This is a genomic window from Leucobacter sp. wl10, from assembly GCF_003569785.1.
Lineage (GTDB): Bacteria > Actinomycetota > Actinomycetes > Actinomycetales > Microbacteriaceae > Leucobacter.
The window spans coordinates 1-226,779 of the sequence record NZ_KZ983987.1 but is presented as its reverse complement, the minus strand read 5'-3'; the positions used below and the strand labels follow the sequence as shown (position 1 = coordinate 226,779).

Sequence of the window (226,779 nt, the reverse complement as noted above, 5' to 3'; positions counted from 1 at the left end):
CCTCATGCCCATCGCAACACGCCGCGCTCGACTCGCCGCAACCGTGTTCGTCTCGCTGCTGGCGCTGCCGCTCGCCTCCTGTGCGGGCCTGACGATTCCCGGGCAGCAACCGCCGAGCAGCGGCAGCAGCAGCACCCCCGGGGCGGGCGGCGGCTGCCAGGTGGCCACCGAGGCGATCAACCAGGTCATCGCCGACGCGCAGGCTGGGGTGCCGCAGCTCATCGAGCGCGCGCTGTCCGGGCAGTCGCTCGACGCGGCCGGGATCGTGGACCCCGTGCTGCAGTCGCTCGACGAGGCAGCCAGGAACACGACCGACCCCGCTGTGCTCAAGGCGATCGACGGGGCCCGGGCCGAGTGGGATCAGCTGGCGGCGGACATCCAGGCGCTCAAGGCGCCGGACCTCAGCGGCATCGACCTCGGCAACCTCGGGTCGCTCTCGCAGCTGGGGGGCCTGCAGGAGTACGGCACCCAGCTGTCGGCCCTGTTCACCGAGCGCCTGCCCGCCCTGCAGAAGAGCGGGCAGAAACTGCAGCAGGCCTGCGCGGCCCAGTGAGGGGCGCGGCCGGGCCGCCCGTGCCGTGATCGCCCGCCGCAGGGCCGATCCGCAACGACTCCGGCTCTGCGGCCCGCGGTCGCGGTTTCGAATCTCGCGCCACGGCTCGATAGACTTCCCGGGGCGCCCGGTCGGGCGCCCATCACACAGGGGGAAGGAATCAACTTATGAACTCGACCGTTCGCCGCACCGGAGCGATCCTAGCCGCAGCCGGGCTCGTGTTCGGCCTCGCATCATGCTCGGGCGGGCAGAGCGTCGCCGAGGCGTGCAAGGTCGCGAACTCGACAGTCAATGATGCGACCAGCAAAATGCAGGGCCTCATGAGCGACGCGATGTCCGGCAAGGGCGACATGTCCACCATGTTCGACCCGATCAACGCGGCACTCAAGGAGGCCCAGGGGAAGGTCACCAACGAGGAGGTCTCGACCGCGCTGAAGAAGGTCAGCGACGAGTTCTCGGCGCTCAGCGCCACCATGAAGGACTTCAAGATGCCCGACATGAGCAGCATCGATCCGACCGACCCCGAGGCGATGGCCAAGCTCGACGAGATGCAGACGCAGGCGCAGGAGCTCAGCACGAAGGTGCAGGGTCAGGCCGATTCGCTGACGAAGGCCGGTCAGAACCTGCAGAAGACCTGCAACGCGGGCTGAGCGCCCTTCCCAGCGCAAGGGGACGCGGATCGAGGTCTGGCCGAGCTTCAGGCCCCGATCCTCGTCCCCTTGCGCGATCAGCGAGTGCGCACGGGAGCCGCGTCACGCCGCCGGCGGATCCTCCTCGAGCAGCGTCGCGAGCGCCCGGCCCGTCCAGGCGACGATGTCGCCCTCATCGCCGGTCCGGCGCTGCCCCACGCCCGCAAGCGGACTGCGCGACGACGCGGTGCCGCCCGGCAGCGGGATCTGCAGCGTCCGCGTCGCCTCGGTGTAGCGCGCGCCGGGGTACATGCGGTTCATGCGCATGCGACGCGAGTCGAGCAGCTTGACCGGCTCGACGCGCAGCGCCGGGCCCGCGGCGACGACCTTCGAGAGGCCGAGCTTCGCGGCGCGGCGTCGCAGGGCCGAGACGGCGGCGAGTCGCTGCACCTCGGCCGGCGGCTCACCGTAGCGGTCGGCGAGCTCCTCGAGCACGAGCTCGACGTGGTCCTCAGGCGCCTGCGGGTGCGAGGCGGCCGAGAACTTCTGGTACGCCTCGAGGCGCAGCCGCTCGCTCTCCACGTACTCCTCGGGGATGTGCGCGTCGACCGGCAGCTCGAGCACCAGCTCGACGGGGCCCGTCGACTCCTCTCCCTTGAAGGTGCTGACGGCCTCGCCGATCATGCGCAGGTACAGATCGAAGCCGACGCCGGCGATGTGCCCCGACTGCTCGCCGCCCAGCAGGTTGCCCGCCCCGCGCAACTCGAGGTCCTTGAGCGCCACCTGCATGCCCGAGCCGAGCTCGTTGTTGGTCGCGAGCGTCTCGAGCCGCTCGTGCGCGTGCTCGGTGAGCGGCCTGTCCGGGTCGTAGAGGAAGTAGGCGTAGGCGCGCTCGCGGCTGCGCCCCACGCGACCGCGCAGCTGGTGCAGCTGACTGAGCCCGTACTTGTCGGCCGAGTCGATGATGATCGTGTTGGCGTTGGAGATGTCGAGCCCGGTCTCGATGATGGTGGTCGACACGAGCACGTCGAACCTGCGCTCCCAGAAGTCCTGGACCACCTGCTCCAGCTGGTGCTCCCCCAGCCGGCCGTGCGCGACCGCCACTCGCGCCTCGGGCACGAGCTCGGAGATGCGCGCCGCGACGCGACCGATCGACTGCACGCGGTTGTGCACGAAGAACACCTGCCCCTCGCGCAGCATCTCGCGGCGGATCGCGGCCGTGATCTGCTTGTCGCTGCGCGGCCCGACGAAGGTGAGGATCGGGTGCCGGTCCTCGGGCGGTGTGGCGAGCGTCGACATCTCGCGGATGCCGGTCACCGCCATCTCGAGGGTGCGAGGGATCGGCGTCGCGCTCATCGCGAGGATGTCGACGCCCGTCTTGAGCTTCTTCAGCGCGTCCTTGTGCTCGACGCCGAAGCGCTGCTCCTCGTCGATGATGAGGAGGCCCAGATCCTTGTAGACGATGCTCTCGGAGAGCAGCCTGTGGGTGCCGATGACCACGTCGACCGTGCCCGCGGCGAGACCCTCGGTCGTGTCCCGCGCCTCCCGGTCGCTCTGGAAGCGGCTGAGCGCACGGAGGCGCACCGGGAAGCCCGCGAAGCGGTCCTGGAACGTCTCGAGGTGCTGGTTCACGAGCAGCGTCGTCGGCACCAGCATGGCGACCTGCTTGCCGTCCTGCACCGCCTTGAACGCGGCGCGCACGGCCACCTCGGTCTTGCCGAAGCCCACGTCGCCCGCGATGAGGCGGTCCATGGGGATCGGCCGCTCCATGTCCCGCTTCACCTCGTCGATGGTGGTGAGCTGGTCGAGGGTCTCGGCGTAGGGGAAGGCCTCTTCGAGCTCGTGCTGCCACGGGGTGTCGGGCGAGAAGGCGTGCCCCTTCGATGCGACGCGGGCCGAGTAGAGCTTGACCAGCTCGACCGCGATGTCGCGCACGGCCTTGCGGGCCTTCTTCTTCGCGTTGGCCCAGTCGCTGCCGCCCATCTTCGAGAGCGCGGGGGCCTCACCGCCGACGTAGCGCGACAGCTGGTCGAGCTGGTCGGTGGGCACGTAGAGCTTGTCCCGGGGCATGCCGCGCTTCGTCGAGGCGTACTCGAGCACCAGGTACTCGCGCAGCGCCTTGCCCTTCCCGGCTCCCGTGCCCGCCGAAGGCCCGGTCGGCACCATGCGCTGCGTGAGCTCGACGAACCGCCCGATGCCGTGCGTCTCGTGCACCACGTAGTCGCCGGCCACGAGCTGCAGCGGATCCACCACGTTCCTGCCGCGCCGCTTCGCGAGCTTCTGGCCGCTCGCGGCCTGCGACCCCACCGAACGGCCGAAGAACTCGGCCTCGGTGGCCAGCAGCAGCTCCGCCTCGGCGCTCTCGAAGCCCGACCACGCGGTGCCGACGACGAGGTAGACGACGCCTCTCTCGAGCCGCTCGGGCAGCTCGTCGACCATGCGGGCGGCGGCGCCGGCCTCGGCGAGCACGTCGCGCGCGCGCTCCACGAGCCCCGCTCCCTGCGCCGTGACGATCACGCGCCAGCCCTCGCGCAAACGATCGGAGAAGAGGCGGATCGCGGAGCCCGTCGCGTCGGCACCGCTCGCCGGGCGCGGGAAGCGGGCTCCCGCCACGTCGATGGCGAGCGGGTCGACCGACGGCGCCTCGTCCTCCCCCGCGACGAAGGTCGACACCGTCCACCACGGGCGTCCGCGCGAGGTCGCCCGCAGTTCGGCGATCGACAGCATGCCGCTGTCGTCGGTCGGCACCGGCGCGTCGGCGCCCGCGGTGGCCGCGCTCCAGGCCGCTTCGAGAAACTCGCGGTTGGTCTCGGCCAGGCTCACGGCGCGCCCCGCCACGCGCTCGGGAGAGGCGACCAGCACGGCGCCGCCGTCGGGCAGCAGCGCGGTCAGTGGCCGGAGTCCGGGCACCAGCTGCGGCAGCAGGCTCTCCATGCCCTCGACCGGGATGCCCTGGCTCATCTTCTCGAGCAGCGCAGAGAACTGTGATGAGAACGCGGAGCGTTCCTCCGTTTTCTGCGCCGGGGCCACAGCCCCGGCCAGCGCAGAAGAGTCCCGCAGCAGCTCGCCCGCCCGAGCGCGCACCTCGTCCGTGAGCAGCAGCTCCCGCGCCGGCCACAGCTCCAGCTCGGGCAGCGGATCGCCCGCGCTGCGCTGATCGGAGACCGCGAAGCGCCGGATCTGGTCGACCTCGTCGCCGAAGAAGTCGACCCGGAGCGCCTGCTCCGCCGTGGGCGGGAACACGTCGAGGATCCCGCCGCGAACGGCGAACTCCCCGCGGCGCGTCACCATGTCCACGCGGGTGTAGGCCCGCAGCACCAGCTCGCGCGCGACGGCCTCGAGCCCGAGCTCGCCGCGCGCCTCCGCCTCCTCGCCCGCGACCAGCACGAGCGGCTCGGCGCGCGCCGCGTGCGGCGACACCGGTTGCAGGGCGGCGCGCACCGAGGCCACGAGGATGAGCGGCGCAGATCCGGAGTGCTCGCGCAGCAGCCGCAGGGCCTCGGCGCGGCGCCCGACGGTCTCGGCGCTCGGGCTCAGCCGTTCGTGGGGCAGCGTCTCCCAGGCGGGGAACTCGGCCGTCACGGCCTCCGGCACGAGCGAGGCGAGCGCCGAGCGCAGCGCGTCGGCCTCGCGGCTCGTCGCCGCGATCACCAGCAGGGCGCCCCGATCCCCCGCCTCGCGGCGACGACGCAGCAGCCCCGCGATGAGCGGCGCTCGCAGGCCCTCGGCCACCGAGAACTCGGCGTCGGATCCGCTCGCATCGAGCGCCCCCGCGAACGACGGCGAGGCCTCGAGCAGACGATCGATCCCGCGCAGCGTCACCTGGCGGCCCGCCCGTGAAAACGCTGCTGCGCCGCGAGCAGCCCCTCGTCGACGAGCGACTCCGCCGCGTCGGCGGCGTCCTCGAGCAGCACCGGCAGCGCGCCCCGCTCCCCCGACCCGAAGGGCCGCAGCACGTAGTCCGCCGCGTCCTGCTGCCCGGGCGGGCGACCGATGCCCACCCGCACTCGCAGGAAGTCGGGCGTGCCGAGCGCCTTCGCGATGTCGCGCAGACCGTTGTGACCGCCGTGGCCGCCGCCCTGCTTCAGCCTGAGGGTGTCGAACGGCAGGTCGAGCTCGTCGTGGATCACGACGACGCGGGCGGGCGGCACGTCGAAGTACCTGGCGAGGGCCGAGACGGGGCCGCCCGAGGCGTTCATGTAGCCGTTGGACTTCGCGAGGATCAGCCTCGGCCCGCCCGGGCGCACGCGTCCGTCGGCGATCCGCGCCCCCGTCCTGTGCGACGAGAACCGCGCGCCCATGCGGTCGGCGAGCACGTCGAGCGCCATCTGCCCCACGTTGTGCCGTGTCGCCTCGTACTGCGCCCCGGGGTTGCCCAGGCCGACGACGAGCCAGCTGTCAGCCGCCACGCGATCCTCCGTTTTCCTCCGCTTGCGCCAGAACATCGATCATCCTCGCAGAACGCGAACGGGCCCGTCGAGCAGGTGCTGCTGCGACGGGCCCGAGAATCGCGGTCGACTACTCGGCGGCCGTTTCCTCGGCCGTCTCCTCCGCCTCGTCATCGGCGGCGGCGGCGCGCGGCACCACCACGTGCACGACGAGCTGCTCGGCATCCGTCAGCAGCGTCGCGCCCTTCGGCAGCTCGACGGCGCCGGCGAGGATCTGCGCGCCCTCCTCGAGGCCCTCCACGCTCACCTCGACGTGCTCCGGGATGGCGGTCGCGGGCACGCTGAGGTGCAGCGTGTTGAGCTCTTGCAGCGCGTTGGTGCCCGGGAACGACTCGCCCGCGACGTGCACCGGCACCTCGACGTCGACGGTCTCGCCCTTCTTCACGACGAGCAGGTCGACGTGCTCGATGATCTGGCGCACCGGATCCTTCTGCACGTCCTTGACGAGCACGAGCTGCGGCTTGCCCGCGATGTCGAGCTCGATGAGCGCGTTCGCGTGGCGCACGATGAGGCTCAGCGGGTGGGTCTCGACGGCGATGTGCACGGGGTCGGTGCCGTGGCCGTAGACGACGGCCGGGGTCTGGCCCGTGGCGCGCAGCTTGCGGGCCGCGCCCTTGCCGAAGCTCTCGCGGACGGTGGCGACCAGCTGATTGGTCTCGCTCATGGTGTTCTCTCCTTGCGGGCTCTCGCCCAATGAGGGCGGCCGTGCCGCCAGGATTGGTGTCTCGCACTTGCGTTGCAACGCAGCAAGATGGCCCGCTGAGGCAGTCCGTCCCGCGTCGATCACGGGCGCTGAGCGCCCCTCGCCGAAGTACAGCTCATCATTCTACATGATCGAGCCGTGCGAACCGCCCGCCGCCCGGCACTCGGGCCCGCCCGGCACGCAGGGCCCCGCCTCGACACGACCCCGCCGATCCCGGGTCCTTCGCGGCAGCCCTACCGACGCACCAGGCGCTCGCCCGCCCGGATCGGCACCGGCAGCCGGTTCTCCGGCGTGGGAAGCGGGCACACGAACTGGTCGCTGAACGCGCACGGAGGCAGGAAGGCGCGGTTGAAGTCGATCACGGTGGCGCCCCGATCGTCAGGCAGCGGGGCGACGACGAAGCGGAACCCGTAGCTCTCGGCACCGTTTGTGGCGTCGCCGAACACCACCGTGATCCCGCCGGGGCCCAGCGTGCCGGTCAGCCTCCGCTCGACGCCGTCGAGCTCGAACACCACCGAGCCGGAGGTCTCCCGCGTCGCCACGTATCCATCGACGAGTTCGATCCGCCGCTCCGCGGCCTCGGGGTCGAACCGCGCGCCGAGGCGCCACGCCTCGTGCGGCGCGTACGCCTCGATCCCGCGCAGGCGCGCGCCTCTCGTCCGCGGGGTCGAAGACGCGCAGCGCGATCTTGCCGTCTCGCTCGAAGCGGCGGATCGCGCGCTCCCCGGCCCGCAGCTCGCCGCCCGCCGCCACCACCGCCTCGTCCTCCACGGGCGCGCCGTCGAGCCGCGCGTACTCGCCGGCGGCGAGGCCGGTGCCGACGATGCTCCCGCCGCGCGACCGCCACCTCCCCGTCAGCCCGGGCGCCTCCCGCGGCTCGTCGGTCAACCAGTGCGTGAGCGTCAGCGCCGCCGGGCCGTACGGCGCGGCGACGGCCTCGAACCGCTGCCGCTGCCACTCCCGCCAGTCCGCCTCGAAACCGCCCTCCGCCGGCTCTGCGGCCCGCCGCGCCGTCTCCGCGTTCGTCGCCATCTCCGCCCCCTTCGCTCCCGGTGATCTCCGGCCCCCGCTCGGGCGGCCGCCTCCGAACCTCAACCTATCCTGCTCGCGCGCCGCCGCCCAGGCGTGTTACTCCCGGCTTCGCGCCGGGACGCCACCGGGATCGCGCGGTCTTCGGGCGTCTCGGCGCATCGAGCGGGGCGGGCGCCCTCGGTCGGAGCGGCAGTCGTGCGGGCGCGGTGGCCGGATCAGCTCGCGGCGCGGCCGTGGATCCTGACGGAGAGCGCCTCGGCCGTGCGGCGCACCTCCCGGGCCAGACCAGCGAACCGCTCCTCGGCGACCGCGCCCTCCGCGAAGGTCACCGCGAGCGCCGCCACCGGCCAGCCGCGGTGATCGAGCACGGGCACGCCGATGGACGCCAGCCCGGTCGTCACCGAGCCCAGCTCCAGCGCGAAGCCCCGCGTCCGGGTCTCGTCGAGCACCGCGCGCAGCCGCGAGTACCGATCGATGCCGTCGGCGCCGTCGGCGTGACGGTGCACGAACGAGCCGCGATCCGGAAACAGCGCGCGCACCTGCGCCTTCGGCAGCGCGGCGAGGATCGCCCGCCCGCTCGCCGTGAGCTGCATCGGCAGCCGCACGTCCACGTCGGTGACCAGGTGGGGCGAGCCGGGCGCGCGCTCCTCGATGACGTACAGCACGTCCCGGCCGTGCGGCACCGCGAGGTGGCAGCTCTGGCGCACCCGGTCGACCAGCGCCGTCACGAGCGGGCGGCCGATGCGCGCGAGCGGCTCCTGCCGCGCGTAGGCCGAGCTCAGCTCGACGGCGGCGATGCCGAGGCCGTACCGCTTCTCCTCCGGCAGGTGCATCACGAAGCCGTGCTGCTGCAGCGCGGCGAGCAGCTGGTAGACGGTGGATCGCGGCAGCTCGAGCCGGCTCGCGATCATGCTGGCCGCCATCGGGCCGCGGGATCCGGCCAGCAGGCTCAGAATCCGCAGCGTCTGATCGGCCGCCGGAACCTTCGGTGCGCTCACGCTCGCAGCCTACCCGCTCCGGACGCCACCTCCCTCTCTCTCATCCCCTCTGGCCCCTTGCGAGAGTAGAGTTTCCCGGTCGATCCCGCGAAAACAGCCGGGAAACTCCACTCTCGCGGGCATGCGGGTCGAGCAGGCTCGGGATCGCCCGGCCCGGGATCGCCTCCACTCATGCGAGCGGGACGCCGACCGCGCGCTCCGCCTCGGCGAGCACGGCCCCGCTCGCCACGAAGTCGTGGGCCGCCGCGATGGCCGGTGAGAGGAACGAGTCGGTGTCGGGTTCCGAGACGCGCGTGCGGAACAGCGCGTGCACCGCCGCCGTGGCCGGCGCGGGCGCTCCCTCGCCCGCCGCCGCGCGGAAGTCGAGAGCACGCGTCGAGGCGAGCAGCTCGATGCCCAGCACGCGGGTCAGCCCGTCGATCGCGCGGCGCAGCTTGCGCCCGGCGGCCCATCCCATCGACACGTGGTCCTCCTGCATGGCCGACGACGGGATCGAGTCGACCGAGGCGGGCGCCGCGAGGCGCTTGAGCTCGGATACGATGCCCGCCGCCGTGTACTGCGCGATCATGAGGCCGGAGTCGAGGCCGGCGTCGGCCGCGAGGAACGGCGGCAGGCCGTGGTTGCGCGCCACGTCGAGGAAGCGGTCGGTGCGCCGCTCGCTGATCGAGGCGAGGTCGGCGACCGCGATGGCGAGGAAGTCGAGCACGTAGGCGACCGGGGCGCCGTGGAAGTTGCCGTTCGACTCGACCCGGCCGTCGAGGGTGACGACGGGGTTGTCGATCGCGGAGCGCAGCTCGATCGCGGCGACGCGGGCCGCGTGGTCGGCGGTGTCGCGGGCCGCGCCGTGCACCTGCGGGGCGCAGCGCAGCGAGTACGCGTCCTGCACGCGCGTGAACTCGCCCTCGCGCGGGCGCTGGATCAGGCCCGAGCCGTCGAGCACGCTGCGCATGTTGGCCGCGGCGGCGGCCTGGCCCGGGTGCGGGCGCAGCGCCTGCAGGTCGTCGGCGAACACGGCGTCGGTCCCGGTGAGCGCCTCGACGCTCGCGGCGGCCGCGACGTCGGCGACGCTCAGCAGGTCCGTGAGGTCGTGGAGCGCGAGGCAGAGCATGCCGAGCATGCCGTCGGTGCCGTTGATGAGGGCGAGCCCCTCCTTCTCGGCCAGCACGAGGGGCTCGATGCCCGCCTCGGCGAGCGCCTCGGCGGCGGGCACCGGCGCGGCGTGCGGATCCCGATCCACCCGCACCTCGCCCTCGCCCATCAGCGTGAGCGCGCAGTGCGCGAGGGGGCTGAGGTCGCCCGAGCAGCCGAGCGAGCCGTACTCGTGCACCACCGGGGTGACGCCGGCGTTGAGGATCGCGGCGTAGGTCTCGACCACGGCGGGGCGCACGCCCGTGCGACCGCTCGCGAGAGTGTTCAGTCGCAGCAGCATCAGCGCGCGCACCACCTCGCACTCCACCTCGGGGCCGGCGCCCGCCGCATGGGAGCGGATGAGGCTGCGCTGCAGCTGCTGGCGCTTCGGTGCCGGGATCTGCACCTTGGCGAGGGCGCCGAAGCCCGTGGAGACCCCGTAGTGGGGTCGGCTGTCGTTCGCGAGCTCTGAGATGATCCGCGAGCTCGCCGCGACGCGCTGGAGCGCCTCGGCCGCAAGTTCGACGGTCGCGCCGCCGCGGGCGACGGCGACGACGTCGGCGATGGTCAGCGGGGCGGCACCGATCACGACGGCGGGGGCGGGGGAAGGAGAACTGCTCATGTCCTCGATTTCATCCGAAGCCGACGCTCGGGGCGATACGCTCACCGCCCCCATTGTCCGGAATACCGGACTCCTACACGAGGGCTCCGGCTTTTCCGCCGTTTCTGGAATCCCGAACCGGTACTCTGCTGAACCGCGCTCCTCGTCTGGTGCGCGGTCGGGGGGCGCAGGCCGCACCAGCTGGTCGATCACACCGAGCCGATCCGCGTCGTCGCCGACGACCGGGCGCGGTGATCCGATCCGCCGCGGCGACCCGTCCGGGATCCCGCACAACGACCCCACGAGCACTGGCAGGGCGAGGCGGGCTCTTGATACCGTCGCAGGTATGAGCGCTGAAGCCGCATCCCCGCCCCTGTCGCACGACCCGGCCTGGCCGCGCACGGGCGGCTGGCCGGCGCCTGACGCGACGGAGCCCGCCGCGGACCTCGCGATCATCGGGGTGCCGACGTCGCGCACCTCGCTGTCGCCGTCGAACGCCCACGAGACCCCGGCCGCGGTGCGCGCGGCGCTGCGGCGCTACTCCTCGCACCTGGTCGCCCTCGGCAACCCGGGCAGTCGCGGCGGCGAGGCCGAGCTGGTGCTCGACGAGGCCCTGCGCATCGTCGACGCGGGCGATGTCGAGGAGCCCGACTCGGACGACGGCGAGGCCGGCGCCACCGCGCGGATCGCGGAGCTCGCCGCCCGCACCGGGCTCGTCGTCGCGCTCGGCGGCGACAACGCGCTCACGGTGCCCGCCGCGCTCGGCGTGGCGGGCACGTCGCTCGGCACCGCGGGGCTCATCACCCTCGACGCTCACCACGACCTGCGGGACGGCCGCAGCAACGGCTCGCCCGTGCGGCGGCTCGTGGAGGCCGGCCTCAATCCCCACCGCATCGTGCAGATCGGCATCGCGGACTTCGCCAACTCGCGCGCGTACCGGCGGCGCGCCCGGGAGCTCGGCATCACCGTGATCCACCGCGACGAGCTGCACGATCGGCCGCTGCGCGAGGTGGTCGACGAGGCGCTGCACGTCGCGGGCGCCGGCGGCGGGCCGATCCACGTCGACCTCGACGTCGACGTCTGCGACCGCTCGGTCGCGCCCGGCTGCCCGGCCTCGATCCCGGGCGGACTCGAGGCGCACGAGCTGCGCCGCATCACCCGGCTGCTGGTCGCCGATCCGCGCGTGCGCGGCGTCGACATCGCCGAGGTGGACGCCGCGGCCGATGCCGCCGACGGCCGCACGGTGCGTCTGGCCGCGCTCCTCGTGCTCGAGGCCGCCGCGGGCGTCGCCCAGCGCCTCGGCCGCTGATCCGCCGGCCGGCGACCCCGCCGCCGCCGCCGCAGCCGATCGAGGTGCGCCTTTTCGGGGTCCGAACCGAGAGCAGGCCCCCGAAAGGCGCACCCGGATCGGTGCGGCAGGATCCCTCAGCGAGCGAGCGCCCAGTCGACGGGGTCGGCGCCCTGCGCCCGCAGCGCCTCGTTCGCGCGGCTGAAGGGGCGCGAGCCGAAGAAGCCGCGCGACGCCGACAGCGGCGAGGGGTGGGGGCTCTCGATGCGCGGCGTCGAACCGAGCATCGGACCGAGGGAGCGCGCGTCGCTGCCCCACAGAACGGCGACGAGCGGGCCTCCGCGCGCCACGAGGGCGCGGATCGCGTGCTCGGTGAACGCCTCCCACCCCTCGCCGCGGTGCGAGGCGGGCGCTCCGGCCCGCACCGTGAGCACGCGGTTGAGCAGCATGACACCGTGGTCGGCCCACGCGGTGAGGTCGCCGTGCGGGGCGGGCGGGATCCCGAGGTCGTCCTGCAGCTCGCGATAGATGTTCTGCAGGCTGCGCGGGATCGGCCGCACCTCGGGCGCGGTCGCGAACGAGAGCCCGATCGGGTGCCCCGGAGTCGGATACGGATCCTGCCCCACGATGAGCACCCGCACGTCGGCGAGCGGCCGCTGGAAGGCCGCGAGGATCCGGTCGCCGGCCGGCAGCACCCGACGGCCCGCCTGCCGCTCCGCGTTGAGGAAGCGGCCCAGCTCCGCCAGGCGATCCCCCATCGGTTCGAGCACCGCGGCCCAGTCCGCCGCGATGTACCCGTTCTCCGCCATCTCCCCCAAGGTCATCGCCAAGATCCCGCTCCGTCCATCGACCTCGTGCGCATCCGCGCTCACTCCGCTTTCGGCGCCAGCGGTCCGCGGTGCGTGTGGGACACGCTCGACTGAGCCACGGGGCGCAGCACGATGAGGTCCTGGTTCACGTGCGGCGGCTGCTCGAAGGCCCCCACCAGCACCCGCGCCACGTCCTCCGCCCGCAGCGGAATGACGTCGGCGTAGGGCTTCGCCGCGGCGGCCGCGTCGCCTCGCAGACGGTTGAGCGTGAACTCCTCGGTGCGGACGAGGCCGGGGGCGAGCTCCATGACCCGGATCGGCTCGCCCGCGAGCTCCAGCCGCAGCACGCCCGTCACCGCGTGCGCCGCGTACTTCGCGGCGTTGTAGCCGCCGCCCCCGGCGTACACGTCGAGCCCGGCGGTCGATGTGAGGTTGAGGATCGACGCCCACCCCGTGCGCCGGGCGCCCTCGCGCAGCACCGGCAGCATCGCCGCCGTCACGGCCCGCAGGCCCAGCACGTTGACCTCGAACATGCTCCGCCAGTCGTCGTTCGACGAGTGCTCCACCGACTCCGTGCCGATCGCCCCGCCCGCGTTGTTCACGAGTCCCGTGGCGCCGCCGGTCGCGGCCACCTCGGCGGCGAGGCGCGACACCTGCTCCTCGTCGGTCACGTCGCAGACGACGGCGTGCGCCCCCGTCTCCTCCGCGAGCGCGCGCAGCCGATCCCCGCGCCGCGCGACGGCGACGGTCTCCCAGCCGAGCTCGACGAACCGCCGCACCGACGCGGCTCCGATCCCGGAGCTCGCGCCCGTCACCACCACGCGCTTCAGCATCTTCGACTCCCTCCGTCGGCGCAGATCCCGTTCGACCCCGATCCTATCGCCGCCTCGCCCCCCGCCAGGTTACGCACCGTGTCTGATCCCGTTGTCGTTCCCAGGCGGGCTTCGTAGTCTCTTCACCAGCGCGACCACGCGCCCCGCCGCCCCGTCCACTCATCGAGGAGCATCCATGACCGACCAGACCGCCTGGGGTTTCGAGACCAAGCAGATCCACGCGGGCCAGCAGCCCGATCCCGCCACCGGCGCCCGAGCGCTGCCGATCCACCAGACCACCGCGTTCGTCTTCGACAGCACCGAGCAGGCGGCCGACCGCTTCGCGCTCGCCGAGCTGGGTCCCATCTACACCCGCATCACCAACCCCACGCAGGATGTCGCCGAGCAGCGCATCGCCGCGCTCGAGGGCGGAACGGCGGCGCTGCTGCTCGCGAGCGGCCAGGCGGCATCGACCTTCGCGGTGCTCAACATCGCCAACTCCGGAGACCACATCGTCTCCTCGAGCTCCATCTACGGCGGAACCTACAACCTGTTCAAGTACTCGCTCGCCAAGCTGGGCATCGAGGTGACCTTCGTCGAGGATCAGGACGACCCGGCCGCGTGGCAGCGCGCAGTGCGCCCCAACACCAAGCTCTTCTTCGCCGAGTCGATCGCCAACCCGCGCTCCAACGTGCTCGACATCCGCGCGGTCGCCGACGTCGCCCACGAGAACGGCCTGCCGCTCATCATCGACAACACGGTCGCGAGCCCCTACCTGGTGCGCCCCCTCGAGCACGGCGCCGACATCGTGCTGCACTCGGCCACGAAGTTCCTCGGCGGGCACGGCACGACCCTCGGCGGCGTGATCGTCGACGGCGGCACGTTCGAGTGGTCGAAGCACGTCGACAGGTTCCCGGGCCTGACCGAGCCGGATCCCTCGTACAACGGCGTCAGCTACACCGGGGCCGTCGGCGACGCGATCGCCTACATCATCAAGGCGCGCGTGCAGCTGCTGCGGGACCTCGGCTCGGCGATCGCCCCGAACAGCGCCTGGCTGCTGCTGCAGGGCATCGAGACGCTGTCGCTGCGCATCGAACGCCACGTGGAGAACGCCCAGGAGGTCGCCGAGTGGCTCGACGCCCAGGAGGACGTCGCCACGGTCTACTACTCGGGCCTGCCCACCTCGCCCTGGTACGCGACCGCGAACCGGTACGCGCCGAAGGGCGTGGGCGCCGTGCTGTCGTTCGAGCTGAAGGGCGGCGTCGAGGCCGGCAAGGCCTTCGTCAACGCCGTCGAGCTGTTCAGCCACGTCGCCAACATCGGCGACGTGCGCTCGCTGATCATCCACCCGGCATCGACCACCCACTCGCAGCTCACGCCCGAGCAGCAGCTCACGGCGGGCGTCACGCCCGGCCTGGTGCGCCTCTCGGTCGGCCTCGAGCACATCGCCGACATCAAGGCCGATCTCGAGCGGGGCTTCGCGGCGGCGCGCGCGATCGTGGCGCAGCAGAACGCGAACGCGTAGCCGCCCCGTTTCCGGCCCGTAATCGGTGTGCGCCGTTCGGGCGCTCAGGCCTTCCACGAGCGCCCGAACGGCGCACCTGCTTTGCGGCCGGGCCGGATCCCGCGAGCCCGGCTCCGACCCGTAACATTCACGCGGGCCGCGCCGGAGACGGGCAGAATGGAGAGCTATGGACTGGCAGACGCCCGAGGACTCGTTTCCCACCGACTTCATCACCGACGCGCAGCTGCGCGCGCTGATGGGGCGGCCCCCGATCTCGGGCGGCTGGCGCGACGGCGACCCCGTGGGCGAGCGGCGGTTCGTGTCGATCGGAGCGCTCACCACGGAGGCCGGTGTCGAGATCCCGAACGCGCGCATCGCCTACGAGGCCTTCGGCGAGCTGAACGAGCGCCGGGACAACGCGATCCTCGTGTTCCACGCGCTCACGGGCGACAGCCACCTGGTGGGCACGGCGGGCCCCGGCCACCCGACCGACGGCTGGTGGTCGGAGATCGTGGGCCCGGGGCGCCCGCTCGACACGAACCGGTACTGCGTCGTCGCGCCCAACGTGCTGGGCGGCTGCCAGGGGTCGACTGGGCCCGGCTCGCTCGACCCGACTGGCCGCGAGTGGGGCGGGCGCTTCCCGTACCTCACGATCCGCGATCAGGTGGCGGCGACGGCGCGCTTCGCCGAGGAGCTCGGGATCGAGCGCTTCGCCGCCGTCATCGGCGGTTCGATGGGCGGCATGCACGTGCTCGAGTGGGGCATCTCCCATCAGGATCGGGCGGCCCGGCTCGCGGTGATCGCGGCGCCGCCCGTGACGACGGCCGACCAGATCGGCCTCAACCTGGTGCAGCTGGAGGCGATCCGCTCCGACCCCTGCTACCGCGGCGGCAACTACTACGACGCCCCCGACGGCGTCGGCCCCCATCACGGTCTCGCGACCGCGCGGCGCCTCGCCCTGCTCAACTACCGCAGCAACACCGAGCTCGACGAGCGCTTCGGCCGGGCCTGGCAGTCGGCGGTGAGCCCGCTGGGCGGCGGCGGGCGCTTCGCCGTGGAGTCGTACCTCGACTTCCACGGCAACAAGTTCACGCGCCGCTTCGACGCGGGCAGCTACGTCACGCTGGTGCAGGCGATGAACTCGCACGACGTGGGCCGGGGCCGGGGCGGGGTGCGCGCGGCGCTCTCGACGATCGAGCTGCCGACGCTCGTGCTCGGGATCCCGAGCGACCGCCTCTTCACCCTCGACGGGCAGGACGAGATTGCCCGCCACACCCCCGGCAGCCTCGACGGCGATCGCGCCACGCGCATCGACTCCCCCTTCGGGCACGACGCGTTCCTCATCGAGTTCGAGAGGGTCGGCGAGCAGCTCGCCCGGCTGCTGGAGGCGTGATCCGCGCGTTCCGAGCGTGCACAGCGCCCGGGCGCGTCCGCATCGGGCACCGCCCCGCCGCTCGCGCCGCATCCTCCCCCGCGCCACGTTAGGCGGCCTCCCACCTTCGGAGCGTAGTCTCGGCGGGTATTGTCGAGTATGAAGGGTCGATAGATTGGCTGTGGTGCTGGCAGGCCGCTCCGTGCGGACCATCGGGGTCGTCGCGATCGTGTCGACCGCGCTGCCGCTGGGCTTCGCGGGGTGCAACTCCACCCCGAGCGCAGACGTGCAGGCCGCCGAGCTGCGCGCCGCCGTCGACTCCGACCTGCTGGAGATGCCCGTCGTCCGCGTCTACGACGTGTCCGACACGCAGCTGCTGTCGCCGGTCGACTCCCCGACCCTCCGCTCCCTGATCGACGACCGGGTGTCGACGTCCGGCTACATCGTGCTCGAAGACGGTGTCATCACCGAGGCCCAGTACGAGGTGCGCGCCGAGGGCCTGCCCGACGCGCAGTTCGTGCTCAGCGAGCCGACGGTGCTGCGCCGGCAGGACAGCGAGGTCGACACGGTGACCGCCACCGGGTCGCTCTCGGTGGACGGGAGCGTGCGCGGCACCACGAACGTGCGCCTCACGCCGACCCTGCTGAACGAGGACACGGCCGAATTCGACGTCACGATGAGCGTGCCGGACAACCCGCTCATCGCGGGCACCGAACTCCCTCTCGATGAGATCTCGGCGCACCTCGTGTTCGCCGCCCGCTGATCCCGCCCGCCCCCCGGCTACCGGAAGCGCTGCCTCCGGGTCGCGTCGTGGACCTCGCCGACGAGCTCCTCGATGACGTCTTCGAGGAAGACGACGCCGAGCTCGAGCCCCTCCGAGTCGTGGATGCGGGCGAGGTGGATCCCGCGCGCCTGCATGCGCGCGAGCACGTCCTCGAGCTCGGTGGCCGCATGGATCGAGACCATCTCCCGGATGCGCTTCGACGGGATCGGTTCGGCGATCCGCTCCTCCCCGAGACGCACGAGGTCCTTGATGTGCACGTAGCCGGCCAGCTCGCCCTCCGCGCCCGCGATCGGGTAGCGCGAGAACCCGTGCCTCGCGACCGCCGCCTCGACGTCGCCCGGCGTCGATCCGACCGGCAGCACCACGAGACGCTCGAGCGGCACGAGCAGATCCTCGGCCCGCTTCGTCGTGAACTCGAACGCCGCGACGAGCGCGCCGCTGCGGTCCTGGAGCACGCCCTCGCGCGTCGAGTGGCTCACGATGCTCGCGACCTCCTCGAGCGTGTAGGTGCTGTTGGTCTCCGCCTTGGGTTCGACCCCGAAGAGCCTCAGCACGCTGTTCGCCACCGCGTTCAGCCCGTGGATCACGGGCCCGAGCAGCCGCGACACCGCGACGAGCGGCGGGGCGAGCAGCAGCACGGCCTGATCCGGCATCGAGAACGCCGCGTTCTTCGGCACCATCTCGCCGAACACCACGTGGAGGTACGAGACGCCCAGCAGCGCCAGGATGAACGCGATGACGCTCGCCGCCTCGTAGGGGAGCCCGGTCCAGCCGAGCGGCTCCTTGAGCAGCGCCTTGATCGCCGGCTCCGAGACATTCAGGATCAGCAGCGAGCACACCGTGATGCCCAGCTGGCTGGTCGCCAGCATGAGTGTGGCGTGCTCCATCGCGTAGAGCGCGGTTTTCGCGCGCTTCGATCCCGCCTCGGCCTTCGGTTCGATCTGGGAGCGTCGCGCCGAGATCACCGCGAACTCGGCGGCGACGAAGAAGGCGTTGGCGGCGAGCAGCACGACGAGCCAGACGATGCCCATCCAGTCGCTCATCGGTGCGCCTCCCTCTCGTCGCCCTCGCCGGCGCCCTCGGGCAGCGGCGCGCTCGTGTAGCGCAGGCGGGCGATGCGGCGCCCATCCATGCGCTCGACGCGCAGGATGCCGCCGTCGGCGAGCCGCGTCTCGTCGCCCCGCTGCGGGATGCGGCCGAACTCGCGCAGCACGAAGCCCGCAACGGTGTCGTACTCATCGCTGTCGGGGATCGCGATGCCGGTCTGGTCGCGCACCTCGTCGGGTCGCAGGTCGGCGGGGAAGGTCATCTCCTCGGCGGTGCCCACCACGCCGGCCGCCGCGCGGTCGTGCTCGTCGGCCACCTCGCCCACGATCTCCTCGACCAGGTCCTCGAGCGTCACGATGCCCGCGGTGCCTCCGTACTCGTCGACCACGATGGCCAGCTGGAAGCCGGTGGAGCGCAGCTCCTCGAGCAGCTGGTCGAGCCGCATGGTCTCGGGCACGCGCACCAGGTCTTCGGCGAGCGCAGCCACCGGCACCTCCGCGCGCTTCGCGCGGGGGACGGCCACGGCCTGCTTCACGTGCACGACGCCGACGACGTCGTCGCGGTCCTCGTCGATCACCGGAAACCGCGAGAACCCGGTGCGGCCCGACAGCTCGAGCACCGCCTGCGCCGGCTCGAGCCGCTGCAGGCTCTCGACCTTGAGCCGCGGCGTCATCACGTCGGCGGCCGTGAGCTCGGCGAAGCGCAGTGTGCGGTCAAGCAGCGTCGCCGTGTCTGCCTCGAGCAGTCCCGCGCTCGCCGAGTGGCGCACGAGCGACGAGAGCTCCTCCGCCGACCGCGTGCCCGAGAGCTCCTCCTTCGGCTCGATGCCGATGGAGCGGAGGATCCCGTTCGCGCTGCCGTTCAGCCCGAGGATCGCGGGCTTGAAGGTCGCGGTGAAGGCCCCCTGCGCCGGCATCACGATCCGGGCGGTGGCCAGGGGCTTCGACAGCGCGAAGTTCTTGGGCACCAGCTCGCCCACGATCATCGAGAAGACGGTGGCCAGCGCCATCGCGATCGGGGCGCTGATGGCGCGCCGCAGCTCGTCGGGGACGCCGAGCGCGCCGAGCGGCCCGTCCAGGAAGCCGCTGATGGCGGGTTCGAGCGTGTAGCCCGTGAGCAGCGTGGTGAGCGTGATGCCCAGCTGCGCGCTGGACAGGTGGGTCGAGGTGATCGAGAGGCCGCGGATCACGCGGTCGAGACCGCGTTCGCCGGCGGACCTGCGCCGTTCGAGATCCTGACGGTCGAGCGCCACGAGCGAGAACTCGGCGGCCACGAAGATGCCCGTGCCGACGGTGAGCAGGATACCGGTGAGGAGGAGGAGCCAGTCGTTCACCGACAGCTCCCATTGGATGCGGGGTGCCGCGCCTCAGCGCGGCCGGTACTCGGGGGGTCTGCCGGTCTTCGAGAGTCTGCGTCCATAGCGTATTCCACACTAGCAGGCCGGGCCGCAGATTCTGCTGGGAGTATTACCGCACGATCACGTCGAAAGGCGTAGGCTTGTTCGAGGTACGGCTATGGAGCCCCACCCGGCTACTACACGATTGCCTCACCCAGGCATGAGACGAGAGGACGTCGCTTTGGCGGAGCGAACGGAGACCACCGGACAGGCTGGTCCCGCAGAAGATTTCGGTGCGAACGAGTGGCTCGTCGATGAGCTGTGGAAGCAGTATCAGGTCGACAAGAATTCGGTGGATCGCTCGTGGTGGCCGGTGCTCGAGCAGTACGGGGCGTCGGCCGCCCCCTCCGCCCCGACGCCCGCCCAGGGCCAGCCCGCGGTGGCCGTGGGCCCATCGACCACCCCCATCACCACCCCCGCCCAGCCGGCGCGCACCACCAACGCGGCCCCCCGCGAGACGCCGATCCCCGCCGACGCCCCGCACACCGCACCCCGCGCCGACGCGGTGGACTCGCAGGAGGACGCCGTCACGCCGCTCAGGGGCATGGCCCGCACGCTCTCCAAGAACATGGATCAGAGCCTCACCGTGCCCACCGCCACCAGCGTGCGCACCATTCCGGCCAAGCTGCTCATCGACAACCGCATCGTCATCAACAACCACCTGCGCCGCAGTCGCGGCGGCAAGGTCTCCTTCACCCACCTCATCGGCTGGGCGCTGATCCAGTCGCTCAAGGAGTTCCCCAGCCAGAACGTCTCCTACGCCGAGATCGACGGCAAGCCCTCCGTCGTCGCCCACGCGCACGTGGGCCTCGGGATCGCGATCGACGTGCCCAAGCCCGACGGCACCCGCTCGCTCATGGTCCCCTCGATCAAGCACGCCGAGAGGCTCGACTTCAACGAGTACCTCGCCGCCTACGAGGACCTGGTGAAGCGCACCCGCGACAACAAGCTCACCGCGACCGATTTCCAGGGCACCACCCTCTCGCTCACCAACCCGGGCGGCATCGGCACCGTGCACTCGGTGCCCCGCCTCATGCAGGGACAGGGCTGCATCATCGGAGCGGGCGCGCTCGAGTACCCCGCCGAGTTCCAGGGGGCCTCCCAGGAGGTGCTGACCAATCTCGGCATCGGCAAGACCATCACGCTCACGAGCACCTACGACCACCGCGTCATCCAGGGCGCCGGGTCGGGCGAGTTCCTCAAGCTCGTGCACGAGCGGCTGATCGGCGGTCATCGGTTCTACGAGGAGATCTTCGCCGCGCTGCGCATCCCCTACAAGCCCGTGCAGTGGGCCTCTGACATCCACGTCGACATCTCGGGCGCCGTCGACAAGACGGCTCGCGTGCAGGAGCTCATCAACTCCTTCCGCGTGCGCGGGCACATGATGGCCGACATCGACCCGCTCGAGTACCAGCAGCGCACCCACCCCGACCTCGAGATCGAGTCCCACGGCCTCACCTTCTGGGACCTCGACCGCGAGTTCGTGACCGGCGGCATCGGCGGCAAGCGCGCCATGAAGCTGCGCGACATCCTCGGCGTGCTGCGCGATTCCTACTGCCGCAAGATCGGCATCGAGTACATGCACATCCAGGATCCGGCGCAGCGCCTGTGGCTGCGCGAGCAGCTGGAGGTGCCGTACGCCAAGCCGAGCCACGACGAGCAGATGCGCATCCTCGAGAAGCTCAACGAGGCCGAGGCCTTCGAGACCTTCCTGCAGACGAAGTACGTCGGCCAGAAGCGCTTCAGTCTCGAGGGCAGCGAGTCGGTGATCCCGCTGCTCGACGCGATGCTCATCGACGCGGCCGAGGACGGCGTCGACAGCGTGGACATCGGCATGGCCCACCGCGGCCGTCTCAACGTGCTCTCGAACATCGCGGGCAAGACCTACGGCCAGATCTTCCGCGAGTTCGAGGGGGCCCAAGCGCAGAAGGGCGGATCGGGCGACGTCAAGTACCACCTCGGCACCTCCGGAGTCTTCACCGCCCCGAACAGCACGCAGGTGCCGATCCACCTCGCCGCCAACCCGTCGCACCTCGAGACCGTCGACGGCGTGCTCGAGGGCATCGTGCGCGCCAAGCAGGATCTGAAGCCCATCGGATCCTTCACCACTCTGCCGGTCCTCATCCACGGCGACGCCGCGATGGCCGGGCAGGGCATCGTCTACGAGACGCTGCAGATGTCGCAGCTGCGCGGCTACCGCACGGGCGGCACGATCCACATCATCATCAACAACCAGGTCGGCTTCACCACGCTGCCGCTCGATTCGCGCTCGGGCATCTACTCGTCCGAGGTGGGCAAGGTGGTGCAGGCGCCCATCTTCCACGTGAACGGCGACGATCCCGAATCGGTGGTGCGCGTCGCGAAGCTCGCCTACGAGTTCCGCCAGCGCTTCCACATCGACGTCATCGTCGACCTCGTGTGCTACCGTCGCCGCGGCCACAACGAGGGCGACGACCCCTCGATGACCCAGCCCCTCATGACCGACCTCATCGAGGCCAAGCGCTCCACCCGTCGCCTGTACACGAGCGCGCTCGTCGGTCGCGGCGACATCACCGAGGAGGAGTACGAGAAGGCGAAGCAGGACTTCCAGGATCGCCTGGAGCGAGCCTTCCAGGAGACGCACGCGGCGCAGACCGGCTCGATCCCGATCATCGACACGAGCGGCATCGGCGAGGTCGCCGAGGCCGGGGGGCCCGGCCCCGCCCCGCTCGAGACCGCGGTGGATCGCAGCGTGATCGAGCGGGTCGGCGACGCCTTCGCCAACAAGCCCGACGGCTTCACGGTGCACCAGAAGCTGCAGCAGCTGCTCAACAAGCGCTTCGAGATGAGCCGCGAGGGCGGCATCGACTGGGGCTTCGGCGAGCTGCTGGCGCTGGGCTCGCTCCTCGTCGAGGGCACCGCCGTGCGCTTCGTCGGGCAGGACGCGCGCCGCGGCACCTTCGCGCAGCGGCACGCGGTCTTCCACGACCGGGCGAACGGCCAGGAGTGGATCCCGCTGCTCAACCTCTCCGAGGAGCAGGCGCGGTTCTGGATCTACGACTCGCTGCTCTCGGAGTACGCCGCCCTCGCGTTCGAGTACGGCTACTCGCTGCAGCGGGAGGACGCGCTCGTGCTGTGGGAGGCGCAGTTCGGCGACTTCGCCAACACCGCGCAGGCGGTGATCGACGAGTACATCGCCGCCGCCGAGCAGAAGTGGGGCCAGCAGTCCTCGGTTGTGCTGCTGCTGCCGCACGGCTACGAGGGCCAGGGCCCCGACCACTCCTCGGCCCGCATCGAGCGCTACCTGCAGCTGTGCGCCGAGGACAACATGATCGTCGCCCGGCCGTCGACGCCCGCGAACTACTTCCACCTGCTGCGCCGCCAGGCCTACGCCCGCCCCCGCAAGCCGCTCATCGTCTTCACGCCGAAGTCGATGCTGCGTCTGCGGGGCGCGACCTCCCCGGTCGAGGATTTCACCACCGGCACCTTCCAGCCGGTGATCGACGATCCGAGCGTCGAGCACCGGCAGGGCGTCGAGCGGGTGCTCCTCGTCTCCGGCAAGGTCTACTACGACCTGCGCACGGCGCTCGAGAAGCGCCCCGACCCGCGCATCGCCCTGGTGCGGGTCGAGCAGTTCTACCCCATCCCCGGTGCCCAGATCGGCCGGGTGCTGGCGCAGTACGGGGGCGCCGAGCTGGTGTGGGTGCAGGACGAGCCCGAGAACCAGGGCGCCTGGCCGTTCATCTCGCTCGAGCTGTCGAAGCACCTGGCGAACGACCGCATGCGCGTGGTCTCGCGCGCCGCATCCGCCGCTCCCTCGACGGGATCGGCCAAGGTGCACGCCGTCGAACAGGAGGCGCTCATCGCGCGGGCGCTGCGCTTCGACGACAAGTCCTGAGGGGGCGCGCTTGCAGAACCCCCCGTTGGGGCATTCCCCGCAGCACGGCGAGAGGGATCCCGCAGGCCCGAGCGTCGGCGGGATCGCTCAGCGGATCGCCGCGGCGATCTCGATGGGCGTGCTGACGGTCGGCGAGCGCCTGCCCGTCGAAACCGAGCTCGCGAACCAGTTCGGGGTCGCGGTGGCGACCCTGCGCAAAGCCCTCGCGGAGCTGCGCGCCCAGGGCATCGTGGAGACGCGGCGGGGGCGTAACGGGGGCACCTTCGTGGCGCAGGCGCCGTTCCCGTCGCCGCAGGAGCTGCGCTCCTCGCTCGCGCGTACGAGCCTCGTCGCCCTGCGGGACTTCTTCGACGAGCACGCCGCCGTCTCGGGCATGGCCGCTCGGCTTGCGGCGGAGCGCACGCAGCCCGGCCTGCGCACCCGGCTCGCCGAGTTCGCGTTCGAGGCCCGCGAGGGACGCAACGCGCGGGAGCGCTCGCTGGCCGACAGCCGTTTCCACTTCGAGATCGCCGTGCTCAGCCACTCCAGGCGCCTGCTCTCGGGTGAGCAGCGGCTGCACTCCGAGCTGTCGCCGTTCCTGTGGTGCGACGAGATCTGCCGCGCCTCGGTGCAGCAGGCCTTCACCGAGCACCTCGCGATCGTGATGGCGATCGAGCAGCAGCAGGCGGACGAGGCGGAGCGCCTCGCCGTCCAGCACGTCAGGGGGAACATGCGGCTCATCATCGACGGCAAGCTCGCCCTCGACGAGGACGGCGCGGGAGCCGCGCGATGACGACGGCGGAGGTCTCGGCGGTCATCGCGACCATCGACGAGTGGCTGGACGACCGCTTCTCCCACCTCGAGAAGCTGGCCGAGGACTTCATCGCGCTGCTGAGGCTCGACGAGTCGGCGCGGCTCGACCTCGGCGAGTCCGTGCGCCGGCGTCTGCGCGCGCTCGCGGTGCGCTACCTGGCCGACAATGCGGTCGTCGACGGTTGCGGTCTAATCTTCGCGCGCTCCGCGCTCAGCTTCGAGCGCGGACACCTGGAGTGGTGGGTGCGCGAGGACGAGTCGCGCTTCGCCCGCTACTCCTTCGGGGTGGTGCCCGGCGCCGACCGCTACTACGACTACGAGCACCACGAGTGGTTCACCCGAGCGTTCCAGGATGGCGTCCCCGCGCTCGTGGGCCCCTACATCGACTACCTCGGCGTCGAGGCGTACGTGCTCACCCTCACCGTTCCGGCCGCCGTCGACGGCGTGCGCGTGGGCGCCGTCGGCAACGACCTCCAGGTGGCCGATCTCGAGACGGAACTGCTGCCCGTGCTGCAGCGGAGCGGTGTCGAGATGGCCCTGGTGGGCCGCCACGGCAACGTGCTGGTCGGCAACTCCTCGCGGCTGCTGCCCGGGCTGTTCGTGCCCGACGCGCTCGACGGCTTCACCCGCAGGCGGCTCGGCCCCGAGGGCGCCGAGGTGGAGCTGCTCTACCGCGCCGTCGGCTGATCCGGCCGGCCGGCCGGCCGCTTCGCGATGTCTGCGAAGCGGTCGGCGATCGGCAGCCACACCGCGCCCAGCCGCGGCTCGGCGTCGCGCACCTCGCGCACGAGCGCGGCCCCGTCGAGCCCGAGTTCGTCGAGGCTCCGCCGATCCTCGTCGACCCAGTCCTGCGCGGTCGCCCCGAGCGCCTCGAGATGGAACTGCACGCCCCACGCTGCGTCGCCGATCCGGAAGGCCTGGTTGCGACAGGCGGGGCTCGAGGCGAGCACGCGGGCCCCCGCGGGCAGCCGGTCGGCCTCGAGCCAGTGCCACTGCACGGCCGGCGCCGAGCGGCCGGCGAGTCCGCTGAAGAGCGGATCGGTCGCCGCGGCCGAACCGAAGTCGACGTCGCAGAGCCCCACCTCCGGGCCGTCCGGCATCGCGCGCACGCGGCCGCCGGTCGCCGTCGCGAGCAGCTGCGCGCCGAGGCAGATGCCGAGCGTGGGCACGCCCAGCTCCGCTCCGCCGGCGAGCAGCCTGCGCGTCGCGGGCAGCCAGGGCGCGGCGTCGTCGTCGGTCGGGCCCGTGGCTCCGCCCAGCACGATCAGGGCGTCGTAGCCGTCGAGCGAGTCGGGCACGGAGGCTCCCGCGTCCGGTCCGACGGTGTCGAGCCGCAGTCCGCTCCGGGTCAGCCGATCGGACAGCTGCCCCAGGCCGGCGTTGCCCTGGTGCTCGACCACGAGCACTCGTGCGCCGGTCATCCCGTTCTCCCCTCGCGTGTCGTTCCCTCATGCCCGGGTCGGTGCGCTCGCGCGCGATGCCGTCGCGGGTTCATGCCATTCTCGCCCGTGCCTCGTCGACGAGCCAGACGAAGAGGGCGTGCTGCCGCTCGTCCTCGCCCGCGCCGTCCTCGGGGTGCCACTGCACCGCGATCAGCGGTGCGGAGGGATGCTCGAGCGCCTCGACGACCCCGTCGGGCGCGCGCCCGGTGACGCGGAGCCCCTCCCCGACGCGGTCGATCGCCTGATGATGATAGGACGACACCGACAGCTCCGAGGCGCCGCTCGCCGCGGCGAGCGCCGATCCGGGATCGACGCCCACAGCGTGCACCGCGTCGCGGTGCACGCTGTGGGCGTCGAGATCCTGCACCAGCGTGCCGCCGTGCTCGACGTTCAGCAACTGGAATCCGCGGCAGATCGCGAGCGTCGGCAGGCCGATCCGGATCGCGGCCGCCATCATCCCGGCCTCGAAGCCGTCCTGCGCAGCGAAGTCGGCGGGCGAGGTCGCCTCGAGGGGCCGCTGCCCGTAGCGGCGCGGATCGACGTCCGACCCGCCCGGCACGAGCAGCGCGTCGAGGCCGCGCAGCCGCTCCTCGGGCTGCATCACGCTCTCGGCGAACAGGGCGAGCGGCTCTCCGCCCGCGCGGATCACCGAGCGCAGCACCGCCGCCGCGACCGCACTGCCGTCGAAGCGCAGGCCGCGGATCTGCTTCGACCACATGCCCGTGACCCCGATGCGCGGCACGCGGTCGCCGCGGAGCGCGCCCATCTACGCCCCGCTCGCGAGCGGGAAGGCGAGCAGCGGCATCCACCTGCGCCAGACCGCCTCGAGCGAGCCGTCGGCGACGACTTGCTCGATCGCGCGATCGATCTCCTCGCGCAGCCGGTCGTCGCCCGGCGCGACGCCGACGCCCCAGCGATTGCGCGTCTGCACGGTGAACGCCTCCGCGAGGTCGTGGTTCTCCCGGGCGAGCGGGATCATCACCACGTCGTCGTCCACGAAGCCGTCGATCGCGCCCGAGCGGGTCGCCTCGATCATGTCGCCGAAGACGTCGTCGCTCGCGCCGAAGCCCACGAGCTCGACGCCGGGAAAGGTCTCGGCGAGCTTCATGTTGGTGGAGCCCGCGATCGCGCCGATCCGGTAGCCCGCGAGCCGCTCGGGCGAGCGGGCGGGATCGCCTGATCGCACGACGAGGGTCTCGTTGAACACGGCGTAGGGCCGCGTGAAGTCGACCTGCGCGGAGCGCTCGGGGGTGATGCCCTGGCCGCACCACACGGCGTCGGCGTCGCCTCGGCGCACCGAGGGGATCATCTCCTCCCAGGGCACCATCACCCACTCGATGTCGGCGGCTCCACCGGCGAGCCGCGACATCACGAGCGCGGCCGCCTCGGGCTCGTAGCCCCCGCGGGTGCGGCCGTCGGGACTCTTCGAGAAGAGCGGCGTGGCCTCCGAGTCGATGCACGCGAGGCGGATGGTCCGCCCGTCGGCGTACGCGGCGGTCACGGGATCGCCTCCCAGTACTGATCGAACTCCCACTGCGTGATGATCCCGCAGTAGCGCGCCCACTCGTCGCGCTTGAGCTGCAGGAAGATGCGCGTGAGCTCCTCGGGCATCGCACCCATGAGGTACTCGTCGGCCTCGAACGAATCGATGGCCATGCCGAGCGTGTTGGGCACGACGACGCCCTGCAGCGCCTCGCTCGGCTGCCCGGGATCGCCCGGCTCCAACCGCGCCTCGAGGCCGTGCTCGATGGCCGCGAGCAGGTAGAGGTGAGAGAGGTAGGGGTTCACGCTCGCATCGGGCAGGCGGTACTCCATGCGGCCGTTCGCGGAGACGCGGATCGCGACGCCCCGGGTGTCCAGGCCCCAGTCGGCGCCCGACGGGGCGAACTGCCCGGCGTCCCAGTAGCGCTTGTAGGAGTTGACGGTGGAGGCCATCACGAGCATCGATCCGGGGGCGTGCAGCAGCATACCGGCGATCGCGTGCCGCGCCGTCTCGGTGGCGTGCAGCTCGACGCGTCCGTCCTCGATCACATTCTCGGCCGAGCCGTCGTCGGCGACGCGCCACAGGCTGAGGTTGTGGTGGCAGCCGTTGCCCATCTTGCCGTTGTAGGGCTTCGCCATGAAGCTGGCCTCGAGGCCGAGCTCGCGGGCCACCTGCTTGCAGATCTGGCGGTAGGCGGTCATGCGCTCGGCGGTGCGGTCGGCGCGGTCGTAGTCCCAGTTGAGCTCGATCTGTCCGTCGTCCTCGTAGTCGCCCTGGATCATGGTGAAGTCGAGCGCGCGGCCGTAGCTGATCACCCGCTTGAAGACGGGACGCATCTTCTCGAGGTTCTCGACCTGGTAGGCGGGGCTCTGATCCTCCTTGGCGACGACTTCGATGCCGGGGCCGGTCCAGGTCATCTCCGGCTCGAGGCCGCTGCGCAGCTCGAGCCCCGTGCGCTCGGTGAAGCCGCGGTGGGCGGCCTTGAAGAGCGCGCGCGTGTCGAGCGCGACGAGGCGTCCTCCGTCCTCGCCGAGGTGCGGCGGATCGTAGGCGGTGCAGAAGATGCGGCCGACCTCGGGATCCCAGGGCAGCACTTGGAAGGTCTCGGGCTCGGGCAGCCCCCAGAACTCGTGGGCGTCGACGCCCCCGCCGATCAGCTCGCCCCCGCGGCTCGTTTGCAGGTCGGTGAGCGCGGTGCGGTGGAAGGCGATGCCCTTGCGCAGCATGCGCTCGAACAGATCGGCCGGCACCACCTTGGCGACCGTGCGGCTGCCGAGGGTGGGGAGCATGTAGTAGATGTACCTGACGCCGGTCTCGCGGATCCGCTCGCCGAGCGCCCGCACGGTCTCGGGCCGGAGATTCGCCTCCCGATGCCGCGAGAACGCCGTGTCGTCGGCGAGGATCTCGCGCAGGGCGGCGCCGAAGCGCCCTCCCGTCTTGAGGTCGGACATGTGGTTCCTTTCGTCTGTGGAAGGTCTGGTGCCCGCGGAACGTCAGCGCACGGTGAAGTCGATGGGCAGGCGCACGGGGCCGTGGTTGCCGGAGTCGGGCAGCCACTCGTCGCCGCCGGGGCAGGAGATGTTCGTGAAGGCCTGGGCCAGCAGCGGCAGCGCGACGCTCATGTCGGCGCGGGCGATGTAGTGCCCGAGGCAGTGGTGGATGCCGCCGCCGAAGGTGTGGTGCTGCTTGCGCTTCTCACTGCCCGGCCCGCTGCCCGCGTTGAGGTCGATCTCGGGGTCGGGGAACGCCTCGGGATCGGTGCCGCTCGACATGGTGAAGAGGTGCACCGTGGTGCCCTTCTCGATCTCGAGTCCGTGGAACTCGAAGTCCTCGTGGGCCTCGCGAGTCACCCACCGGGTGGTGGGATTGACGCGCAGCCCCTCTTCGAGGGCGGGCTTGGCGTACCTCTCGGGATCCCGAGCCAGCAGTTCCCACTGCTCCGGGTTGCGCATGAAGGTCTGCAGCAGCAGGCCGATCTGGTTGCGTGTGGTGTCCATGCCGCCGAACAGCATGAGCACGAGGGCGTTGCGCAGTTCGGCGTCGCTCAGCTTGTCGCCGGCCTGCGAGAACTGCACGAGGCGGGAGACCACGTCGTCACCGGGGCGCTCGCGGCGCTCGTCGACGAGGCGATCGACGAAGTCGTAGAGCTCGCGAACGGCCTCGTCGATGCGCTCGATGTCCTGCTTGATGGTGATGCTGAGCGCGTAGCCGACCGTGTTGGCGCGCGAGGCGATGAATGGCCAGTGCTCGTGGTCGAGGCCCATCATGGCGCAGAGCGCGCGGGTGGCGAAGGGTTCCGAGAAGTCGGCGACGAACTCGACCTGCTCGCCGCGGGCGTGCTTCTGCTTCATGCCCTCGATGAGCTCTTCCGCGATCGCGGCGAACTCTGGCTCGAGCCTGCGCGCCACCCCGGGCGAGAACGCCGGGTTGAGCAGGCGTCGGATGCGGTGGTGCTCCTCGCCCTCGAGCACGAGCAGGTTCTTCGCCCACCACTCGTAGAAGATGCCGGAGTGCACGCCGTGGTGATCCGGCCACCTCGCGCTGCCCTGGCCCAGGCTCGGGTGCTTCAGCAGCTCGGTGACCTCCCGGTATCGCAGCACGCCGTAGCCGTAGTTGGTCTTCGCGTACCAGCTGCGCGCGCGGGCGTCGCGCACCGCCTCGGAGTTCATGGCGAAGTCGGTCGAGGCGGTGTCGAGATACGGCACGTCCTCCTGGGTCGCCTGTCCGGTCATTCGTACTCCCTCGTCGAATTCTGTCTCCGCTCGATTTCGCGAGCGGCCGGTGGTAAATAAGTTACCTATGAATGATTTATATCGCAAGCATTTCAGGGTTAGTTTAGGACTAATGTGTGAATATCGCTCAAAAACATTCACATAATTATCTTTTATGGATACACTGGGTGCATCGACCGGAACGCGCCGAGGCGCCGGATCGCGGCGGAGCGTCCGCCGCCGCTCAACCGCCTCGGCGCAACGCGAAGGAGCTGCGATGTCGTCACCCACGACCCCGAAGATCGCCGTGATCGGCAGCGGCCCCTCGGGCTGCTACCTCGCTCAGTCGCTGCTGCGCGTCGCGCCCGACTGCGAGATCGCGATCCTCGACCGCCTCGCCTCGCCCTTCGGACTCGTTCGGTACGGCGTCGCCGCCGACCACCAGCACACGAAGGCCATCACCCGGCAGTTCGACCGCCTCTTCCAGCACGACGCCGTGCGCTTCGCCGGCGGCATCGAGGTGGGCCGGGACGTCTCCCTCGACGAGCTGCGCGATCTCTTCGACGCCGTGGTGATCGCCACGGGCCTCAGCGCCGACCGCGAGCTCGGCGTTCCCGGCGCCGAACTGCCCGGCGTGATCGGCGCCGGGGCGATCACCCGCGCCCTCAACGCCCACCCCGACGAGGGCGCCGCACTGCCCGAACTCGGATCCGACGTCGTGATCATCGGCGGCGGCAATGTCGCCCTCGACGTGCTGCGCTTCCTCGTGAAGGGCCGCGCCGACTACGAGGGCAGCGACGTCGCGGACGCGGCGCTCGACTCCTACCTCGCCGCCCCCGCCGAGCGCGTCACCCTCGTCAGCCGGTCCGCCGCTCCCGACTCCAAGGGGGACCCGCAGATGCTCAAGGAGCTCGCGACGCTCCCCCGCGCCGTCTACAGCTCGCCGGATCCCGTCGCACCCGGCGCCGCGGCACGGCTCGCCCGCGTCGCCGCCGGCCGAGTCTCGGCCATCTCCGAGATGGTCGCTCCCGAGCGGGCCCGCTTCGACGGCCCCGAGGTCACCCTGCGATTCGGCCTCATCCCGCTGCGCGTGCGAGGAGACCGCCGCGTCGAGGCGGTCGAGTTCGCAGCCGACGACGAGGTCGTCGCGGTGCCCGCCACCTCGGTGATCACGGCCATCGGCTTCGCGACGCAACGCGATCACGCGCTCGCGGCGCTCACGGCCGAGGGCGCGGAGTCCGGCCGCATCGAGCCCGGCCTCTACCGCACCGGCTGGGCCAAGCGCGGGCCGCGCGGGGCCATACCCGAGAACCGGGCCTGCGCCAGGGCGGTCGCCGACGAGATCGCCGCCGACCTGGTCGACGGCTCGCTCTCCGCCTCCTCGTCCGCACCCGGCTTCGACGGACTCCCCTCGGAGGTGCGGGATCGCGCGATCGGCTACGAGCAGTGGCTCCGGCTCGACGAGCACGAGCGATCCATCGCACACTCGGGCCGCGTCAGGCACAAGCTCCCCGACCACGAGCTCATGGTCGCCGTCGCCCGCGGCGCGACCGCGGAAGACCCCCGAACCTCGAGCGCAACGCTCCATCAGAGAGGAAGCCAGCTGTGAAGTTCACGGTTCTCTACGGCACCGAATCCGGCAACTCCGAGCTCATCGCCGAAGATCTCGGCGCGAAGCTGCGCGAGACCCACGACGACGTCGAGGTCTTCGACCTGCAGGACTTCGATCCGGCCGTCCTCACCCCCGATCGCCTCTATCTCGTGGTGTGCTCCACCCACGGCGAGGGCGATCTGCCCAACACGGCGATCCCCTTCGCCGAGGCCTTCGACGACGCGCTCCCCGACCTCACCGGCGTGCGCTACGCCATGTTCGGCCTCGGCGACACCTTCTACGAGGAGACGTACAGCCGGGGCAGCGAGCACATCGACCGCCGTTTCGCGCAGCAGGGCGCCGAGCGAGTGGGCGACTACGGCCGCCACGACGCCTCCTCGTGGGACATGGGCAGCGACGTCGCACTCGAGTGGCTGCCCGGCGTGCTCGAGGCGGCCTCGGCGAGGGTATAAGCCCTCTCGAGCGGACGGCGGTCCCCGGCCGACGCCCCGGCAGGGGACCCTCTCGTCGGCATGCGGAATCAGGCCGAGGCGCGCTTCACCAGCTCGCCGAAGAGCAGGGCCCGGTCGCGCGGATCGGCGTCGGGTTCCTCGGGGTGCCACTGCACGCCGATCATCCAGGTCGCGTCGCGGTGCTGCGTCGCCTCAACGATGCCGTCGCGGGCGCGGGCGATCCCGCGCAGATCCGCCCCCACCGCGTCGACGGCCTGATGGTGCCCGTTGCGCACGGCCGCACGCGTGCGGCCGAAGATCCGCGCGATCTCCGAGCCGGCCTCGAGCAGCACCTCCTCGTCGATGAAGAGCGGCTCCCCCCGCCCGCCCCTGTGGAGCGGCCAGTTCTCGATGTCGGGGATCAGCGTGCCGCCGAACGCGACGTTGAGCAGTTGCGAGCCGCGGCAGATCGCGAGCGTGGGCAGATCCCGCTGCGCCGCCTCGCGGATCAAGCCGATGCAGTGGTCGTCGGCCCGGCGATCCACGCCGTAGAGGTTCTCGGGCGGGGCGCCGCCGTAGCCGTAGCAGTCCGGGTCGACGTCGCCGCCGCCGAGGAACACGACGCCGCCCGCAGCCTCGAAGACCTCGTCCCCGGGCGCCAGGCGATCCGCCGCAGAATCCACGATTCGCGGCCGCCCGCCCGCCGCGCGAACGGCGTCGAACGCGATCCGGGTGAACTCGTCCTGCAGCCGCTGCGAGCGCCGGTCCATTCCGGGGAAGGTGAGCGACACCACCATCCTGATCAGCGGACCGCCCGGATCCTCGTCGCCCACGGCGAGAAAGGGGGTCGGGTCGACCGCGAGGTCGGTCATCGGGGATCCTTTCGACTGCGGCGGGTGCGCGGGAGCCCCGTCGCACCGTGTCCATGCGGAGCGGCACGACAAGACTCCCGAGCGGTGAATCGGCGGGGCCGCGTCAGCCCACGACCTCGACCGGCCCGCTCGCGTCGCCGGCCGGAGCGTCGCCTTTCGCGTACGCCTTCGAGGCGAGCATGTAGACCCAGCCGACCACGATCACGCCTACGGTTGTCATGATCAGCAGGTAGTCCTCGGCCCAGCCGCCGCCCGTGGGGCGCGGCCACAGGATGTTGAGCACCGCCGCGATGCCCCACACCAGCGCGAGCACGTTGACCGGGTACGCCCAGGCCCCGAGGCGGAACTTGCCCGCGGGCCTCCATCCCATCAGACGGGCGCGCAGCGCGGCGAGCACCACCATCTGGAAGCCGATGTAGATGCCGACGGTGCCGAAGCCGACCATCGCGGTGAGCGCGTCCTCGAGCAGCAACGAGAGCACCACCACCGCGGCGGGGAAGAAAGCGGCGGTGAGCAGCGCACTGCTCGGCACGTGGCGCTTCTCGTTGAAGCGGGCGAGAAAACCCGAAGCGGGCAGGAACCCGTCGCGGGCCATCGAGTACACGAGGCGGCTCGCGGCGGCCTGCAGGCTTGTGATGCACGAGATGAACGCGATCACCACGACGAGCATGACCAAGGGGAACACCGGGCCGAAGGCGTTCTGCAGCGCCTCGCCGATCGGATCGGCCACCTCGCCGCTCGCCACCGCGGCGAAGTCGGGCACCGCGAACACGAGCGAGAACACGAGCACGTTCGCGGCGAAGCCGCCGATGTAGAGCGTCATGCGCATCGCCTTCGGCACTTTACGGCCCGGGTCCTTGATCTCCTCCGCCACGTCCCCGTTCGCCTCGAATCCGTAGTATGCGAACATGCCGATGAGGGCCGCCGCCGCGAACGCACCCAGGTAGCCCCCGGCCGCGTCGTCGCCGATCCCCTGATTGTCGAAGACCACAGACCAGTCCTGCTGGCGATGGAAGAGCAGCAGGTAGAGGCTGATCCCGACCGCGCCGACCATCTCGGCGATGAGACCGACGGTCGCGGCGATACTCAGCACCCTCGTTCCCGAGAAATTGAGGAACGTGGCTATGACGAGAGTGCCCAGCGCCACGAGCACGGTGCCGCCCGCATCGAGACTGCGGCCGAAGATCGAGGCCACGAACGGTGCTGCGCCGTACGCCACCGCGGCGAGCGTGCCGACCAGGGCGACCACGTAGATCCAGCCGTTCATCCACGCCCACTTGCGCCCCCAGAGACGGCGCGACCAGGGGTAGACGCCGCCGGCCACAGGGTAGTTGGAGACCACTTCGCCGAAGATGAGCGCGACGAGGAACTGCCCCGCGAGTGCGATGATGAGCGCCCAGGCCATGGGCGGTCCCGCCTGGCCGAGCGAGATCGCGAACATCGAGTAGACGCCCGCGATGGGCGAGAGGTAGGTGAACCCGAGCGAGACGTTGCCCCAGAAGCTCATCTCGCGCTTGAAGGTCGTGTCGTACGAGTAGCCGAGTGACGCGAGATGGGCGGCGTCCTCGTCGTGCTCCACGACGGTGCTGTTGTGTGACATGGTCGCTGGTACTCCCTTGTACTCCACCGATGGAACGCGCTCCCGACTTCGGGAACACGAAATACAACCTACATATAGATGTTTTTTCAGGCAAGTATTTCAATGACTCTATCGGTGACGATTCGATAAATACGCTCAAATTCATGCAAATATGAATGAATTATTCGGATCGCACTGCATCACGATCGGACGGGACCGCTCCGCCGGCCGCGCGGCGCGCCGGAGCGCAGGAGGCGATCGCGGAGCACCCTGCGCAGGCGGACTCCTCCTCCGCGGCCGGCGGGGCGCTCCGTGAGACCGGCGCGAGGTCGGCGCGGAACCGGGGCTATCCGACGGTGGTGAAGACCTTGCTGGTGATGCGCCACACGCCGTCGCGGCGGACCAGCCCGAAGAGGTTGCGGAAGTCGGCGCCGAGGAAGCCCCTCTCGTCGAGCACGGCCCGGGCGACGTCGCCCGTCACCTCGATGCCGTGGATGTCGCAGGTGTACTCGGGGCCGGCGGGCTGCGCCGCGGCCACCACGTCGGACGCGAAGTCGGCGCCGCTCATGGTCACATAGTCGGGGCCGAGGAACCCCCACATGACCGCGTGCTCGTCGAAGGCATCGCGCACCAGATCCGGATCGGCCGCGGCGCAGCCGTCGACGTACTTCTGAACCGCCGCTCTCACTGCCTCGTTCATGCTGCACATCATAACCCCGGAACGCCCACGGGTGGAGAAAATCGCGCTTCCCCCTCTCCGGGCGGGCGGGGCGGAACGGTATCGGGCGGCGCGTCTATTGGTCGGGCTACCAGTAGACTGGCGCTCAACCCACCAGGCACGACCGTGAGGAGCATCGGATGACGACGTGGCGCATGCCCATCGAGGGGCACGAGCAGGATCGGCTGTGGCTCGCGTGGCCGACGAGCGGGTACACCCTCGGCGAGACCGAGGCCGAGGTCGAGGAGGCGCGCACCACCTGGGCGGCCGTCGCCAACGCCGCCAGTGAGTTCGAGCCGGTGACCGTCGTGGTCAACCCCGGCGACGAGGAGATCGCCTCGAGCTACCTCTCGGCGCAGATCGACCGCCTCACCGCGCCCCTCGACGACGCGTGGATGCGCGACATCGGGCCCAGCTTCGTGATCGGGGACGACGGCCGGCTCGGCGCCGTCGACTTCGTGTTCAACGGCTGGGGCGCGCAGGACTGGGCGCAGTGGGACAGGGATCAGCACATCGGCCGCATCGTCGCGGAGGCCGCCGGAGCCGAGCTGGTGAACTCCGAGATGACCAACGAGGGAGGCGGCATCCAGGTCGATGGCACCGGGCGCGTGATCCTCACGAAGACCGTGCAGCTCGACCCGGGCCGCAACCCCGGCTGGACGCGGGAGCGGGTCGAGGCCGAGCTCGAGCGCACCATCGGGACGACGAGCGCCATGTGGCTGCCCCGGGGTCTGACGCGCGACCACGACACCTTCGGCACCCGTGGCCACTCCGATATCCTCGCCGCGTTCGCGACGCCGGACGTGCTGCTGATGCACCGCCAGGACGCCGAATCGCACCCGGATCACCTCATCGCGAAGACCAACCGCGCCGTCGCCGAGCAGTACCGCGTCGATACGTCGGCCGGCTTCGAGATCCTCGACCTGCCAGCACCGGAGACCCTGCGCGACGAGGAGGGCTTCGTCGACTACAGCTACATCAACCACGTCGTCATCAACGGCGCGGTGCTCGCCTGCTCGTTCGATGACCCCGCCGACGACCGGGCCCTGGCGGTGCTGCGCGAGATCTACCCCGGCCGCGAGGTGATCGGCATCGACGCCCGGCCGCTCTTCGCCCGCGGCGGCGGCATCCACTGCATCACGCAGCAGCAGCCGAAGGTCGCCTGAGCACGCCGAGGAACCCCATGGCCGACTCTCCGACGCACCCGATCACCGCCACGGACTACCACACGGCGGGCGAGCCGTTCCGCATCGTCCACGAGCGCCCACCGCTCCCGACGGGGCTCACGGTGGCGGAGCGCCGCCTCTCCGCGATCGCGGACGGCGACGGCGCCGACGCCCTGCGCCGGCTGCTGTGCCAGGAGCCCCGGGGGCACGCCGACATGTACGGCGGCTTCCTCGTGCCGCCCGATGACGACGGCGCCCACCTCGGCGTGCTCTTCTGGCACAAGGACGGCTTCTCGACGGCCTGCGGGCACGGCACCATCGCTCTCGGCGTGTGGGCCACCGACACCGGGGTCGTCGAGAGCGACCCCGACGGAGTGACCGAGGTGCGCATCGACGTGCCCTCCGGCCGGGTGTCCGCGCTCGTCGAACGTCGCGGCGGCGAGTTGGTGCAGGCGACGTTCCGCAACGTGGCCTCGCACGTGATCGCTCGCGGGATCCCGGTCGAGACGGGCCGAGGGCGGGTGCTCGCGGATCTCAGCTTCAGCGGGGCGATCTACGCCTCGGTGCGGGCGTCGGATCTCGGGCTCTCGGTGTCTCCGGAGCACTACCCGGAGCTCATCGCGCTCGGCCGCGAGGTCAAGCGCGCGCTCGACGATTCGCCCGGGGCGCGGCACGCCGACGACCCCCGGCTCTCCGGTGTGTACGGGACGATCCTGTGGGACGATCTCGGCCGCGGTGCGACGGGCCCCGTGCAGCGCAACGTCGTCGTCTTCGCCGACGGGGAGGTGGATCGCTCGCCGTGCGGATCCGGCACGGGAGCCCGCGTGGCGCTGCTGGCCGACGACGGCACGCTGCGAGCGGGCGAGTCGCTGGAGCACCGTTCCATCGTGGACACGGTGTTCCGGGCCGGCTGGGAGCCGGCGCCCCCGCGCGACAACGGCGTCCCCGCCGTGATCCCCTGCGTCTCGGGCACGGCGTTCCGCACCGGCGAGCACTGCTTCGTGCTCGACCCGCGGGACCCTCTGGGCGACGGCTTCGTGCTGCGCTGACCCGCCTTCGTGACGCTCCCGCGGGCCGGGCCGCGAGAGCGTCAGATCACGCACCCCGCCCGGACCACGGCGCGGCGGGCCTCCGTCTCCCAGAGCGCCGCGGGGTCGGCCAGCGGATCGGCCGAGAGCAGCACGGCGTCGCCGTGCGCTCCGGCCCCGAGGTGCCCCAGCGCGGGGTCTCCGAGGAGTTCGGCGTTCACTCGGGTCATCGATCGCAGCGTCTCCGCCGCGCCGGCGGCCTCCACCTGCAGCCGCACCCCGCAGAGCTGATCGTCCTCGAGCTCCCCCATGAGATCGCTGCCGAAGCCGACGCGCACGCCCGCGGCGAGCGCCAGCCGCACGGCCTCCTGCCCCTTCGAGAGCACCTCCGCGTTCTTCGCCAGCGAGATCGCGTTCAGCCCGATCCCCGCTCCCCGCCGATCCATCGCGTCGTACGCCGCCAGCGTGGGAACGAGGAACGCCGAACGCTCGGCCATGCGCCTCGCTGTGGCGGCATCGATGAGGTTGCCGTGCTCGATCGACCGGACGCCGTGCTCGATCGAGTGCAGCACCGCCTCCGGCGAATAGGCGTGCGCGGCGACGTAGCTGCCGCGGCGACCGGCTTCGTCGACGACCGCCGCGAGTTCCTCCGCGGAGTACTGCGGCACCCGGATCGGGTCGGCGAGCGAGAACACCCCACCGGAGGTCATCACCTTGATGGCGTGGGCTCCGGTGCGCAATCTGTTGCGCACGGCGAGCCGCAGCGCATCCGCTCCGTCGACGATCTCGCACATGTGGCCGCGCGAGAAGCAGATGTCGACGTGCGCGGCTCGCGGGTCCCCGTGGCCCCCGGTCTGGCTCAGCGCCGGCCCCGTGAAGAGGTACCGGGGCGAGGGGAACAGTCCGTCCTCGACGGCGCGGGCGAGGCCGATGTCGCCGCCCGCCACGTCGCGCACCGTGGTGAACCCCCTCCGCAGCGCGTTCTCGAGCCTGCGCGCCCCGTTGATGGCGACGAAGCTCAACGGGCCGCGCTCGTTCTCCAGCCCGTCCATGCTCGTCGCGTAGGCGTGGAAGTGCGCGTCGATGAGCCCCGGGATCAGCCAGCCTCCGCCGGCGTCCAGCACCTCTGCGCCCGCGCCGGGCGCTTCGCTCACCCGCCCGCCGACTATGTGCAGGTCCCCGTCGACGAACCCCTCCCCGTTCCAGATCATCGCCCCTGCGATGGTCAGCGATCCCATTCGCATCCGCTGCGCTCCTCTCCTCGTGCCGATTGTAGCCGCCGCTCCGCACCCACCTCGCGAGGGGTTCCGGGGTTCAGCACCACCTGGTCGGGCGTTCCCTCGCTCCCGCCCGCGATCGCCCGGGGAGCGGCCCTCGTCGCGCAGACCAGCCAGGCCCCGGTCGCCGGAGCGGCGAAGCGGCGAAGCGGCGAAGCGAGCATAGCCGAGAAGTATCCCAGCCCGTAGCACGGGCGTGGATGCCCGCCACCGAGTCCCGCCTCGCTGATTCGCCGACCGTCTACTCGATCGCCGCCAGCAACTCCATCCCGCTCTCGTCGATCTCGAGACCGAGGCCGGGGGCCGTGATCGCGCTGCCGCGGCCGTTGACCGACCGCGGCCGGTGACCCGCCACGTGCTCGTTCGTCCAGTCGTTGAAGTACGACACGTTGAAGAGCTTGCCCGGCTCCGTCGTCGCGGCGAGATGGTTCACCGCTGCCGAGGTCACGTCGCCGCCCCACGTGTCCTCCATCGAGACCTTGAGCCCGAGGCTCTGCGCCGCATCGCGAATCTGCAGAGCACGGCTGAAGCCGCCCACACGCGAGAGCTTGAGGTTGATCGCCGAGATTCCGGCCTCGTACTTCGCACGATACAGATCGTCGAGCGTGACGATGCACTCGTCGAGAATCAGCTGCTGGCTCATGCGCTTCGCCACGAGGATGTTGTCGTCGAGGCTGCGGCAGGGCTGCTCGACGTACACCGGGATGTCGCCGATCAGCTTGACCGCCTTGATCGCGTCGTGAACATCCCAGCCGCCGTTCGAGTCGGCCAGCACCACCACGTCGTCGGGTACCGCCGCCGCGACCGCGCGGGTGCGCTCCGCATCGAGCTCGGGCTCGTTGCCCACCTTGAGCTGGAACCGTCTGATGCCCTCGGCCATGCGGGCCTCGACGAATGCGACCATCCGCTCGGGCGACTCGAGCGGCACGGCTTCGTAGAGCGGGAAGTCGCGATTCTGGATGCCGCCGGTCAGACCCGAGATCGGCTGCCCGGTCACCCGGCCCAGCAGATCCCACAGTGCGATGTCGATCGGACTCTTCGACGCGCGCTGCTCGAGCAGCACGTCGTCCATCACCCGCAGCGCTCCGCGGATGTCGAGCGGATCGCGGCCGATCAGCGCAGGGGCCATCTCCGCGATACCCGCGCGCACCGCCGCCGAGAAGGCAGGCAGGTAGGTGCCGCCGAGGGTGCACACCTCGCCGTAACCGGTGAGCCCCTCATCGGTGCGCACGGCGACCACGGTGGCCTCCTGCGCGGCGGCGGCACGGCCGCCCGACATCACATAGGTGCCGTGGCGGTACGTCAGTTCGTATCCGAACAGGTCGATTCCAATGACCTTCACTCTTCTCTCCTTCGGGTTTTCAGGGGTGAACGGCCGGGCTCAACGGAGCTCGCTGCCGGCGGTCTCGGGAGTGAGTCGAGCCGCGAGCAACGAGATCACGGCGAGAGCCACGAGATAGACCATCACGAGCACCAGGTTGCCGCTCATCGCCATCAGGGCGACGGCGATGAACGGCGCCAGGCCGCCCGCCAGCACAGTGGCGATGTTCGCGCTGATCGCGGTGCCGCTGTAGCGGAACCGCGTCGGGAACAGTTCCGCGAACCAGGCCGGCGCGACCGCGAGCATCGGCGACATCCCGAGGCCGTAGGCGACGCCGAACGCGACCCACACCAGCAATGCGTTGTTGGTGTCGAGCAGCAGGAAGAACGGCCAGAAGAACAGGATCAGGAACACCGCACCGATCGTGTAGGTCTTGCGGCGGCCGATCCTGTCGGAGAGCCCGCCGAACACCGGGATCAAGAAGATCGCGACCACGGAGGCCAGGGAGACGCCGAGGGTCGTCGTGCTCGTGGGCACTCCGACGCTCTCCGCATAGGTGACGGCGAAGGCGAGGATGATGTAGGCGCTCGCGTTCTCGAACATGCGGAGCCCGATGATGCCGAGAATGTGACGGCCCTCCGCCCGAATCGACTGCATGAAGGTCGGCTGGGCCTCGACGACGCTGATGGCGTCGGTGAACGTCTCGGGCTCTTCGAGCCTTCGACGGATCGCCCAGCAGATCAGCACGCCGACGCCGCTGAGCAGGAACGGAACGCGCCAGCCCCAGGTCTGAAACGCCTCTTGGGGCATCACCAGCGCGAGCACCGCGAACAGGCCCGACGCGACGAGGGTGCCCACGTACTCGCCCGAGTTGATCATCGAGGAGAGAAAACCTCGGCGCTCCCGGGGCGAGGTCTCAACGACGAGCACGGCGGCGCCCGACCACTCGCCTCCGATGCCGAGCCCCTGAATGAGGCGGAGCATCACGAGGAGGATCGGAGCGAGCAGCCCGATCGATTCGAACGAGGGGATCGCGCCGATCAACATGGTACCGATGCCCATGAGCAGGATGGTGATCATGAGGGTGCGTGCACGGCCGATCCTGTCCCCCATCCGGCCGAACACGAAGCCGCCGACGGGTCGGGCGATGAATCCGACCGCGAAGGTGGCGAACGAGGCGAGCACCCCGACTACCGGCTCGGCATCCGGAAAGAACATCCTGGGGAAGATGATCGCCGCGGCTAGGCCGTAGAGCGCGAAGTCGTACCATTCCAGAGCTTGCCCGCTCACGCTCGCAGCAAGGGCACGGCGATGCGGCGGCTCCTTCACCCTCCGGGGCGCTTGCGTCTCTTCAGTCATCTTCGACACCTTTCGTCTGCTGAGGAGCACTCCGAGAGGGCAGATCCCCGAAGCGTTCGATGAGTAATTTATTACTGATCACAAACTACGTCAACAAAAAAATGTGACATGGCAATAGTTCGTCGGACCGCTCCCCCCACGGATTCGAACGTATAAAGTGACAGGCAGCAAGATTTCACGAGATGGAGAGCCGACACGGTGCCCACCACACGTCACCTTCGACCGATGAGCCTCCGGGAGCAAGCGCTCTCGGAGTTGCGCGCGCGTCTCATCTCCGGAGCGCTCAAGCCCGGCTCGGTCTACTCCGCGGCATCCATCGCGAACGACCTGGGAGTCTCGAACGGCCCGGTGAGAGAGGCGATGCTGTCGCTCGTCAACCAGGGCCTCATGGAAGTCGTGCGCAACAAAGGCTTTCGTGTGATCGAGCTCACGCCAGGAGACCGCGAGAACATCGCGGAGATCCGCGCGCTGCTCGAGATCCCCTCGATGGCGAAACTCACCGGTTCGCAGAGAGTTCGGGACTCGGCGGGGAGATTCGCCGCGCTCGCCTCCGACATCGTCGATGCGGCTCATAAGAACGACATCGTGGGCTATCTCGAAGCCGATCGAGAGTTTCACCTCGGCCTGCTCGATCTGCTCGATAACGCTCGCCTCACCCGGTTCATCGGCACGTTGCGCGACCAGACGAGGCAGTACGGCCTGTACGCGCTGGCGGCGGAGGGCGAACTCGTGAGCTCGGCCGAAGAGCATCAGGGGATCCTCGATGCACTGCTCGGCGACGACCCCGAACTGGTTGCATCGCTCATGAAGACCCACCTGCGGCACCTGTGGACCGGATGGAGCTCCCCCGAACTCGAGCCGGTCGACGACCCGACGTCCCCGATCAGCGCCGCAGACGACCGCGGTAACGCCCTGTAGCGACCGCGGGCCTCACGCCGGGCCGGGTGAGCAGCGCGAACTCCGAGCCTTCGCCTTGCGAAGCCAGGCACCCCGTGCTACCTTGTGCAATGTCACACATTATTGACGCGCAGGCCCGGACAACGGCGCCGAGACCACCCACGAAAGGATCCCGCCCATGACCGAGAAGCAGCCCTGGCACGGCGTCATCGTAGCGACCGCTCTGCCCTTCAACGACGACCTGTCCGTCGACTTCGACGCCTTCGGCGAGCACGTGGCCTGGCTCGCGGAGAACGGCTGCGACGGCGTCGCCCCCAACGGCTCGCTCGGCGAGTACCAGAACCTCAGCGAGGCCGAGCGCGCGCAGGTCGTGAAGACCGCGGTGGAGGCCTCCCCCGAGGGCTTCACCGTGATGGCCGGCGTGGGCGCCTACGGGGCGCTCCAGTCGGCCCACTGGGCCGAGCAGGCCGCCGAGGCCGGCGCGCAGTGCGTCATGCTGCTGCCGCCGAACACCTACCGCGCGAATCGCGAGCAGGTGAAGCACCACTACGCCACCGTGGGCAGCGTCGGCCTGCCGATCATCGGCTACAACAACCCGATCGACACCAAGGTCGACCTCGTGCCCGACCTCATCGCCGAGATCCACGCGGCCGGCAACATGGTCGGCGTCAAGGAGTTCTCCGGCGACCCCCGTCGCATATACGAGATCAAGGAGCTCGCACCCGACATCGACATCCTGATCGGCACCGACGACACCGTGCTCGAGGTCGGCCTCGCGGGCGCGGTCGGCTGGGTGTCGGGCTACCCCAACGCGATCCCTCAGTCCTGCATCGAGCTCTACCGTCTCTGCACCTCGGGCGACTACGCCGACCTCGAGCGCGGCCAGCAGATCTACCGCGACCTGCACTCGCTGCTGCGCTGGGACTCGAAGACCGAGTTCGTCGAGGCCATCAAGCTCTCGATGGACGTGCTCGGCCGCAAGGGCGGCGCCTGCCGCCCGCCGCGCCTGCCCCTCGCGTCCGAGGTCGCCGAGCGCATCGTCGCCGACACGCGGGCCGCGGCCGCGAAGGGCTACGACAGGTAGGGTCGGAGCCGAAGCAGCGAGTCGGAACCGCGGGATAGAGGGTCCGACTCGCTCCGCTGATCCGACCGGCAGCGTCCCGCCGCTCCGCCATCACCGAGAACCGAGGAACCGCACATGCGCACCAGCCGCGTCTTCCACGCCGTCGACTCCCACACCGAGGGCATGCCCACACGGGTCATCACCGGCGGCGTCGGCGTGATGCCCGGCGACACCATGGCCGAGCGCCGCACCTGGTTCATGGAGCACAGCGACGAGCTGCGGCAGCTGCTCATGTTCGAGCCGCGCGGCCACGCCGCCATGAGCGGCGCGATCCTCCAGCCGCCCACGCGTCCGGATGCGGACTGGGGCGTGCTCTACATCGAGGTCTCGGGCTGCCTCCCCATGTGCGGGCACGGCACGATCGGGGTCGCGACGGTGCTCGTCGAGACGGGCATGGTCGCGGTGACCGAGCCGGTGACCACGATCCGGCTCGATACTCCGGCCGGTCTCGTCGTCGCCGAGGTCGCGGTGAACGACGGGCGCGCCGAGAGTGTCACCATCACCAATGTTCCCTCCTTCTCGGAGCGCCTCGGCGCGCGCATCGATGTGCCCGGAATCGGCGCGGTGGACTATGATCTGGCCTTCGGAGGCAACTTCTACGCCATCGTCGAGCTCGAACGGCTGGGAATCGAGTGGCGGGAGGACCGCTCGAATCAGGACGAGCTGCTGCGTGCGGCGCTCTCCATCATGGACGCGATCAACACCGCGGACGAGCCGGTGCACCCCGAGCGCCCGGACATCCGCGGATGCCACCACGTGTACCTGCAGGCCCCCGGCTCCACGGCCGAGCACTCACGGCACGCCATGGCGATCCACCCCGGCTGGTTCGACCGCTCCCCCTGCGGCACCGGCACGAGCGCCCGGATGGCCCAGCTGCACGCTCGCGGCGAACTGGCTCTCGGCACCGACTTCATCAACGAGTCGTACATCGGATCGCGCTTCACCGGCCGCCTGATCGAGCAGACGGAGATCGCGGGCCGGTCCGCGGTCATCCCCACCGTCATGGGACGCGCCTGGATCACCGGCACCGCCCAGTACTTCCTCGATCCAACGGATCCCTTCCCGAGGGGGTTCCTGCTGTGAACGCGCTCCCCTACTTCGACGCGGATGCGGTGCGCGCCGCGCTTCCGTACGCGCGCGCCATGCGCGCCATCGAGGAGGGCCTGCGCGGCGGAGTGGACCCGGAGGAGGATGGGCCGCGGCTGTTCAGCCCGGCCCCCGAGGGCGAGTTCCTGCTGATGCCGGCGCAGGGAGCCGAGTTCAGCGGGCTCAAGGCGCTCACGGTGGCCCCCCAGAACCCCGCGAGGGGCCTCGCGAAGATCCAGGGGCTCTACATCCTGTACTCCTCGGAGACGCTCGCCCCCGTCGCCGTGATGGAGGGCGCGAGTCTCACCGCGATCCGCACCCCCGCGGTGACGCTGACCGCCGTGCGCCACCTCGCGCGCTCCGCCTCCCCCGGCGCGCAGCTCCCCGCGCGGCCCAGGGTCCTGGTCTTCGGCGCGGGCGTCCAGGCGGCGGGGCACATCGAGGCGACGCTCGTGGACTTCCCCGACGCCGACTTCGGCATCGTCGGGCGCAGCCCCGAGAACGTCGCGGCGCTCATCGCCCGCTTCCCCGAGCTCGAACCGCGCGATCGCAGCGGCGATCCGGACGCCGCGGTGCACGAGGCCGACATCGTCATCTGCGCGACCAGCGCCGGATCCCCGCTCTTCGACGGTTCGCTCGTGCGCGACGGCGCGATCGTCGCCGCCGTCGGCACGCACGGTCGCGCGCTGCGAGAGGTCGACGACCGCCTGGTGCGGCGCTCCGACCTCGTCGTCGAGGGACGCGCCTCGGCGCGGCGCGAGAACGGCAACCTGGCCACTGCGCTCCTGCCGCAGGACTGGGAGGCGGGGACTGCGCCGGTGAACATCGGCGAGCTCGTCTCCCGGGGCGTGACACGCCGGGCCGACCGCCCCGCGCTGTACACCGGCGTCGGCATGTCGTGGGAGGATTTGATCTGCGCGGCTGTGATCTTCGCTGAGGGTCGGCGAGACGCCAGCCGATGAGGAGCCGTCATGCCAACCCCCGCTTCTGCCCACGAGTCCGACTCGCAGCTCACCCCGCTCGCCCGGCCGCTGAACCTGCGCGAGACCGTGCTCGAGCAGCTGCGCACCGCCATCGTGATCGGCCGGCTGAAGGAGGGCGAGGTCGTCTCGGCCCCGGTGCTCGGTCAGGCGCTCGGGGTGTCGGCGACGCCCGTGCGTGAGGCCATGATGGACCTCGCGCGCGAGGGGCTCGTGGAAACGATCAAGAACAAGGGCTTCCGCATCACGAGCATGAGCGAGAAGGACCTCGACGACCTCGCCCAGATCCGGCTGCTGCTCGAGCCTCCGGCGATCCGCCTCGTCGCCGGGCAGCTGCCCGAGACCGCGATCCCCGATCTCACCCGCCTCGCCGACGCGTGCCTCCGCGCCGCCGAGCGCGAGGACCTCGAGGAGTACCTCCGCGACGACCGCGAGTTCCACGCCCTCGCGCTCTCCTTCATCGGCAACCCGCAGCTGGTCGACCTGGCCACCTCGTTGCGCGCGCGCACGCGCCTGTACGGCATCGGCCTCCTCGCCCGCGAGGGGCGGCTGGCCGACTCCGCCCGAGAGCATCATCGGCTGATCGACCTGCTCGCGAGCGGCGACGGCGAAGGCGCCGAGCGGCTGCTGCGCGAGCACATCTCCCACGCCCGCTCGATCTGGGCCACGGGCGGCAGCGGCCCCGGCCCCGAATCCGAATCCCCGACCGAACCCCCGACGGAAACATGACCCGCACCTCCGACATCATCGTCATCGGCGCCGGCATCATCGGCGCGGCCACCGCCTACTTCGCGACCCGCGCGGGTCTCTCCGTCACCGTAATCGAGCGCGATCTTCCCGCCTGCGGAACCAGTTCGCGATGCGAGGGCAACATCCTGGTGTCGGACAAGGAACTGGGGCCGGAGCTCGAACTCACCCGCTACTCGCTCGGGCTGTGGCGGGGCGAGCTCGCCGAGCACGGGCACCTCTGGGAGTTCGAGCGCAAGGGCGGGATCATCGTCGCATCGCGCGAGACGAGCCTCGCATCGCTCGATCGCTTCTCGGCCTCTCAGCGCGCGTACGGCATCCGCTCCGAGCGGCTCGACCCCGCGGAGCTGCGCGCCCACGAGCCGCACATCACCGACCGCGCGCTGGGCGCCGCCTACTATCCGGAGGACAGCCAGGTGCAGCCGGTGCTGGCTGCCTCCCACCTGCTGCGGCTAGCTCGCGAGGGCGGGGCGGAGCTGATGGTGCGCTCACCGGTCGTCGAACTGCTGCGCAGGGGCGACCGCGTGGTCGGCGCGCGCACCCCGAACGGGGACTTCCAGGCCGCCCACATCGTGAACGCGACCGGCACGTGGGCGGGCGGGATCGGGGAGCTCGCCGGCGTCGCGCTCCCCGTGCTCCCCCGCCGAGGCTTCGTGCTGGTGACCGAGCGGCTGCCTCCCATGGTGCATCACAAGGTCTACGCCGCCGAGTACGTCGACAACGTCGGCAGCTCGGACGCGGGCCTGCAGGCCTCGCCGGTGGTGGAGGGCACCCCGGCCGGCACGATCCTCATCGGCTCGAGCCGCGAGCGCGTCGGCTTCGACGGCTCCGTCAGCACGGCGGCGCTGAGCGCCATCGCGCGCAACGCGGTCGCGCTCTTCCCCTTCCTCGAGCGCACCCGGATCCTGCGCCACTATCACGGCTTCCGCCCGTACTGCCCCGACCACCTGCCGGTGATCGGCCCCGATCCGCGCGCGCCCGGGCTGTGGCACGCCGCGGGGCACGAGGGCGCCGGCATCGGGCTGGCGGCCGGCACCGGCAAGCTGCTCGCGCAGGCCATGAGCGACGCGGATCCGGATCTCGCGCTCCACCCCTTCCGGCCCGAGCGCTTCGACGCCGCGGCGGCGCCCGGCGCCGAGCATCTCGAGGGGAGGGCCTCATGAGCGGGGCATCGGAGTACCGGCCCACGGGGCGCCGGATCCGGGCGAGCTTCGAAGGCGAGCCCGTGGAGGCGGAGACCGGGGTGAGCGTCGCCGCGGCGCTCACCGCCTCCGGGCGCTCCGCCTGGCGCACGACCCGCGAGGGATCGCCGCGCGGGCTCTTCTGCGGGATCGGCGTCTGCTTCGACTGCATCGTGGAGATCGACGGCGAATCGGGTCAGCGCGCCTGCATGATCCCCCTGCGGGAGGGAATGGAGATCCGCGCCGACGGCGGCGCGGATCGGATGGAGGGCGAGGCATGAGCAACGACACGCGCCGCACCGGACCGGCCCCGGAGTGGGACGTCGCCATCGTCGGCGCCGGCCCGGCAGGTCTCGCCGCGGCAGCGGCCGCGCTGGGCGAGGGAGCGAGCATCGTCGTGATCGATGCCGCCGAGCAGCCGGGAGGCCAGTTCTGGCGCCACCGGTCCGAGTCGGCCGGGGTCGTCGACGACGGGGCGCTGCACCACGGCTGGGGCGAGTACCTCGAGCTGCGAGGCGCCTTCGACGCCGGCATCGCCGCCGATCGCCTGCGATTCCTCCCCGCGACATCGGTGTGGATGGCGCGCGCCGAGTCCGCCGGCTTCTCGCTGTTCCTCGCCCCGGCGCACGGACCCGGCTCGTCGGAGATCCCGAAGCTGCGCGCGGCGCGGCTCGTGCTCGCCTCCGGGGGCTACGATCGCCAGCTCCCGGTTCCGGGCTGGGACCTCCCGGGAGTGATGGCCGCCGGCGGCATCCAGGGCTTCACGAAGCAGAACGGCATGCTTCCCGGCCGCCGCTTCGTCATCGCGGGCACCGGCCCGTTCCTCCTCCCCGTCGCGGCGAACATCGTGCAGTCGGGGGGCGAGGTGGCCGCGGTCTGCGAATCGGCCGCGCTCACGGGTTGGCTGCCCCGCGCGCACCGGGCCGTCGGGGTGCCCGCCAAGGCGCTCGAGGGGGCCGAATACGCCTGGACGTTCCTGCGGCACCGCATCCCCTACCGGCGGCTCACCGTCATCACGGAGATCCTCGGCGACGGCCGGGCCGAGGCCGTGCGCACGGCCCGCCTGCGCGGCGACGGCGGCATCGCGCCCGGCAGCGAGCGCCTCATCGAGGGCATCGACGGCGTGGGACTCGGCTGGGGCTTCACCCCGCAGCTCGAACTCCCGGTGCAGCTCGGCGCCGCCACGCGGCAGGACGTCGACGGATCCCTCGTCGCCGTCGCCGACGCCGAGCAGCGCTCCTCCGTTCCGGGCCTGCTGCTCGCGGGCGAGATCACCGGGGTCGGCGGATCGGCGCTGGCCGTGCTCGAGGGCAGGGTCGCCGGACGCGTCGCCGCGGCCGAGGCGCTCGGCCGCACCGCCCGCGCCACGCCGGGAGAATCGCGGGCGATGCGCCGGCAGCGCTCCTTCGCCGAGGCGATGCACCTCGCGCACCCGGTGCCGCGGGGCTGGTCCGATCGGCTGCGCGACGACACCATCGCCTGCCGCTGCGAAGAGGTGCGCGCGGGCGAGATCCACGCCGCCCGCTCGGCGCTGGCCGGCGATGACGCGCGCACCCAGAAGGGGGTCACCCGCGCCGGAATGGGGTGGTGCCAGGGGCGCGTCTGCGGGTACGCGGTCTCGTGCCTGGCGGCGGGAGAGGACGCGACGGCCCCCGGGGCGGAATCGCTCGCGCAGACCGCCAAGCGCCCGCTCGCGCAGCCCGTGCCGCTCGAGGCGCTGCTCGACCTCGACGACTAGCACCGGCGCGCTCCGGGCCGTCCCGGGACCGGCGGGCAACGCGACCGCCGATCCCGGACCCGCCCGGCTCAGGCCCCCAGGTACGCCTCGATGACACGCGGATCGGCGGCCAGCTGCTCGGCCGGGCCCTGCATCGTCACTCGGCCCGATTCGAGCACGTAGGCGCGGTGCGCGATCTTCAGCGCCGCCCGCGCGTTCTGCTCGACCAGCAGGATCGTCGCACCCTGCCGGTTGACCTCGCGGATGATGTCCATCACCTGCTTCACGATCAGCGGGGCCAGACCCATCGACGGCTCGTCGAGCAGCAGCAGCTTGGGGCCGCCCACGAGCGCCCGCCCGAGCGCGAGCATCTGCTGCTCGCCCCCGGACAGGGTTCCGCCCTGCTGGTCCCGGCGCTCAGCGAGCCGCGGCATGAGCTCGTACGCCTGCGCGGCGCGTTCGGCGATGAGCTTCTGATCCTTCACCAGGTATCCGCCGAGGAGCAGGTTCTCGTGCACCGTCATCGTGGAGAAGATGCGGCGCCCCTCGGGAATGTGCAGCACCCCCGCGCCGACGATGTCCCAGGGCTGGAGGCGCGCGATATCGCGGTCTCCCCAGTGCACGGCGCCGCTCTTCGCCCGCACCAGTCCCGAGATGAGCGACAGCGTCGAGGTCTTGCCGGCGCCGTTGTTGCCGAGCAGCGAGACGATCTCCCCCTCCCGCACCTCGATGCTGAGGCTCCGCAGGGCGTGCACCCGGTTGTAGTAGAGCTCGACGTTCTCGAGTGTGAGCGTGCTCATTCCTCCTCCTCTCCGAGGTAGGCCGCGATGACGACCGGATCCTGTTTCACGGCCTCCGGCGTGCCGTCCGCGATCTCCTTGCCGTAGTTCAGCACCACGATGCGCTCGGAGACCTCCATCACCAGCCCCATGTCGTGCTCGATGAGCACGATGCTGACGCCGAGGTCGCGGATGCGCCGGATCAGCCCCATGAGTTCGTTCTTCTCGCTGTGGTTGAGCCCCGCGCCGGGCTCGTCGAGCAGCAGCAGCTTCGGTTGGGTCGCGAGCGCCCGAGCGATCTCGACCCGGCGCTGCTCGCCGTACGGGAGCTGTGTGACCAGCAGTTCGTCGTCCGCCCGGAAGCCCACGAAATCGAGCCACCCCCGCGCGTCCTCCGCGCACTGCGCCTCGCTGCGCCGGTACCGCGGGGTGTGCAGCATGGCGTCGAAGACGTTCTGGCCGAGATGCGAGTGCATGCCGGTCTTCACGTTCTCGAGCACCGTCATCTCCGAGAAGAGCCGCACGTTCTGAAAGGTGCGCGCCATTCCGCGCGCGGTGATGTACGACGGCTTGCGGCGGGTGATCTGCTGGCCGTCGAAGACGATCGTTCCCCGATTCGGCCGGTAGAAGCCCGAGATGCAGTTGAAGGCGCTCGTCTTGCCGGCGCCGTTGGGGCCGATCACCGAGACGATCTCTCCCCGGTGCACCGAGAACGAGAGGCCGTCGACCGCCTTGATGCCGCCGAACGAGACCGCGAGGTCCGAGACCTCGAGCACGACCTCGCCGCCCTGATGCGTGGTCCTCTTGCGCACCGCCTGCTGGGTCTCGCTCATCGCCGGTCCTCCCCGTCCTCGTCCGCCGATTCGCCCACCACGCCGACCGCCGTGGTGGCCGGAGCCGGCGGGATCCTGCGCTTCTTCAGGAAGGGCAGGACCGCGTTCGCCGGCCAGATGCCCTTCGGGCGGAAGATCATCGCGACCACGAGCAGCACCCCGAACAGCAGGAACCGCCACTCCGAGAAGTTGCGCAGCAGCTCGGGTGCCAGCGAGACGAACAGCGCCCCGATGATCACCCCCGGGGTCGAGCCCATGCCGCCGAGGACGACGGCCATGAGCACGAGCGCCGAGTACAGGAACTCGAAGCTGTTGGGCGATATCGCGCTGAGGTGGCTCGCCATGAGCGTCCCCGCGAACCCGCCCCACACCGCGCCGATGATGTAGGCGGCGAGCTTAGTCTTGTAGCCGTTGATGCCCATCGCCTCGCTCACGTCCTCGTCGTCGCGCACCGACTTCCACGCCCGCCCGAGCTTGCCCCTGCCGAGGCGCGAGACGGCGACCACCGCGAGGCCGATGCCCACGAAGAGCACGAAGTAGTAGAAGAGGATCTTCGAGTTGAACTGGATCCCGGCGATCTCGAGCCCGTCGGAGAACGACCACCCGAAGAACGACCAGGTAGGGATGCCGTGGATGCCGCTGGGCCCTCCCGTGATCTGCAGGTTGTTCGCCGTGATCCGGATGATCTCTCCGAAGCCGAGTGTCACGATCGCGAGGTAGTCGCTGCGCAGCCGCAGGGTCGGCCCGCCGATGATGACTCCCGCGACGATGCAGGCGATGATCACGAGCGGGATCGTCTCGAGCATGGAGAGGCCGAACTGGGTGGTGAGGATCCCGCTCGTGTACGCCCCGACCGCCATGAAGGCGATGTAGCCGAGATCGAGCAGTCCCGCGTAGCCGACGACCACGTTGAGACCCATCGCCAGCACGACGTAGATCATCGCGGAGGTGAGAATCGAGATGATGTAGGGCGTCGCGGTGACGAACGGCAGCACCGCCGCCGCCACGAACAGGACCAGGCCGACGAGCTTCATGAAGCGCGTCGGGGCGAGCAGGCCGCTCACTGCGGGCGGCCGCTCGATGAACGGCTTCGGCACATCGAGACGGTGCAGTTTCGTTTTCGCCATGGTCAGACCCTTTCCACCACGCGCTCGCCGAGGATTCCGGTCGGCTTGAATACCAGGAACAGGATCAGGAAGCCGAACGCGAACACGTCGCGCCACTGACCGCCGAAGAAGTTCGTGCCGAACGACTCGAGCAGTCCGAGGACGAGCCCCCCGATCATCGCGCCGTAGAGGTTGCCGATGCCCCCGATCACGGCGGCCGTGAAGGCCTTGAGGCCGATGACGAAGCCCATGAGGAAGTCGATGGTGCCGTAGTAGGCGGCCGCCATCACCCCCGCGGCGCCGGCCAGCGCCGAACCGATGAAGAAGGTCCGGGAGATCACGCGGTTGACGTTGACCCCCATGAGCAGCGACGCCTTCTGGTCCAGCGCGATCGCGCGCATGGCGCGGCCCTCACGGGAGTGCATGACGTAGCGCTGCAGCAGGAACATGAGCACCGCCGCGACGAGCATGAGCACGAGCTGGGGCATGGTGATCCGCGCGCCGAGCACGTTCAGGGGGGCGCCTTCCAGCCGCACGGGGAACACGAGCGGGCTCGCACCGAAGATCTGCCGCACGGCGTACTCGATGGTGAAGGAGACGCCGACCGCGGTGATCAGGGCCGCCAGGCGGGGACTGGTGCGCAGCGGCCGATAGGCCACTCGCTCGATCACCACGCCGATGCCGCCCGTCAGCAGCATCGTGATCAGCAGTACGAGCAGCAGGATCGGGATCGAGCCCAGCCCGAAGAGACCCGTGAAGCCGCCGAGGATGACGAACGCGAGGAACGATCCCAGCATGTACAGGTCGCCGTGGGCGAAGTTGAGCAGCTTGATGATGCCGTAGACCATGCTGTAGCCGAGGGCGACCAGGGCGTAGAACGAGCCGACGAAGAGCCCGTTCCAGATGAGTTGGAACATATGGGTGCCTTTCCGAGGATCCGAGGCGGAGATGCGCCCGGCGCCGACCGCCCTGTTCGGGCCGGTCGGCGCCGGAGAGCGCTATCCCTGCAGATCGTCCTTCAGCACGAAGGCGCCGTTGTCACCGGTGGGCTCTACGATCACGAAGCCGCCGCCCTGGCGCGACCCGTCGTCGGCGAAGGTGAGATTGCCGGTGAGCAGCGGGAAGTCCTTGAGCCCCTGCAGCGCCTTCACCACCGCGTCGTACTCGGTCGAACCGGCGTCGTCCATGGCCTGCGCCATCGTCTTGACCGCCTCGTAGCTCTGGATCGAGTACGGGCCGGGGTCCTTCCCTCCGGACACCTTCCGGTAGTCCGCGATCCAGGCGTCCCCGTTCTCGAGCATGTCCGGCGTGCGGGTGAAGGTGCCGACGACGTTCTTGATCGCGGAGTCCCCCGCGATGGCTGCGAGCTGCGCGTCGACCGATCCGTCGCCCACCATGATGGGCCCGTCGTACCCGGCGCCGCGCAGCTGGTTGATCAGCAGCCCGCCGGCCTGATAGTAGCCCGTCCACACCACGAAGTCCGGGTTCGCGCCGAGCACGCTGTTGACGTTGGCCGAGAAGTCCTTCTCCTTCGGATTCACCGACTCCCGTGCCACCTGGATGCCCTTGGCCTGCTTCTGGATCGAATCCGCGAGGTCCTTGGGGTAGGCCTGATTGTCGTCGATGACGACGATGTTCTGAGCACCGGCCTGCTGAATCCAGGCGACGGCGGCATCCGCCTGCTGCGTGCCCGTGCCGTTGATCATGAACACCCCCTGGCCGACGAGCTCGTTCGAATTCGCAGCGGGGATGACCATCGGCACGCCCGCCTCCGCGAAGATGGGCAGCGTGGGCAGCGTCGCCCCCGAGCAGTAGCCGCCGACCGAGCCGGAGACCTCAGCGGTCACGAGCTTCTGCGCGGCCGCGACCGCCGCGGTCGCGTCGCACCCGTCGTCCTCGACCACGAGTTCGAGGTCGCGGCCGCCCACGCCGCCGTCGGCGTTGATCTCGTCGATCGCGAGCTGCGCGCCGTTCTGCATGTACTCCCCGAACGCCGCCTCCGAACCCGAGAAGGGCGCCAGCATGCCGAGCTTGATGGGGCCGTCGGTCGAGGCGCTGCCGCCGCCGCTCGCGAGGCCGCCGGAGCAACCGCTGAGCGCCAGCCCCGCCGAGAGTACGATCGCGCCGACCGCCGCGATGCGGCGTCCGCGAGAGGTGTGGATGGAGAACATGAGGTGTCCTTTCCCGATGCTTCTTCGGATCATATGGAAGGGTGAGGTGAGCGCCGGAGGCCAGCGCCATGTGCAATTGTACATACTTCACGTGTCTCTGACGTCCCGCGCAGGTTACGATTTGACTACGCGAGCGTGACCGGCCACGTGACGGCGACCGTGCAGCCCCGTCTCCCCCAGGCTAGACCCCACCCGCGACAGCATCGCGAAGAGCCCTCGATCCGGCCGATGCAGTGGCGCACGTCGCGCGCGGGGACGACCCGCGCCCGCGAGCAACGCGCCGATCCCGACCCGGAAGCCGCGCGACCGCTCATGCGCGCCGGCCGACGCACAACGCGAGACCCTCACTCCGCCTCGTCGACCACCTGCCAGTTCAGCGGATTCGGAGTGGCCGTGGTGTTCTCGACGACGAATGTGGCGCGTTCCGGCAGATATCGGTTGTCGGTGATGTCGATGAGCCTTCCCCCCTGGTCGAACGTGACCCGGCGCACGCGCAGCAGAGGGCTTCCCTGGGCCACGGAGAGCCAGCGCGCATCGGTCTCATCCGCGGCGACCGCATCGATGACATTCCTCGAACGCGTCGGAAACACGCCGTGCTCGCGAAAGATCTGGTAGATGCTGCTCGCCTCGAGATCGGCCGAGAGCAAGAACTGACCGACTGCCATGATGTAGGAGCTGCGCTCGAGCATGACCGGGACCGCGTCGAGGCCGCGGACGCGTACAACGGTCACCACCGGGCTCTCCTCCGGTATGTCGAGGGAGTGCGCCAACGAGGCGTCGGCGAGCTTGTGGCTCATCTCGATCACCTTGCGGCTCGGCTCCCGTCCCAGCGACTCAGCCCACTCCGTGAACGAGATGTAGGTGTCGAACGGCTGCGAGGGGATCGCCTTCTGCACCCTCGGAGGAGCGCCTCGACCACCGGTGATGAGCCCCTCGGACCTGAGGAGCGCGAGCGCCTGACGCACCGGTCCGCGAGAGGTCTCGAACTCCTCCCGCAGCTTCTCCTCGCTCGGCAGCCGCATGCCTTCGACCCACTCCCCCGAGCGGATGCGGTCGGCCATGACCGTGTAGATCCGCGAGTACAAAGGATGCTGCGAGGTCATGCGGCCACCCTATCGCCCGCGTCGCCGACTTGCGCGCCGACGTCGCCGGTGGGCGGCAGATGCGATCGGGTCCACCGAACAGCGAACATCTAGCGCCTCTCCCCGTCGCCGGCCGGCCCGCGACCGGGTCGGGACCGGCCTCTCCCGCGGAGCCTACAGGTTCAGGGTCTCGACCACGCTCGCGTGCAGTTCCGGGCTCGCCGCGGCGACGCAGGCGAGCGGCTGGCGAATCGTGATGGGGCTCCCGTCGCCGTCGCTGATGGCGCCGCCGGCTCCCTCGATGATCGGCACGAGCGCGCAGACGTCGTACGCGCCGATGCTGCCGCTGTAGGCCGCGACGTCGATCGCCCCCGCCGCAACACGGCCGAAGCCGTAGGAAGCCGCACCGAACACGCTCCAGGCCGCTCGGTCGGACAGGGCCCGGAAGCCGCTGCGGTGCACCTCGAGCACCCTGTCCGGCTGGCTCCAGCTCAGGGTCGCACCGGTCAGCTCGGTGCGACCGCTCGTCCGCACTTCACGACCGTTCAACGTCGTCCGCCGCCCCTGCACGCCCAGCCAGCGGTCGCGCGGCACCGAAGCGTCGATGACGCCGAGCACCGGCGCCCCGTCCCGGCAGAGCGCCACGAGCGTCGTGAACACGGGCAGACCGGCCACGAACGATTTGGTGCCGTCGATGGGGTCCATGATCCACACGAACTCGGCGTCGGCGCGCTCCGGTGGAAACTCCTCGCCGATGATGCCGTGCTCTGGAAACCGATCCCGGATCATGCCCCGCAGAGTCGCCTCGACACCGCGATCGAACTCCGTGACCGGGCTCAGATCCTCCTTGGTCTCGAATCGACTGCCCTCGTGCCGCTCCGTGAGAAAGTCCCGCGCCGCGTCGGCGAGTCTCTCGATGAAGGCGACGAACTCCTCGACCTGAGGGTGCTCGGCGAATGTCATGCTCTGCCTCTCAATCTGTGCCGGTGGAATGGCGGGGCGCCCGTTCGACGGCCCGGCGCCCGCGCCACTCGCTCTCGTGTCGGTTACAGCGACTTCCAGAGGGCGAGGAAGTCCTTCCGCCCCTGAACGTCCCCGTCACCCTTGATGTCGACGATCTCGAGTTCTTCGAGAGACTTGAAGTCGACGAACTGGGTGACATCGATGTCGTCGCGGCTCGGGCGCCGGAACGACTGCGCAAGGTTCTCCTCCTGCGTCTTCTTCGCGAGAATGGTGTCGATCAACGCCTGAGCGCCGTCGGGATTCGGACCGCCCTTGACGATCATCACGGAATCCTGCTCGACGAACGTACCGTCCTCGGGGTAGACCATCTCGACGCCGGCCTGTCCTCCCGCGATGTACGGATAGATGTTGGACTCGTAGCCGATGGACACGGCGTACTCGCCCTGGGCCACGGCGGGGTAGACGTTGCCCGAGTTCTCGGTGACCTCGAGGTTCGCCGCCAGCTTCGCGAAATCCTGCTCTCCGAGCACCTTGTAGGCGCCGTAGAGCGCGGTCAGCGCCGTCGTGGACTGCGACGGGTCGGCGACGATGATCTTGCCCTTCCACTCCGGCGCGGTGAGATCCTTCCACGTCGTCGGGGCTTTGCCGCCGTCGATCTGGTCGACATTCGCCATGAAGGCGACGACGTGCACGTTGGTCGCCACCCAGCGGTTCTCGGGGTCGATGAACTCATCGGGGATGGCGTCCGCCTCCGGCGAGCGGTACGGCTCGACGTAGTCGGCGTACTCCTCGAGCGTCGCTGCGGGCGCTCCGTAGAAGACGTCCGCGACGGGCTTCGAGGCCTCCGATTGGATGCGCTGCAGCAGCGGGCCCGAGCTGCCGGTCACGACGTCGACGGTGAGCGAGGGGTCGCGATTCGACGCGGCGTCGGTCACGACGCCGATCGTCGTCTCGTTGTTCGAGCTGTACATGACCGCTGAGAGGGAGCCGCCCGAGCCGCCCGAACCGCCCGAGCCGCCCGAGCCGCTGGAGCCGCCCGAGCCGCTGGAGCCGCCCGAGCAGCCGGCCAGAAGGAACGCCGCCGCCGTGGCGAGAGCTCCGATCTTGATGATTCTTCGAGTGCGCATGAGTACTCCTGTGTGGGATGGATGGTGGTGCGGAATGGAGACGGATGATCAGGTGAAGAGCCGGATCCTGAAGACCCGGGTGGCGATGAAGATGGGTACGATCGCGAGCAGGATGAGGATCAGCCCGTAGGCTGCGGCCTGACCGTTGAGACCGGTGTTCATGAGCTGGAACACCTTGATCGTGATCGTCTCCTTGCCTGCGGAGTAGACGACGAGGGAGGCCGAGAGCTCGCCGATGATGGTGACCCACGTGAGCACGGTCGCCGCGGCGATGCCCGGCACCATGAGCGGCAGCACCACATTGAGGAAGGACCGGAACGGCGGGACGCCGAGACTGATCGACGCGTCCTCGAGGGAGTCGGGGATCGCGTGGAGCGTCGCCGACGCGTTCCTGACGCCGTGGACCAGGCGCCGGATCACGAACACGAGCACGATGATCGAGGTCGTGCCCGACAGCGGGATGAGGCTGTCGGAGCCGAAAGTGGTCATCATGCCGATGCCGAGCACGGTGCCCGAGAGCGCCATGGGCAGCATCACGAGGTAATCGAGCGCGGGCGTGAGGAAGTTCTTCTTCTTCACGATCACGACCGACACGATGACGCTGACGAACACTCCGATCGCACAGGCGATCGCGCCGAAGCCGATGGTGTTGAGGATCGGCTGCGGCTCGCGCGTGAGCACCTTCGCGATGTTGTCGAAGGAGAATGCTCCCCAGCGGAGCACGGGCCCGCTGCTCGCGGTGAACGCCATCGCCGTGACCATCACGAGCGGCAGCGTCGAGGCGATCAGGATCGCCGCGGCGATGATGGAGAGCAGTGCGCCCGAACCCCCGCGCAGCTTGATCGGCGTCCAGGAGCGCCCCTGCACCATCTCGTACTTCTTCCTCCCGACGGTCATGCGCTGGAAGAACAGCACGAGTGCGACGATCGCGATCGCCACGGTGGCGAGGGTGGACTGCATCACCGGATTGCCGCCGGTCTCGGCGAGGAACGCCTTGTAGGTGAGGGGTGCGAGGAGCTGCACCTTGCCGCCGATGATCGTCGAAGTGGCGAAGTTGCCGATGGTGAGCGTGAACACGACGATGGAGGTGCTGGCCACCGCCGGGAAGATCGCCGGGATCATGACCTTCAACCGCGCCACCAGGGGCGGCGAGCCGAGGCTCATCGCGGCCTCCTCGAGCTGCGAGTCGAAGCTCTTGAGCGCCGCGAGCGTGCCGAGGTACACGTAGGTGTAGTACAGGAGCGGCAGGATCAGGATCAGGCCGCGCCAGCCGTACAGGGTGGGCATCTCGGCGCCGAAGACGTCCCGCACGAAGCGGGTGAGGAACCCGTTGTTGCCGAGGAACATGAGCCAGGCCTGGGTGACGATCACCTCCGGCACCAGGATCGCCGTGACGGGCAGCACCGCGATCGCGGCCTTGCCCCAGAACGCGAACCGCGAGGTGAAGTAGGCCAGGAAAACCCCGATCGCGGTCGCGAGCACCGTGACGATCGCGGCGAGCAGCAGCGTGTTCCCGACCGCGGTCGGGTACTGCGGATCGCCGAAGAACTCGGCCCACCCCGCGAGCGGGTCGCCCGTCGCGCCGGAGAACGACTTCAGCAGCACGTTCAGGATCGGCCACGCCACGAACACCAGCGCCAGCACGACCGACGCCACGGCGAGCACGAGCCACGGCGAGAACCGGCGCCGATGCTTCTCCTGCGCGATCCGGTAGGCCTGCGTGGTCGGCCCGGCCTGCACGCTCATGATGCCATCACCAGCGTCTCGTGCTCGGGGAAGAGCACGGCGACGCGCTCCCCCGCAGCGAAGCCGCGACTCGACGCCGACTCGGAGGTCTCGATCTCCGTGCCGTCGGCCAGGCGCACGCGATGCTGCTGGCGATGACCGAGGTACTGCTGGCGCACCACCTCCCCGGCCACGGCCGACACCCCTTCGCCGACGATCCCGCCGGCGGGAAGCAGCCGCAGATGCTCGGGGCGAGCGATGACGAATGCCTCGCCGGCCGCGAGCTCGGTCCGGCGCAGACCCCGCAGCGACGTGTTGCCGAGTGCGACGGTGATGCTCTCGCCCGCCTCTCCGGCCGACGCCGCCGGCACCGTCACGCGGAGCACGTTCGCGGCTCCGATGAAGTCCGCGGCGTAACTCGACACCGGCACTCGGTAGATCTCCGACGGCGACCCCAACTGCTCGATGTCGCCGGCGCGGAACAGCGCGATCCGGTCGGACATCGCCAGGGCCTCCTCCTGATCGTGGGTGACGAACACCGTCGTGATCCCCAGCTCACGCTGCAGATCCATGATCGACTCCCGGATCTGCAACCGCAGCTTCGTGTCGAGCGCCGACAGCGGTTCGTCCATGAGCAGTACGCTGGGCCGGATCACGAGAGCGCGCGCCAGCGCTACGCGCTGCCGCTGTCCGCCCGACAGCGCCCCCGGGTGGCGACTCGCGAAGCTCTCCATGCCGACTCGTTCGAGCGCCTCGGCTACGCGCGACGCGATCTCGGCCCGCGGGGTCTTCCGCGCCTTCAAACCGTAGGCGACGTTCGCGGCCACCGTCTTGTCGGGGAACAGGGCGTAGTCCTGGAACATCATGCCGATGTTGCGGCGGTGCGTGGGCACGTCGGTCACGTCGCGGTCGCCGAAGCTGATGCGCCCCGAGGCGGGGGCGATGAAGCCCGCGATGGTCCGCAGCAGAGTGGTCTTTCCGCAGCCGGACGGGCCGAGCAGGGTGAAGAACTCGCCGTCCCGGACCGTGAGGTCCATGTCTGAGATCACCGTGTTATCGCCGTATGTGATCGTCAGCCGATCCACATGAATAGAGGTCATGAGTCGCCTTTCGCAGCTTCGTCGCTGAGGTGTTCGTGCGCCATACGCTAGCAAGGAATTCGAATGTTGTAAATATAACTTATTGAATTCTTGTCAACGGGGTGGCCTGCAGCGCACCCGCCTTGCCGCCCACGCGGGGATCAGGAGGAGTCCCTGTATCATTGAATATGCACTTGATCAGGTACTTATGCTGAACATCGCGATCCTGACCCGCAGTCGGTTCCTCTCGAAGATTCAGGCGCCCGTGAAATAGTAATATCTACTACTTTCCCGGAATCTTCGGGCGCACGCCACCTTCGGACAGCCTGCAGCGGGACTGCGCACATCTGCACGAGGCGAGGCGGCGCGACTGTTCAGGAATGCCCGACGTCGCTCGGGGCAGAGCTGCAAGACTGGCGGAACAGGGTCGCAAGCAGCGCGGAACCCCTGTACAATTGCACATTGTAGAGCTGTTGGCCCGCTTCGCAACGTCACCCGAGCGGAGCCCCACCGCACCGAGCACGAAGGAACCCGCATGTCTCACGACACCCTCTCCCCCGAGTTCGAGGCCGTCGTCGCGGCGGCCGCATCCGCCGCCCCCGCCTTCGCGGCGACGAGCCCCGAGGACCGCGCCCGCGCCATCGTCGCCGTCGCCGACGCGCTCGAGGGCGCGAAGGAGCGCCTCGTCGCGATCGCCATGCGCGAGACCGGCCTCACCGAGGCGCGTCTCTCCGGCGAGGTCACGCGAACGGCCGTGCAGCTGCGCCTCTTCGCCGACACCCTGGTCGACGGCGGCTACCTCGATGTGCGCATCGATCCCGCCGACGACGACTTCGCGCTCGGCGTGCGCCCCGACGTGCGCCGCACGCACCTGCCGCTCGGCCCGGTCATCAACTTCTCCGCATCCAACTTCCCGTTCGCGTTCTCGGTGATGGGCGGCGACTCCGCGTCCATCCTCGCCGCGGGCTGCCCCCTCATCGTCAAGGCCCACTCGGGCCACCCCGACCTCTCGGACGCCACCGCCGAGGTCGCCGCCGAGGCCCTCGCGGCAGCGGGCATGCCCGACGGTGTCTTCCAGCTCATCCACGGCCGCGAGGCCGGCGTGGCGGTGCTCAAAGACCCGCGCATCAAGGCCGGCGCCTTCACGGGCTCCATCGGGGCCGGCCGGCTCCTCGCCGACATCGCAGCGTCCCGTCCCGCTCCCATCCCGTTCTACGGCGAGCTCGGCAGCGTCAACCCCGTCTTCATCACCGCCGACGCCATCGCCGAGCGCACCGACGAGATCGCGAGCGGCTACCTCGCCAGCGTCTCGGGATCCGCCGGCCAGCTCTGCACCAAGCCCGGCTTCGCCTTCATCCCGGAGGGCTCCGCGCTCCCCGACGCGATCCGCGCCGCGGCCGGAGAGCTTCCCGAGCATCGCCTCCTCGACCCGCGCATCGCGAGGAGCTTCGCCGAGCGCCGCGACGCGATCCTCGCCTCGCCCGGCGTGCGTCCCGTCATCGAGGGCGGCGTCCGCATCGACGAGCAGGGGCAGGGCTGGGCCACCCCGACCGTCGTCGCGGTGTCGCTCGACGACTTCCGCCGCGGCAAGGAGGCGCTCGTCGAGGAGGCCTTCGGCCCGCTCTCGATCCTCGTGGAGACGCCGCAGGGCACCGACCTCGCTGCCCTCCTGCCCGAGTTCACCGAGGGCAACCTCACAGGCACGCTCCACCTCAGCTCGGAGGAGACCACCGGCGAGACCGCCAACGCCGCCGAACTGCGCGCCCTCGTCGACGCCATCAGCCAGCAGGTGGGACGCGTACTCTTCAACGGCTGGTCGACCGGCGTGGCCGTCACCCCGGCCCAACAGCACGGCGGGCCGTGGCCGGCGACCACCAACGACTCCAGCACCTCGGTGGGCACGTCGGCGATCAAGCGGTTCCTGCGCCCGGTCGCCTATCAGAACGCTCCCGCCGCGTTCCTGCCCGAGGCGCTGCGCGACGACAATCCGCTCGGCGTGCCGCAGGCCGTCGCGCCGGCGGGAGCGTCCAAGAGCTGGGGGCGCGAGCTGTAGAAGCCGGCTCAGCCGCGCGCAGCCCGTGTTCACGCCCGAGCACCGATTTACCTTCAAGCACCTACTTTTGGCTCGTTCAAGGTGCTCAAAGGTAAATCGGTGCACGAAGACCTGCCCCCATCCCTCATCGCACGCGAAGGGGCCCACGGCCTCGGCTTCGGAACAACTCGACATCTCGTAGAACCGTCGCTATGCACCGACCTCTGCGAGTCGACTCGAACATCTCGAAACGATGATCGGGATCCCCATCTGGGCGTCGCGGCCGGTGTCGACGAGCATCGCCCAGTGCGGTACGAACCGCAGCAAACCCTGGAGCGGCGCCGGTTCTCGCCGGGCTGACAGATACCGATCAGATCACTGTCTCCATTCCGATGTCTCATTGACTTGAGCGGACTGACCGACCCGTCTTCGAACTCGGCGGTCGGTTCCGCTCAACGGACGGTTGTGGCGATAGTCGCTTGTCTCGCCATAATGCGGCCCCGATCCACTCGGCACTGATTGCAGATTCAAATCATGGCGAGGCTCTGTAGAGCGTGCGCGATCGCGACGTCGCATCGAACTCGTCGTACTCCAACATGTTGATCCGCCAGGCCGTGCACCGCGCTCAGGTCTGGATGTTGTAGTGGTTGGACGTGCGCCGGTAGTCGTTGCCGGGGTTTGCGTCCGCCTGTCCGTCTCCGGGAGTGATGCTCGCGTCGGGGAAGATGTTCTGCTCTGAAACTCCAGGCACCGCTGTCGTCCAATAGTTGAGCCGGACAAAGCCCGTTTCACCTGGAGCAAGTTCCAGTGTTGGGTTGGTGAGCACAATGGTCCGACGTCCGGTGCCTGAGGCTGGGATGCTCGTGATCACCCATCCATCACCGAGTGCGATTGCAGGGCCATGAGGATCGTTCAGATCGAAGTTGTGGCTGTTCTCGGGCAGGCTGATGTTGATGGACGCGCCCCGAGCGACGCCCGGGCCATTGTTCGTATATCGCGCGTCAACGAAGAGACCGTTGTCGGCGTTGAAGGTGGGGAACTGCGGCAGCCCCGGATCCTCTCCCTGGGTGCTATAGACGAGGTCGTACAACACGAGATCGACAACAGGATCAGGCGCCACTGTCGATGCGGCGGCAATTGGCGCCGCGACGGCGGCGACGACGACGGGGAGGGACCACGCCGCCCCCTTTACGAGCGTGCGGCGCGTGACGCTCGTCGATTGGTCAGCTTGATGATTCATAACGTGGACCCTCCCGGTAAGAGCACGATCCAGGATCGACCTGACCGCGCAGTGGTGACTTCATTGTCACAAGACGCCCGGCCACCGAAACGCACTTCGCCAGAAACCATGCCTCTCAGGCCACCACACCGCCTGAAAACGAACCAGTTACACGCCTACGGTGCCCCTAGACGCACGTCTGATCGCGCGAAGCATTTGTGTGCGTGATCTGAAACCGGAGCTCTGGGCGACCCGTTCCGCGCGGGCTGCATTAGTACGTCCCGGCTGCAACTGTTCCTGTGCTCGCGCGATACGGTGTCGCTCAATTTCGCGTCGTGGAGTCGTCCCGGCCGTTGCAAATGCACGGTGCAACCTGCTCGTCGACACATGGAGGCTTTTCGCGAGCGCCTCGACGGTGAACGATTGATCCTTGAACTTCAACGCGATGAGTGTCTGCGCCGCACGATAGAGCGTCGGCGTATCCGCACGATTAGGGGGATCCGCCTCCTCACTCGACAGCAGGGCTGCAACCACAAGCTGCTCCATCGCACGACCAAGATGTAGCGACGAACGTGTCGCAGCAAGCATCGGCGCGTTGAGCAACGACATTGTCGCAGCGGTGAGCATCTCCCAGTACACCGAGTGAGCCGGTTGCACCTTCTCCGTGAGGTTCCGAAGCACCGGCGTGCGCAATGCACTGGAATTGAGTTGCCACTCAATCCACGCCCAGCCCCGTCCGAGAGCACTCGCAAGGTTCAGATCACCACGGAGCACGAGAGCTTGGCCGGGCGATATCGCAAGCGGCCCAATCGTCGCCCGGCCCTCGACTGCTAACAGCACTCGAAAGTCGTAATCCACCGGCTCGAGAAACGTGGGGGCGACGGAGACTCCGAGAACTTGACGCGAAGCTTGAAAATGCTCGTCCTGATGAACATCGACCTGAGTTTCCCCGAGCGGCCCAGGAGGAACCCGCCATCCAGATGCGCCAAGACGGTTCCTCATCTCGATCGATCTCGGACTCATGCATACCTCTCGGTGCCGCGGGGCAACCCATCCGTGAGAATGCTAGCCTTGACAGGAAGGCGGAGAATCCCGGCTTCACCCCGGGACAGGAAAAAATCACCCTCTTCGATTGGGCTCAGACGCCGTCCCTGGACTAGGCGCGACGCCGAGGGAGCCATCAGCCTGCGCTGCACCGCAAAGCCACAGGTGCCCGCATCCGCCCTCACTGGCGCGGATGCGGGCGTGAAGCATGACGGTGGAAGACTCGAACGAGACGAAAGTGGGATGAAGTCCGTGGCGGATGGCCGAGGCGCCCTCGACAGGCTGCGAGCAGCGCTAGACGCTCACGGGTGGGAAGCGGTACTCCGTGTGCTCGGCGAGGACTGGAGCGCTCTGTATCAAGACCATCCAAAAGAACTCCTGGAGGCGTTGAGGGCTTTGCCTGAGGCGACCTTGTCCCAAGAGCCTCGCCTGCGCTTAGGGATGCGCCATGTTCAGAGAAACCTGTCTGGGAAGCGCGAGAATCGGGCATACGACGATATCCTCGGCACCGCTGACAGCGACAAGCCAATCGACAAGCTCGCCGCGTTGACCGGCCAGATCGCCGCCGCTCGGGCAGCAGGCCGTCACGCCGACGCGGTCGTCATCGCGGCTCGGGCGGTAACCTACCTCCGGGCATTACCGGTCGAGACGGTGCCGACTCTGGCGAACGCGCTACCCGAGTTCCACTATCACTGGGGACTCACTTTCGCTCAAGACGGACGCCTTTCGGACGCGTTGGATCAGTTCGCTCAAAGCCTCGACTGGGCGCAATCCATCAACCACCGGATGATGGTGACGGCCGCTGGCGGAGCAGCCGCTCTGATCCACGCGATTCACGGCCGCGGGCAAGCCGCAAACGCACAACTCAGCACGATCCCGACCGTACACGAACACGAATGGTGGTCGACCTTCGCACCCGTTCCGGGTGCACTCGCCCATGCAATGTTGTGCCTTGACCGTCTGGAGTACGCCGAGGCGTCCGAAGTCCTCTCCCGTATCGACATCACTCAGGCCATGGAGTACTGGCCGATCTACTACCTGATTCGAACACTCATCGTCGTAGCTGCTCGTGCCGGTGCACAGACCGAATTATCGGAATTCGAAACATTCGTGGAGTCGCTGACAATCGAGCACAGAGACGCCGCCCTGAACGCCGAGTCCGCCAAGATTATCCGGTACCTCTTACTGCTCGATCTGCATCAACCGCACCGAGCAGTACGCCAGCTCGAGCTCGAACCGCCCAACGCGCAAGCCGCCATCCTCAACCAACTCGCCGCCACGCTCCTCGCCCGACGCCTCATCAGCCTCCACAGACCCCGTCAAGCGAGAAAACTGATCGCACCGCTCCTCAATGTTCCCGGCTCCAGTCCCCGTATCCTCATCCGCGCGCTCCTGCTCACGGCCGAAACTGATGAACTCAACATGTCAGAGAACCTTCTCCGACGAGCAGTCGAGCTCGCGCAATGGCACGAGCACTACTCAGGATTTACATCAGCGTCCGAAAGTATCCGCGAACAGGTGGCAGATCTCCTCGGAGAGGAGAATGCATCCATAGCAGAACGGCTACGCACCCTCCCACAACACCTCCCCGTCCCAGGAGCAGACGCGCTCACCCAGAAAGAATCACAGGTCATCGAGCACGCGCTCGAAGGCCTCACCAGGCCCGAGATCGCACAGCGCCTCAACGTCAGCCCGAACACAATCAAAACGCAGCTGCGAAGCGCCTATGCGAAACTCCAGATCTCCAGCAGATCTCAGCTCGCTCAACTCTTCGAAACAAACGGTTAGGGTGGGTCTCCTGTGCGCGTGACCGGGCGAGAATCGCCGTGATCAGCACGTCGGCCCGGTAGGTCACCGCGAGTTTGTCCTGGCGTGTGGCAAGCCCGCGCCACTGCTTCCTGAGATCGAACGCCCGCTCGATCGCGTTCCGATCCTTGTACTTCCAGGCGCCGAACTTCGGAGGCCTCCCGCCCGGGCTGCCCTTGCGGTGACGGGAGCCGATCTCGGTGGTCTTCTCCGGCACCACCGCCCCGATGACTCGCTTGCGGAGGTAGTCGCGGTTCACGCCCGTCGCGTGCGCTTTGTCCGCGAGCACCGTCTGCACCGACGCGCCCATCTATCGGACTCCCGAGCACGAGAAGAACATGGACTTCGCCGAGACTCACTTCACGACGACCCTAGCCCTTCTCGTGCCCGAGGTGTCGGACGTGTCCACGCTCGCAGACACGGCGAACAAGAAGGTCGCCGTGCAGCAGGGATCCTTCGAAGCTCGTTACGCCGAGGAGAACGCCGATGCGCTCATCGCGGCCTACGCGACCGCGAACGATCTGACCGTGCTGAACTCCGACCGTGATTTCGAGCTCATAGAGCGCGCCCTCGGCCCCGAACGGTTCAAGCAGGAGTTCGTACCCGAGTAGCGGTTCGCGGTGCTGCTCTGCGGGATCACGCTCCGGTGGAGGCCGGGCTGCGTTGTCCGGCCCCGGGCGGCGCGGTGCAGACGCTGTCGCGGATCAGCACGACCAGGTACGGTTCTGTGTCACCGCCAGGGGGCGGTACGGGCTCGTCCCCGTTCTTCGGACGGATGCGGATCGCGGGCGACCGCATCGCCGAGGTGACGCGCCACGTTGCTCTCCCGGCGGACCAGACCGCCTGACCCGCGGGTCGGCGCGTGCTCGCGCCGGTACCGCGCCGGAGCACAGTGACAGCTCTCCGTCGTAGGCTACCCGCTGCCCAGCCGCTCAGTTCCAGAGCACCGCCAGCGCCACGTTGAGCAGCGAGAGGCCGGCGATGGCGCCGAGCGCCCCTCCCGGCACCGTCTCCTTCTTGCGGTTCGCCAGGATGATGACGATCATCGCGACGAGCACGAGCGTCTTCACCCCGATCTTGGCGTTGTTCGGCTGGCCGCCCATCATGTAGGTCGAGGCGACGAGCAGCAGCCCGGTCGCGAACAGCAGCGACGCGCCGTGGAGAATACCCGGCGTGATGCGCGCCCTCGTCTCCTTCACGGCCGGCAGCTGCGCGAGTGTGCTGCCGAACACCGCCCCGAAGCCGACGAGGTGCAGCACGACCAGAATGCCCTTGACGATTTCCATATCCCTGTCTCTCTTTCCGGCACCCACGCTCAGTGGAAGAAGTGCCGCTCTCCGGTGAAGTACACGGTCGCGCCGGCCGCCCGCGCCGCCTCGATGACCTCGGGATCCCGCACCGAGCCGCCCGGCTGCACCACGGCGCGCACCCCGGCGTCGAGCAGCACCTGCAGGCCGTCGACGAAGGGGAAGAACGCGTCCGACGCGGCGACCGAACCTCGCGCGCGGTCGCCGGCGCGCTCGACCGCGAGGCGGCACGAGTCGACGCGGTTGACCTGCCCCATGCCCACTCCCACCGAGGCACCGCCCGAGGCGAGCAGGATCGCGTTCGACTTCACAGCGCGGCAGGCCCGCCAGGCGAACTCGAGGTCGGCGAGCGTTTCGGCGTCGGCCGGCTCGCCCGTGGCGAGCTCCCACTCGGAGGCCCCCTTGAACGAGCGGTCGGAGTCTTGCAGGAGGAAGCCGCCCGACACCTGGCGCAGCTCGACGGGACTGGGCGCGAAGTCGGCCGGCAGCGCGAGCAGTCGGATGCTCTTCTTCCGGGTGAGGATCGCGAGCGCCTCGGGCTCGAAGCCGGGGGCGATGATCACCTCGGTGAAGATGCCCGAGACCGTCTCGGCCATCTTCTCGGTGACGACTCGATTGGCCGCGATCACACCGCCGAACGCGGATACGGGATCGCAGGCGTGCGCGAGCTCGTGCGCCGCCGCGATCGGGTCGTCCGCACCGTCGGGTGCGACGGCGATGCCGCAGGGGTTCGCGTGCTTGATGATCGCGACGGCGGGGCGCTCGTGATCGAACGCGGCCCGGAGCGCCGCGTCGGCGTCGACGTAGTTGTTGTACGACATCTCCTTGCCGTGCAGCTGCGCGGCCTGGGCGATGCCGGTGCCCTCGTTCTCGGTGAAGAGCGCGGCGCGCTGGTGGCTGTTCTCGCCGTAGCGCAGCACGGCCTCCCGGAGCCCGAAGACCTCATAGCCGACGTAGCCCTCGCCGGTGTCGAAGATGCTGTCGATCGAGCCGTCCTCGGCGGTCTTCTCGACGGCCGCCTCATCGCTCCAGCCGCGGTCCTCCCGGTCGAGAAACCAGTTGGCCACCGCGGCGTCGTACTGCGCCGTGTGCACGAAGGCCTCGGCGGCGAGCGAGCGCCGCTGGGCGAGCGTCGTGCCGCCCGCGCCCACCGCGTCGATCACCTCGTCGTAGCGGCCGGGCGACACCACTACGCCCACGTTCGCGTGGTTCTTCGCGGCGGCGCGCACCATGGCGGGTCCGCCGATGTCCACGTTCTCGATCACGTCGGCCGCGGGCCTGCCCGAGGCGACGGTCTGCTCGAAGGGGTAGAGGTTGACCACGACGAGCTCGAACGGGGCGAAGCCGAGCTGCTCGAGCTGCTCGCGGTGGTCGGCGAGACGCAGGTCGGCGAGCAGGCCGGAGTGCACGGCCGGGTGCAGCGTCTTCACCCGGCCGTCGAGCGCCTCCGCGAACCCGGTGACCTCGGAGACGTCGGTGACCGGGTGGCCCGCCTCGCGGATGGTCGCCGCGGTCGAGCCGGTCGACACGATCTCGACGCCGGCCTCGGCGAGGGCGCACGCCAGGTCGAGCAGTCGGGTCTTGTCGCTCACCGAGATCAGCGCGCGCCGCACGGGGACGACGTCGCGGTGCTCGTAGAGACTGGGGTCGTGGCTCTGGACTGCCATGGAGGTGTGGGCCCTTCGTATCGGTGTCGGGTGGCGGTGAGGTCGGGCTGCAGGGAAACGGGATCTGCAGACGATATGGGATCTCAGGCTGATCCGGGCATATGCTCCGCAGATCCCGTATCCGCGGGCCGGGCAGCCGTTTCGAGTGCGGCGGCGAGGTCGAGCTCGCCGAGTGCGATCTCGCGCACGGTCTGCACGAGCAGCGGGCGCTCGAGCTGCTTGATGCGCTCGTGCAGCGCCTCCTCGCGCTCGCCGGGGCGCACCCCGAGGCGAGCCTGTCGCAGCACGGGCCCAGTGTCGACCCCCTCGTCGATGATGTGCACGCTGACGCCGGTCTCGGTCGCGCCCGCGGCGAGCGCGTCGCGCACGGCGTGCGCCCCCGGGTGCAGCGGCAGCAGCGCCGGGTGGGTGTTGATGAGGTGCGGCGAGAACTCGCGCACGAACCCGGCCGGCAGGATCCGCATCAGCCCCGCGCTCACCACGAGCCCCGGCTCGGGCCCGGTTCCCACGCCGTGCTCCTGGATGGCCGCGGCGAGCACCTGGCCCCACTCCTCGCGCGAGTCGTAGTCGCCCGGGCGCACGACGAAGGCGGGCACGCCCGCCGCCTCGGCATGTGCGAGGCCGGGGGCTTCGGTGTCGGATCCGACGCACACGACGCGCGCGGGGAACTCGGGATCCGCCACCGCGTCGAGCAGCGCCCTCAGGTTGCTGCCGCCGCCGGAGATCAGAACCGCGAGTTTCAGCACCGCACCAGTCTATCGCTCGCGCAGCACCTCGTCGGCGAGCCTCCAGGGGCGGTGCTCGCCGTAGAGCTTCTCCTCCTGAGCCGCCCAGCGATCCCAGTGCGGGGCGTAGGCCTCGCCGTCACGGGCCAGGGCGCGGGATCGCCTGGTCTCCGCCTCGCACTCGATCCAGATGCCCCGCACGCTCGCCGACCGTCCCGAGCCTCCCGCGCGCTCCGCCCAGCGACGCGCGGCGGACAGGTTCTCGGCCGTGAGCGAGCCGCACCCCTCGATGATCAGGGGCCGATGCCGGGTGACGGGCACGTGCTCGGCGAAGGCCCCGGCCCGCCAGTCGTAGCGACGGTACCCTCCCTCGTCGAGGGCGGCGGCGAGGGCGCGGGATCCCTCCGCCAGCCCGTCCCACCCCGGATACAGGTGCTCCACGCGCAGCAGCTGCGGCTCCCGTCCGATCGCGCGCAGACGATGCGAGATGCGCTCCGCCAGCTCGGTCTTCCCGGCGCCCGACCGGCCGTCGATCAGCAGGGCGTCGAGGCGTTCGAGGTCGTAGCAGAGCATCAGAACTCCACCTTAGCGCCGTCGGGGCGCAGGCGTTCTGCGGCCAGCATCACCGCGGCGGCGAAGGCGGCGAGCACCACGGCCCCCGCGAGACCGGCGCCGTAGCTGCCGGGGGCCTGACGCCCGATGAGTTCGGCGACGGCGACCGGCAGGGTCTGGGCGCCGGGCCTCACGAGGAACGAGGTCGCCCCGAACTCGCCGAGCGACACCGCGAAGGCGAACCCCAGGGCCAGCCCCGCGGACCGGCCGAGCATGGGCAGGTCCACGGTGCGCAGCACGGCGAGCGGGCTCGCTCCGAGGGTGGCCGCCGCGAAGCGCAGCTGCTGGTCGATGCCCCGCAGCACCGGCAGCAGCGTGCGCACGACGAGCGGCAGGGCCACGAGCGCCTGGGCGACGGGGATGAGCACGAGCGAGGTGCGCAGATCGAAGCCGATCCCGAGCGGCCGGTTCATCGTGAGCAGCAGCCCGAAGCCGAGCGTCACGGCCGAGACCCCGAGCGGCAGCATGACGAGGCCGTCGAAGAGCGCCATGCCTCGCCGCAGGGCGCGCGAGGCGGGACGGCGGGAGAGCACGAGCGCGATCAGCACGCCGAGCACCATCGACATCAGCGCCGCCACGAGGGCGATGCGGAACGACAGCCAGATCGCGCTCAGCACCGAGTCGTCGAGCGGCAGCTCGGCGGGAGGGTCGACCAGGGCGACGTAATTCGCGACCGTCCACCTCCCCTCCCGATCCCGCAGCGAGCGCAGGACGAGCGCGAGGATCGGCGCCGCGTGCAGCAGCAGCGCCGTCGCCGCGAAGACGATCAGCGCGGGGACGTCCCCCGGGCCGGGCCGCCTCGCCCGGTCGCGATCGTCCCGCAGCCGCACCGCGCGCTCCCCCGAGCGACGCAGCCGGGCCGAGACGGCGAGCGCGGCGCCGACGATCGCGAACTGGGCGAGCGAGAGCACGGCGGCGCCCCGCAGGTCGAGGAACTGCACGGTGAGGCGATAGATCTCGGTCTCGACGTTCGAGAACTCCCGCCCGCCGAGGATCAGCACGATGCCGAAGGAGGTGGCGCTGAAGAGGAAGACGAGCGACGCCGCCGAGGCGATCGCCGGGGCCAGCGCCGGAAGCGTGACGGTGACCCAGGCGCGCAGCCGCCCCGCGCCCATGACGCGGGCCGCCATCTCGGCGCTGTCGTCGAGCCGGGCCCAGAAGCCGCCCACGGTGCGCGCGACGACGGTCACGTTGAAGAACGCGAGCGCCGCCACGATCGCTCCCGGGCTGCGCTCGAGGCCGAGCCGCTCCAGCGGCCCGCCCGGCCCGAGCAGCGCCGAGAACGCGATACCCACCACCACCGTGGGCAGCACGAACGGCACGGTGAGCAGCCCGTGCAGCATCGAGCGCCCCGGAAAGTCGAGCCGGTAGAGCACGTGGGCGGCCGGCAGGCCGAGCGCCAAGGAGAGCAGCGTCGCGAGCCCCGCCTGGGTCAGCGTCTGCCCGACGACGCGCCAGGTGCGCTGCGCGCCGAACACCTCGGGGATGCCGCTCGGGTCGAAACGACCGTCATCGACGAAACCGGTAGCCACGAGCGAGACGACGGGCCACAGGAAGAACAGCGCGAGGAAGGCGAGCGGAAGCGTCGCGGCCAGTGTCCACGCCGCGACGCCCCACGCCCTCCCCCGGAGCACTAGAGTCCGATCTGCTCGCCCAGCGTCTTCAGCCAGCCCTCGCGGCCGCGCTCGATCTCTCCCGGCGTCAGGTCGAAGGTCTGCTTCGCGGCCGGATCGGGCGCGAACCGGGCCCACGCCTCGGGCATCTCGACGGATGCGTCGATGGGGGTCATGTACATGGCGTCGGGGATGGTCCGCTGGAACTCGGTCGAGACGAGGTAGTCGACCACTGCCCTCGCCCCCGCATCGTTCGCGGCGCCGGCGAGCACGCCGGCGTACTCGACCTGGCGCGTGCAGGTGTCGAGCAGCGCCCGCGTCGTGGTGGCCGTGCCCTCCTCGTTCACGGTGAAGGCCGGAGAGGACGCGTACGAGACCACGATCGGCCTGGTGCCGCCCTCGCCGCCCTGCGTGAACTGCCCGTAGTAGGCGTCGCTCCAGCCCTGCTCGATGCGGGCGCCGTTGTCGACGAGCTTCTTCCAGTAGTCTGCGAAACCGTCCTCGCCGAACTTCGCGACCGTGCCGACGAGGAACGAGGCGCCGGTCGACGAGGCGGTGGGGTCGAGCAGCACGGTGAGATCCCGGTAGGCGGGGTCGGCGAGATCCTCGTAGCTCTCGGGCTCCTCGAGCCCCTCGGCCGCGAACCACTCCGTGTCGATGTTGACGCAGGTCGCGCCGCGGTCGACCGGCACCAGCCCGGTCTCCCCCACGGCGTCGGCGGGGGGCGACTGGGAGCCGGTCCCGTCGACGACGGCGTACTGCTCCGCGCCCTCCGGCAGCCCGGCCGGAGCGTACGGCACCACGACGTCGTTCTCGACGAGGCGCGACGCGAAGATGGTGTCGGCGCCGAAGAACGCGTCGGCGATGGGGGCGCCCTTCGTGAGCACGAGCTTGTTGGTCAGCTCGCCGCCGTCGCCGGCCGAGACCACCTTGACGTCGTAGCCGGTGGCCTTGCTCGCAGCCTTCGCGAACTCCTCGTTGGGGAACGAATCGTGCACCGCCAGGACGACCGTGCCGGTGCCCCCGGCCCCGCCGGCCTGGCCGGGTGGTTCCGAGGGACCGATGGCGCAACCGGTGAGCGCCAGGCCGCAGACGGCGGCGAGCGCGACGACCGGAACGGCGCGGCGTACGCGCGCAAGGGGTTTCGTCGGGTGGGCGGGGGTCATCGAGGGCTTCCTTCCTCCGCTGGCATGAACCAGATCAGGTTGAACGGTCGGAGCTCGCGTGCTCCCTCTCAGCCCGCCGCGCGCGGACTCCCGTGGATTGCCCCTCTACCCTAGTCCTTCCCGCGCGGCCAGCGCCAACCGCTGCGCCGCGGTCGGTCCTCCTCGGATCGCGGCTCGGCGTCGGGCTGGTCCCACGAGTAGGCGCGCAGCAGCGCCTCGGTCTCGGATTCCTCGGTCTCGGATTCCTCGTCGGCCGGGTCCGGCGCTTCCGCCGAGGCGGTGCCGGCCGCGCGCCTTCGCGGATCCTCATCGCCGCGGCCGGCCTCTCCCTCCGATTCCCCGGCTCTCCGTTGAGGATGCTCGGCCGACGGGATCTCCACCGTCTCCCGCCCGGCCGGGTCCTCCGCCTCGCGCACACCCGGATCCTCACCGTCGACGCTGCGGGGCGCGTCCCCCACCGGCGTGTCCCGCGGGGCGGATGACGAGCTCGCGCGCAGCCGAGCCCGCAGCTCGTCGAGCGGAATCGTCTCCTGATCGTCGGCCGGGGCCGTCTCGGCGCTCCGTCCCCCGCGCAGCCTGCGCCGCGCGCTCGCGACGCCGTCCGGCAGGGCGACGCGCAGTCGGGAGTAGTCGGCCTTCCCGGCAGCGACGCCGAGCAGCAGCCCGACCGCGAGCTCAGCGGCCGCGAGTCCCCCCGCGCGCCAGGGATCCGCCCCGGTCTCGGCGAGCCGTTCCGGGCCCATCGATCCGCTCGAGAGCGCGCTGAGCCCCGCGATGGCCAGACCGGCCAGCGCCGACGCGACCACCGGTACCGCGACCGCGACGCTCCACGGGGCGCGTCGCAGCTCGGGACGCCGCGCCCCGAGCAGACCGACGCCCACCCCCCCGAGCACCAGGATCGCAGGCGCGAGCGCGCCCAGGGCGCCCCAGCCCTGGGGCACGGCGCCGAAGAGGGGCATCGTGGGCACCGGGCCGAGCAGCGTCTCGAAGGGGGTGGCCGAGCTGCCCGCCCCCACGGCGAAGCCGGCGCCCGTGAGCCAGGCCAGCGCCCAGATCAGTGCGACCGGCAGCAGGACCAGCTGCGCGAGGAAGAGCAGCGTAGATCCCAGAGCGTCCAGCTGCAGGCTCTGGGTGAGCGCCATGATCTGCGGGTAGCCGACGATGAGCGCCGCAGCGAGCGCGAGCGCGGCGACCCCCACGGACACGGCGAGCGCCGCCGCGGCGAGCCGCAGCGTGAGCGCAGCTCGGGCCGGGAACGCCGCGGTCGCGCGAGCACCGAGATACTCCATGCCGCGCTGGGCCCTGCGCAGAGCCCCGGCCCACCAGGCCTGGCCGTCGATCGCCGCGGCGACGGCGAAGGCCGCCGCCGCCACCGAGCCGTAGCCGAGCGCGGGCACCAGGACCACGGCCCAGACGGGCCAGGGCGTGCTCGGGGAGGTCGCCGCCCAGACCGAGAACGCCACCGCCCCGAAGCCCAGAGTTCCGCCGAGCACGCCCGCCGCCCCGGCGCCCCCCCGGCGGGCGAAGCGCCGGCCGGCGCGCGCGGCGAGCAGCGCCGTGATCAGCGTGATCCCGAGGGGCGCCAGGGACAGGGTGAAGCTCAGCCCCTCGGGTGCCTGCCCCAGGGCCAGCGCCGTCTCCGGACTCAGTGCGAAGCTCAACGGCACCCAGTGGGCGAGCAGCCAGACGCCCCCGATCGACGCGAGCACGACCTCGGGCTCTGCGGCGAGATCGAACGTGACCACCCACAGCAGCAGGACCGGGATCGCGACGGCCACGAGACCCGCGAGAGCCGCGGCCGCGGCCTCGATCGCAGCGATCGCCGCAGTCACTAAGGATCTCATCGACCAGAAGCTTACTCTGCGGACCCGGTACGATTCATGCGTCCCGGACGAGCCCGGCCTGAAACATCCGTGTGCGCCTTTCGGACGCTCGGACGGCGGTGAAACGCCCGAAAGGCGCACACGGATCGAGGGCGAAGGCCCGGGAAGACGACGGCGAAGGCCCGGGAAGACGAGGGCGAAGGCCCGGGAAGCGAAAGGCCTGTCGGGTCGGCGCGTCAGTCGGAGTCGAGCGGCGCGTCGCGGGCGAGGGCCGCGGCGTGCGCCCGGCTCTCGGCCCCAAGCTTCACCAGAATGCTGGAGACGTGGGTCTTCACCGTCGGGATGGAGATGCCGAGGGTCTCGGCGATCCCGGCGTTCGAGAGCCCCTCGCGCAGTGCGGTGAGCACCTCGCGCTCCCTCGCGGTCAGCTGCTCGATGCCCGGCAGGGAGGCGCCGGCCGCCCAGGGGCGCGGGGCGTCGGCGAGCGCCGAGAGCGCCCGCCTGGTCACGCGCGGATCGAGCACGCCCTCACCCGCGGCGATGCGCCTGACGGCGTCGACGAGCGGCCCCGCAGCCGTGGTCTTCAGCAGGAATCCCGCGGCGCCCGAGCGGATCGCGGCGAAGACCAGCTCGTCCTCGTCGAAGCTCGTGAGCGCGAGCACCTCCGCGGTGCCGGCCGCGACGATCTCCCGCGTCGCCGCGACGCCGTCCATCCCCGGCATGCGCAAATCCATGAGCACCACGTCGGGGCGCAGCGCAGCGGCATTTCGGATCGCCGCCGCCCCGTCGGCGGCCTCGCCGACGACCTCCACGCCGTGCGCCTCGAGGATCATGCGCAGCCCATCGCGGATCATGCCATGATCGTCTGCGAGCAGCACGCGCGGCCGCGGTGCGCGCTCCTCCGGCCGCGCTTCCCGCCCCGCTGCCGCTTCGGCACGCTCTCGGCCCCCTCCGGCGCCAGTCGCCTCGCCTTCCCCGGTCACGCCGCTCCTCCCTCCGGAAGCCGGGCGCGGACCACCCAGACCCCCGCTTCCCCCGGCCCGGCGCTCAGCTCGCCGCCGAGCGCCCGCGCCCGCTCGGCGAGCAGCTCGAGCCCCATGCCGCTGCCCGTGAGCGAGGGACTCTCGAGGGCCGATCCGCCCCGGGAGAGCACCTCCACCGCCACCTCGTCCCGCGCCCCGGAGAGCCGCACCTCGACCTCCGCGCCCGAGGCGTGGCGCACGCTGTTCGCCAGCGCCTCCTGCACGATGCGCCCCACCGCCTGATCGACCGGAGCGGGCAGCTCCCCCGCAATCTCGTCGATCAAGCGCACCCGCACCCCCGACGCGTTCGCATGCTCCACGAGCTCCGCCACGCGCGAGCGGCCGGGCGGCACCTCGAACTCGCGCTCCCCGGATCGCAGCACCTGGATCATCGACCGCAGCGCGCCGTGCGCCTCGAGGCTCGCGTCGCGCACCGCTCTCAGCGCGCGCCGCTCCTGCGTGTCCTCGCCCGACGCGCCGAGCGCCGCCTCGCTGCGGATCGCCACCGCGGAGATGTGCCCCGCCACCACGTCGTGCAGCTCGCGGGCCATGCGATCCCGCTCGCCCTGCACCGCCGCGGCCCGGTCGAGCTCCACCACGCGCTCCGCGCTCTCCGCCCGCTGCCGGTACAGCCGCACCAGCTCCCGCGACTGCGCCACCGAGTTCGCGTACCAGTACGAGAAGCCGAGCAGCGCCCCGATCTGCAGCCCCACCATCACCGTCACCCGCACGTCCTGGGAGATCGCGAGGACCGCGACCACGACCGCGATCACGGAGGCCACGACGACGTCGCGCGCCCGCCTGCGCCCGGCCGCACCCATCGCGACCACCCGCGCGTGCAGCAGCTCGAGCACGACGAGCAGCGGGACGAGCCCGCCGACCGTCAGCAGATCCGCGGCGGCGAGCGCGGAGGCGATCGCCAGCCCGAGCCCCGGCGCGCGGTGCTTCAGCAGCACCGCCGCGCAGGCGGGAACGGCGGGCACCAGCGCGTACCAGGCCGAGGCCCGCTCGCTCAGCAGCGAGAGCGAACTCCACATCCCCGACCAGCCCAGCGCGGCGAACAGCACCGCGAGCAGCAGGTAGACCAGCGCCGAGGCCCACGGCCGCGCGGCAGCCGCCGCCAGCACCGTCCTGGGCCGATCGTGCTCGTCCGTCGTCATGCCTCCATCCAAGCAGGCACCTCGGACGTTCGTCTCAGACCAAAGGATGAGGCGGCACTCGTGCTTTCCGCCGATGCCGGCGTCGCAACGCGCCGCGAGGCTTGGAGCCATGGACTTCCTCACCGCACTCCCGCTGCCGGCGGCGCTCGCGATCCTCGCGCTCGTCGACGGGCTCAGCGTCGGCACGCTGCTGATCCCGCTCTTCCTCCTCATCGCCCCCGGCAGGCCCCGCGTGTACCGGATTCTGCTCTACCTCGGCGCCATCACCGCGTTCTACTTCGCCGTCGGCGCGCTGTTCACGCTGGGGCTCGTGAACGTGATCGACGTCGGGCGGGAGTTCCTGGGATCCCGGCTCGGCCAGACCGCACTGCTGGTCGTCGGAGCCGCCATGCTCGGCGCCGGGATCTGGATGGGGATCGTGGACGATCGGCGCAAGAAGCGCGCGGCCGCGGGCGACCCGACCGCGCTACGCGGCAGCGGACGACTGCTCAGGTGGCGGGAGCGGCTGCTCGCCCCGCGCACGACGCGTGCCGCGGTGATGGCGGTCGCCGTCGCGGCGGGGCTCGTCGAGGTCGCGAGCATGCTCCCCTATCTCATCGGCATGACGATGCTCGCGGACGCCCCGATCGGCATGCCGCTGCGGTTCGCGGCGCTCGCGGGCTACTGCCTCGTGATGATCGTGCCCGCGCTCGCGCTGCTCGCCGCGCGGGTCGTCGCCGCACGCGCGGTCGAGCGGCCGCTCGAGCGGTTCACTTCGTGGATGCAGCGCACCGGCGCCGAGAACACGTCCTGGATCCTCGGCGTCGTCGGCTTCCTGCTCGCCCGCGCCGCCGTGACGCAGCTCGGGATCGTCATCCCGGTGATCAATCCCGGCTGAGCACGCCGCTCACCGCTACCAGGCGGCGGAGACCGCGCGGTGAGCCTCGAAGAGCGGGATCGCAGCGCCCTCGGGCGCCCGGCCGAAGCCGCACTCGGTCGCGACGCCGAAGGATCGCGAGAGGTGCCGCTGCGCCGTCGCGATGCGGCGCTCGGCGCCCCGGGCCCCGTCCTCGCGGTGCACGAGGCCGAGGTAGAGCTCGGTCGTGCCGGGGAGGTCGAGCGCCCCGAGGGGCGCGAAGTACGCGTCGTCGTCGCGCTCGATCGGCACCGGCAGGTGCAGCCAGGTGAGGGGGCGGTGCGCGGCGGCCGTCACGAGGTTGGCGAAGCGCACGAGGTCGCCGGTGTCGACCGGCTCGACGAAGTGCTTCTCGGCCACGTCCCCGTAGCAGAGATGCACCCCGACCTCGACCTCGGCGGGCACCCGGTCGATCTGCCGCGCGAGCCGCTCGCTCGTGCCGGCCCAGACGTCGTCGAACCACTCGTAGGGCTCGCCCGTGTATCCCCGCAGCCCCTCGAGCATCGCGAACTCGAGCGCCGCGTCCCACTGGATCGCCAGCTGGTCGTGCGGGATTTCCGCGAGGATGCGGTCGAGCTCGGCGGCCAGCGCCGCCTCGTAGACCGGCTCGAACACCGGGCGATCCTCGGCCCTCACGAAGCTGCCGACCACGCCGAGCGGCGTGGGCAACGACACCTGGAAGCGCGCGGATGCGGCGATCGTCCCCTCGGCCTTCAACCGCGAGAAGACGCCCCACGAGTCGAGGGCCGCCTCGGCGTAGCCGAGCGGCGGCAGCTCGAGGCTCTCGGCGCGCACCCCCTCCGCGAGGCGCACGGGCCGCATGTCGAGCATGCGCAGCGGGATCGGCGTGTCGCCGACGCGCTCGATGCCGTGGGCGCGCCCCAGCCGGTCGGCCTGGAACACGATCCAGTGGAAGCGCTCCCCCACCTCGCCGTCCGGGATGCGCTTCAGCCGGTCGCCGAGGTGCTCGGCCGCCGCGCGCATCGTGGTCTCGGCGTCGTCGAAGTTGATGCTGCCGACGAGGTGGCAGCCCTGGGGTCGGCTCATGCACTCCAGTCTAGAACGCGCTCTCCCGCTGCCACCGCCCGCAGCGTATTCTCGAGACATGGACCAGCGGATCGGATCTGCCGCCGCCGCTTGGGCGGGCGCCGCATCGGCGATCGCGGGCGCCGGAGCGGGCGAGCTCGCCGCCCTGCTCGTCGCGCCGCAGTCGAGCCCGGTCGCGGCGATCGGGGCGGCGCTCATCGATCTCGCACCCGCGTGGGCGAAGGACCTCGTCATCTCGCTGTTCGGCACCGCCGACAAGCTCGCCCTTCTCGTCCTCATAGGCGTCGCGCTCATCGCACTGGGAGCGGGCGCGGGGCTGCTGCAGCGGGCCCGCCCGCCCTGGGGTGCCGCGCTCGCCGGCCTGCTCGGCGCGATCGGGATCCTGGCGGCCGCCACCCGCGAGAACCCTGACCCGCTCGCCGCTGTCCCGTCGCTCCTCGGGGGCGCGGTCGGAGCCGCCTGCGTGTTCGGCTTCGTCCGGCTGCGCACGCGCGAGCAGCCCCGGGCGCTGTCTCGGCGCGGCTTCCTAATCGTGAGCGTCTCCGCCGCAGCTCTCGGCGCCGCGGCAGCCGTGGCCTCGACCGTGGGGCGCGCTGCGGACCGCTCGTTCCAGGCCATCCGGCAGGGGCTCCGCCTTCCCGCCGCACGCGCCGCCGCGGAGGTGCCCGAGGGCGCCGAACTGGGGATCGCGGGCCTCGATCCGGTCATCACCCCGAACCGGGACTTCTACCGCATCGACACCGCGCTGATCGTGCCCCAGGTCGATCCGGCCGAGTGGGAGCTGCGGATCCACGGGCTCGTCGAGCAGGAGGTGACACTCACCTGGGAGGAGCTGCTCGCGCTGCCGCTGGAGGAGTCCGTGACGACCCTCGCCTGCGTGTCGAACACGGTCGGCGGCGAGCTCGTCGGCACCGCCGTGTGGCTCGGGTATCCGATCCGCCACCTGCTCGCCCGCGCCGGCGTGCGGCCCGGGGCCGACATGGTGCTCTCGCGCTCGCGCGGGGGCTTCACCGCAGGCACGCCGCTCGAGGCCCTGACCGACGAGCGGAACGCGATCCTCGCCGTCGGCATGAACGGCGAGCCGCTGCCGCCCGAGCACGGCTTCCCCGTGCGCATGGTCGTGCCCGGCCTCTACGGGTACGTGTCCGCGACGAAGTGGGTCATCTCGCTCGAGGTCACCCGCTTCGACCGCGCCACAGCGTACTGGACCGACCGCGGCTGGTCGGCGCGCGGGCCGATCAAGCTGCAATCCCGCATCGACGTGCCGCGGCAGCCCCGGATCCGGTCCGGCACGACGGTCGTCGCGGGGGTCGCCTGGCAGCCGAACGTCGGCGTCGAGAGCGTCGAGGTGCGGGTCGACGGCGGCCCCTGGCAGCAGGCGGAGCTCGCCTCCGCGATCTCGGACGACACCTGGGTGCAGTGGACGCTCCCCGTCGAGCTGCCGCCCGGCGATCACGAGCTCAGCTGCCGCGCGCGCAGCGCGTCGGGAGAGCTCCAGACGGGCGACACCGCGCCCCCGGCCCCCGACGGCGCGACGGGTTGGCACACGATCCGCGTCACCGCGGCGTAGGGGCGGCGCGTTTACAGCGCGCTGTACGCCGCCCGCAGCAGCTCGGCGGTCTCGGTCGGGGTCTTGCCCACCTTGACGCCGGCGGCCTCGAGCGCCTCCTTCTTGGCCTGCGCGGTGCCGGCCGATCCCGAGACGATGGCGCCCGCGTGGCCCATGGTCTTGCCCTCCGGCGCGGTGAAGCCCGCGACGTAGCCCACGACGGGCTTCGTCACGTTCGCCTTGATGAACTCGGCCGCGCGCTCCTCGGCGTCGCCGCCGATCTCGCCGATCATCACGATGGCCTTCGTCTCGGGGTCGGCCTCGAACGCGGCCAGCGCGTCGATGTGCGTGGTGCCGATGACCGGGTCGCCGCCGATGCCGATGGCCGTCGAGAAGCCGAGATCGCGCAGCTCGTACATCATCTGGTAGGTGAGGGTGCCCGACTTCGAGACGAGGCCGATGGGGCCCTTGCCCGTGATGGTCGCGGGCGTGATGCCGGCGAGCGCCTCATCGGGCGTGATGATGCCGGGGCAGTTGGGGCCGATGATGCGGGTGTTGCCACCGGTGGCCTTCGCGTGCGCCCAGAGTTCGGCCGAGTCCTTGACGGGCACGCCCTCGGTGATGATGACGAGCAGGCCGATGCCTGCATCGATGGCCTCGATGGCCGCGTCCTTCGTGAAGGCCGGGGGCACGAACGCGACCGAGACGTCGGCGCCCGTCTGCTCGATCGCCTCGGCCACCGTGGCGAAGACTGGCAGCTCGACCTGCGCGCCCGAGGCGTCGGTGTGGGTGACGGTGGTGCCGGCCTTGCGCGCGTTCACACCGCCGACGATCTGAGTGCCCGCGGCGAGCATGCGCGCGGTGTGCTTGGTGCCCTCGCCGCCGGTGATGCCCTGGACGATGACCTTGGAATCCCTGTTGAGGAAGATCGACATTCTCGTGTTCCTTATCTACGTGCCAGTGCGGATCAGCGGGCGTTCGCGAGCTCGGCGGCCTTGTCGGCGCCCTCGTCCATCGTGGCCGCGAGGGTGACGAGCGGGTGAGCGGCATCGGTCAGGATCCGGCGCCCCTCCTCCACGTTGTTGCCGTCGAGGCGCACCACGAGCGGCTTGTTCGCCGTGTCGCCGAGCTTCTCGAGCGCGCCCACGATGCCGTTGGCCACCGCGTCACAGGCGGTGATGCCGCCGAACACGTTGACGAACACCGACTTCACCTGCGGATCGCCGAGGATCACGTCGAGGCCCGCCGCCATCACCTCGGCCGACGCGCCGCCGCCGATGTCGAGGAAGTTGGCGGGCTTCACGCCGCCGTGATTCTCGCCCGCGTAGGCGACCACGTCGAGCGTCGACATCACGAGACCCGCCCCGTTGCCGATCACGCCGACCTCTCCGTCGAGCTTCACGTAGTTGAGATCCTGGGCCTTCGCCTTCGCCTCGAGCGGATCCTCCGCGGCCTTGTCCTCGAGCGCTTCGTGCTCCGCATGGCGGAAGTCGGCGTTGGCGTCGAGCGACACCTTTCCGTCGAGCGCGATGATCTCGCCCCCGCCCGTCAGCACGAGCGGATTCACCTCGACGAGGGTGGCGTCCTCGCCCGTGTACACCTCGTACAGCCTCTGGAAGACCGGCACGACCTTGGCGACCAGCTCCTCGGGGAACCGCGCGGCGCGCGCGATCTCCTCGGCCTTCGCCGCGTCGATGCCCGCGAGCGGATCGACCTCGACGCGCGCGAGCGCCTCGGGCTTCTCGACCGCGAGCTGCTCGATCTCCATGCCGCCCTCGACCGAGCACAGGGAGAGGTACGAGCGGTTGGCGCGGTCGAGCAGCACGGAGAAGTAGAACTCCTGGGCGATGTCGGCGCCGGCCGCCACCATCACGCGCTTCACCACGTGGCCCTTGATGTCGAGGCCGAGGATCGACTGCGCGGCCTCGAACGCCTCGTCGGGGCTCTTGGCGACCTTCACACCGCCGGCCTTACCGCGGCCCCCGGTCTTCACCTGCGCCTTCACGACGACCACGCCGCCCAGCTTCTCGGCGGCCGCCCTCGCCTCCCCGGGAGTGTCCGCGACGATGCCGGCGAGCACCGGCACTCCGTATCGCTCGAAAAGATCTCGTGCCTGGTACTCGTACAGATCCACGTACTGTCCTTTGCTTGGGAGTCGGGTGTGATCCGAGGCAGAAAATGTCTCGATGTCGAGAGAAAGTCGACCAATCGAAGAGTCTATCATCGCAAGATGGACGAGTCCCGCTCAGCGGTACTGCTTGGCCCGGTAGAGCACGAGATCGGCTCGCGCCAGAGCCGCATCGAGGCCCTCGCCCGGTCGCACCGACGCGACGCCCCACGACCAGGCGTACTGCGAGTCGGCCCGCCAGAGGCGCAGACGCGCCTCCAGCTCGTCCATGTCCCCCTGCAGCAGCAGGGTGAACTCGTCTCCGCCGATCCTCGCCACGATTCCGTCGTCGCGCGACCAGACGCCGCGCATGCCGACGAGGTCCTTCCAGGCGCTCGCCGACTCCCGGAGCGCGGCGTCGCCCGCCGCGTGCCCGCCGACGTCGTTCACCAGCTTGAAGTCGTCGAAGTCGATGATCGCGATCGAGACCGGCAGGTCCCGGCGAAGCGCTCGCTCTCTCAGCCGTCGCGCCGCACCCCCCAGGCCGCGCCGGTTGAGCACCCCCGTGAGCGGGTCGATGGCCGCCTGCATCCGCACCTGCTTGCGCACCGCCCGGGCACCGCCGAACGTGAAGACGGAGATCAGCACGGCGTAGCTCACGAGGATCAGCGGCGAACCGACGCCGGAGCCCATATCGGGGTTCCAGATCAGCGTCATGCAGACCCGCAGCATGCTCAGCACCATGAAGGTCACAGCGACCGCGGTCGGGAAGAACCACCCGATGTAGAGCGCGGAGAAGGGGAGGGTGAGCAGCGCGTTGATCTCTCCGTGCCCCGGTGGAGCGAACAGCAGGAAGTAGCTGGACGAGGCCTCGACCCCCACCACCACGAGCATGCCGAACCACAGCGAGTGGCGGCGCCCCAGAGCGAGCGGCACCAGCACCCCGACCAGGCAGAGCGCCACCCACAGGGCAGCCCCGATCCGATCGATGCCGGGGTGACCGATGACCAGGTCGGAGATGGACACCAGCGCCGGGAGGAGCGAGATCATCGCGCTCACGAACGAGAAGGGGGTCTGCCAGCGCACGAAGCCGACCCCGAGGCTCCTCACGCGCTCGATGCCGCGCACAAGTGGCGACGGAGACCGGGGCTGCCGCCTATCCATGCACCTCACCCCGCCTCAGGTGCTTCTGAGCGTAGAGGGCGCGATCAGCGCGCTCGAACAGCTCCGCGGCGCCATCGCCCGGCCTGCCCTCGGCGAGACCCCAGGACCAATCGCAGGTCGAACACTCCCGCAGGCGCTGCACCACGGCCAGCGCCCCCTCCGCGTCGACCCCCGGCAGCAGCAGAGCGAACTCGTCGCCGCCGAGGCGGCCGATCACGTCACCCGCCCGGGTCTCCCTCTTCCAGGCCCCGACCGTCTCGACCAGGGCTGCGTCACCGGCGGCGTGCCCGCGGGTGTCGTTGATGAGCTTGAAATCGTCGAAGTCGATCGCCACCAGGCAGAGCCTGCCGCGCTGCGGCGCGAGTCTCCGCAGGCGCGCATCGAGCCGCTCGGCGAAACCGGTGCGGTTGTACACGCCGGTCAGGGGGTCGGTCTCGGCGCTCCGCAGCTGCAGGCGCCACAGGTAGAAGCCGACCGAGTACCCGAACAGCACGCTGAGGAGTCCCTGAACCGCGACGGGAACGCCGATCTCCCCCTCCGGAGCCAGCTGAGGGTTGCCCGCCATCACCGCTCCGAGCACCATCAGGCTGAGCGCGACGAGGGGTATCGCGAGCTGCGGTCGCACGAACCAACCCAGGTAGAAGGCCATGACCGGGAACTGCTGGATCGAGGACACGACGGCCTGCGGATCGTCGGCGCGGCCGAGGAAGTAGGACTGGGCTGCGATGAAGATCAGCACGGCGACGATGCCGATCCATCGCGGAACCCGCCGACCGAAACCGATCGCTGCGGCGCTTCCCGTCAGGCACACGACGAGCAGGGTCCACGCCAGCATCGGATCGATCCGGCCATAGTAGACGAATAGATCGACGATGAGCGTGAGCGCGAACAGCAGCGCCGCGAGGGCCAGATAGAGCGAGTGCGGATTCTGCCGCTGGAGCTGACGCGTCAGCCAGGCCATGGCACACCCCTTTCACGGATGTCATACCCCCTACCGCTCCCCCTACCTAGGCTACACATAGCCGACCTCATATCAGTCACAGATCTCACTCAGACATCGACCGCGGGAGCCCGCTGCCGCTCGCAGATCCCAGCCTCGACGGGTACGCTGGAATCCGCTGTCGCCGCTCCGGGTGCCGTTCCGAGCACTCTTCACCCGGCAACGGTTGGAGTTGAGCATCTGTGAATCGCATCGAAGAGCCGAGGCCCGAAGGATTGCGAGCGCGCAAGCGCCGCGCGACCGAGAACGCGATCGAGACGTCGGCCGTCACGCTCGCGATCGAGTCGGGCGTCGAGAACGTGACGGTGGAGGCGATCTGCGAGATGGCGGACATCTCGCGCAGCACCTTCTTCAACTACTTCTCCTCGCGCGACCACGCCATCGTCGGCCGAGCGATCAGTCTTCCTGAGGGCGGTGAGGCCTTCTCCGTGCTCGACAGCTGCCCCGACGATCTGCCGCTCGGCGTCTTCCGCCTGTACTTCGCCGCGATCGGCCACAGCCACGTGAACTCCGACGTGGCGCGGCTGCGCGCCCGGCTCGTCGCGGAGCAGCCCGAGGCCGCGCACATGACTCTCGTCTCGTTGCTCGAGTCGTCGCAGCACCTCGCGGCGACGGCGACCGCGTGGCTCACGCGGCATCCCGAGCGCGCGAAGCTCGAATCGCCGGTGCGCGAAGCCACGCTGGCCGTCACCCTCGTCAACGGCGTCATCGCCACGCAGATGGGCGAATGGATGACGGCGGGCAGCGGCGATGTGACCGCCGACGAGGAGGATCTGCTCCGGGTGATGCGCGAGTACCGCGAACTGCTCGGCTGACCCCTCTAGTCGATCCGGGAGATCGGCGACAGCTTCACCAGCAGCTTGCGCTCCCCCACGGAGTCGAAGACGACGTGGGCGATGCGCTTCGAGCCGACACCCGTGACGCTCGTCACCCGCCCCTCGCCGTACTCGTCGTGACGGATGCGATCGCCCGCTCCGAGCTCCAGGTCGCCGTTGTCGCGCGCCCCGCCACCGATCATGTTCGGAAAACCGCCGCCCGCCGCCTGGGCCTCCTTCGCGAGCCGCTTGCGCTCCCGCCACTTGTCGAGCGCCGACTGCATGTTGCCGCTCGCGGGCTCGCTGACCGCGGCGGCGCCCGAGCCGCCGCGCGATCCGGAACCGAACGACACCGACGAGTCCCCGCCTCGCGACCGCGATCCCGTCCCCCCGAAACCGGATCCGCGCGGGGCGTTGAGCGCTCGCGATGCCGTTCCCCCGCGGCCGGTCACCTCTCCCGGCGACTGCCGCCAGTCGATGAGCCCCTCGGGGATCTCCTGCAGGAAGCGGGAGGGCATGGCGACCGAGATGTCGCCGAAGGTGGCGCGCGTCGAGGCCAGGGTGAGGTAGAGCCGCTCGCGGGCCCGGGTGATCCCGACGTACATGAGTCGCCGCTCCTCGCTGATGCCGCCCGTTTCGTCGACCGACATCTGGTGCGGCAGCAGGCCCTCCTCGACGCCCGTGATGAAGACGGCCTTGAACTCGAGCCCCTTGGCCGTGTGCATGGTCATGAGCGACACGGTGCCGCTCGTGTCGTCGAGCTCATCGGCGGCCGCGACGAGGCTGACCTCGGTGAGAAAGGCGAGCAGCCCCGCCCCCGGCTGCTTCGCGTCGAACTCGCGGGCCACGGCCAGCAGCTCCTCGAGGTTCTCGGCACGCGCGTCGTCCTGCGGGTCGCGCTTGGCCCGCAGCTTCTCGATCATCTCGCTCTCGTCGAGGATCAGCTTCAGCACGTCGCCCACCGGCGCGGGCTTCGCCTCCTCGCCCGCGACGTCAGTCGCCCCGCCCCCGGCGGCCATGCGCGCCGCCCGCACCAGCAGCTCGCCGAGCTGCCGCACCGTGCCGCGCAGCTTGGGACCCAGTTGCGGGATCTCGTCGGCGCGCAGCATCGCGTCGTGGAACGAGATGCCCCGCGACTCCTGGAAGTTGGCGAGGTGCGCCTCGGCCATCGGCCCGATGCCGCGCTTGGGGGCGCCGAGCATGCGCGCCCACGCGATCGGGTCGTAGGGGTTCGCGATGCTCGTGAGGTACGCCATCGCGTCCTTGATCTCGGCGCGCTCGTAGAACTTGGTGCCGCCGAGCACCCGGTACGGGATCGCCGATCGGATCAGCAGCTCCTCCAGCGCGCGCGTCTGGGAGTTGGTGCGGTAGAACACGGCGATGTCGCTGTACGCGGCACCGGCGCGGTGCAGATCCTCGATCTCCTCGGCGACGAAGCGCGCCTCGTCGTGCTGCGAGTAGCCGGTGAAGCCGGTGATCCGCTCGCCGTCGCCCGCGGTCGTGAAGAGGTTCTTCTCCTGCCGGTCGAAGTTGTTGCCGATCACGGCGTTGGCCGCCGAGAGGATGTTCTGCGTGGAGCGGTAGTTCTGCTCGAGCTTCACCACCTCGGCGCCGCGGAAGTCGCGCTCGAACTCGACGATGTTGCGGATGTCGGCGCCGCGGAAGGCGTAGATGGACTGGTCGGAGTCGCCGACCACCGTGAGACTCGCGGGCGGGACGCGACCGCTCGCGTCGAGTTCGCGGTCGCGGGCCGGCGGCACCAGCCGCTCGACCTGCTCGGGCTCCACGGGCCGCGTCAGCTCGCGGATGAGCGAGTACTGCGCGTGATTGGTGTCCTGATACTCGTCGACGAGGATGTGGCGGAAGCGGCGCTGGTACACGGCGGCCACGTCGGGGTGGGCGCGGAAGAGGTGCACGGTCTGGCCGATGAGGTCGTCGAAGTCGAAGGCGTTGGCCCGGCGCAGCTCCTGCTCGTACATCTTGAAGATCTCGACGAACAGGCGCTCGCGCGGGTCGCTCTCGTTCATGGTCGACGCGTAGGCGTCGGCGTCGGACAGCTCGTTCTTGAGCCGCGAGATCTTCGACCCCGCGTTGGCGGGGGTGAAGCCGTAGGTGTCGGCGTCGAGCTCCTTGATGATGCGCTTGAGCAGGGCGCGCGAGTCGGCGGAGTCGTAGATGGTGAACCCGGAGACGTAGCCGAAGCGCTCCGCCTCCCGGCGCAGAATGCGCACGCAGGCCGAGTGGAACGTCGAGACCCACATGCCCTCGATCCCGGCGCCCAGCAGCCGCTCGAGGCGCTCGCGCATCTCCGCCGCCGCCTTGTTGGTGAACGTGATGGCGAGGATCTGGCTAGGCCAGGCCTCCCTGTTCCGGATCAGGTGGGCGATGCGGTGCGTGAGGACGCGCGTCTTGCCCGATCCCGCGCCCGCCACGATCAGCAGCGCCGGGCCCCGCGCGATCACGGCGCGGTGCTGCGCCGGGTTCAGCCCGTCGAGGAGAGGATCGGCGCCCCGCTCGCTCGAGCCCCCACCGAAACCACCGATCGGAGCGCCCGGCTCCAGAAGTTCGAATTCGCTCATCGTGCTTCCAGTCTAGGCGGGGCCTCCGACGCTCGGCTGCGCCGGATCCGAAGTCGGTCCGACAGCGGCCCGCCGCCCCACCGCCCCGCGCGCCGCGAGCACCCGCGCTGCGCCAGAATGGAGGAATGGACACTCAGCGCCCCACCGTGCTCGTCTTCGCGACGGGCGGTACCATCGGCATGCACGAGACCGACGGAGGCCTCGCCCCGGATCCCGACTTCCCCGAGGTGCTCGAGCGCCTCGTGGGCGGTATCTGCCGGCCGCTCGGCGTCGAGGCCCGCATCAACCACCTGCTCCCGGCGATCGACAGCGCGAACGCCGACGCCGAGACCGCTCCGCGCATCGCCCGGGCGATCAGCGCGCGCGTGCGCACGCACCGGCCCCGCGGCGTCGTGATCCTGCACGGCACCGACACCCTCGCCTACACCGCGGCACGACTCGCGTTCGAGCTGTCCGGTCTCGGCAGCCCGGTCGTCGTCACAGGCAGCCAGCGGCCCCACGGGGCGGCGGGCACGGACGCCGTCGACAACCTGGCGATGGCCGTCCGGGCGTCCGTCAGGGCCGCGCCCGGCGCCCCCGTGTCGATCGCGTTCGGCGGATCGATCCTGCCCGCCGCACGCGCCACGAAGCACGACAGCGTCTCGCTCACCGCATTCCGCGCCGAACTCCCGCTGGCGGCCGGGGCCGCCGGCGTGCCCGCCGCCCCGGCCGCACACGACTCCCCCGCGGCGCCGGCCCGCGTGCTCTCGTTCCGCCTCACGCCGGCCGTCACCGCTGAGGACCTGCGCGCCGTCGCGGGCGGCGGCCCCGGCGGCCTCGTGCTCGAGTGCTACGGCAGCGGCACCGCGCCGGTCGCCCGCCCGGGCATGCTCGGCACTCTGCGCGAACTGAGCGCGGCGATGCCGGTGGTCGCGATCACGCAGTGCGCCACCGGCGGGGTCGACCTGACCCGCTACGCCGTGGGTCGCGAACTGGCCGCGGCGGGGGTGATCGACGGATCCGACCTGACCGTCGAGGCCGCGACCGCGAAGCTGGGGTTCCTGCTCGACAGGGGCCATCGGGGCGAGGATCTGCGCGCGCTCATGGAGCGCAACCTCGTCGGCGAGCTCGCGGATTGACCGCGTCGCGGATCGCCACGCCCAGATCGGGGTGGTCGACGAAGATGCCATCGACCCCCGACGACAGCACCATGCCGAACTCGCCCCGCCAGTCGCCCCACTCGCCGCCGCGCAGTGAGGTCTGGAAGCGGAGGTTGAGATAGCGGTTCTCGGGTCGCAGCGTCCAGGTGAACACCCTGAGGCCGCGCGCGTGCGCGCGCTGCACGAGCCCCGTGGGACCGATCGCCCGGCCCAGCGCGTTCACGCGCAGCAGATTGCCCTTGGCGACGCTGACCCCGTCGACGCGCGAGGCGAGCAGATCGAGACCGGCGTCGCTGCGGTACCAGGCGTAGCTGCGCGCCGGCGCGCCGGCGACGGGCTCGTCGGCCGGGGACCCGAAGCGCTCCGCGAGGAACACGAGGCTCGCCCGCGCGCCGGACTCGCGCAGCCGATCCAGCGCGCCCAGCTCGAAGGACTCGATCACCAGGCGCTCCGGCCGCGCGTCCCACCCCGTGGCCGCGAGCTCCTCGAGCAGCAGCGTCCCGAGGTCGTAGCCGAGGGACGCGAAGTAGGCCGCGTGCTTCACCTCGACCACCGCACCCAGCTGCCGGCCGAGGCGAGCGCTCTGCTCGTCGACGATCGCGAGCACGTCGCGCAGGCGCAGGATCGGCTCCCGGTCGTCGTAGTCGCGGTTGTCGGGCCGTACTCGCGCCAGCCGCTCCCGGCAGCACAGCGTCGAGAGCTCGGCCCACGTGAAGTCCTCGGTGAACCAGCCCGCGTGGCGCTTGCCGTCGACGACCTTGGTCGTGCGACGGCTCGCGAACTCGGGACGGGTGGCCACATCGGTGGTGCCCGAGATCTCGTTCTCGTGGCGCACCACGAGCACGCCGTCCCGCGTGGCCACGACGTCGGGCTCCACGGCGTCCGCCCCCAGTTCGCACGCGAGCCGGTAGGAGGATGCGCTGTGCTCCGGCCGGTATCCGGGGGCTCCACGGTGACCGATGACGAGCGGGGCCGGCTGCTCTGGCATGCCCTCTACCCTAGCGACCCGTCGTCGCGCGTTCACCCCTCGCGAAGTCACAGCCCCGCGAGCCACCGATACCGATACACTGAGTGAGTCCCATACGCCAGGAAAGGATTCCGACGCATGAGCAATCCGGCACTCAGCAACAATCCCGCGCTCAACGGCAAGACCCTCACCGCCGACGAGCTGCGCCGCATCTACGACCGGCCCGCCGCGCAGACGCAGCGTCCCGGCATCGACACCCCCGCCACCGAGATCGGCTTCGGCGGCGATCAGCCGCCCGTCGGCACGCCCTCCGACAAGCCGATGAGCTACGAGAACACCATCTCCAAGACGGTGATGCTGTTCCTCATCGTGCTCGCCTTCGGCGCGGTCGGCTGGTTCATGCCGATCCTCGCCCTGCCCGCGGCCATCGCGGGCCTCGTGCTCGGCCTCGTGAACGCCTTCAAGAAGGAGCCGAGCGTTCCGCTGATCGTGCTCTACGCCGTTTTCCAGGGCGTGTTCCTGGGCGGCATCTCGGGCATCTTCGAGGCTCAGTGGTCGGGCATCGTCTCCCAGGCGATCATCGGCACGCTCTCGGTGTTCGGCGTGACGCTGCTGCTCTTCCGCAGCGGCAAGGTGCGCACGAGCCCGCGGCTCAACAAGATCTTCCTCGTGGCCATCGTGGGCTACGCCGCGTTCTCGGTCGTCAACTTCGTGCTGGTCATGTTCAACCTCACCGACAGCCCGTGGGGCATGCGCTCGGGCTGGCTCGGGATCGCCATCGGCGTGCTCGCCGTGCTCCTCGCGGCCTACTCGCTCGTCATGGACTTCGAGCTCATTCAGAACGGCGTGCGCAACCGCGTGCCCGAGAAGTGGGCGTGGTCAGCGGCGTTCGGCCTCATGGTGACGCTGATCTGGCTGTACGTCGAGATCCTGCGCATCCTCGCGATCATGCGCGGCAACTGACGTTCGCCTCCGCGCTGAGAGGGGGTCTGGCCATCGGCCGGGCCCCCTCCGTCGTCTGCACCGCCCCCTCCGCGCCGGTGCGGTGCTCCGCGACAGCAGCTCCGCGACCCGCAGCTCCGCGACCGCCCGTTAGGAGCTCTGCTCCTTCAGCCGCACCAGGCGTTCGTGGCCGGATTCCTCGAGCTCGACGACGTCGGATCGGGATCGCAGGAAGTCGGAGAACGAGCGGAAGCCGAGCGCCTTCTCGTTGAACGACGAGTCCATGCGGCGCATCTGCTGCTTCACGGCCGAGCTGTAGAGCCAGCCGGAGTCGTCCTTGTCCTGGCTCAGCCAGAGCGCGCGGATGAGCAGCCCGGTCACCGCGATCTCCGGATCGTCCGCGGCTCCCGCGAGGTCGTCGCCGTCATCCGCTGCGGCTTCCTCAATCAGTCTCGCCACGGGCTCGTTCCTGCGCACGGGCTCGGTGCTCGCCCGCTTCTGACGCTTCGCGGGCTGCTCGCGCTCGATCGTCTCGACCCCGGGCAGAGCGTCGTACGAGGCGAACTCGTCGCACGCCGCGGTGAGCGCCTTCGCGGTGGATCCGGCGACGCCGATCCCGACCACGTACCGTCCGAGCCGCTTGCAGCGCTGCGCCAGCGGCACGTAATCGGAGTCGCCGGCCACGATCACGACGTGGGTGAGGTCGTCGAGGCGGAACATGTCCTCCACCGCGTCGACGGCGAGACGGATGTCGGCGCCGTTCTTCGCGTAGGCCGCGGCCGGGAAGAGCTGCACCAGGTCGACCGCCCGGGCGACCAGCTGCGAGCGGTACTCCGAGTTGACGGGAGCCGACCAGTCGGCGTACGCGCGCGTGAGCACGAGCGTGCCGAACGACGAGGCGTAATCGATGATCGCGCCCACGTCCACGACGGCGGCGCGCAGGCGAGCGGCGATCTCGGGGTCTCCGGGGTTCTCGGCGATGCGCTGCCGGTCACGGGCGTAGGAGTTGCGGCCGTGCACCCCGTCGTAGCGGGAGAGCACGATGTTGTCGAAGTCGAGGTAGACCGCCACGCGGCCGTTCTGAGTGTCTGGCACTCCTCCAGTCTGTCAGGGGCCGCCGCCTCAGGTCACGCGCGAGAGTGGAGTTTTGGGGGCTTTTCAGCGGAAACGCCCCCAAAACTCCACTCTCGCCAGGGCAACAGGCGCTCGCGAACGAGCTGCTCAGCGGCTGCTCCTCCGTGCGTCGCACGTCGGCTGAGCGCGAGGACGCGCTCAGCGGCATCGCCGCGCAAAGCTTCGCTTCGCCCTGAGCGGCTGCTCCTCCGTGCGTCGCACGTCGGCTGAGCGCGAGGACGCGCTCAGCGGCATCGCCGCGCAAAGCTTCGCTTCGCCCTGAGCGGCTGCTCCTCCGTGCGTCGCACGTCGGCTGAGCGCGAGGACGCGCTCAGCGGCATCGCCGCGCAAAGCTTCGCTTCGCCCTGAGCGGCTGGCCGCCCATCAATCGAGCGGGAGCAAGAAGAGCCGGCTCGCGCCCCGGGTTCACTCCCACTCGATCGTCCCCGGGGGCTTCGAGGTCACGTCGAGCACGACGCGGTTGACCTCGGGCACCTGGTTGGTGATGCGGTTCGAGATGCGGGCGAGCACCTCGTAGGGCACGCGCGTCCAGTCCGCCGTCATCGCGTCCTCCGACGAGACGGGGCGCAGCACGATCGGGTGACCGTAGGTGCGGCCGTCGCCCTGCACGCCCACCGAGCGCACGTCGGCGAGCAGCACGACCGGGCACTGCCAGATCTCGCCGTCGAGGCCCGCGGCCGTGAGTTCTTCGCGGGCGATCGCGTCGGCCTCGCGCAGCACGTCGAGGCGCTCGCGCGTCACCTCCCCGACGATGCGGATGCCGAGGCCGGGACCCGGGAAGGGCTGGCGGCCGACGATGGCCTCCGGGATCCCGAGCTCGCGACCGATCGCGCGCACCTCGTCCTTGAACAGGGCGCGCAGGGGCTCGATCAGCTCGAAGTCGAGATCGTCGGGCAGACCGCCCACGTTGTGGTGCGACTTGATGTTCGCGGCGCCGGATCCCCCGCCCGACTCGACCACGTCGGGATACAGCGTGCCCTGCACGAGGAACCTGACCTGCTCGCCCTCGGCCTTCGCCTCGGCGACGAGATCGCGCTGCACCTGCTCGAAGGCTCGGATGAACTCGCGGCCGATGATCTTGCGCTTCTGCTCGGGATCGGTGACGCCCTCGAGGTGGCCGAGGAAGGTGTCTGCCGCGTGCACCGTGACGAGGTGGACGCCGGTCGAGGCGACGTAGTCGCGCTCCACCTGCTCGCGCTCCCCCTTGCGCAGCAGACCGTGGTCGACGAACACCGCGGTGAGCTGATCGCCGATGGCCCGGTGCACGAGCGCGGTCGAGACGGCCGAGTCCACGCCGCCCGAGAGCGCGGAGATGACGCGGGCGCCGCCCACCTGCTCGCGGATGCGCTCGACCTGCTCGGCGATGACGTTGCCCGCGTTCCAGTCGGGGGCGATGCCCGCGACGCGATACAGGAAGTTCTCGAGGACCCGCTGGCCGTGATCCGAGTGCTTCACCTCGGGATGCCACTGCACGCCGTAGAGCCCCCGCTCGGGCGAGCCGAAGGCCGCGACGGGGGTCACGGAGGTGCTCGCGAGCACGTCGAAGCCCTCGGGGGCCTGCTGCACGGCGTCGCCGTGACTCATCCAGACGTTCTGCGCCTCCGGCTGGCCGCCCAGGATCGCCCCGCCGCCGCCCAGCACGGTCGCCTCCGTCGCGCCGTACTCTCGGTCGCCGGTGTTGCCGACCGTGCCGCCGAGCGAGAGGGCCATGACCTGAAACCCGTAGCAGATGCCGAGCGCGGGGATGCCCAGTTCGAAGATCGCGGGATCGAACCGCGGCGCGCCCTCCTCGTACACCGACGAGGGGCCGCCCGAGAGCACGATGCCGAGCGGCTCCCTGGCCGCGACCTCGGCCGCCGTGATCGTGTGCGGCACCAGCTCGGAGTACACACCGGCCTCCCGCACGCGGCGCGCGATCAGCTGCGCGTATTGCGCGCCGAAGTCGACGACGAGAACCGGACGGTGCCCGGTATCACTCTGTTCTGCCATGACGGGCCTTTCGGATCGGGAAGCATCGGGAAGCATCGAGAAGCTCAGAGGAAGATTCTAGCGCCGAGCGAGGCGCGGACGAGTCCGGCGAAGCGCCCCGAGGACCCGGAGTCACGCCTGCGTCGGCGCGTCGACGGCGAGTTGCGGCTCCCGAGCGTCGAGGAAGGCCGTCACCTCGCGCACGATCCGCGCCTCGAGGAAGAACGACATGAACGGGATCACCCCGCCGAGCGCGATGACCAGGAAGCGCGCGAAGTGCCACCGCATCGGGCTCCAGAGCATGAAGTCCGAGACGAGGTACACGACGTAGAACCAGCCGTGGGCGATGAGGATGGCGCGGAACAGGTCGAAGCCCTCGGCCTGGAACTCGCTCTCGAGCCCCTCGGGCGCGAGCGGATAGAAGGAGGCGAAGCCGTCGGGGGTGAAGAGGAAGAGCTGCACGTTGAACGCGTACTTCATCACCATCACGGCGCACAGCAGCAGCAGCATGACGCCGGTGATCACCGAGGTCACCTTGTAGAAGCCGAGCGCCTTGCGGATGCGCGGGTAATCGGATGGCTTGGGCTGCAGCTGCATGGTTCCCATTCTACGTTTCCCGGGGTGGGGGATCGCCGAGAGCCTCCGAGGCCTCGAGCCGGTTGCTCTCATGCTCCTTCTCCCACGCGTCGCGCGCGAGGCGGTACCAGAGGAAGATCGCGAATCCCGCGAACACGATCCACTCGATCGCGTAGAAGACGTTGAGCCAGTTCACCGTCTCTGCGGGCGCGGGCGGCACGGAGTCGATGGCGTCGAGCCCCGCGCGCTCGAGCATCTCCCCCCCGTCGCCGACCGGATGCGCCACCAGGTAACCCGAGTACGCGGGCCCCCGGAAGTCCTGCCAGGCGTTGATGAGCTGCGCCGGCACCATCGCCTGCACGCCCTGCGGATCCTCGTCGGCCCGGGGAATCACGGGCCCCTCGGGCGGCATGAACCGTCCCTCGAGGTCACGGCGATCGGCGAACGAGGGATCCGCCTCGAAGCGCGCGGCCGCGCGCTCCGCGGCCTCGATGCTCGGCGCCCACCCGATCGCCACCGCCAGGCCGGCCTCGGAGCCGCCGGATCCGGCATCCGCCCCCGTCACGGCGAGATGCCCCACCACCCAGGCGCCCGTCTGCCCGGCATTCTGTCGCGGGGCCACGACTCGCGTGTCTCCGGGCACCAGGGCGCCGCTCACCCGCACGACCATGCCCGCGGCGGCATCGGTCACGCCCTTCGCAGGCGCGGCGACCTCCGCGAGCGGGCGCAGCGTCTCGGTGTCGACCGTCTGCTGGGCATCGGAGCGGATGGCGTTGCTCATCTGCCACTGCCCCAGCCAGGCGAACGCCGCTGCGACGAGCAGTGCGAACAGCAGCGCGAGGATCCAGCGGGGTCTGCGCATCACCCGCGAGAGCGTGGGCTCTCCCAGGTACTCGGGCCGCCGTGATGCGGTCTGCTGCGTGAGGGACAACGGTTCGCTCCCCCTCAGCGCTCCGCGTGGACGATGCCGACGCGCTGGAAGCTCTTGAGCTCGGAATAGCCGGTCGTGGCCATCGCGCGGCGCAGCGCGCCGATGAGGTTGGCGCTGCCGTCGGCGACGTGGGCGGGCCCGTTCACGATCTCCGCGAGCGGGGCGACCGCGCCGACCGGCATGCGCTTGCCGCGCGGCAGGTCCTCGTGGTGGGCCTCCTGCCCCCAGTGCCACCCGCGCCCCGGGGCGTCGGAGGCCTTGGCCAGCGCGGCCCCCAGCATCACCGCGTCGGCGCCGCACGCCATCGCCTTGATGAGGTCGCCCGAGGTGCCGAGGCCGCCGTCGGCGATCACGTGCACGTAGCGCCCGCCCGACTCGTCGAGGTAGTCGCTGCGCGCGCCCGCGACGTCGGCGATCGCGGTCGCCATCGGAGCGCGGATGCCGAGCGTCGCGCGGGTCGTCGACGACGCGCCGCCGCCGAAGCCGACGAGCACGCCGGCCGCACCCGTGCGCATCAGATGCAGCGCCGACTGGTAGGTCGCGGCACCGCCCACGATCACCGGCACGTCGAGCTCGTAGATGAACTGCTTGAGGTTGAGCGGCTCGCGCCCCGGCTCCGCCACGTGCTCGGCCGAGACGGTGTTGCCTCGGATCACGAACAGGTCGACGCCCGCGTTCACGACGGTCTCGGTGAACTCGGCCGTGCGGTGCGGGGAGAGGGCGCCGGCGACGGTCACCCCGGCCTCGCGGATCTCGCCGAGGCGGGCGCGGATCAGCTCGGGCCGGATCGGCGCGGCGTACAGCTCGCGCATGCGCCGCACGGCCGCGACGCCGTCGTCGATGCCGGCGAGCTGCTCGAGCAGGGGCTCGGGGTCCTCGTGCCGGGTCCACAGCCCCTCGAGATTGAGCACGCCGAGGCCGCCCAGCCTCCCGAGGGCGATCGCGGTCGCCGGGGACATGACCGAGTCCATGGGGGCGCCGAGCACGGGGATCTCGAACTGGAACGCGTCGATCGACCACGCGGTCGAGACCAGCTCCGGGTCGCGGGTGCGCCGGGTCGGCACGATACCGATCTCGTCGAAGGTGTAGACGCGCCTGGCGCGCTTGCCGCGGCCGATCTCGATCTCGTTGCTCACCCGCCCAGTTTATCCGGGTGCTCCTGGGAGCGAGTCTCCCCTTCCCGCCCCTCTCCGAGATTGCGAGTCATCCCCAGAAGCCCAGAGCGAACTCGGCGATGACCGCCGAAAGCAGGAAGGACGCGGTGATCGCGACCAGGCCGACGGGGATGATCTTCCAGCCGATGTTCTTGAGCAGCGGGAGGTCCTTGCCGAGCGAGAGGCCGGCGAGCGAGAGCATCACGGTGGCGACCGAGAGCACGTCGATGGACGAGACCTGCTCGACCAGCCAGTCGGCGCCGAAGAACCACGGGCTCGAGACGTAGGCGCCGATCGTCGTGACCCAGAGCACCGCGGCGACCTTCTGCTTCGTGAGCTTCGCGAGGCCGATGCCGATGAGCGTGAGCGCGATGAGCACCAGGTAGCCGACGATGACGCGCCAGTCGAAGCTCTTCGCCGCGATGAGCGCCGTCACCATGCCGAGTACGCCGATGATCGGGATGCTGAGCCGCAACGGGATCGAGACCGTCGAGGTCGAATCCTTGATGGCGGCGATGAGCTGCCGGTTCTTCTCGGCCTCCTCGGTGCTGATCTCTCCGGTCGCACCGCCGCGGCCGGGCTCGAATGCCGATTCAGCCGCACCCGCAGCGGTATCGGCAGCGGCGGCCTCCGCGTCGGCGATCTCCTGCTTGTGCTTGCCCCGGGTGAGGAAGTGGTAGAACTTGTCGGCGAGCGGCAGCGCGATCCAGATGCCCACGTAGACGCCGAGCAGGGTCGTGATGAGGTTCGAGACAGAGGCCATGGCGAGGATCGCCTCGGCCTGCCCGGGGTACGCCGCGGCGATGACGCCGGCCGAGGCGGCCATCATCGAGCCGCTGCCGACGCCCGCGCCCATCGCGAGCGCGAGCGGATCGAAGACGCCCCAGTTCGCGACGAGCGAGGTGAGCAGGGTGATGAACACCGCGCCGAACAGGGTCCCGAAGACATACATCGAGAGCACACCGCGGTACTGGTGCGAGTCGGGGCCGTACTTCTCTGACACGATCGCGAAGGAGGGTTCGCGGTCGAGCGAGAACGTCGCGCCGATCGTCGAGGTGCCCATGCGCAGCAGCACCGCGAGCGGCAGCGCGAGCACGACGGTGCCGAGCAGGTGCCCGATCTCCTGCAGCAGCAGCGCGGGGCCCGCGTTGACGAGCATCATGAGGCTCGGGCCGATGTTGAACGCCAGGCGCCCGACGAGCACGAGCACTGCGACCGCGACGAGCGCGGAGGCGGCCTTCTGCAGGTCGATGCCGAGCGGCTTGAACCTCTGCACCGAGACGAGGAGACCCGCGATGAGGCCCCACACCATCGGGAAGATCACGATGGAGCCGATGCCGACGTCGATGTTCAGGGCCCCAATGAGCTGCATCACCGTGACGATGACGAGCGCGAGAAGCGCGATGGGGAGGGTTTCTTTTCTGCCGACCACGGGGGCAGCTGCTTTGACGCTCACGGTAGTCCTTTCTTGTGAGGGGGTGTAGCGGGCTCAGTCGCCCGAGCGGCGGTCCCGGGCCAGGGCGGTCTCGGGACCGCCGCCGTCGCGCTCGACGCGATCCCGCCGGCTCTCGGTGCCCACGGCCGTCGCGTGCCGTATCGGGTCTGAGCCGGCGGCCCGGATGGGATCCATGTCGTTCTTCCTCGGCGTCCAGGTTGTCAGTAGCTCAGCGACGGGAACGGTGCGCCCGCGGCCCGGGTCGGCACCCAGACGGCCTTCGGCTGGGTGTACTCATCGATGAACCCGGGGCCCGAGGAGCGTCCGTGCCCGGAGTCCCCGAAACCGCCGAACGGCACTGCGACGTGGATCGTCTTGTAGGCGTTCACCCAGAAGGTGCCGGCGCGCACGGATCGGGCGACGTGGTGCGCGCGCGCGACGTTCTCCGTCCACACGGCTCCCGCGAGTCCGAAGCGGGTGCCGTTCGCTCGCGCGATGGCCTCCTCCTCGGTATCGAAGACGTCCGCTCCGACGACGGGCCCGAAGACCTCCGTCGTCTCGAGCGCGTTCGACGGGGCCACTCCCTCGAGCAGCGTCGGAAGCACCCAGTGGCCCCCCGAGAGGTGGGACGCGGTGATGGCGGCGGGAAGCGCGTCCGAGGTCACTCGGCGGGCTCCATCCCTGATTCCGCGGTCGATGAGCGTCCGCACTGTCTCGAACTGCGGGCGCGTGATGATCGGGCCGATCTCCGTCGAGGGATCGAGCGGGTCGCCGAGGCGCAGCTTGCTCGCGCGCTCGGCGACGCGAGCGATGAGCTCGTCGTGGATCTCCCGCTGCACGAGCAGCCGTGAGCCTGCGACGCAGGACTGCCCCGCGCCCGAGAAGATCGCGGCGATCGCGCCGTCCGCAGCGCGGTCGAGATCGGCATCGGCGAAGACGATGTTCGCGCTCTTGCCGCCGAGCTCGAGCACCGTGGGGATGCCCGTCTGGGCAGCCGCGACGCCGACGCGACGCCCGGTGGGGACGGATCCGATGAAGGAGACCTTGCCGACGCGCTCGTCTGTCGTGAGGGCCGCGCCGACGGTCGCGCCGGCGCCGACGGCGACGTTGAAGACTCCCTCTGGGAGACCGGCCTCGTGCGCGATCTGCGCGAGGCGGAGCGTGGAAAGCGGCGTGAACTCGCTCGGCTTGAGGATGACGGCATTGCCCGCCGCGAGCGGAGCCGCCGAGTTCCAGCCGGCGGTGAAGAGCGGGGCGTTCCACGGTGTGATGGCGACGACCACGCCGTAAGGCACGCGCTCGGTGTAGGTGTGCCAATCGCCGGGCACGGGGATCGTCTGTCCCATCACCTTGTCGGCCCAGCCGGAGTAGTAGCCGAACATCTCGACGACCTTCGCGACCTCGGCGCGCGCATCCCGCAGGGCCTTGCCGACGGTCGCGGATTCGAGCAGCGCCAGCTCCTCGGCGTGGGCCTCGACCGCCGCGGAGACCCTGCGGAGGATGGCGGCCCGCTCGAACGCGTCCGTCGCGGCCCAGGTCGCGGCCCCTCTGAGCGAGCTCTCGAGCACTGCGAGGGCGCCCTCGGGTCCCCCATCCGCGAAGCGCGCGAACGTCTCGCCCGTGGCCGCGACGATGAGCCCGATATCGGCGCCCGAGCCGGTCTCGATGCGACCGTCGAGGAACGATCCGATCCGCCCGGCGAGTGATCGCTCGACCGCGGCGCTTGCCGTTTCGACGGAGGAGATCATGGGGTTCATCGCGTGCCTCCCGGGTTCCGGGCTTCGTTCAGCCGGGCGGCCGCCTCCTCCGTGATCGCGGGAGCGACAGCGCGGGCGATCTCGGTGAAGTCAGCCGCTCCGCCGAGGTCGGCGAGCGATTGCTGCCACAGCGCATCCACGGTTCCGAGGAGGGCCGGGCGCTCTCCCGCCTCACCCGCGATCTCGAGGGCCAGATGCACGTCGCGGGCCATGAGCCCCATCGTGAAGCCCGAGTCATGCGTGCCGCTCAGCACCCAGTCGGGGTACATCGTGTTCGACACCCGGCTGCTGCCCGTCGCGCTCGAGACGCCCTCGACTGCGGCCTGCGGATCCACACCCCAGGCCTTGGCGATCGCGAGCGCCTCGCCGACGGTCACGAGGTTCGCTGCGCAGAGCGCATTGTTGATGAGCTTGACGACGTTGCCCGCGCCGGGGCCGCCGAGGTGCCTGTATTGGCCGCCGGTGAGCGAGTCGAGCACCGGGGCGCAGGCCTCGACCGCGCTCTCGGTGCCGCCGATGAAGGCGCTCAGCCTGCCCGTCGCAGCCCCGGTGCGCCCTCCTGAGACCGGGGAGTCGATGAATGCGACCCCGCGCTGCTCGGCGAGCGCCGACATCTCCCGGCTCGTGCCCGGCTCCGAGGTCGTCGTGTCGACGATGCCCGAGAGCGCCGGGATCTCGAGCAGGGCGGGCACGGTCGAACGGACGAGCGCCGCGTTCGGCAAGGACAGCACCGCGTGCTCGACCCCGCCGATGGCGTCCAGGGCGTCGACGGGCCGCACGCCCTGCTGCTGGGCCGCGCTGCGCGCGCCCTCCGAGGGGTCGAACCCGGTGACCTCCCACCCGGCGCGGACCAGAGTGGCGGCCATGGCGCCTCCCATCGCGCCGAGGCCGATGACTGCGATTCGTTTCTGCATGGTTCCTTCCAACCGTTCCTTCTCGTGGGGAGACGACGCGCGGGGCTGTGCGCCGCGTCAGTCGAGGTAGATGTCGAGTTCGTTCCAGAGCTGCTGCGTGCGGCGCAGCGCCTCGCGGCTGCGCTCGGGGTGAGCGGCCTCCATGCCCGCGAGGAGTCCGTACACGAGCGAGGTCGCAGCGGTCACGGACTGGAAGAAGGAGATGCCCTCCGAGGGGACGATGAGCACGTGGTCGGCGCTCGAGGCGACGAGACCGCTCCTGATGTCGGTGATCGCCAGCACCCGGGCGCCGGCGGCTCGAGCGGCTGATGCAGCGGCCTGGAGCTGCCCCTGGGTGCGCCAGAGGTTGATGAGCACTACGAGATCGCCCTCGCCGAGGGGGTTCAGCGTGCTCGCGAGGTGCACCCCTCCCCTGGCCTCGTGGGTGATGCGGTAGCCCATGATGCTGCCGAGGTGCGCGAGCACGCTCGCCGGGCCGGTGAAGGATCCCATGCCGAGCACGACGATCTGCCCGGCGTCCGCGAGGGCGGCGATCGCGGCGTCGGCGTCCTCCTGAGAGTTCGTCTCGAACGTCTGCCTGAGGTTCGTCGAGTCCTGCTCGAGTGCGCGGTGCAGCGGCGACTGGTAGGTGCCGTGCTCGATGAGGGTCTCCTCCGAGGAGATCATCGTCAGGTAGCGTGCGCGGAGCTCGCGCTGCAGATCGGGCCAGCCCCGATAGCCGAGCGCCTGGGCGGTTCTCACGACGGTGGAGTTGTTCACGTCGGCACGACGGGCGACCTCCGCGGTATCCGCGAAGGGGATGAGCTGCGGGTTGCGCTCCAACGCATCGATCACGCGCTGCTGCGACTTCGTGAGACCCGTGGTGTCGAGGAAGTCGACGACGCCGGACATGTCACCCTGCATGACTGCTCACTCCTTCGTGGCTCGAATATTCTGCAATTAATATTGCAGAATATCACCTGGCAATGTCAAGTGCAGTTCGTATTGCAGGATGCGCGCAGGGTGTCGGCGTGAGCGGATCGTGAACGCTCGGGCGGGAGAGCAGGCTCGCGGGCAGCGCGAAGAGCCCCGTACACCGCGGGTGCGCGGCGGACGGGGCTCTGAACCGGGCGGATCGCCCGGCGGAGGAAGCCTCCGGGGGCCTCTCCTACCGTTTGTAGTTGGGCGCCTCGACGACCATCTGCACGTCGTGAGGGTGGCTCTCCTTAAGGCCGGCAGAGGTGATGCGCACGAAGTTGCCGCGCTCCTTCAACTCGGCGACGGAACGGGCGCCCACGTAGAACATGGACTGGCGCAGGCCGCCGATCATCTGGTGCGTCACGGCGCCCACCGGCCCGCGGTAGGGCACCTGTCCCTCGATGCCCTCGGGGATCAGCTTCTCGTCGCTCGGCACGTCCGCCTGGAAGTAGCGGTCCTTCGAGTACGAGGTGCGCTCGCCGCGCGTCTGCAGCGCGCCCAGCGATCCCATGCCGCGGTAGTTCTTGTACTGCTTGCCGCCCACGAACACCAGATCGCCGGGGCTCTCGTCGGTGCCCGCGAGCAGCGAACCCATCATCACCGACGAGGCGCCCGCGACGAGCGCCTTCGCGATGTCGCCCGAGTACTGCAGGCCGCCGTCGGCGATCACGGGGATGCCCATCGGCACGGCCGCCTTCGCGGCCTCGTACACGGCGGTGATCTGGGGCACGCCCACGCCCGCGATGACGCGGGTGGTGCAGATCGACCCGGGTCCCACGCCCACCTTCACCGCGTCGGCGCCCGCCTCGGCGATCGCCTTCGCGCCCGCGAAGGTCGCCACGTTGCCGCCGATCACATCGACCGCGGCGAACGCGGGGTCGGCCTTGATCCTGGCGATGATGTCGAGCACGCCCTTGCTGTCGCCGTTGGCGGTGTCGACCACCAGCACGTCGACGCCGGCGTCGAGGAGCTCCCCGGCGCGCTTCCAGGCGTCTCCGAAGAAGCCCATCGCGGCGCCCACGCGCAGACGCCCGGCCCCGTCCTTCGTGGCGTTGGGGTACTGCTCCTCCTTGTCGAAGTCCTTGACCGTGATGAGGCCGGTGAGGCGCCCCTCGTCGTCGACCAGCGGCAGCTTCTCGATCTTGTGCTGTCGGAAGATGGCCGCAGCGTCCTCCCGCGAGATGCCCGTCGGTCCGGTGATGAGCGGCATCTTGGTCATCGCGTCCGAGACGCGCACCTGCGCGCGGTCCTTCGGGTCGATGAACCGCATGTCGCGGTTCGTGATGATGCCGAGCAGCACGTCGTTCGAATCGACCACGGGCAGGCCCGAGACGCGATACTCGCCGCACAGGGCGTCGACCTCGGCAACCGTGGCGTCCACGGACGTCGTCACGGGGTTCGTGATCATGCCGGCTTCGCTGCGCTTGACCCGATCCACCATCTCGGCCTGATCCTGGATCGACAGATTGCGATGCAGAATGCCGAGGCCGCCGTTGCGCGCCATCGCGACCGCCATGCGCGTCTCCGTGACCGTGTCCATGGCGGCCGAGATGAGCGGGATGTTCAGCTGGATGCGACGGGTGAGCTGGGTGGACGTGTCCGCCTCGCTCGGGATGACGTCGGTGTGCGCCGGCAGCAGCAGCACATCGTCGTAGGTCAGACCGGTGAACGCGAAGGGGTCACGCTGTTCCATGGAACCTCATCTGTGTTGTGGTTGGAGCCTGGTGGGTCGCGAGGGTCGCCGATCACAGGCCCCCTCACCCTATTCAGTCTAAGGGAACGGGGCCGGTGTTCGTCTCCGCCGTCGGAGAACGACGCAGCTGGGACACCATGTCGGCGATGAGGATCATGAGCGCGATCCACACCGCGATGAAACCGATCCAGCGGCTGAGCGGCATCTCCTCGCGCATGACGAGATAGCCGTAGAGGAAGCCGAGGATCGGGGTGAGGAACTGGAGGAAACCCATGTACGAGAGCGGCAGCCGCCGTGTGGCCTCGCCGAAGAGGATCAAGGGCACGGCGGTCAGCAGTCCGCTCAGCATGACCAGCACGGAGATCCCCGGCCCGAAGGAGAAGGCGTTGACGCCGGCCAGGCCCGCGACGACCGCCAGCTGCACCGCCGCCACGGGCAGTGACGCGAGCGTCTCGATGGTGAGCCCCGTGATGCCGTCGACCGCCTCGCCCGCGTGCTTGTGCACGGCTCCGTAAAGCCCGAACGAGAAAGCGAGCCCGAGCGCGATCCACGGAAAGGTGCCGTAGGCGATCGCCGCGACGGTCACGCCCACCGCTGCGATCGACACGGCGACCCACTGCGGGCGGCTGAGCCGCTCCTTGCGCACGACCACCCCGACGAGGATCGTGAAGATCGGGTTGATGAAGTAGCCGAGCGCTGCCTCGAGCACTCGGCCGGTCATGACACCGAGGATGAAGATCTGCCAGTTCGCGTAGAGCAGCAGCGACGCCAGCGCGAACCACCCGAGCAGGCGGGGCGAGCGGAGGATCGCCCCGAGCTGACGCCAGCGCCTGGTGAGGGCGACGAGGATCGCGCAGAACACGAGGGTCGCGCCGACGCGCCAGGGCACCACCTCGAACGGCCCGACCATCGCGATGAGCCCGAAGTAGAACGGGAATGCGCCCCACAGCAGATACGCCCCCAGCCCGTACCCCAGCCCGGCGCGCGTTCGTTTCACCGCGTCAGTCTATCCCCCGGCGGTGGGCCGGTCTTGCCGCTCCGGCGCTGCCCCCGGGCCCGGCGCCGCCCCCCGGACCCGGCGCCGCCCCCCGAACCCGGCGCTGCCCCCCGAACCCGGCGCCGCCCCGGGAACCGTGGGCGCCTTTCTGCCGCTTCGCCGATCTGCAAGCGACAGAAAGGCGCACGCACTTTCAGGGCGCGGCGGGCAGGGCTGGCCCACGGACAGGGGTGAACACGCGAACGGGCCCGCCGATCACGTGGATCGGCGGGCCCGTCGGTACGTGCGCGGTTCAGCGCTCGACGACCGCGAGGATGTCGCGAGCCGAGAGCACGAGGTAGTCGTCGCCGCCCACCTTGACCTCGGTTCCGCCGAACTTCGAGTAGATCACCAGGTCGCCGACCGAGACGTCGAGCGGGATGCGCGTGCCGTTATCGGAGATGCGACCCGGGCCGACGGCGACGACCTCGCCCTCCTGGGGCTTCTCCTTGGCGCTGTCGGGGATCACCAGACCGGACGCGGTGGTCTGCTCTGCCTCGACCTGCTTGATAACAATACGATCTTCGAGCGGCTTGATGGCAACCGACACAGTGGACCTCTTTCCAATGTCTGAAGGGTTCTCGCGCCCGCCCCATGCGAGCGCGCCTACAGCAGAGTCTAGGACTCCGATTGGCACTCTCGCAAGGGGAGTGCCAACGGAGTGGTGCGGGATCGCGCACAGCGAACGAGAAGCCCGCCGCTCCGACCCCCCGATCTGGCGCCCCGCCTGGCCGGGTCCGGCGCCCCGCCCCTAGAATTGGAGGAGCCGCACGGCGACGGCCCGCAGGGCCGCCCCCCGCTCACGTACCGAGGAGGACTCATGTCCACACCGAATTCACCCCAGCAGCCGAGTTCCTCGCAGGGCTCCTCGCAGCCCACGACGCCACTGCCCGAGAATATCGCGCAGCCGGGATACTCGCCGCAGGGCGGCCAGCCGGCCTACACCCCCCCTGCGGCGCCGTACCAGCAGTCCGCGCCGCAGGGGAACCCGCAGCAGCAGTCGGCCGCGCAGTACCGCACTCAGAACCACCCGGCCCCCTCGACCGCGACCACGGTCGGCCAGACCAACACCTACGCCCTGCTGGCCATCATCTTCGCGTTCCTCTCCCCCATCGCGGGCATCGTCTTCGGGCACCTCGGCCTCAGCCAGGTCAAGCGCACGGGTGACGCGGGACGGGGCATCGCGCTCACCGGCCTCATCATCAGCTACGCGTACTTCCTCTTCATCGCGCTGTTCGTCATCCTCTACGTGGGCTTCATCGTCGCGATGATCGGCGCCTTCGGTTCGATGAGCTCGATGAGCTCGAACTACGGGCCCTACTAGCACCCGGCGAGCAGCGCCTCCGGCCGTGCCGCGAAAGGAGCACGCAGTGTCTCAGAATCAGCCTCCGGCGGGTGAGAACCCCGAGCCGCAGTCGCCGCTGGACCAGCCGCAGGCGCCGCTGACCGAGCCGTCGGCACCGCAGCCATACTCAGCGCCGCAGCAGTACTCGGCGCCGCAGCAGTACTCGGCGCCGCAGCAGCCGCAGCCCCCGGTACCGCAGTACGCGCTGCAGCCTCAGCAGGCCTACGTGCAGGTGCAGTACACGCAGCCGGCATTCGTCGCCCCGCCGACGAATGCGCTGGCCATCATCTCGATGATCGCGGGCATCATCGGCATCCTCGGTTGGCTGTTCACATCCCTGTTCGCGATCGCCGCCGTCATCATGGGCCACATCAGCCTGAGCCAGATCAGGGCCAGGGGCGATAGCGGCCGCGGGATGGCGATCACGGGTCTCGTGCTCGGATACATCGCCATAGGATTCTCCCTTCTCGCGGTCATCTTCTGGTTCTTCATCTGGGGCGGTCTCGCGGGTCTCGGCGCCGTCTCAAGCACGCACTCGTGACCGCCGAGGCGGATCAGCCGCGGCGGCCTCGAGGCCTTCCCTCGGGGCCGCCGACGTCTTCACCCGGCTGGGAGCGCCTGCCCGCGCCCGAGGGCCTGGCGCTGCTCGCGCGCATCTCCGAGCACCGCGAGTCGGGCCGCACCGCCGACGAGGTCGCGCGCCGGCTGCGCGGCGAGGGCCTCGATCCCGCCCTGCTGGCGGCGGCGCTGACGCAGACGGAGCTGCGCGCCGGAGCGGTCGCGAAGTTCGGAGAACTCGCCGGCGAGCTGCTGTTCACGCGCGCCGCACTCGAGCAGGCGACGCGCGAGCGTGTGGCGGCGCTGCACGCCGGGCGCTTCCGCAGCGCCGGGTGCCGCGCGGTGGCCGATCTCGGGTGCGGCCTCGGCGCCGAGTCGCTCGCGCTGCTGACGGCGGGGATCGCGCCCCTGCCCGTCGAGCTCGACCCGCTGACCGCGGCGTTCGCCCGGCACAACCTCGCCGTGCTGGCCGGACGGCTGGGCGTCGATGCACCGCGGGTGCGCGTCGGCGATGCGGAGCGGCTGGGGCCGGGCGGCGCCGACGGCGCATTCCTCGACCCGGCCCGACGCACGGCCGGTCACAGCGACACGAGGCGCATCGCGTCGCCCGACGGCTACTCCCCCTCGCTGAGCTTCGCATTCGGCCTCGCCGAGCGCCTGCCGACCGGGGTGAAGCTCGGCCCCGGACTCGATCGCGCGCTGATCCCGGGCACGGCGGAGGCTCAGTGGGTTTCGGTCGACGGGCAGCTCGTGGAGACCGGCCTGTGGTTCGGCTCGACCGCGCGCCCGGGGGTCCGCCGCGCGGCGCTCGTGCTGCGCGGCTCCGATGCGCACGAGCTCACCGCCCCCGCCGATGCCGAGGACGCCCCCGAGCGCCGGCTCGGGGCATACCTCTACGAGCCCGACGGCGCTGTGATCCGGGCCCGCCTCATCGGAGCGCTCGCCGCGCGCATCGACGCCGGGATGGCGGGCGCGGGCATCGCCTACCTCACCGGCGACCGTCTCGTCGAGACCCCGTTCGCGAGCGCGTTCCGCGTGCTCGAGGAGCTGCCGGCGCGCGAGCGGGATCTGCGCCGCGCGCTCGCCTCGCGCGACATCGGCGCGCTCGAGATCAAGAAGCGCGGGGTCGACGCGGATCCCGCCGCGCTGCGGCGACGACTGAGGTTGAGCGGCGAGAGGAGCGCGACGCTGTTCCTCACCCGCGCGGCCGGGCGCCACGTCGCGCTGCTGGCCGAGCGCTGCTGAGCGCGTGAGAGCGTGGAACGGCCGAGGGCCCCGGAGCGCGAGCTCCGGGGCCCTCTTCGCTTGATGCGCGACCTACTGCGCGTCTTCGAGCTGCTGCAGCTGATCCTGCAGCGAGGGATCGTTCTGGAGCTGATTCATCGCCGCGCCGATGATCATGATCGACACGATCAGGATGATGATCGATGCCACGATGCCGAGCGCGCCGGTGATGATGCCGGTGAGCGACATGCCCTTGGACTGCCGCTTCCTCAGGGCGATGATGCCGAGGATCAGGCCGACCACACCTGCGATGATGCCGATGGCCGGGATCCAGCAGAACACCAGGCTGACGATGCCGAGTACCAGCGCCGCGATCGCGAGGCCCTTCGACTGAGCGGGAGCCGCACCGTAGGCGGGCTCCGCGGGCGCAGCGGGAGCCGCGGGCGGCGGGGGCGGAACGGGATTCGAGGCCGACTGGCCTTCGGGCAGATTCTCGGACATGATGCTCCTTCGTTCGAGTGCGGAGGAGGAATTTCCCCACATGCACCCTCCACGATAACCGCCAGGACGCGCCGCTGTCTGCCGCAACCGCCGGTTTCGCGCGAGGTAGGCGCCCGTCAGCGCAGTTGAACCCGCGTCACGGGAAGCGTCGAGTCGGCCCCGAAGCCGAGTCCGGAGGGCTCGTGGCCCGCCGCGAGGAGCTGCGCGCCGACGGAGGCGATCATGGCCCCGTTGTCGGTGCACAGCGAGAGCGGAGGCACCCGCAGCTCGACGCCCTCGGCGGCGCAGCGCTCGCGCGCCAGCTCGCGCACCCTGGCGTTCGCCACCACGCCGCCGCCCAGCAGCAGCCGCGGCACGCCGAAGTCGCGGCAGGCGGAGAGCGCCTTGGTGATCAGCACGTCGGCGACGGCCTCCCGGAAGCCGGCGGCCACGTCGGCCACCGGCACCTGCAGCCCCTCACCCTCGCGCTTCTCGACCCAGCGCGCCACCGAGGTCTTCAGCCCCGAGAACGAGAAGTCGTACCGGTGCCGCTCGAGGTCCTTGGGCAGCGTGAGCCCCCTGGGGAAGCGGATCGCATCCGGATCGCCCCCAGCGGCCGCCCGGTCGATCTGCGGGCCGCCGGGGTACGGCAGCCCGAGCAGGCGCGCGACCTTGTCGAAGGCCTCGCCGGCCGCGTCGTCGATGGTCTCCCCCAGCATCTCGACGTCGCTCACCAGGTCGCGCACCAGCAGCAGCGAGGTGTGCCCGCCCGAGACCAGCAGCGCGACGGTGGGCAGTTCGAGTTCGCCGACGGCCCCCACGGCCTCGCGCAGTCCCTCGCCGTGCAGAATGTCGGCGCCGACGTGCCCGACGAGGTGGTTGACCGCGTAGAGCGGCTTGCCGAGCGACACCGAGAGCGCCTTGGCGGCGGCCACGCCCACCATGAGGGCGCCGGCCAGGCCGGGCCCGCAGGTGACGGCCACGGCGTCGAGCTCGTCGAGGGTCACGCCGGCATCGGCGAGCGCCCGCTCGATCGTGGGGGTCATCGCCTCGAGGTGCGCGCGCGCCGCCACCTCGGGCACCACGCCGCCGAAGCGGGCGTGCTCGTCCATCGACGACGCGATCGCGTTGGCGAGCAGCGCGCGCCCGCGCACGATCCCGACCCCGGTCTCGTCGCAGCTGGTCTCGATGCCCAGCACCAGGGGCTCGGCTGCACTCATCGTGGGCCCTCCGTCTCGAGCCTCATGACGACGGCGTCGACGCCGTCGGGCTGGTAGTACCGCGGGCGCACGCCGATCTCCCCGAACCCCAGCGACGCGTACAGCCGACGCGCGACCGGGTTGTCGGCCCTCACCTCGAGAAACACCTCGCGCACGCCCCGGCGCCGGGCCTCGGCGAGCAGCGCGGTCATGAGCCGCCGCCCGTGACCGCCCCCGCGCGCCTCGGGGGCGACGGCGACGGTCTGCACGTCGCCCTCGCCGCCCACGACGAGCAACCCGGCGTATCCCCGCACCCCGCCGGATCGATCGACGAGCGCGAGGTAGTGGCGGTGGTCGGCGGTGAGCTCCTCGCGCATCATGTCGCGCGACCACGCCTCAGCGCCGAACACGGCGCGCTCGATGGCCCAGATCGCATCGAGGTCGCTCGCCCCCGCCTCGCGCAGCGACAGCGATGACGCCGGTTCTCCCCCGGCCGGCCGGCTCGTCGGGGTCACGTCGACACCCGCTTCGGCGCGCGGGGCTGCTGCACATCGGGGACGCGCAGGTACACGGCGCGGTCGGGCTCGAAGTTGCGCCCGGCCGCCAGGCGCCGCGCGGCCAGCCTCACGAGCGAGGGCGCGGGGATGCGCTCGGGCCAGACCTCGTTCGGCACGGGATCATGGTCGGCCCGCGCGACGAGGCGCGGCCCCGAGCTGCGCTCGGGAACGCCGGCCCGGTCGAGCCCCGCGTACTCGGAGACGAAGAGCTCGCGCCGCCGCGCGTCCTGCACCACCCGCACTCCCGGCAGCGCCGTGCCCTCGAGCGCGTCCAGAGCCACGGCCTCGTGACCGTGCAGGGGAAGCACCGGGACGCCCCGGCCGAGCGCGAAGGCGTGCGCGGCCGCGATCCCGACCCGCAGACCGGTGAACGGGCCGGGCCCGATCCCCGCCACGACGCCGGTCACCGCCTCGGGCGGCACCCCGCTCGCGCGGAAGACCTCTTCGAGCAGCGGTCCGATCGCCTCCGCGTGGCCCCGCGGATCGTCGCCGACCGCCTCGTACACGCGCCCCGCGGCGCCGAGCGCGACGGCGGTGCCGATCGCAGTGTCGATCGCGAGCAGCACGTGTGCGCCCAGCCCCGGCGCCTCCGGAGTCACTGCAGCACCCCCTCGGACCACCGCGAACCGTGCCCGGCGACGGTCACGACGCGGGCCTCGACCGCGACCTCGGACCAGTCGGCCTCGACCGCGCCCTCCGCCGGGAGGCGACCTCCGACGGGCCGCTCGATCACGATCTCGATCCACGATCCCGGTCGATCGACCACGCCGGAGCCCCACTCGGCCACCACCACCGCGCCCTCGAAGTCGATGTCGAGGTCGTCGAGCTCGTCGGCGCCCCCGAGCCGGTAGGCGTCGACGTGCACGAGCGGTGCCCCGCCCGAGAGCGACGGATGGGTGCGCGCCAGCACGAACGTCGGGCTCTGCACGGGACCGCGCACTCCGAGCCCCTCGCCGATGCCGCGCGTGAGCGTGGTCTTGCCCGCGCCGAGCGGACCGGTCAGCAGCACGAGATCGCCGGCGCGCAGCCGGCCCCCGAGCCTGACGCCGAGCTCGTGCATCGCGTCGGGATCGGCGATCCGCAGCGTCACCGGCACGGCACCGCTCACGCCGCACCCGCCAGCGGTTCCTCCGAGGGGACGCGCAGCACGCGCGGGCCGATGCCCGCGACGATCTCGTAGTTGATCGTGCGCATGAGGCCGGCCCAGATCTCGACGGGCGGATGACCTCGCTCGGGATCGCCGAAGAGCACCACGGACTCGCCCAGGTCGATGCGACCGCCCACCGGGCCCACGTCGACGATGAACTGGTCCATGCCGATGCGCCCGACGATCGGACGGTGCTCGCCCGCGACCGTGACCCAGGCGCCGGCGCCGTTGAGCGCGCGCGGCATGCCGTCGGCGTAGCCCATCGGCACCAGCGCGAGCGTGGTCGCCGTCTCGCAGACGTGATTGAAGCCGTAGGAGACCCCGGTTCCCGCGGGCACGCCCCGCAGCGCGACGACCTCCGAGCGCAGGGTCATGGCCGGGACGAGCCCGAGCTGGGCCGACGTCTTATCGGCGAAGGGGCTGAGCCCGTAGGCGACGACCCCAACGCGCACGGTGTTGTAGTGCAGGTGCGGCGAGGAGAAGGTCGCCGCGCTGGCCGCCAGGTGGATCATCTCGGGTTCCACGCCCGCCGAGCGGAGCATCTCGACCGCCTCGTCGAAGCGCGCGGCCTGAGCCCGATCGTACTCGTCACCCGCGTTCGCCAGGTGGCTGAAGATGCCGCGCACCCGCACGGCCCCGGCCCGCTGCAGCGCCGCCGCGCGCTCGAAGAGCGCCTCCCACTCCTCGGGCGCCGCGCCGTTGCGGCTGAGCCCCGTGTCGATCTTGAACTGCATCGACGCGGTCCGGCCCGAGCGCTCCGCGGCATCGGCGAGCGCCTCCAGCTGCCGCATGTGGCTGACGCCGATCTCGATGTCGGCGGCCACAGCCTGACCGAAGTCGGCGTGCACGCCGTGCAGCCAGCAGAGGATGGGCGCCTCGATACCCGCATCGCGAAGCGCGAGCGCCTCCTCGAGGTCGGCGGTGGCCACCATCGACGCACCGCCGGCGAGCGCAGCCTCGGCCGAGATCACGGCGCCGTGGCCGTAGCCGTCCGCCTTCACCACCACGATCACGGCACCCCCCGTGAGCTCGCGCACGCGCGCCACGTTGTGCCTGATCGCCGGCAGCGAGATCTCGGCCACCCGCATCGATCCTGTCCTCATGCCTGCCCCGTTCCCGTCCGCGTTGCCGCCTCCGCTGCGAGCGTACCGCGCGCCTCCGAAGACCGAGGCGCCGATCCGCCGAGCGACTCCACGATCACGAACGCGGTCGCGAGCCCGCCGTCGTGCGTCATCGAGAGGTGCGCCCGATCCGCGCCGCGGGCGGCCAGCGCGGCGGAGAGACCAGGCGTCGCCGCGAACGAGGGCGCTCGATCCGCATCCCGCACCACCTCGAGGTCGTGCCAGCGCAGCCCCGCCGAACCTCCGAGCGCTTTGATGAGCGCCTCCTTCGCCGCGAAGCGGGCGGCGAGCGACCCCGTCGGCAGTGCCGCCTCGGCGGGGGTGAACAGTCGCCCGCGCAGCGCCGGGGTGCGCCCGAGCTGCCGCTCGAGACGCGCGATGTCGACGGTGTCGACGCCGATCCCGATGATCATGCGGGGGCGGGTCACTCCACCGTGACCGACTTGGCGAGGTTGCGCGGCTGGTCGACGTCGAGGCCCTTCGCCGTCGACAGCTCGAGCGCGAACCACTGCAGGGGGATCACCTGCAGCAGGGGCTCGAAGAAGGCGTCGGCGAGCGGTAGGCGGATGACGTCGTCGGCGTAGGGCAGCACCGCGGTGTCGCCCTTCTCCACGACCGCGATGACCCGCGCGCCGCGCGCCCGGATCTCCTGGATGTTGGAGACGACCTTCGAGTGCATGAGCGGCGAGGTGCGGGGGCTCGGCACGAGCACGAACACGGGCTGGCCGTGGTCGATCAGGGCGATGGGGCCGTGCTTGAGCTCGCCTGCGGCGAAGCCCTCGGCGTGGATGTAGGCGATCTCCTTGAGCTTGAGCGCGCCCTCGAGCGCGATCGGGTAGCCCACGTGGCGCCCGAGGAACAGCACGGAGCGCGTGTCGGCCATCCAGTGCGCGAGCTGCGCGATCTGATCGTGGGTGTCCACGGCCTCGCGCACCTTCTCGGGCAGCGCCCCGAACTGCGCGACGGCCTCGGCCGAGTCCTCGGCCGACAGCGTGCCGCGCACGCGGCCCAGGTGCAGGCCGATCAGGTAGAGCGCCGTGACCTGGGCGACGAACGCCTTGGTCGAGGCCACCGCCACCTCCGGGCCCGCGTGCGTGTAGACCACCGCGTCGGATTCCCGCGGGATCGTGGCGCTCTGCGTGTTGCACACCGACACCGTGGTCACGCCGCGCTCGCTCGCGTACTTCACGGCCATGAGCGTGTCCATGGTCTCGCCAGACTGGCTGACGGAGATGACCATCGTGCGGTCGGAGAGCACGGGATCCCGGTAGCGGAACTCGTGGCTGAGCTGCACCTCGACCGGGATGCGGGCCCACTGCTCGATCGCGTAGGCCCCCACCTGGCCGGCGTACGAGGCCGTGCCGCACGCGATGATGACGATGCGGTCGATGCCGCCGACGCGGTCGTCTCCGAGGGCCGAGAGCTCGGGGATGTCCACGCCGCCGCCCGTCACCCGGCCCCGCACCGTGTTCTCCACAGCGTCGGGCTGGTCGTTGATCTCCTTCGCCATGAACGAGGACCAGCCGCCCTTGTCGGCGGCCTCCGCGTCCCACTCCACCTCGTACTCGGTGAACTCGACCGGTTCGCCCGCGAAATCGGTGATGCGCACCTCGTCGGGGGTGATGATCGCGATGTTGTCCTCGTCGACCGCGACCGCGCGCCGCGTCGACGACACGAAGGCGGCGACGTCTGATCCGAGGAAGTTCTCACCCTCGCCGAGCCCCACCACGAGCGGCGAGTGGTGCCGGGCTGCGACCACCTTGCCCGGCTCGTCGCGGTGCATGGCGAGCAGCGTGAAGGTGCCTTCGAGTCGCGCGACCACGGAGCGGAACGCGGTCTCCAGGTCTCCCAGGCGAGACACCTCGCGGCCCACGAGTGCCGCCACGACCTCGGTGTCGGTCTCGCTGATCAGCTCGATGCCCTCGGCCTCGAGCTCGCTCCGCAGCTCGGCGAAGTTCTCGACGATGCCGTTGTGGATCAGCGCCAGCCTGCCGCCGTCTCCCAGATGCGGGTGCGCGTTCGCGTCGGTCGGGCCTCCGTGGGTGGCCCACCGGGTGTGCCCGATCCCCGTTCCGGCGGCCTGCACCGGGTTGGCCTCGAGCAGTTCCTCGAGCCGGGCCAGCTTGCCAGAGCGCTTGCGCACGGAGATCTCGTCGACGCCATCGATCACGGCGATGCCCGCCGAATCGTAGCCTCGGTACTCCAGGCGGCGCAGCCCGTTGAGGAGCCCTTCGACCGTGTCATTCGGGCCGACATATCCGACGATTCCACACATGCGACCAAGTTTAGTGGCACGATGGATGAACGATGGCCGAGTACAGCACCGCCCCAGATCCCGCGTCTCCCGTGAGCGCCGGCGCCCCGGTGCCCGGCACCGACACGCAGGCGCTCATCCGACCCGAGTACACCTCCCCCTTCACCGAGATCGACCGCGCCGAATGGGCGCGCCTCGCGGGCGAGACCCCCATGCCGCTCACCGAGCAGGAGATCGACGCGTTCCGCGGCCTCGGCGAGCCGCTCGATCTGGCCGAGGTCTCCGAGGTCTACCGGCCGCTCAGCCGCCTCATCAACCAGTACGCCATCGCGGCGCGCGAGATGCACCAGCGCACCCGCGGCTTCCTTCAGCGCGACGGCGAGCGCCAAAGCCCCTTCGTGATCGGGATCGCGGGGTCCGTCGCCGTCGGCAAGTCGACCGTGGCCCGCATCCTCCGCGACCTCCTCGCCAGGTGGCCCGAGACCCCGCGCGTCGAACTCGTCACGACCGACGGCTTCCTCTACCCCAACGCCGAGCTGCACCGCCGAGGCATCTCCGCGCGCAAGGGCTTCCCCGAATCGTACGACCGTCGCGCCCTGCTGCGCTTCGTGTCCCAGGTGAAGGCCGGCGTCGACGAGGTGTGCGCGCCCCACTACAGCCACCTGGTCTACGACATCGTACCGGGCGAGTTCACGGTCGTGCGACAGCCCGACATCCTCATCGTCGAGGGGCTCAACGTGCTGCAGCCGCCGTCGATGCAGCACCCGCTGGCCGTCAGCGATCTCTTCGACTTCTCGCTGTACGTCGACGCCCGCACGTCCGACATCCAGCAGTGGTACCGCAACCGCTTCCTGCATCTCCGCGAGAGCGCGTTCTCCAACCCCGACTCCTATTTCCGCCGGTTCGCCACGCTCGACGACGAGGTCGCCGCGGCGCTCGCCGACGAGTACTGGGCGAACATCAACGAACCCAACCTCATCGAGAACATCCGGCCCACCCGGGCCAGGGCCACGCTGGTGCTGCGCAAGGAGGCGGATCACCGGGTGCAGAAGGTGCTGCTGCGCAAGCTGTAGGGTGGCTCTCGTGTCGACTCCACGCCGTATCGCGATCGCGGTCCTGTCCGCGGCGCTCCTCCTGGTCTGGGCGTCGCCCGGCGCGGCCGCTCCGGAGAACGAGGTCGCTCCCGGCTATCCGACCTGGGAGGAAGTTGAGGCCGCGAAGAGCTCGGAGCAGGCTTCGCGGGCCGAGTACGAGAGGTTGCAGGGGGCGCTCCAGCGGGCGCAGGCGGAGGCGGCAGAGGCCTCCGTCACCGCGATCGAGCGGGCCGAAGCCGCGCGTCAGGCCGACACCGCCCTGACCGATGCCGTCGCGATGGAGGAGCAGCTCGCTGCGCGGCTGGCGCGGGCGCGGGAGTCGCTCGCCGGGAACAGCGACGCGCTGGGTCGCACCGTCGCCTGGCTCTATCGCGACGGAACCGGCCTCGCCCGGTACGGCGAACTCGCCTCGTCGCAGGATCCCGAGGAGTTCATGGCGAAGCTCGGCGCGGCCACCCAGGTGACCGGCACGTGGAACGCCCTCGTCGAGCGGGCGAAAGAGGAGGTGAACGCCGTCTCGTCTCTCGAGGATCAGGCGTCCGCGGCCAGGCAGGAGCGGGAGGACCTCGCCGAGCAGGCTGGCGCCGCGAGGCAAGAGGCCGAGCAGGTGTCGCAGCGCGCCAAGGCCGCCGCGAGCGCGGCCGCCGACCGCAGCGACACCGTGTATGCGCAGCTAGCCTCGCTCCGCGACACCACCTCAGACGTCGAGCGGCGCTACCAGCTCGGGCTGCGGGTCGCGGAGGAGCTCCGCCAGCAGGAGCGGGAGCGGGAGCGCGCCGCGGAGGAGACTCCCCCCTCCCAGCCGGGCGGCGGCGCCGGGCCGCCGGGAGGGCAGGATCCCGGGGTGATCGTGGACCCCGCCGGAGCGCAGGCCTACGCACGCCAGGCGATGAGGGCCTACGGCTGGGGAGACGACCAGTTCGGCTGTCTGGTGCCGCTCTGGAACGGAGAGTCGGGCTGGCGCGCCGATGCGCTGAACCCGTCGAGCGGGGCGTACGGCATCCCGCAGTCGCTCCCCGCCGAGAAGATGGCGGCCGCCGGATCCGACTGGCGCACGAACGGGGCCACGCAGGTCGACTGGGGCCTCGCGTACATCCAAGCGGCCTACGGCACGCCCTGCACCGCTTGGAACGCCTGGCAGTCGCGCTACCCGCGCTGGTACTGATCCGGTCCCTCCCCACGCCGGGCCGGCACCCGCCGGCCCGGGTAGCTCGGGCCTCCCTTCCGCGGGAGGCCGCACGTCGGGGATCCGTCGTCGCGGGGAGGGGCCGCGGTGCGCCGGACCACGGAAACCCGGACGCATGGACGACGAGGGACCACCCGGCGGAGGTCCCGGAAGAGCCCGTACTCGCCGCGTTCGGCGAGGAGCGGGGCCGGCGCGGCGTCCTGGACGTCCCTTCACGCTGTTCTCGATGTCGCCCGAGGCGGATCCCGCGCTCGCGACCGTGCTCGGCGAACCAGGTTGGATCGTCATGGGCGCGGCGATCCTTGTCCTCTTCGGCGTGAGCGCGCTGGGTCGCCGCGACGTCCGGAGCTTGATCACCCCTGCTCCGATATGTAGTATGTGTGCTACATAAATACGATGATATGCGACACGATAGGAGGGGACCGTGGACGATCCCGTGATCTCCGTCTCGGACCTGCGGATGCGCTACGGCGACAAGCAGGTGCTCGACGGACTGGACCTCACGGTCCACGCCGACGAGGTGGTCGCCATGCTGGGGCCGAACGGCGCGGGCAAGAGCACGACCGTCGAGATCCTCGAGGGATACCGCGTGCCGTCAGCCGGCGCCGTCTCCGTGCTCGGCGTCGACCCCGCCCACGGCGACGACGGCTGGCGATCCCAGATCGGGGTGGTGCTGCAGAACTCCGGCGACCATGCCAAGTGGAGGGTGCGTCAGCTGCTCGCGCACATCTCCGACTACTACCGCCCCTACGTCGACCCCTGGCCCGTCGACGAGCTGCTCGAGCTCGTCGGGCTGACCGGCCAGGCGGGCCAGAAGCTGCAGACGCTCTCGGGCGGGCAGCGCCGCCGCCTCGACGTCGCGCTCGGCGTCGTCGGCCGCCCCTCGCTGCTCTTCCTCGACGAGCCGACCACGGGCTTCGACCCCCGCGCCCGGCGCGACTTCCACGAGCTCGTGCACCGGCTCGGCGACCTCGAGGGGGTGACGATCCTGCTCACGACCCACGACCTCGCCGAGGCCGAGAAGCTGGCGAGCCGGATCGTGATCCTCGCGGGAGGGCGCATCATCGCGAACGGCTCCCCCCTCGAGCTGACCCGGGCGGTGTCGAGCACCGCCGAGGTGCGCTGGATGCAGGGCGGGCAGCGCCACGTCCACGCCACCGAAGACGCCACCGCCTTCGCCCGCGAGCTGCTCGCCCGGCAGGAGGAGGTCGCCGAGCTCGAGATCCAGCGCTCCACCCTCGAAGACGCCTATCTGTCGATCGTCGCCCAGTTCGAGGCGGGCGAGGACGTCGAAGCCGCCGAGTTCGAGGAGGTCTCACGATGAGCGACCGAGCACGACGCGCCGCGAGCGCGACCGACGCCGCCGGGGTGCGGCGCCGCGTGGCGCGGACGAGCCCGAAGGCGAACGCCTACCGCACCGGCCTGCGCCGCGGTCTGATCTCGACGCGGATCATGCTCACCACCCCCTCCGAGATCCTCGGCACCCTCATCCCCATCGCCGTCTTCATCGCGGTGCTCCTGTTCATGCAGCGGGGCAACTTCGACGGTGCGGCGGTCGGCATGGGCGCCATGAGCCTGCCGAGCATCATCGCCATGAGCACGCTGTTCGGCGCGGTCATGGGCATCACCTCGCTGCTGGCGATGGACCGCACCAACGGCACGCTGCTGCGCTCGAAGTCGGTGCCGGGAGGCACCACCGGATACCTGGTCGGCGAGATCACCGCGAACGCGATCATGTCGATCGTCGGGGCGATCCTGATCCTCGTCGCCGGCCTCGCGATATTCCCCGAGCTGGAGTTCGGCACGCCGGGCCGCTGGCTGCTCTTCACCGGCGTGCTGCTGCTCGGCCTCGTCGCCACCCTGTCGATCGGCGCCGTGCTCGGCGCCCTCATCAACAGCCCCAAGAGCCTGGGCGTCGTGATGATGCCGCTCATGATCCTCATCGGCATCTCGGGCATCTTCTACCCGCTCGTCGCGCTGCCCGTCTGGGTGCAGTGGATCGCGCAGGCGTTCCCGCTCTACTGGTTGGGGCTCGGCATGCGGGCCTCGCTGCTGCCCGATACGATGGCAGCCGTGGAAATCGCGGGATCCTGGCGCGTCGAATGGGTGTTCGCCGTGCTGGTGGCCTGGGCCGTGGTGGGCCTCTCGCTCGCCCCGAAGCTCCTCGGCCGCATGGCGCGACGCGAGTCCGGATCCGCGATGGCCGCGCGGCGGCGGGACATCCAGCGGCAGTGGGGAGTGTAGCGCCGAGTGTCAGAGACCGTTCACAACCGCATCGCGGTGCTGCGCGCCGAGCGCAGGGTGTCGCGCCGCGAACTCGCCGACGCGCTCGGCGTGCACTACCAGACGATCGGCTACCTCGAGCGGGGCGAGTTCAGCCCGAGCCTCTACCTGGCGCTCAGGATCGCCGAGTACTTCGAGGTGCCCGTCGAGACGGTCTTCTCAACGCGGGAGTTCCCCCGGATCGTCTGAGCGAACGCGTCGAGCTCTCGCGCGATCCGCGACGGCGGGGTCGGCAGAGGGGGTCGGCAGACGCACAGCCATTCAGGTTATTCTCATGATCGACCTCTGCGCGATCCCGGACGCGCTTCTCCCGCTCGCTAGGCTGAAGCAGCGCGAGAATCGGGCGCGCAGCGCGAGGTGAGGAGATCGGATGCCGGTCGGGCGACGGCGCACCTATTCGGTGCGAGTGCGCATCCTCGCGGCGATTCTCACGGTCACCGTGCTCGGCCTGACCGCAGCCGGCGGGATCGCGCTCCTGCTGCAGCGCGGATGGGTGATGGCCGCGATCGACGAAGAGCTGCGTCAGGAGTACTCCGCCGTCCGTGCGCTGGTGCTCGGCACGGATGCCGCCTCACCCGATGCGAGCGGACCGGAGGCGACGACCACTGAGGCGACCTCGTTCGGCACGACGGAGGAGATCGTGTACGAGGCCGTGCGGACCATCGTCCCCCCGGTCGGAGGCGGAACGCTGGGCATCGTCGACGGTACGGCGCGGTACATTCCCGGGTTCGCGACGCCGCTGCAGCTCGACTCCCGCGACCTCCTCAGGGAGGTGGAAGCGGCCACCGCCGACGGTGCGACCGTGCTGGACACGGCGACCGTGCACGGTCGGGAGATCCGCTACCTCGCGGTGCCGATCGCGGTGGACGGCTCCTCATCGACCGGCGTGTACGTCTCGGCGATCGATGTGCCCGCGCGCCTGGACGACCTCCGTTCGACGGCGACGGCATACGCGTGGGTCGCATCGGCCGTCGTGCTCGTGGTCGCCCTGGTCGCGTGGTTCGTCTCCGGCAGGCTGCTGCATCCGCTTCGCGATCTGCGCCGCACCGCCGCGCGCATCACCGCCGGCGACCTCGACGAGCGCATCCCGGTCACCGGCAACGACGACGTCTCCGAGCTGACCGAGACCATCAACGCCATGATCGCCCGGCTGGAGGAGTCTTTCGTCGGCCAGCGCCGCGTCCTCAACGACGTCCGCCATGAGCTGGCTACGCCGATCACGATCATCCGGGGTCACCTCGAGCTCACCGATCCGGAGGACTCCGCCGATGTCGCCCAGACTCGCGCGGTGATCATGGACGAGCTGGACCGGATGGCCGGCCTCATCGCCCAGATCGCCCACCTCGCCGACGCCGAGCGCCGCGCCGCGCACCGCCCGCGCACGGTCGACATCGGGCACCTCACCCGCGACGTCTTCGAGAAGGTGCGTGTCATCGGCGAGCACCGCTGGCGGCTCGGGGACATCGCCGACGCCGAAGCCGCGATCGACCCGTCGCAGATCACGCAGGCGTGGCTGCAGCTGGCCGACAACGCGGCGAAGTACGCCCCGACCGGCACGGACATCGAGATCGGCAGCGCCGTCGCTGCGGAGGAGCTGCGCTGCTGGGTCGCAGACTCCGGTCCCGGAATCCCGGAGGCCGCGCAGAAGCGGATCTTCGAGCGTTTCGGGCGCGCCGAGACGAGCCGCGGAACCGCCGGGTCGGGCCTCGGGCTCTCCATCGTGCAGGCGCTCGTGAGCGCGCACGGCGGACGCATCGAGCTCGACAGCGCCGAGGGCCGGGGCTCGACCTTCACGATGGTCCTGCCACGACGGACCGCCCCCGCCCCCGAAGAGGCGGGCGACGACGAAGACACGGATGGAGAGTCGACATGAGCAGGATCCTGATCGTCGAGGACGAGGAGCGCATCGCGACCTTCGTGGGCAAGGGCCTGCGTGCGGCCGGCCACGCCGTCGACATCACCGGCAGCGGAGAAGACGCGCTGGCCGCCCTTCAGGCGTCCGATTTCGATCTCGTGATCCTCGACGTGGGCCTTCCCGGGATGAACGGGTTCGAGGTGCTGGAGGTGCTGCGCGGCACGGGCGACGGCGTTGCGGTGATCATGCTCACCGCGCAGGGGTCGCTGGAGGACACCGTTCGAGGGCTCGACGGCGGCGCCGACGACTACCTGGTCAAGCCGTTCCGCTTCGAAGAGCTCCTGGCCCGGGTGCGAGCGCGCCTGCGGGATTCCGCCCGACCGCAGGAGACGGCGACACCGTCGTTCGGCGGCGTCAGCCTCGATGTGCGCACCCGCCGCGCCCGCGTGGACGGCAGGGAGGTCGACCTCTCCGCCAGGGAGTACGCGCTGGCCGAGGAGTTCCTCCGCCACCCCGACCAGGTGCTCAGCAGGGAGCAGCTCCTCAACAGCGTGTGGGGTTACGGTTTCGACCCCGGCTCGAACATCGTCGACGTCTACGTGCGCTACCTGCGCGGCAAGCTCGGCGAGGAGCGCATCGAGACCGTGCGCGGCGTGGGATACCGGTTGGCGGGCTGAGCACCGGATGCCGCGTCCGCCTGGATGAGAGTGCTCTCATCCAGGCCTCACCGCAGTTTCCTCGCCGACTGGAATCGTTTCCTCTGTGAGGTCGCACGCCGTGCGACACGGAAGGAACGCGAAGATGACCGTGAAGATCGTGTTGTACTCGCACGACTCGGCGGGGCTCGGGCACATCCGACGCAATCTCGCCATCGCGCACGCCCTCGCCGCAGGATTGAACGAGCCGGTGACCGGCCTGCTCGTGGCGGGACGCCCCGAGGCCACGCGCTTCGCAGCGCCGGAGGGCTGGGACTGGCTGATCCTGCCCGGCGTGCAGCACGCCCGGGACGGCTACGGCTCCCGCGCGCTCGACATCGGGCTGGATACAGCGACGGCACTGCGCGGGGCGGTGTTCCGCGCGGCGGTGCGGCGCTTCTGTCCGGATCTCGTCGTGGTCGATCGGCACCCATTCGGGGTGGGGCGGGAGCTCGAAAGCGCCCTGCGGTCGCTGCGCGTCGAGCAGCCGGACTGCCGCATCGTGCTCGGGCTGCGCGATGTGCTGGATGCCGCACCGGCCGCCGCCGCGGAGTGGCGGGCGATCGGCGGCGGATCGGCGCTGCGGTCGGTGCTAGATGCGATCTGGGCCTACGGCGACCCTCGCGCGCACGATCTCACGGTCGCCGGCGAACTGCCGGCGGACCTGCACGACCTCGTCTCGCACACGGGGTACCTGGCGCACGGGCGCATCGCCGGGCACCGGCACGGCATCGAGCGGCCGTTCGTGCTGACCACGGTCGGCGGCGGCGTGGACGGAGTCGAGCTCGCCGCAGCGGCAGCCGCCGCAGCGGTGCCGGACGGGATCCGCCATCTCGTCGTCACCGGGCCTCAGATGCCGGACGAAGACCGGCTACGCGTGATCGGCGCCGCACGCCCGGGAACGGAGGTCGTCCGGCGTGTGCCCGACGTGCTTCCGCTGATGCGCACCGCCGAGGCCGTGGTCTGCATGGCCGGGTACAACACGATCTGCGAGGTGATGAGCACGACCACGCCGGCGCTGGTGGCGCCGCGCGTGCAGCGCCGGGACGAGCAGCGGATCCGCGCCGGGGCGCTCGCGCGCATCGGCGCGATCGAGGCGCTCTCCCCCTGGCAGACCGGCCCCGAGGAGATCGGCGACTGGTTCGCGCAGAACGCGGGACGGCGCACGGCGCGCACGGGGCTCGCCCTCGACGGTCTCGCCCGCATCCCCGTACTCGCCGCCGAGCTCCTGACCGGTCGGATCGAGCGCGTGGCGGGAGGCGATCGCGTTGCCGTCTGAGATCCACCCCGCAGAGCGGATCGGGTACGTCGTGAAGGTCTACCCGCGCTTCTCGGAGACGTTCATCGTCTCCGAGATCCTGGCGCGGGAAGCGCTGGGCGAGGACATCGAGATCATTGCACTGCGCCCCTCCGGCGATCCCCGGTTCCACGCCGAGCTCGCGCGCGTCGCCGCGCCGGTGACCTACCTTCCGCGGCCCTCGACGGCGCTTACGCTCTGGGAAACGCTGCGCGACGCCGCAGTCGGCACCGGGATCACCCCCGAGCTCGGCCGTGTACTCCCCGAGCTGCTCGCGGCGGACGTCGAGGAGGCCGTCGCCGCGGTGGCCCTGGCCGCGCACACCGTGCGGCGCGGGCTCACCCGCCTGCACGCGCACTTCGCGAGCGCCCCTGCGAGCGCGGCCCGCCTGGCGGCGAAGATCGTCGGCGTTCCGTATTCGTTCACGGCTCATGCGAAGGACATCTATCACTCCAGCGTCGACCCGGACCTGCTGCGGCGGAAGATCGCCGACGCCGCCTACGTCGCCACTGTCAGCGAGTTCAACGCGCGCCGCTTGCGGGCTCTCGCGCCGGAGCACGCCGAGCGCATCCAGGTCGTGCCGAACGCGATCGAGCTCGACCGCTTCCCGTACCGCGACCCCGCTCCCCCGCGACGCCCGCTGCACATCGTCGCGGTCGGACGCCTCGTGGAGAAGAAGGGCTTCGGGGTGCTGCTCGACGCGGTGGCCGCGGCGCACGAGGAGCACCCCGTCCGGGTGACCATCGCCGGCGGCGGGGAGCTCGACGCGCACCTCGCCGGACGGGTGCGCGCACTGGGGCTCGACGCGGTCGTCAGGATGCCCGGACCGCTCAACCAGGACGAGATCGCCGCCCTGCTGCGCGACGCCGACGTGTTCGCGGCTCCCTGCGTCATCGGCGAGGACGGCAACGCGGACGGTCTGCCGACCGTGCTCCTGGAGGCAATGGCGTCCGGCGTGCCCTGCATCGCCACCCGGGTCACCGGGATCCCCGAAGCCGTGATCGACGGCGTCACCGGCATCCTCTGCGAACCGGGCGATGCCGCGGGGCTCGCAGAGGCGATACGCGCCTTCGCCGGGGACGAGATCGACCGGATCGCGCTCAGCCGTTCGGCCCGGGCGCTGATCGAGCACGCGCACGATGTGCGCGCCACGGCGGCGCAGCACCGGCGACTGGGGGCGCGCGGTGTCACGCGCCCCGCAGAAGCGGAGACGGTCTGATGCGCGTCGCCTACCTCTGCCTCGACCCCGGTGTCCCGGTGCGGGGCACCAAGGGCGCCGCGATCCACGTCCAGCAGATCGTGCGCGCGTTCCGCCGCCGCGGCGACACCGTGACCGTGTACTGCACGCGCACCGGAGATGTGGCGCCGGACGCCCTCGGAGACGCGCGCATCGTCACCCGGCCCATCGCGCAGGGCGACCCCGCCCTGCGCGAACAGGAGGTCGCCGCCGCGGCGGCGGAACTCGCCGCGCGCGCCGGAGACGACGGGTGCGACCTGGTGTACGAGCGGTACGCGCTGTTCTCGGACGCGGCGGCGCGAACCGGCGCTCCCTCCGTCGTCGAGGTCAACGCCCCGCTCATCGAGGAGCAGCGCGCGCATCGTCGCCTCGTAGACGCCGTCGGCGCGGAGGATGCCACGCGTCGGCTGTTCGGCGCGGCATCCGTCGTCGCGGCCGTCTCCGCACCGGTGGCGGCCTGGGTGCGGGAGCACGGCGCCGCGCGCGCCGTCATCGCGCCCAACGGGGTGGACACGCGCGCCTTCGCGCCCGCTACGATCGGCGATGGCTCGCTGCAGGCGGTGTTCCTCGGCTCCCTCAAGCCGTGGCACGGCGTCGAGGTCGCCATCGATGCCGCCTCTGGGCTGGACGGCGTCGAGCTGACCGTGCTCGGGGACGGCCCGGAGCGCGACGCCCTGCAACGACGCGCCCTCGAACGCGGCGCGCCGGTGCGCTGGCTCGCCGCCGTGCCGCACGCGGCCGTGCCGACCGCGCTGGCCGGGATGCACGTGGGACTGGCTCCCTACCCCGCCGATGCGGGCGACTACTTCTCCCCTCTGAAGGCCTACGAGTATCTCGCCGCCGGGCTCGCGGTCATCGGCTCCGACATCGGGCAGCTGCCCTCGATCCTCGAAGACGGCCGCACCGGGATGCTCGTTCCTCCCGGGGATGCGGAAGCGCTCCGGGACGCCCTGATCCGCCTGCGGGACGACCGGCCACGTACCCGCGCGCTGGGAGCCGCCGCGCGTGCGCAGGCCCTGGCGCGGCACGACTGGGATCGCACCCTGGACGGCATCCTCGCCTCGACCCCGGCGACCGGACGCGCCCCCGTGCGCCGCCGGGAAGGAGCGATCGGATGAGCCGCGGGCAGAAGTCCAGCCGCAACGGGCTGCGGCGCACGCTGGCCATCGCCCGCCCGCACCTGCGCGGCCAGTGGCTCACGATGGCCGCCGGGCTCGTCCTGCTGCTCGCGGAGGTCGCACTGCGCGTGCTGGAGCCGTGGCCGGTGAAGTTCGTCATCGACGCGGTGAGCGTCTCCCTCGGGGCGACGGGAGGGGCCGCCGCAGGCGGACCGGAGGCGAGCCTCGGCCTGCTGCTCTCGTGCGCGCTGCTCCTGCTCGGCATCGTCGGGCTGCGGGCCGTCGCCCAGTACGGCGCGACGGTCTCGCTGGCCCTGGCCGGCTCGAGGATCGCGACCCGCGTGCGCTCCCGCGTGTTCGACCACCTGCAGGCGCTCGGCATGCGCTATCACTCCGCGGCCAGGCACGGCGATACCGTGCAGCGGCTGGTCGGCGACATCAGCCGACTGCAGGAAACGGCCGTGACGGCGGGACTCCCCCTGATCGGAAACGTTCTGACCCTGCTGGTGCTCGTGGTGGTGATGTCCGTCATGGATCTCCTGCTGGCAGCGGTAGTGGCCGTCGCCGCAGCCTGCTACCTGCTGATCTCCAGCGTCGGCGCCCCGCGCATCGCCGCCGCGGCCCGGCGCATGCGCCGCAGCGAAGGCGCGCTGGCCAACATCGCGACCGAGACGTTCGGCGCCATCCGGGTCGTGCACGCCTACGGCCTGGAGTCGCACCTCGCGCGGAGGTTCGACGACGGCAACCAGCGCGTCCTGGGCGAGGGCGTCGCCTCCCGGCGTCTCGCGGCGGCACTCGAACGCTCAACCGACGTCGTCGTCGGGTTCGGGCTCGCCGTCGTGCTCGTCGTCGGCGGGATGCGCGTCGTGGATGGGGTGCTCACCCCCGGGGATCTGGTGGTCTTCACCAGCTACCTCAAGCTCGCGCTGCGTCCGCTGAAGGATCTCGCCAAGTACACCGGCAGGATCGCCAGGGCCATCGCCTCGGGCGAGCGCATCGCCGATCTGCTCGACGAACGCATCGAGATCGTCGAGCGACCCGGCGCCATCGCACTGACGAGGGTCGCCGGGCGCATCCGCTTCGAGAGGATCGACCTGGACGACGGGCACGGACGCCCCCTGTTCCGGAATCTGAACCTCGACGTCGAGACCGGGAGCTCGGTCTGCATCGTCGGACCCTCCGGGTCGGGCAAGTCGACCCTGACCGGGCTGCTCACCCGCACCTCCGACCCGACCGGCGGACGGGTGAGCATCGATGGCGTCGACCTGCGCGATGCGACCGTGGCGAGTGTGCGCGCCAGCGTCGCCGTGGTACTGCAGGAATCGGTGCTGTTCGCCATGACCGTGCGTGAGAACATCCGTCTCGGCCGTCCCGACGCGACGGACGAGGAGGTGGAGGAGGCCGCGCGGCGCGCGCTCGCCGACGGCTTCGTCCGCGAGCTGCCCGAGGGGTACGACACCCTGCTCGGCGACCGCGGCGGCACGCTCTCGGGCGGGCAGCGCCAGCGGATCGCGATCGCGCGCGCACTGCTGCGGGATGCGCCGATCGTCGTTCTGGACGAGGCCGGCGCCGGACTGGACCCCCTCGCCCGGGAGCAGGTCGCCGTCTCGGTCGCCGAGCTGACCGCCGGGCGGACGACGATCGCGATCACGCACGATCCGATCGCGATCCGCGCGGCCGATCGCGTCCTCTGGATCGAGAGGGGGCGGATCGTCGAGGACGGCGCGCCCGACGTGCTGCTTGCCAACGACACCTCCCGCCTGGCCCGCTGGGTGCAGACCGCAGCCCCGGAGCCGAGGATGCCGGCATGACCGCATCCGCCCTCCGCGCCTCGCGCTCCGCGAGCACCGCGCTCCAGTCCCTCGCGGAGCGGGACCCCGCCCTGCCCGATCTCCCGCTCGTGCTCGATGACCGGCGGCGCGCCGACGCCCTGGGGCGCGCGACGACCATCGAATGGCTGCGCTACAAACCGGGCACCTCGATCGTCGCCGCCGTGCGGGATGCCGCGGACCGGCCGCTCTGGGTCGCCGCCTACGCGGAGACCGCCACCGCGGCCAAGGTCGCCGTCCGCGCAGGGCAGGCGGGCGCGGAGCCGACGCGCCTCTCCTCCGGCGCGCTCGCCGGCCCCGTCCACACCGACCGGCTCCTCTCCGGGGCCATCACCCGCGTCTTCGGCTCCGCCGCCGCGCACCTGGGCGGAGCCGAGGTGATCCGGTACAACCCGTATCGGCGCCTGGTGCTGCGCACGGCCGATCATGCGCTGAAGCTCACCTCGCCCGGGGGTGCGCGTCACGCGGTGGCGGCGGCGCTGGCGGCCGAGGGGCACCCGGTGCTCGCGCCGGTGCGCGTCGAGAGGGACGCGTGGGCCTTCCCCTGGTGGGGCGACGGCGACCTCGCCCGACGCGACGCACCGGAGCAGGCGGTGCGGGCCGGTCGCGCCCTCGCCGCGATCCATGCAGCCCCGTTCGACCGGCTCGGCGTCCCGACGCTGGATGCGGCCGGGATCGCCCGCACCTCTGCGGCGGCGATCGCGACCGTGCTCCCGCGGCTCGCCGGGCGAGCGCACGCTCTGGCCGCGCGGCTGTCCGGGCTTCCGGTCGCCTCACGAGTGCTCTGTCACGGGGACTGGTCGGCCGACCAGGTGCTGACCGACGGCACGGAGGTGCGGATCATCGACTTCGACCGCGCGGTCGCCGCACCGCGCGAGCACGATCTGGGCGCCTACCTCGCTGCGGGCGGGGATGCCGCGATGCTCGAAGGCTACCGCGCCGGAAGCGCACGGCTCGACGACGACCTGCTGCGCGGTTGGCAGGCGTTCGCGCAGTTGCAGCGCGCGAGCGCTCCGTTCCGTCGTGGCGCTGCGGACTGGCCTGCGGAGATCGAGCGGGCGCTCCGTCGCGCCGAGGAGCTGCGGCCATGAGGCCCCTCGCCCCCGGGGCCACTGCCGCGGACGGACGCGTGTGGCGGATCGAACGCGTCTGGCCGCCTCGCGGCGACGATCCGCGCTCACCGCTGGAGGCGCGATCCGGCGGCGATGTGCGCGGCGGGTACCTCGATGAGCGGGGCGCCGTCGCGCTCCTGTCCGAGGGGGAGGACCCGCGACTGCCCGCGTTACGGGACGTCGCCCCTCATGGCACGGTCGTCTCGCACCGTCCCGGCACGCGGGCGGTCGTCCGGCTGCACCGCGACGGCGGGTTCGCGAAGATCGTCCGCCCCGGCCGGGCTGCCCGCGTCCGCAACGCTCACGCACAGGCGCGCGGCTTCGATGCGGGGCTCCGACGAGCGGAGCTCGTCGATCACGGTTTCTCTCCCGATGAGGTCGTCTGCGCACAGAGGCTGCCGGGGCGGACGCTGGCCGCCCTGGGCGAAGACCCCGCTCTCGATCGCGCCGACTGGGAGCGGGCGTGGCGCGCCTGGCGGACGGCCTGGCTCGCGGCGCTCGACGCCCCCACCGACCAGGGTCGGAGAGTGCACGATGCCGAGGCCGAGGCCGCAGTGCTGCGCACGTGGGCCGGGCACGCGTCGGAGACGCCCTGCGCGGACATCCGCACCGCCGAGACCGCCGAGGGGGTGATCGCACGGCTCCGCGCCGCAGGCGCCGGGCCTCCCCGTATCGCTCATCGCGATCTGCACGATGGGCAGGTGCTGTGGCATCCCTCGGCAGGCATCGCACTGCTCGATCTCGACACGTGCGCGCGGGCCGATCCGGCGCTCGATCTGGGCAACCTCGCCGCCCACGTGGATCTCGCCGCGCGGCAGGGACGGTGGAGCGCCGCGCGTGCCGCTCTCGCTCAGACGACGATCGCAGGCACGGCCGCGGCGGTCGGAGTCGGCCCCGTGCGCCTCGCAGCCTGGCGGCTGGCCGCCGCGTTCCGGGTGGCCTGCGTGCACATCATGCGGCCGCCGTCATGGACGGTCGCCAGAGGTGAGCTGACCCGCATCGCCGATGACCTCGAGAGGGACTTGTGACAGGATCGATATGGAGGAGATGACACCATGAAGCGCAATCGGATGCTGCTCGCCCTGGGCGTCGTGCTCAGTGCGGCGGCGGTCGCGGGGGGCTTCGTGGGCGTCGCTGCGGCGATGGGCGCGGGTTCCGACCAGATGGTGATCGATCAGGCTCCTCTGATCGCCCCGTCGGCGACGCCGAATCCGAACCCGCCGACATCCACCCCGCCGACATCCACCCCGCCGACCGATCCGGCACCGTCACCCTCCACGGGGCCGGCTGGCCCGCAACCCGTCGCCCCGCCACCGGTCGCGCCTGCGCCGACGGATGATGACGACTACGACGGGGACGATGATGACGACGGGGACGATGACTGAGACGACGATACTCGTCTCAATGCGTGACGGTGATCAGTATGTCACGCTTCTGAAACGCAGCGTAACCTCTCGTGACACGGGGTCTCTCGTCCCGCAGATCGCGCAGCGGGAAGGCTAGTTGACCGCGAGGCGCTCCTTGACGATCGCGGCGAGGTCGTCGGCGAGGCCCCGCGCCTGCTCCTCGCGCTCCGCCTCGACCATCACCCTGACGACGGGCTCGGTGCCGGAGGGGCGCAGCAGCACGCGGCCCTTGCCGCCGAGCGCGAGCTCGGCCTGGTGCACCGCCTGCTGCAGCACCGCGTCACCCGAGACGCCGGTGCGATCGACGCCGCGCACGTTCACGAGCACCTGGGGGTAGACCGTCATGCACTCGGCGAGCTCGGCGAGCGTCTTGCCGCTGCGCTTGACCTCGGCGGCGATGTGCAGGCCGGTGAGGATCCCGTCGCCCGTCGTCGCGTAGTCGCTCATGATCACGTGCCCCGACTGCTCGCCTCCGAGCGAGTAGCCGTGCTCGTTGATGGCCTCGAGCACGTAGCGATCGCCCACGCCGGTCTCGATCACCTCGATGCCGTTGTCGGCCATCGCGAGCTTCAGGCCGAGGTTCGACATGACGGTCGCGACGAGCGTGTTCTGCTCGAGCTTGCCGCGCGACGACATCGAGAGCGCTAGGATCGCCATGATCTTGTCGCCGTCGACGACGTTGCCGTCGGCGTCGACGGCGAGGCACCGATCTGCGTCGCCGTCGTGGGCGATGCCGAGATCGGCGCCGTGCGACCGCACCGCGGCGGCGAGCGGCTCGAGGTGCGTGGACCCCAAGCCGTCGTTGATGTTGAAGCCGTCGGGATCGTTGCCGATGACCGTCACCTGCGCCCCGGCGTCCGTGAAGACGTCGGGCGAGATGCCGGCTGCGGCGCCGTGCGCGCAGTCGAGCACGATGTGCAGCCCGTCGAGCCGCAGGCCCTCGAGCGTGCCGAGCAGGTGCACGAGGTAGCGGTCCTCCGCGTCCGCGAAGCGGCGGATCCGCCCCACCTCACGACCGGTGACGGCGATCGCCGGCCCGTCCATCGCCTCCTGGATCTCGTCCTCGATGTCGTCGGCCAGCTTGCGGCCGCCCTCGGCGAAGAACTTGATGCCGTTGTCGGGCGCCGGGTTGTGCGACGCCGAGACCATCACGCCGAAGTCGGCTCCGGTGTCGGCGACGAGGTAGGCGGCGGCGGGGGTCGGGATCACACCGGCGTCGAGCACGTCCACGCCCGCCGACGCGAGCCCGGCGGAGACGGCGGCCGAGATGAACTCGCCGGAGACCCGCGGATCGCGGGCGATCACCGCGATAGCGCGACGGCTCTCGCCCCGGGCGGAGCGCCCGAGGACGAGAGCCGCGGCGTGCGCGAGATCCAGGGCCAGGCCGGCGGTCACGTCGACCCCCGCCAGACCCCGGACCCCATCGGTGCCGAACAGGCGTCCCATGGAAGGAGCGGTTAGCGCTTCGAGTACTGCGGAGCCTTGCGGGCCTTCTTGAGACCGGCCTTCTTGCGCTCCTTGATCCGGGCGTCGCGGCTGAGGAAGCCGGCCTTCTTGAGCTTCGGGCGGTTGTGCTCGGCGTCGATCTCGTTGAGCGCGCGGGCGATCGCGAGGCGCAGCGCACCCGCCTGACCCGAGGGGCCGCCGCCGACGATGCGGGCGATCACGTCGTACGAGCCGCCGAGCTCGAGCACCGTGAAGGGATCGGTGATGAGCTGCTGGTGCAGCTTGTTGGGAAAGTACTCGTCGAGCGCGCGGCCGTTCACGGTCATCTCGCCCGAGCCGGGGACGAGGCGCACGCGGGCGATGGCCTGCTTGCGACGCCCCACGGCGGAGCCGGGGACGGTGAGGGCGGGGCGCGGGGTCGACGCGACGGCCTGCGAGGCCGGGGTCTCGGTGGTGTAGCTCTCGGGGGCCACGGTCTGCTCTTCAGTCACTGTGCAGTCTCTTCTCTGAATGTCTCGTCGCCGCGGTTACTGCGCGACCTGGCCGAAGGTGTAGGGGGTGGGCTGCTGAGCCGCGTGCGGGTGCTGGGCACCGGCGTAGACCTTCAGCTTGCGGAACTGATCGCGGCCGAGCGAGTTCTTCGGCAGCATGCCGCGGATCGCCTTCTCGACGGCGCGCTCCGGGTTCTTCTCGAGCAGCTCGGTGTAGCTGACCGAGCGCAGGCCGCCCGGGTAGCCCGAGTGGCGGTACGCCAGCTTCTTGGCCGCCTTGCCCGCGGTCAGGACGACCTTGTCGGCGTTGACGATGACGACGTAGTCGCCCATGTCCATGTGGGGGGCGAACGTCGGCTTGTGCTTGCCGCGGAGCAGGGCCGCGGCGTGGGAGGCGAGGCGGCCGAGCACCACGTCGGTGGCGTCGATGACGAGCCAGTCGTGCTTCTGCTCGGAGGCCTTCGGCGAGTATGTGCGAGTCACTGTCGTGCTGCTTTCTGTCGAATTGGAGGTGTTCGTGGATCCCGCTCCGGTCCGGTCCCTGACGAGTGCTCGAACGGTGGAGGGCTCAACAAATCGAGTGCTTGCGCACCAAGGATCGAGTTTAGCACAGGATCGGCGCTCCGGGCCACGGGCAGACCCGTCTGCCCGCCATCCCTGTGCGCCTTTCGGGTGCTCGCACGACCCGCAAGCGTCCGAAAGGCGCACACGGATCGAGATCCCGAGTCAGGCGAGGGGGTCGCGGCGCGCTCGGGTCTGCTCCGCTCGGGCCGCGAGAGCCTCGTCGGCGGGGTAGGCGATCTCCTCGAGCGACAGCCCGCGCGCCGGCATCACCGTGAAGCGGCTCGTGCGCCGGCGGGCGTCGCGCAGGTCGATCAGCTCCCCCTCCGAGATGCGCCCGCTGCCGACCGCGACGACGGCGCCCACGAGCGCCCGCACCATCGAGTGGCAGAACGCGTCGGCCTCGATGCGCGCCGCGTACGCCCCGTCGCCTGTCTCGCGCCACTCGAAGCACAGCAGGTCGCGCACCGCCGTAGACCCCTCGCGCGCCCGGCAGAAGGTCGTGAAGTCGCCCAGGCCGAGCAGCTCATCCGAGGCGCGCTGCATCGCGTCGAGGTCGAGCGGCCGCGGCACGTCGGCGGTGAAGCGCGCGGTGAGCGGATCCCGCAGCATCCCCTCCCCCCGCAGCCGGTACTCGTAGCGCCTCCGCAGCGCCGAGAAGCGCGCGTCGAAGGCGGCGGGCACCTCGCGCACCGCGTGCACGACGAGGTCGGGGGATCCCGCCGCGCGGGAGGCCCCCGCACCTCGCGTCGCGCCCCACCGCGCCCGGATCGCGCCGTTGAGCTTGCGCGCCCGCAGACGCGCGTCGGCGGCGCGGGCCGCCGCAGAACCCGGTTCGGGATCCGCGCCGCGCCGCTGCGAGCCCCACTTGGCCAGCTGAGCCGCCGTGACGTCGAGGTGCGCCACCTGCCCCCTGGCGTGCACCCCGGCGTCGGTGCGCCCGCCGACGGTGAGCCGCACCCGCGGCACCCTCAGCAGGTGCGCGATGGCCGCCTCCAGCTCCCCCTGCACCGTGCGCAGCCCCGGCTGCGCCGCCCACCCCGAGAAATCGGTGCCGTCGTAGGCGAGGTCGAGGCGCAGGCGGGCGTCGGGAGCCGCGGGCTCCGCCGCAGGCGCGGGATCCGGATCAGCGTTCACGCTTCGATCCTGCCAGATCGGCCTCGGCGGCGTTCGCGATCCCAGATGTCGTCGGTCGCCGCGCTCAGCAGGTGCTTGCGGATACGCTGGCTGGGCGTCCGCTCGAAGCTGTCGACCACCGCGATGTATCGCGGGCGCTGATACCTGGCGAGGCGAGGCTCGAGCCACTCGCTCAGCTCCGCAGGACCGATCGAGGCGCCCTTGCGGGGCTTCGCGAAGAGCTTGATATCCTGCTCCCCGACCGCGGCCGCCACGCCGATCACGGCCGCCTCCTCCACGTCCGGATGGGAGACGACGACGTGCTCCACCTCCCACGCCGAAACGTTCTCGCCGCGACAGCGCAGACTCTCGGTGAGCCGCCCGTGGAAGGTGAGCTCGCCGTCGGCGTCGAGCGAACCGAGATCGCCCGTGTGCAGCGCGCCGCCGCGGAGGGCGTTCGCCGTGGCGTCCGGGTTGCGGTAGTACTCGGCGAAGATCGCACCGGGCAGCTCCGACTCGATCACGATCTCCCCGCGCTCCCCCGGAGGCAGCGCGCGATCCTCTCCGTCTCGCACAGTCACCGTGAACCAGGGCAGCGCCCGCCCGATCGACCCCGCCCGGTTGCCGTCGGTCGCGGTCGCGATGCTCGATCCCTCGGTCATGCCGTAGCACTCGCGGATCTCGACGCCGAAGCGCTCGCGCACGGCCTCGAAGGTCCCCGCGGCGCATCCGCCGCCCCACGCCACCCGCACGCCGTGCGCACGATCCGTCTGCGCCGGATCCTGGGCGAGCAGCATCTGGAGGATGCCGCCGAGGTAGTGGATGTGCGTCGCGCCCGCCTCTCTCGCCTGCCGCCAGAACCGGCTCGCGCTGAAGCGGGAGACGAGCGCCAGACGCACGTCGCGCAGCAGCGGCAGCAGCAGCACCTGCGCGCCGCCCACGTGGTAGAGCGGCTCCCACAGGAAGTAGACGCTGCCGTCGCCCCCGTCGGATGCCACGAGCGCGCCCTCCGCCGCGATGCGCAGCATGCGGTGCGTGACCACCACGCCCTTGGGCGGCCCCGTGGTGCCCGAGGTGTACATGAGGGCGAGGGTGTCCGCGGGCGCGGGCGCGGGCGCGGGCTCGTCGAACGTCCTCGGCGCGGCGAGCGCCTCGGCGAGTCCGCCTGCGACCTCGGGCCCGCGCAGCAGGAGTCGCGGATCGGAGTCGGCGCCGCACTCGCGCACGACGCCGCCCAGCTCGGCCTCGACCACGACGAGGCTCGGTCGGCAGTGGTCGATCAGGTACGCCAGGCCGGGCCCCCGCTGCTGCGGGTTGACCGGCACCCACGCGGCACCCGCCTTCGCGAGGCCGAAGAACACGGCGATCGCCTCGATCGAATTGCGCAGCATCACCGCGACCCGGTCGCCCGGACCCACGCCCTCCGCGCGCAGGTGCGCGGCGAAGGCGTCCGAGAGGCGGTCGAGCTCGCCGAACGCGAGGGGCTCGCCCTCGAACGCGGCGAAGAGGCGATCCGGGTGCTCCGCGGCCTTCCGCCGGAGCGCGCTGACGATGTCGACGGACAGATCGGGGTGGGAACTCATCGCAGAGATTCCTTTCGTGGGTGCTGCGCGGATCGCCGCCCATATCGGGCCGGGTCCGCTACGCAGGGTCGGCTTTCAGAACGGACATCGATTCCGTCGACGAGAGATCGGCCGCTCGAGAGCGAGGGCGTCGATCATCTCCAGGAGCCGATGTCTCCTGCTGCACCGCTGGCAAACCTAGCACACCGCGAGCCGAAACTGAATCGCCCGCTCTCGGAGTCGCTCACTGCCGCGATACGGCGTGCCCGCCGCTCTCAAGGCCGATGGTGACCGCCCGCACCAACGCGTCGGTGACCTCGGTACGGCGCGTCTTCAGCCACATCGCCGACGTGCGCCAGCTCAGCGGATCCCCCTCGAGCGAGCGCCACACGAGGCCCGGGGGCAACTGATTCCAGGGCGCCTCGTGCAGGTAGACGCCTCGCCGGCCGAGCACGAGGCCGTGGGCGAAGTTCTGGTTGCGCGCGTGCAGCATCGCCGAGGGCAGGTATCCGGCATCGCGGCAGGTGGACAGGATCTCGTCGTAGAGCATCGGGGCCATGTAGCGCTGGAAGAGCACGAGCGGCTGGCCGGTCAGCGCGCCGAGGGATACGGCTCGCCCGCTCTGCGCCAGCGGGTCGTCCTCGCGCAGGATCGCGACGAGCGGCCGCGAGGTCACGGGCCCCGACTCGAGCCCCACCGCGCTGATGGGGTGCCGCACCACGGCGACGTCGAGCTCACCGTCCCGCAGGCGGGGAATCTGCTCCTCGGTCGACAGCTCGTGCAGATCGAGCAGCACGCCAGGGGTCGACGCGGCGAACTCCTCGATCAGGGCCTCGATGGTCACCGGGTTCGTGTCCGGCGGCAGCGCGACACGGATCACTCCGCTCGCACCGGGGCGGATCCGCCCCATGGCCGCCTCAGCCTCGGACATCTTCTCCAGCACCGCCCGTGCGTGCTCGAGCAGCAGCGCGCCCGCCTCGGAGAGCTCGACGCCCGTGCGCCGCCGGTGGAACAGCTCGACGCCGAGCTCTCGCTCGAGCGACTTGATCCGCTGGGAGAGCGGCGGCTGCGCCATGTGCAGACGCTGAGCCGCCCGTCCGAAGTGGAGCTCTTCGCTGAGCACGAGGAAGTACCGCAGGTGGTGGATATCCATGCCTCACGATATCAATTCGATATCGACGGGATGCGGAATTGATGTTAGACAGCCGTCCCCGCGGCTGATGAGATGGCAGAATTCACCGTCGAATCACTGAAAGGGACTCCATGCCTGACGTACTCCTCGAACGCGACGGCGAAGTCGCCGTCGTCACGCTGAACCGCCCCGAGAAGCTCAACGCCTGGACCGCGGACATGCGTTCTCGGATCATCGAGATCCTCGCCGGCCTCACGCGCGACGAGAGCTGTCGCGCGATCGTCTTCACCGGCTCGGGAGGTGCGTTCTGCGCGGGACAGGATCTCGCGGAGACCGCGACCACCGATCCCGACGATCACGAGGCGGCGGAGGCCTGGATCGACGGCTTCGAGGATCTCTACCGCGCCGTCCGCGAGCTCGACCAGGTCACCATCGCGGCCGTCGACGGCGTCGCGGCCGGCTCGGGCTTCCAGTTCGCGGCCCTCGCCGATCTCCGCGTCGGCGGCGCCTCCGCCCGCATGGGCCAGCCCGAGGTGCACTCGGGCATCCCCAGCGTCACCGGCCTCTGGGTGATGTGGGGGCTGCTCGGCCGCGGCAAGACCACCGAGTTCGCGCTCACGGGCGAACTCGTGGACGCCGACGAGGCGTACCGGCTCGGCCTGCTGAATCGCCTGGTCGAGCCCGGCCGGGCGCTCGAGCAGGCGATCGCGCTGGCCCACCGGATGAGCCGGCTGCCCTCCGGCGCCGTTCGCCTCACTAAGAGCCGCATTCGCGAGATCGAGGAGGCCGACTTCACGGAGGCCTTCGCGAGCGCCAAGGAGGTGCACCGCGAGGCGTACGCCACCGGTGAGCCGCAGCGCGAGATGGCGAGGTTCCTCGAGAAGCGCCGCAGCCGCTAACGACCCGGGCGGCCCCGGATCCGGCCTGCGAGCGAGCTGCACCACAACCCTCGCAGGCCGGATCCGGGCCTCGCCCGCCCCCCGTCCCGTCATCCCGCCCCGGCCCAACCGCTCGAGGCGGAACGAACCACCCGACAGCGTCGTCGTCCACGGGACGGCGACGTCCACCGCCCCACCCGCCCACTTCACGGCCCCTCGAGAGGAGCCATCATGACCGCACCCACTCAGAGTCCCGCGACCGGCAACGACGTCGGCCGCGATCCCGGGCGCCGCAGCCTCAAACGCGTCGCCTCGGCCGCCGCCATCGGCAACTTCGTCGAGTGGTTCGACTCCGCCGCGTACGCGGTGATGTCGGTGACCATCGCGAAGCTGTTCTTCCCCGCCGAGTCGCCCACCGCCTCCCTGCTGGCCACCTGGGCCGTCTTCGCCGGGGGCTTTATCGCCCGCCCGCTCGGAGCCGCCTTCTTCGGACGGTACGGCGATTGCATCGGCCGCAACAAGATGCTCGGCCTCTGCGTGATCATCATGAGTTCGGCGACCTTCGCCATCGGCGTCCTCCCGCCGTTCGCCGTGATCGGCGTCTGGGCCCCGATCCTGCTCTTCGTCTTCCGCGCCACGCAGGGGTTCACAACCGGCGGCGAATACACGGGGTCCTCGTCCTTCATCGTCGAGTACGCCCCCGAGGGCAAGCGCGCGTTCTACGCGAGCGTGATCCCCGCCACGGTGGGACTCGCCTCCGTGGCCGGCGCGACGGTCGGCGCTCTCATCACCTTCACGCTCAGCACCGAGGCCCTCGAATCGTGGGGATGGCGCATCCCGTTCCTCCTCGCGGCTCCGCTCGGGCTCATCGGCCTCTACATCCGGTCGCGCGTCGACGACACCCCGGTCTTCCGGGAGCTCGAGCAGCGGGCCGACAAATCGAAGGCGCCGCTGCTCGAGGCCATTCGCACCTGCGGCCGCCAGATCATGACGCTCTTCGGCTACAGCATCACCAATGCGGTGGCCTACTACCTCATGAGCAGCTACATGATCGCCTACATGACCTCCAACCTCGGCTACACACCGACGGAATCGATGGTGACGAACCTGGTCGCGATGATGGTCTACACGCTCGCGTGCCCGCTCGCGGCGCTGCTCTCCGACCGCTTCGGACGCAGGCCCATGCTGCTCACGGCGTGCATCGGCTTCGTCGCGCTCACCGTGCCGTCGTTCTCCATCATGCCGCTCGGCCTGGGGTGGGCGATGCTCGGCACCTCGGTGCTCGCCACCATGGTGGCCGTCATCGGCACCTCGAACGTGCCCGCGCTGGTGGAGATGTTCCCGAGCGCTGTTCGATCATCCGGCTCCGCGATCGGCTACACCCTCGCGTACGTGCTCTTCGGCGGCACCGCTCCGTTCGTCGCCACCTGGCTCGTGGCGGGCACGGGCACGCCCCTCGCGCCCGGTTTCTACCTGATGGGCCTCGCCGTGGTGAGCGCGCTCGTCGTGGTCCTCCTGTTCCGCGAGACGAAGCACCTGTCGCTCTCCCGCTCGCACGTCCACTGAGCGCCCGCCGCCCGCCGCGGCCGGCCCCGATTCAGGAGGAGGCAGGCCGGGCGGGCGGGGGAAGTTACAGCGAAGCGCCCCGCGATCCTGCACGGATCGCGGGGCGCTTCGCTGTTGCGTGCGGACAGGCCCTACTCGGCCTTCTCCTCCGCGGCGGTCTCCGCGGCGGGAGCATCGGCCTCGGCGGCCGGAGCCTCCCCCGCCTTCGGCTCCTCGGCGGCCGGAGCCTCCTCGGCGGCCTTCTTGGCCTTGGGCTTCGGGGCGACGGGCTCCAGCACGAGCTCGATCACGGCCAGCGGAGCGTTGTCGCCCTTGCGGAAGCCGGTCTTGATGATGCGGGTGTAGCCACCCTCGCGGTTCTCGACGAGGGGCGCGATCTCGGTGAAGAGCTCGTGCACCACGGACTTGTCGAGGATCTGGCGCATCACGCGACGGCGGGCGTGCAGGTCGCCGCGCTTGGCGAAGGTGACCAGGCGCTCGGCCACGGGCTGCAGGCGCTTGGCCTTCGTCTCCGTGGTCTGGATGCGCTTGTGCTCGAACAGCTGCGCAGCCATCTGGTTCAACATCAGGCGCTGGTGTGCGGGGCCGCCTCCGAGGCGGGCGCCCTTGGTGGGCTTGGGCATTGTCTACTCCAGTAAGTGTGCGATCGGGGGACGGCGCCGGATCGTCAGTTGTTGTCGTCTTCGTAGCTGTAGAACTGCGCGCCGTCGAAGCCGGGCACGGCGTCCTTCAGCGACAGTCCCATCTCGGTGAGCTTGTCGCGCACCTCGAAAACGGACTTCTGACCGAAGTTGCGGATGTTCATGAGCTGCGCCTCGGAGAGCGCCACGAGCTCGCTCACCGTGTTGATGCCCTCGCGCTTCAGGCAGTTGTAGCTGCGCACCGAGAGGTCCAGGTCCTCGATGGGGATCGAGAGCTCGCCCTCGGTCACGACCTCGACCGGGGCCGGGCCGATCTCGACGCCCTCGGCCGCCGTGTTGAGCTCGCGGGCGAGGCCGAAGAGCTCCACGAGGGTCGAGCCCGCCGACGCGATGGCGTCGCGGGGGCTGATCGCGGGCTTGGTCTCGACATCGACGACGAGGCGATCGAAGTCGGTGCGCTCACCGGCGCGCGTGGCCTCCACGCGGTAGGTGACCTTGAGCACCGGCGAGTAGATCGAGTCGACCGGGATGCGGCCGACCTCGGCGTCCTCGTTGCGATTCTGCACGGCCGAGACGTAGCCGCGGCCGCGCTCGATGGTCAGCTCGAGCTCGAACTGCGCCGAGTCGCTGAGCGTCGCGATGACGAGCTCGGGGTTGTGCACCTCGACGCCGGCCGGAGCCGAGATGTCGGCGGCGGTCACCTCTCCCGCGCCGGTCTTGCGCAGGTAGGCGGTGATGGGCTCGTCGTGCTCGCTGGAGACGACGAGGTCCTTGATGTTGAGGATGATCTCGGTGACGTCCTCGGTCACGCCCTGGATGGTCGTGAACTCGTGGGCGACGCCCTCGAAGCGCACGCTCGTGACGGCGGCGCCCGGGATCGACGAGAGCAGGGTGCGACGAAGCGAGTTGCCGAGCGTGTAGCCGAAGCCGGGCTCGAGCGGCTCGATGGCGAAGCGCGAGCGGTACTCGGAGATCGATTCTTCAGTCAGAGTGGGTCGCTGTGCAATGAGCACTGTGTGTGGTCCTTTCGCTGGAGTCCGCTATATGACTCATGCGTGAACGGGGTGGGTTGAAACCGACGTGAACCAGCCGGCTTGAGTGGACCGTCGCCCGAGGGCGACAGTCGCGCCGACATCCGAGGCCGAGACGGCCTCGGCGCTGGCTCGCAGTGAGGGCGGGAAATCGCCCTCGCATCTGAGCGAGCGCGCGGCGCGACCATAGGCTCAGACGCGGCGACGCTTGGGCGGGCGGCAGCCGTTGTGCGTCTGCGGGGTGACGTCGGTGATCGAGCCGACCTCGAGGCCCGCGGCCTGCAGCGACCGGATAGCCGTCTCGCGGCCCGATCCCGGACCCTTGACGAAGACGTCGACCTTCTTCATGCCGTGCTCCTGCGCCTTGCGGGCGGCCGACTCGGCCGCGAGCTGCGCGGCGAAGGGGGTCGACTTGCGCGAGCCCTTGAACCCGACGCCGCCCGAGGACGCCCAGCTGATCACGGCGCCGGTCGTGTCCGTGATCGAGACGATCGTGTTGTTGAACGTCGACTTGATGTGGGCCTGGCCCACGACCACGTTCTTCTTGTCCTTGCGACGCGGCTTGCGAGCCGCCGTCTTTGGTGCAGCCATTGAGTGTTCTCCTGAAAAGCTCTGTGTGATGGTCGAGTGGACCGGCGGTTACTTCTTCTTGCCGGCGACGGTGCGCTTCGGACCCTTGCGGGTGCGGGCGTTCGTCTTGGTGCGCTGACCATGCACGGGCAGGCCCTTGCGGTGGCGGAGACCCTGATAGCTGCCGATCTCGACCTTGCGGCGGATGTCGGCTGCGACCTCGCGGCGGAGGTCGCCCTCAACCTTGAAGTTGCCTTCGATGTAGTCGCGGAGCGCGACGAGCTGGTCGTCGGTGAGGTCCCTCACTCGGGTGTTGCCGTCGATTCCGGTGTCGGTGAGGGTCTTCAGCGCGCTGGTGCGGCCGACCCCGTAGATGTACGTGAGTGCGATCTCGACGCGCTTGTCGCGCGGGATGTCGACTCCTGCAAGACGTGCCATGCTGGCTCTCCTTGGCGATAGTGGAGGTGTGATGCGCATCGGGGGTTCGGGCCTCCGTCCCGAGGTGTCCCCCGCTCGCGGCCGGGCCGCTGCGGGTTCTTCGACGCGCTGGATGGGATATTGAATTGTGAGTGTTCTGCGGAGCCGGCCGCGGGGCCGGGCGCTAGCCCTGACGCTGCTTGTGCCGGGGGTTGCTCTTGCAGATCACCATGACGCGGCCGTGGCGGCGGATGACCTTGCAGTGATCGCAGATCGGCTTGACGCTGGGCTTGACCTTCATGATGTTTCCTTATGCGGTTCGCTGTCCTCGTACCCGCGGGGTGCCGCGAGCCGTTACTTTCCAGCGACCTACTTGTAGCGGTAGACGATGCGGCCGCGGGTCAGGTCGTAGGGCGTCAACTCGACGATCACGCGATCCTCGGGAAGGATGCGGATGTAGTGCTGGCGCATCTTTCCGGAGATGTGGGCGAGCACCTTGTGTCCATTGGTCAGCTCGACGCGGAACATCGCGTTCGGCAGAGCCTCGACAACCTGTCCCTCGATCTCGATGACGCCGTCTTTCTTCGCCATAGCCTCACTATCGCTTGCGTAGGTGTGTGCTGGTCTTGCGAATGCCCGGTCCCCGCTTCGCGACGGCGAAACTGACAGCTCAGTTGCGAACGCAAAACAGGCACAAAGCACCAAAGATCGATAATACCCGGGCGAGTCGCGTTTGTAAAGCCCAGCCCAGCCCCGCAAGCCGCGAGAAACGGGTCAGGGGATCGGAACGGGCGTGATGCCCAGCGGGGCCAGCCCGCTCGCTCCGCCGTCCTCCGCGGTGAGCACCCAGATGCCGTCCCGGTGCACGGCCACGGAGTGCTCCCACTGCGCGCTCATCGACCCGTCGGCGATAGTCACGGTCCAGTCGTCGTCCTCGACCACCGTGTCGATGCCGCCGGCCGAGATGATGGGCTCGATCGCGACGACCAGCCCGGGCTTCACCTCGGGCCCGCGACGGTGCACGGGCACGTTGAACACGGGCGGATCCTCATGCATGCTGCGGCCGATGCCGTGCCCGATGTAGTCCTCGAGCACGCCGAAGTCGCTGTTCGCCCGCACGTACGCCGAGACGGCCTCCCCCACCTCGCCCAGGTGGGAGGCCGTCGCGAGGCGGGCGATCCCCCGCCACATGGCCTGCTCGGTGACGTCGCCGAGCTTCTCGATGGCGGTCGTGCGATCGGGCCGGGCCGGATCCGGCAGCACCGCGGTGAAGGCGGCGTCGCCGTGCCACCCGTCGACGACCGCGCCGGCGTCGAGCGCCACGATGTCGCCGGGCTCGAGCGGGCGCCCGGTGGGGATCGCGTGCACCACGTGCTCGTTGACGTTGGCGCAGATGGTGTGCCGGTAGCCGGGCTCGAGCATGAAGTTCGGAGCGCCCCCGCGGGAGCGGATCGCGTCCTCTGCGATGGCGTCGAGCTCGAGCGTGGTGATGCCCGGCCGCACCGCGTCGCGCATGGCGGCCAGAGCCGCGCCGGTCGCGAGGCCCGGCTCGACCATCAGCCGAAGCTGCGCCGGCGACTTGTAGATCGAGCGACGCAGCAGGCCTCTGCGGGCCACGGTCTAGCGCCCCGTCGGCGCCGCGAGCCGGGCGTCGAGGCCGGAGGCGATGCGCTCGGCCACCTCCTCGACGGACCCGAGCCCGTCGACGGCCACGAGGATCCCTCGCTCCGAGAAGAGTTCGACGAGGGGTGCGGTCTGCTCCGCGTACACCTCCTGGCGGTGCCGGATCACCGCCTCCGTGTCGTCGGCGCGACCCTCGAGTTCGGCGCGCTTGAGCAGCCGCGCGACGACCTCCTCCGTGTCGGCCTCGAGCAGCACGACGGCGTCGAGCGAGGCGCCGCCGATCATGCCGTCGAGCGCGTGCACCTGATCGACCGTCCGGGGGTACCCGTCGAGCAGGAAGCCGTTCGCCGCGTCGGGTTGCGCGAGGCGGTCCTCCACGATCTCGTTCGTGAGCGAGTCGGGAACCAGTTCGCCGGCCTCGATGACGGCCTGCACGCGCCTGCCGAGCTCGGTTCCGCCCCTGATGTTGGCCCGGAAGATGTCCCCCGTCGAGATCGTCGGAACGCCGTAGCGCTCCGCGATCCGGGACGCCTGCGTTCCCTTGCCCGCTCCGGGAGGACCGATGATGAGCAGCCGCGCGGTGATCGTCTCGGTCACTTGAGAAGCCCTTCGTAGTGGCGCTGCTGCAGCTGCGCGTCGATCTGCTTCACGGTCTCGAGGCCGACGCCCACGATGATGAGGATCGAGGCGCCGCCGAACGGGAAGTTCTGGTTGGCGCCGAAGAACGACAGCGCGATGAGCGGGAGCAGCGCGATGACGCCGAGGTAGAGCGAGCCCGCGCTCGTGATGCGCGTGAGCACGTAGTTGAGGTACTCGGCGGTCGGGCGACCCGCGCGGATGCCCGGGATGAAGCCGCCGTACTGCTTCATGTTGTCGGCGACCTCTTCGGGGTTGAACGTGATCTGCACGTAGAAGAAGGTGAAGCCGATGGTGAGCAGGAAGAAGACCAGCATGTACACGGGCTGATCGCCGTACACGAGGTTGCTCTGGATCCAGACCACCCACTCCTTCGGCTCCTCGCCGATCTGGGGCTGGTTGAACTGGGTGATGAGCATCGGCAGGTACAGGATCGCCGACGCGAAGATGACCGGGATCACGCCCGCCATGTTCACCTTGATCGGGATGTAGGTGCTGCTGCCGCCGTAGGTGCGGCGCCCGACCACGCGCTTGGCGTACTGCACCGGGATGCGCCGCTGCGACTGCTCGACGAACACGACCGCGGCGACCACGAGCAGGCCGACGGCCAGCACGATGAAGAAGACCTCCCAGCCCTGCGACTCCTTGATGACCCACATGGCTCCGGGGAACGTCGCGGCGATGGAGGTGAAGATGAGCAGCGACATGCCGTTGCCGATGCCGCGCTCGGTGATGAGCTCGCCGAACCACATGATGAGGCCGGTGCCGGCCGTCATCGTGACGATCATGATGAGGATCGCCCACCACTCCTGGGACACGAGGTTCTGGCAGGCCTGATTGGCCGCGGCACCGAAGAGCTGGCCGGAGCGGGCGACGGTGATGAGGGTGGTCGACTGCAGGATCGCGAGCGCGATGGTGAGGTAGCGGGTGTACTGCGTGAGCTTGGCCTGACCGGCCTGGCCCTCCTTGTGGAGCGCCTCGAAGTGCGGGATGACGACCCTCAGCAGCTGCGTGATGATCGAGGCCGTGATGTACGGCATGATGCCCAGCGCGAAGATCGAGAGCTGCAGCAGCGCACCGCCGCTGAAGAGGTTGATCATGTCGTAGAGGCCGGAAGTGCCCTGCGCCTCATTGGCGACCAGACACGCCTGCACGTTGTCGAACTGCACGAACGGTGCCGGGATGAAGGATCCGAGCCGGAAGAGCGACACGATCGCGAGTGTGAACACGATCTTTCGCCGCAGATCGGGCGTCCGGAAGATCCGTCCGATGGCGCTGAACAAAATCTGCCTCCTGGGAACGTCGTAGGGGCCTTCGCCTTACGACGAGAACCGATTGCACCAGCCTACACGGCTGACAGGTGTGCGTGCCCGGGATCGTCCGACGACGAGGATCCCGGAGAAAACGGCGGCGGGGGCGTCGGAGCGGCGTCACACCGGCTCCGGCACCCCCGTCATGCCTGCATCACGCGGATGCTACTTGATCTCTCCGCCGGCGGCGACGATCTTCTGCTCGGCCGAGCCGGAGACCTTGTCCACCTGCACGGTGAGCTTGACCTGCAGGTCGCCGTCGCCCAGCACCTTGACGGGCTGGTTCTTGCGCACGGCGCCCTTGGCCACGAGGTCCTCGACGGTCACCTCGCCGCCCTGCGGGTACAGCTCCGCGAGCTTGGCGACGTTCACCACCTGGTACTCCGTGCGGAACGGGTTCTTGAACCCGCGCAGCTTCGGGGTGCGCATGTGCAGCGGCATCTGCCCGCCCTCGAAGCCGGCCTTGACCTGGTACCTGGCCTTGGTGCCCTTGGTACCGCGACCCGCGGTCTTGCCCTTCGACGCCTCGCCGCGACCCACGCGGGTCTTGGCCTTCTTGGCGCCGGGAGCCGGACGCAGGTGGTGCGCCTTGAGCACCTGCTCGCGCTCCTCGTTCTTCTCGCTCATGCGTCGATCTCCTCAACCTCTACCAGGTGAGCGACAGCGCGAACGTAGCCCCGGTTGGCCTTGGTGTCCTCGCGAACGACCGTCTGGCCGATCTTCCTGAGGCCGAGGCTGCGCAGGGTGTCGCGCTGGTTCTGCTTCTCACTGATGACGGACTTCGTCTGCGTAATCTTCAGGCTCTTGGCCATTACGCACCTGCCTTTGCCTTCGCGGCAGCGTCGGCCGCGGCCTTCGCCTCGGCTCGCACGATGCGGGCCGGGGCGACGCGGTCGAAGTCGAGGCCGCGACGGGCAGCGACGGAGCGGGGCTCCTCGAGCTGCTGCAGCGCCTCGACGGTCGCGTGCACGATGTTCAGGGTGTTCGACGAGCCGAGCGACTTGCTCAGCACGTCGTGGATGCCGGCGCACTCGAGCACGGCGCGCACGGGGCCGCCGGCGATCACGCCGGTACCGGCGGCGGCGGGACGCAGCAGCACGACGCCCGCCGCGGCCTCGCCCTGCACCGGGTGCGGGATCGTGCTGCCGACGCGGGGCACGCGGAAGAAGTTCTTCTTGGCCTCCTCGACACCCTTCGAGATGGCGAGGGGCACCTCCTTCGCCTTGCCGTAGCCGACGCCGACGGTGCCGTTGCCGTCGCCCACCACGACGAGCGCGGTGAAGCTGAAGCGGCGACCGCCCTTGACGACCTTCGAGACGCGGTTGATGGTCACGACGCGCTCGAGGAACTGGCTCTCGCTGCGGTCGCGGCCGCCGCGCTCGCCACGGGTGCCGCGGTCGCGGCTGCCGCGACGCTGCTCGCGGGGCTCGTTGCGGTGATCCTGAGCCGGGGCCTCCGCGGCCCGGGCCTCAGTCGCCTCTGCAGACACTTGCTGCTCCTTCGTTTCGTTGCTCACAGGGTCAGCCCCCCTTCGCGAGCGCCATCGGCGATCGCGGCGACACGACCGGCGTACTTGCTGCCGCCGCGGTCGAAGACCACGGCCTCGACGCCGGCGCCCTTGGCGCGCTCGGCGACGAGCTCGCCGACCTTGCGGGCCTTGGCCGTCTTGTCGCCGTCGAAGGCGCGCAGATCGGCTTCCATGGTCGAGGCGGAAGCGACGGTGTGACCCTTCGAGTCGTCGACGACCTGGACGAACACGTGACGCGAGGAGCGGGTCACCACGAGGCGGGGACGGGCCTCCGTGCCGACGATCTTCTTCCGCAGGCGAACGTGGCGGCGGACGCGCGCCGCCGAGCGACCCTTCGCGCGGGAAACATTAGCGGCCATGCTTACTTACCAGCCTTTCCTGCCTTGCGACGGACGTTCTCGCCCGCGTAGCGAATGCCCTTGCCCTTGTAGGGCTCCGGCTTCTTCAGCTTGCGGATGTTCGCCGCGGCCTCGCCGACCGCCTGCTTCGAGATCCCGCTCACGGTGATCTTGGTGTTGCCCTCGACCGAGAGGGTGATGCCCTCGGGGGCGTTCACGTTGACCGGGTGCGAGAAGCCGAGCGCGAGCTCCAGGCCCGCGCCCTTCTGCTGCACGCGGTAGCCCGTGCCGACGACCTCGAGCTGCTTCGAGTACCCCTCGGTGACGCCGATGATGTCGTTGTTGATGAGCGTGCGGGTGAGGCCGTGCAGCGCCCGGGAATCGCGCTCGTCGTCGGGACGGGTGACCAGCACCTGGCCGTCCTCGAGAGCGACGCGGATGGGCTCGGCGACGACGAGCGAAAGCTCGCCCTTCGAACCCTTGATCGTGACCTTCTGGCCCTCGATCTTGACGTCTACACCACCGGGAACGGTGATGGGAAGCTTACCGATACGTGACATGACGGCTTACCACACGTAGGCGAGGACTTCCCCGCCGACGCCCTTCTGCTCGGCCTCGCGGTCGGTGAGGAGCCCCGAGGAGGTGGACAGGATCGCGATGCCGAGGCCGCCGAGCACGCTCGGGATCTCGGTGGAGCGCGCGTAGACCCGGAGGCCGGGCTTGGACACGCGCTTGATGCCCTCGATGGAGCGCTCGCGGCCCGAGCCGTACTTCAGCGACATGGTGAGGGTCGTGCCGACGCGCGCCTGCTCGACCTTCCAGTCCTTGATGTAGCCCTCGCGCTTGAGGATCTCAGCGATCCGCTCCTTCAGCTTCGAGCCGGGAAGCGAAACGTCGTCATGATGCGCAGCGTTGGCGTTGCGCAGCCGGGTCAGCATATCTGCGACCGGATCAGTCATCGTCATGAGTGACTCTTCTTTCTCGCCTGGTATCACACACCGTTACACGGTGAGCGACCTGGGTGACACACGGATCGGGTGCCCGGGAAACTCCCGGGCACCCTCGCCGCTTGGACTATTCAGTTATTCGGACTTGAACGGGAAGCCGAGCGCGCGAAGCAGCGCGCGGCCCTCGTCGTCGGTCTTCGCGGTGGTCACGACGGTGATGTCGAAACCACGCACCCGATCAATCTTATCCTGATCGATCTCGTGGAACACACTCTGCTCGGTCAGGCCGAAGGTGTAGTTGCCGTTTCCGTCGAACTGCTTGGCCGAGAGGCCGCGGAAATCGCGGATACGGGGCAGCGCCAGGCTGATCAGGCGATCGAGGAACTCCCAGGCGCGGTCGCCGCGGAGGGTGACGTGCGCGCCGATGGCCTGGCCCTCGCGCAGCTTGAACTGCGCGATGGACTTGCGGGCCTTGGTCACCATGGGCTTCTGACCGGTGATCTTGACGAGGTCTGCGATGGCGCCCTCGATCACCTTGCTGTCGCGGGCGGCATCTCCGACACCGGTGTTCACGACCACCTTGACGATGCCCGGAACCTGCATGATGTTGGCGTAGCCGAACTCCTCGCGAAGCTGCGGAACGATGTCGCTCCGGTACTTCTGCTTGAGACGGGGCTGAACCTTGGTCTCAGTCATTTAGAGGTCCTTCCCAGACTGCTTGGCGTAGCGCACGCGGACGGTCTTCTTCTTGCCGTCCTTCTCGACCTCCTCGACGCGGAACCCGACGCGGGTCGGCTTCTTCGTCTCGGGATCGACGATGGCGACGTTGGAGACGTGGATCGGGGCCTCGACGGTCTCGATGCCGCCCTCGCGGGTGCCTCGATCCGACTGGCCGACGCGCACGTGCTTCGTGACGAAGTTCACGCCCTCGACCACGACGCGGTCGCTGTCCTTGAGCACCTCGATGACGCGCCCCTGCTTGCCCTTGTAGCCGCCGCGCTCCTGCGACGGGCCCGAGATGACCTCGACGAGGTCACCCTTCTTGATCCTTGCGCCCATGGGACTAGATCACCTCCGGTGCGAGCGAGACGATCTTCATGAACCGCTTGTCGCGCAGCTCACGGCCGACCGGCCCGAAGATACGGGTGCCGCGGGGCTCCCCGTCTGCCTTGAGAATGACGGCGGCGTTCTCGTCGAACGCGATGTACGAGCCGTCGGAGCGACGGGTCGACTTGCGCGTGCGGACGACGACGGCCTTGACCACGTCGCCCTTCTTCACGTTGCCGCCGGGGATCGCGTCCTTGACGGTCGCGACGATCGTGTCGCCGAGACCGGCGTAACGACGCTTCGAGCCCCCGAGCACACGAATGGTGAGCAACTCCTTGGCGCCGGTGTTGTCGGCGACCTTGAGTCGGGATTCCTGCTGAATCACTTGTTACTCCTTCACTCAGTAAGCGCGAGGCTTACTTCGCCTTCTCGAGGATCTCGACCAGACGCCAGCGCTTGGTGGCGCTCAGCGGACGGGTCTCGTGGATGAGCACGAGATCGCCGATGCCTGCGGTGTTCTGCTCGTCGTGAGCCTTCACCTTCGACGAGCGGCGCATCACCTTGCCGTAGAGCGGGTGCTTCACGCGATCCTCGACCTCGACGACGATGGTCTTGTCCATCTTGTCGCTGACGACGTAGCCGCGGCGGGCCTTGCGGTAGCCGCGCTGTTCCTTCTCGACCTCAGCAGTCATCGTTAGGCCTCCTTCGTCTCGGTGCTCGCCGACTCGGCGGCGTCCGCCTGCTCGGCCTTCTTGCTGCTCTTCTTCTTCGCGGGAGCAGGCGCGGCGGCCGGGGTGACCCGGATGCCGAGCTCGCGCTCGCGCAGCACCGTGTAGATGCGAGCGATGTCGCGCTTCACCTGGCGCACGCGGCCGTGGCTCTCCAGCTGACCGGTGGCCGACTGGAAACGAAGGTTGAAGAGCTCGGCCTTGGCCTTCTTGAGCTCCTCGGCCAGACGCTCGTCCTCGAAGGAATCGAGCTCGGTGATGGCCAGTTCTTTGGTACCGATCGCCATTACGCGTCGCCCTCCTCGCGCTTGATAATGCGGGCCTTCAGGGGCAGCTTGTGGATGGCGCGGGTGAGCGCCTCACGAGCGAGCTCCTCGTTGACACCGGCGACCTCGAAGAGGACGCGGCCCGGCTTGACATTGGCCACCCACCACTCGGGCGAACCCTTACCTGAACCCATGCGGGTCTCCGCAGGCTTCTTGGTGAGGGGACGGTCCGGATAGATGTTGATCCACACCTTGCCGCCGCGCTTGATGTGACGGGTCATCGCGATACGAGCGGACTCGATCTGACGGTTCGTCACGTAAGCCGGGGTGAGTGCCTGGATACCGAACTCGCCGAAGGACACCTTGGTGCCGCCCTTCGCAGCACCGCTGCGACCGGGGTGGTGCTGCTTGCGGTACTTGACTCGACGGGGAATCAGCATGCTTACTTCTCCGCTCCTGCTGCAGCGGGTGCAGCCTCGGCCTGAGCGCCACGGGGCGCACGGCGGCGATCGCCGCGGTCGCGCGACGGCTTCTGGGCCGCCTGCTCGCGAGCGAGTTCCTTGTTGGTCAGGTCGCCCTTGTAGATCCAGACCTTCACGCCGATGCGGCCGAAGGTGGTCTTCGCCTCGTAGAAGCCGTAGTCGATGTTCGCGCGGAGGGTGTGCAGCGGCACGCGGCCCTCGCGGTAGAACTCCGAACGGCTCATCTCGGCGCCGCCGAGGCGGCCGGAGACCTGGATCCGGATGCCCTTGGCACCGGCGCGCTGCGCGCCCTGCAGCCCCTTGCGCATCGCGCGGCGGAATGCCACGCGAGCGGCGAGCTGCTCGGCGATGCCCTGCGCCACGAGCTGGGCGTCGGCCTCGGGGTTCTTCACCTCGAGGATGTTGAGCTGGATCTGCTTGCCGGTCAGCTTCTCGAGGTCGGCGCGGATGCGCTCGGCCTCGGCGCCGCGGCGGCCGATGACGATGCCCGGGCGCGCCGAGTGGATGTCCACGCGTACGCGGTCGCGGGTGCGCTCGATCTCGACGCGCGAGACGCCGGCGCGGTCGAGCTGCTTCGTCAGGTGCTGGCGGATCCTGATGTCCTCGGCCAGGTAGTCGGCGTAGCGCTGACCCTTCTTGGTCGAGTCCGAGAACCAGCGCGACACGTGATCGGTGGTGACCCCCAGGCGGAAGCCGTAGGGATGAATCTTCTGGCCCATACCGTTAGGCTCCCTTCTTCGCAGCGGCGAACTCATCGGCCGTCTGCAGAACGACGGTGATGTGGCTGGTGCGCTTGTTGATGCGGAATGCGCGGCCCTGTGCGCGGGGGCGGAAACGCTTGAGCGTCGCCCCCTCGTCGACGAAGGCGCGTGCGACGACGAGTTCGTCCTCGTTGAGGCGCAGGTTCTCGTTGTCGGCCTTGACGCGCGCGTTCGCGATGCCCGCGGCGACGAGCTTGAACACCGGCTCCGAGGCCGCCTGCGGGGCGAACTTCAGGATGGCCAGGGCCTCCTGGGCGTTCTTGCCGCGGATCAGGTCAACCACGCGACGGGCCTTCTGGGGGGTGATGCGGATATGACGCACGCGTGCGATCGACTCCACCATTTCTCTCTCCTCCTTCACGTCGCCGCTCAGCGGCGACGGCCCTTCTTGTCGTCCTTCACGTGGCCACGGAAGGTGCGCGTGGGCGCGAACTCGCCCAGCTTGTGACCGACCATGGTCTCGGTGACGAACACCGGGATGTGCTTGCGACCGTCGTGCACCGCGATCGTGTGGCCGAGCATGGCCGGGATGATCATCGAGCGGCGCGACCAGGTCTTGATCACGTTCTTGGTGCCGGCTTCGTTCTGGGCAACCACCTTGTTCAGCAGGTGGTTGTCGACGAAGGGGCCCTTCTTGAGACTACGAGGCATCTTCTACTCTCTCCTACCTGCCGATTAACGCTTCTTGCCGGTCGGGCGGCGACGCACGATGAGCTTGTCGCTTTCCTTGTTCGGATGCCGCGTGCGGCCTTCCTTCTGACCCCAGGGGCTGACCGGGTGGCGACCGCCCGAGGTGCGGCCCTCGCCACCGCCGTGCGGGTGATCCACCGGGTTCATGACGACGCCGCGCACGGTCGGGCGAACGCCCTTCCAGCGCATGCGGCCGGCCTTGCCCCAGTTGATGTTGGACTGCTCGGCGTTGCCCACCTCGCCGACGGTCGCGCGGCAGCGCGCGTCGACGTTGCGGATCTCGCCAGAGGGAAGGCGAAGCTGGGCGTAGGGGCCGTCCTTCGCCACGAGGCGCACCGACGCGCCGGCGGAACGGGCGAGCTTCGCCCCCCCGCCCGGCTTCAGCTCGATCGCGTGGATAACGGTACCGGTCGGGATGTTGCGCAGCGGCAGGTTGTTGCCGGGCTTGATGTCGGCGCCGGCACCCGACTCGACGATGTCGCCCTGCTTCAGCTTGTTCGGCGCGATGATGTAGCGCTTCGTGCCGTCCTCGAAGTGCAGCAGCGCGATGCGCGCGGTGCGGTTCGGGTCGTACTCGATGTGCGCGACGCGGGCGTTCACGCCGTCCTTGTCATTGCGACGGAAGTCGATGACCCGGTACTGGCGCTTGTGTCCACCGCCGATGTGGCGCGTGGTGATGCGGCCCTGGTTGTTGCGGCCGCCCGTCTTGGGGAGCGGGCGCAGCAGCGACTTCTCGGGCGTCGAGCGCGTGATCTCAGCGAAATCGGCGACGCTCGAGCCGCGACGACCCGGGGTCGTCGGCTTGTACTTGCGAATAGCCATGTTGTGTTCCTCTTCGCCCCTTCTACAGCGCAGCCGTGAAGATGTCGATGGAGCCCGACTTCAGGGTGACGATGGCGCGCTTGGTGTCCTTGCGCTTGCCCACCCCGAACTTCGTGCGGCGAGTCTTGCCCTTGCGGTTCAGCGTGCGGACCTTCTCGACCCTCACGTTGAAGACCTGCTCGATGGCGAGCTTGATCTCGGTCTTGTTCGCGGTCGGCCGCACCTCGAAGGTGTACTGGCCGTTCGCGTCGATGAGACCGTAGCTCTTCTCCGAGACGATGGGGCGGATGATGACGTCGTGTGCAGACTTGGGCAGGCTCACTTCGCGCCCTCCTTCACGGTGTTGGTGGCCACCTCGCGGCCGGCGACGAACGCGTCGAAGGCCGCCTTGGTGAAGACGAGATCGTCGCTGACGACCACGTCGTAGGCGTTGAGCTGATCCTGGAACAGCACGTGGACGTGCTGCAGGTTGCGCACGCTGAGCGCGGTGACCTCGTCCTCGCGGTCGACGACCACGAGGACGCGCCTGCCCGGAGCGACCGAGGCGAGGAACTCGCGAGCGGTCTTCGTGCTGGGCTTGTCGCCGACGCCGAACGACTCGACGACGTGCAGGCGGTTCGCGCGGGCGCGATCCGAGAGCAGGCCGAGGAGAGCCGCGGCGATCATCTTCTTGGGGGTGCGCTGCGAGTAGTCGCGCGGCACGGGACCGTGCACGACGCCGCCGCCGCGATGCTGCGGCATGCGCACCGAGCCCTGACGGGCGCGGCCGGTGCCCTTCTGCTTGAAGGGCTTGGCGCCGGAACCGGAGACCTCGCCGCGGTTCTTGGTCTTGTGCGTGCCCTGACGCGCAGCGGCGAGCTGAGCGGTGACCACCTGGTGGATCAGCGGGACGTTGGTCTCGACGGCGAAGATGGCCTCGGGCAGCTCGACCGAGCCGGCCTTCTTCCCCTTGGCGTCGAGCACCTCGAGCTTGGTAGCGGTAGCCATGAACTACGCTCCCTTCACTGCGTTGCGAACGAAAACGAGACGACCGCGAGCGCCGGGAACCGCACCCTTGACCAGGATGAGACCCTTCTCGGCGTCGATCGCCTGCACGGTGAGGTTCTGCACGGTGACGCGCTCGCCGCCCATGCGTCCGGCCATGCGCTGCCCCTTGAACACGCGGCCGGGGGTCGAGGCTCCGCCGATCGAACCCGGCTTGCGGTGGTTGCGGTGTGCGCCGTGCGAGGCCGAGACGCCCTTGAAGTTGTGACGCTTCATGGTGCCCGCGAAGCCCTTGCCCTTCGAGGTGCCGACGACGTCGATCTTCTGACCGGCCTCGAAGGTGCCGTCGACGGTCAGCTCCTGGCCGAGCGCGTACTCAGCGGCATCGGCGGTGCGCACCTCGGTGAGGTGGCGGCGCGGGGTCACGCCGGCCTTCTCGAAGTGGCCGGCGGTCGGCTTGTTCACCTTGCGGGGATCGATCTGGCCCGCGGCGATCTGCACGGCGCTGTAGCCGTCGACCTCGGGGGTGCGGATCTGGGTGACCACGTTGGGGGCCACCTCGATGACGGTCACGGGAACGACCTTGCCGTTCTCGTCCCACACCTGCGTCATACCGAGCTTGGTGCCCAGAAGACCCTTCACGTTGCGTGTGACTGACATGTTCCGGATCCCCCCTTAGAGCTTGATCTCGATGTTGACGTCGGCCGGCAGATCGAGGCGCATGAGCGAATCGACGGCCTTCGGGGTGGGATCGACGATGTCGATCAGGCGCTTGTGCGTGCGCTTCTCGAAGTGCTCGCGGCTGTCCTTGTACTTGTGGGGCGAACGGATCACGGCGACCACGTTCTTCTCCGTGGGGAGCGGCACGGGGCCGATCACGGTCGCACCCGCGCGGGTCACCGTGTCGACGATCTTGCGCGCGGAGCTGTCGATGACCTCGTGGTCGTACGACTTCAGTCGGATGCGGATCTTCTGTCCCGCCATGTGACTCTCTACTTTCTACTTGCGTCGTACCGCGATCCCATGGATCGCGGCATTGGACGTCTTGCGTACCAGCGCCCTGGCATCTGGAGTGCTGTGCAACACCATGTGCTGGGTCTCTGTTCACCTGTCAAAACGCGCTCTCGCGCGATCCGCACACAAGAAGACGGCCGGACTCGCGTCTGGCCGCCGTATGGCGTGCGGGCGTTGTTCGCTACCCGCGGCCTAGCCCGAACCCCGGCGAACCGGAGCGGCTATGCACAGCCTGGCAGTGATCCGCACAGAGGCGCGGAGTACTGAACCTGTCTATTCTCGCACGGCAACCGGGGTCGATGCAACCCGGGCGTGTCGCGCCCGTCTCGCGCCCGCTTCGCCCCCGTCTCGCGCCCGTCTCGCGCCCCCTTCACCCCCGCCGCCGGCGGACGGAATCGGTGTGCGCCTTTCGGGCGCTCTCGAGTCGCGTGGGCGCCCGAAAGGCGCACACCGATCCCGAAGCGGAACGCGATGCGGCAGCGGATTCGGTCCTCCAGGTCCGCCGGAGGGGATGAAAGTATCTTGACATCGAGATATATCTGGTGTGTAATTCAGAGAGGACTCAGTTTCATCCGATGATTGGAGAGACGTGACCGAATCTCAGAATCTCGCTCGTTTCGTCTCGGAAGCGAGCTGGGCGCGCCTCAGCCCGGAGGCGGTGGAGCAGCTGAAGATCCGCGTGCTCGACACGCTCGGCGTCGCCATCGGCGCCCTCGACGCCGAGCCGATCGTGGCGATCAGGGGACTGCTCGACGACCTCGGCGGAACCCCGATCTCGACGCTGATCGGGGGCGGCAGGACGAGCCCCGAACGGGCCGCCTTCTTCAACAGCGCGCTGAGCCGCTACCTCGACTTCATGGACTCCTACCTCGCCAAGGGCGAGACGAACCACCCCTCCGACAACCTCGGCGCAGTGCTCGCCTCCGCCGAGAGCGTCGGCGCGTCCGGCGCCGAGCTGCTCACCGCACTGGCCGTGGCCTACCAGGTGCACACCCGGCTGGCCGATGTCGCCCCGGTGCGGGACCGGGGGTTCGACCACACGACCCAGGGCGCCTTCGCAGCAGCGGCAGCCGCGGCGAAGGCGATGCGCCTCCCCGTCGAGCAGATCGCCAACGCCGTCGCCATCGCGGGCACCGCCAACGCTGCGCTGCGCGTCACCCGCACCGGCAACCTGAGCCACTGGAAGGGGCTCGCCGCCCCCCACGTCTCCAAGGAGGGCGCCTTCGCGGCCCTGCTCGCCAGCCGCGGCATCACGGGCCCCGAGCAGGTCTTCGAGGGCAACAAGGGCTTCAAGGACTCGATCGCGGGCCCCTTCGAGATCGATTGGTCGCGCGAGGATCTCGAGCGCGTCACGCGCACGATCGTCAAGAAGCACAACGCCGAGATCCACTCCCAGTCCGCGCTCGACGCGGCGCAGGACGTGCGCTCGCAGGACGGCTTCAACGCGAGGGCCATCGAGGAGGTGCGCCTCTCGACGTTCGACGTGGCCCACTCGATCATCGGCGGCGGCGAGGAGGGCGACAAGCGCCTCGTCCGCACGAAGGAGGAGGCCGACCACTCGCTGCCGTGGATGCTCGCGGTGGTGCTGCTCGACGGCCGTCTGACGCCGGATCAGTACGCGCCCGAGCGCATCGTCGCCGCCGACGTGCAGGGCCTGATGACCCGGATCCGGATCACGCCGAAGACCGAGTTCTCAGCGCGCTTTCCCGATCAGATGCCGGCCGACCTCGAGGTGGTGCTCGCCGACGGCACGACGTTCCGCTCATCGCAGGACAGCTACCACGGCTTCCACGACAACCCGCTCGACTGGGAGGCGGCCCGCCTCAAGTTCGACGCGCTGGCCGCTCCCTTCGCCGAGGTCGCCCTGCGCGACGAGATCGCCGACACGGTCCGCGACCTCGAGCATCGAACCGTCGCCGACCTCACCGCCGCGCTGGCGAACGTCCCCCGCACCCGCCGAGGCTGATCCCGAAACACGCGCCGAGAGAGGAACCCCCATGAGCAACGCAGTCCCGCACGACGTCTCCTTCAACTTCGTGCCCCGGGCCTACCGCCCGGCCAAGCCCCGCACCTTCGGCGTCACCGAGGTTCGCGCGCCGTACTACGACACCTTCGGCACGCGCCGCCTGCGCGACGTCTTCGACGTCGCCGGCCAGTGGGTCGACGGCATCAAGTGGGCCGGCGGATCCTTCGCGCTGCTGCCCGCCGAGCAGGTGCGCGCCTTCAGCGACATCGCCCACGAGCACGGCGCCTACGTCTCCTCGGGCGGCTGGATCGAGACCGTGCTGCGCTACGGCGACGAAGCGGTCGACCAGTACCTCAGAGAGGCGAAAGGGGTCGGCTTCGACGTCATCGAGATCTCGACCGGCTTCATCATGCTCAACACCTCCGGGCTGCTGCGCCTGGTGGAGAAGGTGGTGAAGGCAGGCCTCAAGGCCAAGCCCGAGCTGGGCCTCCAGATCGGATCCGGCGGCGACTCGACCGAGGCCGAACTGGCCGCCGAGGGAAAGAAGGACATCGGAGACCTCATCGACCGCGGCAGCAGGGCGCTCGACGCGGGCGCCTCGATCATCATGATCGAGTCGGAGGGCATCACCGAGAACGTCGCCGAGTGGGACACCGGCGCGGCGGCCTCCATCATCAACGGCCTAGGCCTCGAGAACGTGATGTTCGAGGCGGCCGACGGCCCCGTCTTCGAGTGGTACATCAAGAACTACGGCAACGAGGTCAACCTGTTCGTCGACCACAGCCAGATCCTGCAGCTGGAAGGCCTGCGTCAGAACATCTGGGGCAACAAGAGCACCTGGGGCCGGGTGATCAACCCGGCCCCGTGATCCGGATCCCGTCGCGGGGGCGTGTCAGACGCGGGAGGGCAGCAGGCGCGGCAGCAGGAGGTAGAGCACGAGCACCGCGAGTCCCCCCGCGAGCAGCAGGAGGGTGCCGAAGAAGGTCGTGTAGATCGACGCGATGCCCAGCACCGAGGCGAGCAGGGTGCAGCCGGCCGTCATCGCGGAGGCCTGCACGTGCGAGTACCCCATCTGCTGGATGCGCTGGTAGACGTGCTCCTTGTGCGGCTCGTCCCAGCGCTTTCCCTTCCTCATGCGCCGGACGAGCGTCACGCCGACGTCGCCGAAGTAGATCACCATCGGACCGATCGTCGCGAGCAGTGGAATCCCGCCGACGAACGCGGCGAAGCTGATGATGGCCGTCGCACCGCCGAGCAGGTAGCTGCCCACGTCGCCCAGGAAGGCTCCGGGCCGGGTCAGATTCCACGGGAGGAACCCCGCGAATCCGCCCGCCAGCACGGCTCCCGCCGTGACGAGCCACCCCTCGTCGAGCAGCAGGCCCGAGGTCGCGAAGGCGACACCGGCCACCACGCCGTGGAAGCCGCTGATCCCGTTCAGGCCGTCCATGAAGTTGGCGACGTTGATGTAGCTGGAGATGAAGAGCACTCCGTAGACGGCGAGCGGGATCAACGACCAGAACGACAGCACCGGCGTCTGCAGCGTCCAGTTGCGCAGGAAGCTGCCGGCGACGAACTCGAACTCGCCGACGCGCGCGATCCAGAACAGCGACACGGACGAGACGATCGCGATGCTGAGCAGGATCGCGCTGCGCACCCGCACGCTCAACCCGTTGAGGTCCTCGCTCAGACCGAGCAGGCCGGCCGAGAGGGACCCCGCGCCGACGGCGAGCAGGAAGCCCCAACCCGGCTCCGTGGGCGCGGTCACGAGCGTCAGTGCGGTCCCCAGCGAGCCGCCGCACGCCATGGCGATGAGCACGGCGAGTCCCAGCCCGCGCAGCACGGGGCGCTCGTGCGACGACCGCTCGTTGGGCACGTCCATGATCCTCAGGCGCGTGAGCAGCGGCCTCACCGCGAAGGGCAGGGCGAGGCTCAATCCGAGCGTCAGCACGCCGCCGAGCAGTCCCAGGAACAGCGCGCTCATCGCACCCGCTCCTCGGCCGCCTCCGTCAGGTCCAAACGCGCGACCCATCCCTCATGGTCCAGCACGTCCGGGGAGATCGTGTCGACGCGCGCGTGCGAGATCTTGGGGTGGAAGGGCCGGTCGTCGCCCTCACCGTGACCCACCAGCTCCTCATGCAGCTTCTCACCGTGGCGCAGGCCGGTGTAGACGATCTCGATGTCCCTGCCCGACTGCGCGATCATGCGCTTGGCGACGTCGAGGATCCGCACCGGCTCCCCCATGTCGAGGATCAGCACCTCTCCGGGCCGCCCGATACCGCCGGCCTGCACCACAAGCTGGCAGGCCTCGGGGATGGTCATGAAGTAGCGCGTCACCTCGGGATGGGTCACCGTGAGCGGCCCGCCGGCGTCGATGAGCTTGCGGAAGGTGGGCAGCATCGAGCCGCGACTGCCGATCACGTTGCCGAAGCGCACCGAGAGATAGCGCCGGCCGGTGCGCTCGGCCATCCAGGCCGTGAGCTTCTCGGCGACGCGCTTCGAGTGGCCGAGCACGCTCGTGGGGTTGGCGGCCTTGTCGGTGGAGATGTTCACGAAGGTGCTCACGCCGGCGGCCTCGGCCGCCCGCAGCACGCCCAGCGTTCCCAGCACGTTGGTCTTCCAGGCCTCGTCGGGGTACTGCTCGAGCATCGGCAGGTGCTTGAGCGCCGCCGCGTGGAACACGACCTCCGGCCCGCGCTCCGTGAAGATCTGCAGCAGCGTCGCCCGGTCGCGGATGTCGGCCAGCACCACGTCGTTCGTATCGAGCAGCCCGTGCCCGCTGATCGAGAGCTGGCTCTCCTGCAGCGCGGTCTCGTCGCGATCCAGCATGATCAGCTCGCGGGGCGCGAAGCGCGCCAGTTGCCGGCACAGCTCGGAGCCGATGGATCCGCCCGCCCCCGTCACCAGCACCCGCTTGTCCTGCAGATACTCGGCGATCGACTCGGTCTCCAGGCGCACCGGGTGGCGGCCGATGAGGTCCTCGATGGAGAGCTCGCGCACGTTGGAGATGGCCGAGGCGTTCTGCAGGATCTGCTCGAGGGGCGGCAGCACCATCGCGGTCATGCCCGAGCGATCCGCGGCCCCGTCCACGCGCCGCATCAGCGCGGTGTCGGCATCGCCGATGCACACGATGAGGCGGGTCGCCCGCGTGCTGCGCGCGATCGCCGGAAGGTCGTCGAGTGATCCGAGCACGCGCACGCCCCGCACCTCCTGGTACCGCTTGGCCGGATCGTCGTCGATGAAGCCCACCGGCAGCGCCGAGCCCTTCGCGTCGGTGAGCAGGCGCTTCGCCGTCTGCACGCCGAGGTAGCCGGCGCCGTAGAGCAGCGTGCGCTCCGCTTCGGCTCCCGGTTTGAGCTGGCGCTCCCTGGAGAGCCGCAGGAGGTACCGGGCGACCCCCATGAGGCTGAAGGCGATCGGCGCCGCGATGATCAGGGTGCTGCGCGGGATCCCGTTGCCGTACCCCACGAGGTAGGCGAAGATCCAGGCGACCACCATCACCGCGATGACGTCGAGCACGAGGGCGCGCACCTCGTCGAAGCTGCCCACCTCGTAGCGGTTGCGGTAGACCCAGAACGCCCAGCCGCCGAACATCTGCAGCAGGATCGTGACCCCGATGACCGCGAGGGTCCAGACCGGGTGGATGCGGGAGAGATTGAAGTCGAAGCGCAGCACGAGCGCGGCGAGAATCGCCGTCGCCCAGGCCAGCGAGTCGAGCAGGAAGAGCAGCCCGTACCGGCGTGCGAAGTGGGCGCCTCGCGCCCCGACGGTCTGCGGCACTCGGCCTCCCTCGCTCTGACCTCGTCGCGACCCCGTTCGGGGTCACACTCGAGGATACCGCTCCCCCGCTGCCGAAAGGCGTCGCCGCGCGCCGGTTCGCCGCAGCCCCGAACGCGAAGAACCCCCGGGATCGCTCCCGGGGGTTCTTCGGAGTATCGCTCGGCGAAGGTCGCTGAGACCTACTCGACGACCTTGGTCACCGTGCCGGCGCCGACGGTGCGGCCGCCCTCGCGGATCGCGAAGCCGAGGCCCTCCTCCATGGCGATCGGCTGGATGAGCTCGACCGTCATGTCGGTGGTGTCGCCGGGCATGACCATCGGCTTGTCCTCGGGCAGGGTGATGACACCGGTCACGTCAGTCGTACGGAAGTAGAACTGCGGACGGTAGTTCGTCTCGAACGGGTTGTGGCGGCCGCCCTCCTCCTTCTTGAGGATGTAGGCGGTGCCCTCGAACTTGGTGTGCGGGGTGATCGAACCGGGCGCGACCACGACCTGACCGCGCTCGACGTCCTCGCGCTTGGTGCCGCGGAGCAGGAGGCCGCAGTTCTCGCCGGCCCACGCCTCGTCGAGCTGCTTGTGGAACATCTCGATGCCGGTGACGGTCGTCTTCTGCGTCGGGCGCAGGCCCACGATCTCGACCTCGGAGTTGATCTTCAGCGTGCCGCGCTCGGCGCGGCCGGTGACGACGGTGCCGCGTCCGGTGATGGTGAAGACGTCCTCGACGGGCATGAGGAACGGCTTGTCCTTGTCGCGCACCGGATCGGGGATGCTGTTGTCGACGGCCTCCATGAGCTCGAGAATGGAGTTGACCCACTTCTCGTTGCCCTGCAGCGCCTCGTAGCCCGAGACGCGGATGACGGGGACGTCATCGCCCGGGTAGCCCTGCTTGGAGAGCTCCTCGCGGACCTCCATCTCGACGAGCTCGAGGATCTCCTCGTCGTCGACCATGTCGCTCTTGTTCAGCGCGACGAGCAGGTAGGGGACGCCGACCTGCTTGGCGAGCAGGATGTGCTCCTTGGTCTGGGCCATCATGCCGTCGGTCGCCGCGACCACGAGGATCGCGCCGTCCATCTGAGCAGCGCCGGTGATCATGTTCTTGATGTAGTCGGCGTGACCCGGGGCATCGACGTGCGCGTAGTGGCGCTTCTCGGTCTCGTACTCGACGTGCGAGATGTTGATGGTGATGCCGCGCTGGCGCTCCTCGGGAGCCGAGTCGATCGTGTCGAAGTCGCGCTGCACGTTGACGTCGGACGGGAACTTGTCGGCGAGGGTCTTCGAGATCGCAGCGGTAAGGGTGGTCTTACCGTGGTCCACGTGACCGATCGTTCCGATGTTTACGTGCGGCTTAGTCCGCTCGAACTTGGCCTTCGCCACTATGGTCCTCCTCAGGACATCGTTGCACCCGCTTTCGCCCTCGACGGTTTCGAGGGCGGGCGGGCACGGGGTGTGTACTTATGTTACAAGCTCCGGTCTGCGATCGCGACCTGAGCCACTGGTCCGGCGACGGAACGCGCCCGCCGCCGGACCCCGGGCGGATCTACTCGCCCTTAGCCTTCTGAACGATCTCATCGGCCACGGCCTTCGGCACCTCAGCATAGGAGTCGAAGGTCATCGAGAACACCGCGCGACCGCTGGTCTTCGACCGCAGGTCGCCGATGTACCCGAACATCTCGGAGAGCGGCACGAGGGCGCGCACGACCTTGACACCGCTCGCGTCCTCCATCGCCTGGATCTGTCCGCGACGGGAGTTCAGGTCGCCGATGACATCGCCCATGTACTCCTCGGGCGTGCGCACCTCGACTGCCATCATCGGCTCGAGCAGCACCGGCTGCGCCAGACGGGCGGCCTCCTTGAAGGCCATCGAACCGGCGATCTTGAACGCCATCTCCGAGGAGTCGACGTCGTGGTACTGGCCGTCGAGCAGCGTCGCCTTGATGTTGACGACGGGGAAGCCCGCGAGGATGCCGTACTGCATGGCGTCCTGGATGCCGGCATCGACCGAGGGGATGTACTCGCGGGGCACGCGACCGCCGGTCACCTTGTCCTCGAACTCGTACGTCTTCTCGGCCTCGGCATCGAGCGGCGCGAGCGCGATCTGCACCTTCGCGAACTGACCGGATCCACCGGTCTGCTTCTTGTGCGTGTAGTCGTACTTCGGCACCTCGCGGCGGATCGTCTCGCGGTAGGCCACCTGGGGCTTGCCCACGTTGGCCTCGACTTTGAACTCGCGCTTCATGCGGTCGACGAGGATGTCGAGGTGCAGCTCGCCCATGCCCGCGATGACGGTCTGCCCGGTCTCGGCGTTGAGGCTCACGCGGAACGTGGGATCCTCCTCGGCGAGCTTCTGGATCGCGACGCCGAGCTTCTCCTGGTCGCCCTTGGTCTTGGGCTCGATGGCCACCTCGATGACGGGTTCCGGGAAGGTCATGGATTCGAGCACCACCTGATTGTTCGGGTCGCTCAGGGTGTCACCCGTTGTGGTGTCCTTGAGACCGATCACCGCGTAGATGTTGCCCGCGGTGAGCTCGTCGACCGGGTTCTCCTTGTTCGCGTGCATCTGGAAGATCTTGCCGATGCGCTCCTTCTTGCCCTTGGTCGAGTTGACGACCTGGGCGCCCGAGGGAGCCTTGCCCGAGTAGACGCGCACGTACGTGAGACGGCCGAAGAAGGGGTGCACGGCGATCTTGAAGGCCAGCGCCGAGAAGGGCTCGGCGGCCGACGGCTTCCGCTCGATGACGATCTCCTCGTCGCGAGGATCGTGCGCCTGAATGGCGCCGATGTCGAGCGGGTTGGGCAGGAAGTCGACGACCGCGTCGAGCATCGGCTGGATGCCACGGTTCTTGAACGCCGATCCGCAGTACACGGGGTAGATCTCATTGTTCACGACGAGCCCCCGGATGCCCGCCTTGAGCTCGTCGATCGTGAGCTCCTCGCCGCCGAAGAACTTCTCGAGCAGCTCGTCGTCGGTCTCGGCGACGGTCTCGACGAGCTTCGCGCGGTACTCCTCGGCCTTGGCCTGGAGGTCGGCGGGGATCTCCCGCGTCTCGTAGTTCGCGCCCAGGGTCACGTCGCCCTTGGCGTCGCCCTCCCAGACGAACGCCTTCATCGACAGCAGATCGACGACGCCCACGAAGTCGCTCTCGGAGCCGATCGGCAGCTGCATCACGAGCGGCTTCGCGCCGAGGCGGCTGACGATGGTGTCGACCGTGAAGTAGAAGTCGGCACCCATCTTGTCCATCTTGTTGACGAAGCAGATGCGGGGCACGCCGTACTTGTCGGCCTGGCGCCACACGGTCTCGGACTGGGGCTCCACGCCCTCCTTGCCGTCGAACACGGCGACGGCGCCGTCGAGCACGCGCAGCGAGCGCTCCACCTCGACCGTGAAGTCGACGTGACCCGGGGTGTCGATAATGTTGATCTGGTTCTTGTTCCAGAAGCAGGTCACCGCGGCGCTGGTGATGGTGATGCCGCGCTCCTTCTCCTGCTCCATCCAGTCGGTCGTCGAGGCGCCGTCGTGAGTCTCGCCCAGCTTATGGTTGACACCCGTGTAGAACAGGATGCGCTCGGTGGTGGTGGTCTTGCCGGCATCGATGTGGGCCATGATGCCGATGTTGCGGACCTTGCTCAGGTCGGTGAGCACGTCTTGTGCCACAGGGGTCTCCTCCGGTGTGGGGATGAAAGTTTCGGGTCGCGGGGTTCTCGCCCCGCAGGCGGTGGGCCGGATCGCTCGGCGATCCGGCCCACCGCCCTGGGTCTACCGGCTGCTACCAGCGGTAGTGGGCGAACGCGCGGTTCGACTCAGCCATCTTGTGCGTGTCCTCGCGGCGCTTCACAGCGGCGCCGAGACCGTTGGAGGCGTCGAGGATCTCGTTGGTGAGGCGGTCGGTCATCGTGTTCTCACGACGGGCCTTCGCGTAGCTGGTCAGCCAGCGCAGCGCGAGCGTGTTCGCGCGGTGCGGCTTGACCTCGACGGGCACCTGGTAGGTGCTGCCGCCGACGCGGCGCGAGCGGACCTCGAGCGTGGGGCGCACGTTGTCGAGCGCCTTCTTGAGCACCGTCACCGCATCCTGTCCGGACTTCTCGGCCACGTTCTCGAGCGCACCGTAGACGATGCGCTCGGCGAGGCCCTTCTTGCCGTCGAGCAGGATCTTGTTGACGAGCTGACTGACCACGGGCGAGCCGTAGACGGGATCGGCGACGACGGGGCGCTTGGGGGCGGGACCTTTCCGGGGCATTACTTCACCTTCTTCGCACCGTAGCGGCTGCGGGCCTGCTGACGGTCCTTGACCGCCTGCGTGTCGAGCGCGCCGCGCACGATCTTGTAGCGGACACCGGGGAGGTCCTTGACACGACCGCCGCGCACGAGCACCAGCGAGTGCTCCTGCAGGTTGTGCCCCTCGCCCGGGATGTAGGCGGTGACCTCGGTGCCGTTGCGCAGCTTCACACGAGCGACCTTGCGCATCGCCGAGTTCGGCTTCTTGGGCGTGGTGGTGTAGACGCGGGTGCAGACCCCGGCCTGCTGCGGGTTCGACTTCAGGGCGGGCGCCTTGGTCTTGGAGACCTTCGGCGTACGTCCCTTGCGAACCAGCTGCTGAATAGTAGGCACTGATTCTCCTCTTTCGTCCTGCACGGTGACAGGAATGCTTCCATGGTCAAGCATGTGCGACCGCTTGCGCGGGCGCTGAGCTGCTGTCACCCGCACCGCGCGAACGAGATGCCGAAGACCGAGTGCAGCTATGCCGTGGGGGTGTCAGCCCTGGGGGGCGATTGACCCTGAGATGCGCTCCCCCGATCTGCGTCGTGCGGGCACGGCTCAGCACGCTGGAGCACACCAAACACCAACTTTACGCCCTGGCGCAGCAATCTGCAAGGCAACGCGGTCGTCGTGCGCGCCGACCTGCGCGCGTTCGTGCGCGCCGCCCTGCGCGCCGCCCGCTGAGAACATCCGTGTGCGTGTTTCGGCGGCTCGCTCCGGTCCCGGGCGGCCGAAACACGCACACGGATCGAGGGCGGGGCGGGAGCGGGGCGCGGGTTAGTCGTCGAGGAGCGCCGCGGCGTACATCGGGCGCGCGGCGTCAGCGCTCGGCGGATGGAAGAGACTCGCGGTGGCGTCCCGGAGAAGCCGGCTGAGCTCGTGCGCGTTGTCGAATCCGGCACCGCCCGAGCAGGCGAGCGCGGTCTCCACCGTGCGGCGGGCCGCAGTCGAGGCGTTGAGCCGGGCGCTCACGAGCCGCAGCGGCCAGCCCGCGCCGTGGTCTATGAGCTCGTCGACGTCGCGGGCGTAGGCGTCGATCTGCGCGGGGACCGCCATGAACTCCATGTGCGCGTCGGCGAGGCGGATCCGGGGCTCCGCGACCTCCGCGAGCGTCGTGCCGTGCCTCGCCGAGGTGCGGGCTCGTAGCGCCGCGGCGCCGAGCTCGAGCGCTCGCTCGGCGATGCCCGCGTACACGGAGGCGACGAGCAGCTGGAAGTGGGAGGTGATGGCGAAGGTGAGCAGGTCGGGGTGGCGCCCCGCCGGGATCCGCCTGGCCACGCGCTCGGGGCGCATCCGCGCGCGCTCGAGGATCGTGGCCCGGCTCTCGGACGCGCGCATGCCGAGCACGTCCCAGCGATCGGAACTCGTGACGCCGTCGGTCCCGCGCTCGATGAAGCCGAAGACGAGCGTCGGCTGCTCCGCGTCCGACTGCTCGAGGCCGTGCACGATGAGCCGCGTCCACACCGGGCTGAGCGAGGTGAAGACCTTCACGCCCGTGAGCAGGTAGCCGCCGTCGGGCTGCGGCTCGGCGATCGTCTTCGAGCCCTGCAGCACCCAGTCGTTCGACGGCTCGCTGATCCCGAACGCGAAGATCTCGCCCGCGGCCGCCTCCTCGAGCACGTACTCGAGCGAGCGATCGCCGCGGGCGATCATGGCGTGCACCACGCCGGTGCACAAGAGGTGCATGTTGACGCCGAGCGCCGTCGCGGGGGCGGCCGCGGCGAGGCGCCGCTGCAGGCGCGACACCTCGTGCAGCGTCAGCCCGGCACCGCCGAGCTCCTCCGGCGCGAACAGGGTGAGGTAGCCCCGCTCGCGCAGCTCGGCGAGGTCGTCGTGGAAGAATCGGTTCTGCCGGTCGCCCACGGCCGCGCGCTCGCGCAGGCGCTCGAGCAGCTCGTCGGGGAGGAACCGCTCGGCGAGCTCCGCGTGTCGTGCTTCTCGGTCGGTCATGTGTGATTCCGTCCTTCCTCCGCGCCCGGGGACGCGGTCTCGGCGGCGACCGCCGCCCCGTCACCGGCCCCCCTGATGAGCAGCGCCGCGTTGTGCCCGCCGAACCCGAACGAGGTCGAGAGCACGGAGCCGACGTTCGCCCGCCGCGCCCCCTCCCTCACGAAGTCCCAGCCCGCGAACTCCGGGTCCTCGAGGTTCAGGGTCGGCGGGATCAGCCCGCTCAGCAGCGTCATCACCGAGATCACGGCCTCGATCGCACCCGAGGCGCCGAGCAGGTGCCCGGTGCTCGACTTGGTGGCCGTGATCGGGATCCGCGCGGCTCCCTCCCGGAGCGCCGACGCGAGAGCGCGCAGCTCCGCGGCGTCGCCCGCGGGGGTACCCGTTCCGTGGGCGTTGATGTGGTCGACGGCACCGGGAGCCGCCCCGGCGTCGGCCAGGCAGAGCCGCACGGCCTCCGCTCCGCCGCGCCCCTCCGGGTGCGGCGCGGTGGGGTGGTGGGCGTCGCTCGACGCCCCGAAGCCGGCGAGCTCGGCGAGCGCGACGGCGCCCCTGGCGCGGGCGGCCTCCTCGGCCTCCAGCAGCACCGCCGCGGCGCCCTGCGACATTACGAAGCCCGACCTGGCGCGATCGAAGGGCCGGCAGGCTGCGGCGGGCGCGTCCTCGTAGCCCGCGGCGAGCGCCCGCATGTTCGCGTTCGAGGCGAGGTTCACGCGGTTCAGGCAGTCTTCCATCCCGATCACGAGCACGGCGTCGGCGTAGCCGTGCCGGATGCGCCGCAGCCCCTCCCCGAGCGCGATCGCCCCGCTGGCGCAGGTCGCGGACACGCCCTGGGCCGGTCCGTGCATCCCGTACCGCTGGGCGACGAGCGCCGCCGCCGCGTCCGGCGCGCCGTGCATCGCGAGCGCGAGGGGCACCGCCCGCGGCCCGCGCGCGTCGAGCGCGCGCGTCGCCGCCTGCATCGCGTCGACCGGCCCCGATCCCGTCGCGGCGATCACCGCCGCGCGCAGCGGATCCCACGGCAGCGCGCGCGCAGCCGCACCGGCCGCTCCAGCCGCTCCGGCCGCACCGGCCTGGGCGAGCGCCTCGTCGGCCGCCGCGACCGCCCAGTGCTGCACCGGGCTGAGCCGGCGGGCGAGCGCCGGCTCGAGGAGCGCGGGAGCCTCGAAGCCCCGCACCCGCCCGCCGATCCGCACCGGCGACCCGTCGAACTCCGCCCCGTCGAGCACCGAGATGCCGCTGCGCCCCGCGGCCACGGCCTCCCACAGCGCAGGCACTCCGACGCCGCTCGGCGCCACCGCGCCGAGCCCCGTGATGACGACGCGGCGTCCCGCGTTCACAGCCGCACCGCCGCTCCCCCGGCGACGAGCTCGGCGGTCTCGACCCTGCGGACCTTGCCGCCGACCGTGCGCGGCAGGCGGTCGACGACGTACCACCGCCGCGGCACGAACTGGGGCGCCAGCCTGGCGCGCGCCCGCGCCGCGAGCTCCCCCTTGACGGGTGCGCCCCCCTCGACGACGAGCGCCACGACGCTGCCGAGCCCGGCGTGCTCGACGCCGACGGCGCACACCGCTCCGAGGCCCGGCATGCCCTCGAACGCCCGCTCGACCTCCGGCAGCGCCACCTTGTGCCCGCCGCTCACCACGATGTCGCCGTCGCGGCCGATGAGCTCGAGGCGCCCGCCGACCATCCGCCCCTGGTCGTGCACGGTGGCCCACCCGTCCGGTCCGCGCAGCACCGCGTCGGTGGTGCCCGACAGGTAGCCGTCGGAGCAGGCCTCGGCGCGGATCCAGAGCGTTCCCGGCTCCCCCTCCGGCAGCTCGGCCCCCGCCTCGTCGCGGATGCTCGCCCCGATGCCCTCGTAGATCGTGATGAGCGTGCCGTCGCCGTCGCGGCTGTCGCCGATGAAGCCGATCTCGGCCGCGCCGTAGTAGCTGATCAACCGCGCGCGCGGCAGCGCGTTCGCGACGGCGCCCCTGATCCCCCGCGAGAGGTTGGCCCCGCCGGTGACGACGAGCTCGAGCGTCTCGAAGCGCTCGGGATGGCGCCTCGCCGCGTCGGCGAGCGCCTGCACCGCGGCGGGCACGGCGACGACGCGGGTGACGCGCTCGTCCCGGATCCGGCGCCCCGCCTCGATCGCGTCGAAGGCGTCGGCCACGTGCGCGCCGCCGCCGGTCGCGAGGCACTCGATCACGGCGTAGAGCGTGAGGCTGTAGGAGACCGGCCCGGGCGCGAGCGTCGCCGTGCCGGGCAGCGGCTCGAGGTGCGCCGCCGAGACCGCGACGTTCTCGCGGTACTGACGTCGCGTCTTCAGAAAGGCCTTCGGGTTGCTCGTGGTGCCGGAGGAGCAGAGCATGAGGAAGGTCTCGTCGCCCGCCCGCACCGACGGCGGCGGCGCGGGCTCGACGGCCTCCTCTCGCCGGCGGAAGTCGTCGAGGCCGATGAGGACGCCGCCCCATCCGCGCCTCGAGAGCTCCGCGGCGAGCTCCTCGCAGTCGCTGATCACGACGCCGATGCCGGTCGAGAGGATCAGCTCGACGCGGTGCGCCGCGGGCCATCGCGGATCGATCACCGCCGAGACGGAGCGGAAGCCGGCGAGGCCGCCCACGAGACGGGAGGCGTGGAACGCCGACTCGACGCTCACCGCGGTGATCGGGATGCCCCCGGTCTCGGGAGCGGGCCGCGGAGGCGCCGCCTGCTCCCGGTGGAGCGCGTCGACGACCGCGAAGGCCCGACGGGAGTCGGCGACCAGCTCAGCGTAGCTCAGCCGCCCGTCGAGGCCGACGACGGCCGGCCGATGCGGATCCCGCTCAGCCACCTCGAGCACCGTCTGCGTGATCGGCACCCGGCACCTCCTCTGCTCGCGGTGGACACTGCCACCAGTCTACGAACGGGTTGCGACACCGCCCTCAGAACGCCGGGGGCACGTCGAGCGACTCGATGACCTTGCGCACCTCGTCGCTGGTGATGGCCTTCGTGAGGGCGCTGATCTTGTCGCTGTCCCGGTTGTTCTCGCGTGTGACGAGCTGCATCGCGAAGCGCGCGTCGTCGTTGACGGCCAGGCCGTCCGTGTCGGGGTAGAGGCCGATCTGGCGGGCCCCGGAGGGGATGTTCATGACCGCGTCGGCCTCCTCGTAGGCGGCGTTGATGTTCGCGAACTCGACCTGGGTGAACTTGAGGCTCTTGGGATTCTCCGCAATGTCGTCGAGCGTGGCCTCGTAGCGCGCGACCCCCGGGTCGAGTCCGATCACCTTCTCGTCGGCCAGCATCTGCAGCGCGCGCCCCGTGTTCGCGGGATCGGCGGGAATCACCACGCTCCCCGCCTCGGGCAGATCGTCGAGGCTCTCGAGGTTTCTCGAGTAGTAGGCGCCCACGACCAGATACACCGGCTGCACCGCGACGAGCGACGCGTCGTTCGCCTCGTTGAAGGCCTGCATGAAGGACTCGAACTGCACCAGGTTGGCGTCGATCTCCTCGTTCTGCAGCATCACGTTGGGCTGCACGTAGTCGGCGACCTCCACCAGTTCGACCTCGTAGCCCGGCCCGATCGCCTTGCCCGCCGCCTCGATGATGTCGGTCATCGGGGTGGCGCTCGCGGCGACCCTGATGGTCTGCACCTCGCCGTCGCCGGATCCGTCGCCCGCGGACGGCGCGCACGCGGCGAGCGAGAGGGCGACTGCGGCGGCGGCTGTTGCGAGCAGGGCTCTGCGGGGGTTCATCTGGGGCTCCTTCTGGGGGTGATCATCGCTTGTCGAGCGCGCGCGACACCCGGTGACCGGTCGCCTGGATGACGAGGACGCAGAGGATGATCAGGGTGATCGTGACGTACATGAGGACGAACTGGTAGTTCTGGTAGCCGTAGCGCATCGCGAAGTCGCCGATGCCGCCGCCGCCGACCACGCCGAGCACGGTCGAGTACGAGACCAGGCTGATCGCCACCGAGGTCAGCGCGTACACGAGCCCGGATCGGGCCTCGACGAGCAGGAAGCGGAAGACGAGCTGCGGGACGGTGGCCCCCATCGACGCCGCGGCCTGGGTGAGCCCGCTCGGCAGCTCGAGCAGGATCTGCTCGACGAGACGCGCGTAGATGGCCACGGCGACGAAGCACATGGGAAAACTGGCTGCCACGGTGCCGAAGGTGGTGCCGAAGACGAGGCGCGTGAGCGGGATGAGGAACACCACGAAGAGCAGGAAGGGGAAGGATCGCACCACGGTGACGTACAGATCGGCCGCGAGCCACACCGCGCGGTTCTCGGCGGGCCCGCCCTCGCGCGTGAGGTAGATGAGCATGCCGAGCGGCAGCCCCAGCAGCACCGCGGCGAGCAGGGCGATGCCGACCATCACCCCGGTCTCGGCGATGGCCTGCACGATCTTGTCCTGGTACTCGACCAGAACGGAGACGACCTCGTTCATGATCGCAGAAACCTGCGCGCGTGCTCGGCGTAGCCGACGTCCTCGGAGGCGGTGCGTCCCACGACGTCGATGACCTCGACCAGCCGGCCCGCCTCGAACACCGCGGCCCGGCCGCAGATCGCCTTCACCACGTCGAGCTCGTGGGTGACGAGGACCACGGTGGTGCCGAGGTCGTTGCGCGTGCGCGTGAGCAGCCGCAGGATGTCTCGCGTGGTGCTCGCGTCGAGCGCGGAGGTCGGCTCGTCGCAGAGCAGGATCTCGGGGCGGGTCACGAGAGCACGGGCGATCGCGACGCGCTGCCGCTGGCCGCCCGACAGCTGCGCCGGATAGGAGCGCTCGCGGTCGCGCAGCCCGACGAAGTCGAGCAGACGGTCGACTGCCTCGGGATCCCGAGCGCGCTGGAGCTTGAGCGGCAGCTCGACGTTCTGCCGCACCGTGCGGTTCGCGAGCAGGTTGAAGCCCTGGAAGACGGTGCCGATGCGCCTCCGCGTGCGGCGGAGCGCCGCGGCCGAGAGCGTCGCGAGGTCGGTGCCCGCGATCTCCACGCTGCCCTCGCTCGGCTGCTCGAGCCCGCCGAGCAGCCGCAGCAGCGTCGACTTGCCGGCCCCGCTCTCGCCGAGGATGCCGAAGACCTCCCCGGCCTCGATGCTGAGCGTCACCCCCTCGAGGGCGGTGACGCGGCCCTCGCCGTCGGCGTAGCGCTGGCTGACGTCCGCGAGCCGCGCCGCTGGAGCGCCCGACCGCGCCGCCTCGGGTGCCGATCGCCCCGATCGGGCCGCGAGACCGTCAGCCATTTTTTGCATCGGGTATAACTATAGCGGATGCGGGTGGCCGGTGCGCGGCTACGGGCGGCAGGCGCGGGCGGGCGGCGTGACGCCTACTGCGGCGGCTCCAGATTGCGGCTGAGCTCGTCGAGCATCGCCCGGATCTGGGGCTCCACGAAGCGGCGGACGGCGCTCTCGATGCGACTCCGGTGCGCCATCAGCGCGAAGCACACCGCGCGTCCGGCCTCCTCCGCGCATCGGTCGGCGAGCTCGACCTCGCGTCGGAGCTGTCGCTTCTCGTCCGCGCTCAGCGGCGGGCGCGGCAGCAGGGGCTCGGACCGGCTCTCCTCGGCCAGGCCGGCGAGCGTGAACAGGAACGGCTGCTCGCCGTCAGCAGGATCCGGGTCGGGATCCAGCCCCTCGTACTCGGGGTCGAGCCCCGCCGCAGGATCGTAACCGCCGGCGCGCCACATCTGCTCGCCGGTGAGCTCGGCGTGCAGCATGGGCAGCTGCTGCTCGGTGAACTCGTCCACGCGCCTGTCGATGATGCGCTGCATGCGCGACACCAGGGCGTGGGTCACCTGATGGGGTACGTCGCTCGTGAGTCCCGCGGCGGCGAGCATGGGCGATCCCGTGCACCGGCGGCACAGCCGGGCTCGACCGCGGTGCGTGCCCGGGGTCCAGCCCGGCACCCAGCGCAACCAGGCATCGACCGCCGCGTCGACCCGCTGCTCGATGGCCCCCGACACGATCACCGTCCCTGCCCGCCGGGCCCGCCGGGGCTTTCGGGGCTGTCGGGATCGTCGCCGCGGGGGTCGTTCCAGGGGTTCTCATCCCCGGTCGCCCAGTCGGGCCCCGGCTCCCCCCTCCGCTCCCACGGCCACTTCGGAACGGGGCGATCCGTGTACACGCGGCGCGCGAGAACCCCCCAGAACAGCAGCGACGAGATCGCGCAGATCGGCGCGAGCGTCGCGGCGAAGGGGCTCACCCAGGTCTCGTCGATCGACAGCCCCGCCAGCATCCCCAAGCCGCACCACACCAGGTAGGCGCCGCCCGTGATGGCGATCACGTGCCCCCAGGCGGGGGCCCGCCGACCGCGCAGCAGCACGAGCCCCTGCTGCCACAGCGCCCAGGCCAGCAGCGCGAGCACGGTCACGACGATCACCGGCGCCGCCCACATCGGCACCCCGTCGCTGGTCACCGGGTTGCGCTGCAGCACCAGCGTCAGCAGACCCCAGGTTCCGATCAGCAGGGCCGCCGCCACGAAGACTGCGGCCAGGAGCAGGCCCCCGACGTACCCGCGGGTCACCCCGCGACGGGAGCCGGAGCTCATGGCTGCTTCGCCTGCGCGTCGGCGAGCGCCGCCTCGTACTCGGCCAGCGCCTCGGCGTTGCGGCGCTTCACGCGGCGGCCGCGGCCGCCGATCCACGCCCCGAACCAGACCGTGGCCTCCCGTGCGACGAGGCCGGCGGCGATGGCCGGGACCGTCAGGCCGAAGTTCTGGGCCAGCGCGGCGGGCGTCAGCTCGAACAGCGCTCCCACGCCGTCGGCCGCGGCCGCGTATCCCGCCGTCGCCGCCGCCCAGACGAGCGCGCCGACCAGGAAGCCGCCGAGCACGTAGGCCCACCATCCGGCCCGCCCGACGACCAGCACCAGCAGGACCATGCCGACCAGGAAAGCCGCGACGGCCGCGGCGAAGCCCCACGAGAGGACGTAGCCCAGCAGACCGTCGACGAACCGGGAGGGGGCCAGGCCGGGCGCCAGCCACAGCGCGAGCACACCCGCGTACACGACTGCGAAGCCGATCGAGCCGAGCAGCGAGATGAGCGCGCCCGCACCGCGGTTGCCCCGCACATCGGGGGGCATCGGGGTGTGCATGTAGAGCGCCGCCATGGGGTGGTCGGCGCTGATGCGGATCTCGCCGTCGCGAACGGGGGGCTCGCTCGGGGCCGCGGCCGCGCTCGGCAGTTCGTCGAGCCCGGCGATGCGCGCGGACTCGGCGCTGCGCGCGTCGCCCGCGGGAACGTCGAGATCGAGCTGCGTGTCGACCTCGGAGATCGCCTCCCGCCGCGCCAGCTCCGCGGCCTCCGGATCGGAGACCGCCGCGTGCTCGGCGCCGGTCCCCCCGGAGGCCTCGGCCGCCGGAGCCGGCTCCGCGGGATCCGAGACCCGTGCCCCGCGGTCGGCCTCGCCCGATCCGTTCCGCGAACGCTCGACGGCCCTGAGCACCTCGGTCAGGCTCGCCTCCGTCTCCTCGACGGGCGAACCCGGATTGGTCGGCTTCTCCGGAGTCTCCGCAGCTCTCGACGCGGGGGTCTCGCGGTCCTCGCTCATGGCTCCACCTCTCGTAGCGGCCCGATGTGCCCGCTCCCGAGCACATGCATCTGCCGGACACAGTACAAGCTCCCCGACGACTTCGGGCCGCGCCCGCCCGGCAAGGCGCAAAAAACCCTCGGCGAAGCGATCCGGGCCTCCGGTCGCCGCGGTGCGTGGCCCGGAAACGCCGGAAGGGCGCCCGCGCCGAAGCACAAACGCCCTCCCGGGACCCGGAGTCAGCTGTAGTTGCCCGGGTTGAACTCGTCAGCCGTGAAGCTGTCGAAGTCCACGAACGAGAGGTCGTTCTCGTCGAAGGTGCCCTCGGTCGCGAAGAGGCGGTTCGGGTACCGCTCCGCCTTCGCCTCCTCGGTCGCCTCGACCTCGACATCGCGGTACGTGCTCAGGCCGGTGCCCGCCGGGATGAGCTTACCGATGATCACGTTCTCCTTGAGACCGATGAGCGGATCCTTCGATCCCTCCATCGCCGCCTGCGTGAGCACGCGCGTGGTCTCCTGGAAGGAGGCCGCCGACAGCCACGACTCGGTCGCGAGCGAGGCCTTGGTGATGCCCATGACCTCGGGACGCGCGGTCGCCGCGCGCTTGCTCTCGAGCAGCGCCTCGCGGTTGATGCGCTGGTAGCGCGCGCGGTCGACGAGCTCGCCCGGGAGCAGCTCCGTCTCGCCGTGGTCCACCACCGTCACCTTGCGCAGCATCTGGCGCACGATCACCTCGATGTGCTTGTCGTGGATCGGCACGCCCTGCGAGCGGTACACGCCCTGCACGCCCTCGACGAGGTACTTCTGCACGGCGCGCTCGCCCGGGATGTGCTTGCCGTTCTCCGTCGAACCGACCTGGAGGATGTCCTTCGGATCGAGGGTGCCCTGCAGGAACGGCTGGCCGAGCTCGACGTGGTCGCCGTCCTCGACGAGCAGCGTGGCGCGCTTCAGCACGGGGTACGCCTTCTCCTCGGTGCCGTCGTCCGGCGTGAGGATGATGCGGCGGCTCTTCTCGGTGTCCTCGATCGCGACGCGACCGGCGGCCTCCGCGATCGGCGACGCGCCCTTGGGGGTGCGGGCCTCGAAGAGCTCCTGCACGCGGGGAAGACCCTGCGTGATGTCGTCGGCCGAGGCCGAACCACCGGTGTGGAAGGTGCGCATCGTGAGCTGCGTGCCGGGCTCGCCGATCGACTGGGCGGCGATGATGCCGACCGCCTCGCCGATGTCGACGCGCTGGCCGGTGGCCAGCGAGCGACCGTAGCAGGTGGCGCAGACGCCGACCGCCGACTCGCAGGTGAGCACGGAGCGCACCTTGATCTCGGTCACGCCGGCGGCCACGAGGCGGTCGATGAGCACGTCGCCCACGTCCTCGCCGGCAGAGGCGACCACGGTGCCCTCGCCGTTCACCGCGTCGACGGCGAGCGTTCGAGCGTACACCGAGTTCTCGACGTTCTCGTCGCGCACGAGCACCCCGTTCGCGTCGGTCTCGGCGATCACCAGGTCGAGGCCGCGGCGCGTGCCGCAGTCCTCCTCGCGGATGATGACGTCCTGCGAGACGTCGACCAGACGGCGGGTCAGGTAGCCCGAGTCGGCCGTGCGCAGGGCGGTGTCGGCGAGGCCCTTGCGGGCGCCGTGCGTGGCGATGAAGTACTCCGCCACCGACAGGCCCTCGCGGTACGAGTTGATGATCGGGCGCGGGATGATCTCGCCCTTCGGGTTCGACACGAGGCCGCGCATGCCCGCGATGTTGCGGATCTGCAGCCAGTTGCCTCGGGCGCCCGACGACACCATCCGGAAGATGGTGTTGTCGGCCGGGAACGACTCGCGCATGGCCTCGGCGACCTCGTCGGTGGCCTCCGTCCAGATCTCGGTGAGCGCCTTGTGGCGATCCGCGCCGCTGATCATGCCTCGGTCGTAGTCGCGCTGCACCTTGGCCGCGCGCTTCTCGTGCTCGGCGATGATCTCGCCCTTGCCCTCCGGCGTCACGATGTCCGAGAGCGCCACGGTCACGCCGGAGCGCGAGGCCCAGTAGAAGCCGGCGTCCTTGATGCGGTCGAGCGTCGCGGCGACCTCCACCTTCGGGTAGCGCTCGGCCAGGTCGTTGACCAGGCTCGAGAGGCTGCCCTTATCGGCGACCCGCTCGAAGTACGAGTAGTCCGCCGGCAGCGCCTCGTTGAAGATGGCGCGCCCGAGCGAGGTCTCGACGAGCACGGGCTTCTCGTGGGTGATCCCGTTCTCATCGGTGTAGCCGGTGAGGCGGATCTTCGCCTTCGCGCCGAGGTCGAGCGAGCCCTCGTCCATCGCGAGGATCGCCTCGGCCACCGAGCCGAACGCTCGGCCGGTGCCGGCCGCGTCGGGCTTGATGGTGGTGAGGTGGTGCAGGCCGCTGATCATGTCCTGCGAGGGCAGGGTCACCGGACGGCCGTCCGAGGGCTTCAGGATGTTGTTCGAGGCCAGCATCAGCACGCGGGCCTCGGCCTGAGCCTCGACCGACAGGGGCAGGTGCACGGCCATCTGGTCGCCGTCGAAGTCGGCGTTGAAGGCGGCGCAGACGAGCGGGTGGAGCTGGATCGCCTTGCCCTCGACGAGCTGCGGCTCGAAGGCCTGGATGCCCAGGCGGTGCAGGGTCGGTGCGCGGTTCAGCAGCACGGGGCGCTCGCGGATGATCTCCTCGAGCACGTCCCACACCTCGGAGCGCGCGCGCTCCACCATCCGCTTCGCGGCCTTCACGTTCTGCGCGTGCGAGAGATCCATGAGGCGCTTGATCACGAACGGCTTGAACAGCTCCAGGGCCATCTGCTTGGGCAGACCGCACTGGTGCAGCTTGAGCTGCGGGCCGACCACGATGACCGAACGGCCCGAGTAGTCGACGCGCTTGCCGAGCAGGTTCTGGCGGAACCGGCCCTGCTTGCCCTTGAGCATGTCGCTCAGCGACTTCAGGGCGCGGTTGCCCGTGCCCGTGACGGGCCGTCCGCGGCGGCCGTTGTCGAACAGCGCATCGACGGCCTCCTGCAGCATGCGCTTCTCGTTGTTCACGATGATCTCGGGGGCGCCGAGATCGAGCAGGCGGCGCAGGCGGTTGTTGCGGTTGATCACGCGGCGGTAGAGATCGTTGAGGTCCGAGGTGGCGAAGCGGCCGCCGTCGAGCTGCACCATCGGGCGCAGCTCCGGCGGGATCACCGGCACCACGTCGAGCACCATCGCAGCCGGGCTCGCACCCGTCTGCAGGAAGGAGTTGACGACCTTCAGGCGCTTGATGGCGCGGATCTTCTTCTGGCCCTTGCCCTCGGCGATCTGCAGGTGCAGCGTCTCGCTCTCGGCGGCGAGGTCAAAGTTCTCGAGGCGCTTCTTGATCGCCTCGGCCCCCATGTAGGCCTCGAAGTAGTCGCCGTAGCGGTCCATGAGGTCGGCGAACACCGCGTCCTCGGGCTTGAGGTCGCCCACCTTGAGACCCCGGAAGTCCTCCCACACGCGCTGCAGGCGAGCGATGTCGTCGTCGAAGCCCTTGCGGATGGCGGCCATCTCCTTCTCGGACGAGGTCTCGGCGCGGCGGCGCTGGTCCGCCTTCGCCCCCTCGGCCTCGAGCGCGGCGAGATCCGACTCGGCCTGCTGCTGGCGCTGCGCGATCGCGATGTCGCGCTGATCCTCGAGCGCCTTCAGCTCGAGGCGCAGCTCGGCCTCCAGCTCGGCGAGATCCTCGTGACGACCCTCCTCATCGATGTCGATGATCATGTAGGCCGCGAAGTAGATGACCTTCTCGAGGTCCTTCGGGGCCATGTCGAGCAGGTAGCCCAGGCGCGACGGGACGCCCTTGAAGTACCAGATGTGCGTGACGGGCGCGGCCAGCTCGATGTGGCCCATGCGCTCGCGGCGCACGCTCGACTTGGTGACCTCGACGCCGCAGCGCTCGCAGACGATGCCCTTGTAGCGCACGCGCTTGTACTTGCCGCACGCGCACTCCCAGTCGCGGCTGGGACCGAAGATCTGCTCGCCGAACAGACCGTCCTTCTCCGGCTTCAGCGTGCGGTAGTTGATGGTCTCCGGCTTCTTGACCTCGCCGAACGACCAGCTGCGGATGTCGTCGGCGGTCGCCAGACGGATCTGCAGCTCGTTGAAACTCGTACCCTCGAGCAAAATGTTCTCCTTGGGGTGAAAAAGAAATCTGAAGTGTCAGGAACCGACGCGCGCATCATCCTCGGATGATGCGGCCATCAATTCAGATCTCGTCGACGGACGAGGTCTCGAAGCGCGTGGACAGGTTGATGCCGAGCTCCTCCGCGGTGCGGTGCGCCTCGTCGTCGTTGTCGCGCAGGTTGACGACGGATCCGTCGGCCCCCAGCACCTCGACGTTCAGGCACAGCGACTGCATCTCCTTCATGAGCACGCGGAACGACTCCGGCACGCCCGGCTCGGGGATGTTCTCGCCGCGGACGATCGCCTCGTAGACCTTCACACGGCCGAGGATGTCGTCGGACTTGACCGTGAGCAGCTCCTGCAGCGCGTACGCGGCGCCGTAGGCCTCGAGCGCCCACACCTCCATCTCGCCGAAGCGCTGGCCGCCGAACTGGGCCTTTCCGCCGAGCGGCTGCTGGGTGATCATCGAGTACGGACCGGTCGAACGCGCGTGGATCTTGTCGTCGACGAGGTGGTGCAGCTTGAGGATGTACATGTAGCCGACAGAGATCGGGTACGGGTACGGCTCGCCCGAGCGGCCGTCGAAGAGACGGGTCTTGCCGCTGGAGTCGATGAGCCGCTCGCCGTCGCGGGTGGGGAGCGTCGAGTCGAGCAGACCCGCGATCTCCTCCTCCGACGCGCCGTCGAACACCGGGGTCGCGACCTTGGTGCCGGGCGCGGCCTCGAGGGACTCGGCCTTCAGCTTGGAGGCCCACCCGGGGTTGCCCTCGACCTTCCAGCCCTGCTTGGCGATCCAGCCCAGGTGGACCTCGAGCACCTGGCCGAAGTTCATGCGGCCCGGGATGCCGAGGGGGTTGAGGATCACGTCGACCGGGGTGCCGTCGGCGAGGAACGGCATGTCCTCGACGGGCAGGATCTTCGAGATGACGCCCTTGTTGCCGTGGCGGCCGGCGAGCTTGTCGCCCTCGGTGATCTTGCGCTTCTGGGCGATGTAGACGACCACCCGCTGGTTGACGCCCGAGCCCAGCTCGTCGTCGTTGTCGTTCTCGGCGTCGAACACCTTGACCGCGGTGACCGTGCCCGAGACGCCGTGGGGCACCTTCAGCGAGGTGTCGCGCACCTCTCGGCTCTTCTCGTTGAAGATGGCGCGGAGCAGGCGCTCCTCCGCCGAGAGCTCCGTCTCGCCCTTCGGCGTGACCTTGCCCACGAGGATGTCGCCCTGCTTGACCTCGGCGCCGATGCGGATGATGCCGCGCTCGTCGAGATCCTTCAGCGCCTCCATGCTGGCGTTGGGGAGATCGCGGGTGATCTCCTCCTTGCCGAGCTTCGTGTCGCGGGCATCGATGTCGTACTCCTCGATGTGGATCGAGGAGAGGGTGTCGTCCTTCACCAGGTTCTGGCTCAGGATGATCGCGTCCTCGAAGTTGTGGCCCTCCCACGACATGAAGGCGACGAGCAAGTTCTTGCCGAGCGCGAGCTCGCCGTTCTCGGTCGCGGGGCCGTCGGCGATGACCTCGCCCGCCTCGATGCGATCCCCCGCCTTGACGATGACGCGGTGGTTGTAGTTCGTGCCCTGGTTCGAGCGGTCGAACTTGCGCATGAAGTAGCTCTTCGAGCCGCCCTCGTCCTCCTGCACGGTGACGAAGTCGGCCGACACCTCGGTGATCACGCCCGACCTCTGGGCCGTGACCACGTCACCGGCGTCGATCGCTGCGTAGCCCTCCATGCCCGTGCCGACGACCGGCGACTCGCTCATCACGAGCGGCACGGCCTGGCGCTGCATGTTGGCGCCCATGAGCGCGCGGTTGGCGTCGTCGTGCTCGAGGAACGGGATGAGCGACGTCGCGACCGACACCATCTGGCGGGGCGAGACGTCCATGTACTGCACGCGCTCGGCGTCGACCAGCACCACCTCGGATCCGCGGGGGCGCGCGAGCACCTGCTGCTCGGCGAAGCGGCCGTCCTTCGTCAGCGGCGCGCCCGCCTGAGCGATGAGGAACTCGTCCTCCTCGTGCGCGGTCAGGTAGTCGACCTGGTCGGTCACCTTGCCGTCGACGACGCGGCGGTACGGGGTCTCGATGAACCCGAAGGCGTTGATGCGCGCGAAGGTCGCGAGCGCGCCGATCAGGCCGATGTTCGGGCCCTCGGGGGTCTCGATGGGGCACATGCGGCCGTAGTGCGACGGGTGCACGTCGCGCACCTCGACGCCGGCGCGGTCGCGGCTGAGGCCGCCGGGGCCGAGCGCCGAGAGGCGGCGCTTGTTGGTCAGGCCCGCGAGCGGGTTGTTCTGATCCATGAACTGCGAGAGCTGCGAGGTGCCGAAGAACTCCTTGATCGCCGCCAGCACGGGGCGGGTGTTGATCAGGGTGTTCGGGGTGATGGCCTCGATGTCCTGCGTGGTCATGCGCTCGCGCACCACGCGCTCCATGCGGCTGAGGCCGGTGCGCACCTGGTTCTGGATGAGCTCGCCCACCGCGCGGATGCGGCGGTTGCCGAAGTGGTCGATGTCGTCGGTGTCGAGACGGAGCTCGATCTCCTTGCCGTCGCGCACGCCGGGGAGCGTCTTGGTGTCCGCGTGCAGGCCCACCAGGTACTTGATCGTCGCGACGATGTCCTCGAGCGACAGCACCGATTCGGTGATGGGGGCGTCGAGGCCCAGCTTGCGGTTGATCTTGTAGCGGCCGACCTTGGCGAGGTCGTAGCGCTTCGGGTTGAAGTAGCTGTTGTCGAGCAGCGCGCGCGCGGCCTCGATGGCCACCTGCTCGCCCGGGCGCTGCTTGCGGTAGATGTCCTTGAGCGCCTCCTCCTGGGTGAGGATGCCGTCTTTCTCGAGGGTGAGCGCGATCGACTCGTAGCCGGCGAACTCCTCGAGGATCTCCTCGCTCGTCATGCCCAGCGCCTTGAGGAAGACCGTGACCGACTGCTTGCGCTTGCGGTCGATGCGCACGCCCACCTGGTCGCGCTTGTCGACCTCGAACTCGAGCCACGCGCCGCGGCTCGGGATCACGCGCGCGGTGAAGACGTCCTTGTCGCTCGTCTTCTCCTGGGCGCGCTCGAAGTACACGCCGGGGCTGCGCACGAGCTGCGACACGATGACGCGCTCGGTGCCGTTGATGATGAAGGTGCCCTTGTCGGTCATGATGGGGAAGTCGCCCATGTAGACCGTCTGGCTCTTCAGCACCTGGGTCTCGGTGTTGTAGAACGCCGCCTCGACGTAGAGCGGCGCGGCGTAGGTCTTGCCGCGCTCCTTGCACTCCTCGATCGTGAACTTCTGCTCGTCGAGGATCGGGTTCTCGAACGACAGCTGCATGGTGCCGGCGTTGTCCTCGATCGGGGAGATCTCGTCGAAGATCTCCTCGAGCCCGCTCTTCAGCGCGATGTCGTCGCGCCCCTCGGCCTGAGCCTCGGTGACGCGCTCCTTCCACGCGTCGTTGCCGACGAGCCAGTCGAAGCTCTCGAGCTGCAGTGCCAGCAGGTTGGGCACCGACAGCGTGTCGGAAATCTTGGCGAAGGAGAGTCGCGAGTGATTGCGGCCGTTCTTCGTTTGGGTGGTTGACGATGCGTTGCGCGCAGCAGCCAAGGAAACTACCTCCGTGGGCCCCGTCGGGCCGGTTGACCTGGTCTTGCGAGAATTGCATCGGATCACGCGAGCGAGGCTCATCTGCGCTTTCGCGCCAGCTCCCGGGCCTACCGCTATATGAAGGCACACTGGTGTCCGTAGTGCAACTATCAACTGTAACACCGTCGTTACCCGCTGTCCAGCTTCCAGCCGGACGGTCCACCGCTCCCAGCATATTCCCCGGATGGCGGATGCGCGAACCCGCGACCCGCCGCGTTCTCCGCTCCCGGCACCCGCGCCGCGCCGCCGCAAACCCGCCGCCCGTTTCCTCGCCTCCGTCCCACGTTCTACCTTGGAACACCGATTCGCCTTCAAGCACCTGTACTGGGACGGATCGAGGTGCTTGAAGGCGAATCGGTGCGCCAAGGCACCGGAGCAACACCGCACGATTCTTCGCTCACAATCGGGCCGAACCACGGATCGCGGCAACCTATCCGCAGATCCTCGAATCCGACATCGCCGCACCGAACCGGTCCCGCAAACTGGTCCGCATGACACTCGAACGGGAACTGCGCAGACTCGGCGGCGTCGCACCGACCGCGCAACTCCTCGCGCTCGGATACCCCACCGCATCACCAGAGCCTGCGCCAGAGAGGGTCTGCTCCGCCCGCGACCGTGGGATCAGCTCGCCTCCTCGCACGGAGGCTCGTACCCCTCAGGGCACTCGATGGGTACGGCGGCGCTGGCGGCGGCGCTGGCGCTCGTCGTGGCCGGATCCCGCGCGCTGCCGCGCGCTCCTCGGGCTCTGCGCCGCGATCCTCGCCCGCCGGCTCCGGATCCGTTCCACCGCGAGCACGGACCGTCCGAGGCGCCGCGTAGGCTGGACGACATGAACGAGACCATCATCTTCGGCGCCGACTGGTGCGGCGACTGCCGTCGCGCGAAACTCGTCTTCGATCGCGCCGGCGTGCCCTACACCTACGTCGACCTGGTGCAGGACCCCGCGTCCGCCGACGTGGCCAGGGACATCAGCGGGCGCACCAACATCCCCGTGATCCTGTATCCGGATCGCAGCCACCAGGTCGAGCCGTCGAACGCCGACATGCTGCGCAAGATCGAAGAGCTGCGGCTCGCCCCGAACGGTTCCGAACCGGAGTCGCGGGCGTGATCCTGCCCGGCCCCGTCACGCTCGGATCCGGTCTCACCGCAGAGTTCGAGGAGGATCGCTGGGTGCCCGGCTCCGTGCAGCTGATCGTCGACGGCACGCCGCAGTCCCACGTGAACCTGCGCGACCCCTCGGAGCTGTTCTTCGAGTACGTGCGGCGCATCGGGCACGTCATCGACCTCTTCCGACCACCGGGGCAGCCGATATCGGCGCTGCACCTCGGGGGCGGCGCGTTCACCCTGCCCCGCTACGTCGAGGCCACCCGTCCCGGCAGCCGGCAGCAGGTCGTGGAGCTCGAGGGAGCCCTCGTCGACCTCGTGCGGGAGGTCGCCCCGCTGCCCAAGCGGGCGAGCATCCGCGTGCGCCGCGGCGACGCTCGCGCGGTGCTGGAGAGGCTGCCCGAGGGCATGCGCGAAGCCATGGATCTCGTGGTGGTCGACATCTTCTCCGGATCGAGCACTCCGGCCCACGTGTCGAGCGCGGAGTTCTACGAGCTGATCCGCCCCCTGCTCGCGCCCTCCGGGGTCGTGGTCGTGAACGCGGCCGACGGGCGGGGACTGCCGTTCGTGCGGGGCCAGGCGGCGACGCTCGCGAGCCTGTTCCCGTCGGTCGCCGCCATCGCGGAACCGCAGGTGCTCAAGGGCCGGCGCTTCGGCAACGTGGTCTTCGTGGCCTCGGCCCGCGCGCCCGGCCCGGCGGGGCCGGCGCCAATCGCGCGAGAACGCGATGCGTTCGCGCCCGAGCGATCCGCTCCCGACTGGCTGCCCCGACTGCTCGCCGGCGGTCCGCATCCGGCGCGCATGCTCGCGGGTCGCGAGTTCGACGAGCTGCTGCGCGGTGCGAAGCCCGTGACCGACGCGACCGCCACCGCGTCCCCCGCTCCCCCGGCCGAGGTTTTCGGCCGTGGTTAAGCTCCGTCGCGCTCCGCACGACGGAGAACGCCAGAGTCCACGGGAGCTCAGCCATGGCTGAGCTCCGTCGCGCTCCGCACGACGGAGAACGCCAGTGTCCACGGGAGCTCAGCTATGGCTGAGCTCGCTCGCGTGCAGGTGTGGGCGGAGGCCCTCATCCGCATGCACCTCGACCCCGTGTTCAGCGCCGGATCGTGGACGTTCGGCTTCGACCACGCCAAGCGGCGCGCCGGGCTCTGCAACTACACCGGCCGCCGCATCACCGTCTCCCGCTACCTGGCCCAGAAGTTCGACGACGACGAGATCCACCAGGTGCTGCTGCACGAGGTCGCCCACGCCTTAGCGGGCGCCGCGGCCGGACACGGACCGGCGTGGAAGCGCATCGCCGCCGACATCGGCTACGTCGGCGGTCGAACGCACGACGGCGAGATCGCGCACGAGCGCGCGCCCTGGATCGGCGCATGCCCCGCCGGGCATGAACACTTCCGCTTCCGGCGCCCCACCCGCGTGACCTCCTGCGCGATGTGCTCCCGAGGGTTCTCCCCGGCCCACGTCATCGCGTGGCGCCGCCGCGCCTGAGTGCCCAAGCCCTCAGCAGCCGAGAGTCGACAGCGCCTGCCGCAGCAGGGCGCCTCTGCCGCCGCCGAACTCGTCGAGGGTGTCGGGGGCGAGCGCCTCCTCCGGCGACATCCAGCTGACCTCGAGCGCATCCTGGCGCGCGCTGCAGGTGCCCGTCACCGGCACCACGTAGACCAGCGACACGGCGTGCTGCCGCTCGTCGACGTAGGACGAGATGCCGGGCATCGGGAAGTACTCGGCGACCTGGGCCGGCACGAGCCCCGTCGGCATCTGCGGAAAGGCCATGGGCCCCAGATCGTTCTCGAGGTGCCGGAACAGCGCCTCGCGCAGCGTCTCCCCGTATCGCACCCGCCCCGAGACGAGGGCCCGAGTGATCACGCCCGCGGGCGTGCTCCGCAGCAGCAGCCCCACCTCGGTCACCCGGCCCAGACCGTCCAGGCGCACCGGCACGGCCTCGACGTAGACGACCGGCAGGCGCCCCCGCACGAAGCGCAGTTCGTCGTCGCTCAGCCACCCGGGATTGCCGGCCGGTGCGGGACGGTCCTCGGGCCCCTCGGGCTCGGGCAGTTCGGCCGTGTCGATGCTCATGCAGCCATTCTCGCACCCGCCGCGGGGGTGTCGAAGCGCGGCACCGGGTCAGTAGGCTGGCGGCATGCATACGAGCCCCGATCCCACCACCCGCCGTGTCGCGCTCGTGCAGCTCGCGAGCCCGCCGGACGAGTCGCGCGAGGCTCGCATCGCGCGGGTCGAGCGGTTGCTGCGCCGTTACGAGGGGGTCGACCTCTTCGTGCTGCCCGAGCTGTGGAGCGCGGGGTACTTCTCCTTCGAGCGCTACGCCGACCTGGCCGAGACCCTCGACGGGCCCACGGTGTCGATGGGTCGCCGCGTGGCCCGGGATCTCGGCGCCTCGATCCACCTGGGCAGCATCGTCGAGCGCGGCGCCGACGGGGCTCTCCACAACACGGCCGTGCTGCTCGACGAGACGGGGCGCATCGCGCAGACCTACCGCAAGATCCATGTCTTCGGCTACCGATCGCTGGAGTCCGAGCTGCTCACTCCGGGCACATCCCTGAGCGTGGTCCCCGGCCCGCTGGGAGCGACCGCCGGGACCACCTGCTACGACCTGCGCTTCCCGGGTCTCTGGCAGGAGCTCAGCGCGCGCGGGGCCGAGACTGTCGTGGTGCCGGCGGCGTGGCCGGCGATCCGGCGCGAGCACTGGTGCCTGCTCACCCAGGCACGGGCCGTCGAGCATCAGCTCTGGGTGCTCGCGTGCAACGCCTGCGGCAGCCAGGGCGGCGCGGAGGATCCCGTGCAGCTCGGCGGGTTCAGCCGCGTCGTCGATCCGTCGGGGCGCGTGGTGGCCGAGTGCGGGGACGGCGAGGAGGTGCTGGTGGTCGATCTCGACCCCGGCCGCGTCGCCGATGTGCGCGCGGAGTTTCCCGTGATCGCGGACCGGCTGAGCCTCGCCGACTATGCGGCGCTCTCCCGCGACGCCGGCGCCGAGCGATGACACTCGCGAGCGAAGCGCCGCGCACGCACGCAGAGGCCCGCTCCGCCGACGGCCACGGCCACGGCCACGGCCACGGCCACGGCCACGGGTAGAGTTTGCGACATGGCTCGACCTCTGACGCTGCGGGATGTCGCTCGTGCCGCCGGGATCTCCACCGCTCAGGCGAGCATGGCGCTGAACGGCACCGGCAGAGTAGCCGAGAGCACGGTCGAGCGCGTGCGCGCGGCGGCCCAGAGCCTCGGGTATCGCCCCGATCAGGTCGCGCGTGCGCTGCGGGTCGGTCACGGCACCGATGTGGGGCTCGTCGTCCGGAACCTCTCGAACAGCTACTTCCTCGACGTGATCCGGGGAATGGATGAGGTGTGCACCGAGGCCGACAGCTCGCTGCTCATCATCGACTCGAACTACGACCGCGACCGGGAGCAGGCCGCCGTCGAGCGGATGTCGCGGGCGAGGGTGACCGCGTTGGCGCTCGCGCCGATCAGCGGATCGACGGCGGTCGAGTGGTGGGGTGCGCACGCGCCCGACGTTCCGCTGGTGCTGCTGAACACGGCGCCGAGATCCGGGAGCATCACCGTCGGGCCCGACGGTTCGGCGTCCGTGGAGCAGGCCCTCGGCGAGTTCCGGCGCCTCGGCCACCGTCGCGTCGCCTTTGTCGGGGCCCCCCGGAAGCTCCAGGCCGACACGGACCGGATCGACCGGTTCTTCGAGCTCTGCGCGGAGTGGGCGATCCGCGGGGAGCTGATCGAGAGCCGGCTGACCTTTGCGACGGTCTCGGAGAGGGTGGGGGCCGTCCTCGACGACCCCGGAGGGCCTCGGGCGTTCCTCATGAACTCCGACTACACCGCGTCGGCGGTGTATCGAGCCGCGCGGGAGCGGGGCTTGCGCATCGGACGCGACATCAGCGTGATCGGCCACGACTCGATCCCGACGAGCGCGCTCTTCGATCCTCCCATGACCACCGTGCACGTCGACCGCCAGGAGGTGGGCCGCGCCGCGGCGCGAGCGCTGCTCGCACTCGCCGCGGGTGGAGACGCGCGCAGCCGTGCGCTGCCGACCCGGCTGGTGCGAGGTGACTCGGTCGCCCTCAACCGGGGATGAATGGAGCGTGAACCCGCGCTGACGCTGCGGCGTCCGCCCGTGAAACCCTCGGCGATCGACTTGCAATAACGATTTGGCACGCTGCAGCATGGAGCCGTGGTGACGCGCAGGGCGTCTCCGAGGGAAGGGAACAGCATGTCGTGGATGCGCAGGGTTTCGGTGTCGATCATCGCGGTCGGATTGGCAACGGCCCTCGTCGGCTGCGGCAACACAGGCGGCGGAGCGGCGGGCGAGTCCACGGGCTCCGGCGGCGCCCCGGCGTCGAATGAGGTCGTCATCACCTACAACTCCCCCGAGCAGTGGGGCAACTTCGGCGAGGTGCTATCCACCTTCACGTCGGAGACCGGGATCGCGGCGCCGAACGACCCCAAGAACTCCGGGCAGACGCTCGCCGCGCTGCAGGCCGAGAAGTCGGCGCCCGTCGCAGACGCCGCCTACGTCGGCATCGCCTTCGGCGAGCAGCTCGCCGCCGCCGGCGTGCTGCAGAAGAGCACCCCCGCGCGAGCCGATCAGATCCCCGCCGAGCTGAAGTCCCCCGACGGGCTCTGGTACACGGTGCACACCGGAACGGTCGCGTTCATCGTCAACAAGCGCGCCCTCAACGGCCTACCCACCCCTCAAAGCTGGAAGGACCTGCTCAAGCCGGAGTACTCGGGCCTGGTCGGGTACCTGGACCCGTCCCAGGCGGCCGTCGGCTACTCCGTCGCCACCGCGGTGAACGAGGCCCTCGGCGGCAGTCTCGACGACTGGGAGCCGGGACTCGGGTACCTCGAGCAGCTGCGGGCGAACGGCGCCGTCACCCTCGCCCAGACCGCGACCGCGAAGGTCGGGCAGGGCGAGATCCCGATCCTCATAGACACCGACTTCAACGGCTATCAGCTGCGGGACCAGGGCTCGGACGTCGAGGTGGTGATCCCCGCCGAGGGCAGCCTGCAGATCCCCTACGTGGTCGGCAAGGTCAACGGAGCTCCGAACTCGGAGAACGCCGATGAGCTGCTCGACTTCTACTTCTCCGAGCAGGGACAGGGCCTGTTCGCCAAGGGCTACATGCGGCCCGTGATCGGTGAGATCCCCGAGGAGATGCGGGCGAAGATGCTGCCCCAGAGCGATTACGAGCGCGCCAGGACCGTCGACTACGTCAAGCAGGGCGAGGTGCAAGCGCAGTTCGTCGCCCAGTACGTCGAACGAGTGGGCAAGTAGTTGCGTCCCTCCTCCCGCGCGGGGTGGCTCGCGGCGGCCCCCGCCTGCCTGTTCCTGCTCGCCTTCGCCGTGCTGCCGCTGGCGGTGCTCGTGCGCAACGCGCTGGGCGTGGGGGAAACCGGGCTCGCCGAGGAGAAGGGCCTCTCCCTCGACTACCTCTCGAGCGTCTTCACGACTCCGGCGCTGCTCGAGTCCACCTGGAACTCGATCCTCGTCTCCGTCGTCTCGGTCGCGGTCACCATCGCGATCGCGGTGCCGTACGTGCTCGAGGCCGCTGCGCGCCATCGGCGCGGTCGCGGCACGGAGGTCGTCGACACGATCGCGACGATGCCGATCGCGCTCCCGGGAACCGTCGTCGGCTTCTTCTTCATCGTGCTGATCGGCAACACCGGCCTCATCGCGCAACTGCTCCCGGCCGTCAAGGGCATGGCCTACCTGCTGCCCGGCCTGCTCATCGCCTACGTCTACTTCTCGCTGCCGAGGATCATCGGCCCCCTCCGCGGGGCCGCGCAGGCGCTCGACCCCGCGCTCTCGGAAACCGCCCTCTCCCTGGGGGCGCCGCGATGGCGGGTGTTCCGCACGATCACCTGGCCGTTGCTGCTGCCCGCGATCGTCGAGAGCGCCGGCACCGCGCTGGCCACGGCGCTCGGCGGATACGGGACGATCGCCACCCTGTCGCAGGGGGTGCGGCTTCTGCCGCTCGACGTCGTCGACGCGCTCAGCTCGGCCGGCTACAACGTGGCGACGGCCTCGGCCACCGCGGTCGTGCTGGGGGTGCTCTCGGTGCTGTTCCTCGTGGCGGGACAGGCCGGAGCGTCGTACCTGAATCGCCGCAGGTCGCCCGAGGGAGCGGCCTCATGAGGCGCCCGGCGCTCACGTGGACCCGGGTCATCCTGATCGCGACGCTGGTCCCGTTCCTCGCGACGCTCGTCGCCGCGACCAGCGTCGACTTCTCGCGGGGTCCGTTCGCCGGCGGCTTCACCCTCGACTGGCTGGCCGAAGGGTGGAGGCTGCTGGGACCGAGCATGCTGCGCAGCGTCACGGTCGGCCTGATCGTGCTGGTCGCGAATCTTCTGATCGGCGGAAGCCTGGCCTGGTGGGTCGCGCGCACCGACACGGTTCTCGCCCGGGCGGCGACGCTGCTCGCCACCGTGCCGCTCGCCATTCCGGGGATCGCGATCTCCATCGCACTGATCGGAACCTACGCATCTCTCCGGCCGAGCGGCGTCCTGCTCGTCGCGGGCCACATCCTCTTCACGCTGCCCTTCACCCTCGCGGCGCTCGTGCCCGTCCTGGGCTCCAGCCGGCTGCTCGAGGCGGAGCAGGTGGCCCGCAGCCTCGGCGCGGGGCCCCTGCGCACGCTGAGCACCATCACCGTTCCCTGGGCCGGCGTCGCCATCGCCCAGGCCAGCGGCATGGCGTTCGCACTGTCGCTCGGCGAGTTCAACGTCTCGTTCTTCGTGAACCCTCCGGCGACCCCGATGGCGCCGTTCGCCCTCTTCGACGCGTACCAGACGCGTCGGCTCGAGATCGCGTCCGCCGAAACCATCCTGTTCAGTGTTTCCGCGGCGATCGTGATCGCGCTCATCGCGTGGGCGCGCAACGCCACGAATCGAAAGAAGGCCCACCATGGTCGATGATGGTGTCAGCATCCAGCACGTCGACGTGCACTACGGCGAGGTGCAGGCGCTGCACGACGTGACGCTCGCCGTCGGGAAGGGCGAGGTGCTCGCGCTCGTCGGCCCCAGCGGCTGCGGCAAGTCCACGCTGCTCCGGGCGGTCTCGGGCCTCGCGGAGATCTCGAGCGGAAGCGTCGCGATCGACGGGCGGGAGGTCACCGCGCTGTCTCCGGCGCGCCGCAACATCGGTCTCGTGCCTCAGAACTACGCGATGTTCCCCCACATGAGCGTGGCCGACAACATCGCCTACGGCCTGCGCGCGAGGAGGATCCCGAAACGGGCCATCGCCGAGCGGGTCGCCGAGATGCTCGACCTCACGCAGCTCGGCCCGTTCGCGAGCCGTAGGCCCTCCGCCCTCTCGGGAGGGCAGAGGCAGCGGGTGGCGCTCGCGCGAGCCCTCGCCGTCGATCCCGACCTGGTGCTCATGGACGAACCGCTCTCCGCGCTCGATCCGCAGCTGCGCAGCGGGCTCAGGCGGGAGCTCGCGACGCTGATCTCGGAGGCCGGGTACACCACGATCATCGTCACCCACGACCAGGGGGAGGCGATGGCCCTGGGGCAGCGGATCGCGATTCTTCGGGAGGGGCGGCTCGTGCAGCACGCGACCCCCGAGGAGCTGTGGAACGAACCGGCCGACTCGTTCGTCGCCGACTTCCTGGCCGGCGCGCTCATGCTCGACGTGGCGTGGCGGGACGGCGAGGCCACGGCGCTCGACGGTCGCTGGAGCTTCGACGGGGGGAAGCGTCTCAGGCGGGGCCGGGACGAGGGGAGGCTCCTCCTGAGGCCCGACAGCCTCGTCATCGTTCCCGAGACGCAGCCGGGCGGTATCGAGGCGCGGGTCGCGAACGTCGAGTTCGCCGGGGATCGCACCCGCCTGCGGGTCCGTCTCGACGAACGGCACGCCTGCGACGTGCTCGTCTCCCCCGATCGGGTGATCGGCCGCACCGTGCACGTCGCGCTTCGGCCCGAGGAGGTGCGTCTCGTATGAGCGGGGGAGACTTCGGGCTCGAGGTGCTCGGATGCAACGCCACGGCACCGAGCGCTTCCGGTCCCGCATCGGGGTACGTGCTGCACAGCGAGCTCGGCGCGATCCTCGTCGACGCCGGCCCCGGCACCATGGCTGCCTACGCGGCGCGGTACGAGCTCGAGCGCGTCCGTGCGATCGTGGTCACGCACATGCACGCCGACCACAGCCTCGATCTCATGGCCTGGGCCTACCGTTGGACGTTTCCCGCCGCGAGGGAGCGCATCCCGCTGTACCTGCCGCGCGGCGCCGAGCAGGCGCTGCGCGGATTCGACGAGCTCTACGGCATCCCGACGCTTCCCGGGATGCACCGGCCGATCGAGCAGTCGTTCCGGGTGACCACGCTCGAGATGGACGGAGACACGCGGCACGAGCTGCCGGGCTGGACGATGATCTCGTTCGAGGCCCGGCACGCGGTGCCCTCGGCGGCTCTGCGCTTCGAACGAGCCGGGCGCGCCGTGGCGTTCTCATCCGACACCGGCGACTGCCCCGGCGTGCGGGCGGCGGCGGCCGGGTCCGATCTGTTCGTGTGCGAAGCGACATGGATCGACGAGCCCGACGCCGACTCCGCCGGGCACGGCCACCTCACCGCCGCGCAGGCGGGAAGGATCGCGCTCGAGGTCGGAACGCGCTCCCTGCTCGTGACGCACCTGGCGGACCGCTCCGCGAGCGCCGAGGCGCTGCGGCTCGCCGCCGAGCAGTTCGGCGGGCCCGTGCGCATCGCGACGGCGGGGATGAGGCTCTAGCCCGCGCGAGGCGTCGCAGAACGGGCGACGGGGCCGATGCCGGGCTCGCGGCGGAGTAGGCTCGTCGGGTGAGCAGCGTCACCGATCCCGATCCGGTCATCCGCGTCAGCGCGGTCGTGATGCGCGACGAGCACGGCCGTGTGCTCAACGTGCGCAAGCGGGGCACCGCCTCCCTCATGCTGCCCGGCGGCAAGCACGAGGCGGGAGAGGATCCGCGCGACACCGCCGTGCGGGAGTTCGAGGAGGAGCTCGGGATCGCGCTCGACCGAGGCCGGCTGAGCGCCCTGGGCGTGTTCCGCGCGGCCGCCGCCAACGAGCCCGGGCACACGGTCGAGGCGTCGGTGTTCGAGCACCCCTTCGTCGCGGCGGCGGCCTCGGCGCGGGCGCGGGCCGAGATCGAGCATCTCGAGTGGGTCGACCCGACGGTGCCGCGCCCCGACATGGCGCCGCTCAACGCCGAGATCGTCTTCCCCGCGCTTCGCGCGCGCCCCTGACGCCCGAGCCCGCGGCGGCGGGCCGCCGCCTGGGTCTCGTCAGAGCGCCGATCCCCGCGGCACCTCGAGGCCGAGCAGCGCGTTCTCGACGACCTCCATGAGCGCCGGGTGGATCCAGTACTGCCCGCGAGCCGCCGCGTGCGCGTCGATGCCGAAGCTCATGGCCATCACCGCGATCTGGATGAGGTTCGAGGCCTGGTAGCCCATCGCGTGGGCGCCGAGGATCCGCCCGTCGCGGCGATCAGCCACCACCTTGAACACGCCGGTCGAGTCCTCCATCGCCCAGCCGTAGGCGGTGTCTCCGTAGCGCTGGGTCTTGGCCGTGACGTGCTCGGCGCCGATCGCCTCGACCGCTTCGGCCTCCGTGAGCCCCGCCGCGGCGAGCTCGGGGTCGCTGAACACGGCCGCGGGGACCGGCTCCAGCCGCGACTCGCGCAGGTCGCCCGGATGCTCGAGGTTGTGTGCCACGACGCGCGCCTCGTGGTTGGCGACGTGCTTGAGCTGGTGCGGCGAGCTGACGTCGCCGAGGGCGTAGAGGCCGGGCACCGGCTCGCCGCCCGACAGCACGCGCTGAAAGGCGTCGACCGCGATGCGGCCGTCCGGGTGCAGGTCGAGGCCCGCCTCGGCGGCGCCCACCAGGTCGGAGTTCGGGATCCGGCCGACGGCGACGAGCACGATGTCCGCCGCGATCCGCTCCGTCTCCCCGGTTCCGGTCTCGGCGACGCCGCCGGCCTCCCCCGCGTGCACGAGCTCCGCGACGACGCCGGTCCCGCCGGTCTCGATGGCCCGCACGAGGCGCCCCGGGCGCACCTCCCAGCGCCGCGCGGCCTCGGCCGTGAAGCGCTCCGAGATCTCGGCGTCGAGCCCCCGCAGCAGGCGCTCACCGCGCACCACCTGCACGACCTCGGATCCGAGCCCCGAGAAGATGCCGGCGAACTCGCAGGCGATGTACCCGCCGCCGATGATGAGCACGCGCCGCGGCTGCTCGTCGAGCCGCATCACGGTGTCGGAGGTGTGCACCTGCGGCAGGTCGATGCCCGGGATGTCCGGGATCACCGGGCGCGACCCGGCCGCGATCACCAGTTGCTCGGCCTCGACGCGGGTGCCGTCGTCGGCCGTGAACGAGCGCGGCCCGGTGAGCCGCACCCCCTGCGAGATGAGGTCGACGTGGTCGAGCTCCTCGGCGCGGTAGCGCTCCCCCGCCTCGGAGATCGCGTCGATGCGTGAGAAGACGCGATCGCGGATGCCGGGCCAGTCGACCGCCTCGGTGCGCTGGGTCACGCCGAGGCGGGCGGCCTCCTCGGGGCCGCGCGCCAGCGCCGCCGGGCGCACATACATCTTGGTGGGGATGCAGCCGACGTTGAGGCAGGTGCCGCCGAAGACGCCGCGCTCGGCGATGACGACGCGCTTGTCGTCCCAGAACGGGGTGACGAGCGAGTTGCCTGATCCGGAGCCGATGATCGCGAGGTCGGGGGCGATGATGCGCGTGCGGCTCATCTCTCTCAGACCAGCCCCTTCTCGGCGAGCCAGTCGCCCGCGATGCGGTCGGCGGCCAGCTCGTCAGCCACGCTGCGGGTGTTCAGAGCGACGAGGTCCTCCGTGCTCAGGGCGGCGCTCACTCCGTCGATGATCTTCGCAGCGCCGTCATCGACGCGGTCGCTCGCGACCGGCACGACGTTGGAGGCGAGGAAGATGCCCTTCGTGTCCTCGAGCGCCACGAGGTCGTTGGCCGCGAGCGAGGGATCGGCCGAGTAGATGTTGGCGAACTGGATCGAGCCGTCCTGCAGCGCCTTCACTGTGAGCGGACCGCCGCTGTCCTCAATCGGGGTGAACTTCACGCCCTCGATGCCGTACGTCTCGGCGAGGCCCGCGGGGCCGTAGGGGCGCGACTCCGCCTCGGAGTTCGAGCCGAACGTGAGCGGCACGGTGACGTTCTTCAGGTCTTCGACCGTCTTCAGCTTCCACTCGTCGGCGAACTTCTTCGTGACCACGTAGGTGTCCTGGTCGGTCGCCGGCGCCTGGTCGAGCACGCGCAGGCCGTCGGGCATCGCCTTCTGCAGCGCCGCGTAGACGTCGTCGGAGAGCCGCTCCTTCGCGTCCGGCACGAAGTACTGCAGCAGGTTGCCGGTGTACTCGGGGAACAGGTCGATGGATCCCGCTTCGATCTCGGGCAGGTACACCTCCCGCTGCCCGATGCGGAACTGGCGGTCGACCTTGTAGTCCCCGGCCTCGAGTGCCTGGGCGTAGATCTCGGCGATGATCTCGTTCGAGTAGTAGTCCTGCGAGCCGACGACGATGGCGTCGCCGGAACCCTTCTTCGGGGTCCCGGAATCGGCGAGCGGGTCGCCGCTCGAGCAGCCGGCGAGCAGCGCCGCGGCGAGCGCGAGCGCACCGACGGCGAGCGCGCCCCTGCGGAGGGCGGGGGCGGGGGCGGGGCGGCGGAGCATGATCAGGGTTCCTCTCGGTCGGTGGTCAATAGTCTGGCGGATCGGGATCGGGCGGCATCGGGGGCGCCGGTGCGCGACGGGGCGAAGCGGGGACGCGGAGACCGGGATGCGCGCGCCCCGCCTCCCGGCCGGGCGAAGCGCGCCGTCGCCGAGCGCTGGCAGGCCGCGAGCAGCAGCTCGAGCAGCAGCGTCACCGCCACCACGAGCAGCGCGCCGCCGAGCATCTGGGCGTAGTCGCGCGATTTGAGGCCCGCGAAGAGGTACCGGCCGAGCCCGAGGTCGGCCGTGTAGGCGGCGAGCGTCGCGGTCGAGACGACCTGGAGCGTCGCGGCCCGCACGCCGCCCAGCATGACGGGCAGCGAGAGCGGCAGCTCGACGCGCAGGATGACCTGGGCGGGGGTGAAGCCGATGGCCTTCGCAGCGGCGGGCACGGACGCGTCGACGGCCTGGACGCCGGCGTAGGCGCCCGCGAGGAGCGACGGGATCGCGAGCACGATAAGCGCGAGCAGGGGCGCGGAGAGACCGATGCCGAGGGCGAGCCCGAAGAGCGTCAGCAGGCCGAGCGTGGGAAGCGCTCGCGCGGCTCCCGTGAGTCCCCCGACGAGGCCCGCGCCACGGCGGGTGTGCCCGATGAGCACGCCGGCTGGGAGCGCGAACGCGGCGGCGATCGCCAGCGCCAGAGCCGTCACGCCGAGGTGCTGCAGCGTGCGGAGGGGGATGCTGCCGGGCCCCGACCAGTTCGACTGGTCGGCGAGCCAGGCCAGCGCCTCCCCGAACAGGTTCACGAGGCCGCCTCGTCCGGGATGCGCGCGGCGTCGACGCGCATCCTCGCCGCCGCTCGGCGCCCGCCCGAGCGGCGGTTCCAGGGGACGAGTGCGCGGCCGATCCCGAGCACCACCGCGTCGAGCAGCAGCGCCAGCACGACCGTCGCGAGCACCCCCGTCCACACCTCGGCGGCGATGCCGCGCTGGAATCCATCCGTCAGCAGCGTGCCCAGGCTCGGCACGCCGATCAGCGCGCCGAGGGTGACGAGGCTGATGGTCGAGACCGTCACCACTCGCACGCCGGAGACGAGCACGGGCACCGCGAGCGGCAGGTCGACCCGCCAGAAGAGGCCCCGCGGCGAGTACCCGGTCGCGACGGCGGCGTCGCGCACCCGCGGGTCCACAGCCGCGAACGCGTCGCAGGCGGTGCGCACGAGCAGCGCGACGCCGTAGACGGCGAGCGCGGCGACCATCGTCTGCCAGGAGCGCAGCGAGGTGCCGAGAACCGCGGGGATTATGATGAGCAGCGGCAGCGCCGGGATCGCGTAGGCGAGCGTGGCGATGGAGAGCAGCGGGCCGCCGATCCGGGGCCTGCGGAACGCGAGACGCCCCACGGGTACGGCGACGAGCACGCTGACGAGGATCGCCGGCACGCTCAGCAGGAGGTGGTCGACGGCGAGGCCCGCCACCGTGTCCCAGTTCGCGAACAACCAGCGCATCAGTCCAGCACTCCCACCGGCCGGCCCTCCCCGTCGAGCGCGACCCGCCGGCCGTCCAGCTCGATCGCACGCAGCCGGCGCTCCGCGCGATCGGTCCCCACGAACTCGCGCACGAAGTCGCTCGCCGGGGCCGCGAGGATCTCGGCGGGGGCGCCCCGCTGCGCCACGCTGCCCCCGCTCTCGAGCACCACGACCTCGTCGCCCAGCAGAAACGCCTCCTCGACGTCGTGCGTGACGAACACGATGGTCTTGCCGAGGTCCGACTGCAGCTGCAGCAGCTCGCGCTGCAGCTCGCGCCGCACGATCGGATCGACGGCGCCGAAGGGCTCGTCCATGAGCAGGATGTTGGGGTCGGCGGCGAGCGCGCGGGCCACCCCCACGCGCTGCTGCTGCCCGCCCGAGAGCTGACGCGGATACCGCTCGCCGAGCGCGGGATCGAGCCCCACGCGTTCGAGCAGGCCGGCCGCCGCCGCGCGGGCCGACCGCCGAGAGGCGCCCGAGAGCACCGGCACGGTGGCGACGTTGTCGATCACGGTGCGGTGCGGGAGGAGGCCGCCGTGCTGCATGACGTACCCGATCGACCGGCGCAGCTCGACGGGGTCGCGCTCCCGCACGTCCTGCTCGTCGATGAGCACGCGGCCCGAAGTGGGGTCGACCATGCGGTTCACCATCCGCAGCAGCGTCGTCTTGCCCGATCCGGACGATCCCACCAGCACGACCGTGCGGTGGGACGGCACGACGCAGGAGAACTCCTCCACCGCGCTCACGCTCCCGGGGTACACCTTCGACACGCGGTCGAACTCGATCACGGCGGCACCTCCCCTGCGGTCGATCTGGCAGCGGCCGTCGATACCACCCTAGCCCTGCCCGCAGCCGGACCCGGAAGGGGTTGTCGCCCGCGCGCGGCATGGTGTATCGCGAACATGTGGCACCGGGATGGGCCCTGGCGTAAACTAGACATTTGAACTGGCGGAAGAGGGACGGCGATGTCCGTCCCTCTTCTTGCATGTCCGCCGCCGCGCCCGGTGGCGGAGGTCGATCGAAACGGACCCGCATGAACCTCCCCATTCCGATGCGTCCCCACCCGTCAGCGGCGGACGCCCCGGGCGACCGGCGCGTCGGCGTCGGCACGGCGCACGCGAAGGCGATCCTCTTCGGGGAGCACGCGGTCGTCTACGGCGCGCCCGCCATCGCGGTGCCCCTGCACCAGCTCGAGGTGGAGACGGCCATCCGCCCGACGCCCCGGGCCGAGCTGCGCATCGAGAGCGAGCTCTTCGCCGGCACCGCGTCGACGGCGCCGGAGCTGCTGCGCCCCGTCATCACGGCGGTGCGGGCGGCGCTCGCGAGCGTCGGATCGGCGGGCGAGCATGTGCAGCTGCGCGTCCGCAGCGCCATTCCCCACGGCCGCGGTCTCGGCTCGAGCGCGGCCGTCGCCGCCGCGGTGGCTCGGGCGGCGGCCGACCTCGCCGGCGTCGAGCTCGGCCCCGAGGAGTTCCACGAGATCGTGCAGCGCGCCGAGCGGGTCGCGCACGGCAACCCGAGCGGCATCGACGCGCGGGCCGTGGCCGCCGCGGGACCGATTCGCTTCCACCGCGGCCGAGTCTCGACGACGGGTGTGGGCGCCCCGCTCACCTTCGTGCTCGCAGACTCGGGCGCGCCCGGCTCCACGGCGGAGGCCGTCGCCCGCGTGCGCGAGCGCCGCACCGCCGATCCGGCGGGCATGGATCGCGCCATCTCCCAGCTCTCCGACCTCGCCGAGGGGTCGCTGCTCGACCTCGAACTCGGCGATCGGAGCGCGCTGGGCGCGCGCATGCTCGAGGCGCATGAGCTGCTCGGGCGCCTGGGCGTGAGCACGGTGAAGCTCGACGCGCTGGTCGACGCCGCGCACGCAGCCGGCGCCCACGGCGCCAAGCTCACGGGCGGCGGGCTCGGCGGATGCGTGCTCGCGCTGGCCGATTCGGAGGACGAGGCCGAGCACATCGCGCTCGCGCTGCGCGCCGCGGGCGCGCCCCGCACCTGGACCACCACGGTGGCCGCCGCATGACCGCGACCGGTACCGCCACCGCCCGCGCCTTTCCCAACATCGCCCTCGTCAAGTACTGGGGCAAGCGGGACGAGTCGCTGATGCTCCCGGCCGCGGGCAGCCTCTCGCTGACGCTCGACGCCTTCGCCACGACCACGGCGGTGACGCTCGACGCGCGCGCCGCCGCCGACCGCTTCGAGCTGAACGGGGAGGAGCAGGGCGGGGACCGGCTGAACCGCGTCGCCCGCTTCCTGGATCTCGTGCGCGAGCGCGCCGGTTCCGCCGCGCGGGCGATCGTGCGCTCGCGCAACGAGGCTCCGACGGGGGCGGGGCTCGCCTCGTCGGCGTCGGGTTTCGCGGCGCTCGCCACCGCCGCCTCCGCCGCCTACGGCCTCCCGTCCGACCCTGCTTCGCTCAGCCGCCTCGCGCGCCGCGGCTCGGGATCGGCCGCGCGCTCCATCGTTCCCGGCGTCGCGGTCTGGCACGCCGGGGACGGCGACGAGACCTCCTTCGCGGAGCCCGTCGAGGCACCCGACATGCGCATGGCGATCGTGACGGTCGACGAGCGCCAGAAGGCGGTCTCGAGCCGCGAGGCGATGCGCCTCACCGCGCTCACGTCCCCGTTCTACGGGGCGTGGGTGTCGAGCACCGAGCGGAGCCTCGAGGCCATGCTCGAGGCGTGCCGCGACGGCGACTTCACGCGCATCGGCCGCATCACCGAGTCGCACGCGCTGCGTCTGCACGCGGTGATCCAGTCGGCCGACCCGCCCGTGCGCTACCTGTCGCCGACGAGCATCGCCGTGTTCGACGCGGTCGTCCGGCTGCGGGATCGCGGCGTCGAGGCCTACGCGACGGCGGACGCGGGCCCCAACGTCTGCGTGATCGCGCGGCCCGCCGACGCCGACGGGGTGGCAGCGGCCCTGCGCGAGTTCGGCCGCGTGCGGGTGGTGGGGCCGGGCTCCGGCGCCGAGCTGATCCCGGACGGCGGGGCCGCCGCATGATCGAGACCCGGGCCCCCGGCAAGCTCTACGTGGCGGGCGAGTACGCGGTGGTCGAACCCGGCGAGCCGGCCGTGCTCGTGGCCGTCGACCGCTACCTCTCCGTGCGTCTGACGGAGGCGAGCGGCGAGGGTCGGGTGCGCTCGAGCGCTTACGGGCGCGCCCCCGCGATCTGGGTGCGGGATCGCGACAGCGGACGCATCGTCCACGAGCACGAGCCGCTCGACTACGTCTTCTCCGCCATCACCACCGTCGAGCGGTTGCGCGCCGAGCGCGGGCTGCCCCCGCGGTACTTCGACCTCGACATCGGCAGCGAGCTCGACGACGCCGACGGCCGCAAGTTCGGCCTCGGGTCGTCGGCCGCCGTCACCGCCGCGGTCGTGGCCGCGCTCGACGAGTTCTACGGTCTGGGTCTCGACCTCGAGCGGCGCTTCAGGCTCGCGCTGCTGGCGACGGTCGAGGTCTCCCCCCGGGCCTCGGGCGGCGACCTCGCGGCGAGCACGTTCGGCGGCTGGATCCGCTACGTCTCGCCGGATCGGGATGCGGTGCGCGCCCACCGCGCCGAGCACGGCATCGCCGCGACCCTGGAATCGGACGTGTGGTCGGGCTGCGGCGCGACCCCGCTCCCCCGGCCCGAGGCGCTGCGGCTGCTCGTGGGCTGGACGGGCTCGCCCGCCTCCACCGAGCGGCTCGTCGCGGGCGTCGGCGGCGCGGCGCGCACGGCTCCCGCCGAGCGGCCGGGCGCCACCTTCGTCGACGCCAGTCGCGACTGCGTCGACCGGCTGTCCGCGGCCCTCCTCCACCGGGACGGACCCGCGGCGCTCGCTGCGGTGCGGCGCGCCCGCCGGCTGCTGCAGGGGCTCGGCGAGTCGGCCGGGATCCGGATCGAGACCGACCGGCTGCGCACCCTCTGCGAGATCGCCGAGCAGCACGGAGCCGCGGCGAAGCCGTCGGGCGCCGGCGGCGGCGACTGCGGAATCGCGCTGGCTCCCGCCGATCTCGACGCGAACGGTATCCTGCGGGAGTGGGAGGCGCACGGCATCCTGACGCTTCCCCTCTCGGCGCACCCCGCGGCCGGGGGCGTCAGCGCACCGGAGCGCACGAGCGAAGCTGGAGGGGGCCATGAGTGAGGCACCGGAGAACGAGGCGCCCGTGAACGGCGACCGCGCCTCGCGCAAGGACGACCACGTGCGCCTCGCACGGGACCAGCGCGCCGACGCTCCCGGCTACAACGAGTTCGACGACGTCGAGTTCGTCCACCACGCCCTCGCGGGCGTGGACGCCGACCTCGTCGACGTCGCCGTGCGCGTGGACGAGTGGCGCTGGGCCACGCCCTTCTACGCCAACGGCATGACCGGAGGCACCGAGTGGACCACCCGCATCAATCGGGAACTCGCCGTCGCCGCGCGGGAGACCGGCATGCCGATGGCCTGCGGCTCCGTGTCGGTGGCGCTCGACCTCCCCGAGGCGGCGCGCGGCTTCACGGTGATCCGCGAGGAGAACCCCCGGGGCTTCGTGATGGCCAACCTGGGCGTGGGGCGCAGCGCCGACGACGCCGTGCGGGCCGTCGAGCTGCTGCAGGCGGACGCACTGCAGCTGCACCTCAACGCGGTGCAGGAGACGGCGATGCCGGAGGGCACCCGCGACTTCTCGAGCTGGGAGCGCTCGGTCGAGCGCGTCATCGCGGCCTCGCCCGTGCCTGTCGTGGTCAAGGAGGTGGGGTTCGGCCTCAGCCGCCGCACGCTGGAGCGCCTCGCCGGGCTCGGGGCGCGCGTCGCCGACGTGAGCGGCACCGGCGGCACCGACTTCCTGCGCATCGAGAACGCGCGCCACGACGAGGAGGCGCGGCGCAGCGGCGGTGACCTCTCGATGCTCTCCGGCTTCGGCCAGTCGGCGATGGCGTGCCTGCTCGACGCCCCCGAACGGGGGCCGGCGCTCCTCGCCTCCGGCGGCGTGCGCAACCCGTTCGACGTGGTGAAGGCGCTCGCCGCGGGCGCCCGCGCGGTCGGCGTAGCGGGGGTCTTCCTCGAGGCCGTGCTGCAGGGCGGGGCCGAAGCACTCGTGCCGCTGATCGAGCGCTGGATCGGGCAGACCACCGCGATCCTCGCGCTGCTCGGGGCCGCCACCCCGGCGGAGCTCGCCTCGACCGACCTGCTCGTGCGAGGCAGGCTGGGCGAGTTCTGCCGCCTGCGCAGCATCGACACCGCCGCGTTCGCCGCCCGCTCGGGCCCCTGAGACGGCGGGATCGCGCCGACCGAGCCGTGATCCGCCCCGCCCCCGCAGACCCCGCTTCCAGAGAAGAGACGCCGTGAACGACTCCGAGACCCTCGTCACCGAGATACCGACCCGCTGGGTCGGGCCGCTGCGCGTCAGCGGCGACGCCATCGCCGAGGCGAGCGCGTCGGACTCCGATCCGGCGGCGGTCCCGCACGCCGAGATCGCCGTGCCGCTCGCGACCTACGAGACCCCGCTGTGGCCCTCCGTCGGCCGCGGCGCGAGCATCTCCCGCGAGATCCCCGGCGGCATCCGCACGGTCGTCGTCGGCGAGCGCATGAGCCGCTCGGTCATCTTCGTCGCCGACGGCGCGGTCGACGCGGAGGCCGCCGCCCGCACCGTGCGGAGTCGCCTGCCGGAGCTGCAAGAGGTCGTCTCGGCGGGCAGCCGCCACGCGCAACTGCTGGAAGCGCACACCGAGGTCGTCGGCAACCTGCTCTTCGTGCGCTTCGCCTTCCTCACCGGCGACGCCTCCGGGCACAACATGGTCACGAACGCGTCCGACGCGCTCATGCAGCGCGTGCTGTCGTGGGGGCTCGGGCTCGACTACGGCTCCATCTCGGGCAACTTCTGCTCGGACAAGAAGGCCACCGCGGTCAACGGCATCCTGGGTCGCGGCCGCAACGTGGTCGCCGAGATCCTGCTCCCCCACGAGGTGGTCGAGCGCCGCCTGCGCAGCACCGCCCGCCGCGTCGCCGACCTCTCGACCCGCAAGAACCTCGTCGGCAGCACGATCGCCGGCGCGATCCGCTCGGCCAACGCCCACTACGCCAACATGCTGCTGGCCTTCTACCTCGCCACGGGCCAGGACGCGGCCAACATCGTCGAGGGCTCCCAGGGCATCACCTACGCGGAGGAGCGCGAGAAGGGCCTGTACTTCTCGTGCACGCTGCCGCACCTCATCGTCGGCACGGTCGGAAACGGCAAGCACCTCGCGCACGTGAACGCCAACCTCGAGCGGCTCGGGTGCCGCGAGGAGCGCGAGCCCGGCGCGAACGCCCGGCGCCTGGCCGCGCTCATGGCCGCCACCGTGCTCTGCGGAGAACTGTCGCTGCTCGCAGCCCAGACCAACCCCGGTGAGCTCATGAAAGCGCACCTGCTCATGGAGCGGAAGGAGACGCCGAGCGCATGACCTCGATCGGCATTCACGACCTCGAACTCGCGACCGCGCACCACGTGCTCGACCTGACCCGGCTCGCCGAGTACAACGGCACCGACCCGGCGAAGTACCATCTGGGGCTCGGGCAGGATCAGATGAGCTTCCCCGCCCCCGACGAGGACATCATCACGATGGGCGCCTCCGCGGCGCTGCCGATCCTCGAGCGCAACGGCGCCGAAGGCATCCGCACGCTGCTGTTCGCCACCGAGTCGGGCGTCGACCAGTCGAAGGCCGCGGGCGTGTCGGTGCATCGACTGCTCGGGCTGCCCAGGCACGTGCGCGTCACCGAGTTCAAGCAGGCCTGCTACGGCGGCACCGCCGCGCTGCAGGCCGCGATCGGCATCGTGAGCCGCTTCCCCGGCGAACGCGTGCTCGTCATCTCGAGCGACGTGGCGCGCTACGCGCTCGACTCGCCCGGTGAACCGACGCAGGGCGCCGGAGCCGTGGCGCTGCTGGTGAGCGCCGATCCGGCCCTCGTCGAGATCGAGCCGGCCACCGGGCTCTACACCGACGACGTCGACGACTTCTGGCGCCCCAACGACTCCTCGACCGCGGTGGTCGACGGAGCGCTGTCGGTCTCGGCCTACCTCGACGCCCTCACCGGGTCCTGGGACGACCTGCAGGCCCACGGCGGCCCTGGCATCGCCGAGATCGACCGGCTGCTGTACCACCAGCCGTTCACCAAGATGGCGAAGAAGGGGCAGCAGCGCCTCGCCCGGCACACCGGCGCCGATCTGAGCGCGGCGCTGACGGCCGCCGAGCAGGCGAACGCCGGCGACGCGCGAGACACCGGGCTCTTCACGGGCTCGATCTACAATCGGCGCCTCGGCAACAGCTACACCGCCTCGGTGTTCGCGGCGCTCGCGGCGCTGCTCGACCACGACGACGACCTCGCGGGCCGGCGCATCGGCATGTTCAGCTACGGCTCCGGCAGCGTGAGCGAGTTCCTCACCGGCACCGTGCGGCCGGGCTACGCTCGGCGCGACCGCGCCGAGCGCGTCGCCGCCGCCCTGAACGCCCGCGCGCCGCTCGAGGTGGCGGAGTACCGCGAGCTGCACGGCCGGGTCTTCCCCAGCACGCAGGATCTCGAGACGCCGCGCGTCACGAGCGCGCCCTTCCGCTTCTCGGGTCTGCTCGGTCGGGCCAGGCAGTACGAGAGGCGCTAGATGCACCTGGTCATGAGGTTGGTTTCAGGGTCGGGGCTTGCGGAATAGGAGAACCTCCGGACTGAGCGGAGATGTCTAACGTCTTCACCCGTTCCCGGAGGTTCTCGTGACCCACCGTGACGCCCGATTGACCCCAGCCGGTAGGCGGCTGATCATCGAATGCCACCAGCACGGCTGGAAACAGGCCCACATCTCTGCCGCGATGGGCATCTCGCGCCGCTGCGTGGCCCGCCGGATCAGCCGCCACGGGATCGAGGGTCCAGCTGGTCTCGGAGACCGCTCTTCCCGACCCCGCAGCTCGCCCACGAAGACCCCGCCGCGCCTCGAACAGCCGGTGATCCGGACCCGACATCGCGAACACTGCAGCCGTGACGAGATCGCCCGCCGAACCGGTCTTGCTCCGAGAACGGTCCCCCGTGTCTTGGCTCGTCACGGGATGCCGCTTCTGACCCGCTTGGACCCGATGACCGGGGAGCTGATCCGAGGGTCGAAGACCACCACTATCCGATATGAACGAGATCGGCCCGGTGAGCTTGTCCACATGGACGTGACGAAACCCGATCGTATCCCTGACGGCGGCGGGTGGAGAGCGCTCGGCAACAAGCAGTCGAACGGGAGCGGCGGCTCTCCGAACCAGTCGAGCGCGACCCCCGCCGCAGCGACCCTCGCCGCGACGGGCCGACACGCCGCCTACGAGTAAGGGCAGTCTCCCGTACCGGCATCCGTTCGGCGCTGCCACCGACGTGACCGGCCTGCCCACCACGAGGTTCTGGCTGGTTGTCGGCCGTTCGACATACACACGGAGGCATGGCACCGGACACCGCAACCCTGATTCGAGACGCGCTCGCGCTCGACGCCGATCAGCGCGCGGTCGTCGCCAACGCCCTGCTCGATAGCCTCCACGACGCAGACGACACGAGCGACGTCGATGAGGCGTGGCGGGCCGAAGCCACCCGGCGACTCTCCGACGTCCGCGCCGGTGCAGTCGAGCTGGTGGACGCTGACGAGCACTACACCCATCTGCGCGCCTCGCTCACAGCATGACCCTGGCGCAGCGGGAGCATCCCGAAGGGAGCAGCCCACAGCAATGGCCCCCACCTGCAAGCGCCGACGGCTCGTTCTCCGCGGCCGAAGCGGCGATATCTTCCTCATCGCTGAGATCACCGGTCAGCCGGTGGAGATTCTTGCGGTGAAGCGACGCACGCTATCGTGACCGGTTGCTGGGGATCGGACGAGGTCCTGGACCCGAGCCGTAGGCGCAGGCGGAACCCGGCGGAACGAAATGGTGGACAGCTGGTGGTCTGGATCGCGCCGGGCCGGTTAGTCTGGGGCCGTGATCACGCGCAAGGAAGTCAATAGGAACTGGAGCAGCTGCTTTCGGGATGCCGCCCGCCGTCGAGGGCTCAGGACTGTCAGCGGGTGGGCCTACAACGACGACGGTGCGTTCGTCGCCACGGTCTCGCTGTTGGTCGGTGTCCCCTCAGATCCACTGCGCGTGCACTGGGACTGCGGCATCAAGCCTCTCGCAGTCGACGACGTGCTGTGGGCGGCCTTCATGCCGAAGGAACAGTTCAGTGCTGCGAAGCGCCGCAGTCTGAGGGTCGACGGCGCGTTCAGTTCATCTCCGCTGGAGATCGGGGGCGGCACACATGCGGTGTCTCTCAAGGCCGATCCAGAGGGCGTGGTCGGAGCAGTGCTCGATGATTTCGAGTCGTTGCGCGCCGAGTTCGTGCGTGCGGCCCCGGGACCGTCCGAATACCTGGAGTTCGTGCGCCGAGCGACGCCGCCCGGAGCAACACCGCAGGATCTCCTACGAAAGGCGCTGGCGCTCGAGGTCGCAGGTTGTTCGGCGGAGGCCGTCGCGCTGCTGGAGGATGCGCTGGCACGCGGCGAATGCGGACCGATGGGCGGGCCTGACGGCGAGGTCTTCGAACTGCTCATCAGATGGGTGCGTGCTGAGCATCCCGAGGTGTGAACCGAACTGCGGACGTGGCGATCGTACGTGCCCTGGCGGCCTGTGCTGCAGCTGAGTCCGCGATCCTTGCGGCCTCGTGGGCGTCAGATTCGCATTTCCGATACACCGTCGAAGCGTGGTGAGGAGGATGCTCGCGGCCGCGGGGTGCGTCTGCGCGGTGCTGCTCGTGTCGGGATGCGCCGCAGACGCGGTCAGAACACAGACCGCCAGGTGCAGACGACGTCGACAGCGGATCGCGAACCAGCACGCTGAGCCGCCCGCGCGACCGGCGCCAGAAGAGTAGGCTCGACGCGTGAGCGCACCGTCCCATGCCCGCCCGGGCCCCGTCTTCTTCATCGGGCGCGCGGTGCTGCGGCCGCTGCTGCGGCTGCGCTTCAGGCCCCGGATCGCGGGCCGCGAGCACGTCCCGCCGGCCGGACCCGTGCTGCTCGTGAGCAACCACCTCTCGGGGCTCGACACGATCCTCATCCCCTCCTTCTCGCCGCGCAAGGTGCAGTTCCTGGCGAAGGCCTCGCTGTTCCACTCGCGCCTCGGCGGTTGGTTCTTCCGCCAGATCGGCGCGATCCCGGTGCACCGCGAGGCCTCCTCCGCCGCTCAGGCCGCCCTCGACGCCGGGCGCGAGGTGCTCGCGGCGGGCAACGTCTTCGCGGTGTTCCCCGAGGGCAGCCGCTCGCGCGACGGGCGCCTCTACCGAGGGCGGGCCGGTGCCGCCTGGATGGCGCTCGAGACCGGTGCGGCCGTGGTGCCGGTGGGGCTCGTGGGCACCAACCGCAAGCTGAGCGATCCCGAGACGGGGCGCCCCGATCCGGTCGCCGTGCGCTTCGGGCCGCCGGTTCCGCTCGACGACCTGGCCGGGATGCCCGCCGGCCGTGCACGGCGCGAGGCGACCGAGCGCATCATGGCCGCGATCCAGGCCCTCACGGGGCAGCAGCCCGCCGACGGGCACGCCGCGGCCAGCGGGGCCTGACCCCCGCGGCGCCCTCGCGCCCCGCTCAACTGGATCATTCTGCGCGAGCACGGCGGCGTGCGCCGGGGAGAGCCCCTCGGCTGGCCGACCGCCGACGCTCAGGGGCGTCTGCTGCGCTCGAGTCGGTCGAGGCTCCACTCGTAGCGCTCGAGCCAGACGAAGGCGTGGATCCAGGTCTCGACGACGCGCACCCCGGGGTGCGCTCGGATGGTGCGGACGATCTCGGTGTAATCCGCGAGCGAGCGGGCCGCGATCGTCGCGATGAGCCCGTAGCGGCCCAGCGTGCGCGCGGCGAACTCGATCGTGGGGATGCCGAGGAGCAGCTCCTCGGCGGAGGCGGGGTCGTGGCCGTCGCCCCGCAGGATGATCCCGATGCCCGACAGCACCGAGATCGTCGCGCTGCGGCGGCTGCGCACGGCTCCGATCCGCATGATGCCCGACTCGAGCAGCCGCAGCACGCGCTCGCGGCACGCGGAGGCCGAGCGGCCCGTGCGCCTCGCGAGCTCGCCGAAGGTGAGGCGCCCGTCTGTCTGCAGCTGCGCCATGAGCGCGATGTCGAAGTCGTCGAAGGCGAGATCCGCGGTGTCGGGGTCCGTGCCGAGCCGCAGCCGGCGCAGCACGCGATCGTAGAGCGCGAACTGCACCTCGTCCACCCCGTCGATCGCCTGGATCGCCCGCGCGGAGCGCCCCACGTCGTCGAGATCGGCGGCCCACACCTCGGCGACCGCCTGGGACTGCCCGCTGATCTCCGATAGGAACACGACGTTCGGGAGCTCGCGCAGCCGCTCGAACACCGGCGAGGTGGGCCCGCTGATGCGCAGCTGCAGGTTCGCCTGGATCGGCAACCCCACGGCGCGCGGATGCACGGCGGCGAGGATCCTGATCTCCCCCGAGCCGATCAGCTCGTGGACCCGCTGGGCGACGACCGAGCGGTGCACCCCGAGCTCGGCGGCGAGCGTCGAGAACTGAGCCCGCCCGTCGAGTTGCAGCGCCCTGATGAGGTCCTCGTCGAAATCGTCCACACCGGGATCATGCCAGAAATCCTCCGTCAGCACATGACAAAAACACTGAATGTCACGCCCGCGATCACCGGTATACGCGCAAATGCGCTGTTCTGACGACATATCTGCACTCTTCGTCTCATTGAAACATTTTCTGCTGGCGGCATCGATGCGCATGCGCGTACCCTCGTATCGATCCGACACGAAGGAGTTCACACCTTGCGCAAGCTCGCGTTCACCCAGGCGCCGCCCCTCGCCGCGCCGAAGATCGTCACGGCCGCCCGCATCCACGCGCTCGACGCGGCGGGCAGCGCCCCGGAGGCCTTCCTCGTGATCGGCGACCGGATCCGACACGTCGGCGCCGTCGAGGCCTGCCGCGCGGCGTCGGCCGAGGTGAGCGCGCTCGTGCCCGAGCTGATCGACCTCGGCGACGCCACCGTCGTCCCGGGGTTCATCGACGCGCACGCCCACCCGCTCATGCTCGGCCAGATGATGAGCTGGGTCGACTGCGGGCCCGACCGGGCCGGATCGATCCCCGAGATCGTCGACCTGCTGCGCCGGGCCGCCGAGTCGTTGCCCGAGGGCCGCCCGATCCGCGGCTACGGCTACGAGCAGCGCAACCTCGCGGAGCGGCGCCACCCCACCCGCTTCGAGCTCGACGAGGTCGCGACCGACCGCGAGGTCTACCTCATGAACGCGTCCGGCCACGGCGGTGTGGTCAACTCGTACACCTTCGAGCTGTACGGCGTCACGAGGGACACCCCCAACCCGAAGGGCGGCGAGTTCTTCCGCGACGAGCACGGCGAGCTCACGGGCGAGCTCTCCGACGCCGCGTGCAACGTGCTTACCGGGCTCGAGGGCGTGAAGATCGGGCACCACGGCCCCAACTTCCACCTCGCCGACGAGCCCGAGGAGCACAGGCGGCAGCTCGCGGCCGCGCAGGAGAACTTCCTCGCCGGCGGCGTGACCACGATCGGCGACGCCCAGGTGAGCCGCCGCGAGTTCGACATGTACCTGCGCCTCGCCGAGTCGGGCGACCTCAAGGTGCGCGTGAGCATGTACCTGCTCTCGCACCTGCTCGACGAGGCCGTCGAGATGGGCCTGCACGGCCAGTTCGGCAACGAGCACCTCAGCTTCGCCGGCATCAAGTTCTACTCGGACGGCACCCTGGGCGGCTGGACCGCCTACTTCCCCGACGGATACGTCGGCGACCCGTGCCGCACCGGGCAGCTGTACCACGAGCCGGGCGAATACACCGAGCTCATCAAGCGGGCGCACCGCGTCGGCCTGCAGACCGCCACGCACTCTCAGTCGCCGACGGCGCTGGAGATGGTCATCGGCGCCATCGAGGCCGCGCTCGCGGAGCGGCCGGATCCCGACGCCCGTCACCGCATCGAGCACTGCGGGCTGCCCACGCCCGAGCAGATCGAGCGCATGGCGAACGCCGGCATCTACCCCGTCAACCAGCCCCAGCACCACTACAACTGGGGCGAGGGCGTCGAACAGGCCATCGGCACCCCCGGCGAGCGCTTCAACCCGCTGGGCGAGTTCGAGCGCGCCGGCGTGCCTGTCACCATCTCCTCCGACGCGCCCGTCGCCGATCCGCGCCCCATGGAGGCCGTCCAGGCAGCCGTCTCGCGGGTCACCCGTCGCGGCACGCAGCTCGGACCGGACGACCTCGCGGTGTCGCTGGACACGGCGCTGCGCGCGCACACGATCTCGGCGGCCCGCGCCCTCGGCCGCGAGGACGACCTCGGCAGCATCGAGGCGGGCAAGCGCGCCGACTTCGCCGTGCTCGACCGCGACCCGTACGAGACGGAGGCGGCGAGCCTCGCGAGCATCCGCGTCACCTCGACTTGGGTGGGCGGCGAGCGCGTCTTCGCCCGCTGATCCTCCCCCCGGGGCGGGTCGACCGGTCGGCCCGCCCCACAGCGTTACCATTCACACAGCGGTGCGACGCACCCGCAGGCACCCAGCAAAGGAGCTCACATGTCCTCATCAACGGCCGCAGCGCCGAATTCCCACAAGAGAGCGCTGAGGGGCGGCATGGCCGCCCTCGTCGGCACCTCCATCGAGTGGTACGACTTCTACGTCTACGCCACCGCCGCGGCGATCATCTTCCCGCGAGTGTTCTTTCCCGAGGCCGAGCCCGCGCTCGCGACCCTGGCCTCCTTCGGCACCTACGCCGTGGCCTTCTTCATGCGGCCGATCGGCGGCATCATCTTCGGGCACGTGGGCGACAAGCTCGGCCGCAAGCCGGCGCTCACCATCACCCTGATCCTCATGGGCGTGGCCACGACCCTCGTCGGCGTGCTGCCCGGCTACGCCACCATCGGCATCTGGGGCCCGATCCTGCTCATCCTGTGCCGCATGGCCCAGGGGCTCGCCGTGGGCGGCGAGTGGGGCGGCGCGAGCCTCATGGCCGTCGAGAGCGCCCCGCCGAAGTGGAAGACGTTCTACGGCGGCTTCACGCAGGTCGGCAACCCGCTCGGCGCGATGATGGCGACGGGCGCGTTCTGGGCGCTCTCCGCGCTGGGCGAGGACGCCCTGCTCAGCTGGGGCTGGCGCGTGCCGTTCCTCTTCAGCATCGTGCTGATCGCCGTCGGCTTCTGGGTGCGCTACCGCGTCGAGGAGACCCCCGTGTTCGAGGAGAAGGTCGAGGGTCACGAGCAGTCCACGCCGCTCCTCTTCGCGCTCAAGAACAACTGGCTGCCGATCCTGCTGGGCTTCGGCATCATCGCGATGTCGTCGGGCGGCTATGTGATCGCGACCACCTTCGTGCAGAACTACGCCGACACCCCCGAGATCGGTCTCGACCCGTCGATCATCCTGGGCGCCATGACGATCGCCTCGCTCGTCGAGATGATCGTGACCCTGCCGATCGCGGCCCTGGGCGACAAGATCGGCCCGAAGATGGTGATGTACCTCGGCATCATCCCATCCTTCATCGTGATCATCCCGCTGGTGCTCTCGATCCAGGCGAAGAACGTGGGGCTCATCTGGCTGTTCGTCATCCTGATCCGTGTCACCCTGAGCGGTGCCTGGGCCCCGCTGTCGACCCTCATGGCCCAGATGTTCCGACCCCAGTCGCGCTACACCTCGATGTCGCTCTCCTACGGCATCGGCGCCGCGGTCTGGGGCGGCCTCTCGCCCGCGATCGCCTCTGCGCTGCTCATCGCGACCGACGGCAACTTCTGGTCGGTCGTCGCCTTCTTCGGCGTGCTCGCCCTTTCGGCCTTCATCGGCGTGCGGTTCGCCCCGCAGCACTCCGACGCTGCGCCCGTGACCGGCTCGCTCACGGCCCGCACCGATACGACCGCGGTCGACACCCCCGGAAAGGAATAGGTTCTCAGGCATGCAGACCACTCGCAGACGCACGACCGGCTGGGTCATCGTCGAGACCCTGCGGCGCTACGGCATCGACACGGTGTTCGGGATCCCCGGCACCCACAACCTCGAGTTCTACCGTCCGCTCGAGGAGCTGGGCATCCGCCCCGTCACCTCCCGGCACGAGCAGGGCGCCGGGTACGCCGCGGACGGCTGGTCGCTGCAGACCGGCAAGCCCGGCGTGGTGATCACGACGAGCGGGCCGGGGCTGCTGAACGCGCTCTCGGCGGCCGGCACGGCGTACTGCGAGTCGCGGCCGATGATCCTCCTCTCCCCCGGCCCGGCGCGCGGGGAGGAGTTCGCCGACGTCGGCACGCTGCACGAGACCAAGGACCAGCTCGGCGCCGCCTCCGCCATCGTCGAGTGGGGTCGCCGCGTGCAGACCGCGGAGGAGGCCGTCGAGGCCGTGCACGACGCGTTCGAGCTCTTCGCGACGACGCGGCCGCGGCCCGTCTACATCGAGCTGCCCCTCGACCTGCTCGAGGAGGAGACGGGGATCGCCGCCGAGGCCCTCGCCGCCCGGGAGTTCGCGCCGGCGCCGCTGCCCGACGCCTCCGCGATCGCGGAGGCGGCCGCGCTGCTCGCCTCGGCCGAGGATCCCGTGATCCTCGCCGGCGGCGGATCGCGCGGCGCGACCGGCGAGCTGCGCGCGATCGCCGAGCGGCTCGGCGCCCCGGTCGTCACCACCGGCAACGGGAAGGGCGTGCTCGACGAACGCCACCCGCTGTCGCTCGGCTCCAATCTCCGCCTCCCGGCGGCGCGAGGCCGGGCCCGCGACGCCGACGTGCTGCTCGTCGTCGGGTCGAAGCTCGGCGCGGCCGAGCTGTGGGTCGACCGGCTCGAGGCGCGGGGGGCGGTGATCCGCGTCGACCTGCTGGAGTCGCAGCTCGACAAGAACCAGCCCGCGACGGTCGGCCTCGCGGGCGACGCTAGGGCCGTCCTGGCCGCGATCGCCGCCGAGCTCGGCGAGGGCGAGCCGCTCGACGGAGCCCCCGGCGCCGCCGAGACACGCGCCGCCGCCCGCGACGAGTGCGCGGAGCTGTCCCCAGAGAACACCGCGCTCGCCGAGGCCATCGCCGCGGCGCTGCCGCAGAACGCCATCGTCGCCACGGACTCGTCGCAGATCGCCTACTGGGGCCTGCTGAACGTGCTGCGCGCGTCGCAGCCGAACTCGACCCCGTACATGACCACCTACGCCACGCTCGGCTACGGGCTGCCCGCCGCGCTCGGGGCCCGCATCGCGTCGCCCGGGCGGCCGTCGTTCGTCGTGACCGGCGACGGCGCGCTCATGTTCTCGATGAACGAGTTCATCACCGTCGTCGAGCAGGGCGAGGACGTCACCGTGATCGTGGTCGACAACGGCGGGTACGCCGAGATCAAGCAGAACGAGGCCGACGCCGGGATCGCCCCGGTCGGTGTCGACCTGCTGCAGCCCGACTGGGTCGCGGTCGCCGACGCGTTCGGCGGCACGGGCCGCCGCACGGGCTCCCCGGGCGAGCTGCGCACGGCCGTCGAGGCCGCCGCGCGCGAGGGCGGCCTGCAGCTCATCCACATCGATCAGGCGACCTTCGACCTCGCGGAAGAGGCCGCGGCATGACCGCCGGGCGCACGCGACCGCTCGCCGTCTACACCGACGTCGACGACACCGATCCCGCACCGGGCATCCGGCTGCTCGAGGGGCACGGCTTCGAGGTGCGGGTGCTCGGAACCCGCGACCCGGAGCGGATCATCGCCGGCGCACGGGACGCCGTTGCGCTGCTCCCCGGCTACGCCCCCGTGACGCGCGAGATCATCGAGGCGCTGCCGCAGCTGAGGATCGTCTCGCTCATGTCGATGGGCTTCGACTACGTCGACGTCGACGCGGCGACCGAACGCGGCGTGTGGGTGAGCAATGTGCCCGGCGCCGCCACCGAGGAGGTCGCGACGCACGCGCTCGCGATCCTGCTCAGCAGCGTGCGCCAGCTGCCGTTCTACACGGCGTCCGCCAACCCGGTCGACTGGAACGAGCGCGCCGCGGCCGCGCCGCCGCGCCTGAGCGAGACGACGCTCGGCATCGTCGGTCTCGGCAGGATCGGGCGCGAACTGGCGCGGATCGCCCGACCGCTCTTCGGCTCGGTGATGGGCTACGACCCGCTGCTGCCGGACACCCCGGAGGTGCGCGCCGACCTCGCGGCGCTCGACGTGAGGCGGGTCGAGCTCGAGGAGGTGCGGCGAAGCGCCGACGTGCTCTCGCTGCACCTGCCGCTCACGCCCCGGACCGAGCGCATGGTCGACGCGCGGTTCCTCGCCGAGATGCCGCGGCGCTCGGTGCTCGTCAACGTATCGCGCGGCGGCCTCATCGACGGCGCGGCGCTCGCCGACGCCCTCGACTCCGGGCACCTCTCGGGGGCGGCGCTCGACGTGCTCGACCAGGAGCCGCCGACCTCCGATCACCCGCTGCTGGGCCGCGACGACGTCGTGCTCACGCCCCACATCGCCTACTTCTCGGCGCGCACGGAGATCGAGTACGTGCGCATCCAGGCGCAGAACGCCGTGGCGCTGCTCGCGACGGGCGCTCCCGAGTCGCCGGTCAACCGCCCGGCGGGGTGAGCGCGCGGACGCGACGCGCCGAGGGCTCGCACGGTCGATTCCCCGGGAACGGTGAGAGAGTGGGGCTCCAGCACCGCGGCGGTGCCCCGCGCCCCGCCCCGAGCCCGAGGAGGCGACGATGAACGACCAGCAGAGCACGACCGTGCGGCACGACGCCGAGGCCAGGCGCTTCGTCATCGAGGTGGACGGCGAGCCCGCGGGGTTCGCGGCCTACGAGGAGCGTGACGGCGGGGCGGTCTTCGAGTTCGCGCACACCGAGATCGACCCCGCGTTCGGGGGCCGCGGCCTCGGCGGCGCACTCGTCTCGAACGCCCTCGAGGGCACGCGAGAACTCGGGCGCACCATCGTGCCGAGCTGCCCCTTCGTCGCGGCCTGGCTGCGCCGCCACCCCGACTTCGTCGCCGACGTCGAGTGGCCGGGAGGCCGGGGGCCGGTCGGCGAGTCGGCGCAGGCGCAGCCCGGGTGATCGGGACGGCTACGCTCGCAGCGCCTCCGCCACGGGCACCTCGCCGTCGTTGAAGCGGATGGTGCGCCGGATCGTGCCGTCGTCGGCGAGGGCCGCCGCGATCGCCGCGGCTACGTTGCCCCGGGACACGCTGTCGGAGGTCTCGGCTCGCGTGTCGATCCGGCCGCTCGGTTCGTCGAAGGTGAGCGCGCTCGGACCGAGCACCGTCCAGTCGAGCGAGGATGCGCGGAGGTGCTCGTCGGCCGCCGCCTTCGCCTCCGCGTAGTGGAAGAACGGATGCTCGGGATCGACCCCGTGTTCGGGCGAGGAGCCGAAGTACGAGACCATCACGTAGCGCGACACCCCCGCGTGGGCGGCGGCGTCCGCACTGCGGATCGCCGCGTCCCGGTCCACGGCGAGGGTGCGCGCCGGATCGCCGCCGCCCGCACCGGCCGACCACACCACGGCGTCGTACCCGACGATGAGTTCCGCGAGCGCGTCGGCGTCGAGCTGCTCCACGTCCGCGACGAGCGGGTGGGCGCCCGCGGCCCGGACGTCGTGCTCGTGCGCGGGGTTGCGGATCACCGCCGTCACCGAGTCGCCGCGCTCCGCGAGCAGGGACTCCGCGAGGAGCGCCACCCGGCCGTGTCCACCGAAGAGAATGATGCGTGCCATGCCTCCACCCTACGGTGTGGCCCGGCGGGATTCCAGCGATCCGGCCCCGCCGCCCGCCGCGCCGCCAATACACTCGTGAGCATGACTCTCAGATGGCGCGCCGCCGCGGAGGCGGCCGGACTCGTCTCGCCGGACGGCTCGACCCGCCCCACCATCTTCGCCGAGATGACGGCGCTCGCCCTGCGCACGGGCGCCGCGAACCTCGGCCAGGGCTTCCCAGACGCAGACGGGCCGCAGTGGATCCGCGAGGCCGCCGTGCGGGCGATCCGGGAGGGCGCCAACCAGTACGCGCCGGGCCGCGGCATCCCCGAGCTGCGCTCGGCGGTCGCCGAGCATCAGCGGCGGCACTACGGCCTCGACCCCGACCCCGAGCGCGAGGTCCTCGTGACGGCGGGCGCGACGGAGGGGATCGCCGCGGCTGTGCTCGCGCTCACGGGGCCCGGCGACGAGGTGGTCACGCTCGAGCCGTTCTACGACTCCTACGCCGCCGTGATCGCGATGGCCGGAGCGACCCACGTGACCGTGCCGCTGGTGGCCGACGCCGGCGGCTTCCGCGTCGACGCCGCCGCGCTGGAGTCGGCCGTCGGGCCGCGAACGCGCCTGATCCTCGTCAACTCGCCCCACAACCCGACCGGGACCGTGCTCTCCCCGGAGGAGCTCGGCGCCATCGCGTCGGCAGCCCGGCGCGTCGACGCGGTCGTGGTCACCGACGAGGTCTACGAGCACCTGACCTTCGACGGGCTCTCCCACACACCGCTCGCGACGCTGCCCGGCATGGCCGAGCGCACTCTCTCCGTCTCGTCGGCGGGCAAGACCTTCTCGCTGACCGGCTGGAAGATCGGCTGGGTCACCGGCCCCGCCGATCTCATCGAGGCCGTGCTGGCCGTCAAGCAGTTTCTCACCTACACGGGCGGGGCGCCGTTCCAGCCGGCGATCGCGCGGGCGCTCCTGGAGGGCGGCCGCGACATCGCCGAGCTGCGCGACTCGCTCGCCGAGCGCCGCGACCTGCTGCTCGACGGCCTGCGCGCGGCCGGCTTCGACGCGGTCTCCCCCGGCGGCACGTACTTCGTGTGCGCCGACGCGAGCCCGTTCCTGACGCCCGAGGCGCCGCACGGGGCCGCGTTCGCCCGCGCCCTGCCCGAGCGCTCCGGCGTCGCGTGCGTGCCGGTCTCCGCCTTCTGCCGCGAGGGGTCGCGGGCCGCGACCGCCCTCTCGTCCTGGGTGCGCTTCACCTTCGTGAAGGACGAGCAGACTCTGCGCACCGCGATCGAGCGGCTCGCCGCACCCGGCCGGAGATGATCCCGGCCGCTCGATCCCCACGGCGAGCGCGTGCCCATAGCGACTCCCGCCGGTTCCCGCAACGGGGTGCCGGCGCACCGCGCGAGCCGCTTGGCTGGGAACGTCCGAACGACCGGCAGACGACCATCAGGAGAGCACCATGTCCCATTTGACAGGCAAGCGCGTGGCGATCCTCGCGACGAACGGCTTCGAGGATTCCGAGCTGACCGGGCCCATCTCCGCGGTGCGCGAGCACGGCGCCGAGGTCGAGATCGTCTCCACGAACACCGGCACCATCCGCGGCAAGAACGGGTACGAGACGCACGTGGCCCGGGCGAGCGCCGATGCCCGCGCCGACGACTACGACGCGCTCGTGCTGCCGGGCGGCGTCGAGAACGGCGACCGGATCCGCCTCGACCAGAGCGCCGTCGCGCTCACCCGGGCGTTCTTCGAGCAGCACAAGCCCGTAGCGGCCATCTGCCACGGCGGCTGGATCCTCGCCGACGCCGACGTGCTGCGCGGCCGCACCGTGACCTCGTTCGCGAGCCTGCGCACCGACCTGCGCAACGCGGGAGCGACCTGGGTCGACGAGGAGGTCGTGGTCGATCAGGGTCTCGTGACCAGCCGCACGCCAGACGACCTGCCCGCGTTCAACGCCAAGCTGATCGAGGAGATCGCCGAGGGCGACCACCCCGGGCAGACGGCCTAGCGTTGCGCCCCCGGGGCCGTTCAGGTGCCGCAGTAGGTGACGTGGCGGCTGGATCCGGGCGGAGCGGGCCGCTCATAGCGCTCGAGGCCGGGACGTCGCTCGCAGGGGCGGGCCACCGCCTCGAGGACGCGCTCGAAGGGCCCGAGGTCTCCCTCGGTGGCGGCGACGAGCGCCTCGTCCACCAGGTGGTTGCGGGGGATGTACACGGGGTTCGAATCGTCCATCGCGGCGTCGTCAGGATCGAGCGCGAGCCACTCGTCGAACCACTCGCCCGGCGCACCGCCGACGAGCGCCCGGTACGGCGCGTCGTCTCCCCGGGCCGCCTCCCCGAGAGCACGGAACGCGCTCGTGTAGTCGACGCCGTGACCCTGCAGCTCCTGCAGCAGGCCGGAGGTCAGCCCCCGCAGTGCGCCCGCGTCGACCCCGTCGGCCGCCGCGATCCCGAGCTTCTCGCTCACGCCAGCCGACCAGGCCTCGCCGTAGCGCGACGCGAAGCCGTCGAGCGCCCGCAGGGCGAGCTGCTTCGCGGCCTCGGGCTCGTCGGGCTCGCCGAGCAGCGGCAGCAGCGTCTCGGCGAAGCGCGTGAGGTTCCACAGCGCGATGCCGGGCTGGTTGCCGTAGGCGTAGCGCCCGCGGTGGTCGATCGAGCTGAACACGGTCGCCGGGTCGTAGGCGTCCATGAACGCGCACGGGCCGTAGTCGATGGTCTCGCCCGAGAGCGTCATATTGTCGGTGTTCATGACGCCGTGCACGAAGCCCACGAGCATCCACGAGGCGACGAGGCGCGCCTGCGCGGCGATCACGGCCTCGAGCAGCCCGAGGTACGGCGCGTCCGTGTCGGCGAGCGAGGGGAAGTGCCGCTCGATCGAGAAATCGGCGAGGCGGCGCAGCAGTCCGGAATCCCCCAGGGATCGCGCGTACTGGAACGTGCCCACGCGCAGGTGGCTCGCCGCCACCCGCACGAGCACGGCCCCCGGCAGCGCGTCGAGCGACTCCTCGCGCACCACGCGCCGCCCCGTCGCGACCACGGCGAGGGCGCGCGTCGTGGGAATGCCGAGGGCGTGCATCGCCTCTCCCATCAGGTATTCCCGCAGCATGGGCCCGACCGCCGCGAACCCGTCGGCGCCGCGGGCGAACGGCGTGCGGCCGGAGCCCTTGAGGTGCAGCTCGCGCGGCCGCCCGGCCGCGTCCGCGACCTCTCCGAGCAGCAGCGCCCGCCCGTCGCCGAGCCGGGGCACGTAGACCCCGAACTGGTGCCCCGCGTAGGCCTGGGCGACGGGCGACGCGCTATCGGGCAGCTCGTTGCCCAGCAGGAAGCGGACGCCGGCGTCCTCGCGCAGCGCGTCCGGATCGAGACCGAGCTCGCGCGCGAGCGGCTCGTTCAGCGCGAGAAGGGCGGGATCCTCCGGCCGCATCGCCCGCCACGGCACCGCGAGTTCGGGAAGGGCGGTGGCGAACGCGTCGCCGAGCGTCGCACCGGTTTCGATCGCGTCGGGGAACATGTCCCGAGGCTACGCCGCCCGCCTCGGTGCGCGTTCAGCTTGACGGGCATTCCGCGACGAAGCCGACGGGATAGGCTGGGCCGCAAGGGCGGGAGGGGGCGATGGGCGTGAGCGGCGAGCATCCCCCGGCCGGGCGCTCCCCGCGTCGCATCGCCCGGCACCGCCGCGGCCGCCGCTGGCTCCGAGTGCTGCTTCCCGCCGTCCTCGTGCTCGTCTGGCTCACCGCCGCGGGCATGGGCGGTCCCCTCTTCGGCAAGGTCGACGAGGTCTCCTCCAACGACCAGACGTCGTACCTGCCCGAGTCTGCGGAGGCGACCGAGGTGCGCCAGGCCCTCGGCGGGTTTCTCAGCGATGACCGCATCCCCGCGGTCGTCGTCTTCTCGTCGGCGGACGCGCTCGGCGACGACCGGCTGGCGCGGCTCGGCGAGGCGGTCGAAGCGGCGACGGCGGTCGCGGGCGTCACCGGGCAGGTCTCACCGGTCATCCCGTCGGAGGACGGCCTGGCCGCCCAGGCGTTCGTGCCGATCGACGCCGAGGCCGACGTCTCCGACGCGGTCGCGGCGCTCGGCGATAAGCTCCGCGCGGACGCTCCCGAGGGCGTCGCGGTGCAGGTCACGGGGCCGGCGGGGTTCACCGCCGATCTGGTGGCCGGGTTCGCCGGGATCGACGGCATCCTCCTGCTCGTCGCGCTGCTCGCGGTGCTGGTGATCCTGGTCATCGTCTACCGCTCCCTGCTGCTGCCGGTGGTCGTACTCGGCACCAGCCTGTTCGCGCTCTGCGCCGCCCTGCTCGTGGTCTGGCACCTCGCCAACGCGGGGGTGCTGCTGCTCAGCGGCCAGACCCAGGGCATCCTGTTCATCCTCGTGATCGGCGCGGCCACCGACTACTCGCTGCTGCTCGTCGCCCGATTCCGGGAGGAGCTGCGCGTGGCGCAGGATCGCGGGGCCGCGATCCTCGCCGCCGTCAGGGGCTCGTTCGAGCCGATCGTCGCCTCGGGCGGCACCGTGATCGTCGGCCTGCTGTGCCTGCTGCTCAGCGACCTGAAATCGAACAGCACCCTCGGCCCGGTCGCGTCGATCGGCATCGTCTTCGCGATGCTGTCGGCGCTCACGCTGCTCCCCGCGCTGCTGTTCGTGTTCGGGCGCGCCGCCTACTGGCCGCGACGGCCGGCGTACGAGCCGGAGGCGGTGCGAGCGGAGCGCGGCATGCCGAGCCGCGGCGCGTGGCCGCGCGTGGCGCGCTTCGTGCGTCGGCGCGCGCGCCCGGTCTGGATCGTCACCGCGCTCGCGCTCGCGCTCGGGGCGGCCGCGGTGCCCCAGCTGCAGGCCCAGGGGGTGCCGCAGTCGGACCTCGTGCTCGGGGCGTCGGAGGCGCGCGATGGGCAGGCCGTCCTCGGCGAGCACTTCCCGGGCGGGTCGGGCAGCCCCGCCTACGTGCTGGTCGACGAGACGGAGTTCCAGGCGGCCTCCGGCACGCTGCTCGCCCAAGCGGGCGTCGAGAGCGTCGCGGTGACGAGCGCCGGCTCGCCGAGCGGCTCGGCGCGGGTCACGGAGAACGGCATCGAGGCCCTCGGCCCTCCCGGTACGCCGGCCCCAGCGCCGACCGTCAGAGACGGGCGGGTACTGCTGCAGGCCACCCTGACCGACGCCGCCGACTCCGCCGCCGCGGCCGGCACCGTGGTGAGTCTGCGCGACGAACTGCGCCGCGACGCGCCGAGCGCGCTCGTCGGCGGGGTGACCGCCACGGCCGTCGACACCGATCGGGCGTCGATCCGCGACCGCACGCTCATCATCCCCATCGTGCTCGCCGTGATCCTCGTGATCCTGATGCTGCTGCTCCGCGCGATCCTCGCGCCGATCCTGCTCGTGCTCACCACCGTGCTCTCCTTCGGCACGGCGCTCGGCGTCGCGGCCCTCGTCTTCAACGGCGTCCTCCGCCTCCCCGGCGCGGACCCCGCGGTGCCGCTGTACGGCTTCGTCTTCCTCGTCGCGCTCGGCATCGACTACAACATCTTCCTCATGACGCGGGTGCGCGAGGAGACGAGGGCGCACGGCACGCGGGAGGGCATCCAGCGCGGGCTCGCCATCACCGGCGGGGTGATCACCTCGGCCGGCCTGGTGCTGGCCGCGACCTTCGCGGCGCTGTCGGTGATCCCGATCCTCTTCCTCGTGCAGATCGCGTTCATCGTCGCGTTCGGCGTGCTGCTCGACACCTTCGTGGTGCGCTCGCTGCTCGTGCCGGCGCTCGCGACCGATATCGGCCGGGCGATCTGGTGGCCCTCGCGGCTGTGGCGCGAGGAGGCCGGTGCGCACGGCCGCCGCGCGGCCGAACCGCCGGAGCGGGGGCGGCTCCCGTGAGGATCCGGCCGCCGCACCCGTCCCGTCTCGATCGCACGGGCCTCGTCGCCTGCTGGCGCGAGACGCTGCTCGCGCAGTCCGGCCCGCTCGCCGCGGTGGGCGCATACGTGAGCGGTGTCCCCCACGAGGCGCGGAACCGGAAGAGGTCGAACCCCGGGAGCGACCGTCGATGAGCGGTTCGCAGGCGAAGGAGGCATGATGATCGAGAGACGAGTGGTGATGGCGGGCGGATCCGGCCTCATCGGCGGAGCGCTCACCTGGTCGCTCCAGGCTGACGGGATCGGGATCACGCACCTCGTGCGCCGAGCCACTCGCGCCGCGAACGAGGTGGAGTGGCTCACCGGCGACCGCCCCCTCGACCCCGAGGTGCTCGAGGGGGCCGCGGCCGTGGTCTGCCTCAACGGGGCGAGCATCGGCAGGCTGCCGTGGACGTCCGCGTACCGCGAGACCCTGCGGGAGTCGCGACTGGTCCCGACCCGCACGATCGCGACCGCGCTCCGCGAGCTCGGCCGCGACGCGCCACCGCTCCTCAACGCCTCCGCCGTCGGCTTCTACGGCGACCGTCCGGGCGAGGAGCTCGACGAGGCGAGCGGCCCGGGCCGCACCTTCCTCGCCGAGCTCTGCCGGGAGTGGGAGCGCGAGGCGCTGACCGCAGAGTCGGCGGCGCGCGTCGTGCTGCTCCGCACCGCTCCCCTGCTGCACCGGCGGGGCGTGCTGAAGCCGCTGCTCGCGCTCACGCGCCTGGGGCTGAGCGGCCCACTGGGACGCGGCTCGCAGATCTGGCCCTGGATCTCGCTCGACGACGAGGTGCGGGCGATCCGGCACCTCATCGACGCCGATGTCGAGGGCCCCGTCAATCTCGTCGGCCCGACACCCGCCTCGGCCTCGGAGACCGGTCGCGAGCTGGCGCGCGCGATGCGCCGCCCGTACCTGCTGCCCGCGCCGGCCTGGGCACTGCGGTCCGGGCTCGGACGCGACGCGGCCGATTCGCTGCTGCTCGCCGACGCCCGGGTGCGGCCCGCCGTGCTGCACCGCACGGGGTTCGAGTTCGAGCATCGCACGGTGCGGCAGGCGATCTCATCGGCGCTCGCGGAGTAGTCCGTCCGTATCCCGAACACGCTGCCCGCGGATCGGCGCCGACCCTCATCGGCGTCGCCGCCGAAACTGACGAAGCCGCGCGACACGCTCCCGCTGATCCCGAGCTGCACCGGGCGCTCGGGTACCCGCTCGCCGTGGGAGGGATGAGCCGGAACGAAGAGAGGTGCGCCGCAACGGGCTATGCGTATACGGCGCCTGAGACAATCGCCGCAGTCCCCACATCCCCCAGGCACAGCCCGTTGCGTGGCATCGGTCGGCGAATATCCTGGAGGTGCGCCGATCCGAACGTGAGCGGGAGTGGCCCACGGTTCGACTGTACGACTCCACCGGTTCGAGCGGCAGGTGCGAACGTCCAGATCGCCCTCAACATTCGGTCAGTCTTTCCGCTCGCAACGCACAACGGCGGGCGGCTCGCGGCTCAGGCCACAGGCAGGCGCACCGAGACGAGCCACGCTTCGTCGGCGGGGCCGGCGTTGAACTCTCCGCTCACGCCCAGCACGCGCTCGGCCATGCGGTTCAAGCCGGTGCCGGTCGACGGCAGGTCGCGTCGCGGCGTCGTCGGCAGAGGACTGCGAATCGTCAGCGCGATCGATCCGGGGCCGATGTCGAGTTCGAATCGCACCTCTCCCGGCCCCGCGTACTTGAGGATGTTCGTCGCCGACTCGCGCACGATCCTCGCCAGGATGATCTCGGCACCCCTCGGAATGCGCTCGTCCGCCGGATCCCCGACGCACACGACGGCGTGCCCGGTCGCCTCGAACTCCTCGCCGGCCTCGTCTACGGCGGCCGCGAGATCCCCCGACGGCACCCCCGTCCCGCGCGGCGCGTCCTCCGCCAGCTCGATGACGAAGCGGAGGTCACTCAGGGATTTTCGCGCCGCGATGCGGATCGCCTCCTGCGATGCGGGGCGCGCCGTGTCGTCATCGAGCATCTGCACGTGCATGGCGATGACGGTGAGGTGATGAGCGATGCTGTCGTGCAGCTCGCCGGCGATCCAACGGCGCTCGGCGAGGATCGCCTCCCGCTCGCGTTCGGCGCGTTCGGCGAGCTCGTGCTCCAGGCGGTGGCCGCGGGCGTAAGCCATTCTGAGCGCCAGCCCCACGCCTCCAGCCACGGTCGCGACGATGAGAGCCATCGCGACGTTGGTCGGGGTAGTGTCGCTGTTTCCGTACCTGTAAGTGAAGAGAGCTGTGGAGACGAGAAGGCCTCCGGTGTAGCCGACGATAACGGGTGTCGTCGCCAGCCGCATGACGGGCAGCGCCGCGATCGCTCCGGCGACGAGACCCCCCGTCGGGGCGCCTACGAAGAGCGACAGCATCACGGCTACGCCGAGCATTGAGGTGGCCACCAGCGGCGACCAGATGTACAGGGCGAATGTAAGAGTAGTGGCGATACTCAGCGTGGTATAAAGCAGATTGGCATCGGGCGTTGTGACGAGCCCCAGAAAATCGAGGATCGCGCCACCGCCCACGATGACGATGAATGCGATGCGCTCAGGGCGATTCAGCTGCTCGCCCTGGCCTAATTGGAAACGACGGGGTTTCACCTCAGCCGCCGCGCGCCTCGACATTCCTCCAGTATCCCTTATTCGCGGTGCAGATCAACGGAAGCCCAGGAATCGGGCAAGGCTGCTCCAGAAAGTCATGCTCAAAACACCTCCCTAACTGGCTAAAAGTCTGAACAACATCAATCCTTTCGGCTGTGACTTTTACGCACATCGGACGAAGCGGCAGATTATCACTGGCCAAAGGTCTAGTTCGCGCGGCACTAGGATCTTTTCCATGGACGAGATCCGGGTGCTGATTACCGATGACGACCCTCTGGTGCGGGTGGCACTCACGCATTTCGTGTCGCGCGCGCCCGAGATCAAGGTGATCGCCGAAGCCGAGAACGGGATCGAGGCTATCGCAGCCGTCGAGCGCTACCGCCCGGATATCGTCATGATGGACGTGCAGATGCCCGGGATGGGGGGTATCGAGGCCACCGGAGAGATCACCTCGCGGTGGCCCGAGGTCTGCGTGCTCGCGGTCACCACCCTCGATACCCGGGAGACTGTGCTCCCGATGCTGGGGGCCGGCGCCTCGGGCTACATGCTCAAGGACTCGAGCGCGGAGGAGATCGTGAGCGCGCTGCGGCAAGCGCATCAGGGCACGAGCTCGCTCTCACCTCGGATCGCCGCGATGCTCGTGAAGCACGTGCGCGAGGCGAAGCCCACGAGCGCGGGTGAGCTCGAGGCCCTGACCGACCGAGAGTCGGAGGTGCTCCAGCATCTCGCGCAGGGCATGTCGAACGCGGAGATCGCGGGCGCTCTGCACGTGTCGGAGGGCACCGTCAAGGCGCACCTCGGGGGCATCATGTCGAAGTGGCATGTGCGCGATCGGGTGCAGGTTCTCGTGGCGGCCGCCCGAGCGGGCCTCGTGGACTTCACCTAGCGCGGACCGGAGCCGCCAGAACCGCTGTTGCGACTCCGACGAGGCCGAGGCCGGCGAGCACGAGCGAGACGGCGGGAAGCCCGATGGCCGCCCCGAGCGAACCGGCGAGAGGGTAGGCGATCAAGAAGCAGGCGTGCGAGAGGGAGAACTGGGCGGCGAACACGGCCGGGCGGTTCTGCTCGGTGCTGTTGCGGCGAAGCAGTCGCGCCGACGGGGTGAGAATCGTCGAGGCTGCGGCGCCGAGCAGCCCCCAGACGATCATGAGCGCGACCCACTGCGGGGCGCCCCGAAGCCAGATCATGACGCCGGCGCCGATGAGGAGCAGGACCGGGAGTGCGGCGCTTCCGACGAGCATGACCCGTCGATCCTGCAGCCGCTCGAGGAGCTTCGGCATTCCGAGCGCGACGAGCATGGAGCCGCCGCCGTAGGCGCCGAGCAGGAGGGCGACATCGAGCTGCGGACGGTTGAGCTCCCCCTGGACGAGCACGACGGTGTTGACGATCACCATCGCCATCGCGGCCGCGACGGCGAGATTGAACCCCATGAGGCTGCGCAGCTCGCCTGCGCGCCAGAACACCCGTACGCCGCGGGTGAGGCGCTCCCGGAATCGCGTCGGCGACGGCGCGTCGATGAGGGGAAGCCGGCATGCGATCACGAGGACCGCGGAGGCGAGAAAACCTGCGGCGGTGCCGACGAACAGGTTGTGGAAGCTGATCACCGTCAGGAGCGCCGCCGCGAGGATCGGGCTGACCAGGGACTCGAGGTCGTACGCGAGGCGGGACAGCGACAGAGCGCGGATGTAGTCGCCCTCATCGGGGAGCACCGAGGGGATGACGGCCTGGAACGCCGGGGTGAACGTCGCGGAAGCGGATTGCAGCAGGAAGATCAGTGCGTAGATCTGCCAGGTCTCGGTCACGAACGGCAGCGAGGCGGCGACCCCGGCCCGGATGAGGTCGGCACCGACGAGCACGGGCTTGCGCGGCAGGCGCGCGACCAGCGCCGCGGTGACGGGCGAGACGGCGACGTAGGCGACCATCTTGATCGTCATCGCCACTCCCAGCACCGCACCCGCATCGCCGCCGGCGATGTCGAAGGCGAGCAGGCCGAGCGCGATCGTGAGCAGGCCCGTGCCGAGCAGAGCGATGACCTGCGCGCTGAACAGCTTCGCGTAGCTCGGATTGCGGAGAACGGCGATCATGCGTGGAACCTGGTCTCTCGGAAGCGGCGGGACAGGACTATCGTCGGGGTGCGTGGTGATGCGGCGGGATCTGTCCGTTCGAGACCGCGTGCTCGGCCTGCTTGATCGCCTCGAGGACGAGGGCGAGAGCGTGCTCGTCGATGAGGCTGTAGAGCACGCTCGTGCCCTCCTGACGGGTGGTGACCATGCGCGCCATCCGCATCCGCGCCAGATGCTGCGACACCCCGGAGGGCTTCTTCCCGACGAGTTCCGCGAGGGCGTTCACCGACAGTTCATCCGCCTGCCGCAGGGCCAGGATGATCCTGATCCGGGTCGGATCGGAGAGCACCCCCAGCACCTCGGCCGCCAGATCGATGAACTCGGGGGGCGGCTTCACGACACTCACATCATTATCCGCATTCATACGCAGATAGTAACATATCCCGGATCACCGGTCGCACGGTCGCGGCCCCGTCGGCGCGGTTTGGCGGAGGGAGCGCCGACAGGATCGTCCTCTCCCCACTCCTGATCGCGATTGCCGGTATCGCCGCGGTGGCGTGGGCCGGGGGCATCCTGCGGATGCTCACCCGGCTGCCGCTGCGACTCGCGCTCAGGCTGGTAATGGTCGCCAATGCGCTCGCGGCTATCGTCGTGGGGGTCATCTCCGTTGCCGCAGCGACGGTGCTGGTCGTTGTCTCTGTGGCCGCAGTGGCAATCGACATCGCCCTCTTCGCCATCAGTCGAGCCATCGCGCTGCGCGCCCTCCCCGCGCGCACAGGCCGCCGCGTCGTTCCCCATCCTCTAAAAAGTCGGGCTCTCCTCTGCCAGCCGCCTGCGCTCGGCTCCGTCGAGAGCGTGCAGGGCAGGCAGCGGTGCGTCCGCCGGCGCGAGCACCGAGATCCAGTAACGGCCCGACCGCACGTAGGCGGCGGTCACGCCATCCGACGAGATCTGCGATGCGGGCAGCTCCTCCCCGTCGATAGTGAGCGTGGTTGCGACCCATTCCGGTTCATCGTTCCCGATCCTCGCGCGCTCCAAGAGCGCCGTGCGCTCCTGGAGCGATTGGACCTCGGTGAGCAGCCGGCTCATGCGGTGGTTCTCGAGTAGAGCACGAGCGTTGGTCTGCCCCGCATCGTCCCATGCTTGGAAAGCATCGGTCACCCGCGTCTGGCGCTCCTCGGAGTAGCGGACGGTTACCCGCTGCACGCCGTCGCTGCTCCAGGACATACCGCCGATCATCGGATCGTCTTCAATCCCGTCGAACCCGAGCATGGGGATGCCCGAAGACATCAGGCGATCGATGTGCTCCTGTCGCCGACGCGCTCGGCCTCGTCGCGGGTCGATGGCGCACAGGAGCTCGGTGCTCAGCTTGCCCGTGTGGAGACGGCGTTTCCACCAGATCGACGAGAAGAAGAACGCCCACGCAGCACCGATGAATGCGAGCGGCGCGATCCACCATCGCAGCCCGATGAACCGGCGCAGGATGAGCCCGATGAGCGCACCAACCGCACCGACCACGAGGTAAAGGATCGGCACCGGCTGTGCGGATCGGCGCCTGGCAAGCGCCTGCCAGACGCGATACGGTGCACCGCGTAGGCGCTGGGCTTTCAGAGGCGCGTAGGAGGAGCCCCTACCGCCCACCGCTCGCCCGGTCAGCAGCCAGAACCAGGCCTTCTGATAGGCAGGCGCGTCGCCTCTCACTTCAGCCATGATCCCAGCGTATGAGCCGGACAACAGCCGAGTCAACGGAGCGGATTCGCCTCATCCGGCTCTTGGCACTCGGGTGTGTAGCGGTGTTGCCCGTAGCGCCGCCGGGGAGACGCGTCGAGGCCTCTCGATGACGGAAGTTCTCAAGCCGTCGATTCGAAAGACCGCGACGTGTGCGACGCTCCTCTCTCGCCCGCTGATCTGACCACGTGCTGGGTCCTCCGCCGTAGCGCAACACCTGCAGTGCGAGTTGTCTGGGCCGCCGCAGAAAGGCCTTGCCCTTCGCCGAGCACCCAGGGAGTAACGGCGGAAGCGCGCAACCGAGTAGGGTTGATCCATGGCGGACAGCGACGGCGGAGTGACGCTCTGTTGTCTGCTTTGGGCGAACGAGGGAGAAGCAGGCGGACTGACCGCCTACGAGGACAGCGCGCTCGCACTGATCGCCTCGCACGGCGGTTGCGTCCGCCAGAGTGGTGTATGGATCGCGG

The 226,779-nt window shown here is 70.6% G+C and carries 215 protein-coding genes, 2 pseudogenes and 1 riboswitch; of the genes and pseudogenes, 82 read left to right on the top strand and 135 right to left on the bottom strand.

Annotated features, from left to right (window positions below; all coding sequences use genetic code 11):
• The first annotated feature begins 4 nt into the window (after positions 1-4).
• Both D1J51_RS01085 and D1J51_RS01080 read left to right on the top strand, forming a co-directional pair.
• Positions 5-553, top strand: coding sequence for a hypothetical protein (locus D1J51_RS01085; RefSeq protein WP_119073321.1), 549 nt, complete (start codon positions 5-7; stop codon positions 551-553).
• A gap of 167 nt (positions 554-720) precedes the next feature.
• Positions 721-1,203, top strand: coding sequence for a hypothetical protein (locus tag D1J51_RS01080; RefSeq protein ID WP_119073320.1), 483 nt, complete (start codon positions 721-723; stop codon positions 1,201-1,203).
• Positions 1,204-1,305: 102 nt separating this feature from the next.
• On the opposite strand, the gene mfd is transcribed toward D1J51_RS01080, so the two are convergent.
• The 6 genes from mfd to hutH all read right to left on the bottom strand — a co-directional run bounded on the left by mfd (position 1,306) and on the right by hutH (position 10,113).
• Complete coding sequence (gene mfd / locus D1J51_RS01075) at positions 1,306-5,004, bottom strand: transcription-repair coupling factor (RefSeq protein ID WP_119073319.1); 3,699 nt, start codon at positions 5,002-5,004, stop codon at positions 1,306-1,308.
• Positions 5,001-5,627: an aminoacyl-tRNA hydrolase gene (gene pth, locus D1J51_RS01070; RefSeq protein WP_119073318.1), complete on the bottom strand. Its 627-nt coding sequence runs from the start codon at positions 5,625-5,627 to the stop codon at positions 5,001-5,003. Before pth ends, mfd begins: the two co-directional genes overlap by 4 nt.
• A 73-nt stretch (positions 5,628-5,700) precedes the next feature.
• A complete protein-coding gene (locus D1J51_RS01065; RefSeq protein ID WP_119073317.1) occupies positions 5,701-6,294 on the bottom strand; it encodes a 50S ribosomal protein L25/general stress protein Ctc in 594 nt (197 codons plus the stop codon).
• Between the two features lie 272 nt (positions 6,295-6,566).
• A complete protein-coding gene (locus tag D1J51_RS01060; protein WP_240422777.1) occupies positions 6,567-6,968 on the bottom strand; it encodes a DUF1684 domain-containing protein in 402 nt (133 codons plus the stop codon).
• 612 nt (positions 6,969-7,580) lie between these two features.
• Complete coding sequence (locus tag D1J51_RS01055) at positions 7,581-8,363, bottom strand: IclR family transcriptional regulator (protein WP_119073315.1); 783 nt, start codon at positions 8,361-8,363, stop codon at positions 7,581-7,583.
• 169 nt (positions 8,364-8,532) lie between these two features.
• Positions 8,533-10,113: a histidine ammonia-lyase gene (hutH, locus tag D1J51_RS01050; RefSeq protein WP_119073314.1), complete on the bottom strand. Its 1,581-nt coding sequence runs from the start codon at positions 10,111-10,113 to the stop codon at positions 8,533-8,535.
• Between the two features lie 325 nt (positions 10,114-10,438).
• On the opposite strand from hutH, the gene D1J51_RS01045 reads away from it, so the two are divergent.
• Positions 10,439-11,401 (top strand): arginase family protein, encoded by a 963-nt coding sequence (locus D1J51_RS01045; RefSeq protein WP_119073313.1) that lies wholly within the window; start codon positions 10,439-10,441, stop codon positions 11,399-11,401.
• A gap of 116 nt (positions 11,402-11,517) precedes the next feature.
• Here D1J51_RS01045 and D1J51_RS01040 read toward each other — a convergent pair whose 3' ends face one another.
• Complete coding sequence (locus tag D1J51_RS01040; protein WP_119073545.1) at positions 11,518-12,210, bottom strand: uracil-DNA glycosylase; 693 nt, start codon at positions 12,208-12,210, stop codon at positions 11,518-11,520.
• A 38-nt stretch (positions 12,211-12,248) separates the two neighbouring features.
• Complete coding sequence (locus tag D1J51_RS01035) at positions 12,249-13,022, bottom strand: SDR family oxidoreductase (protein WP_205547611.1); 774 nt, start codon at positions 13,020-13,022, stop codon at positions 12,249-12,251.
• 175 nt (positions 13,023-13,197) lie between these two features.
• Here D1J51_RS01035 and D1J51_RS01030 point away from each other — a divergent pair, with 175 nt between their 5' ends.
• From D1J51_RS01030 to D1J51_RS01020, 3 genes are all read left to right on the top strand, one after another.
• Positions 13,198-14,526, top strand: a complete 1,329-nt coding sequence (locus D1J51_RS01030) for a bifunctional o-acetylhomoserine/o-acetylserine sulfhydrylase (RefSeq protein WP_119073312.1) — start codon at positions 13,198-13,200, stop codon at positions 14,524-14,526.
• A 166-nt stretch (positions 14,527-14,692) separates the two neighbouring features.
• The gene (locus tag D1J51_RS01025) at positions 14,693-15,898 is read left to right on the top strand and encodes a homoserine O-acetyltransferase MetX (RefSeq protein ID WP_119073311.1); all 1,206 of its coding nucleotides are present in this window, start codon (positions 14,693-14,695) and stop codon (positions 15,896-15,898) included.
• A gap of 163 nt (positions 15,899-16,061) precedes the next feature.
• On the top strand, positions 16,062-16,640 hold the full coding sequence (locus tag D1J51_RS01020; RefSeq protein WP_162903596.1) for a hypothetical protein: 579 nt from the start codon (positions 16,062-16,064) through the stop codon (positions 16,638-16,640).
• A 17-nt stretch (positions 16,641-16,657) separates the two neighbouring features.
• Here the strand turns inward: D1J51_RS01020 and D1J51_RS01015 are convergent, their stop codons facing one another.
• Positions 16,658-17,704, bottom strand: coding sequence for a hemolysin family protein (locus D1J51_RS01015; RefSeq protein ID WP_119073309.1), 1,047 nt, complete (start codon positions 17,702-17,704; stop codon positions 16,658-16,660).
• Positions 17,701-19,041 (bottom strand): hemolysin family protein, encoded by a 1,341-nt coding sequence (locus tag D1J51_RS01010; RefSeq protein WP_119073308.1) that lies wholly within the window; start codon positions 19,039-19,041, stop codon positions 17,701-17,703. Before D1J51_RS01010 ends, D1J51_RS01015 begins: the two co-directional genes overlap by 4 nt.
• Before the next feature lie 244 nt (positions 19,042-19,285).
• On the opposite strand from D1J51_RS01010, the gene D1J51_RS01005 reads away from it, so the two are divergent.
• From D1J51_RS01005 to D1J51_RS00995, 3 genes are read left to right on the top strand one after another with little or no spacing between them, the layout of a single operon-like run.
• Positions 19,286-22,981 carry a multifunctional oxoglutarate decarboxylase/oxoglutarate dehydrogenase thiamine pyrophosphate-binding subunit/dihydrolipoyllysine-residue succinyltransferase subunit gene (locus D1J51_RS01005; protein ID WP_119073307.1) on the top strand — a complete coding sequence of 1,232 codons (3,696 nt, stop codon included), beginning with the start codon at positions 19,286-19,288 and terminating at the stop codon, positions 22,979-22,981.
• 10 nt (positions 22,982-22,991) lie between these two features.
• Entirely contained in the window at positions 22,992-23,753 is a 762-nt protein-coding gene (locus tag D1J51_RS01000) for a FadR/GntR family transcriptional regulator (protein ID WP_119073306.1), read from the top strand.
• Positions 23,750-24,460 (top strand): cache domain-containing protein, encoded by a 711-nt coding sequence (locus tag D1J51_RS00995; RefSeq protein WP_119073305.1) that lies wholly within the window; start codon positions 23,750-23,752, stop codon positions 24,458-24,460. The genes D1J51_RS01000 and D1J51_RS00995 overlap by 4 nt, the downstream gene beginning before the upstream one ends.
• On the opposite strand, the gene D1J51_RS00990 is transcribed toward D1J51_RS00995, so the two are convergent.
• The 5 genes from D1J51_RS00990 to D1J51_RS00970 form a co-directional block, all read right to left on the bottom strand.
• Positions 24,442-25,194, bottom strand: coding sequence for a type 1 glutamine amidotransferase (locus D1J51_RS00990; RefSeq protein WP_240422745.1), 753 nt, complete (start codon positions 25,192-25,194; stop codon positions 24,442-24,444). The genes D1J51_RS00995 and D1J51_RS00990 overlap by 19 nt on opposite strands.
• 70 nt (positions 25,195-25,264) lie before the next feature.
• Positions 25,265-25,981, bottom strand: coding sequence for a gamma-glutamyl-gamma-aminobutyrate hydrolase family protein (locus D1J51_RS00985; protein WP_119073304.1), 717 nt, complete (start codon positions 25,979-25,981; stop codon positions 25,265-25,267).
• The gene (locus tag D1J51_RS00980) at positions 25,982-26,716 is read right to left on the bottom strand and encodes an ABC transporter substrate-binding protein (RefSeq protein WP_240422742.1); all 735 of its coding nucleotides are present in this window, start codon (positions 26,714-26,716) and stop codon (positions 25,982-25,984) included.
• On the bottom strand, positions 26,713-28,149 hold the full coding sequence (locus D1J51_RS00975; RefSeq protein WP_119073303.1) for a glutamine synthetase family protein: 1,437 nt from the start codon (positions 28,147-28,149) through the stop codon (positions 26,713-26,715). Before D1J51_RS00975 ends, D1J51_RS00980 begins: the two co-directional genes overlap by 4 nt.
• A gap of 42 nt (positions 28,150-28,191) precedes the next feature.
• Positions 28,192-29,430 (bottom strand): cytochrome P450, encoded by a 1,239-nt coding sequence (locus D1J51_RS00970; RefSeq protein ID WP_119073302.1) that lies wholly within the window; start codon positions 29,428-29,430, stop codon positions 28,192-28,194.
• A 256-nt stretch (positions 29,431-29,686) separates the two neighbouring features.
• Between D1J51_RS00970 and D1J51_RS00965 the strand changes: the two genes are divergently transcribed.
• A complete protein-coding gene (locus D1J51_RS00965; RefSeq protein ID WP_119073301.1) occupies positions 29,687-31,018 on the top strand; it encodes an FAD-dependent oxidoreductase in 1,332 nt (443 codons plus the stop codon).
• Positions 31,015-31,473, top strand: a complete 459-nt coding sequence (locus tag D1J51_RS00960; protein ID WP_119073300.1) for a flavodoxin domain-containing protein — start codon at positions 31,015-31,017, stop codon at positions 31,471-31,473. Before D1J51_RS00965 ends, D1J51_RS00960 begins: the two co-directional genes overlap by 4 nt.
• Positions 31,474-31,541: 68 nt before the next feature.
• Here D1J51_RS00960 and D1J51_RS00955 read toward each other — a convergent pair whose 3' ends face one another.
• The 3 genes from D1J51_RS00955 to D1J51_RS00945 all read right to left on the bottom strand — a co-directional run bounded on the left by D1J51_RS00955 (position 31,542) and on the right by D1J51_RS00945 (position 34,603).
• Positions 31,542-32,324 carry a gamma-glutamyl-gamma-aminobutyrate hydrolase family protein gene (locus tag D1J51_RS00955; protein ID WP_119073299.1) on the bottom strand — a complete coding sequence of 261 codons (783 nt, stop codon included), beginning with the start codon at positions 32,322-32,324 and terminating at the stop codon, positions 31,542-31,544.
• Between the two features lie 103 nt (positions 32,325-32,427).
• Positions 32,428-33,924, bottom strand: a complete 1,497-nt coding sequence (locus D1J51_RS00950) for an APC family permease (protein ID WP_119073298.1) — start codon at positions 33,922-33,924, stop codon at positions 32,428-32,430.
• A 325-nt stretch (positions 33,925-34,249) separates the two neighbouring features.
• Positions 34,250-34,603, bottom strand: coding sequence for a nuclear transport factor 2 family protein (locus tag D1J51_RS00945; protein ID WP_119073297.1), 354 nt, complete (start codon positions 34,601-34,603; stop codon positions 34,250-34,252).
• 158 nt (positions 34,604-34,761) lie between these two features.
• Between D1J51_RS00945 and D1J51_RS00940 the strand changes: the two genes are divergently transcribed.
• Both D1J51_RS00940 and D1J51_RS00935 read left to right on the top strand, forming a co-directional pair.
• On the top strand, positions 34,762-35,787 hold the full coding sequence (locus D1J51_RS00940; protein WP_119073296.1) for an agmatine deiminase family protein: 1,026 nt from the start codon (positions 34,762-34,764) through the stop codon (positions 35,785-35,787).
• 17 nt (positions 35,788-35,804) lie between these two features.
• The gene (locus D1J51_RS00935) at positions 35,805-36,836 is read left to right on the top strand and encodes a proline racemase family protein (RefSeq protein ID WP_119073295.1); all 1,032 of its coding nucleotides are present in this window, start codon (positions 35,805-35,807) and stop codon (positions 36,834-36,836) included.
• A gap of 41 nt (positions 36,837-36,877) precedes the next feature.
• Here the strand turns inward: D1J51_RS00935 and D1J51_RS00930 are convergent, their stop codons facing one another.
• The 3 genes from D1J51_RS00930 to D1J51_RS00920 form a co-directional block, all read right to left on the bottom strand.
• Positions 36,878-38,059, bottom strand: coding sequence for a metal-dependent hydrolase family protein (locus D1J51_RS00930; protein WP_240422740.1), 1,182 nt, complete (start codon positions 38,057-38,059; stop codon positions 36,878-36,880).
• 274 nt (positions 38,060-38,333) lie between these two features.
• On the bottom strand, positions 38,334-39,434 hold the full coding sequence (locus D1J51_RS00925) for a mandelate racemase/muconate lactonizing enzyme family protein (protein ID WP_119073293.1): 1,101 nt from the start codon (positions 39,432-39,434) through the stop codon (positions 38,334-38,336).
• A 39-nt stretch (positions 39,435-39,473) separates the two neighbouring features.
• Entirely contained in the window at positions 39,474-40,772 is a 1,299-nt protein-coding gene (locus tag D1J51_RS00920; RefSeq protein ID WP_162903595.1) for an MFS transporter, read from the bottom strand.
• 225 nt (positions 40,773-40,997) lie between these two features.
• On the opposite strand from D1J51_RS00920, the gene D1J51_RS00915 reads away from it, so the two are divergent.
• From D1J51_RS00915 to D1J51_RS00880, 8 genes are all read left to right on the top strand, one after another.
• Positions 40,998-41,690: a GntR family transcriptional regulator gene (locus D1J51_RS00915; protein WP_119073291.1), complete on the top strand. Its 693-nt coding sequence runs from the start codon at positions 40,998-41,000 to the stop codon at positions 41,688-41,690.
• 157 nt (positions 41,691-41,847) lie between these two features.
• Positions 41,848-42,753: a dihydrodipicolinate synthase family protein gene (locus D1J51_RS00910; RefSeq protein ID WP_119073290.1), complete on the top strand. Its 906-nt coding sequence runs from the start codon at positions 41,848-41,850 to the stop codon at positions 42,751-42,753.
• Between the two features lie 114 nt (positions 42,754-42,867).
• Complete coding sequence (locus D1J51_RS00905) at positions 42,868-43,875, top strand: proline racemase family protein (RefSeq protein ID WP_119073289.1); 1,008 nt, start codon at positions 42,868-42,870, stop codon at positions 43,873-43,875.
• Positions 43,872-44,840: an ornithine cyclodeaminase family protein gene (locus D1J51_RS00900; RefSeq protein ID WP_119073288.1), complete on the top strand. Its 969-nt coding sequence runs from the start codon at positions 43,872-43,874 to the stop codon at positions 44,838-44,840. The genes D1J51_RS00905 and D1J51_RS00900 overlap by 4 nt, the downstream gene beginning before the upstream one ends.
• A gap of 9 nt (positions 44,841-44,849) precedes the next feature.
• Entirely contained in the window at positions 44,850-45,587 is a 738-nt protein-coding gene (locus tag D1J51_RS00895; RefSeq protein ID WP_119073287.1) for a GntR family transcriptional regulator, read from the top strand.
• On the top strand, positions 45,584-46,768 hold the full coding sequence (locus D1J51_RS00890; protein ID WP_119073286.1) for an NAD(P)/FAD-dependent oxidoreductase: 1,185 nt from the start codon (positions 45,584-45,586) through the stop codon (positions 46,766-46,768). Before D1J51_RS00895 ends, D1J51_RS00890 begins: the two co-directional genes overlap by 4 nt.
• Positions 46,765-47,067, top strand: coding sequence for a (2Fe-2S)-binding protein (locus tag D1J51_RS00885; protein ID WP_119073285.1), 303 nt, complete (start codon positions 46,765-46,767; stop codon positions 47,065-47,067). Before D1J51_RS00890 ends, D1J51_RS00885 begins: the two co-directional genes overlap by 4 nt.
• Positions 47,064-48,524, top strand: a complete 1,461-nt coding sequence (locus D1J51_RS00880; RefSeq protein ID WP_119073284.1) for an FAD-dependent oxidoreductase — start codon at positions 47,064-47,066, stop codon at positions 48,522-48,524. Before D1J51_RS00885 ends, D1J51_RS00880 begins: the two co-directional genes overlap by 4 nt.
• Before the next feature lie 68 nt (positions 48,525-48,592).
• Here the strand turns inward: D1J51_RS00880 and D1J51_RS00875 are convergent, their stop codons facing one another.
• The 10 genes from D1J51_RS00875 to D1J51_RS00830 all read right to left on the bottom strand — a co-directional run bounded on the left by D1J51_RS00875 (position 48,593) and on the right by D1J51_RS00830 (position 59,389).
• Positions 48,593-49,303, bottom strand: a complete 711-nt coding sequence (locus D1J51_RS00875) for an ABC transporter ATP-binding protein (protein ID WP_119073283.1) — start codon at positions 49,301-49,303, stop codon at positions 48,593-48,595.
• Positions 49,300-50,115, bottom strand: coding sequence for an ABC transporter ATP-binding protein (locus D1J51_RS00870; RefSeq protein ID WP_119073282.1), 816 nt, complete (start codon positions 50,113-50,115; stop codon positions 49,300-49,302). Before D1J51_RS00870 ends, D1J51_RS00875 begins: the two co-directional genes overlap by 4 nt.
• The gene (locus tag D1J51_RS00865) at positions 50,112-51,242 is read right to left on the bottom strand and encodes a branched-chain amino acid ABC transporter permease (protein WP_205547608.1); all 1,131 of its coding nucleotides are present in this window, start codon (positions 51,240-51,242) and stop codon (positions 50,112-50,114) included. Before D1J51_RS00865 ends, D1J51_RS00870 begins: the two co-directional genes overlap by 4 nt.
• 2 nt (positions 51,243-51,244) lie before the next feature.
• Complete coding sequence (locus D1J51_RS00860) at positions 51,245-52,138, bottom strand: branched-chain amino acid ABC transporter permease (RefSeq protein WP_119073281.1); 894 nt, start codon at positions 52,136-52,138, stop codon at positions 51,245-51,247.
• An 81-nt stretch (positions 52,139-52,219) separates the two neighbouring features.
• Positions 52,220-53,392 carry a branched-chain amino acid ABC transporter substrate-binding protein gene (locus D1J51_RS00855; RefSeq protein ID WP_119073280.1) on the bottom strand — a complete coding sequence of 391 codons (1,173 nt, stop codon included), beginning with the start codon at positions 53,390-53,392 and terminating at the stop codon, positions 52,220-52,222.
• A gap of 344 nt (positions 53,393-53,736) precedes the next feature.
• Positions 53,737-54,495, bottom strand: coding sequence for a GntR family transcriptional regulator (locus tag D1J51_RS00850; protein WP_119073279.1), 759 nt, complete (start codon positions 54,493-54,495; stop codon positions 53,737-53,739).
• A gap of 153 nt (positions 54,496-54,648) precedes the next feature.
• Complete coding sequence (locus D1J51_RS00845; protein ID WP_119073278.1) at positions 54,649-55,437, bottom strand: inositol monophosphatase family protein; 789 nt, start codon at positions 55,435-55,437, stop codon at positions 54,649-54,651.
• 83 nt (positions 55,438-55,520) lie between these two features.
• The gene (locus D1J51_RS00840; protein WP_119073277.1) at positions 55,521-56,564 is read right to left on the bottom strand and encodes an extracellular solute-binding protein; all 1,044 of its coding nucleotides are present in this window, start codon (positions 56,562-56,564) and stop codon (positions 55,521-55,523) included.
• A 48-nt stretch (positions 56,565-56,612) separates the two neighbouring features.
• Entirely contained in the window at positions 56,613-58,310 is a 1,698-nt protein-coding gene (locus D1J51_RS00835) for an ABC transporter permease (RefSeq protein ID WP_119073276.1), read from the bottom strand.
• On the bottom strand, positions 58,307-59,389 hold the full coding sequence (locus D1J51_RS00830; protein WP_119073275.1) for an ABC transporter ATP-binding protein: 1,083 nt from the start codon (positions 59,387-59,389) through the stop codon (positions 58,307-58,309). The genes D1J51_RS00835 and D1J51_RS00830 overlap by 4 nt, the downstream gene beginning before the upstream one ends.
• A gap of 514 nt (positions 59,390-59,903) precedes the next feature.
• Between D1J51_RS00830 and D1J51_RS00825 the strand changes: the two genes are divergently transcribed.
• A complete protein-coding gene (locus tag D1J51_RS00825) occupies positions 59,904-61,421 on the top strand; it encodes an aldehyde dehydrogenase (NADP(+)) (RefSeq protein WP_119073274.1) in 1,518 nt (505 codons plus the stop codon).
• Between the two features lie 604 nt (positions 61,422-62,025).
• Here D1J51_RS00825 and D1J51_RS17755 read toward each other — a convergent pair.
• Both D1J51_RS17755 and D1J51_RS00820 read right to left on the bottom strand, forming a co-directional pair.
• Positions 62,026-62,640: a hypothetical protein gene (locus tag D1J51_RS17755; RefSeq protein ID WP_162903594.1), complete on the bottom strand. Its 615-nt coding sequence runs from the start codon at positions 62,638-62,640 to the stop codon at positions 62,026-62,028.
• Positions 62,641-62,787: 147 nt separating this feature from the next.
• Positions 62,788-63,642: a helix-turn-helix domain-containing protein gene (locus D1J51_RS00820; RefSeq protein ID WP_119073273.1), complete on the bottom strand. Its 855-nt coding sequence runs from the start codon at positions 63,640-63,642 to the stop codon at positions 62,788-62,790.
• Positions 63,643-63,990: 348 nt separating this feature from the next.
• Here D1J51_RS00820 and D1J51_RS00815 point away from each other — a divergent pair, with 348 nt between their 5' ends.
• Both D1J51_RS00815 and D1J51_RS00805 read left to right on the top strand, forming a co-directional pair.
• The gene (locus D1J51_RS00815) at positions 63,991-65,451 is read left to right on the top strand and encodes a helix-turn-helix transcriptional regulator (RefSeq protein WP_162903593.1); all 1,461 of its coding nucleotides are present in this window, start codon (positions 63,991-63,993) and stop codon (positions 65,449-65,451) included.
• Between the two features lie 293 nt (positions 65,452-65,744).
• The gene (locus tag D1J51_RS00805; RefSeq protein WP_119073271.1) at positions 65,745-66,080 is read left to right on the top strand and encodes a substrate-binding periplasmic protein; all 336 of its coding nucleotides are present in this window, start codon (positions 65,745-65,747) and stop codon (positions 66,078-66,080) included.
• Positions 66,081-66,401: 321 nt separating this feature from the next.
• Here D1J51_RS00805 and D1J51_RS00800 read toward each other — a convergent pair whose 3' ends face one another.
• The 9 genes from D1J51_RS00800 to D1J51_RS00760 form a co-directional block, all read right to left on the bottom strand.
• Positions 66,402-66,755, bottom strand: a complete 354-nt coding sequence (locus D1J51_RS00800) for a hypothetical protein (protein WP_119073270.1) — start codon at positions 66,753-66,755, stop codon at positions 66,402-66,404.
• 29 nt (positions 66,756-66,784) lie between these two features.
• Positions 66,785-68,443, bottom strand: coding sequence for a bifunctional phosphoribosylaminoimidazolecarboxamide formyltransferase/IMP cyclohydrolase (gene purH / locus D1J51_RS00795; protein ID WP_119073269.1), 1,659 nt, complete (start codon positions 68,441-68,443; stop codon positions 66,785-66,787).
• An 83-nt stretch (positions 68,444-68,526) separates the two neighbouring features.
• The gene (gene purN, locus D1J51_RS00790; RefSeq protein ID WP_119073268.1) at positions 68,527-69,189 is read right to left on the bottom strand and encodes a phosphoribosylglycinamide formyltransferase; all 663 of its coding nucleotides are present in this window, start codon (positions 69,187-69,189) and stop codon (positions 68,527-68,529) included.
• 9 nt (positions 69,190-69,198) lie between these two features.
• On the bottom strand, positions 69,199-69,741 hold the full coding sequence (locus tag D1J51_RS00785; protein ID WP_119073267.1) for a nucleoside/nucleotide kinase family protein: 543 nt from the start codon (positions 69,739-69,741) through the stop codon (positions 69,199-69,201).
• A complete protein-coding gene (locus D1J51_RS00780; protein ID WP_119073266.1) occupies positions 69,741-71,414 on the bottom strand; it encodes an ABC transporter permease in 1,674 nt (557 codons plus the stop codon). Before D1J51_RS00780 ends, D1J51_RS00785 begins: the two co-directional genes overlap by 1 nt.
• Positions 71,414-72,559: a thiamine ABC transporter substrate-binding protein gene (locus D1J51_RS00775; RefSeq protein ID WP_119073539.1), complete on the bottom strand. Its 1,146-nt coding sequence runs from the start codon at positions 72,557-72,559 to the stop codon at positions 71,414-71,416. The genes D1J51_RS00780 and D1J51_RS00775 overlap by 1 nt, the downstream gene beginning before the upstream one ends.
• Positions 72,554-72,663, bottom strand: a riboswitch (TPP riboswitch). (Overlaps the previous gene by 6 nt.)
• A 6-nt stretch (positions 72,664-72,669) precedes the next feature.
• Positions 72,670-74,391: a cell division protein PerM gene (locus D1J51_RS00770; protein ID WP_119073265.1), complete on the bottom strand. Its 1,722-nt coding sequence runs from the start codon at positions 74,389-74,391 to the stop codon at positions 72,670-72,672.
• Positions 74,392-74,618: 227 nt separating this feature from the next.
• Positions 74,619-75,260 (bottom strand): response regulator, encoded by a 642-nt coding sequence (locus D1J51_RS00765; RefSeq protein ID WP_119073264.1) that lies wholly within the window; start codon positions 75,258-75,260, stop codon positions 74,619-74,621.
• A 101-nt stretch (positions 75,261-75,361) separates the two neighbouring features.
• On the bottom strand, positions 75,362-76,564 hold the full coding sequence (locus tag D1J51_RS00760) for a sensor histidine kinase (protein WP_119073263.1): 1,203 nt from the start codon (positions 76,562-76,564) through the stop codon (positions 75,362-75,364).
• A gap of 109 nt (positions 76,565-76,673) precedes the next feature.
• Here D1J51_RS00760 and D1J51_RS00755 point away from each other — a divergent pair, with 109 nt between their 5' ends.
• Positions 76,674-77,441 carry a GAP family protein gene (locus tag D1J51_RS00755; protein ID WP_119073262.1) on the top strand — a complete coding sequence of 256 codons (768 nt, stop codon included), beginning with the start codon at positions 76,674-76,676 and terminating at the stop codon, positions 77,439-77,441.
• Between the two features lie 15 nt (positions 77,442-77,456).
• On the opposite strand, the gene D1J51_RS00750 is transcribed toward D1J51_RS00755, so the two are convergent.
• The gene (locus tag D1J51_RS00750) at positions 77,457-78,506 is read right to left on the bottom strand and encodes a hypothetical protein (protein ID WP_119073261.1); all 1,050 of its coding nucleotides are present in this window, start codon (positions 78,504-78,506) and stop codon (positions 77,457-77,459) included.
• Between the two features lie 58 nt (positions 78,507-78,564).
• Between D1J51_RS00750 and D1J51_RS00745 the strand changes: the two genes are divergently transcribed.
• Positions 78,565-80,076, top strand: a complete 1,512-nt coding sequence (locus D1J51_RS00745; RefSeq protein ID WP_119073260.1) for a molybdopterin-dependent oxidoreductase — start codon at positions 78,565-78,567, stop codon at positions 80,074-80,076.
• 11 nt (positions 80,077-80,087) lie between these two features.
• Here the strand turns inward: D1J51_RS00745 and sucD are convergent, their stop codons facing one another.
• From sucD to D1J51_RS00725, 4 genes are all read right to left on the bottom strand, one after another.
• A complete protein-coding gene (sucD, locus tag D1J51_RS00740) occupies positions 80,088-80,990 on the bottom strand; it encodes a succinate--CoA ligase subunit alpha (RefSeq protein WP_119073259.1) in 903 nt (300 codons plus the stop codon).
• 32 nt (positions 80,991-81,022) lie between these two features.
• Complete coding sequence (gene sucC, locus D1J51_RS00735; RefSeq protein WP_119073258.1) at positions 81,023-82,189, bottom strand: ADP-forming succinate--CoA ligase subunit beta; 1,167 nt, start codon at positions 82,187-82,189, stop codon at positions 81,023-81,025.
• 111 nt (positions 82,190-82,300) lie between these two features.
• Positions 82,301-83,326, bottom strand: a complete 1,026-nt coding sequence (locus D1J51_RS00730) for a GGDEF domain-containing protein (RefSeq protein WP_119073257.1) — start codon at positions 83,324-83,326, stop codon at positions 82,301-82,303.
• The gene (locus D1J51_RS00725; RefSeq protein ID WP_119073256.1) at positions 83,319-84,287 is read right to left on the bottom strand and encodes a GGDEF domain-containing protein; all 969 of its coding nucleotides are present in this window, start codon (positions 84,285-84,287) and stop codon (positions 83,319-83,321) included. Before D1J51_RS00725 ends, D1J51_RS00730 begins: the two co-directional genes overlap by 8 nt.
• Positions 84,288-84,508: 221 nt before the next feature.
• On the opposite strand from D1J51_RS00725, the gene D1J51_RS00720 reads away from it, so the two are divergent.
• Positions 84,509-85,141, top strand: a complete 633-nt coding sequence (locus D1J51_RS00720; protein ID WP_119073255.1) for a TetR/AcrR family transcriptional regulator — start codon at positions 84,509-84,511, stop codon at positions 85,139-85,141.
• 5 nt (positions 85,142-85,146) lie between these two features.
• Here D1J51_RS00720 and D1J51_RS00715 read toward each other — a convergent pair whose 3' ends face one another.
• Positions 85,147-87,720 (bottom strand): ATP-dependent helicase, encoded by a 2,574-nt coding sequence (locus tag D1J51_RS00715; protein WP_119073254.1) that lies wholly within the window; start codon positions 87,718-87,720, stop codon positions 85,147-85,149.
• A 125-nt stretch (positions 87,721-87,845) separates the two neighbouring features.
• Here D1J51_RS00715 and D1J51_RS00710 point away from each other — a divergent pair, with 125 nt between their 5' ends.
• Positions 87,846-88,838 (top strand): asparaginase domain-containing protein, encoded by a 993-nt coding sequence (locus D1J51_RS00710; protein WP_240422736.1) that lies wholly within the window; start codon positions 87,846-87,848, stop codon positions 88,836-88,838.
• Here the strand turns inward: D1J51_RS00710 and D1J51_RS00705 are convergent.
• On the bottom strand, positions 88,801-89,847 hold the full coding sequence (locus tag D1J51_RS00705) for a glycerophosphodiester phosphodiesterase family protein (protein WP_119073253.1): 1,047 nt from the start codon (positions 89,845-89,847) through the stop codon (positions 88,801-88,803). The two genes, D1J51_RS00710 and D1J51_RS00705, sit on opposite strands and share 38 nt — an antisense overlap.
• 117 nt (positions 89,848-89,964) lie before the next feature.
• Between D1J51_RS00705 and D1J51_RS00700 the strand changes: the two genes are divergently transcribed.
• Positions 89,965-90,789 carry a Bax inhibitor-1/YccA family protein gene (locus tag D1J51_RS00700; RefSeq protein WP_119073252.1) on the top strand — a complete coding sequence of 275 codons (825 nt, stop codon included), beginning with the start codon at positions 89,965-89,967 and terminating at the stop codon, positions 90,787-90,789.
• A 129-nt stretch (positions 90,790-90,918) separates the two neighbouring features.
• Here the strand turns inward: D1J51_RS00700 and D1J51_RS00695 are convergent, their stop codons facing one another.
• From D1J51_RS00695 to groES, 13 genes are all read right to left on the bottom strand, one after another.
• The gene (locus D1J51_RS00695) at positions 90,919-91,863 is read right to left on the bottom strand and encodes an NYN domain-containing protein (protein ID WP_119073251.1); all 945 of its coding nucleotides are present in this window, start codon (positions 91,861-91,863) and stop codon (positions 90,919-90,921) included.
• A gap of 444 nt (positions 91,864-92,307) precedes the next feature.
• Positions 92,308-93,891, bottom strand: coding sequence for a glutamine-hydrolyzing GMP synthase (gene guaA, locus D1J51_RS00690; RefSeq protein WP_119073250.1), 1,584 nt, complete (start codon positions 93,889-93,891; stop codon positions 92,308-92,310).
• 111 nt (positions 93,892-94,002) lie between these two features.
• Entirely contained in the window at positions 94,003-94,467 is a 465-nt protein-coding gene (locus D1J51_RS00685; protein WP_119073537.1) for a DUF3817 domain-containing protein, read from the bottom strand.
• A 10-nt stretch (positions 94,468-94,477) separates the two neighbouring features.
• Entirely contained in the window at positions 94,478-95,377 is a 900-nt protein-coding gene (locus tag D1J51_RS00680) for an SURF1 family cytochrome oxidase biogenesis protein (RefSeq protein WP_240422735.1), read from the bottom strand.
• A 14-nt stretch (positions 95,378-95,391) separates the two neighbouring features.
• The gene (locus D1J51_RS00675; RefSeq protein WP_119073249.1) at positions 95,392-96,513 is read right to left on the bottom strand and encodes a GuaB3 family IMP dehydrogenase-related protein; all 1,122 of its coding nucleotides are present in this window, start codon (positions 96,511-96,513) and stop codon (positions 95,392-95,394) included.
• A 67-nt stretch (positions 96,514-96,580) separates the two neighbouring features.
• Positions 96,581-97,987, bottom strand: coding sequence for a DUF3100 domain-containing protein (locus D1J51_RS00670; protein ID WP_240422733.1), 1,407 nt, complete (start codon positions 97,985-97,987; stop codon positions 96,581-96,583).
• 33 nt (positions 97,988-98,020) lie between these two features.
• Positions 98,021-98,161: a hypothetical protein gene (locus D1J51_RS17750; RefSeq protein ID WP_162903591.1), complete on the bottom strand. Its 141-nt coding sequence runs from the start codon at positions 98,159-98,161 to the stop codon at positions 98,021-98,023.
• Positions 98,162-98,187: 26 nt separating this feature from the next.
• The gene (locus D1J51_RS00665; RefSeq protein ID WP_119073248.1) at positions 98,188-99,723 is read right to left on the bottom strand and encodes an aldehyde dehydrogenase family protein; all 1,536 of its coding nucleotides are present in this window, start codon (positions 99,721-99,723) and stop codon (positions 98,188-98,190) included.
• On the bottom strand, positions 99,720-100,637 hold the full coding sequence (locus tag D1J51_RS00660) for an NAD(P)-dependent oxidoreductase (protein ID WP_119073247.1): 918 nt from the start codon (positions 100,635-100,637) through the stop codon (positions 99,720-99,722). The genes D1J51_RS00665 and D1J51_RS00660 overlap by 4 nt, the downstream gene beginning before the upstream one ends.
• A 57-nt stretch (positions 100,638-100,694) precedes the next feature.
• Positions 100,695-101,540 carry a MurR/RpiR family transcriptional regulator gene (locus D1J51_RS00655; protein WP_240422731.1) on the bottom strand — a complete coding sequence of 282 codons (846 nt, stop codon included), beginning with the start codon at positions 101,538-101,540 and terminating at the stop codon, positions 100,695-100,697.
• A gap of 244 nt (positions 101,541-101,784) precedes the next feature.
• Positions 101,785-103,287, bottom strand: a complete 1,503-nt coding sequence (gene guaB, locus D1J51_RS00650) for an IMP dehydrogenase (RefSeq protein ID WP_119073246.1) — start codon at positions 103,285-103,287, stop codon at positions 101,785-101,787.
• A 73-nt stretch (positions 103,288-103,360) separates the two neighbouring features.
• A complete protein-coding gene (rarD, locus tag D1J51_RS00645) occupies positions 103,361-104,284 on the bottom strand; it encodes an EamA family transporter RarD (protein WP_119073245.1) in 924 nt (307 codons plus the stop codon).
• A 292-nt stretch (positions 104,285-104,576) separates the two neighbouring features.
• Positions 104,577-104,873: a co-chaperone GroES gene (gene groES, locus D1J51_RS00640; protein WP_105805038.1), complete on the bottom strand. Its 297-nt coding sequence runs from the start codon at positions 104,871-104,873 to the stop codon at positions 104,577-104,579.
• A 270-nt stretch (positions 104,874-105,143) separates the two neighbouring features.
• Between groES and D1J51_RS00635 the strand changes: the two genes are divergently transcribed.
• From D1J51_RS00635 to D1J51_RS00620, 3 genes are all read left to right on the top strand, one after another.
• Positions 105,144-105,647 carry a DUF4190 domain-containing protein gene (locus D1J51_RS00635; protein ID WP_119073244.1) on the top strand — a complete coding sequence of 168 codons (504 nt, stop codon included), beginning with the start codon at positions 105,144-105,146 and terminating at the stop codon, positions 105,645-105,647.
• 46 nt (positions 105,648-105,693) lie between these two features.
• Positions 105,694-106,209, top strand: coding sequence for a DUF4190 domain-containing protein (locus D1J51_RS17745; protein WP_162903590.1), 516 nt, complete (start codon positions 105,694-105,696; stop codon positions 106,207-106,209).
• Between the two features lie 95 nt (positions 106,210-106,304).
• A complete protein-coding gene (locus tag D1J51_RS00620) occupies positions 106,305-107,471 on the top strand; it encodes a THUMP-like domain-containing protein (RefSeq protein WP_162903615.1) in 1,167 nt (388 codons plus the stop codon).
• Between the two features lie 72 nt (positions 107,472-107,543).
• Here the strand turns inward: D1J51_RS00620 and D1J51_RS00615 are convergent, their stop codons facing one another.
• From D1J51_RS00615 to glmS, 8 genes are all read right to left on the bottom strand, one after another.
• Positions 107,544-107,951, bottom strand: a complete 408-nt coding sequence (locus D1J51_RS00615) for a DUF4190 domain-containing protein (RefSeq protein ID WP_119073242.1) — start codon at positions 107,949-107,951, stop codon at positions 107,544-107,546.
• A 116-nt stretch (positions 107,952-108,067) separates the two neighbouring features.
• Positions 108,068-109,150: a tRNA (adenosine(37)-N6)-threonylcarbamoyltransferase complex transferase subunit TsaD gene (tsaD, locus tag D1J51_RS00610; RefSeq protein ID WP_119073241.1), complete on the bottom strand. Its 1,083-nt coding sequence runs from the start codon at positions 109,148-109,150 to the stop codon at positions 108,068-108,070.
• Positions 109,147-109,644, bottom strand: coding sequence for a ribosomal protein S18-alanine N-acetyltransferase (gene rimI, locus D1J51_RS00605; RefSeq protein WP_240422729.1), 498 nt, complete (start codon positions 109,642-109,644; stop codon positions 109,147-109,149). Before rimI ends, tsaD begins: the two co-directional genes overlap by 4 nt.
• Positions 109,641-110,285 carry a tRNA (adenosine(37)-N6)-threonylcarbamoyltransferase complex dimerization subunit type 1 TsaB gene (tsaB, locus tag D1J51_RS00600; protein ID WP_240422727.1) on the bottom strand — a complete coding sequence of 215 codons (645 nt, stop codon included), beginning with the start codon at positions 110,283-110,285 and terminating at the stop codon, positions 109,641-109,643. The genes rimI and tsaB overlap by 4 nt, the downstream gene beginning before the upstream one ends.
• The gene (gene tsaE / locus D1J51_RS00595) at positions 110,282-110,746 is read right to left on the bottom strand and encodes a tRNA (adenosine(37)-N6)-threonylcarbamoyltransferase complex ATPase subunit type 1 TsaE (RefSeq protein ID WP_119073530.1); all 465 of its coding nucleotides are present in this window, start codon (positions 110,744-110,746) and stop codon (positions 110,282-110,284) included. The genes tsaB and tsaE overlap by 4 nt, the downstream gene beginning before the upstream one ends.
• Before the next feature lie 44 nt (positions 110,747-110,790).
• Positions 110,791-111,936 carry an alanine racemase gene (alr, locus tag D1J51_RS00590; protein ID WP_119073240.1) on the bottom strand — a complete coding sequence of 382 codons (1,146 nt, stop codon included), beginning with the start codon at positions 111,934-111,936 and terminating at the stop codon, positions 110,791-110,793.
• Positions 111,933-112,367 (bottom strand): holo-ACP synthase, encoded by a 435-nt coding sequence (locus tag D1J51_RS00585; protein ID WP_119073239.1) that lies wholly within the window; start codon positions 112,365-112,367, stop codon positions 111,933-111,935. The genes alr and D1J51_RS00585 overlap by 4 nt, the downstream gene beginning before the upstream one ends.
• 11 nt (positions 112,368-112,378) lie before the next feature.
• On the bottom strand, positions 112,379-114,229 hold the full coding sequence (glmS, locus tag D1J51_RS00580) for a glutamine--fructose-6-phosphate transaminase (isomerizing) (protein ID WP_119073238.1): 1,851 nt from the start codon (positions 114,227-114,229) through the stop codon (positions 112,379-112,381).
• A gap of 32 nt (positions 114,230-114,261) precedes the next feature.
• Between glmS and coaA the strand changes: the two genes are divergently transcribed.
• From coaA to D1J51_RS00510, 14 genes are all read left to right on the top strand, one after another.
• Entirely contained in the window at positions 114,262-115,281 is a 1,020-nt protein-coding gene (gene coaA, locus D1J51_RS00575) for a type I pantothenate kinase (RefSeq protein WP_119073237.1), read from the top strand.
• A 10-nt stretch (positions 115,282-115,291) separates the two neighbouring features.
• Entirely contained in the window at positions 115,292-116,467 is a 1,176-nt protein-coding gene (locus tag D1J51_RS00570; protein WP_162903589.1) for a coiled-coil domain-containing protein, read from the top strand.
• A 445-nt stretch (positions 116,468-116,912) separates the two neighbouring features.
• Positions 116,913-117,812: an ABC transporter ATP-binding protein gene (locus tag D1J51_RS00565; protein WP_240422725.1), complete on the top strand. Its 900-nt coding sequence runs from the start codon at positions 116,913-116,915 to the stop codon at positions 117,810-117,812.
• Positions 117,809-118,732, top strand: a complete 924-nt coding sequence (locus D1J51_RS00560; RefSeq protein ID WP_119073235.1) for an ABC transporter permease — start codon at positions 117,809-117,811, stop codon at positions 118,730-118,732. The genes D1J51_RS00565 and D1J51_RS00560 overlap by 4 nt, the downstream gene beginning before the upstream one ends.
• Positions 118,733-118,738: 6 nt before the next feature.
• On the top strand, positions 118,739-118,960 hold the full coding sequence (locus D1J51_RS00555; protein ID WP_119073234.1) for a helix-turn-helix transcriptional regulator: 222 nt from the start codon (positions 118,739-118,741) through the stop codon (positions 118,958-118,960).
• Between the two features lie 181 nt (positions 118,961-119,141).
• Complete coding sequence (locus tag D1J51_RS00550) at positions 119,142-120,644, top strand: sensor histidine kinase (protein ID WP_119073233.1); 1,503 nt, start codon at positions 119,142-119,144, stop codon at positions 120,642-120,644.
• Positions 120,641-121,303 carry a response regulator transcription factor gene (locus D1J51_RS00545; RefSeq protein ID WP_119073232.1) on the top strand — a complete coding sequence of 221 codons (663 nt, stop codon included), beginning with the start codon at positions 120,641-120,643 and terminating at the stop codon, positions 121,301-121,303. The genes D1J51_RS00550 and D1J51_RS00545 overlap by 4 nt, the downstream gene beginning before the upstream one ends.
• A gap of 124 nt (positions 121,304-121,427) precedes the next feature.
• Positions 121,428-122,600 carry a glycosyltransferase family protein gene (locus D1J51_RS00540; protein ID WP_119073231.1) on the top strand — a complete coding sequence of 391 codons (1,173 nt, stop codon included), beginning with the start codon at positions 121,428-121,430 and terminating at the stop codon, positions 122,598-122,600.
• A complete protein-coding gene (locus D1J51_RS00535; RefSeq protein ID WP_240422723.1) occupies positions 122,590-123,837 on the top strand; it encodes a glycosyltransferase family 4 protein in 1,248 nt (415 codons plus the stop codon). Before D1J51_RS00540 ends, D1J51_RS00535 begins: the two co-directional genes overlap by 11 nt.
• Positions 123,837-124,973, top strand: coding sequence for a glycosyltransferase family 4 protein (locus D1J51_RS00530; protein ID WP_119073230.1), 1,137 nt, complete (start codon positions 123,837-123,839; stop codon positions 124,971-124,973). Before D1J51_RS00535 ends, D1J51_RS00530 begins: the two co-directional genes overlap by 1 nt.
• Positions 124,970-126,784, top strand: coding sequence for an ABC transporter ATP-binding protein (locus D1J51_RS00525; RefSeq protein ID WP_119073229.1), 1,815 nt, complete (start codon positions 124,970-124,972; stop codon positions 126,782-126,784). The genes D1J51_RS00530 and D1J51_RS00525 overlap by 4 nt, the downstream gene beginning before the upstream one ends.
• Positions 126,781-127,893: a protein kinase family protein gene (locus tag D1J51_RS00520; protein WP_119073228.1), complete on the top strand. Its 1,113-nt coding sequence runs from the start codon at positions 126,781-126,783 to the stop codon at positions 127,891-127,893. The genes D1J51_RS00525 and D1J51_RS00520 overlap by 4 nt, the downstream gene beginning before the upstream one ends.
• Complete coding sequence (locus D1J51_RS00515) at positions 127,890-128,942, top strand: phosphotransferase (RefSeq protein ID WP_119073227.1); 1,053 nt, start codon at positions 127,890-127,892, stop codon at positions 128,940-128,942. Before D1J51_RS00520 ends, D1J51_RS00515 begins: the two co-directional genes overlap by 4 nt.
• 27 nt (positions 128,943-128,969) lie before the next feature.
• The gene (locus D1J51_RS00510) at positions 128,970-129,299 is read left to right on the top strand and encodes a hypothetical protein (protein WP_119073226.1); all 330 of its coding nucleotides are present in this window, start codon (positions 128,970-128,972) and stop codon (positions 129,297-129,299) included.
• A 114-nt stretch (positions 129,300-129,413) separates the two neighbouring features.
• Here D1J51_RS00510 and glmM read toward each other — a convergent pair whose 3' ends face one another.
• The 6 genes from glmM to D1J51_RS00480 form a co-directional block, all read right to left on the bottom strand.
• Complete coding sequence (gene glmM, locus D1J51_RS00505; protein WP_119073225.1) at positions 129,414-130,766, bottom strand: phosphoglucosamine mutase; 1,353 nt, start codon at positions 130,764-130,766, stop codon at positions 129,414-129,416.
• 11 nt (positions 130,767-130,777) lie between these two features.
• Entirely contained in the window at positions 130,778-131,257 is a 480-nt protein-coding gene (gene rpsI, locus D1J51_RS00500) for a 30S ribosomal protein S9 (protein ID WP_119073224.1), read from the bottom strand.
• 36 nt (positions 131,258-131,293) lie between these two features.
• Positions 131,294-131,740: a 50S ribosomal protein L13 gene (gene rplM, locus D1J51_RS00495; RefSeq protein ID WP_119073223.1), complete on the bottom strand. Its 447-nt coding sequence runs from the start codon at positions 131,738-131,740 to the stop codon at positions 131,294-131,296.
• A gap of 243 nt (positions 131,741-131,983) precedes the next feature.
• Positions 131,984-132,955: a tRNA pseudouridine synthase A gene (locus D1J51_RS00490; protein WP_119073222.1), complete on the bottom strand. Its 972-nt coding sequence runs from the start codon at positions 132,953-132,955 to the stop codon at positions 131,984-131,986.
• Positions 132,952-134,517, bottom strand: coding sequence for a class I adenylate-forming enzyme family protein (locus tag D1J51_RS00485; protein WP_119073221.1), 1,566 nt, complete (start codon positions 134,515-134,517; stop codon positions 132,952-132,954). The genes D1J51_RS00490 and D1J51_RS00485 overlap by 4 nt, the downstream gene beginning before the upstream one ends.
• A gap of 223 nt (positions 134,518-134,740) precedes the next feature.
• Positions 134,741-135,649 (bottom strand): LysR family transcriptional regulator, encoded by a 909-nt coding sequence (locus tag D1J51_RS00480; protein WP_119073220.1) that lies wholly within the window; start codon positions 135,647-135,649, stop codon positions 134,741-134,743.
• A gap of 110 nt (positions 135,650-135,759) precedes the next feature.
• Here D1J51_RS00480 and D1J51_RS00475 point away from each other — a divergent pair, with 110 nt between their 5' ends.
• The gene (locus tag D1J51_RS00475; protein WP_119073219.1) at positions 135,760-136,527 is read left to right on the top strand and encodes an enoyl-CoA hydratase/isomerase family protein; all 768 of its coding nucleotides are present in this window, start codon (positions 135,760-135,762) and stop codon (positions 136,525-136,527) included.
• A gap of 210 nt (positions 136,528-136,737) precedes the next feature.
• On the top strand, positions 136,738-138,072 hold the full coding sequence (locus tag D1J51_RS00470) for an MFS transporter (protein WP_119073218.1): 1,335 nt from the start codon (positions 136,738-136,740) through the stop codon (positions 138,070-138,072).
• Between the two features lie 131 nt (positions 138,073-138,203).
• On the opposite strand, the gene rplQ is transcribed toward D1J51_RS00470, so the two are convergent.
• The 29 genes from rplQ to rpsJ form a co-directional block, all read right to left on the bottom strand.
• Positions 138,204-138,695, bottom strand: a complete 492-nt coding sequence (gene rplQ, locus D1J51_RS00465) for a 50S ribosomal protein L17 (protein ID WP_119073217.1) — start codon at positions 138,693-138,695, stop codon at positions 138,204-138,206.
• A gap of 44 nt (positions 138,696-138,739) precedes the next feature.
• Positions 138,740-139,726: a DNA-directed RNA polymerase subunit alpha gene (locus tag D1J51_RS00460; RefSeq protein WP_053382373.1), complete on the bottom strand. Its 987-nt coding sequence runs from the start codon at positions 139,724-139,726 to the stop codon at positions 138,740-138,742.
• Between the two features lie 210 nt (positions 139,727-139,936).
• On the bottom strand, positions 139,937-140,335 hold the full coding sequence (gene rpsK / locus D1J51_RS00455; protein ID WP_017885301.1) for a 30S ribosomal protein S11: 399 nt from the start codon (positions 140,333-140,335) through the stop codon (positions 139,937-139,939).
• A 48-nt stretch (positions 140,336-140,383) separates the two neighbouring features.
• The gene (gene rpsM, locus D1J51_RS00450; RefSeq protein WP_119073216.1) at positions 140,384-140,752 is read right to left on the bottom strand and encodes a 30S ribosomal protein S13; all 369 of its coding nucleotides are present in this window, start codon (positions 140,750-140,752) and stop codon (positions 140,384-140,386) included.
• Between the two features lie 163 nt (positions 140,753-140,915).
• Entirely contained in the window at positions 140,916-141,032 is a 117-nt protein-coding gene (rpmJ, locus tag D1J51_RS00445; RefSeq protein WP_017885303.1) for a 50S ribosomal protein L36, read from the bottom strand.
• Between the two features lie 68 nt (positions 141,033-141,100).
• The gene (gene infA / locus D1J51_RS00440; protein ID WP_017885304.1) at positions 141,101-141,322 is read right to left on the bottom strand and encodes a translation initiation factor IF-1; all 222 of its coding nucleotides are present in this window, start codon (positions 141,320-141,322) and stop codon (positions 141,101-141,103) included.
• 183 nt (positions 141,323-141,505) lie between these two features.
• Positions 141,506-142,348, bottom strand: a complete 843-nt coding sequence (gene map / locus D1J51_RS00435; protein ID WP_119073215.1) for a type I methionyl aminopeptidase — start codon at positions 142,346-142,348, stop codon at positions 141,506-141,508.
• A 3-nt stretch (positions 142,349-142,351) separates the two neighbouring features.
• Positions 142,352-142,951: an adenylate kinase gene (locus D1J51_RS00430; protein WP_119073214.1), complete on the bottom strand. Its 600-nt coding sequence runs from the start codon at positions 142,949-142,951 to the stop codon at positions 142,352-142,354.
• Positions 142,948-144,273 (bottom strand): preprotein translocase subunit SecY, encoded by a 1,326-nt coding sequence (secY, locus tag D1J51_RS00425; protein WP_119073213.1) that lies wholly within the window; start codon positions 144,271-144,273, stop codon positions 142,948-142,950. Before secY ends, D1J51_RS00430 begins: the two co-directional genes overlap by 4 nt.
• A 192-nt stretch (positions 144,274-144,465) precedes the next feature.
• Positions 144,466-144,927 carry a 50S ribosomal protein L15 gene (gene rplO / locus D1J51_RS00420; protein WP_119073212.1) on the bottom strand — a complete coding sequence of 154 codons (462 nt, stop codon included), beginning with the start codon at positions 144,925-144,927 and terminating at the stop codon, positions 144,466-144,468.
• The gene (rpmD, locus tag D1J51_RS00415) at positions 144,924-145,112 is read right to left on the bottom strand and encodes a 50S ribosomal protein L30 (protein WP_119073211.1); all 189 of its coding nucleotides are present in this window, start codon (positions 145,110-145,112) and stop codon (positions 144,924-144,926) included. Before rpmD ends, rplO begins: the two co-directional genes overlap by 4 nt.
• Positions 145,112-145,816: a 30S ribosomal protein S5 gene (gene rpsE, locus D1J51_RS00410; RefSeq protein ID WP_119073210.1), complete on the bottom strand. Its 705-nt coding sequence runs from the start codon at positions 145,814-145,816 to the stop codon at positions 145,112-145,114. The genes rpmD and rpsE overlap by 1 nt, the downstream gene beginning before the upstream one ends.
• Positions 145,813-146,187 (bottom strand): 50S ribosomal protein L18, encoded by a 375-nt coding sequence (rplR, locus tag D1J51_RS00405; RefSeq protein WP_119073209.1) that lies wholly within the window; start codon positions 146,185-146,187, stop codon positions 145,813-145,815. The genes rpsE and rplR overlap by 4 nt, the downstream gene beginning before the upstream one ends.
• A gap of 2 nt (positions 146,188-146,189) precedes the next feature.
• Positions 146,190-146,726, bottom strand: coding sequence for a 50S ribosomal protein L6 (gene rplF, locus D1J51_RS00400; RefSeq protein WP_119073208.1), 537 nt, complete (start codon positions 146,724-146,726; stop codon positions 146,190-146,192).
• A 6-nt stretch (positions 146,727-146,732) separates the two neighbouring features.
• Entirely contained in the window at positions 146,733-147,131 is a 399-nt protein-coding gene (gene rpsH / locus D1J51_RS00395) for a 30S ribosomal protein S8 (RefSeq protein WP_119073207.1), read from the bottom strand.
• 117 nt (positions 147,132-147,248) lie between these two features.
• A complete protein-coding gene (rplE, locus tag D1J51_RS00390; protein WP_119073206.1) occupies positions 147,249-147,809 on the bottom strand; it encodes a 50S ribosomal protein L5 in 561 nt (186 codons plus the stop codon).
• Complete coding sequence (gene rplX / locus D1J51_RS00385) at positions 147,810-148,172, bottom strand: 50S ribosomal protein L24 (RefSeq protein WP_119073205.1); 363 nt, start codon at positions 148,170-148,172, stop codon at positions 147,810-147,812. It lies immediately after the preceding gene.
• Positions 148,173-148,176: 4 nt separating this feature from the next.
• Positions 148,177-148,545 (bottom strand): 50S ribosomal protein L14, encoded by a 369-nt coding sequence (gene rplN / locus D1J51_RS00380; protein WP_119073204.1) that lies wholly within the window; start codon positions 148,543-148,545, stop codon positions 148,177-148,179.
• A gap of 31 nt (positions 148,546-148,576) precedes the next feature.
• The gene (gene rpsQ / locus D1J51_RS00375) at positions 148,577-148,852 is read right to left on the bottom strand and encodes a 30S ribosomal protein S17 (protein WP_119073203.1); all 276 of its coding nucleotides are present in this window, start codon (positions 148,850-148,852) and stop codon (positions 148,577-148,579) included.
• 2 nt (positions 148,853-148,854) lie between these two features.
• Positions 148,855-149,175, bottom strand: a complete 321-nt coding sequence (gene rpmC, locus D1J51_RS00370) for a 50S ribosomal protein L29 (protein WP_119073202.1) — start codon at positions 149,173-149,175, stop codon at positions 148,855-148,857.
• The gene (gene rplP, locus D1J51_RS00365) at positions 149,175-149,594 is read right to left on the bottom strand and encodes a 50S ribosomal protein L16 (protein WP_119073201.1); all 420 of its coding nucleotides are present in this window, start codon (positions 149,592-149,594) and stop codon (positions 149,175-149,177) included. Before rplP ends, rpmC begins: the two co-directional genes overlap by 1 nt.
• Positions 149,595-149,596: 2 nt before the next feature.
• Positions 149,597-150,355: a 30S ribosomal protein S3 gene (gene rpsC, locus D1J51_RS00360; RefSeq protein WP_119073200.1), complete on the bottom strand. Its 759-nt coding sequence runs from the start codon at positions 150,353-150,355 to the stop codon at positions 149,597-149,599.
• A gap of 4 nt (positions 150,356-150,359) precedes the next feature.
• A complete protein-coding gene (gene rplV, locus D1J51_RS00355; protein WP_119073199.1) occupies positions 150,360-150,740 on the bottom strand; it encodes a 50S ribosomal protein L22 in 381 nt (126 codons plus the stop codon).
• A 26-nt stretch (positions 150,741-150,766) separates the two neighbouring features.
• Positions 150,767-151,048, bottom strand: coding sequence for a 30S ribosomal protein S19 (gene rpsS, locus D1J51_RS00350; RefSeq protein WP_105804995.1), 282 nt, complete (start codon positions 151,046-151,048; stop codon positions 150,767-150,769).
• Between the two features lie 24 nt (positions 151,049-151,072).
• Positions 151,073-151,909: a 50S ribosomal protein L2 gene (gene rplB / locus D1J51_RS00345; protein WP_119073198.1), complete on the bottom strand. Its 837-nt coding sequence runs from the start codon at positions 151,907-151,909 to the stop codon at positions 151,073-151,075.
• A 22-nt stretch (positions 151,910-151,931) separates the two neighbouring features.
• A complete protein-coding gene (gene rplW / locus D1J51_RS00340) occupies positions 151,932-152,231 on the bottom strand; it encodes a 50S ribosomal protein L23 (protein ID WP_119073197.1) in 300 nt (99 codons plus the stop codon).
• Positions 152,228-152,896 (bottom strand): 50S ribosomal protein L4, encoded by a 669-nt coding sequence (gene rplD / locus D1J51_RS00335; RefSeq protein WP_119073196.1) that lies wholly within the window; start codon positions 152,894-152,896, stop codon positions 152,228-152,230. Before rplD ends, rplW begins: the two co-directional genes overlap by 4 nt.
• Positions 152,897-152,899: 3 nt before the next feature.
• Positions 152,900-153,553, bottom strand: coding sequence for a 50S ribosomal protein L3 (rplC, locus tag D1J51_RS00330; protein WP_119073195.1), 654 nt, complete (start codon positions 153,551-153,553; stop codon positions 152,900-152,902).
• A gap of 15 nt (positions 153,554-153,568) precedes the next feature.
• The gene (rpsJ, locus tag D1J51_RS00325) at positions 153,569-153,877 is read right to left on the bottom strand and encodes a 30S ribosomal protein S10 (RefSeq protein ID WP_119073194.1); all 309 of its coding nucleotides are present in this window, start codon (positions 153,875-153,877) and stop codon (positions 153,569-153,571) included.
• Positions 153,878-154,496: 619 nt separating this feature from the next.
• Here rpsJ and D1J51_RS00320 point away from each other — a divergent pair.
• Together D1J51_RS00320 and D1J51_RS00315 are read left to right on the top strand one after the other, a co-directional pair.
• Positions 154,497-155,873 carry an MmgE/PrpD family protein gene (locus D1J51_RS00320; RefSeq protein WP_119073193.1) on the top strand — a complete coding sequence of 459 codons (1,377 nt, stop codon included), beginning with the start codon at positions 154,497-154,499 and terminating at the stop codon, positions 155,871-155,873.
• Positions 155,874-155,904: 31 nt separating this feature from the next.
• Positions 155,905-156,741: a phosphosulfolactate synthase gene (locus tag D1J51_RS00315; RefSeq protein WP_119073192.1), complete on the top strand. Its 837-nt coding sequence runs from the start codon at positions 155,905-155,907 to the stop codon at positions 156,739-156,741.
• A 24-nt stretch (positions 156,742-156,765) separates the two neighbouring features.
• Here D1J51_RS00315 and D1J51_RS00310 read toward each other — a convergent pair whose 3' ends face one another.
• The 17 genes from D1J51_RS00310 to D1J51_RS00230 form a co-directional block, all read right to left on the bottom strand.
• On the bottom strand, positions 156,766-157,854 hold the full coding sequence (locus D1J51_RS00310) for an MraY family glycosyltransferase (protein WP_119073191.1): 1,089 nt from the start codon (positions 157,852-157,854) through the stop codon (positions 156,766-156,768).
• Positions 157,851-159,650: a polysaccharide biosynthesis protein gene (locus tag D1J51_RS00305; RefSeq protein ID WP_119073190.1), complete on the bottom strand. Its 1,800-nt coding sequence runs from the start codon at positions 159,648-159,650 to the stop codon at positions 157,851-157,853. Before D1J51_RS00305 ends, D1J51_RS00310 begins: the two co-directional genes overlap by 4 nt.
• 179 nt (positions 159,651-159,829) lie before the next feature.
• Positions 159,830-161,023 carry an elongation factor Tu gene (tuf, locus tag D1J51_RS00300; protein WP_119073189.1) on the bottom strand — a complete coding sequence of 398 codons (1,194 nt, stop codon included), beginning with the start codon at positions 161,021-161,023 and terminating at the stop codon, positions 159,830-159,832.
• Positions 161,024-161,186: 163 nt separating this feature from the next.
• The gene (gene fusA / locus D1J51_RS00295; RefSeq protein WP_119073188.1) at positions 161,187-163,301 is read right to left on the bottom strand and encodes an elongation factor G; all 2,115 of its coding nucleotides are present in this window, start codon (positions 163,299-163,301) and stop codon (positions 161,187-161,189) included.
• Between the two features lie 112 nt (positions 163,302-163,413).
• Positions 163,414-163,884, bottom strand: coding sequence for a 30S ribosomal protein S7 (gene rpsG / locus D1J51_RS00290; RefSeq protein WP_024356767.1), 471 nt, complete (start codon positions 163,882-163,884; stop codon positions 163,414-163,416).
• On the bottom strand, positions 163,884-164,255 hold the full coding sequence (gene rpsL / locus D1J51_RS00285) for a 30S ribosomal protein S12 (protein WP_119073187.1): 372 nt from the start codon (positions 164,253-164,255) through the stop codon (positions 163,884-163,886). The genes rpsG and rpsL overlap by 1 nt, the downstream gene beginning before the upstream one ends.
• 426 nt (positions 164,256-164,681) lie before the next feature.
• Positions 164,682-165,854: an acyl-CoA dehydrogenase family protein gene (locus D1J51_RS00280; protein WP_119073186.1), complete on the bottom strand. Its 1,173-nt coding sequence runs from the start codon at positions 165,852-165,854 to the stop codon at positions 164,682-164,684.
• Positions 165,851-167,191: a beta-ketoacyl-[acyl-carrier-protein] synthase family protein gene (locus tag D1J51_RS00275; protein WP_119073185.1), complete on the bottom strand. Its 1,341-nt coding sequence runs from the start codon at positions 167,189-167,191 to the stop codon at positions 165,851-165,853. Before D1J51_RS00275 ends, D1J51_RS00280 begins: the two co-directional genes overlap by 4 nt.
• Positions 167,188-168,696: an AMP-binding protein gene (locus tag D1J51_RS00270; RefSeq protein WP_119073184.1), complete on the bottom strand. Its 1,509-nt coding sequence runs from the start codon at positions 168,694-168,696 to the stop codon at positions 167,188-167,190. The genes D1J51_RS00275 and D1J51_RS00270 overlap by 4 nt, the downstream gene beginning before the upstream one ends.
• 64 nt (positions 168,697-168,760) lie before the next feature.
• The gene (locus D1J51_RS00265) at positions 168,761-169,570 is read right to left on the bottom strand and encodes a MetQ/NlpA family ABC transporter substrate-binding protein (protein WP_119073183.1); all 810 of its coding nucleotides are present in this window, start codon (positions 169,568-169,570) and stop codon (positions 168,761-168,763) included.
• Between the two features lie 22 nt (positions 169,571-169,592).
• The gene (locus D1J51_RS00260; protein ID WP_119073182.1) at positions 169,593-170,264 is read right to left on the bottom strand and encodes a methionine ABC transporter permease; all 672 of its coding nucleotides are present in this window, start codon (positions 170,262-170,264) and stop codon (positions 169,593-169,595) included.
• A complete protein-coding gene (locus tag D1J51_RS00255) occupies positions 170,261-171,067 on the bottom strand; it encodes a methionine ABC transporter ATP-binding protein (RefSeq protein ID WP_240422719.1) in 807 nt (268 codons plus the stop codon). Before D1J51_RS00255 ends, D1J51_RS00260 begins: the two co-directional genes overlap by 4 nt.
• Before the next feature lie 74 nt (positions 171,068-171,141).
• Positions 171,142-171,783, bottom strand: a complete 642-nt coding sequence (locus tag D1J51_RS00250) for a spermidine/putrescine ABC transporter substrate-binding protein (protein WP_371414057.1) — start codon at positions 171,781-171,783, stop codon at positions 171,142-171,144.
• Positions 171,780-172,361 carry a hypothetical protein gene (locus D1J51_RS00245; protein WP_205547604.1) on the bottom strand — a complete coding sequence of 194 codons (582 nt, stop codon included), beginning with the start codon at positions 172,359-172,361 and terminating at the stop codon, positions 171,780-171,782. The genes D1J51_RS00250 and D1J51_RS00245 overlap by 4 nt, the downstream gene beginning before the upstream one ends.
• Positions 172,358-173,362, bottom strand: a complete 1,005-nt coding sequence (locus D1J51_RS00240; protein ID WP_119073180.1) for a hypothetical protein — start codon at positions 173,360-173,362, stop codon at positions 172,358-172,360. Before D1J51_RS00240 ends, D1J51_RS00245 begins: the two co-directional genes overlap by 4 nt.
• A gap of 218 nt (positions 173,363-173,580) precedes the next feature.
• On the bottom strand, positions 173,581-177,474 hold the full coding sequence (locus tag D1J51_RS00235) for a DNA-directed RNA polymerase subunit beta' (RefSeq protein WP_119073179.1): 3,894 nt from the start codon (positions 177,472-177,474) through the stop codon (positions 173,581-173,583).
• Positions 177,475-177,556: 82 nt separating this feature from the next.
• A complete protein-coding gene (locus tag D1J51_RS00230) occupies positions 177,557-181,054 on the bottom strand; it encodes a DNA-directed RNA polymerase subunit beta (RefSeq protein ID WP_119073178.1) in 3,498 nt (1,165 codons plus the stop codon).
• An 868-nt stretch (positions 181,055-181,922) separates the two neighbouring features.
• On the opposite strand from D1J51_RS00230, the gene D1J51_RS00225 reads away from it, so the two are divergent.
• From D1J51_RS00225 to D1J51_RS00215, 3 genes are all read left to right on the top strand, one after another.
• Entirely contained in the window at positions 181,923-182,201 is a 279-nt protein-coding gene (locus D1J51_RS00225; RefSeq protein ID WP_119073526.1) for a glutaredoxin domain-containing protein, read from the top strand.
• Positions 182,198-183,109: a spermidine synthase gene (locus D1J51_RS00220; protein ID WP_119073177.1), complete on the top strand. Its 912-nt coding sequence runs from the start codon at positions 182,198-182,200 to the stop codon at positions 183,107-183,109. The genes D1J51_RS00225 and D1J51_RS00220 overlap by 4 nt, the downstream gene beginning before the upstream one ends.
• 114 nt (positions 183,110-183,223) lie before the next feature.
• Positions 183,224-183,688 (top strand): SprT-like domain-containing protein, encoded by a 465-nt coding sequence (locus D1J51_RS00215; RefSeq protein ID WP_119073176.1) that lies wholly within the window; start codon positions 183,224-183,226, stop codon positions 183,686-183,688.
• 12 nt (positions 183,689-183,700) lie between these two features.
• On the opposite strand, the gene D1J51_RS00210 is transcribed toward D1J51_RS00215, so the two are convergent.
• Entirely contained in the window at positions 183,701-184,276 is a 576-nt protein-coding gene (locus D1J51_RS00210; RefSeq protein ID WP_119073175.1) for a DUF4916 domain-containing protein, read from the bottom strand.
• Between the two features lie 64 nt (positions 184,277-184,340).
• Here D1J51_RS00210 and D1J51_RS00205 point away from each other — a divergent pair, with 64 nt between their 5' ends.
• From D1J51_RS00205 to D1J51_RS00170, 8 genes are all read left to right on the top strand, one after another.
• Positions 184,341-185,198: a carbon-nitrogen family hydrolase gene (locus tag D1J51_RS00205; protein WP_119073174.1), complete on the top strand. Its 858-nt coding sequence runs from the start codon at positions 184,341-184,343 to the stop codon at positions 185,196-185,198.
• Positions 185,199-185,300: 102 nt separating this feature from the next.
• Positions 185,301-186,299 (top strand): LacI family DNA-binding transcriptional regulator, encoded by a 999-nt coding sequence (locus D1J51_RS00200; RefSeq protein ID WP_119073173.1) that lies wholly within the window; start codon positions 185,301-185,303, stop codon positions 186,297-186,299.
• Between the two features lie 144 nt (positions 186,300-186,443).
• A complete protein-coding gene (locus D1J51_RS00195; RefSeq protein WP_119073525.1) occupies positions 186,444-187,499 on the top strand; it encodes an extracellular solute-binding protein in 1,056 nt (351 codons plus the stop codon).
• Positions 187,500-188,360, top strand: a complete 861-nt coding sequence (locus tag D1J51_RS00190) for an ABC transporter permease (RefSeq protein ID WP_119073172.1) — start codon at positions 187,500-187,502, stop codon at positions 188,358-188,360. It abuts the gene before it with no gap.
• A complete protein-coding gene (locus tag D1J51_RS00185) occupies positions 188,357-189,139 on the top strand; it encodes an ABC transporter permease (RefSeq protein WP_119073171.1) in 783 nt (260 codons plus the stop codon). The genes D1J51_RS00190 and D1J51_RS00185 overlap by 4 nt, the downstream gene beginning before the upstream one ends.
• Positions 189,129-190,166, top strand: a complete 1,038-nt coding sequence (locus D1J51_RS00180) for an ABC transporter ATP-binding protein (protein WP_119073170.1) — start codon at positions 189,129-189,131, stop codon at positions 190,164-190,166. Before D1J51_RS00185 ends, D1J51_RS00180 begins: the two co-directional genes overlap by 11 nt.
• Positions 190,163-190,948: an MBL fold metallo-hydrolase gene (locus D1J51_RS00175; RefSeq protein ID WP_119073169.1), complete on the top strand. Its 786-nt coding sequence runs from the start codon at positions 190,163-190,165 to the stop codon at positions 190,946-190,948. Before D1J51_RS00180 ends, D1J51_RS00175 begins: the two co-directional genes overlap by 4 nt.
• A gap of 68 nt (positions 190,949-191,016) precedes the next feature.
• Entirely contained in the window at positions 191,017-191,442 is a 426-nt protein-coding gene (locus tag D1J51_RS00170) for an NUDIX hydrolase (RefSeq protein WP_240422717.1), read from the top strand.
• A gap of 39 nt (positions 191,443-191,481) precedes the next feature.
• On the opposite strand, the gene D1J51_RS00165 is transcribed toward D1J51_RS00170, so the two are convergent.
• The 5 genes from D1J51_RS00165 to D1J51_RS00145 are packed head-to-tail and all read right to left on the bottom strand — an operon-like array spanning position 191,482 to position 196,181.
• Entirely contained in the window at positions 191,482-192,939 is a 1,458-nt protein-coding gene (locus D1J51_RS00165; protein ID WP_119073168.1) for a mycothione reductase, read from the bottom strand.
• A gap of 5 nt (positions 192,940-192,944) precedes the next feature.
• Positions 192,945-193,889: an ABC transporter substrate-binding protein gene (locus D1J51_RS00160; protein WP_119073167.1), complete on the bottom strand. Its 945-nt coding sequence runs from the start codon at positions 193,887-193,889 to the stop codon at positions 192,945-192,947.
• Between the two features lie 2 nt (positions 193,890-193,891).
• Complete coding sequence (locus D1J51_RS00155) at positions 193,892-194,674, bottom strand: ABC transporter permease (protein WP_119073166.1); 783 nt, start codon at positions 194,672-194,674, stop codon at positions 193,892-193,894.
• Positions 194,671-195,372, bottom strand: coding sequence for an ABC transporter permease (locus D1J51_RS00150; RefSeq protein ID WP_119073165.1), 702 nt, complete (start codon positions 195,370-195,372; stop codon positions 194,671-194,673). The genes D1J51_RS00155 and D1J51_RS00150 overlap by 4 nt, the downstream gene beginning before the upstream one ends.
• Positions 195,372-196,181, bottom strand: a complete 810-nt coding sequence (locus D1J51_RS00145; protein ID WP_119073164.1) for an ABC transporter ATP-binding protein — start codon at positions 196,179-196,181, stop codon at positions 195,372-195,374. Before D1J51_RS00145 ends, D1J51_RS00150 begins: the two co-directional genes overlap by 1 nt.
• 245 nt (positions 196,182-196,426) lie before the next feature.
• On the opposite strand from D1J51_RS00145, the gene mvk reads away from it, so the two are divergent.
• The 11 genes and pseudogenes from mvk to D1J51_RS00095 all read left to right on the top strand — a co-directional run bounded on the left by mvk (position 196,427) and on the right by D1J51_RS00095 (position 205,934).
• A complete protein-coding gene (gene mvk / locus D1J51_RS00140) occupies positions 196,427-197,416 on the top strand; it encodes a mevalonate kinase (RefSeq protein WP_205547601.1) in 990 nt (329 codons plus the stop codon).
• Positions 197,413-198,396 (top strand): diphosphomevalonate decarboxylase, encoded by a 984-nt coding sequence (gene mvaD, locus D1J51_RS00135; protein WP_119073163.1) that lies wholly within the window; start codon positions 197,413-197,415, stop codon positions 198,394-198,396. Before mvk ends, mvaD begins: the two co-directional genes overlap by 4 nt.
• Complete coding sequence (locus tag D1J51_RS00130) at positions 198,393-199,523, top strand: phosphomevalonate kinase (RefSeq protein WP_119073162.1); 1,131 nt, start codon at positions 198,393-198,395, stop codon at positions 199,521-199,523. Before mvaD ends, D1J51_RS00130 begins: the two co-directional genes overlap by 4 nt.
• Positions 199,516-200,628, top strand: coding sequence for a type 2 isopentenyl-diphosphate Delta-isomerase (gene fni, locus D1J51_RS00125; RefSeq protein WP_119073161.1), 1,113 nt, complete (start codon positions 199,516-199,518; stop codon positions 200,626-200,628). Before D1J51_RS00130 ends, fni begins: the two co-directional genes overlap by 8 nt.
• Positions 200,629-200,701: 73 nt before the next feature.
• A complete protein-coding gene (locus D1J51_RS00120) occupies positions 200,702-201,799 on the top strand; it encodes a hydroxymethylglutaryl-CoA reductase (RefSeq protein WP_119073160.1) in 1,098 nt (365 codons plus the stop codon).
• Positions 201,796-202,992: a hydroxymethylglutaryl-CoA synthase gene (locus D1J51_RS00115; RefSeq protein ID WP_119073159.1), complete on the top strand. Its 1,197-nt coding sequence runs from the start codon at positions 201,796-201,798 to the stop codon at positions 202,990-202,992. The genes D1J51_RS00120 and D1J51_RS00115 overlap by 4 nt, the downstream gene beginning before the upstream one ends.
• 106 nt (positions 202,993-203,098) lie before the next feature.
• A pseudogene (locus tag D1J51_RS18270) lies at positions 203,099-203,299 on the top strand (helix-turn-helix domain-containing protein); the annotation flags it as partial.
• Between the two features lie 234 nt (positions 203,300-203,533).
• Positions 203,534-203,692 carry a hypothetical protein gene (locus tag D1J51_RS18265; protein WP_240422789.1) on the top strand — a complete coding sequence of 53 codons (159 nt, stop codon included), beginning with the start codon at positions 203,534-203,536 and terminating at the stop codon, positions 203,690-203,692.
• Positions 203,693-203,799: 107 nt separating this feature from the next.
• Complete coding sequence (locus D1J51_RS00105) at positions 203,800-204,036, top strand: addiction module protein (RefSeq protein ID WP_119073157.1); 237 nt, start codon at positions 203,800-203,802, stop codon at positions 204,034-204,036.
• A 289-nt stretch (positions 204,037-204,325) separates the two neighbouring features.
• A complete protein-coding gene (locus D1J51_RS00100) occupies positions 204,326-204,967 on the top strand; it encodes a hypothetical protein (RefSeq protein WP_119073156.1) in 642 nt (213 codons plus the stop codon).
• A gap of 292 nt (positions 204,968-205,259) precedes the next feature.
• Complete coding sequence (locus tag D1J51_RS00095; RefSeq protein ID WP_119073155.1) at positions 205,260-205,934, top strand: lysophospholipid acyltransferase family protein; 675 nt, start codon at positions 205,260-205,262, stop codon at positions 205,932-205,934.
• A gap of 98 nt (positions 205,935-206,032) precedes the next feature.
• Here D1J51_RS00095 and D1J51_RS00090 read toward each other — a convergent pair whose 3' ends face one another.
• On the bottom strand, positions 206,033-206,956 hold the full coding sequence (locus tag D1J51_RS00090; RefSeq protein ID WP_162903588.1) for an Lrp/AsnC family transcriptional regulator: 924 nt from the start codon (positions 206,954-206,956) through the stop codon (positions 206,033-206,035).
• A 198-nt stretch (positions 206,957-207,154) separates the two neighbouring features.
• Between D1J51_RS00090 and D1J51_RS00085 the strand changes: the two genes are divergently transcribed.
• The 5 genes and pseudogenes from D1J51_RS00085 to D1J51_RS00065 form a co-directional block, all read left to right on the top strand.
• Entirely contained in the window at positions 207,155-208,825 is a 1,671-nt protein-coding gene (locus tag D1J51_RS00085; RefSeq protein ID WP_119073153.1) for an amidohydrolase, read from the top strand.
• Between the two features lie 99 nt (positions 208,826-208,924).
• A complete protein-coding gene (locus tag D1J51_RS00080) occupies positions 208,925-210,280 on the top strand; it encodes an MFS transporter (protein WP_119073152.1) in 1,356 nt (451 codons plus the stop codon).
• Positions 210,281-210,290: 10 nt separating this feature from the next.
• A complete protein-coding gene (locus D1J51_RS00075) occupies positions 210,291-211,919 on the top strand; it encodes a thiamine pyrophosphate-binding protein (RefSeq protein ID WP_119073151.1) in 1,629 nt (542 codons plus the stop codon).
• Positions 211,916-212,911: a C-terminal binding protein gene (locus tag D1J51_RS00070; RefSeq protein WP_119073150.1), complete on the top strand. Its 996-nt coding sequence runs from the start codon at positions 211,916-211,918 to the stop codon at positions 212,909-212,911. Before D1J51_RS00075 ends, D1J51_RS00070 begins: the two co-directional genes overlap by 4 nt.
• A 109-nt stretch (positions 212,912-213,020) precedes the next feature.
• Positions 213,021-213,377, top strand: a pseudogene (locus D1J51_RS00065) (GNAT family N-acetyltransferase); the annotation flags it as partial.
• A 9-nt stretch (positions 213,378-213,386) separates the two neighbouring features.
• Here D1J51_RS00065 and D1J51_RS00060 read toward each other — a convergent pair.
• Positions 213,387-214,031, bottom strand: a complete 645-nt coding sequence (locus tag D1J51_RS00060; protein ID WP_119073148.1) for an NAD(P)H-binding protein — start codon at positions 214,029-214,031, stop codon at positions 213,387-213,389.
• 81 nt (positions 214,032-214,112) lie between these two features.
• Here D1J51_RS00060 and D1J51_RS00055 point away from each other — a divergent pair, with 81 nt between their 5' ends.
• Complete coding sequence (locus D1J51_RS00055) at positions 214,113-215,330, top strand: pyridoxal phosphate-dependent aminotransferase (RefSeq protein ID WP_119073147.1); 1,218 nt, start codon at positions 214,113-214,115, stop codon at positions 215,328-215,330.
• Positions 215,331-215,469: 139 nt separating this feature from the next.
• Positions 215,470-216,018, top strand: coding sequence for a type 1 glutamine amidotransferase domain-containing protein (locus tag D1J51_RS00050; protein ID WP_119073146.1), 549 nt, complete (start codon positions 215,470-215,472; stop codon positions 216,016-216,018).
• 20 nt (positions 216,019-216,038) lie between these two features.
• Here the strand turns inward: D1J51_RS00050 and D1J51_RS00045 are convergent, their stop codons facing one another.
• Positions 216,039-217,520: a protein adenylyltransferase SelO gene (locus tag D1J51_RS00045; RefSeq protein ID WP_119073145.1), complete on the bottom strand. Its 1,482-nt coding sequence runs from the start codon at positions 217,518-217,520 to the stop codon at positions 216,039-216,041.
• Positions 217,521-217,621: 101 nt separating this feature from the next.
• Between D1J51_RS00045 and D1J51_RS00040 the strand changes: the two genes are divergently transcribed.
• Together D1J51_RS00040 and D1J51_RS00035 are read left to right on the top strand one after the other, a co-directional pair.
• Entirely contained in the window at positions 217,622-219,877 is a 2,256-nt protein-coding gene (locus D1J51_RS00040) for an MMPL family transporter (protein ID WP_371414054.1), read from the top strand.
• A 198-nt stretch (positions 219,878-220,075) separates the two neighbouring features.
• Complete coding sequence (locus D1J51_RS00035; RefSeq protein WP_119073521.1) at positions 220,076-220,975, top strand: TIGR01777 family oxidoreductase; 900 nt, start codon at positions 220,076-220,078, stop codon at positions 220,973-220,975.
• Positions 220,976-221,393: 418 nt separating this feature from the next.
• On the opposite strand, the gene D1J51_RS00030 is transcribed toward D1J51_RS00035, so the two are convergent.
• Entirely contained in the window at positions 221,394-222,545 is a 1,152-nt protein-coding gene (locus tag D1J51_RS00030; RefSeq protein ID WP_119073144.1) for a sensor histidine kinase, read from the bottom strand.
• A gap of 211 nt (positions 222,546-222,756) precedes the next feature.
• On the opposite strand from D1J51_RS00030, the gene D1J51_RS00025 reads away from it, so the two are divergent.
• On the top strand, positions 222,757-223,407 hold the full coding sequence (locus D1J51_RS00025) for a response regulator (protein ID WP_240422716.1): 651 nt from the start codon (positions 222,757-222,759) through the stop codon (positions 223,405-223,407).
• Here the strand turns inward: D1J51_RS00025 and D1J51_RS00020 are convergent.
• From D1J51_RS00020 to D1J51_RS00005, 3 genes are all read right to left on the bottom strand, one after another.
• On the bottom strand, positions 223,400-224,605 hold the full coding sequence (locus tag D1J51_RS00020) for an MFS transporter (protein ID WP_119073143.1): 1,206 nt from the start codon (positions 224,603-224,605) through the stop codon (positions 223,400-223,402). The genes D1J51_RS00025 and D1J51_RS00020 overlap by 8 nt on opposite strands.
• A gap of 37 nt (positions 224,606-224,642) precedes the next feature.
• Positions 224,643-225,008, bottom strand: coding sequence for an ArsR/SmtB family transcription factor (locus tag D1J51_RS00015; protein WP_205547597.1), 366 nt, complete (start codon positions 225,006-225,008; stop codon positions 224,643-224,645).
• Between the two features lie 377 nt (positions 225,009-225,385).
• A complete protein-coding gene (locus tag D1J51_RS00005; RefSeq protein WP_162903587.1) occupies positions 225,386-226,294 on the bottom strand; it encodes a fatty acid desaturase in 909 nt (302 codons plus the stop codon).
• Between the last annotated feature and the right edge of the window lie 485 nt (positions 226,295-226,779).

Excerpts from the sequence above, each read along its gene's own strand:
- D1J51_RS01085 (WP_119073321.1), top strand. The coding sequence starts at position 5 with ATGCCCATCGCAACACGCCGCGCTCGACTCGCCGCAACCGTGTTCGTC.
- D1J51_RS01080 (WP_119073320.1), top strand. The coding sequence starts at position 721 with ATGAACTCGACCGTTCGCCGCACCGGAGCGATCCTAGCCGCAGCCGGG.
- pth (WP_119073318.1), bottom strand. The coding sequence starts at position 5,627 with ATGTTCTGGCGCAAGCGGAGGAAAACGGAGGATCGCGTGGCGGCTGAC.
- D1J51_RS01065 (WP_119073317.1), bottom strand. The coding sequence starts at position 6,294 with ATGAGCGAGACCAATCAGCTGGTCGCCACCGTCCGCGAGAGCTTCGGC.
- hutH (WP_119073314.1), bottom strand. The coding sequence starts at position 10,113 with ATGAGCAGTTCTCCTTCCCCCGCCCCCGCCGTCGTGATCGGTGCCGCC.
- D1J51_RS01045 (WP_119073313.1), top strand. The coding sequence starts at position 10,439 with ATGAGCGCTGAAGCCGCATCCCCGCCCCTGTCGCACGACCCGGCCTGG.
- D1J51_RS01035 (WP_205547611.1), bottom strand. The coding sequence starts at position 13,022 with ATGCTGAAGCGCGTGGTGGTGACGGGCGCGAGCTCCGGGATCGGAGCC.
- D1J51_RS01030 (WP_119073312.1), top strand. The coding sequence starts at position 13,198 with ATGACCGACCAGACCGCCTGGGGTTTCGAGACCAAGCAGATCCACGCG.
- D1J51_RS01025 (WP_119073311.1), top strand. The coding sequence starts at position 14,693 with ATGGACTGGCAGACGCCCGAGGACTCGTTTCCCACCGACTTCATCACC.
- D1J51_RS01015 (WP_119073309.1), bottom strand. The coding sequence starts at position 17,704 with ATGAGCGACTGGATGGGCATCGTCTGGCTCGTCGTGCTGCTCGCCGCC.
- D1J51_RS00995 (WP_119073305.1), top strand. The coding sequence starts at position 23,750 with ATGACGACGGCGGAGGTCTCGGCGGTCATCGCGACCATCGACGAGTGG.
- D1J51_RS00990 (WP_240422745.1), bottom strand. The coding sequence starts at position 25,194 with ATGACCGGCGCACGAGTGCTCGTGGTCGAGCACCAGGGCAACGCCGGC.
- D1J51_RS00985 (WP_119073304.1), bottom strand. The coding sequence starts at position 25,981 with ATGGGCGCGCTCCGCGGCGACCGCGTGCCGCGCATCGGGGTCACGGGC.
- D1J51_RS00975 (WP_119073303.1), bottom strand. The coding sequence starts at position 28,149 with ATGTCCGACCTCAAGACGGGAGGGCGCTTCGGCGCCGCCCTGCGCGAG.
- D1J51_RS00970 (WP_119073302.1), bottom strand. The coding sequence starts at position 29,430 with ATGACCGGACAGGCGACCCAGGAGGACGTGCCGTATCTCGACACCGCC.
- D1J51_RS00965 (WP_119073301.1), top strand. The coding sequence starts at position 29,687 with ATGTCGTCACCCACGACCCCGAAGATCGCCGTGATCGGCAGCGGCCCC.
- D1J51_RS00955 (WP_119073299.1), bottom strand. The coding sequence starts at position 32,324 with ATGACCGACCTCGCGGTCGACCCGACCCCCTTTCTCGCCGTGGGCGAC.
- D1J51_RS00950 (WP_119073298.1), bottom strand. The coding sequence starts at position 33,924 with ATGTCACACAACAGCACCGTCGTGGAGCACGACGAGGACGCCGCCCAT.
- D1J51_RS00945 (WP_119073297.1), bottom strand. The coding sequence starts at position 34,603 with ATGAACGAGGCAGTGAGAGCGGCGGTTCAGAAGTACGTCGACGGCTGC.
- D1J51_RS00940 (WP_119073296.1), top strand. The coding sequence starts at position 34,762 with ATGACGACGTGGCGCATGCCCATCGAGGGGCACGAGCAGGATCGGCTG.
- D1J51_RS00935 (WP_119073295.1), top strand. The coding sequence starts at position 35,805 with ATGGCCGACTCTCCGACGCACCCGATCACCGCCACGGACTACCACACG.
- D1J51_RS00930 (WP_240422740.1), bottom strand. The coding sequence starts at position 38,059 with ATGCGAATGGGATCGCTGACCATCGCAGGGGCGATGATCTGGAACGGG.
- D1J51_RS00920 (WP_162903595.1), bottom strand. The coding sequence starts at position 40,772 with ATGACTGAAGAGACGCAAGCGCCCCGGAGGGTGAAGGAGCCGCCGCAT.
- D1J51_RS00915 (WP_119073291.1), top strand. The coding sequence starts at position 40,998 with ATGAGCCTCCGGGAGCAAGCGCTCTCGGAGTTGCGCGCGCGTCTCATC.
- D1J51_RS00910 (WP_119073290.1), top strand. The coding sequence starts at position 41,848 with ATGACCGAGAAGCAGCCCTGGCACGGCGTCATCGTAGCGACCGCTCTG.
- D1J51_RS00905 (WP_119073289.1), top strand. The coding sequence starts at position 42,868 with ATGCGCACCAGCCGCGTCTTCCACGCCGTCGACTCCCACACCGAGGGC.
- D1J51_RS00895 (WP_119073287.1), top strand. The coding sequence starts at position 44,850 with ATGCCAACCCCCGCTTCTGCCCACGAGTCCGACTCGCAGCTCACCCCG.
- D1J51_RS00890 (WP_119073286.1), top strand. The coding sequence starts at position 45,584 with ATGACCCGCACCTCCGACATCATCGTCATCGGCGCCGGCATCATCGGC.
- D1J51_RS00885 (WP_119073285.1), top strand. The coding sequence starts at position 46,765 with ATGAGCGGGGCATCGGAGTACCGGCCCACGGGGCGCCGGATCCGGGCG.
- D1J51_RS00880 (WP_119073284.1), top strand. The coding sequence starts at position 47,064 with ATGAGCAACGACACGCGCCGCACCGGACCGGCCCCGGAGTGGGACGTC.
- D1J51_RS00875 (WP_119073283.1), bottom strand. The coding sequence starts at position 49,303 with ATGAGCACGCTCACACTCGAGAACGTCGAGCTCTACTACAACCGGGTG.
- D1J51_RS00870 (WP_119073282.1), bottom strand. The coding sequence starts at position 50,115 with ATGAGCGAGACCCAGCAGGCGGTGCGCAAGAGGACCACGCATCAGGGC.
- D1J51_RS00865 (WP_205547608.1), bottom strand. The coding sequence starts at position 51,242 with ATGGCGAAAACGAAACTGCACCGTCTCGATGTGCCGAAGCCGTTCATC.
- D1J51_RS00860 (WP_119073281.1), bottom strand. The coding sequence starts at position 52,138 with ATGTTCCAACTCATCTGGAACGGGCTCTTCGTCGGCTCGTTCTACGCC.
- D1J51_RS00855 (WP_119073280.1), bottom strand. The coding sequence starts at position 53,392 with ATGTTCTCCATCCACACCTCTCGCGGACGCCGCATCGCGGCGGTCGGC.
- D1J51_RS00850 (WP_119073279.1), bottom strand. The coding sequence starts at position 54,495 with ATGACCTCGCAGCATCCTTTGTACTCGCGGATCTACACGGTCATGGCC.
- D1J51_RS00845 (WP_119073278.1), bottom strand. The coding sequence starts at position 55,437 with ATGACATTCGCCGAGCACCCTCAGGTCGAGGAGTTCGTCGCCTTCATC.
- D1J51_RS00840 (WP_119073277.1), bottom strand. The coding sequence starts at position 56,564 with ATGCGCACTCGAAGAATCATCAAGATCGGAGCTCTCGCCACGGCGGCG.
- D1J51_RS00835 (WP_119073276.1), bottom strand. The coding sequence starts at position 58,310 with ATGAGCGTGCAGGCCGGGCCGACCACGCAGGCCTACCGGATCGCGCAG.
- D1J51_RS00830 (WP_119073275.1), bottom strand. The coding sequence starts at position 59,389 with ATGACCTCTATTCATGTGGATCGGCTGACGATCACATACGGCGATAAC.
- D1J51_RS00825 (WP_119073274.1), top strand. The coding sequence starts at position 59,904 with ATGTCTCACGACACCCTCTCCCCCGAGTTCGAGGCCGTCGTCGCGGCG.
- D1J51_RS17755 (WP_162903594.1), bottom strand. The coding sequence starts at position 62,640 with ATGAATCATCAAGCTGACCAATCGACGAGCGTCACGCGCCGCACGCTC.
- D1J51_RS00820 (WP_119073273.1), bottom strand. The coding sequence starts at position 63,642 with ATGAGTCCGAGATCGATCGAGATGAGGAACCGTCTTGGCGCATCTGGA.
- D1J51_RS00800 (WP_119073270.1), bottom strand. The coding sequence starts at position 66,755 with ATGGAAATCGTCAAGGGCATTCTGGTCGTGCTGCACCTCGTCGGCTTC.
- purH (WP_119073269.1), bottom strand. The coding sequence starts at position 68,443 with ATGGCAGTCCAGAGCCACGACCCCAGTCTCTACGAGCACCGCGACGTC.
- D1J51_RS00785 (WP_119073267.1), bottom strand. The coding sequence starts at position 69,741 with ATGCTCTGCTACGACCTCGAACGCCTCGACGCCCTGCTGATCGACGGC.
- D1J51_RS00775 (WP_119073539.1), bottom strand. The coding sequence starts at position 72,559 with ATGACCCCCGCCCACCCGACGAAACCCCTTGCGCGCGTACGCCGCGCC.
- D1J51_RS00760 (WP_119073263.1), bottom strand. The coding sequence starts at position 76,564 with ATGACGACGGACGAGCACGATCGGCCCAGGACGGTGCTGGCGGCGGCT.
- D1J51_RS00755 (WP_119073262.1), top strand. The coding sequence starts at position 76,674 with ATGGACTTCCTCACCGCACTCCCGCTGCCGGCGGCGCTCGCGATCCTC.
- D1J51_RS00750 (WP_119073261.1), bottom strand. The coding sequence starts at position 78,506 with ATGAGCCGACCCCAGGGCTGCCACCTCGTCGGCAGCATCAACTTCGAC.
- D1J51_RS00745 (WP_119073260.1), top strand. The coding sequence starts at position 78,565 with ATGGACCAGCGGATCGGATCTGCCGCCGCCGCTTGGGCGGGCGCCGCA.
- sucD (WP_119073259.1), bottom strand. The coding sequence starts at position 80,990 with ATGTCGATCTTCCTCAACAGGGATTCCAAGGTCATCGTCCAGGGCATC.
- D1J51_RS00730 (WP_119073257.1), bottom strand. The coding sequence starts at position 83,326 with ATGGATAGGCGGCAGCCCCGGTCTCCGTCGCCACTTGTGCGCGGCATC.
- D1J51_RS00725 (WP_119073256.1), bottom strand. The coding sequence starts at position 84,287 with ATGGCCTGGCTGACGCGTCAGCTCCAGCGGCAGAATCCGCACTCGCTC.
- D1J51_RS00715 (WP_119073254.1), bottom strand. The coding sequence starts at position 87,720 with ATGAGCGAATTCGAACTTCTGGAGCCGGGCGCTCCGATCGGTGGTTTC.
- D1J51_RS00710 (WP_240422736.1), top strand. The coding sequence starts at position 87,846 with ATGGACACTCAGCGCCCCACCGTGCTCGTCTTCGCGACGGGCGGTACC.
- D1J51_RS00705 (WP_119073253.1), bottom strand. The coding sequence starts at position 89,847 with ATGCCAGAGCAGCCGGCCCCGCTCGTCATCGGTCACCGTGGAGCCCCC.
- D1J51_RS00700 (WP_119073252.1), top strand. The coding sequence starts at position 89,965 with ATGAGCAATCCGGCACTCAGCAACAATCCCGCGCTCAACGGCAAGACC.
- guaA (WP_119073250.1), bottom strand. The coding sequence starts at position 93,891 with ATGGCAGAACAGAGTGATACCGGGCACCGTCCGGTTCTCGTCGTCGAC.
- D1J51_RS00685 (WP_119073537.1), bottom strand. The coding sequence starts at position 94,467 with ATGCAGCTGCAGCCCAAGCCATCCGATTACCCGCGCATCCGCAAGGCG.
- D1J51_RS17750 (WP_162903591.1), bottom strand. The coding sequence starts at position 98,161 with ATGGATCCCATCCGGGCCGCCGGCTCAGACCCGATACGGCACGCGACG.
- D1J51_RS00665 (WP_119073248.1), bottom strand. The coding sequence starts at position 99,723 with ATGAACCCCATGATCTCCTCCGTCGAAACGGCAAGCGCCGCGGTCGAG.
- D1J51_RS00660 (WP_119073247.1), bottom strand. The coding sequence starts at position 100,637 with ATGCAGAAACGAATCGCAGTCATCGGCCTCGGCGCGATGGGAGGCGCC.
- D1J51_RS00655 (WP_240422731.1), bottom strand. The coding sequence starts at position 101,540 with ATGCAGGGTGACATGTCCGGCGTCGTCGACTTCCTCGACACCACGGGT.
- guaB (WP_119073246.1), bottom strand. The coding sequence starts at position 103,287 with ATGGAACAGCGTGACCCCTTCGCGTTCACCGGTCTGACCTACGACGAT.
- D1J51_RS00635 (WP_119073244.1), top strand. The coding sequence starts at position 105,144 with ATGTCCACACCGAATTCACCCCAGCAGCCGAGTTCCTCGCAGGGCTCC.
- D1J51_RS00615 (WP_119073242.1), bottom strand. The coding sequence starts at position 107,951 with ATGTCCGAGAATCTGCCCGAAGGCCAGTCGGCCTCGAATCCCGTTCCG.
- tsaD (WP_119073241.1), bottom strand. The coding sequence starts at position 109,150 with ATGAGTGCAGCCGAGCCCCTGGTGCTGGGCATCGAGACCAGCTGCGAC.
- tsaE (WP_119073530.1), bottom strand. The coding sequence starts at position 110,746 with ATGCACGAGCTCGGCGTCAGGCTCGGGGGCCGGCTGCGCGCCGGCGAT.
- alr (WP_119073240.1), bottom strand. The coding sequence starts at position 111,936 with ATGAGGACAGGATCGATGCGGGTGGCCGAGATCTCGCTGCCGGCGATC.
- D1J51_RS00585 (WP_119073239.1), bottom strand. The coding sequence starts at position 112,367 with ATGATCATCGGGATCGGCGTCGACACCGTCGACATCGCGCGTCTCGAG.
- glmS (WP_119073238.1), bottom strand. The coding sequence starts at position 114,229 with ATGTGTGGAATCGTCGGATATGTCGGCCCGAATGACACGGTCGAAGGG.
- coaA (WP_119073237.1), top strand. The coding sequence starts at position 114,262 with ATGGCCGAGTACAGCACCGCCCCAGATCCCGCGTCTCCCGTGAGCGCC.
- D1J51_RS00560 (WP_119073235.1), top strand. The coding sequence starts at position 117,809 with ATGAGCGACCGAGCACGACGCGCCGCGAGCGCGACCGACGCCGCCGGG.
- D1J51_RS00550 (WP_119073233.1), top strand. The coding sequence starts at position 119,142 with ATGCCGGTCGGGCGACGGCGCACCTATTCGGTGCGAGTGCGCATCCTC.
- D1J51_RS00545 (WP_119073232.1), top strand. The coding sequence starts at position 120,641 with ATGAGCAGGATCCTGATCGTCGAGGACGAGGAGCGCATCGCGACCTTC.
- D1J51_RS00540 (WP_119073231.1), top strand. The coding sequence starts at position 121,428 with ATGACCGTGAAGATCGTGTTGTACTCGCACGACTCGGCGGGGCTCGGG.
- D1J51_RS00530 (WP_119073230.1), top strand. The coding sequence starts at position 123,837 with ATGCGCGTCGCCTACCTCTGCCTCGACCCCGGTGTCCCGGTGCGGGGC.
- D1J51_RS00525 (WP_119073229.1), top strand. The coding sequence starts at position 124,970 with ATGAGCCGCGGGCAGAAGTCCAGCCGCAACGGGCTGCGGCGCACGCTG.
- D1J51_RS00520 (WP_119073228.1), top strand. The coding sequence starts at position 126,781 with ATGACCGCATCCGCCCTCCGCGCCTCGCGCTCCGCGAGCACCGCGCTC.
- D1J51_RS00515 (WP_119073227.1), top strand. The coding sequence starts at position 127,890 with ATGAGGCCCCTCGCCCCCGGGGCCACTGCCGCGGACGGACGCGTGTGG.
- D1J51_RS00510 (WP_119073226.1), top strand. The coding sequence starts at position 128,970 with ATGAAGCGCAATCGGATGCTGCTCGCCCTGGGCGTCGTGCTCAGTGCG.
- glmM (WP_119073225.1), bottom strand. The coding sequence starts at position 130,766 with ATGGGACGCCTGTTCGGCACCGATGGGGTCCGGGGTCTGGCGGGGGTC.
- D1J51_RS00485 (WP_119073221.1), bottom strand. The coding sequence starts at position 134,517 with ATGAGTTCCCACCCCGATCTGTCCGTCGACATCGTCAGCGCGCTCCGG.
- D1J51_RS00480 (WP_119073220.1), bottom strand. The coding sequence starts at position 135,649 with ATGGATATCCACCACCTGCGGTACTTCCTCGTGCTCAGCGAAGAGCTC.
- D1J51_RS00475 (WP_119073219.1), top strand. The coding sequence starts at position 135,760 with ATGCCTGACGTACTCCTCGAACGCGACGGCGAAGTCGCCGTCGTCACG.
- D1J51_RS00470 (WP_119073218.1), top strand. The coding sequence starts at position 136,738 with ATGACCGCACCCACTCAGAGTCCCGCGACCGGCAACGACGTCGGCCGC.
- rplQ (WP_119073217.1), bottom strand. The coding sequence starts at position 138,695 with ATGCCCAAGCCCACCAAGGGCGCCCGCCTCGGAGGCGGCCCCGCACAC.
- rpsK (WP_017885301.1), bottom strand. The coding sequence starts at position 140,335 with ATGGCTGCACCAAAGACGGCGGCTCGCAAGCCGCGTCGCAAGGACAAG.
- rpsM (WP_119073216.1), bottom strand. The coding sequence starts at position 140,752 with ATGGCACGTCTTGCAGGAGTCGACATCCCGCGCGACAAGCGCGTCGAG.
- rpmJ (WP_017885303.1), bottom strand. The coding sequence starts at position 141,032 with ATGAAGGTCAAGCCCAGCGTCAAGCCGATCTGCGATCACTGCAAGGTC.
- infA (WP_017885304.1), bottom strand. The coding sequence starts at position 141,322 with ATGGCGAAGAAAGACGGCGTCATCGAGATCGAGGGACAGGTTGTCGAG.
- rplO (WP_119073212.1), bottom strand. The coding sequence starts at position 144,927 with ATGAGCGAGAAGAACGAGGAGCGCGAGCAGGTGCTCAAGGCGCACCAC.
- rpmD (WP_119073211.1), bottom strand. The coding sequence starts at position 145,112 with ATGGCCAAGAGCCTGAAGATTACGCAGACGAAGTCCGTCATCAGTGAG.
- rplR (WP_119073209.1), bottom strand. The coding sequence starts at position 146,187 with ATGGCCGCTAATGTTTCCCGCGCGAAGGGTCGCTCGGCGGCGCGCGTC.
- rplF (WP_119073208.1), bottom strand. The coding sequence starts at position 146,726 with ATGTCACGTATCGGTAAGCTTCCCATCACCGTTCCCGGTGGTGTAGAC.
- rpsH (WP_119073207.1), bottom strand. The coding sequence starts at position 147,131 with ATGACGATGACTGATCCGGTCGCAGATATGCTGACCCGGCTGCGCAAC.
- rplE (WP_119073206.1), bottom strand. The coding sequence starts at position 147,809 with ATGACTGAGACCAAGGTTCAGCCCCGTCTCAAGCAGAAGTACCGGAGC.
- rplX (WP_119073205.1), bottom strand. The coding sequence starts at position 148,172 with ATGGGCGCAAGGATCAAGAAGGGTGACCTCGTCGAGGTCATCTCGGGC.
- rpsQ (WP_119073203.1), bottom strand. The coding sequence starts at position 148,852 with ATGACTGCTGAGGTCGAGAAGGAACAGCGCGGCTACCGCAAGGCCCGC.
- rpmC (WP_119073202.1), bottom strand. The coding sequence starts at position 149,175 with ATGGCGATCGGTACCAAAGAACTGGCCATCACCGAGCTCGATTCCTTC.
- rplP (WP_119073201.1), bottom strand. The coding sequence starts at position 149,594 with ATGCTGATTCCCCGTCGAGTCAAGTACCGCAAGCAGCACCACCCCGGT.
- rpsC (WP_119073200.1), bottom strand. The coding sequence starts at position 150,355 with ATGGGCCAGAAGATTCATCCCTACGGCTTCCGCCTGGGGGTCACCACC.
- rplV (WP_119073199.1), bottom strand. The coding sequence starts at position 150,740 with ATGGTGGAGTCGATCGCACGCGTGCGTCATATCCGCATCACCCCCCAG.
- rpsS (WP_105804995.1), bottom strand. The coding sequence starts at position 151,048 with ATGCCTCGTAGTCTCAAGAAGGGCCCCTTCGTCGACAACCACCTGCTG.
- rplB (WP_119073198.1), bottom strand. The coding sequence starts at position 151,909 with ATGGCTATTCGCAAGTACAAGCCGACGACCCCGGGTCGTCGCGGCTCG.
- rplD (WP_119073196.1), bottom strand. The coding sequence starts at position 152,896 with ATGGCTACCGCTACCAAGCTCGAGGTGCTCGACGCCAAGGGGAAGAAG.
- rplC (WP_119073195.1), bottom strand. The coding sequence starts at position 153,553 with ATGTCAGTCACACGCAACGTGAAGGGTCTTCTGGGCACCAAGCTCGGT.
- rpsJ (WP_119073194.1), bottom strand. The coding sequence starts at position 153,877 with ATGGCGGGACAGAAGATCCGCATCCGACTGAAGTCGTACGACCACGAG.
- D1J51_RS00315 (WP_119073192.1), top strand. The coding sequence starts at position 155,905 with ATGAGCAACGCAGTCCCGCACGACGTCTCCTTCAACTTCGTGCCCCGG.
- D1J51_RS00310 (WP_119073191.1), bottom strand. The coding sequence starts at position 157,854 with ATGAGCGCGCTGTTCCTGGGACTGCTCGGCGGCGTGCTGACGCTCGGA.
- rpsG (WP_024356767.1), bottom strand. The coding sequence starts at position 163,884 with ATGCCCCGGAAAGGTCCCGCCCCCAAGCGCCCCGTCGTCGCCGATCCC.
- D1J51_RS00280 (WP_119073186.1), bottom strand. The coding sequence starts at position 165,854 with ATGACCGACCGAGAAGCACGACACGCGGAGCTCGCCGAGCGGTTCCTC.
- D1J51_RS00265 (WP_119073183.1), bottom strand. The coding sequence starts at position 169,570 with ATGAACCCCCGCAGAGCCCTGCTCGCAACAGCCGCCGCCGCAGTCGCC.
- D1J51_RS00260 (WP_119073182.1), bottom strand. The coding sequence starts at position 170,264 with ATGAACGAGGTCGTCTCCGTTCTGGTCGAGTACCAGGACAAGATCGTG.
- D1J51_RS00255 (WP_240422719.1), bottom strand. The coding sequence starts at position 171,067 with ATGCAAAAAATGGCTGACGGTCTCGCGGCCCGATCGGGGCGATCGGCA.
- D1J51_RS00245 (WP_205547604.1), bottom strand. The coding sequence starts at position 172,361 with ATGAGCTCCGGCTCCCGTCGCGGGGTGACCCGCGGGTACGTCGGGGGC.
- D1J51_RS00240 (WP_119073180.1), bottom strand. The coding sequence starts at position 173,362 with ATGAGCGAGGACCGCGAGACCCCCGCGTCGAGAGCTGCGGAGACTCCG.
- D1J51_RS00225 (WP_119073526.1), top strand. The coding sequence starts at position 181,923 with ATGAACGAGACCATCATCTTCGGCGCCGACTGGTGCGGCGACTGCCGT.
- D1J51_RS00215 (WP_119073176.1), top strand. The coding sequence starts at position 183,224 with ATGGCTGAGCTCGCTCGCGTGCAGGTGTGGGCGGAGGCCCTCATCCGC.
- D1J51_RS00210 (WP_119073175.1), bottom strand. The coding sequence starts at position 184,276 with ATGAGCATCGACACGGCCGAACTGCCCGAGCCCGAGGGGCCCGAGGAC.
- D1J51_RS00205 (WP_119073174.1), top strand. The coding sequence starts at position 184,341 with ATGCATACGAGCCCCGATCCCACCACCCGCCGTGTCGCGCTCGTGCAG.
- D1J51_RS00200 (WP_119073173.1), top strand. The coding sequence starts at position 185,301 with ATGGCTCGACCTCTGACGCTGCGGGATGTCGCTCGTGCCGCCGGGATC.
- D1J51_RS00195 (WP_119073525.1), top strand. The coding sequence starts at position 186,444 with ATGCGCAGGGTTTCGGTGTCGATCATCGCGGTCGGATTGGCAACGGCC.
- D1J51_RS00185 (WP_119073171.1), top strand. The coding sequence starts at position 188,357 with ATGAGGCGCCCGGCGCTCACGTGGACCCGGGTCATCCTGATCGCGACG.
- D1J51_RS00180 (WP_119073170.1), top strand. The coding sequence starts at position 189,129 with ATGGTCGATGATGGTGTCAGCATCCAGCACGTCGACGTGCACTACGGC.
- D1J51_RS00175 (WP_119073169.1), top strand. The coding sequence starts at position 190,163 with ATGAGCGGGGGAGACTTCGGGCTCGAGGTGCTCGGATGCAACGCCACG.
- D1J51_RS00165 (WP_119073168.1), bottom strand. The coding sequence starts at position 192,939 with ATGAGCCGCACGCGCATCATCGCCCCCGACCTCGCGATCATCGGCTCC.
- D1J51_RS00160 (WP_119073167.1), bottom strand. The coding sequence starts at position 193,889 with ATGCTCCGCCGCCCCGCCCCCGCCCCCGCCCTCCGCAGGGGCGCGCTC.
- D1J51_RS00150 (WP_119073165.1), bottom strand. The coding sequence starts at position 195,372 with ATGCGCTGGTTGTTCGCGAACTGGGACACGGTGGCGGGCCTCGCCGTC.
- mvk (WP_205547601.1), top strand. The coding sequence starts at position 196,427 with ATGAACCTCCCCATTCCGATGCGTCCCCACCCGTCAGCGGCGGACGCC.
- mvaD (WP_119073163.1), top strand. The coding sequence starts at position 197,413 with ATGACCGCGACCGGTACCGCCACCGCCCGCGCCTTTCCCAACATCGCC.
- D1J51_RS00130 (WP_119073162.1), top strand. The coding sequence starts at position 198,393 with ATGATCGAGACCCGGGCCCCCGGCAAGCTCTACGTGGCGGGCGAGTAC.
- fni (WP_119073161.1), top strand. The coding sequence starts at position 199,516 with ATGAGTGAGGCACCGGAGAACGAGGCGCCCGTGAACGGCGACCGCGCC.
- D1J51_RS00115 (WP_119073159.1), top strand. The coding sequence starts at position 201,796 with ATGACCTCGATCGGCATTCACGACCTCGAACTCGCGACCGCGCACCAC.
- D1J51_RS18265 (WP_240422789.1), top strand. The coding sequence starts at position 203,534 with ATGGACGTGACGAAACCCGATCGTATCCCTGACGGCGGCGGGTGGAGA.
- D1J51_RS00105 (WP_119073157.1), top strand. The coding sequence starts at position 203,800 with ATGGCACCGGACACCGCAACCCTGATTCGAGACGCGCTCGCGCTCGAC.
- D1J51_RS00080 (WP_119073152.1), top strand. The coding sequence starts at position 208,925 with ATGTCCTCATCAACGGCCGCAGCGCCGAATTCCCACAAGAGAGCGCTG.
- D1J51_RS00075 (WP_119073151.1), top strand. The coding sequence starts at position 210,291 with ATGCAGACCACTCGCAGACGCACGACCGGCTGGGTCATCGTCGAGACC.
- D1J51_RS00070 (WP_119073150.1), top strand. The coding sequence starts at position 211,916 with ATGACCGCCGGGCGCACGCGACCGCTCGCCGTCTACACCGACGTCGAC.
- D1J51_RS00060 (WP_119073148.1), bottom strand. The coding sequence starts at position 214,031 with ATGGCACGCATCATTCTCTTCGGTGGACACGGCCGGGTGGCGCTCCTC.
- D1J51_RS00055 (WP_119073147.1), top strand. The coding sequence starts at position 214,113 with ATGACTCTCAGATGGCGCGCCGCCGCGGAGGCGGCCGGACTCGTCTCG.
- D1J51_RS00050 (WP_119073146.1), top strand. The coding sequence starts at position 215,470 with ATGTCCCATTTGACAGGCAAGCGCGTGGCGATCCTCGCGACGAACGGC.
- D1J51_RS00045 (WP_119073145.1), bottom strand. The coding sequence starts at position 217,520 with ATGTTCCCCGACGCGATCGAAACCGGTGCGACGCTCGGCGACGCGTTC.
- D1J51_RS00040 (WP_371414054.1), top strand. The coding sequence starts at position 217,622 with ATGGGCGTGAGCGGCGAGCATCCCCCGGCCGGGCGCTCCCCGCGTCGC.
- D1J51_RS00035 (WP_119073521.1), top strand. The coding sequence starts at position 220,076 with ATGATCGAGAGACGAGTGGTGATGGCGGGCGGATCCGGCCTCATCGGC.
- D1J51_RS00030 (WP_119073144.1), bottom strand. The coding sequence starts at position 222,545 with ATGTCGAGGCGCGCGGCGGCTGAGGTGAAACCCCGTCGTTTCCAATTA.
- D1J51_RS00025 (WP_240422716.1), top strand. The coding sequence starts at position 222,757 with ATGGACGAGATCCGGGTGCTGATTACCGATGACGACCCTCTGGTGCGG.
- D1J51_RS00020 (WP_119073143.1), bottom strand. The coding sequence starts at position 224,605 with ATGATCGCCGTTCTCCGCAATCCGAGCTACGCGAAGCTGTTCAGCGCG.
- D1J51_RS00015 (WP_205547597.1), bottom strand. The coding sequence starts at position 225,008 with ATGAATGCGGATAATGATGTGAGTGTCGTGAAGCCGCCCCCCGAGTTC.
- D1J51_RS00005 (WP_162903587.1), bottom strand. The coding sequence starts at position 226,294 with ATGGCTGAAGTGAGAGGCGACGCGCCTGCCTATCAGAAGGCCTGGTTC.